The organism is Filimonas effusa, assembly GCF_004118675.1.
Classification (GTDB): domain Bacteria; phylum Bacteroidota; class Bacteroidia; order Chitinophagales; family Chitinophagaceae; genus Filimonas; species Filimonas effusa.
Map to the genome: position 1 here is coordinate 1 of NZ_SDHZ01000001.1, position 230,686 is coordinate 230,686.

The window sequence follows — 230,686 nt, forward strand, 5'->3', positions numbered from 1 at the left end:
CTACTTTACTGTCACGCTCCACCCGCTACATACCTGCTTCCTTATCATCCGTCGCCCGCCATCCCCCGCTCTTCGGTTTTATACCCCGCCCGTTAGCTTTGCTGGTTCATATCTCTCTGCAATCAATGCTGCATACGCTACGCGCTTCTATCATCCATCACCTGCTTATATACTCCTTCCAGCCTTGAGCTTCGCCAATAGCAATGAAAATGCTGCATTTGGCATTAGACTAAAGTTTTTCAGCGAAGCAGTGCTCTGCAATGAGAACAATCCTTTGTTCGAAGAAGTTGCACTTGCTTTTACACAGTTTATGAAAAGTCTAAAGAAATAACGATAGAGACTACACGGCTCAATAAATGTGACGAACGCTGACGCATCGAAGGTCTTTATCACAATAGTGGGTATCTGTCATCCGCTTTGTTGGGAGAAAATGCCGGATGATGGACTATTTAAAGACAAAAAAGCCCCCCGCTGTCTTACGGGGAGCTTGAACAACAATTAAAACCTAAGATATATCGTATTAACTATATCAATCCCGGCTACTTTACAATTCTTTCTGCTACTCCATTTCTCTCAAGTGCATCTATAGTCCTATTTTGCCTTCGTTAATCTTACCTTATACATATGCGATACCCAGAATGTTACAGCGAGTATTAGCACAAGTCCTACAGCAGACCCTTCAAATCCAAAGCTGCCACCGGTAATAAAGCTTGGGCCCGATGCAGATTGCTGTATGATGCTGTTCACCGATATGCCGTTTACAGGATAACCTAATATCGGCCCCTGCAGGAATGTCCAGCCAAAATGGAGGAAGATACCAAACCAGAGGTTCTGTGTATAGATATAATTGATGCCTAACATTAACCCTGCGGCAAACAATGTCACCAGGGGTAAAATACCGATACCGGGATTCGTTAAATGCACGAGCGCAAACAAGAAAGCACTGAGCATCAGCGCCACCGCAGGAGGCATACTCTGCATCAGGTTGCGTAGAATATAACCCCTGAAAATAACTTCTTCCAATACGGATACCAGGGCAAAAAATACCGCCGCATATAGTAATTGAAGCGGATCAGGAATGACAACAGTGAGCGTAAGGCTGCCGGTAAGAATAAGCAATAAGGTGCCGGTAGTAGTGATATGAATGGCAGAGAACATGCCACCCCATGCGTCGCCTTCAAATCCTTCCCATTTGAAACCAAGATAGGAGAGTGGCCGGCGGTCGATCCATTTACAGCAAACAATAACAGGCAACAACATAAAGCCATTGGTGATGAGGTAATATAAGATCACCTGGGGAAACTTCTGAGCCTCAGGACTGCCGGGATCCGACGGAAGAAAACGCTTGAAGACCGGGATATAAAGGAGTACTGCTATCGTAACAACAAAAAAGATAAATATAAGCACGCGCAGCAACCCGCTTCCAATTAAGGGTTTCTTGTACATTGGTGGTTATTTCAAGCCCACAATATACAGACATGCATAAACCTGTAATCCCACTTTAATTAGGGATATGACAGTAGACAAATCATCCCTAATATCTGCTTTTTCTTATGCCTGCCGGCTTTCGTGGAAAGCAGTCACAACCGTTCCCGGCCCCCGTTCTCGGGATAACGCTCCCTTGGCATCATTGCATTACCATCTCTGTTCTTTATTGGTATTTCTTAGCTTTCAATGCAGTTCTCACTGCTTCAGGGACATTCGATAACAGGTTTAATTCAACCCCATGCAACTTTGCATCGGCCTCAATTTCTGCAACCGTTGTAAGGTAATTCCGCCAGGCTTTTCTTTCTGCATCACTGGTACCGTAAAGGTTCTCGGCATTAGGCATATTAACTGCCAGTATGGTTGTATTGGCAGTGATACGCATAAGGTCATCGCCGTCGGCCTTGGGTAAGATAACAGCAACCTTCCACACCTTCTTGGGTACGGTAACCCTGCCGTTGTCGATAGTTTTTGCCGTATCGGTTTTGCCGCGTCCCAGGCCTCCCTGACCATAAGAACCCATAATAATATATGCTTCATTTGAAGTACCTACAAAATTATCCCGCAGCTGATCTTCCAGTTCGCTCCATGGCCCCTGGTTCAGGTTAGGAGACTGAGGTATCATATTGGTCATATAAAAGGTAGAACTGTTGGCTACATAACTTGAAGTACGGTCACCTGAGGGGCAATTATGCCCCCTGTCGAAACCGTTCGTTGCATAGCTATAACTGTTGCCTGCCACCTGGTACCACCCGGAAGGCAAACCGGTAAAGGGCCGGAAGTCATCCTGTCTTCCAACAGTACCTTTGTCTTCACTCTGGAAATGCCAGCTAACCCAGTTGGGAATGCCGCGGTTGCGGCTGTACGATTCAATATAATAAACCTGGTTGATCAGGTAGTTTTCGTTCATGGCGGACTCGGGTTTTGCCATCGTGGGATTGCCCAAACGCATATTGTTATTGGCGCCGGAAGTAATGGTATCGGCCGGCCCGGGGACAGGGGTAGCCGGATCGGGATTCGTGCCCGGATTGGTGTTTGTCGATTGCTTGGAGCATGACACTATCAGCAGCAAGGATACTGCTAATACGCTGGATACGGAAAGTTTGAACTTCATCATGTATATCTTAGTCGTTAGGATACTAACGCAAAAGAAAGAACTCTTTGTTATTTAATAATGAATTTAATCGAAATTCGCAGCCTAAACAGTGAATTATGGTGCAGAATTATGCATTTACCGTTACCGAAAGATTCCTCCGTTACGTGCAAACCGATACGCAAAGCGATCCTGCCAGTAATGCCAGCCCTACCACCGAAAAGCAAAAGAACCTGAGCGAATTACTGGCGGGTGAACTGCTGCTGCTGGGTTTGAAAGACGCCCATATGGATGAATACGGTTATGTATATGCAACTATTCCATCAAATTCCGATAAAAAAGTACCTGTTATCTGTTTCTGCAGTCATGTTGACACAGCGCCCGACTGCAGCGGCACCAATGTAAAACCACTCGTACACAAAGCCTACGATGGCAAAGACATCCTATTGCCCGACGATCCTACACAGGTTATTAAAATAGAAGACTACCCTTATCTCAAAGAACATATTGGTAGCGATATCATCACAGCCAGCGGCTTTACCCTACTCGGCGCCGATGACAAAAGCGGTGTGGCCGAGATCATGGATATGGCTCATTTCCTGGTAAATCATCCCGAAGTAAAACACGGAGAAATAAAGATACTATTCACGCCTGATGAAGAGGTAGGCCGTGGCACAGCCCATGTTGATCTTAAAAAGCTGGGTGCCGACTTCGCCTATACGCTAGATGGGGGAGAAGCGGGAACCTTCGAAGATGAAACTTTCAGTGCCGATGCCGTTACCATTACTGTTCATGGCGTTATTGCACACCCGGGTTATGCAAAAGATAAACTGGTTAATTCCCTGAAAATAGCCGGCGAAATTCTGGCTGCACTGCCCACACAGGAATGGAGTCCTGAAACCACTATAGAAAGGCAAGGTTTCGTGCATCCTGTTGCAGTAAATGGTATTGCAGAAAAAGCAACCATCGATTTCATTATCCGTGACTTTGTATCAGCGAAGCTGCCGGATCATGAAAACAAGCTCCGCCAACTGGCGCAGGAGGTATTGAACAAACATCCCAAAGCGCAAATGGACTTTGTGGTGAAAGAACAGTACCGCAACATGAAAGAAATAGTGTCGCAATACCCTGAGCTCACTGCCAATGCAGAGGAAGCTTATAAAAGGGCCGGTTTTACCGTGCGTAATGAGCCTATCCGCGGTGGTACCGATGGCAGCAGGTTGAGTTTTATGGGATTACCTTGCCCCAATATCTTCACGGGTATGCAGGCTATTCATAGCAAACATGAATGGATAGGTGTAAAAGACATGGAAAAGGCAGTAGAAGTGCTTGTGCATCTTGCCGCTGTTTGGGAAGAAAGAGCGAAATAGCGTACATTTCCACCAACAAAATGAAAAAACATGAGTTTCTTTCTTTCCTATGGATGGTGGTTGCTGCTGATCTTATTTATTATTTTCAGCGGACTTGTCACCGTTAATCAGGCCACCATTGCCGTGGTCACCATGTTCGGTAAGTATCAGCGTATACTGCGCCCCGGTCTTAACTTTAAAATACCCCTTGTAGAGCAGATCTATCGAAGGGTAAGTGTGCAAAACCGCTCCGTAGAGCTCGAGTTCCAGGCGGTGACACTTGACCAGGCAAACGTTTATTTTAAAAGCATGTTGCTCTATGCCGTAATGAATGCGGAAGAGGAGACCATTAAAAAGGTAGCCTTCAAGTTCATCAGCGACAGAGACCTCATGCAGGCCCTTATAAGAACCATTGAAGGTAATATCCGCTCCTATGTGGCTACAAAACGTCAGGCCGAGATCCTTGCCCTGCGTAAGGATATTGTTGATTCTGTAAAAATGGAAGTAGACCATGTGCTCGAAGATTGGGGCTATCATCTGCTCGACCTTCAGATCAATGACATTACCTTCGACAAAGCTATTATGGATAGCATGAGTAAAGTGGTGGCAAGTAACAACCTGAAAGCTGCTGCTGAAAACGAAGGCCAGGCGCTGCTGATCACTAAAACAAAGTCGGCAGAGGCAGAAGGTAACGCTATTAAGATTGCAGCCGAAGCGGAACGCGAGGCGGCAAGATTGCGCGGTCAGGGGGTAGCGCTCTTCCGTGAAGAGGTGGCCCGCGGTATGAGCATGGCGGCAGAACAGATGAAACAGGCCAACCTCGATACCAACGTGATCCTGTTCAGTATGTGGACTGAAGCCATTAAGAACTTCGCTGAAGTTGGTAAAGGCAACATCATCTTCCTCGATGGCAGTCCCGACGGTATGGAGAAGAACATGAACCAGATCATGGCGATGATGAAGCTGACAAACGACTACAAGTCGTAAGGAAAATCGGTTTTACAGGATGCGGGCGGGCGGTTCAAAGGTATAAACCAGGGCAACCAGCAGCTTTGCAAGTATGCCGGAAGCGTTTGAAACGACTGAAAATAAAGGATAAATGTTTCTTAAAATGCTGGTGTTCTGAAATTTATTAACATCAGAAACGTTCTTTTGTCTTTCAGATTATTTTAGCAGGTACTTAAAACCAGTTTAATGGGAATATTATTGCAGGTGGCGCAGGCCGCAACAGCAGCGCCGGAAAAGATCTCTCTCATGAGCTTGCTCAGCAAAGGTGGCTGGATCATGTATCCGCTTTATCTCTTGCTTGTTGCCACCATCTTCGTTTTCTTTGAACGTTTGATCGCAATACGTAAAGCTTCCCGCATCGAGTCGAACTTTATGAGTATCATTCGTGATAACATCATGAGCGGTAATATTACCGGCGCCAGGAACCTGGCCCGTAATACTGACAATGCTGTTGCACGGATGATTGATAAAGGTCTCCAGCGTATCGGCAAACCTATTGACGCTATCGAAAAAAGTATGGAAAATGTTGGTAAGCTTGAGATGTATAAAATGGAACGCAACCTCTCCGTGCTTTCTCTTGTTGCAGGTATTGCTCCTATGTTTGGTTTCCTCGGTACAATTGTTGGTATGATCCAACTGTTCTACGATATCAACAGTACCGGTAACTTTGAGCTTAGCGTTATTGCTGGTGGCATCTACGTTAAAATGATCACTTCCGGTACCGGCCTTATCATTGGTCTTATCGCTTACGTATTACATAATTTTCTGTCAACCCAGGTCGATAAAACAGCCAATAAAATGGAAGGCGCAAGTGCTGAATTTATTGACATTTTACAGGAACCAACACGATAATAAACAATACCCGGAACCATAGCCGGAAACAGTATTGAATTTCTATAAAGCAGTAACAGTATGAATATCAGAAAAAGGTTAAAGTCGCACCCTGAAGTGCATACAGGTGCATTGAACGATATCCTGTTCATTCTGTTACTGTTTTTCCTCATCGTTTCAACGCTTGCCAATCCTAACGTGGTAAGGGTCAACAACCCCAAAGGCCAGAAAGATACCAAGGCTAAACAAACCATTGTTGTTTCCATCGACAAAGACCAGAATATTTACCTGGGGCAATCTCCTGTTGCGATAAACATGCTCGATTCTCTCCTCAAAATGGAAGTTGATAAAGCACGTCCTAATGTAGATACGCCTTCCGTTGTGATTAATGCCGACACTATCTCCCATTACGGAGAGGTTTTCCGCATTATGCAAGCCGCTAAAAAAGCAGGAGCCAGGGTAGTAGCAAACGTGAAATAGTTTGTGAGCTACCGGGCAATAAATCTGGCCCGTATCATTCTGTCTTTTTCCTGCAGATCCTTTCTTAAAGTAATTTCGGAGAACTGCATTTCTTCCAGCAAAGCGATCATTTCTTTTCCCAGTGCTTCATTGATCTCGAAGTAGAGACTTCCGCCGTTAGTAAGATGCTTTCCTGCAAACGCAGTGATAGCGCGATAGAAAAGCAGCGGATCATTATCCGGAACAAATAGTGCGCGCGAGGGCTCATATGCCAATACATTCTGAAACATATCGGCTTTTTCGAGCATTCTTATATAAGGCGGATTACTTACAATACAATCAAAAACAGGCAGGCTGCCTGAAGCTTTCTCATTCAATATATCTATCAGGTGAAATTGTATGCTGGTTTTATGAGTCGCTGCATTTTGTTTTGCCACTTCCAGTGCGTCTCTTGAAATATCAAGCGCATGCACCTCACTGTTGTTTAATAGCCTGTGAAGCAATAAAGGGATACAGCCGCTGCCAGTGCCGATATCCAATAGTTTGATCCCTGCTTTGCCCTTATAATCTTCAGCGATCCATTCCACAAGCTCTTCTGTTTCGGGACGGGGAATGAGTACACGTTCATCTACATACAGCTTTAACGGGCCAAACCACGCTTCCCCCAGCACATATTGAACCGGCCGGTGCTGTAGTAAAGCCTCAAGATATTGGGTGTACGTATCCAGCTGCGGAGCGCTCAATGGGCGGTCGCCTTTTGTTAAGCGTTCTGTTTTACTATAGCCCGTAAGTGCCGTCATTACCCAATGTGCAATAGCAGTTGCTTCACGCGCCTCGTAAATGCCTGAAAGCCCGGTTAACATATGTTTATAAGCCTCCTGTATACTCATGCTGCAATGTTACCACCATTTCAAGTATTTTTGCGCCGTTATTCAATGAGCACGCACGAATTATATATGCAGCGCTGTATTCAGCTGGCCCGCCTCGGCGCAGGCCAGGTGGCGCCCAATCCTATGGTAGGCGCCGTGCTGGTATATGAGGACAGAATCATTGGAGAAGGTTACCATGCAATATTCGGACAAGGACATGCCGAAGTGAATTGTATCAACAGCGTGGCAGCAGAAGACCGTTATCTGATCCCGCTCGCTACCATCTATGTATCACTCGAGCCTTGTGCCCATTACGGAAAAACGCCACCCTGTGCCGATCTTATCATTGCCAACCGTATCCGTACGGTGGTGATAGGAAGCCGTGACCCGTTCCTTGCAGTTAACGGTAAAGGCATTGAAAAACTGCAGGCCGCAGGCATCAGCGTTGTCACAGGTGTTCTTGAAAAGGAATGTCTCGACCTCAATAAACGTTTTTTTACTTTTCATACACAACAACGTCCTTATTTCATTTTAAAATGGGCGCAAACGGCCAATGGCGCCATTGGATCGGGCAGCGACAACCGCCTGCTGATTTCAAATGACTTCACGAACCGTATCGTCCACCGCTGGCGTAATGAAGAGTCTGCAATCCTGGTAGGAACCAATACTGCGCTGGCCGATGATCCGTTGCTTACAAACAGGTTATGGTATGGCAAAAGCCCTGTCCGGCTGGTAATTGATACCAACCTGCGTTTGCCTAAAACCCTGAAATTATTGAGTGAAGGCCCTCCAACCATCATATTTAATTACCTGGACCACTCCGATAACCTCGATGCTGTTACTATCCGGACAGCACAACAGGCTTTAGCAGCGGAAAGATCAACACCGCATATAGCAACAGGCAATAATGTGTTTTATTATCGCCTGGAAAAAGACGAGCCCTTATTGCCCCAGATCAGCTACGCCTGTTTCAGGCTCCAGTTGCTGAGTGTACTGGTAGAAGGTGGCGCTTTCCTCCAGCAGCGCTGTTTAAACGAAGGTTACTGGGATGAAGCCCGTGTTATCACCAACGATCAGTTGATGGCTCCGGGCGGCTTAAAAGCCCCGGAATTACCAGCGGCCCTGCATGTTGGCACCACACGTTTTTTGAACGATAGAATAGATTTTTTCCTTAAACCCATAAACGAGAACTAATACCTATGGCGGAAGCGGCCTTTTTTCAGACGATAGCACAAATGACCACAGCCGAGTACAAGGACAAAGGAAGTCGCTTCCTCGCCTTTGCTTTCCCTATAGCAACAGTCGACGATTTTAAGGAAAAATTGCAATGGCTGAAAAAGGAACATCCCAAAGCCGTTCACCACTGTTTCGCCTATCGTATTGGTCTCGATGGTAATAATTTCCGCGTAAGCGACGATGGTGAACCCAGCGGCTCCGCCGGCAAACCAATGCTTGGCCAGATCGATAGTAAAAAACTGACCAATGTAGCCGTAATTGTCGTGCGTTACTTTGGTGGTACCCTCCTGGGCGTTCCCGGCCTTATCCAGGCTTACAAGACTGTAACGGTAATGGCGCTACAACTCACGCCGGTGATTCAAAAGCCTATAGAAGTGCTTTACGAACTTCAGTTCGATTATACCCGCATGAATGAAGTGATGACGCTGGTAAAACAACTTGACTGCAGCATTGCCGGTCAGCAGGAACAGCTCTTCGTACTGCTCACCATCGGCATCCCCAAAGCAAGGTTGGAAGAAGCGCTCTACCGCCTTAAAGACATGCACTATGTAGCCCTCCGTAAAGTATAATTCTAATACCTGTAAAATCCTTCTCCACTCTTAACACCCAGTTTGCCTGCTGTAACCATATTTACCAATAGGGGACAAGGGGCATATTTAGGCTGTCCAAATCCTTCATGTAACACCTTGAGGATGCTCAGGCATACGTCCAGTCCTATGAAATCAGCCAGCTGTAAAGGCCCCATCGGGTGAGCCATTCCAAGTTTCATAACGGTATCGATTGTAGGAGCGTCTGCTACGTTTTCATATAGGCTGCAGATAGCCTCATTGATCATGGGCATCAGAATGCGGTTGGCGATAAAACCCGGGTAATCAGCTGCTACACAGGGAGTCTTGCCTAGCTTAAGCGTTAAAGCCGCAATGGTGTCTGTAACAGCTTTGGCCGTGGCGTAACCATTGATGATCTCTACCAGTTTCATAACGGGTACGGGATTCATGAAATGCATCCCTATTACCTTTTCGGGCCGCCTGGTAGCCGCTGCAATTCTCGTAATTGAAATGGAAGAAGTATTGCTGGCTAAAATGGCGCCGGCAGGAGCCAGCTCATCCAGTTGCGAAAATATTTTAAGTTTAATAGCTGTATTCTCCGTGGCTGCTTCAACAACGAGATCAGCTTCTGCCACACCGGCCGCCATATCCGTAAAGGGAGTTAACAGGCTAAGCGCCTTCTTTTTCTGCTCTTCGGTAATAACAGCTTTCCCTACCTGGCGGTCGAGGTTTTTCCCGATCTGCTGCAATGCCTTATCTAAAAGGGATCTATCGATGTCCACCAGCGATACGGTGAATCCATACTGGGCAAATACATGTGCAATACCATTTCCCATGGTGCCTGCCCCAATAACAGCTATCTTTTGCATACGGCCTTTCGTTTAACAACGAAAATAAGGCATGCTAACATATATTAGTATGGCCGGCAGAAGTTTGTTCTTTATTCGTTCTGCCACTCCTAATTCTTCTTTTTAAAATCCCCTCGTTTCCAGGCCTTGATAAATTCACCCCATGCAAAAGGGTTAAAGAGGTTTACAGGTGGCTGTTGCCCCTGGTAGTAGTAACGGGTAGCCTGCTGGCGTAATTGCATGTTTACGGCCTCCCTGCCGTCGGCAGGAAGTGTAGCTACCAATATCCGGCGGGTGGCTTCATCCGTATTCTGACGCGCTATTTCGATCTGGTCGGCAGGGATCTGCGTACTTACAAAATCGCGCTCAAACTGCTCGCGCGAGGGACGTGGCTTTAAGATCGTAGCCGGCAGAAATGCCGTGTCATTAACCAGTAATTGTATTACAGAATATTGATTATCAGTAAGATTTGTTGGGATTTGTATTGTTTTATCTTTAAAACCCACACTAGAGAACCGGATCGATTGTCCCTGTAATACCGCAATGGAGAATACGCCCTGGTCGTTGGTAAGCGTTCCACGTGTGGTTCCTTCTACTATAATACTCGCCTGGGGTAAAGCACGCAGGCTGTCGGCAGTCATAACGATACCAAACAATTGAATTACAGAATCCTTGGCAATAACATGCTGAGCCTGGGCTGAATTACGGCCCATCATGAACAAAAAACAAAATGAACAATATAGTAAAAATCGCTTCATGCACTACAGTTATTGGATGTCCAATTATACGAATTAAATAGTTAACCGGCTATTATAACAAAGTAACCCCCTCAAGGGTTAACTTTGCAGCGCAATTTTCTTTTTTAACAAAATTATGTGTGATGACCGAAGCGGACATTTTGAAGGCGTTAAGCAATGTGGAAGAGCCCGATTTGAAACAGGATCTGGTAACTCTGAATATGGTGAAAGACGTTAAGATTGAAGGCAATAACGTGTCTTTTACAGTGGTGCTTACCACACCTGCATGTCCTATGAAAGACATGATCCAGAAAGCATGTATCAACGCAGTCAAACTCCTCGTGAATAAAGAAGCGGTGGTGAAAGTAAACTTCACTTCCAATACAAATACTTTACGTAACGAAGCGCAGCAAATTCTGCCTGGCGTAAAAAATATCATTGCTGTTGTCAGCGGTAAAGGTGGCGTAGGTAAAAGTACCGTTTCCGCAAACTTCGCCCTTGCGCTTGCCAAAAGCGGTGCGTCAGTGGGGTTAATGGACGCCGATATCTATGGCCCAAGTGCACCTATTATGTTCGGCATCCGTGGCCAGCGCCCCATGATGAAAGAGGTGAATGGCAAAGGTGTAATCATGCCTATTGATAAATACGGTATCAAAGTAATGAGTATAGGCCTCCTGGTTGATGAAAAAAATGCTGTCGTATGGAGAGGCCCCATGGCCAGCAGCGCCATCAGGCAATTCGTTACCGATGTAGATTGGGGCGAACTGGACTATCTTGTGATAGACATGCCTCCCGGAACAGGTGACATTCACCTTACCCTCATGCAAACAGTACCTGTTACAGGTGTTATTATTGTTACCACACCTCAAAATGTAGCCCTTGCCGACGCGAAAAAAGGGATTGCGATGTTCGGACAGGCGCAGATTAAAGTGCCTATCATTGGCCTGGTCGAAAATATGAGTTATTTCACCCCGGCAGAACTTCCTGATAACAAGTATTATATCTTCGGTAAGGACGGCGGCCGCAACCTGGCGCATGAATACGATCTGCCTTTCCTTGGACAAATACCCCTTGTTCAGGAGATTCGCGAAGGTGGCGATTCAGGAGAGCCTGCCGTGCTGGCCGAAAATACGCCTACGGCTGCGGCATTCGATGATTTTGCTGCTACGGCTATTCGTAACATCGCCATACGGAACGCGACACTGGCTCCGACCAAACCGCTTGAAACAGTGGCTTGATTTTAGTAGCTTAAGGCAAAAGCCTTCTGTATGAAATCATGTAGCTATCTTGTCATTATTTCAATGCTCGTCTGTAGCTTGGTTGCCTGTACGCAAAAAGTACATCCGCATGGAATGCCTCCAGGACAAGCCAAAAAAGTAACCGGATCCCAATCGGCCGCTCCCTATGCGCCGGGGCAAATGAAAAAGCAGTAAAACGAACTGCTAGGAAAATAAAAGGCATCTGCATTAATAAGTGCAGGTGCCTGAACATAAGTAACAGTCTCAATGAATAAACAACAACTGGTAAGCGCCATCCGCAATAAGAGATCATACCTTTGCGTAGGGCTAGATACCGACATCGAAAAAATACCCGCACATCTCCATGCAAGCCCTAATGCTGTGTTGGAGTTTAACAAGGCCATCATCGATGCCACCAAAGACTATTGCGTTAGTTATAAGATCAATACTGCGTTTTACGAAGCAATGGGTGTAAAGGGCTGGGATATCATAGAGCAAACCCTGCATTATATTCCCGAAACTCATTTCACCATTGCCGACGCGAAAAGGGGCGATATCGGGAACACCTCCGCGCAATACGCAAAAACTTTTTTCGAAACATTCCCATTTGATGCTGTGACTGTTGCGCCCTACATGGGCGAAGATAGCGTGCGTCCGTTCCTGGAATATGAGAACAAGGTTACCATCGTATTAGGACTTACTTCCAACAAAGGCGCATCTGACTTCGAGCTGCAACCTGCCGGAGGCGAACATCTCTACGAAAAAGTGTTACGCACTGTAAGCGCCTGGGGAACTCCTCACAATCTCATGTTCGTAGTAGGCGCCACACAGGCCAGTGCATTAGAGAACGTCAGGAAAATAGTACCCGATAACTTTTTATTGGTACCAGGGGTAGGAGCCCAGGGCGGAAGTTTGCAGGAGGTTTCACAATATGGGCTTAATAGCGAAGCCGGCCTTCTTGTAAACGCAAGCAGGGCTGTTATCTACGCGGGCTCAGGTGAAGACTTTGTTGTCAAAGCAGCAGAAGCTGCCCGGCAATACCGTGATGAAATGGCAACCTATCTGCAATAGCTGATAATGTTATGGATCAGAAAGCATATTATACAGGAAGCCCCAAAGGCTTCCTTTTTTATTTTTAAATTCGTTTCCTTTACGTTGTTGCATGCATGCAGCTTTGAATCCAGCTTTGTACGCCATAACACGCGCACAGTGTGCTTGCGGGGTATGTCTGTATTATGGTTTCTTCAACAGATAGCTTGTTGTTTTAAAAATAAAAATTAGTATATGAGATCTGGATTTACGATGTTCTGTGTGGTGTTAACCTTTTGCTGTAATGCTCAGCGTGAGCATAAGATAAATCCGGAGGTTCAGCCTTACATCGACACACTTTTTAAACAAATCGTGGATGTAGATCATTTCAGTGATAAGACTTTCCGGCGGGAAACTTATTATATCAATAAAATTCTTTCTATTGATAGTTTTGATAATTCCGCGAATTATATGAAAGCGCAAATCTTCGCTTATAATGGGGCGTATGACAGCGCTATCAATATTCTTTCCCGGCAAATAAAACATCATAACTGGCCTAATAACAGGATCTTTCGTTCTGCATTATATGATATTACCGGTGATTCAACTGCCGCTCTTGCCGATTACAAATATATACTCCGCGAAAATGAACGATTGTTGAAGACAAGCGATGAGGTGCAAAAAAGTCTGGGTTGCCTGTACCAGATAGCCTTAATGAAATTGTTAAGCGGAGAGAATAAAGGAAAGGTGCTGGTTGAATATGACAAGGCGTCCAAGCCATTTGACAGTATTGATACGCGGGCCCGAATTGCGGTTGTAAAAAAAGGAATCGTTTATTTTAATAAAGAACAATTCCTGGGCACCTATCGAACAGGAGGTGTGGGGCGCAAAAGATAAGGAATGATGAAAGCGACTTTCTGTTAGTTTTGCTGGCTATGAAAGCTTAATAAGTTGGGGTAAATGGTAACCGGCAATAGAAAAAACAGCTTCGGAATAATTTTTTTTAATGCACGAAATATAAGACTAACAACACTCTCCTCATTTCAGGGATACATTTTTTGAAGAACTGCATGCACACTGTATTTGGAAAGAATGTATTTATTTCTTTCCTTTACATCGTACAAAACCCATCCCTAAACCACCTTTAAAAAACACGGCCTTGTACACCAAACTAATTCGCGCGGCATGCCTGCTAGGTATGCCCGTATGTATGCCTGTATTGCTATACTCGCAGCTAACGCCGCATTCCGGTTCCTTAACGGGTAACCTGAAGGACGCTTTACATGCTGTTAGCGCTCCCCCTCTTTTCACCAGGAAAAAAATAGTAGATGTTAAGTCGCTTACTGTTGAAGGCAGCTATAACTATCTCCATGATACCTCGGGGCTGGCGCTGGGCAGTTTTAAGCAATTACAGGGTAGCTGGACATATGGCACTGCGTTAACCCTTTCCGTTGCAGAAATACCTTTCGATCTTGCCTTCAGGGCAAACAACGGTATTTATACAAACAATACCCCTTCGCTGAACGATCTCTCCCAGTTTAATTTTAACAAGGAGAAATACCTCGAAAGCATCCGCGCCCAGGTAAAGGATAAACTTGACCCTGCAACGCTTGCAAATGTTGCAAATAACAGGATCACCGCTATCCGCCGTAAGTACGAACAGGAGCTGAAGGCAGAGTTAAACAAACTGGAAGCGGGGTTGGGAAGAGGAACGGCCGGTAAGCTGGGGTTACCCGAAGGTGTTGCCAATCTTTCTGCTACTGATGAAAGCAGCCTGCAAACAGCACTCTTTAGCCCAAAACTCAGAGAGCAATATAAAGAAAGCAATGCTGCATTACAGCAGATGCTGCTCAGTAAAGACGCTGTTGCTTTGCAGTCTGACACCATGTTCAAAAAGCACAGCGCTACTGTAGAACACTATCAGGCGCTCGAAAAAGCATACAGTACAATTGTTAACTACAGGCACCGCTTCAGGGATAATAAACTGGTGAAAGAGCTGCAGGAAAGTCTTCCCGAGGGTGGCGATTATCAGGCGTATCTGCAACAGCCCGGTAACCTGGTAAAAACAGCAAAACAAAACTTTAGCCTTACGGGCCTGCAACGTTTTTTCACGAATGTTACACATCTTGATCTCGGACAAAATGCATTGAGCGGAAACGGGTCTGCTTTTTCTCCTGCCAACCTGGTGAACACAGGGCTCAACGCAGGATACCAAACCGATAAGGCGAGCTTTGGCTTTGTTCATGGTAAAAATAATAACAACAATAGCTGGCTTCAGAACGGCTTAACAAGCGCAGTTACCAACGAATACAACAGCATGACGGGCTTTACCGTTGGAACGGGATCGGCAAGTCCTGTAGATCAAACGATCGCAGTAAACCTATACAACGTACGTTCCAGCAATAACAACAATGGTTTGGGTAATCAGATGCTGTCAAATTACCTGCCTTCACCGTCTCATAGTACAGCGGTAGTATCCTTACATACCGGTTTGCAGTTGAAGGGTACGCATAAACTTGAATTAGACCTGTCTAAATCCTTTGGCAGTTTCCGTGAAGGAGCCTATTACGATAGCAGCAATGGTAAAAGCAGTTCTACCGGTTCTATTCTCGATGGAGGTTCCTCTAATTATGCTGCCAAGATCAACTATGAAGGAGATCTTTTCGAAACAGGGATCACAGCTTATGTGGGCAAGGTTGGACTCGCCTATAATAACCCGGGAAACTACCTGCTTCGCAGGGGAGAATCTCAAATGGGCCTGGCATTGAACAGGCAGTTCCTGAATAGAAAACTAACTGCGAAATACCAGTTCGATTACCGTTTGCAGCAGTTCGATCCTGGCAAAGCCTACAGTTATACCAGTATCTCCAACAAGTGGCAAACCGCGTATAAGTTCAGGCGGAACAACAAGCTTGGACTTACCTACCTTCAAACCAGTTACCGTTCTGTTTTGCAGAATGCAAGTGCATCGGCAGGTGGCAACACCCGCTGGCAACTGGATGGCGCTTACCAGGTAAAGCGCTGGCGTAAGACTATTATGAATAATACCAGCTTCAGCTGGCAGCGACTTAAAATGCCGCTGTTGGATGGCGGTTCATTTAATAACAGCTCCCTGCTGTTAACACATACCAGTTCTATACAATTGAAACAAAACCTGCTTTCGGTTTCTGTCGTATCCAATAACTCCAACAATAAAGACTATTATTTTAATACCTCTTTGTTCAGTACCGAGTGCAGTTATGCATATACCGTTCGCAAATATCTCCGCTTGTCTTCGGGCGTGGGTTACTATGCCAATGCGGGATGGAACAAACAATTAGGATATACCCAGCAATGCAGTGTTACGCTTAGTGAAAAATGGGATATCGATTTGCAGGGAGGATATAAAAAAGCAATACAGCAGCAAAGGGCTGAGCTCGCTAACCAGCTCTATCTTAATTCAAACATACGCTACCACTTTTAATCAAAGCATATGAAGCAGTTGAAAGTATTCCTGTTGATGATTTTCATAGGAAGCTATTGCAGCGCACAGGTGAATTTCGTTTTCCTGCCCGATGTAAATGCCCGTACAGTTGATGGCCTGGGTGTTTTCCAGGTGCAAAATCTCACAGGTAAACCTATTGCAGGTAATGTTATTATCATCGTCTCCGAACAGGCTACGTTGAAGTCGGGGGTGGTTGTTATTAAAACACCTCTTGTTACACTGCCTGCTGGGAATTCGGTGTTCCCGCGAAACAGTTTTGTGAATAGCAGTTTTTCATTCTCCAATAATGCGTACGCTTCCATAGTAAGTCAAACCCGCAATTTCCCTCCCGGCGAATACAACTTTTGTTTCCGGTTTAAGCCCGAAGACAAACAGGCCGACGAATCTGAAAACTGTTTCGACGGATCGGTTCAGCCGATGGTGCCTATAAGTCTTTTGAATCCTGCCGATAAGGATACCATTTGCCAGAAGCGTCCGGTGTTAAGCTGGCAGCCGCCAATGCCATTCACTTCTGCTATGCGTTTCAGATTGCTGCTGACCGAAAAAAAGAAAGGAGCATCGGTTATGAACCTGCTTGCCAATGCGCCATTGGTATTGTTGGATAATATTACCAGCACGACAGTTAGTTTTCCTTCTTTTGCCGCAGACCTGAAAGAAGGACACACTTATTGCTGGCAGGTGATTGCGTATCAGCAGGGTGTTATCATTTCGCGGTCTGAGATCTGGGAATTCACGGTACAGTGCACTGAAACGCCACCCAAAAGAACTGCTGATAGTTACAGAGAGCTTAAACAGCTGGTTAATGGTAATTATTACATCGCTAATCGCTACATCAGCTTCGCTTTCACAAATGCATATCGCCAGGAAAAGCTGAACTATCGCATTATAGATCTTACAAACGGACTCAAAGAAATAAAGAACACTCCGGATGTTTACCTGGTGCCGGGTCTCAATAAAATCGACATCGATATAACTGAATTAGGGCTTACGGTAGGACAGTCCTACGCCTTGAAAATAAAGCCGTTCAACGAACCTGAGCTGGAAGTGCGTTTTGTTTATAAAGATGCGGACCCTGTTAACAAGTAAAATAAATAGAATGAAGAAAATAGATAGAAACATCCTGTTTATTCTACCTGCTTGTATTGCACTTATCGGTAGTGCCTGTCATTCACCGGCTGCCGTAGCTAAAAAGGAGATACATATGGCCGAGATCGCGCAGGGCCAGGGCAGTAGCATCTATGTAGATCGCGTTCCCAACCGTTCCGTACTTAAAGAGCAATCTGCTGATAGTAGTTTCGATTTCTGTTGCTATCGCGTAGGATGGATCGATAGCGCTACATATACAAAAGATCAGGAAGCTAAATGGACGCAATATTTTAATTATGAAATGCAGTACGACTGGACAGTTGTATGCGAAGGCGATTCATTGTCTCCTGTCTTGTTTCAGCCCATTCCAGGTAGAAATAAGCAAACATCTGAAGGAGTGCTGGTTTTTGAAGTACCGAAGAACCAGCTGCCCGACACGCTCATTTTCAAAAACTCATACGGCTCTGATAAAGTAAATCAGCTGATTGTGTTAAACCCACATAAATAACCGGTAGTTATGTATAGTACTAACAAGAGATTTATTGCAGGTGCTTTTCTGTTGATATTAAGTTTACAGACATTCTGCCCCGGAGTGGCTTATGCATTAACATCAGGTCCCACCCAGCCCGAGATGGCCAAATTTCAGCCGGCAGGCGCCAGTGATATGGTGGACCTTTTTACAGGCGATTTTAAATATAATATTCCATTGATGGACGTTGGCGGATATCCGCTGAACCTGAGCTATCAGTCGGGTGCAGGCATTGAGGATGAAGCCAGTTGGGTGGGTGCCGGCTGGGTAATGAACCCTGGTTCTATCAGCAGATCGGTGCGAGGGTTGCCTGATGATTTTAGCGGTGATAAAGTTGAGAAGTATTATACGCGGAAAGCGTTTAAAAAGGTGAGCGCGGAGTTGGTTGTAAAGCCATCTGTATTGGCATGGGAATATGGTAAGATTGGCTTTAAAAGCAGTGTGTATAAAGATAACTATGATGGTATTGGGGCTTCTGTGGGGATTTCTATCGATGGTAAATCTTCCAGGGATGGCTCAACTGCTCTAACAGCAGGGCTTGAGCTTGATATCAATTCCGATGTTAGGGATGGATTGGATATTGCTCCTACATTTTCTCTGAGCCGTGCCAAGGACGATTTGGAGGGGCATCATTCGAGGGGTTTATCAGGAGGCTTTAAATATAATAACAGAGATGGATTAAAATATACAACGCTTGGGACAACCTATTCCGATGTTGCATATGGTACATCTAAACCCGACAACAAAGAATTGTCTTTTGTAAACTATTTTGGACAAACTTATACCCCTATCATCCCGGTTAACACTATTTCTTATTTGGTGAAACGTAGTGTAGATCTCGGGCCGTCTTTTTTTGGGGGCTACGTGGGTATAGGAGGAACAGGATATTATTATACGGAAAAAGTGGAAAATCCTTTAACAGCGTCTTCGGCTTATGGTTATATGTATCATCTTAGTGGAAGAAAGAAGCTGGATGCTTTAATTGATTTCAACAGAGAGAACGAAGCTACTTTTATTCAAAGTGCGCCGGCTATTCCCATTCCTGTTTCAACACATGATTTCTTTATGGCAACAGGGCAGGCGGGTTCACGCCAGTTTAGAGCACATTTTGCCGGAAACTACGTCACGTTCGATAAATTAAGCAAAACCACCTCTGCCGAAATAAGCGATGGTATGACTGCAGGATGGGGTAACTTGTTTAAAGTAGGGGGCAGGATCTCGCTTCAGGGCGCAAGGGCGGCTACCCAAAAATGGACCACAGATAACTACTTTCTGGAAAATGCTGAAAAGAATTTGACCTTACCTCATGATGAGCCGGTGTACTTCAAACAGGTGGGAGAATGTACTAAAATGGAAGAGTCGCTTTATGATAGCTTAGGCCGTGATAATACCTACAGGATATTAGGTTCAGATAAAGCATTGTCTAAAATATTCGTAGGGAAGAATCGCGAATATGTACCAACCAGGTTTATGAAAAGAACCACAGGGGTAAGAGATCTTCGTACAGATGTTGTAAGTTATCTTACAGCAGAACAGGCTGCGCTAAATGGATTTGATAAGAAAATAAGCTTTTACAATAAGGCGGGCGAAAAATATGATTCAAGCAGGGTGAGTGATTATAGGAAGCCTCACCACATCTCTGAAATTAGTGTTACCGATAAAGATGGTAAACGCATTATCTATGGTATACCTGTATATAATACGCAGCAAAGGGAATGTACTTTTTCAGTGCCCCCACCGGCAGATATGGATCAGGCCAGGCGTACCGGGCTTATTACGTATAATACAGATGGAACAGCGGCTGACAATCCAGTGCATAAATATGGGCGGGATGAAATGTCTTCTCGTGAAATAACACCTGCCTATACTACAGGCTTTCTTCTTACCGAAATCTTATCTCCGGATTATGTTGATAAAAAGGAAGACGGCATAACCGATGATGATGCAGGTAATGCCTATAAATTTAGCTATACCAAACTTGATAACAAATACTACTGGCGAACTCCAACCGGAACACCGGCTGCTGGCGCTAAATATGCAAACTATAATGAAGGTTTTATAAGTGACGCGTCCGACGATAAGGCCAGCTTTGTATATGGTGAAAGAGAAGTTTGGTACAATAAGTCTATTGAGAGTAAGAATATGATCGCCATTTTCGCAACTAGTGATCGCGAAGACGCCCTCGGTGTTGGAGGTGTGCATATGAATGCCTCCTCCAGAATGAAATTACAGAAGCTGGATAGTATTAAGCTTTACTTTAAATCAGAATATCTTAAAGATCCGGTTAATGCCAAACCTATTAAAACGGTCCATTTTGAATATGATTATTCAATCTGCCCCAACATGCCTAATAATTCCGGTATTGATCTCACTAATGGCAGCGGCGTTAATGCCAACCTGCTAAAGGGGAAGCTTACTTTAAAAAGGGTCTACTTTACGTTTGGAAACAATAAAAGAGGCCAGACTAATCCCTATGAGTTTGAATACGACATGCGATCGCTACATGACGGTTCCATACCGGGCGTAACACTTCTGGTAGAGGGCAATGATTATCGCTATGAAGGGGGCTATGCCAATAGGAGTACAGACCGCTGGGGTACTTATAAAAGAGATTACTACAATCCACAGGCAAATACAAACAGACTCTCCACGCTATATAATGCCGAGTATCCCTATACGCCGCAGGAAAACGATAACACGGATTTAGACGAAGTGACTGTTGCGAACAGGCTGGCCTCCAAATGGCAACTGAATAAAATAGTAACACCTCCGGGCACTGTTATCAATATTACCTATGAAGCCGATGATTATGCCTATGTTCAGAACCGTAGGGCAATGCAGATGTGTAGAATCAAAGAACTCCAGAAAGATGGAGCTCCAAGTGGATTGATAGGTGCTAATCAGATTGTTGTGGAACTCCCGAAAGCCCTGCCTGATGTAACACCAGAGGCATTTTTGAAAACATATCTCCAGGGGCAGTCTAATATTTTCTTTAAAGCCTTTGTAGATCTCGATAATCGTGGACACGCTGAATATGTTCATGGTTATGCGGAACTGGATCTTACTAAGTGCAGTGTTATCAATAGCACTTCTGCCAGAATTGGTTTGAAAATGATTGATGGCGTTAGTCCCCTCACCAACGCTGCATGGCAAATGTTAAGAACTGACCTGAAAAAATATGCATACGATAATTACAGTAACACGGATATTGGCGATATCGAGGCAGCTATACGGGCGATGATCCAGGCCCAGATTAACTTTATCAAAGCTTTTCAGTCTTTTAATGGATTGGCAAAGAATAGAAAATTTGGTGACAAGATTAATTTCTTTAAAAGTTTTGTACGCCTGCAAAATCCAGATGGCAAAAAGAAAGGTGGAGGAGCCAGGGTAAAACAGATCATGATTTCTGATGAATGGAATGCCATGTCTCTGAACCAGAAAAAAGCTACTTATGGACAGGAATATGTGTATACTACGCTTAATAAAGATGGAGCGACAATATCCAGTGGTGTAGCTTCTTACGAACCTGCTATAGGAAACGAAGAAAACCCTTTCCATGAGCCTTTGAATTATGCCGAAAAGGTGTATTGGACAAACGATAGATACCATTATATCGAAAAGCCTTTCTGTGAAAGCTTCTTTCCCGCACCACAGGTAGGATATAGTAAAGTAAAAGTTATTGACTTTGGTGTTGATAATGAGCAGAGTTCAGGTTATGCGGTACATGAGTTTTATACAGCAAAAGACTTCCCAACGCTGGTAGACTATACATCATTGGCGCAGAGGGCTTATGAAAACAGTATGATTATTCAATTGTTTACCTCCATATCTGTAAAAAGAGTACAAACCTCGCAAGGGTTTAAAGTGGATTTGAACGATATGCATGGCAAACCCAGATCTGCCACCATTTATAATAAGAATGGCGAAAAAATAGCTTCTACCGAGTATTTCTATAATGTAAAGGATGAAAATGCAGAGTTGAAGGAGTTGGATAACACGGTGAGCGTGTTAAATGAAAATGGGGGTATAGAAGAGAAGATTCTCGCTACAGATATGGATATCGCTACTGATCTCAGGGATAGTGATTCCGAAAAAATAGGTTTTGGAATCGCTCCATATGCGGGGGCGCTGTCGGCAGCTTTCTTCCCCTTGCCTTATGGCTCCTATCGTATGACGCCGAGCAGATCTGCAAATACTTATCGCTCAGCTAGTATGGTAAAAGTGATTCATCGATATGGGCTCGTAAAACGTGTTCGCACTATGCAGCATGGCTCCTATACCGAAGCAGAAAACATGCTTTGGGATGGACAGACGGGGCAGGTTGTACTAACAAAGAACCAGAATGAGTTTAATTACAATACTTATGCATTTACCTATCCTGCATGGATGATTAAAGATTATGAAACGATGGGAGGTGCCTATAAAAACCTGGGTATTGTTCTTCGGGATTTGTCTTCCGATCCATCTGGAATAATTCAAAACTATCTCTCCTTCCTGAACCCAGGAGATGAATTAGGAGATATGTCCGGATCTGCTACCAGCCAGAGGGCATGGGTGATTAAGGATGATGAGGGTAAATATAGACTGATAGATAAAAATGGGGAATGGATTCGGGCTAATAATGTGACATATATAATATTACGCTCAGGCAAGAGAAATATGTTGAATGCGTCTGCGGGGACAGTCGTTTGTATGAACAACCCCATCTTTAATGGTACACTCAACCTGGGCGTCGACCGCAGGATACTGGAAGCCAAAATGCTCGAATACGGTCAGGTATGGGGCGCTCCCATCAAAAATAAATACGAGCCTTATAACGGTACGGCCAGAAGTTCGTGGGGAGGATGTGTTGACCCCGTAAATAGGGTCATAAACCCATATTATGAAGGCATACTGGGCAATTGGAGGCCTAAGGCAGATTATGTTTATGTCACTAATCGCGTTCATCGACAAAGCCAGTCTACACTTGCAGGGAGTACCGATATCCGTAACTCAGGATTTTATCAGGATTACTCATTGTTCTGGCTTCGTGAAACTACCGGAGCTTTAAATAAGTTTATTAAAAATCCGGATCTGGCAGCATCCAAATGGGTTGCTAATAATACGTCTATTTATTACGATCAGAAAGGTAATGAAATAGAAAGTAAAGATCCTTTGAATCGTTATGGTGCCGTTTTGTATGGATACCAGCAATCGGCAGCTATTGCAATAGCTGCAAATGCGCGCCATAACGAAATAGCCTTTGACGGTTTTGAAGATTACAATTACAGCTCAGGCGTCATTGATACTTGCCCAATGCAAAAGCATTTTGATTGGGAGTTGAGTAATGTAAACGGTAACTGTAGCTCTTCAGTCTGTCTAAGTGGCTTGCGGGCACATACAGGTAAATACAGTCTTCAGTTAAATGGAGGCTTCGGTATTACAAAAGCACAAGGATCGGGTGTAGAGCCTAATGCTATCTTCTCTCTCTTAGGAGGAAAGTACACACTTACCAATAATGAACTGGCTAAAGGATTTGGAACAGTTCCACAGAAGGAATACCTCCTTAGTATGTGGGTGTACGATGGACAGCCTGCTTCTGGGTTGCTGACGAAGCTTTCAATCTCCGTAAACGGCGAGCCTTACGCAAATCAAAGTCTGCTTCCTGTAGTAGAAGGATGGAAAAAGGTAGATATCAGGTTTACGGCCGAAAACCAGTTTTCGCTCGCACTTAACTCTAGTGGTACTGTTTATATCGATGACTTCAGGATCCAACCTGTCGATGGACAGATAAGTACATATGCCTACGATGCCAGGAATATGAGACTGATGGCGCAACTGGACGAAAACAACTATGCTACCTTCTATGAATACGACGACGAGGGTACTCCCATAAGAGTAAAAAAGGAGACAGAGCGCGGTATAGTAACATTAAAGGAAACAAGACAGTTTTTGAAAACCAGATAAAATAGATCTATGCGTGATCGTAAAAATATAATGATGATCTGCTGTGCCTTAATTACAGCCATAGCGCTGTCGGCATTGGCAGCAAAAAAACAATGGATCAGCTTTGGTGCCGCCGGTCAGCAAAGTCTTCCGGCTGCTGCTGAAGAGTATAAAAAACTTTTCTCTACCTTTTTATTGGAAGATTCATTGATGCACGTCGAGGGACAGATAGAGCTATTCGATGCGCAAAAGCCGGAAGTAATTAAAGAAACACTGCCATTCTCCTACGCTAAAAATGGGAATGGATTGATTGAAACGCTTGGCGGCATGCAAACTATCTCAAATGGCCATCTCGTTCTGCAGCTCGATACTGTCAATCATTACATTATGCTCGGCCTGCAGAGCGATACAACGCTCGCTGCACTAAAAGCTAATTGTTTCCCCTTGAAACAGTTGGTTAATGATGATTCCGCTAATTATAAAATATGGGTAACTACAGCTGCAGAGCCTGCGCAACGGCGCCTTATATTGATGAATGCGTTAACCCCTGAAATAAAAGAATATCGTATTAATTACGATACGGCTTCTTACCACATTCAGTACTGCGAAATTGAATGGTGGAAGAATCCAGCGGCAAGCGCTAATGGTTCAGGAACGGAGCAAACCTTGATCACTAAAACCTATTACAGGTATTTACCCGCTCTGAGGTTTAACCCTGAAGAGGAAATGAAGAAGATCATAACGCTGAAAGATAACACCCTGCAACCGGCAAAAGCCTATCAATCCTATAAGCTGTACGCCGATAATTAATCTTAAGAAAGCCCTTTTATGACACCAAGGTATAGTATAAAACATTCAGTCCTGCTGTTGCTCTTTATGATCTTGCCTGCGGCCATGTTGTTCGCCGCAAGTGAATCATATATTCAAACCTTAAGCGGTAAAATAAAGCAAGGTGACTCTTGTGTCGTTGTCGACGATAAGTTCCTCCATATGCCACTCGATCAGTGGAACCAGGTTAGGAATTTGTCTGTGCGTAATATCATTTCTTTTGAACTGCGTCAGGATACGAATTTTTATTACCAGGTGAAGCCTTTTACCTGTAACCTTTCCCTTTCTATAAGGTATTACACTTCCAGAGACCAGGTGCAACCTACCGTGATTGATGATGTAAACCTGGCTGTCAGGTACGATACTGCAACAGGTTCGTTTTATCCTTTAACAGATTACTACAAGTTTAACAATGCATTCAAAGTTGTAGTAATTGTAAAGTCTATCTCTTCTCCTGAATGGGGCAGCCAGCTCCCATCCATCTTCAGGATCAATAGCCAGATTATTGTTGATAGAAACTATCCTTTTAATCCTGTTTGGGATGGTCTTATAAGCATAGGTAAAACTGCTTCAAAAATAACTGTCAGCTGGCCGCTTTGGACTTCCGGAGAGCCGGGGACAGGCCAGCAAAATACCATATATGATGAATATGACCTGGAATGGGCATTTATAGACGAGAAAAGCGAAGAAGGGATGATGTTGCTGAATTCATTCGGCGACAATGAACAACCGTTTCATATCCTGTCGTCATTGCCGGAAGAATGGATGCGCAATAATGCAACACGGGTAACAATACCAACTACCCATTACACTATAAATATACCTTATCCCCGTGGTTATGTATTCTTTAGGATAAGAGGCGTATCGCACAGCGATCCTACAAATCCGATACTTAGGTTCGAAAGCAACTGGGTTTATGAAAGTCGCAACGAATCCAATGTAGTAAAAACACTGGCAGTTCGTATTAAAGATGAGGCACAGCGCCAGGTAATGAACTGGTCGTACACAGGTTCCTTTGCCGAAGAGGGCAAACGCAAAGAAGTAATAGCTTATCACGATGCTTCTCTCCGGAATCGCCAGACTGTAACCATCAATAATAGCGATGATATTGCTGTTGCTGCTGAAACAATCTATGATAAAATGGGGAGGGCTGCCTTGCAGATTCTGCCGGCGCCTCTGAAAAGCAACAGGTTCGACTATTACGATAATATAAACATGAATGAGGCTAATGAGCCTTACAACTATACTAATATTAAGCCCATCTCTACCGATATCGTTGCTTGCGGTATCGATGCAGATCCTTTGCGGAATAGTATAGGCGGGCAGAACGATCCTGGAGGAGCTTCTGTATATTATTCGCCTAATAACTTGTTTTTACCTAACTCCGAAACAACAGACCATTTCTTTACAAAGTACATTCCTGACGCAGACAAGAAACCTTTTGCCCTTACTGAATATACTCCCGATAATACAGGCCGCATCCGTCGGCAGGGTGGTGTAGGTTCCGAATTCCAGATTGGGAAAGGACACGCAACTTCTTATTACTATGGTAAGCCGCTCCAGGAAGATCTAGACAGGCTTTTCGGTACGGAAGCAGGCATCGCTTCCCATTATCTTAAAACCATGGTTGTGGATGCTAATGGTCAGGCTTCTGTTAGTTATACCGATGCATCAGGAAAAACAATAGCTACTGCTTTGGCAGGGGAGGCGCCTCAGACGCTCGATGCATTGCCGTCTGCTCAGTCACAAAACATACAAAGCCGCATTTTAATCAGACCTGCCGATTTTCAAAAAGATGCTGCAGCTTTGCAAACAATAGCTACTGCTACATTCCTTGCTCAGAAAATCAGCGGCACCAGTTCAGGTTATAAACTGCACTACAGTGTAAGTCCGGCGTTTATTAAAACTGCGCCAGCGAATGCCCCGGCTTTTTGTAGTAATTGTTTTTATGAATTGTTGATAGAGGTGAAAGATGCTTGTGGTATTCCAGTCGGCAGCGCTACGAGCCAGCCTTTCAGCGGAAACGATATTGTTTGTGGAACTGCTACTCAGGATATTACTGACTCCTTTTCAGTAGATGTGCATGAAACAGGAGAGTATTATGTGACTTATAAACTGAAATTAAGCGACGCACAGATCCAATTCCACGAAGACTATTACATTCAGAATAATAAAGACCTTAAAACCCAATATACTTTTCTCATCGATGAGTTGAATCATTCCGATATCGCATCTTGCTATTCCGAGTGTTCCACCTGTATAGAAAAGCTTGGTACCAAAGAACAGTTTACTGCTAAAATGAAAGCCCTGCTTACACAGCAGAAAGAGCAGAAATTTCCTGGCGAGAACTTTAGCTTCGACGCTCCCGAAATAACAAGCTGGATAAGCAATACATACGATCAGCTGAATAGTGCATGCCAGAATATGCAGGCTTCCTGTCGAGCCACATTCCCTTGCGCAGATAGACTTGCATTGATGAAAATTGATGTGTCGCCTGGTGGGCAATATGCACTGTACGATAGCGCCACTCTTGTACCCACTGATCGCGATGTCAATGTAATGTTACATTACAAAGACTCGGATTTTCCCGACTTGGCCTTCGAAAATGAAGATGGCGTACAAGTGTCTATAAAAACGCTTTCCGAAAGCGAATTTGTTGCTGCTTATATTGTACATCCCGAATGGGCTGATGAATTTGCAAAGTATCACATAGAGTATTGCGGCTATCTCTGGTGTATGAGTAATTCCTATGTCTATGACTTTGAAGATCTCATTAGTAACGTAGTGTCCACAGGTACACAGGCCGTACAGAAAGGGCTTTATAACAGAAATGATATCTATACCCTCCTGAATAAAGATCCCTTATTTAGTGCAGGTAATATTGGCTTTACCTATAAGACACCAATGCAGAATGATTTGGCAGCGTTTTCAAATGCATTGAATTTTTATGTAAAAAATGCCTCAGGTACAACACTCCCTGGAAAAAATATCCTGCAGCTTGTCGATTGGGCTTTGTATTGCAAACCTGCTACTGCTTCCGAAGATGCTGCTGCAGGGTGGCAGAACTGCGCACCTGCCGACGAATGTCGTTCTGTAACCCGCGAATGGGAAATGTATCGCAACTTCTACCTCCAGGTGCGAGGCAAATACGTCAATCGCCTGAAAAAGGATGCCGGATGTGAAAACTGCTTTATAGGCACGGATGGTACATCTCAGCTTTCCGGGAATTGTAGCGATGCACCGGGACAGGGACCAGCTACACCGGTTCCCTGCCCTTCTGTGGCTGAATTCGCACGCCGGGGAGCTAATTATGTTTATTTACAATTGGGGAATACGTCCAGGGAAAGTGAGGATGTTTATTTTGGATATACAGGTGGAGCATTGGGGCGCGATGTAGTACTCCTTGTCGATGAATACTATGCTAACGAGGGGTGGACCGCCGTTCCCACCCGTCATGAAATACCAATACCGGCTGGTCAGCAGGAAGCTTACGTAGGAACGGATATGTTATACATAAATCTGGGCTCACCTGAGGGCGATCCGGAATCTTTCGAAGAAAGAAAGTTTCTGTTGGCTGGTATCTATTGCGGCGAAACTGTTGTAAGCGGCTCTTCAACGCTTTGTAAGGATAATCCCAATTATCCCCGTTATAAGAATAAACGGCGCGTCTTCTTCGATTATGTAGACCTTTCTCCGTTGTTGAATTGCGCTGCAAGTCAGAGTAGTAACGCTGATCAGGTAGCAAGAACAGAAACTTTAAAGAACCTGCAGGCAGACACAGTTAACTGGCGTGTTACGCTCGACGCAGCCATTGCAGATGAATTTGCTGGTAATGCGCAGGCCATGGCAGTTTTAACCAAAGAAAAGCTGAATGAGCTTATCACAAAATTATATGCGGTATCGGCAAGATATATTACAGCATCGCCTGTGAGCGAAATAAAACTCGTAAGTACACTGCCGGCTGGTATGGCCGCTTCTGAATATAATCATCGCTCATTCAGGGAGGTGTTTGTAGCAACTGTTGGACAGTCGCTGGTGAACATCGGCTTTAACGAAAGCCTGCTTGCTTCTCCATACCCTTATGACAAACAACCGGTGGTCGCCAATCCCAATATCGGTGAAGTGACAGCGGATATATGTGCTAACATAGCAGCCTTCAGAGTTAAATGGGTGAACGCTGGTTCGCCGGGTACGTTCCATAAATATCTTAAGGAGCTGCTTACATACGATTATGTGCTTACAGAGGCAGAATTGCAGGACCTGGAAAGTAAGTGTGCCGCTTCTTGCCGCGTTCGCATGTTGAATAATCCCGTTCTCTTGCCGGTAGCTTTCCTGAAGGCGCCGTCTGCAACCATCAATTGCGATGAAGTGACGGCAGGGGTGAATGCGTTTACCCAGGATAACCCGGGCGTAGCCGTTGATACAAGGCTGTATAGGGTACTGCTTACAAATTATCTGAACCACCGTTGGGGGTATACGTTGTCTTTTGATGAATACCTGGCATTTAGAGAACGGGACTGTCTCACTGCGGGTGCAGAACTTTATAACAAACCGGCTAGTGCTTCACCCGAAGTTGATGATTGGGCTTGTACAAATGGCATAATAAAAGAGGCTTGCACAACAGCAGGTTTGGAGTATGAGAAATATATCATTGCAGAAAGAATAAAATTCAGGAATAATTACATCTCTGTTTGTTTAGCCAATAAAGCCGGCGCAAAACTGAAGTTTACTCCAAAAGAATATCATTATACCCTTTATTACTACGACCAGGCAGGTAACCTTGTCAAAACAATTCCTCCCGAAGGCGTAAGTTTCCTTGAAGGTGAAGATTTGGCCCAGGTAGAGACCTTCCGCGGCGATAATCCTGAAGTTTGCCTGGAGTACAATGGCCCTACTGTTGAAGATAAAAATGCGACGTTGAACAACGTTAGCGCGCAACTCTTAGCAGGAGCGGGCAAAGGCATTGAATTTTGGCTGTACCATCAGAATAACGAAAACTTTACCCGTCACGTACGCTTCATCACTCCGGACAAGAAGTTCTTTTATCAGTTGGCGATTCGCGATAACAAGATCTGGGCCGAGTTGTATTCGATGCAACCCGATGGTGCTGGCGATATTATTGTTACTGAGAGTAACCATGCTTACGCTGATTTAAGTGGACTGCCGCGTCCTTTGCAAAGCTGGACACATGTAGTGTTACAATCTGTCAGCAATACATTATCTACCGGCGATGACCTTCAGTTATATGTTGATGGAGAAAAGCTTAATACGATAAGTACTTCTCCATCCGTGCCCGGTTATCCTTTCGATTGGGGTATAGAAGCGGCATTGTCGGATGCGGCAATGGTCTTGCCTGCCCAGGAGCTGGTATCTCTAAAACAGTTACGTTTGTACAGAAGGCCTGCTACGGATGCCGAGGTCTGGGCGAACTACAAAAATCCTTGCCTCACGCCGCGTGATCTTTTGGCTCAATGGGCATCTGCCAACCCAACTAATGTTCAAACGAATCCATTAACAGTTTGGGGGCGTTTCAATATCCCTGCGGTGGAAAGCGAAACTACCGTAGGTGGTACGATAGAATGGGCCGGCCGGACAATTCTTCCGAAACATGGGCTGCCTACAGTTTATCAATACAACAGCCTGAATCAGGTTGTAAAACAAACCACTCCGGATGCCGGCATCTCTGAATTCTATTACGATAGAGTAGCCCGTTTGGTTGCCTCTCAGAATGCCGAACAAAAAAATCCTGTTGGGGGCGGTACAGCTGATAATCCTGCCAATAGGTTTAGCTATACTGTATACGATAAGCTGGGCAGAATTACCGAGGTAGGTGAAAGAAGTGGTACCTCTATAGCTATGTCTACCGATGTAGCGCGGGATTCAACAAGTCTTTATAATTGGCTGAATCAAGGCGTCTGCCGCCAGGTTACCCTGACGGCGTATGATGAAAAGCCCTTCTGGGCTCCGGCTGATCTTACTTTGAAAAACCTACGTAAACGTGTTGTTGCGACAGCTTTATTGTCTTCCGGAACTAACGGCAATATTAACAGGGAGGCAGCAACCTATTACAGCTATGATGCCATTGGTAATGTAGATATTCTTCACCAGGAAAACAAACAACTCGCCCAGCAGGAAAAGCAGTTCTTTCCAGCCAGTACAGGACTGAAAAAAATCGTTTATGACTATGACCTGGTAAGTGGTAAAGTAAACAAAGTAAAATATCAGGACGGGAAATATGATCAGTTCTACTATAGCTACCGCTACGATGCCGAAAACCGTCTGATCGAAGCTTTGTCTGGCCGTGATCTGGATGTGCTTTCCAGCGATGCCAGGTACACCTATTATCTCCATGGCCCGCTGGCGCGTATGGAACTAGGCAAAAATCAGGTACAGGGTGTTGACTATGCTTACACATTGCAAGGGTGGCTGAAAGGTGTAAATGGTCAATTCCTGGATGCAACTAAAGACATGGGAGGCGATGGTTATTCCACCATGCACCACGACGTTGCAAAAGATGCGATAGCGTTTACCCTCGGTTATTATGCGAATGATTATAACCCGATCGGCTTAAATGCGTCCACGCCCGCCTTTGCCAAGTCCTACAGTCATCCGCTGCCAACCGCCGCAGAAGAATCTGGCAAAGAACTGTATAATGGTAACATTAGCTACAGCACCTATGCCTATTCGCATCTACCTCAGGCCAGCAGTGGTTCTGTTGTTGGTAATAGTTATCGTTACGATCAGTTGAACAGGTTAATATTAGCCAACAGGCATAACAACCTGACAAACGATAATAGCGCATGGAGTAATAATGCGATTAGTGATGAATATAAAGAAAAGCTCACCTACGATGCCAATGGCAATATCCTGACATTAAAAAGGACTGCGCCAGCAACAGGCGTCGATAAGCTGATGGACAACCTTACCTACAAATACAATGTAGATAACAATGGTAAGCTTGTAAACAACCGGCTCAGGCATGTTGAAGACACTGTTGATTCGTCTAAATTTGCAGAAGATATCGACGGTCAGACTGCCGATCATTACAAATATGATAACATCGGCAATCTGGTAAATGAAGGTAGCGACACGATCAAATGGAATGTCTATGGAAAGATTGCCAGTGTGTACAAATCCGGAAATAAGAGGATTTCTTATAGCTATGATCCTGGAGGAAACCGTATCACCAAGGATGTAGACAATGTAAACACCTACTATGTTCGTGACGCTCAGGGCAATGTATTGGGCGTATACCTGAAAACCGCTACCAATTGGGAGTGGAAAGAGCAGCATCTTTATGGTAGCAGCCGTCTTGGAATATTAACTCCCAAACTTGTTGTAAATTCATCAACGTCTGATAGCTATTCCGGTCCCGGCTCAACAGAATACGTAGGCAACAGGCTCTTTGAATTAACCAATCATTTGGAGAATGTGCTGGCGACGGTGTCGGATAAAAAGATGCTAGATGGAGGCGGAGAAGGGTGCTATAGAGCGGATGTGGTGAGTGCTCAGGACTATTATCCTTTTGGGATGCTTATGCCTGGGAGGAGTTACAATGCTGGAGGATATAGGTATGGGTTTAATGGGAAGGAGAATGATAATGAAGTGAAGGGAGAGGGAAATCAGCAGGATTATGGGATGAGGATTTATGATCCTAGGCTGGGAAGATTTTTGAGTGTGGATCCATTGACGAGAGAATATTCGCACTATACCCCATATCAGTTCGCTGGCAATATGCCTGTTTGGGCTACGGATTTGGATGGATTAGAGGAGTATTATTATAATCTTACTTTTGATAAGCAAGGACAAGCTCATCTTCAACTAACTAAGACTGTAACCGAAAAGTCTTTTCTATGGTGGAAATGGACTCCATTGGAAAAGAAGATTATAAGCTATAATGGCGATACATATGAATTTACAGCTGGTGGAAATAGTGTGTCCCCAGTAACTGATTTAGGGGCTAATTCGTTTGCCAATCTGGATCAATTCATGCAAGGTGCTTACGGTAAGTGGAAATTTGAGTCTGTTTTTTACAGTACATGGGCGAAAGCTCTATCAGATATTTCTGTATATGCAGAAGGAGCTGCTGACGATGTTGCTATTGGTAGGTCGCTCGGGGCAGCTAATAAAGCAACTCCTGAAGGCAATGCTAATAGGCCAACTATTGCTGCGAATGGAGGTAGTAGTGAGGCTGTGGCTTCCAATAAAGCCTCAGGTCCTAGTAATACGACTCTTCAACAAAGAGCAAATGAAATCCATTCTGCTTTACCTGAAGCTACACAGAGAAGGACGACGACAGCAGTTGCCGAAGCAAGAAACGCAGATGGTTCGCCTGTGACATTGGTTGCGTCTAGTGAGAAGGTGCTTCGTCCTGCTCAAAGACGTATACTCCAACCGGGAGAGGTCTCCGTGAAGGGGAATGGGCATGCAGAAGCCACCATAATGAACCACGCTAGTCAGAATGGAATAGAAGTGAAAAATGTCGCGGCAAGCAGACCTATTTGTCCCAATTGTGCTGAATCTATTAATAACGGCGGAGCTAGGCCTGCTAGTCCTTTAAAACGACCTCCGCCAATTAGTTCAGATCTACCGGGAGCTGCTCAACGATAGACAATGGGTAATTAATTTTTTAAATTAAGATTGCCATTGAAACCCTGTAATTGTAACAGGGTTTCAATGTCTGTTTTATTTATGTTTTCTATTTTTTCTAGATATAATATGATGCCTTTCTGAATATCCAACTCTTTAATCATTAGTGGATCTCGCAATATTTTTTCTTCAAATTCTGGGTCAGCGTTGTAATCCATTTTATTTTTCTCTTGTATGTACATATCTATGGAATCAGTCGCGAAAGTTGATATATCACTAAGCCTTAGTGGATTTTTGTCTAAAATAAACTCAAGAGCTTCAGAAACTGATGTGCAAGCATCTAATGCTGAAGATGCTAAAACTGTATTAAAATGCTCGGGGAAAGGGGTTATTGTGTCTAAGGATTTTATAAGATTATGTGTGATGTTTTTGGGGAACTTGGCAAATATATTGGCGTATACATGATTAATTGCTGTTCTAAGTATTTGGGGTGCTCCAAAATTAAAATGGATGGAGAAATATTCATAATTGGGATAAAGTCGCTCACATGTTAAATATGCGAAGGCTAATTGCTTAGAGTAGCTTAATTGACTTATTGAGGCCATATGATTCGTCTTTGTTTACGTGTAAACTGCAATGTTGCTACTTTTTTGCAAAAAAAGTAGCTTGGGGAAAGCTTTTTTCGAAAGTAAATGATAAGCTTAAGCTTCGCTAATAATATATTCTATGACAACTAAAGTAAAAGGTTCTGAATTGGATATCTCTTTTATATGCTATTATGGGGATTGAGAGAATGAATTCTTGTGGTACTATTGTGATGAATCTTTTGAATTAATGTCTGCAATCCTTGATGATTACTAGGACAAGATCGGCTATGATTACAAAAATAGGTTACAAGTAACGAACAAATGATTCGGCTGATGTCTTACTATTCTGGTTCACTTACGGAAGGGGCTACGTATCAACTTTCTAAGTTCGCAAATGCACCTGTAGTTGCTCCTCAAAGCTGGCTGTCTATAACAAATGGTGCCGGTTTTATGCCCACCCAAAGTGTTAAATGTTGGAGATAAGGTGTATCCCTCCGGAAAAGTACCCTGCACCGTTTATGCCTTATGTGTCCAGTTATGCGGTAAGAGTTGACTAATCTGGTTAATGGGATGCATGGCGATCCTTTCCAAAACATCTTTCATCCAGGCAAAGGAGTTAATATCATTCAACTTGCAGGTGCCCAACAGCGAGTATAACATTGCGCTTCTTTGTGCTGCTTCATGGCTTCCGGCAAAGAGGTAATTTTTTCTACCCAGCGCCACTGGTCTTATGGCATTTTCAACCTTGTTGTTATCTATGTTCAGCTTACCATCAGTAGTGTAAGCGGTTAAGCCGTTCCATAGTTTTATGCCATAGGCAAGGGCTTTGCCTATAGCACTTTTGGACGTTACTTCCATATAAGCCAGTTTCATCCATTCATGCAAGGCGGTGAGCACAGGTACAGCCTCGCGCTGTCTTAATGATAGCACTTCATCTGCTTCCAAAGATGCCTCCCTTGCATTGCGCTCCAGGTTATATAATAACTGTATCTGCTCTAATGCATAGGTGGCACGTGCTTCGTCGTTTTTTAAAGCATCATAAAATTTACGTCTCGCATGCGCCCAGCAATGGAACAGGGTAATGTCCTTCTCTTTATTCAGGAAGTTGTAACCACTATATCCATCGGTTTGTATATGTCCTTTGAAGTCTTTCAGCATATCCGCAGGGCCTTCCCTGCCACGGCCAAGCTGGTATTCAAAAAATACAAGGTCTTTTAGTGAGTTGTGATAAACCCAGTAATAACCTCTATGAGTTTGTCCCTGTTTGTCTTTATCCAGTACCTGTATCGGCGTCTCGTCAACATGCAGGTAAGCACTATCCATCGCTTCTTTGAGCAGCGACTGGTAAAGCGGTGTAATGAGTTGGCAGGTGTTGGATACCCAATCTGTTATAGTGGAATAAGGTATGTTTATTTTTTCTCTGCTGAAGCGTTACTGCTGGCGATGCAGTGGCAGATGATCAAGATATTTATCAATCACGATCTGCGTTAATAAGCCAGGGCCTGCTATTGCTTTGGGTAAAGGGCGTTCGGGTATCGGTGCTACCAGGAAACTTATATTATCAGGCGCTATGTATTTAGGACGTACCAGGCGGTTGACATAGAGCTTACCGGGCTCGTATTCCAATTCTTCGGTTACTTCTTCTCCTAAATGGCGGTATCCTTCGGTGGATTGTTCCGGCTCTATTATTTTTTCACGACGTTCCAGGTGTTCCGGCAGCTTCATACGGGAAGGTATGCTGGCTGGTTTTGTCTCGGTTTTGAGGTGGGTATAAGAGATCTTACGGGCTTCAATTACGCTGGTTGTGGCTAAGGCTTCAGCCTCTATATTCAGGGAGAGCTGACCCGGTATGGAAGTGCTATGGAACTGCTCCGTTTTGGCGCCGAAGATCATGCGCTTTAACTGAGCTAACTCTGATTTAAGTAGTTCTGTTTGCACTAACTGTGCTTCATATAACACTTTATAATCCTGGGTATCCTGCATGTGTAGCAAAGATCGGATAATGCAGCATTGGCGAATTACATCGATTTGTTATCCACTGATTTTTAGCTGATGTTGATATCTTTTATGATGTTTGACACTCTTTAATATAACACCCTGGAGTAACAGGCTTAACTGTTGATGGGTAAGAGCAGATGTAGCGGGAAGTTCATAAGTACCGCGTTCCAGGCGTTTGTGGTACAAAGCAAAGCCATCACCTTCCCAGAGAAGTAATTTGATATGATTTTTACGCCGGTTAAGGAAGACATAAATGTCGCCACTGAGTGCGTTAGAGTTCATCTGATTGGTAACTATGCCGCTGAGGGAGTCAAACCCTTTACGCATGTCGGCATGCCCCTGGAACAGGAAGTAACGGCAACTGGCGGATAGATGTGGCATAAGAACTAACCCATCAGGGACTTTAGATATTCTATACTTACAGGTTGATGAAGGATAAGGCGGGTGCCATTTGTAAAATGGCATTCTGCAAACGGCTGACCTTGCCAGGAGGGCGAAGGTATCTGTACAAACGAGTTGCTGCCCGAATGCTCATCGCGAAACTTGCGGTACCAATAATGAAAAATAAAGTACTTGATCGCTTTTTGCTCGCAATAGGCTTTTTGATTCAAGCCAGACTGTTGCCACTCACGAACCATTGCATACATGCTTGACTGCATGGAGGATTTACGTTCCATTAGTTTTCCTTTTTGCAAAGCTAAAAACAACAGCGCCTAAATAATGGGCACTTCACCGGAGGGATACGTTGTTCCTAATGCACGAGGTAGCGTTAGGCCAGAAGGCTATAAGCTTGGAAACTCTCTTGAAGTGAAAAACTATAATCTAGCCACGGAAAAGGGAATTAAAAGTATGTTAAATAATGTTGTTTCTCAAGTGCGAAAAAGAGTAGCTAACTTGCCTAAAACACAATACAGAATGTAGTGTTAGATGTAAGAGGACAAAATCTTACTTCACAACAAATGATGAAAATTAGGAGTCGTTTGGCTGCTCAAACAGGTCCTGATGTAAATATTTCATTTAAATATGAATAAATTGACTGAAAATTTTAACTGGTCTTCGCTATTCGATTTAGATTGGGGGCAGATTACTCCAGATGGCTATAATGAGGAGCTTAATCAGGTCTTGCATGTCTTTAATTTTGATATGTCTTCTAAAGAAAATCTGAAACGTATTCTTTCATATATAACGGGCAGGATAATTTGGATGAGCTATAACGCTCCTTTAGGTTCGAGCCATAGAGTTGTACTTGATATTCGAGGCCAACCTTTTGCCTTATTGGATAGAGCAAAAAAGATAAAAAATAGCATCATTGAGCAATTGCAACTAAGAGATTTTACTGCAGAAATTAATATAGAAATTCTAATATAAAGAAATGGCTTTTTGTTTACTGGTTGAACCGCCTCTTGGCTTTCAAAAATGGGAAGATTTGAGCTCTAAAATGAGGATCTTCGCCTTGCATGGTGTTGAAAGTTTTCCTATTCTGGATATGGAGAACTCTGGGAGTTGTTATGTAGGGTTGTCTATTCCACGTAGTAAGGAGGTGGCTATTGTCATAGAAATATTTATAGAATGTATTTTTTTTCTTTTGGAAGAAAAGTGCAAGGTTTTTGAGTTGTATTCGTCTCTAGAATTAACGAAAGAAAATGCATTGCCATTGGCTCAAAAATTTTTCGTAGGCAATTAAAATTTAATAAAGAAGGAGGTGGGGAGGTTGAAAGGCTTTAAATTGATAATATTGCAAATTTGCTACTGTTATAATAGGGCGTTCCCTGAACTGTGTGTATGATACTCGTTATAATTTTACCCTGCGACTTGATTTTGAATAATGCATTCTTCAGAAATAAGAGCCTGAGGTGTTTAAATGATCATCTCCAATGTAGCTGCTAAGAGATTAGGGGAAAGGGTTGTTCGATACAAGCCATTGTTGCTATATATGCATTCGTATCCAATATCAGTTTCTATGTGTTTGTGAAGAATCTCTTGGTCAATATAAAGTTATTCCAATACATTGACTATGCCAATCCCTTTGGGTTATGTTTTGAAAAACAGTGCTGGATTTCTCGGCATTGCATTATAAACATTATGATGCCTCCATATTTTTTACCTACGATTTGCGGGGTAAAGTCGACACATTGTTGCAGGATTAAGCTGCTTTATTTCCCGGCAATACTAACGATAGGTTTAAACGTATCTGCTACTCGTACGATCTGATCAGCGGAAAGGTAAACGGCGTTAATTATCAGCCAGATTCTTCTGATGCTTTTTGTAATAGGTATTATTATGGTTCGGAGACCAGGATTACCAGTGTTTTATACCGTAGTATAAACGCAATAGCAATCCTGCTGGTGGGAAGTCGCTGGCAATGGATAACCTGACCTATGATTACTATGCCAATAAAAATCAGCTAAAACATATCGGAGATGAAATAAGCTACACCGACAATTACAGCGAGGACGTCGGCAACCAATCCAATGCATCAAATTATGAATACGATGCAATAGGAAATCTGAAACGCGATTATGCTGGCAAGGTGGCTGTTACGTAGAATGTGTATGGGAAAATAAAAGGTATAACTAAAGATGATGGCACCCAGATCGACTATACCTATGATGCTTCCGGTAACGTGTAGGAAAGATGGTAACAAGTAGTGGCATTGCAATCACAACCTTATATGTAAGAGACGCCAGCGGCAATGTGATGAGTGTTTATGAACGAACAGGCAATGCTTCATTGGTACAGGTGGAAACCCACCTGTACCAATGAAGCCGTTTAGGTATTCAAAAACAGCTAACGGTGTCGCCGTCTACAGTCAGTGTCGCGACCGGTTACGGGCTAGGAATATTAAGTACCTTCACCCGTGGAGAGAAGTTCTTTGAGTTAAGCAATCATTTAGGGAATGTGCTGGCAACGGTGTCCGATCGCAAAACAGCAGTTAGCGGAAATGGCGCCACTGTCGATTACTATAATGCGGATGTGGTAGCTGCGCAGGATTATTATCCGTTCGGTATGCTTATGCCAAGTCGCAACTACAATGCTGCTGGCTATAGATATGGGTTTAATGGACAAGAAAAGTCGGACAGAAATTGAACCTAACGGCAATAGCATTACCGCAGAGTTCTGGCAATATGATGCACGCATAGGACGAAGTTGGAATACCGATCCGGTGGTCAATGTTGGGGAGAGTCCTTATGCGACATTTAATAATAATCCTTTGGTTAATAGTGATGATCCAAAGGGGAGTGAGCCGGAAAGGCCAAAGGCAAGCGGCGTTAAAGAGGGGGAATCTCAAAGCACATCTGAGACAACTTATGCAAGCTTGCACAATACACCCTACAACAAAGACTACGAATTGGTTTTGGCATGCTGGTCCCGGTGAATATAATACTAAGGCTGGTTGGTATACATCTGAGGAATATCAACATGTATTAAAGCCTGTAGCGCGAGATTTGGCTGGTTTCTGGGTATGTATTCTAATGCAGGGTTTGCTGGACATAATTGGACCAAAGATGAAAAGGCGGCAGTTTCTCGTAGCAGATTTGGACGATTTATTGGAACAGGATTATCTGAAGGAGCTGTTGATATTATTACACATATTAAATAGCTATATGAGTTTATTTAATTTTTTTTTCAAAAAAAAGAAAACCATAACTTATTTAGGTAGGGGTGGCCTAAAGTATTTTAATGGTAAAGATGAATTTTATATAGATACCAATAATTATTACGGAAAACATATTTCAATTGAAATATTATGGAATAATATTACGCCAGTTGATGAGAAAGGGAATGTTACAGAAACGGAAAAAAAGAAAATTGCTTTAAATGTAAAAAAAGAGCTAGAAAATGATGGTATACATGTTGAAATAACTCCCCCTTTATCTATAGATTTCATAATTGAAAATGAATAAGTAAAGGGGCTAATTCTTATTTGACAGGTAGGTTTATGAGCAAGAATGTTTCTAAGTGATTTCGATGGTATTCTGGTCATTGAGTAAATGAAGTTGATGTATTGGCAATCAAGATGCCATCATGGCTAGGGCGGATAAGGCTAAAAGCGTGGGCCATTTAGATATGAAGCTTTAAATGGAATGAAGACCAGCGACATTGATGCATTTATTATCCTAAGAGAGGCTATCCCGCTTTCAGGTGTGTAGGCTGCCCTTATTTTCGATCCAGCGGCACAACCTTCCATACTTATTTCACCTGCACCTTCCCATCATGTTTCACCGGTGAACATCCCCTAAACCAAATATTCCCAGAGTTCCCGCTTGCTTTCACCTCCACCTCCTTACCCGGCACAACAAACTGCACCTGTGAAAAAAGAAGCTCCTTACTATCCAACACGCTTATTGCCGGATCCTTCGAATAAATCACGGCATTCCGAACCGTAAACCCCTTAACATCCACAGCCGAAAACAGCATATCCGAATAACTAACCACATTCTCCAGCAACACATTGTACAAAGGCCTTTCCGGAATAGCATTCACCCGCACAAAATGACTCGATTTCTCAATAATAATATCTCGCGCCACAATGTTCCCATACGCCGGCGTCAAGGCATTGATCTTCCTTGCCGGTAATCTCTCCGCAAGCTCACCTACATGCTGCGTGCTTCCCAGCATATCCCAGTCAAAAGCCATTCTATGCAACTTCATTCTTATCCGTTCGTAGTAAAGGTGTTCACCGCCACCACCTCTGGGCCGGCGTGTCTTAAAACGTACACCCACACCCGTATTGTCAAACACACAATCATGAACATACAAGTTCCGGATCATGGCCGCAGTTTCACTGCCGCACGTAATGCCACCATGACCTTCCCGCGCAAGAGAATACCGTACAACAATATTCTCTGAAGGACGGTTAACACGAAGCCCGTCCTCCCCGCGTCCCGACTTGATAGTAAAACAATCATCCCCGCAACTCAATGTACAATACTCTATCAGCACATTACTGGATGATTCAATATCAATCCCGTCACCCCTCGGTATGCCCACTGAATTGACAGTCACGCCGCGTATGATCACTTTGTCGCAATACACCGGAACAATATTCCAGAAGGCGGTATTCTCGAGTGAAACTCCTTCAATCAATACATTCTTACAGTTGGTAGGAGAAATAAACATCGGCAGGAAGATATTGCTTCCATTATATCCTTCAAACACCCTTTTCTCAACAGGTGTTTCATAAGAAACATAGTTCTCGATAGGCACAGTATCCATCACTTGCTTCAGTACCGACCCATGCTTATCAGGCCCGATCAGTTTGCCTTTACCTGTTATTGCTATATTCTCCTGCCCATTGGCATAAATGCAGGCGCCCAGCGACATCAATTCTATCCCTTCATTACGCGTAAATACTGCTGGACGGTAATCCTCCACTTCTCCGCTAAAAGCCAGTTCCGCTCCCTTTGCTATATGAAGATTGACATTACTCTTGAGTATTAATCTGCCTGTAAACCATTTTCCTTTCGGAATAACTACAGTGCCGCCGCCATGTTTGCTGACTTCATCAATAGCCTGTTGAATAATGGAGGTTGCTTTTATCTTTTCCTTAGCCCCAAGGAACGAAATAGTAATCGAATAATCCGGGTAAACATATTTTTCGAATTGTATCATCTTAAACGGCGCATGAACAGGAGCAATAGTATCGGGCAGATATAAAGCACCAACCTGTCCCAGTTTGGGAACAGAATCCATCCATTTCGCGTGTTGGTCAACCTGCGCAAAGGCGGTAGCAGTGATGCCGCTGAATAATAAAAAGAAAAGGAAAACACAATAATGCAGTTTAGGCCAGCAGGTAGAACTATAATAACCCTCGTTGTTGCACATAGAAGAGATAAATTAGTGATCCCGCCAAAAATAGGCGACGAAAGCTATCTGGCAAACAATTACTGCAGGTCCTTGTTACACATTCACAGATGTTTAGGATGTTGCATCACTGATTTGATGACGAAAGTCATTTTTTAAAAGGCCAAAATAATTTATACTTGTTACATAAATCCACTCAATCGCTTGCTATGAAGTCAACCCGTTTGCTTAACTATTTATGCAACCTGCAGTTGAATTCTTTTCTGCAATGCAGAGGAGTTTTGCTCAATATCCTGGCCGTGCAGCATGCAAAAATGTTGTCCTGTATACTTATTCATCTCCCGCTTTCCCGAAGTATACTTAAAGAGCTATAATTCTGTCAGATTGAAATAAGTTTAATAACCCATACAAGACGCTCTTTCCACGAGAAATACTTGTATGGGTTGTCCTTCGTTAGAAACTATTTACGCGGCGACCAGTGCGTCTGAACAATCTTCCAATGTTTATCAGCTTCAAGCCTGTACACCTCGCTGCAATGCCACTTATGCACTTTCTCTCCTTCATAAGAGGTTAGGTCAAATGTTAATACAGCCATTTCACTTGTTGCCGTAACCTGTGGGTGCAGCATTTCATATCGTGTTACCTGTACCTGACCTTTCATTGGCTCATAATATTTTTGCAGCTTATCAAGCCCGTCAAGACGCGATTCAAGAAAAGGATCGAAATAAGTAACATCCTTTGCTGAAATGTCAAGATATCCCGATGGATCTCCGTGATTCCATTTCTCAAGAGCCGCCTTTTCCATGGCTATGATAGTGTCTGCAACGCCCGGAACTTTTTCCTGCGAATAACTCATTTTCATAAAGAAAATTAAGGTTAATAATAGTATTTGTTTCATGCCATAAAACTAAATGCTCAGGCGCAGGGAGCTGTGTAAAAATCACGAAGGAAATGACAGTTTTCAGGGGAGTTTTCGCTCTCGGAATGCTAATGGTGTAAGCTGGGTATGCGCTCTGAATGATCTTACAAAATAAGTTGTATTCTCATAATGCAGATGCGCTGCTATCTCGTCAATGCCCATATGCGTATACAGCAAAAGCCTTTTGGCTTCCGTTATAGTCCTGTCCAAAATATATTTTTTGACACTGACTGCATAGCATTCTTTTACAAGGTTATTCAGATAGCCACTGGTAATGTGCAGCTCGCGTGCGTAATAGGCCACAGATCTTTCCTCGATGAAATGAACGTCTGCTAATTGAGTGAACCGTTCTATATATCTGTTGTTTAGCCGCTTCATGCATAATGGAAAAGTCTCCACGAATTTCCTGTTCAGGAAAATAAGAGCCTGGTATAATAGAGCCCGCAACATATGTTTGTCGGCATTCCCGGAAACAGGTATTTCTGCTTTAATATCTTTTAGCAACGTTGTCAGCTTTAACAGATCTTCAGAAACTAATTCCAATACAGGAGAAACTGCGCCAGGCTGAAAATAGGAAAGCTGCCGGGTGAACTGCGCATCATTGAAGAACGTGTGCAAAAACTCGTCTTCGAAAATAAGAGCATATCCTTTAGGCGCTACGGCGGTATCCCATTCACGTATCTGTCCCGGCGAAGAAAAGAAGATATACCCCTGTTTCAGTTGTTGCTTGCAACCGTTGATAGAAAGTGTGCCGCAGCCGTCAATGATAATAGTGATGTCGTAATACGACAAGCGTTGTAGCGGTGATGTCTTAATGTATTTGTCCAGGTCTTCAAGCCAGATCAGGTCAATCAATAGCTCATCTCCATACTTCGTTCTGAAAAAGTCGTACTGGGCAATAACGTCTTTTTTACTAAGGTTTTCCAAATGCTGGCATTTACTTACTAAGTGAAGTTAATAGTTTTGTACCCTTTCGCATTGGAATTCAGCTCGTTTAATGATCAAAGGTCGAAAACGCGGTAATTGCCCTTTAAAAAGTATTATTTTTTTCGTAAATTTAACCATGTCAAAAGATCTCGCCATCATAACAGTATTCAATATAGTAGCAGTTGTCTTCTATTGCTTCCCGCCAAAGAAAATCAATCATTTGTATGGCTATAGAACAATAGCTGCCATGTCTTCTCCGGAAACATTTATAATGGCCAATAAATATGCCTCCAGGTGTCTGCTTCTGGCTGCGATAATAAATACAATACTGGTACTGTTGCTCCTGTTAGCCAACCTGTTGTTTTATCCCTTTTCAGTCTTTACTACATTGGCTGCGCTCGTTATAACCATTGTCTCTACCGAAAAAAAGATCAGTAAATACCGTTCTGAACATCCGCAGAACAACCAGTAATCAGCAACAGCCTTATAATGCTGCCGGAGGCCATGTGGCGTGCGCTATTGTCCGCCTGTTATAACCGATCCGTCTTTCATCCATCGGATGCCTGCCTCCATCTACCATCTATTCTTCCTATCTTAGGTATCATAAAATAAGAACGATGAACGCTGCCCATACCGATCTCTTCCAGTCTCCCGACTATTTCCAGGTCGATGACCTGCTCTCCGAAGAACATCTCGCTATTCGCGACGCTATCCGCGCCTTCGTTAAAAAAGAAATTTCGCCCATTATAGAAGACTACGCCCAGCGCGCAGCATTCCCCGAACACCTGGTTCCCTTACTCGGACAAATGGGCTGTTTCGGCCCCACTATCCCGGCCAGCTATGGCGGGGGAGGACTCGACTATATCAGCTACGGCCTCATGATGCAGGAACTGGAACGTGGCGACAGTGGCATACGCTCCACCGCCAGCGTACAGGGCTCACTCGTAATGTACCCCATCATGGCCTATGGCAGCGAAGAACAAAAACAGAAATTGCTGCCTCGTCTGGCCTCAGGCGAATGGCTGGGCTGTTTCGGTCTCACTGAGCCCGATCACGGCAGCAACCCCGCAGGTATGTTAACCCGCTTTACCGATGCCGGTGATCACGTCATCCTCAACGGAGCCAAAATGTGGATCAGCAATGCTCCCTACGCCCGCCTTGCCGTCATATGGGCGAAAGACGACAATGGTGAAGTCAGGGGCCTCATTGTAGAACGTGGTATGGAAGGCTTTTCAACACCCACTACCCACGGCAAATGGAGCCTCCGGGCCAGCGCTACCGGCGAACTGGTATTCGATAATGTGAAAGTGCCGAAAGAAAATATCCTGCCCGGCGTAAAAGGCATGAAAGGACCGCTCGGCTGTCTTACAAAAGCACGCTACGGCATCGCCTGGGGCGCACTTGGCGCCGCTATGGATTGCTACGACACTGCCCTGCGTTACAGTAAAGAACGCATCCAGTTCGATAAACCCATAGGTGCCTTCCAGCTGCAGCAGAAAAAGCTGGCTGAAATGATCACGGAGATCACGAAAGCACAACTGCTCGTATGGCGCCTCGGTGTACTCATGAACGAAGGAAAAGCAACGCCCACTCAGGTAAGTATGGCCAAGAGAAACAGCTGTGAAATAGCTGCAAATATTGCCCGTAATGCTCGCCAAATGCTCGGCGGCATGGGCATCACAGGTGAATACAGCATCATGAGGCACATGATGAACCTCGAAAGTGTCATCACTTACGAAGGCACGCACGATATCCACCTGCTCATTACAGGCATGGACGTCACCGGCTTCAACGCATTCAAATAAGGCAGAAAACGCAAAAAGAACTAAAAAAGAACCTGGAGTAAAACAGCCGCTTTGAGTATGCCATAAACGAACCTCGATCGCACTCGTATCGCATTTGTATCGCACTCGTATCGCACTTGTATCGCACTTACCCCGGAATTATAGCCACAGGCGGCAGCACTTTTCTCCCGGAAAGCAGTTCGTTCGTTTTCGCTTCCCCGGAAGAAAACTGCCGTCAGCTCTTTCAATGCGGTAATAAATGCAGCAGAATTATCCCCGCCTGCCCGCAAACAAACCTGCGGGTGAAATCAACTCCTTATGAGCTCCAAAGGCGCTATTGCAATACGCCCTCCCGGTAAGCATGCCCTATCAACTGGTGCGAATTTAGTAATTGCATCTTTTTCAACATGTTACGACGGTGAGTTTGTACGGTTAGTACACTGATCTCGCAGGCTTCGCTGATTCTTTTGCTGGTGTATCCTTGCGCCAGGAACTTTAAGATCTCTATTTCGCGCGCAGTAAGGGTATTACTGATCAGTAAAGGTTGTTGGGTATCGGTTATCATAATGCAGCTTATATGACAACAAAAATGCTGCTTGAATCCTATTCTTGCAATACCTATTTAGGGGTATTTTTTAACAATACCCCTGACGATTTCAATTTTACGATTTCCTTTTTTGTTAGTATCTATGCCCAAATTCAGGATACAATATGAAGTTTTTTCTGCTGGGTATGATGGGTACTGGTAAAAGCTTTTGGGCGAAAAAGATGGCCAAAAAGAACAAATCCGGAGCCTACGACCTGGACCACCTGATAGAATCCCTGGAAGACAGGACTATCTCCGAATTGTTTGCCGAAGAAGGTGAAGCCTGGTTCCGACAGGCGGAAGCCAAATTATTACGCTGGTTTGGCGAAAAAAAGAGTTTCGTGCTCGCTACAGGAGGCGGTACTCCCTGTTTTAATGAGAACATGGAATGGATGAATAAACACGGGATCACCATCTGGATCGATTCGCCCATAGAACTGATGGTACAACGCCTCATCCCCGAAAAAGACCACCGACCCCTCATCCGTGAACTGAGCGATGCCCAGCTGGCCGATTTCTTAACCGCAAAACTGGCCGAAAGAACCCCCTTTTACCAAAAGGCAACTTATCACCTCAAAGGCGACGACGTCAACGAAAAGAATTTGATGAACATAATAAAGAAACATGCATAAAGGATACCTCAGACTGGCAGTGTTGCTGGGAGCGCTGGCCGTAATACTCGGCGCGTTCGGCGCACACGGATTGAAAAAAATAGCACCGGAAAACGCAGTTGCGATCTTCGAAACAGGGGTGCGTTACCAGTTTTACCATGTATTCGCGATCGCGCTCACAGCCATTTTGTGGAAAGAGTTCCCGAATAAGTGGATCGAAAGGGCCGGTGTGGTGTTTCTCATAGGTATCATTCTCTTCAGTGGCTCCATCTATACGCTCACATGGCTTATCAGCGCTAACATTACCGGTGCACGCTGGATAGGCCCGCTGACGCCTACAGGAGGTATCTTCCTCATCGCAGGCTGGCTTTGCCTGGCCATGGGCATAAAAGCAGAAACAAAGAAACCCGGGTCCCCCCAGGTTTAATGCTTTTTTAAATCCCCCATATCCGATAATTCGTAACTTTTCAGAGAAAAGATAGCCAAACGGAACAAAGGCCTGGCGTAAATAGGCGCATCCTACGCAATTAAGCGTAGAGCCCCTATCGGAACAACGGTTCATCATCGTCCAGTAACTCACGCTCTATTTCTTCCATCTGAACAATATCCCATGCCTCACTTTCCGTAGGCGTGGTGTTCAGTAACTCAAGTAGAGCCAGCTCTTCCAGGGCAGCCTCAACAGCTGCCGGTATCTCGCATATCACGAAAGAAGTGCTGTTTTCGTAGAACTTTTGTTGCAGGTTTACCAATTCTGTCGCAACATTCAGTTCCATCTTTTCTGTGTGTTTCAGGTTGAGAACAATGTTTTTTATGTCTTTTTGCAGGTAGGGTAGCAGTAATTGACTGAAGGACGCTGCTAAATTGTCAGATAATACAGGTTCCTCCGGTGTCACAACAGTAAATTTTTCCTTGGTATCAATTTTGACCTGCATATTTTGTATTATTAAATGATTAACACGGTGTGCATAAAAGCATGCTGTTCAGGGTCAAAAATATTTGTTATAATTGTATCACCACTAATAATTTTTATCATGGACAATAACTTTTCAGCCCAGGTAAAAGAGATCATTTCGTTTAGTAGGGAGGAGGCACTTAGGCTGGGAAATGATTTCATTGGAACAGAACACTTGTTATTAGGCTTGATTCGGGAAGGTGAGAATACAGCTATAAAGATTCTTAAACAGCTGAATGTGGATTTGTATGAGCTGAGAAAAGAGGTCGAACTGGCTGTTAAAGATAAAACCGGAAAGAATATCGCTAATATAAACAGCCTGCCGCTGACTAAGCAGGCCGAAAAAGTAATACGGGTAACTGTACTCGAGGCGAAAGCACTGAAAAGCCCCCTCGTTGAAACAGAACACCTGATGCTATCCATTCTCAAAAACAAGGAAAATATCGCTACCCAGATCTTAGGTCAGTTCGATGTGGACTACGATGTTTTCAGAAATGAATTAGGTATGGTAAGAAGCAATGAACCTAGAAGTGAGTACACCGAAGACAACGACGATGACTTCGAAGAAGAAAAACGTAGTTACTCATCATCACAACAACGTACGAAACAAACCGGTAACGTAAAAAGTAAAACTCCCGTTCTCGACAACTTCGGAAGAGACATCACTAAACTTGCCGAAAGCGGTTCGCTCGACCCCATCGTAGGACGTGAAGACGAGATTGAACGTGTTTCTCAGATCCTTTCACGCCGTAAAAAGAACAACCCCATCCTCATCGGTGAACCCGGTGTGGGTAAAACAGCCATCGTTGAAGGCCTTGCACTCCGCATCGTTCAACGTAAGGTAAGCCGCGTGCTGTTCGACAAAAGGGTCATCTCCCTCGACCTCGCAGCACTCGTAGCCGGTACCAAATACCGCGGTCAGTTCGAAGAACGCATGAAAGCCATCATGAATGAACTCGAAAAGAACAGGGATGTCATCCTCTTTATCGATGAAATTCATACCATCGTAGGAGCCGGCGGTGCCAGCGGATCGCTCGACGCCAGCAACATCTTTAAACCTGCACTGGCCCGCGGCGAACTGCAATGCATTGGCGCCTCTACACTCGATGAATATCGTATGTACATCGAAAAAGATGGTGCACTCGATCGTCGCTTCCAGAAAGTAATGGTCGATCCGCCAACAGTCGATGAAACCATCCAGATCCTTACCAACATTAAAAGCAAATACGAAGAGTATCACAATGTTTCCTATAGCGACGACGCAATCGAAGCATGCGTGAAACTGAGCGACCGCTATATGACCGACCGCCTGTTACCCGATAAAGCCATCGACGTAATGGACGAGGTAGGTGCACGTGTTCACCTGAAAAATATCAACGTTCCTCAGAATATCCTCGAACTGGAAAAACAGATCGAAGACATCAAACAGGAAAAGAATAAGGTGGTAAAAAGCCAGCGCTTCGAAGAAGCAGCAGCTTTACGCGATACCGAAAAACGTCTCGGCGAAGAGCTCGAAAAAGCAAAAGCACAGTGGGAAGAAGAAAGCAAACACAAACGCTATCCCATCGATGAAGAAAATATCGCCGAAGTAGTGAGCATGATGACCGGTATCCCCGTGAAAAGGATGGTTCAGGCCGAAACAGAGAAACTGCGTAAAATGGCCGACGACATGCGCGACATGGTGATTGGCCAGGACGACGCTATCTCTAAAGTGGTAAAAGCCATTCAGCGTAACAGGGTAGGTCTCAAAGATCCTAAAAAGCCCATTGGTACCTTTATCTTCCTCGGTCCTACAGGTGTTGGTAAAACTGAATTGGCACGTTCTATCGCCCGCTATATGTTCGATTCAGAAGATGCGCTCATCCGTATCGATATGACCGAATACATGGAGAAATTCACTGTCAGCAGGTTAATAGGAGCGCCTCCCGGCTACGTAGGTTACGAAGAAGGTGGTCAGCTTACCGAAAAAGTACGCCGTAAACCTTACAGCGTGATCCTGCTCGACGAGATCGAAAAAGCCCACCCGGATATCTATAACATCCTGTTACAGGTGCTCGACGATGGTCAGCTTACCGATGGCCTCGGCAGAAAAGTAGACTTTAAGAACACCCTCATCATCATGACCTCTAACATTGGCGCAAGACAATTGAAGGAGTTCGGCGATGGCGTAGGTTTCGCAACAGCTGCCCGTCAGCAGAACCTCGAAGAGAACAACAAAGCAGTAATTGAAAAAGCACTGAAACGTACCTTCTCTCCCGAGTTCCTGAACCGTATCGATGACGTTGTGATCTTCAATTCGCTGGCAAAAGAAAACATCTTCCAGATCATCGATATCCTGATGAAAGGGGTACTGAAACGTCTTACAACACTCGGTTTCTCTCTGGAGATCACCGAAGCGGCAAAAGACTTCCTGGCCGATAAAGGTTACGATATCCAGTTCGGAGCCCGTCCGCTTCACAGGGCCATCCAGAAATACCTGGAAGATCCTTTGGCCGAAGAGATCCTGAACATGAACATCAAACAAGGTGACCTCCTGATAGCCGATCTTGATAGAGAAAACAACAAGATCTTCTTCGAATTCGGTCACAAACAGGAAGAAGCCAAAATAGGAGAATAAACGCGATAGATGGCGGAATCCAATTCCAGTCCTGATATCGGAAATTGATTATTCTTACAATGTAAATAAAATGAGCCCGGACTTCAGAAATGATGCTCCGGGCTCGTTCTTATATAAACAATGGCTGGCCCCAAGTGTATAAAAATAAAAATCCCGCCTGGAAAAGCGGGATTTTTTCATCCTCATCAAATCAACCAAAACTTTAACCAAAAAACTATGAAAAAACCAAAATCAGAAAAAAGACATTTTTGAATTCCAATCACGCCACTATCACTCGCTGTCACAAATCAAACGCACAATTAATTCGAACACCAATCACACACACACACAATCACTAACTATTTATGTATCTACCTTAACGCAGCATCATCTCACTCATAACCTCTGTTAGCTGCCTGCCATCCTAATTCATCGGAATCGCAAAATGAAATGCCGGCAGGCTGGAAGCCTGGTACAGATCATGACACCTTTTGCGCCTGCTGATCTTTTTATGTGCACCAACATCAAATATTTCGTAAGACTGTTGAAACATGGCAAACGTCGATACAAACGAGGTTACATTGTTGATGAACTGTAATTCCCTTTCATAGCTGGGTTTGCTGAATCCGTTGCTGTTATGTTGAACAAGTAGTATTTCGCTTGCCATAATTTGTTGTTTTGTTTGCTGATACAATATTACACTGCTGTCGCCTCAGGAGTGTTTTAAAATCACTTAAAAGAAAATTGATAGAAGGTTAAACTGGGTTAAAATTATTTAAGCTTCTATCCCAAAACGATGCTTTTAATCCTTATCCACACTGATCTTCATCATGTCCCACACTTGCTCCATCCAATACCCATTAATTATCAATCATCTTATCCTTCACATCCCACATGTTCATCACTCACAAGTTTTTGGATCCACATCTTTTATTCCCTCCTTAATTCCCGCCACAACACCTAGGCGCCCTTTACAACTATCTTCCTCCATCAATTCTGCCACCTGCCATCTATTTCATCAATATCCTGCAATAACAAGCTAAATTCCGTGTTTTAAACTGCTGGTTATCAGGGTAGCTTTAAGTCTATGTTTTACCCTCTATCCCGCAGGATCTTATGATACGAAAAATAATATTCATACTAATGACAGGAGCTATTTCAGGATTGCAGGAGGCGCCGGCGCAACATACAGCTACAAGCCAGGCGAATACAGACTTGTTCGTTCAAACCAGCGAAGTGAATGATCTGATGGTTCACTATCGGGCCGATAAAGGCAGTATCTCCCGCTTTTATAGCAGCAGGCAAACAGAAGACGGTGGATACCGGCGCGGCGACAATTATAATACTCCCGAACGGAGAGCACGCCTCCAGCAGCTTAACCGCAATTATCTTACACTGCTCGATACTTTTAATTTTAAACAGCTGAGTATTAACGGCCAGGTCGATTATCTCCTTTTTAAACGCAACCTGAACGATGCACTCTTCGAACTACAGGAAGAACAGCAGTTATACCAGCAGATCAGCAGGTTCTTTCCTTTCTCCGATAAAATATATGCACTGGAACAACACAGGCGCAGAGGACTGAATATCGACGGTGAAAAAGTGGCCAGGGAGTTGAATGAAATCAATAAAACACTTGAAAAACTCACTGCCCAGGTAAAGGAAGAGCAGGAGATGGACAAAAAGCTGGCGGTCTTCGCAGAAGCTACAGCTAACGCCCTGCACGCAGCGCTGAAAAACATATACGACTTCTATAACGGTTACGATCCCATGTTTACCTGGTGGGTGCCTAAAACCTATGAAACCACCGAGAGCTCGCTAAACAATTATGCTGCGTTATTAAAAAGCAAAGGCAAAACCATCACGACTCAGAAGGATGATGGCAGTGGTATAATAGGCGTGCCCATTGGTCGCGATGAACTTATTCGCCAGCTGAAACTCGAATACATCCCCTACAGCCCGGAAGAGCTTGTAGAGATCGCTCAAAAGGAATTTGCATGGTGTGATGCCGAAATGCGCAAAGCCGCCCGTGAAATGGGCCTGGGTGACGACTGGAAGGCAGCCCTCGAAAAGCTGAAAACGCTTTATGTCGCTCCGGGAAAACAACCCGAAGCCATGTACGACCTCTACAAACAATCCGTTGATTTCCTGAAAAAACACGACCTGGTTACAATACCTGCACTGGCTGAAGAAAGCTGGCGTATGATCATGATGACCCCGGAACGTCAGTTGGTTAACCCGTTCTTTACAGGCGGTGAAGTCCTGAGCATATCCTATCCTACAAACACAATGGATTATGAGCAGAAAATGATGAGTATGCGCGGCAACAACCCGCATTTCTCCCGGGCTACGGTCCATCATGAACTTATTGCAGGACATCACCTGCAGGAATACATGTCCAGCCGCTACAAAACCTATCGCCATTTCTCTACACCGTTCTGGATAGAAGGAAATGCATTGTACTGGGAAATGCTGCTTTGGGATCTTCAGTTTCCCCGTTCTCCGGAAGACAGGGTAGGAATGTTGTTCTGGCGCTCACATCGCTGCGCCCGTATTATCTTCTCTCTGAACTATCACCTCGGAAAATGGACTCCACAGCAATGTATCGATTTCCTGGTAGATCGTGTAGGGCATGAACGTGCCAACGCAGAAGGCGAGGTCCGTCGCTCATTTGAGGGTAGTTATAGCCCGCTTTACCAGCTCGCCTATATGATTGGCGGCCTGCAGTTAATGGCGCTGAAGATAGAACTGGTCAACTCCGGTAAAATGTCGTACAAACAGTATCACGACGCAATATTTCATGAAAATGAACTGCCCATAGAAATGTTGCGGGCAATATTAACAAATCAATCCCTGACGAAAGATTTTACTACACAATGGCGTTTCTACGCGCATTAGCTTTTCTCATTCCTATATAGTAGTTAGTTTTTATGCGGGCCGGCCTTCAGACCGGCCCTTTTTAAACGCATCCCGGCCGTCTGCTCCTCCGGCAGTTACCTGTTTTTAAATGAGTTGATTTATGGAATATGAATAATATTGCATCCTAACACTACCAACCCAAAAACGTTTGCTATGCGCCATATCAGAATCATGCTGAGCGTTGCTTTTGCCCTGTGCCTCTCACCCGGTTTTGCTCAAACCTTTACACAAACTGAATTAGACCAGGTTTTAAAGGAAACAAAAAAATACCCTGTTGTAGGACTGGGCGAAGCCGAACATTTTTACAAAGGATACTATAACGCGAAATTTGAGATCTTAAAACATCTTGTAGAACACAAATCCATTGACATTATCGCTCTGGAAGCCTCAATGAATGTAACCGCGCTGCTCAACGACTATATAACGGGTGCAATTGACCTCGACTTACAGCGTATTTTACCAGCCTTAAATGAGCCTTATTCACTCGAAAAAGCAGGCCTCTACGATTGTGCCGAAATGGTCGGCATTATTAATTGGCTAAAAGAGTACAACAAAAACAAACGCAAAAAAATAAAGCTGATTGGCTTTGATTGCCAAAATTATTCTATACCGCTCGATAGCCTCAGGCATAACACACCTGATAGCTTGAAATATAAACTCACCGATACCAGGTATATGCTCGATAGCTCATTGTACGCTATACTCAAAAACAGTCCCTCGGTCATAACCACACCTCAATGGTTGGAGCGGTTTAAAAAAGCAAGACAAAATATTGTCGATTTGAAAACGATGATAGAAAATGATAAGAACCGCCAATTGTTTACAGAACTTGAGCAGTTCACGTTTTTCTGGACCGATCCCGGGTTTCGGCGGGATTCCCTCATGTATGAAAACTTAAAGAAGCATATCGATAAGAAATCGCATATTTTGATTTGGGCGGCTAGCTATCATCTTGAAAACGACCCTAAATATAAAGTGATAAAAAAGATGGGCGTTTTTATAAAAGAAGACTATCCATCTTATTACTACATTATTGGTGTTACCGGATACGCCGATAAAAACAAGCCTAAATTGATCTATCCGCTTGAGAAGGTCGATTCAGGCAAATACAACATGATCATCAGAGTTAACAGGGGAGAGAGATGTAAAATACTAACGGCAGACAACCAATAAAGCAGCTATGCTCCATCAGCTGCGATCTGTTCCATCATTTCCCGGCCATAACGCTGTCATTGGTGAGGCCACTATTTATCACCCTGCTACCAGCCGCCTTGTGACCAGTTGTGCTGCCACCTGCTTTCCGGTGGCCCCTGCCTATGACAAGATAATAAACAGGTATTCCTGCCAACGCAATCAACAGCCCTGGCCAGGTGAAACGGGGCTTGTAAATGATAAGTAAAATACAGAAAGCTAATCCCATCAGGATGTAAAGAATAGGCAATACAGGATAACCAAATGCCCGGTACGGACGCTCCGCATCAGGCCGCTTCTTCCGGAGTATAAAAATGCCGGCAATGGTAAGCATATAAAATCCAACAACTACAAACGAGATCATATCCAGCAGATCACCATATTTCCCGCTGAGGCTCCAGCAGCAGGCAAACACACATTGGATCCATAATGCAAAAGCAGGCACCGCCGCCTTGTTTAATTCACCCGCTCTTTTAAAGAATAACCCGTCGCTGGCCATTGTGTAATAAACCCTGGCCCCTGCCATAATAAGCCCGTTATTGCAACCAAATGTCGATACCATGATCATCAGGGCAATAATGATGGTGCCGGCAGGACCGAAAATAACCTGTGAGGCTGCAACCGCTACACGGTCCTTATCAGCCGTAGCTATTTCTTGTAAAGGCAATACCGCCGTATAAATGATGTTGGTGGCAAGGTAAAGAAGCGTCACAATGAGTGTGCCGGCAAAAAGACTAAGCCCTATGTTTCGTTTCGGGTGCTTGATCTCACCGGCCACAAAAGCCACGTTATGCCACGAATCACTGCTGAAAATAGAGCCTACCATAGCTGCAGCAATGGCCCCCATAGCTGCAAAAAGAGTGTAATCTCCAACACCGCCTCCTGTTTGCAAAGGTTGTAAACGCCACGCATTACTCCAGTTCAGTGCCCAGGTGTTGGAATCAAATGCCAGTAAACCAAAGATCAATAATCCAAACAGGCTCACCAGTTTGGTTAGTGTAAACGAGGTTTGTAGTGTCTTGCCGGTTTTAACGCCACGCGTATTGATAAACGTAAGAAGTACGATCACGGCAATCGATAATAGTTGTGCCCGCGAAACTGTAAAAAATCCCAGGTCGCCGGCAACAATATCTTCACTGAACGCGGGTATCAGGTAGGCCGCAAACTTCGCAAATGCAACCCCTACAGCGGCAATGGTAGCTGTCTGTATTACAGAAAAAAAACTCCACCCATATAAAAAGCCGATCAATGGATTATAGGCCTCCTTTAAATAAACATACTGGCCACCGGCACGGGGAAACATTCCGCTTAATTCTCCATAGCTTAAAGCAGCTGTTAATGTCATGAATCCTGTGAGCAGCCATACCAGCAACAACCAGCCGGAACTACCCACATTCCGCGTTATATCAGCGCTAACAATGAAAATGCCCGATCCTATCATACTGCCCGCTACCAGCATAGTAGCATCAAGTAACGACAAAGCAGGCTTGAAAGCAGGAGCGTTTGCTTGCATACATTCTTTAGTTTTGGTTGATTATGTATAAAGCTAAACTTCTCCTGCTTCCTTTTCTAAGCGCTTCTTAGCATTTTATGCCCGTATTTTCAACAGGCAAATACCATCCTATTGCCTCTTAACGCCATCCACTACGATAGATGTCGATTGCCCGGCAGTCTTAACAGCCCCGGTTCCGGCACCGCTGGTCGTCGTTAGTTTCGTATCACTGGAGCCCTTCAGGTAATAGCGGTACCCAGGCTGTTCATCCATATAATAAGTGCCCGCCGGAATCTCCTTGGTATTCACGATCTCGGAAGCATAAAACCGGTGCTGATACATAATGGCTTTAGTTGCTTCCTTGTTGTTGGGATATAGTGTTAAATAACTATCAATGATGACAGGAGAATTGGATGCATTGAACAGCGCATACTCCGCCTTGCGTCTCTCCTTGGTGTATTTTACTTTTAATTCAGTAAAACGTAGCGCCGTATCAGGAATATTGGTGACCAGGTTGCTGGGCAGGTGTACCGGGGAGCTGATTATCGAAGCATGTGGCGGAATGAATTCCACGTCTTTCGGTAGCTTCAGCGTCCCATAGATCTCACTGTAATGAGTGCGGTTGCTGTTATAGCCGTTCGGATTAATACTATTCATATAGCTGCTGTCGTAAGTGTCGGCATGGCCGGTGAAACGGGCGGTATTGCCGGAATAAGCAATGGTGGCACCGTTATATACCATGGCCGATCGCTGCCAGTCTATCACAAGGGGTTCATCCAGCTTGTTCACAATCTCGATCGTTAAAGGAGGCGCATAGGTATCCCCCAGGAAATAAGTGATCTTTACAGAGTCGTTTTCCATGGTAAACCCGCGCCGTTCTTTGTTAACAGTCATATTCGTGCTTTGAAGTGTTGTTAACTGGTAAACCGAACACGAGCTAAACAAGAACAATGCTGGCAATAACAGATACTGCCGCCGTAAATAAATTGGCTTTGCAGGAAAGGGTAATAACGAAAGAAAGCTGTATCCGGCTTGGAATACAGCTTCCTGAAAATTGTGTAATGCTTTTTTCATAATGGTCATTTAACAGCAACAAGGTATTACTGTTTTTAAATGACTCAAATAGCAATAAAAGCTTTTGGCGTAGCTTTAACCTTACAATTTGTTAATCCACCGAAGGAGGCATTAGCTTGTAAACAACAGGCGTCACTATCCTCGATAACAAGGTGGAACTGATCAAACCTCCGATCATAACAATGGCCAGTGGCGATATCAGCGGGTTGCTCGATAACGCAATAGGTAACAGTCCTCCGATAGCCGTAAAAGTGGTAAGTATGATCGGCAGAAAGCGCGTTTCCCCCGCCTGTTCTATCGCCTCGTCTAAAGCCATTCCTTCACGCCTTAACTGGTTGGTGAAGTCTACAAGTAGTATCGTGTTCTTAACTTCTATACCAGCCAGCGCTACGATACCTATGGTCGCAACAAACGACATCGAGTTGCCTGTGGCAAGTAAAGCCAGCACAGCCCCCACAATACCCAATGGTATCACCGACAATACAATAAGTGTGCTTTTGAATGTCTTGAACTCAAGTATCAGGATGGCTATGAACATAAACAAAGTGACGAGTATGATGCTGCCGAAGCCCCCGAACGACTGGTTTCGGCTTTCTATCTCACCACCCATAGCATAGGTATAACCCGCCGGTAACTTCATCTTGTCCATCTGCTTCACTACGTCCTGTATCACCCTGTCATTGAGATATCCTTTCTGTACAAAAGAATTCACCGATACCGTACGTGTCTTGTTATAGTGATTGATCTTCAACGGCGAGGTCTCCATCTGTAAGGTCGCTAATTGCGATAAAGGAACCGATTGCCCCGTAACACTATTGACGTATAGATTATTGAAAATCGACAGGTCTGGATAAGCCGGGCGCGGTGTCGTTAATAATATGGTGTAATCATCCCCCTTCGTATCAGGATTGGTGAAGGTGCCTACCGGTAAACCGGCAATAGCCATCCGTACCGTTCGCCCGATATTTACCGTAGGTACTCCTAACATCAACGCCTTGTCTTTATTGGTCGTAACCCTGATGTCGGTTTTTAAATTCCTGACAGGATTATTTACATACAAAGTACCCTCTGTTTTTTTAAGCATGTTTTCTACCCTTTCCGCCAGCATCCGTAACGTATCCAGGTCGTCGCCCTGCAAGCGAACCTCTACCGGCGAAATAATGGGCTCTCCCTGCTCAAAGTTCTTCACCTCCACCTTGGCGCCCGGATAAGGCGTCCATTTGCTTCTTAGCTGCTCTATGATCTCCAGCTTTCTCGAAGGTTTGGTGTCGGGATATAACTGTACAAACAGCTCGGCAAAATCGCTCTTTTCGTTTTGCTGTAACACATTGTAATAGATCCGCGGATTACCCTTGCCCACATTCGTTGCAAAATACTGGATCTCCGGTACCTGTTTTAGTTCCTTTTCTATCTGCCTTGAAATGGAATCGGTATAGTAAAGATTCGATTGCAGCGGTGCCGATATATTTACCAGGAACTGTGGCTTCTCCGATGCAGGAAATAAACTAAAGCCTACCACTTTTATCAGTCCCAGCGATCCAACGAATATCACCACGGCAATTATAATAGTAACTACAGGCCGCTGTAATGCTTTCTCTAAAAGCTTCGCATAACTGCCGTGGATTATTTTCTGTAAGCCACGTAAGAAAATGTTGCCTGCTGCATGTGCATGTGGTTTCAGCAGATGACTGGAAAGAAAAGGTACCACCGTAAGCGCAACAATAAGCGATGCAAGTACCGAACATATCACCGCAATAGGTAAGCTGCGGATGAAATCGCCGGAAGCTTCAGGCATAAACATCAGTGGCATAAAAGCTATGATCAGCGTTGCCGTACAGCCTAACACCGCCATGCCTATCTGTTGCGTAGCTTTAAGTGTTGCATCCAGTCTGCTATGTCCTTCACGCATCCAGCGCTCTATGTTTTCCACTACCACAATACTGTCGTCAACCAGCAACCCAAGTGCTACCACCAGCCCTACAATACTCAATTGATTGAGTGTATAGCCCAGCAGGTTGATCATGACAATACCTATGGCCAGCGATAACGGAATAGAGATCATCACCACAAGCGAAGCCCTGATACCCAATGGCAGCAACGTCAATAACACCAGGAAGATCGCGATCAGGAAATCCTCTCCAAGCCCGCCCAAACGATGGTTCACATTATCTGCCTGGTCAAAATGTAACTGCAGGTCTATATTCTTGGGTAGTGTCTTCCTGTACGCCTCTAATACCGGTAAATACTGCTTCTGAACCTTGGTGATATTTTCTCCCGGCTTCTGCGCCGCAACTACAAATACACAGCGATGCCCGTTAAGCCTTGTCAGACTTTTCTCCGATCCATAATCGAAATAAACATTCGCTACATCTTTAAGGATGATGTTTTTACCATTACTGCTCGTGATAACAGTACGCTGTATATCATCTATGCTTTGATAGTTGCCGTTCGTTTTTATATTGAATGACTTGCTGCCTTCATTAACACTCCCCCCGGGAATATTGGCAATCTCACTCTGTAAGGCATTCGCCACCTGTGTAACCGGCAGGCGTAGCAATGCCAGCTTCTCCAGCTGCAGATCAACACGGATGATCTGGTCCGATAACCCTTCTATCTCTATATTCTTAAGAGCAGGTATTTTCTCCAAAGCATCCTGCAGGTCTTCAGCAGCCTTCCTGAGTTTGTCCTTGGGTGCGTTGTCCGATACCAGCGCCATCTGTAGAATATTTACATTCGATGGATCTGCTTTCTGTACCTCAATGCTATAAATGTCCTGTGGTAACTCCCCCCTGATCGCTCCTGTTTCACGTATCAGCTCCTGGTATTTCGATTCTACATCAACACTGTATTTATACTCCACCAGTAACACCGCCAGCCCGTCACCGATCGATGTCTTGATCCGCTTTATATTATCAAGGCTGTGAATACGCTTTTCCAATGGTTTCACCACCAGGTCCTCCATATCCTTCGGACTGGTGCCGGGATACACCACTACTACAGGGAAATTAGGTGCATTCATGTCCGGGTCCTCCGAACGTGGCATGTTAAGTATAGTGGTAACACCTAAGGCCACAACCATCAGCACCATGATCAGGGTGAACTGGTAGTTCTTTACTGCATACGCTGATATCTTCATGGCTTACCTGTATTTTGTATCGTAATAGGTGATTTGTCATCCAGGTAAGCATTACCCGAAACGATCAGCGATTGCGCATGTTCCAGTCCCCCGGTTACCAGTACTGCTCCATTTTCTACGCTGCCCAGCGTTACCTTTACCTTGGTGGCTGTTTTATTGTCATTGGTGATAAACACATAACCCTCATGCTGGTCGCCGTCAAGCAAAGCATCGTAAGGAATACGCCATGCATTAACCGCACGTGAAGGTGTAATAGTGGCCTTGCCAAAAAGTCCCGACGCAAGTATCTTCGGCTGATCCTGGAGTTTTAGTTGTATCACAAATGTGCCGCTGGCATCTATGCCCTCCGGCTTCTTAAATACAACAGCATTGATCGTAGTACCCGGCAAAGCATCGGTTGCAACAACAGCTTTATCGCCTACCTGTATCGCCGCCCATTGCTGATCGCTTACACCTGCCTTTAAAAGCCAGCTTCCTTTGCCCGCACCATTGATCATTACCACAGGAGTACCGGGACCAACTACCTGCCCTTCATTCGCATACTTGCGTAATACATACCCGTCCGAAGTAGCCCTTATCTCTGAGTAACCCTGGTTGAACTTTACAGCATTTTGCTGCTGACGCGCTATGTCCAGCGCCGTCTGTGCATTCTGCATCTGCTCCAGCGTAGCTACACTGTCTTTGTATAGATTCCGCGCCCGCTCATAATCACGCTGTGCCTTCTGTAGCGCCAGATCCGACTGGCTAACCTGTGCATTGATCTCGGTTAAATGCAGGCTGGCTATAAGCTGACCTCTCCTTACCGCATCTCCCTCCTGTACATAAATACGGCTGATGATACCACCATTCTTAAATGATAAATTAGTCTCATCATCAGTCGTAAACTGCCCCGAAGCATATATAGGCTGCCGCGTCGCTTCCTGCGATAACGACATTACCTGCACAGGAATAATATCCGTCTGTATCTTGCTGTGCTTGGCCTCTTTGTTATGACAGGCGCCTGCCAATAGCAGAAAACCTAATGGAATGAAATGTATTTTCATAAATGACTTTATTTGTTGTTAATAGGGTAGGAGGCGGTTTCTCTCTCAAGGTTAGTAACGGCAATAAGCACTTTATATTTATTGATCGTAGCCGAAAGCTGCGCCGATGTAAGATGCGTGCGGGCATCCACTGTTTCTATAAAGGTGTTCGTTCCTGCTTTATAACCTTTGTCTATAAGCCTGAAATAACTGCTCGCTGCTTCCAGTTGCTTTAAAGAACTCTGATAACTATGTAAGGCCGCCGTGAGATTATTGCGTGCTACATTGATGCTTAACTCCAGCTGCTGCTTTACATGGCTGAGATTGAGCTGCGCATTCCTTACATCCAGTTCCGACTGTTTTATCTTATAGGTGTTACGGTTGCCGCTGAATATCGGAAAGCTTAATTGCAACCCCGCCATATAATAACGCGATTGCCCGTTGAACTTCCAGTTCTGCGCCTGTGAACCTAAGTCCAGGAAGCCATTAAGTTTAGGTACATTAAACCTGCGGTTCATCTTTACCACAGTCTCGTTAAGTCCAATCACCTGCTGTAACGATTTTAACTCCTCTCTGCTTTCAACACCGTTGGTCGCTTCGGTCAACGCTTTCACTTCATCGATACCACTGGTATCGATAGAAGCCTGCGCATCCCTGTTTAACAGCGAATTAAAATAGAGCCTCGCATTTTCTGCCTGCTGCTGCGCACCGGTGATCTGGGCATTGATGCTCTCAACCTCGCTGGTTGCCCTTAATATGTAGGCTGGCAATCCTTTGCCATTCTCAAGCAGCTTTTCATTTACCCGGCGGCTCTCCTGCGCTAACTGAAGCGTCGACTCATAAATATGTATCGCCTGTAAGGAAGAAAGATAATTGTAATAAGCTGTTTTTATACTTTTTACCAGCTCCCGTTTGTATAACTCCACCTCATAACCTTGCAGAGTGACCTGCTGCTCCTGTATCTTCTTATTATATCCTATATCACTGTTGATAATGGGTACAGATGTGCGGACCTTCCCATCATAAAAATTCTGTGGCAGGAAATTGATCTGCTGGTTTTCTAAATGCGGAAAATTGTTCGAAGAGGTGAGTTGGTTTAATGTGCCATAAACGCCATTTAACAGATCTCCCAGCGGTAAAGGAATGTCGCGCCCTCCATCCGCTGTGGTGTAATCAAACATAAAAGCAACAGTGGGTAAATAAAGGCTCTTGGCGCTTTGTAGTCCGTATAACGCCTTCGCCAGTGAAATGCTTTTTTGTTGTAACACCAGGTTTTTGGCAAATCCCTCCTGTATATAACGGTCCAGGGTGCTGTCCTGCGCCTTTAATACGGCAGTACCCGCCGGCATAAAAAATAAAAGCAATGAAAAAAATGGTTTCATCAGCAGGTATTTAAAATAATGATCATTTGTTAACAGTGTTAATTAGAAAGGACGCTTATTGGGTACTCTCTATCAGCCGTACAAACGCCTGGAAGGTATCTTCCATTAGCGTCCCAGGATCGGGCAACTGACTTTTATTAGTGGCAATCTGATCCAGGTGCCCTACTATTTTCATAGTACATAACCCATGCATAAATGCCCATATCACCATCACCATTTGTATCGGCTCGTAATTCTTGAAATAACCTTCCGCCATACAAGCTTCTACCGATTGTAATAAAGCATAGAACGCAGTGGACCCCTCCATCCATTCTTCATTTTGGCAATAGTTGGCCAGGTAATCGACCGGCTCTCGCATAATGAACATAACTTCATAGAAATCACTATGTTCCATGGCAAATTGCATGTAAATACGCCCCATCGCCTTTAAGCGCTCAAACGGATGCTCAACCATCGCCAATACACTAAACCGGCTGTTGAGCAGCGCAAAACCCTCGGTATGAAGTGCATGTATGATCTCACTCTTGTCTTTATAATACAGGTATATGGTCGTTGGACTATAACCTATCGCCGATGCGATCTTCCGGATAGAGGTAGCCTCAAATCCTTCTTGTTTAAAAACCACTTTGGCGGCATCCAATATCTGCTTGCGCAGATCTTCTTTTGGGCGTTCTTTTCTATTCTTGGGTACCATCATGCTGCAAACATACTTAACAGTGTTAATATTTTGCTTGTGAAACTGGAAAAAATTGGATGAACGGTAAATGCAGGTGGTAAATGTTGGTAGGCCAGGCCGTACTAAAGCCGCCTTAAAGCCGCTTACGAACCGCCTTCATCGGCAATTCTCGAAGGAGACTCGAATGTCCGCCGGAATGGGCTCCTTTGCCCAGGCGTAATGTATAGAAAAGTTAAGCTGGAATAAACACTGTCAACATGCCAAATAGCTATACTTGCCGGTTATTTATCTTTTATGATGTTTTGCAGGCGCTGCTCCAGCCTGTAACGGAGAGCATAGTCGGTAGGGTAAGCAACAGATAAAGGTTGATTCACCTGCTTCTCTATCAGGTAGCTGCTTACCTGCTCGTGCTCACGCTGCTCCATAAAATGTAACAATACATCTACCTCTTCGGGAGTACATTCATTGGATAAATACTTCCTGAAAAGGGAAGGAATAATTTCGGGATAATTCATATCTATCCGCTTTAGAGATTTTTACAAAAGCAACTGAAAGCAAGTCCTAACAGCACTTCTTCATGCTCCTCAAGGTACTTGCGAAGCGCGTTTCTTGCCTGGGTCATGTGATCCTTAACTGTCGCAAGCGATATCGATAACAGTACGCTTGCTTCTTTATAAGAACAACCTTCAATTTTACATAACTCAAACACGCGGCGGCGCTGCGGACTGAGATGGGCAATTGCTTTCTGAAGAATACCGGCATTCTCACGGTATAATAAAGCTTCCTCAATATGACTATAGGTCTCAGAAGCAGTGCTCCTGATCCGGTCATACAACTGTTGATCACGCGTAGCTGTAGCAAAAAAATCATAAACCCTGTTTCGGCCGGCAGTAAATAAATAACCGCCAAAACTATGATCGATCTCCAGCTGCTCCCGCTTATGCCATATGCGCGCAAATATATCCTGCACCAGCTCCTCGGCTGTAAAGGAATCTTTAACTAACGCTAGTATGTTATAATATAAGCGCTCACTATATTGGTGATATAGTTCCGTGAAGGCTATAGTACAGCCGCCTTTTAGCTGCAGCACAAGCGATTTCTCGCTCTGGCTCTTATATGGGATGCCGGCAGTCACTAGAAATGGATATTGGATGTTAGATTATGCAATATAAGAAAAACAAAATATATTCCAATATCCCCCGGAATCAGGGAATTTTTAATCATGGTTGGTCCTTGGCTTGACGACAAACAGTCATTTATATGACTTTGCTCATTTTCTCCTCTTCCGCGCGCAACTATTTTTGTGTCATCAAAACAACATCACAAACCCAGGTTGTTTCATTTCTACAATATAAGTTTAAATAAACGTATATGACTGACATTTCCAGGATCAGGAGACCAGAACTGAAGGATAAAGTAATGAGTGCCGATGAGGCCGCTTTATTGTTCAAAAACAAGATGATCGTAGGTTCCAGCGGTTTCACCAAAGCAGGCGACAGCAAAGTAGTGCTGAAAGCCCTTGCTGCCCGCGCTAAACAGGAAGAGCTTAAAGTTACCCTCATTACAGGCGCCTCTCTGGGTCACGGCACCGATGCCGCCCTTACAGAAGCAGGTGCGTTAAGTAAAAGAATGCCTTTCCAGGTCGATAGGGTGCTCCGCGACCATATCAATAAAGGAGATGTCTTATTCCAGGACCAGCACCTCAGCGAAACCGCTGAACTCGTACACGGTTATATCGGTGAAATCGATATGGCTGTTATCGAAGTAACCTATATCGAAGAAGATGGAAGCATCGTTCCTACCACTTCTGTAGGTAACTCCGTTACTTTCGCTAAACTGGCGAAAAAAGTAATTCTCGAAATCAATACCGCTATATCTCCCGATATCTACGGTATCCACGATATCTTCCTGCCCGAAAATTACCCGCTGAGAAATAGTATTCCTATTATCTCTCCCGATGTTCGCGTTGGTAGAAAATCTATTCCGCTCGATCCGGAAAAAATTGCCGGTATCGTATTTACCAGCATCACAGACGCTCCTGCAGATATCGCTGCTCCCGATAAAAAAACGATCGCTATCGCAGAACACCTGATCCACTTCTTCGAAAACGAAGTAAAAGCAGGCCGTTTAACCGATCGCTTGCTGCCGCTTCAGGCTGGTATCGGTAAAGTTGCCAACGCAGTATTATTGGGACTTGGAAATGGTAATTTCCACGACCTCACCATGTACTCCGAAGTATTACAGGATAGCACATTCGATCTCTTCGATACAGGTAAACTGCGCTTCGCTTCCGCTTCTTCTATCACCGTTTCTGCAGAATGTTACAACCGCGTGTTTAACAATCTTGAGAAATACCGCGATAAAATGGTATTGCGTCCGCAAAATATCAGTAACGCTGCAGGCATTATCCGCCGCTTAGGTATCATTGCCATCAACACAGCTATCGAATTCGATATCTATGGCAACGTAAACTCTACCCATATCGCTGGTACGCATATCATGAACGGTATCGGTGGCTCAGGTGACTTCGCACGTAACTCTTATCTCAGCATCTTCGTTACACAAGCTGCATCTAAAGAAGATAAGATCTCCCACCTGTTACCAATGGTGTCTCATGTAGACCATAACGAACACGACGTCGACGTTCTCGTAACCGACTTCGGTTTGGCTGATCTTCGTGGTCTCGCACCTCGCGAAAGAGCGCTCGTGATCATTAACAACTGTGCACACCCCGATTACAGGGAAGAATTACTGTCCTACTTTAACCGCGCTTGCGAATTAAGACAAGGACAAACTCCGCATATCCTCGAAGAAGCTTTCAGCTGGCATACCCGCCTCCGCGAAACTGGTACTATGAAACCAGCCGCTAAAGCGGAAGCAAAAGCACCAAAAGCCGAAGCTGAGGTTTGCGCTTAATATTGTAGATAAGTATGATTTCTATAGAGTAAGAAAAAGGCCATTTCTATGGCCTTTTTGCTTTCCCCCCCCTTCCAGCCTCCATTCCCTCTTTTCCGTCCCTCGACATTTAATGTTCTCACTCCAACGTATTTTTGCTGCCAATTCAGTTTCAAATGCGTTTAACAACCGATAATACGTTCAGGAAGCTTATCATTATAGGCGATAGAGTGCTTATTAAACCCGCAGAAACCAGCCAGAGAACCCCCAGCGGCCTCTACCTGCCTCCGGGCGTTCAGGAGCGCGAAAAAGTGCAGCAGGGGTATGTTATTAAAACAGGCCCCGGTTATGCTATTCCTGCCCCCGTAGAAGAAGAATCCTGGAAAGGTGCCGAAGACGAAGTGAAATATATTCCCCTCCAGGTAAAAGAGGGCGACCTGGCAATTTTCCTGCTCAGCGGTGCTACCGAAGTCATGTACGAGAACGAAAAATACTATATCGTGCCCCAAAGCGCTATCCTGATGCTCGAACGGGAAGAAGAACTGTAGTGCCTGCCAACGATGCCGGTAATATCCGGCAGAACTGTGATCCGTTCATTATATTTAACCAACATATTAAGAAAGACGTCCGTAAACCCAGTACATATGAAAGATTTATCCAGGATCAGAAGAGCAGGCTTGGAACAAAAAGTAATGACTGCCGATGAAGCAGCGCTCTTGTTCAGCCACCAGATGGTAGTAGGCGCCAGCGGTTTCACGAAAGCAGGCGATAGTAAGGAAGTGCTCAAGGCGCTCGCCCGCAGGGCTAAAAATGAAACCTTGCAGGTGACGCTTATTACAGGAGCCTCACTCGGTCATGATACCGATGCGCGACTCGCCGAAGCCAATGCGCTCTATAAAAGAATGCCCTTCCAGGTCGATAGGGTGCTTAGAGAAAAGATCAATAAGGGCAACATCCTCTTTACCGATCAGCACCTTAGCGAAACGGCGGAGCTCATCCACGGTTATCTTCCCTATATCGACCTTGCAGTGATAGAAGCTGCATACATCGAAGAAGATGGCAGCATCGTGCCTACCACCTCAGTTGGTAACTCTGTCTCCTTTGCCGCCACCGCAAAAAAAGTGATCATTGAAATCAATACGGCTGTCCCATGTGAAATCTACGGCCTGCACGATATCTTCCTCCAGGAAAACTATCCCCACCGGAACTTTATTCCCATCATCTCCGCTGAAGTGCGCGTTGGAAGAAAATCCATAGCCCTGGACCCGGAAAAAATAGCCGCTATCGTCTTTACGCATCAGACAGATAGCCCCGCCGATATAGCCCCGCCCGATGCAAAAACAACAGCCATCGCAGCGCATCTCATCAACTTCTTTGAAAATGAAGTGAAAACAGGCCGCCTTACCGATCGGCTGCTGCCGTTGCAGGCCGGTATAGGTAAAGTAGCGAATGCTGTTCTCGCAGGCCTGGAAAAAGGCAATTTCTACGACCTTAGCATGTATTCTGAAGTGCTCCAGGATAGCACTTTCGACCTCATCGACTCCGGGAAACTGCGCTTCGCCTCCGCTTCCTCTATCACTGTCTCCGAAAGCTGTTACAAGAGGATCTTCGATAACCTCGATACTTATCGCGAAAAAATTGTCCTGCGACCCCAGAATATCAGTAACGCACCAGGCCTCATCAGGCGCCTGGGCATCATTGCGATCAACACGGCTATCGAATTCGATATCTATGGCAACGTAAACTCTACTCATATCGCGGGAACGCATATTATGAACGGCATTGGCGGCTCCGGCGACTTTGCCCGTAACGCCTACCTCAGCATTTTCGTAACACAGGCAGCTTCTAAGGAAGACAAGATCTCGCACCTGCTCCCAATGGTATCACACGTCGATCATAATGAACATGATGTCGATGTGCTGGTCACCGATTTTGGCCTGGCCGATCTGAGAGGCCTTGCCCCCAGGGAACGCGCCCTGCTCATTATCAATAACTGCGCACACCCCGATTATAAGCAGGAGCTCCTGTCTTATTTTGAAAGAGCCTGCGAGTTACGCCAAGGACAAACCCCGCATATCCTCGAAGAAGCCTTTAGCTGGCATACCCGCCTCCGCGAAACAGGTACCATGAAACGGATATAATAAGGGTTATTGTTGTAATATTTTATGACAGTTGTCAGGTTATAAGCTGATACTGGTTATAGGAAAAACCGGCGTTGTTAAGCATCTTTGGTTCAATTAAATCTGACGATATGAACTTGCTTGCCAACGTCGGTTATAACGATGCAGGGAGAATATCCCTTTCCTATTACTTTACAGACCCGGATCATGCCTTAATTACCCTAACTGTATTGATTGCAGGTGTATTACTGGTATCCCGTTATAAAAGTCCGCACAGACATTGATTATGACCTGTTATTGCTATTACACAATTTAAACCAATAGGTATGTGTGCCGCATATGCGAACAGAGATGTTATGGCTATGGTGGAAGCATCTCTGAAAAAAACAACCCACCCCGCAGAATATAACCGCGACTTCTTCGAAAGCCGCAATGTTCTTGCAGTGAATATCACAGGAACACCAGGATCCGGGAAAACAACCCTGCTGGAACGTACTTTCTCCGAAATGAAAGACTACCTGGATTTCTACGCCCTCGAAGCCGATCAGAAAACAACCATCGATTCCAACCGCATTCATGCTACCGGAACCAGCGTTATTCAGATAAACACCGGCAAAACGCCTCATCTCGAAGCCTTTATGGTTGCCAATGCACTTCAGGCAATGATGCCCGCCGAAAACAGTGTGCTGTTGATGGAAAACGTTGGCGGACTTACCAGCCCCGCTGCTATCGACCTCGGCGAAAAAGAACGGGTGGTGGTGATGAGCGTTACCGAAGGCGATGAAAAACCGCTTAAATACCCGGCTATCTTTCGCGCTGCTACACTGTGCATCATCAATAAAACAGACCTGCTTCCCCACGTTTCGTTTAACCTCGAAAAAGCAAAGGACAACGCCAAAAGGATCAACCCAGGCTTACAGGTCATCTGCCTCAGTTGTTTCGACGGCGAAGGGCTCGAGCTATGGTACGATTGGCTCCAGTCGCGAATACTTTGATACTATCCCTTACATCTAAATCGGAAACGGTAAATAGTTATTCTCCGGCCATGACGCCAGGGATCGAATATTCTCTTACATAGTCCCTTGGCGATTTGCCCGTGACGGTTTTAAATACACGGTTAAAATTGGTGATGCTGTTAAAACCACAATGATAGGCTACTGTTGATATACTGTCATAAGAACCATCCGAGAGTTTCTTACAAGCCTCGTTAATGCGTACCTCATTAAGGAAGGATACAAATGTGAGCCGGGTATGTTTCTTGAAATAACGGCAAAATGCCTGAGGGGTCATATGTGCATGTTTGGCAATATCCTCCAGCATAATGTCCGTATCGTAATGCTGCATAATATAGTTGTAGATCTCTCCGATCCTTATGCCCTCATGGTCACTTACCGAAGCAAGCGTAGAGCCCGAAACAAGGGGGTGCAAATCGTGCGCAGACTGTAATAATTTCAGCAGATCAATAAAATGAATGAACTGATCAGTTGCCTTGCTCTGCTGTATTCTTAACATCCGGCTGGCAACTTCTGCTACAAGCGAATCAGGCAGCTTAAACCCGCTTTGAAACTTACGGATGAATTGCTTGATGTTCTTTAATTCTACCAGGTCAAACAAGGGTGCTAGTTTACCGTTGGGATTGAAGAAGATAGTTAATGCCTGGATACTCTTCTTGCTCTTCGGAACAAAATAGGTCTGGTCACTTTTGAATAAATGCGGCTGGTCTGCACCCAGCCAGAAGATTTCGTTCGACCAGAAGCTATGCATGTTGTTTTCTGCTATTAAAGTCCCTTCTCCTTTTTGCACCCAGGTGAGCTGGATCTCTTCATGACGATGAAGATGTGGATAGAAATGCGGAAGGTTCTCTTTTTGAACTATAATGGTCTTATCATGAGATACAGGTATAGTAAACTGAAGAACTTTCATAGAACAGTTTTTTGTTTGGCGATAGACAATGAATGCAATAAGCAAAAATTATCCCATAAAACGGGATCTGATTTAATATCGGTTAAAATATGAAAGTAAATTACTAAGAATTGCCCATTGTCAGAAAAGGGGCGCCGCTATTTTTGAAAAAAAAAGATATGAGTATACAATGGAAAGGCGTGTTTCCAGCAGTGACCACCAAGTTTACCCCCGATGGCAAAATTGATCTCGAAGGCTTTAGCAAAAATATCCGGGCACAGGTCGATGCAGGAGTGAATGGCATTGTATTAGGCGGTAGTTTAGGTGAAGCGAGCGTATTATCTGTAGCAGAAAAAGAAACCCTGGTAAAAACAACTATTGAAGTAACCGGGAACAAGATCCCCGTAGTATTGAACATCGCGGAAAGTATTACAGCCGAAGCCATCAGTCTGGCTGAAGCTGCTTCTCAATGGGGGGCAAAAGGATTGATGCTCCTGCCGCCCATGCGTTATAAAGCAGATGAAAGGGAAACTGTGGTATTCTTTAAATCTATAGCAGCGTCGACCGACCTGCCTATCATGATCTATAATAATCCTGTCGACTATAAAATTGAAGTTACCCTCGATATGTTCGAAGAACTGATCGGGATGAAAAATATCCAGGCGGTGAAAGAATCTACGAGAGACGTTACAAACGTTACCCGTATTAAAAACCGTTTTGGAGACAGAATCAAGATACTATGTGGTGTCGATACCATTTCCATGGAAGAATTGTTACTGGGCGCCGATGGCTGGGTAGCAGGACTGGTATGTGCTTTCCCGCGCGAAACAGTTGCCATCTACAGGCTGGTAAAAGCAGGTCTTATCGAAGAGGCTACTGCAATCTACCGCTGGTTTATGCCGCTGCTGGAACTCGACATTCATCCTAAACTGGTGCAGTATATTAAACTGGCCGAAGCGCAGGCTGGCATGGGCTCCGAACATGTGCGCGCACCACGTTTAACTTTAATAGGAGAAGAACGCACACGCATTCTTAATATCATTGATACTGCATTGGCAAACAGACCTGAATTGCCGGACTATTTATCCCTTCCCTTAGAGAAGAAGGCAGCTTTGACAGCAATTTAATATAACTTCAGACAAAAGGCGGTAGTATGGTAACAACAATGAACGAAGAGATGACAGCAGTAGATTCGGTAATGAAACAGGCACAGCAGGCTTACGATGTCTACGGCGCATTGAGTGGTGCCGAAAAGGCTGCGTTTCTCGATGCCATAGCAGCAGCAATAGAGGCCAGGCGCGAAGCGCTGGTAACTATTGCGGGCAAAGAAACGAACTTGCCGCCGGCCCGCCTTAACGGCGAGCTGTCGCGCACTACCGGGCAACTGAAATTGTTCGGCCAGCTTCTCAGGGAAGGCAGCTGGGTGGAGGCTGCGATAGATACCGCCAACGCTACCCGCACTCCCGCAAGGCCCGATATCCGCAAAATGCTGGTGCCATTAGGACCTGTCGTGGTATTCGGTGCCAGCAACTTCCCCTTTGCATTCTCTACTGCCGGCGGCGATACGGCCAGCGCACTGGCGGCAGGCTGCCCTGTAATACTGAAAGCTCATAGCGCACACGCCGCAACATCGGCAATGGTATTCGAAGCAATCACCGAAGCTATTGAAACAACAGGTGTACCAGAATTTACCGTTCAGCATGTGATGGGCAGAGGTAATACTGTTGGTAAAGCATTGGTACAACACCCGCTTACAACTGCAGTAGGCTTCACCGGATCTTTCAGCGGAGGTAAGGCATTGTGTAACTATTCTAATGAAAGAGAAAAACCAGTCCCCGTTTTTGCCGAGATGAGCAGCATCAACCCGGTTGTATTTTTTCCGGATACGCTGGAAAAAAATACAGCTGAGCTGGCTAAGCAATATGCCGCTTCCATCACATTGGGTATGGGCCAGTTTTGTACCAACCCCGGGTTGTTGCTGGCTATAGAGAGCGATGCACTCGAGCAGTTCATTCATTTGCTGGGCGCTGAAATTGCTGCAGTTGCGCCTCAGAAGATGCTGCATAAAGGTATCTGTGAATCATATAACGAGTTGCGTGAGGGCATGCTGACGCAGCAGGGACTGGAAGTGGTTGCCACTGCAGCGCAGGATGCGCACGATATGGAAGCGCTGCCTACGTTAGCCCGGGTAAAGGCAGCAGATTTCCTGGCCAATCCACATTTTTCTGAAGAAGTATTCGGGCCTTTTTCGCTGGTGATTACCTGCCAGTCGCGTGAGCAACTGAAACAGGTGCTGGCGAAGCTGAAGGGACAGTTAACGACTACTGTGATGGCAACGCCGGCAGATCTTGCCGAATATAAAGACGTGATAAAACTGCAGCAATCACTGGCTGGCAGAATCATGATCAACAATGTACCTACAGGTGTTGAAGTTTGTGCGGCTATGGTGCATGGCGGACCTTATCCGGCCACTACGGATGCGCGTTTCACTTCCGTTGGGTTGTCTTCTATTCAGCGTTGGGTTCGCCCGCTTTGTTTCCAGAATTTCCCGGATGAATTGTTACCTGATGAATTGAAACAAGATAACCCGCTATCTATCTGGCGTTTGGTAGATAATGAATGGAAACAATAAATAAATGGCATCGGGAGTTATTCAATGAAGACTCCCGATAGTCATGTGGCTTTATGGGCTGGCGCAATTTTTTGTAGCCCGGGTTATAATGAGAAAAACGGGTTACATTGTTAGCTTCTGCTGCTTGTTAATGATTGAATGTACGCGCTAAAACTGCTGTGAATGAAGAAAACTTTTTTTTGCATCGATGCACATACCTGTGGCAATCCTGTTCGCCTGGTTGCAGGCGGTGGTCCTGTATTAACGGGGGCGAACATGAGCGAAAAGCGCCAGCACTTTCTCAAAGAATACGACTGGATAAGAAAGGGGCTGATGTTCGAGCCCCGTGGTCATGATATGATGAGCGGTAGTATTCTTTATGCCCCTCATGATCCTTCCAACGATGTTGCAGTTTTATTTATTGAAACCAGTGGTTGCCTGCCTATGTGCGGGCATGGTACCATTGGCACTATCACCATTGCAGTAGAAGAGGGCCTGGTAGTTCCTAAAACACCGGGTATTATTCGTATGGAGGCTCCTGCCGGCCTTGTGGAGATCTCTTATAAACAGGAAGCCGGAAAGGTGAAAAGCGTGAAGCTCACCAATGTAGCGGCTTATCTTGCTGCTACGGAACTGACTGTGGAATGCCCGGGCCTCGGCGAACTGGTGTTCGATGTATCTTATGGAGGAAACTTTTATGCTATCGTTGATGTGCAGCCTCATTTTAAAGGACTGGAACACTATGCCGCCGATCAGCTTATTGCATGGGCCAGGGAAATAAGGAAAAGGATCAACGAAAAGTATCAGTTTGTTCATCCGGATAACCCCACTATCAATGGTTGTTCTCATGTGTTATGGACAGGAGCTGTTTTAGATCCTGCTTCTACGGCCCGTAATGCTGTGTTCTATGGGGATAAGGCGATAGACCGTTCGCCCTGCGGTACCGGTACTTCGGCAAGAATGGCGCAATGGTATGCAAAAGGCAAACTTAAAAAAGGCGATGTTTTTGTGCATGAAAGTATTATAGGTTCCAAATTCAACGGCACCATAGAAGAAGAAACCAACGTAAACGGCGTTCCCGCCATTCGTCCCGGCATTGAAGGCTGGGCGAGAATTTATGGTTATAATACTATTACAATTGATCCGGAAGACGACCCGTACGCCTATGGATTCCAGGTTATTTAATAGGTATTAAAACACTCAACATAAATCTATAAAGAATGAAGGCGATAATAATCGGAGGTGGCATCATTGGACTTAGTTCCGCCTGGTTCCTGAAAGCATCGGGCTGGGATGTTACAATCATCGATAAGGATGATTTTTCAGACAACTGTTCTTATGGTAATGCTGGTTATGTATGTCCAAGCCATTTTGTTCCCATGGCGGCGCCGGGGATTATACAGCAGGGACTGAAATGGATGCTGAATGCCAGGAGTCCTTTTTATGTAAAACCCCGTCTTGATTCCGGTTTGATAAACTGGGGGCTGAAATTCATGAAAAGCGCTACTGCCGCACATGTTGAAAAAAGTGCGGTTCCGTTAAGAGATATTGCTTTGCTTAGTAAATCGCTTTATGATTCCTGGGCGGCCGATCCTGAGTTTTCTTTTGCTTATGAAAGCAAGGGGCTGCTCGAAATGTTCCAGCTTCCCGAAAATGAAGCGCATGCACATCACACCGTAAAAGCGGCGGCTGAACTGGGTTTGGATGCGGCCGTTCTTTCTGCTGCGGAGGTGAGTGCCATGGAACCGCAAACCAAACTAAATATCAGGGGAGCCATTCATTTCAGGTGTGATGCACATTTGCATCCGGGTAAACTTATGCGCCAGCTGAATGAAAGGTTACGGGCTGCTAATGTTCAGTTCATCAAAAATGAGGAGGTTACCGGATTTGAAAAACTGGGCAGCAGTATTAAAACTGTTGTTACTAAAAATAACCGTTACCAGGCAGACCTGGTTGTTCTTGCTGCCGGATCGTGGAGCAGGGGAGTGGCTTCGCACCTGCAGGTGAAAATACCGATGGTAGGCGGACGCGGTTACTCAGTAACACTGGAAGATGCGGCTTACCAACTTAATTATCCTGCTATTCTTACAGAGGGCAGAGTGGCTATAACACCATTGGATGATAATAAGATCCGCTTCGGAGGGACTATGGAGATCACTTCACTTTCTGCTCCTCCCAATATGAACCGCGTAAAAGGAATCCTGGAATCGGTAAAACGTTTCCTGCCTGATTTCGATATTCCTTTCCCACAGGAAAAAGATGTCTGGTATGGTTACAGGCCTTGTTCAGCCGATGGCTTGCCTTATATAGGCCGCCTGAACAGCGCCAGGAACTGTATTGTGGCAACAGGGCATTCGATGCTTGGTTTAAGTCTTGGGCCTGCTACCGGAAAGCTGGTGAGTGAAATTGCAAACGAAGCTCCTGTTTCGATGAATATTACCGCTTTTACCCCGGAGCGTTTTTAAATTGCTTTTGTACCGGAACGTTTATTTAAAGAATAAAAATAACAACTGCTTATGCGTGTTGCGCTACTACTGGCTGCGGGTATTTTTGTTACCTGCCCTGGTCTTCATGCTCAATCTTCCTTAAAAGCCTGGCAGCCCGATGGTGCTGAAATTGCGAAACGTTATGCCGGGGCAAAATACATGGACAGCGCGGTAAAGGTGGGCATACTGAACAGAACGGTACAGCCTAACTGGATAAAGGATGGGACCGCTTTCTGGTATAAGAAAAGCCTGAAAGATTCCGCTGTGGAATATGTATATATCGATGCGGTAAAAGGCCGCCGCAAAACAATTACAAAAGAAGAAGCGGCTGCGTTGCCTTTCGATTCCGTGGCCGCTCCGCCGAGGAACAGGTGGAGAGGGCGTCGCAGTGCTTATGAGGAAGCGGCACCTGATAGTTCGTACAGCGCTTTTTTGCGTAATGGAAATTTATTTCTTAAAAAGATAAATGGAACGGAGGCGGATATTGCACTTACCAGCGATGGTTCCAACGAACAACCCTATGGCGCTTTTAGCTGGTCGCCTGACAGCCGTTACCTGGTGGCCTATCGTATCAAACCTGTAAAGGATTCGAGTGTGTACTATGTACTTACTTCTCAAACAGGTACCACCCGTGGGCAATTACGTTCACAAGAGTATAAACAACCGGGGGATCCGTTTACTTCTTACGAGATGTTCCTTTTTGAAGCCGCTACGCGCAAGCAAGTAAAAGTGAATACGGATATTATCGACTTTGGGTATCCTTCGGCACTGCAATGGCGTGGCAATAAACATTTCCTGTTTGAACGTACAGACCGTGGCCACCAGCGTTTCAGGGTGATTGAAGTGAATGTGGAAACGGCCCGGACGCGAAATGTGATAGAAGAACAGACGCCCACTTTTATTTATGAGCAACGTATCGTTACCCGGTACCTGTATGATAACAATTCTATTTTATGGGTAAGTGAAAAAGACGGGTGGCGCCGTATGTATATGGTAGATGTGGTGACAGGCAGCTGCAAACCTGTTAACCAGGGACAATGGGTGGTGCGTGAAGTGGATAGCGTGGATGAAAAGAAAAAAGAAATATGGTTTCGTGCCAGTGGTATGGATGCAACAGAAGATCCTTATCATATTCATTACTACCGTATAGGTATGGATGGAAAGAACCTGTTATCATTAACGCCCGAAGATGGAACACACCAAATGAGTTTTTCGAAAGACAAAAGGTTTTATATCGATAACTGGTCGCGGGTAAATACGGCTCCTGTAACGGTGTTGCGGCGTACAGCAGACGGTAAAAAGATCATGGACCTGGAGCAGGCGGATATCAGCGGGTTACTGGCTACCGGTTTACGTTTACCGGAGATCTTTCATGCGAAAGGGAGAGATGGCGTTACTGATATCTGGGGTATCGTATGCCGTCCATCCAACTTCGACTCAACAGTGAAATATCCTGTTATAGAAAATATCTATGCCGGTCCGCAGGACTCATTTGTACCCAAGAGCTTTATGGCTTACAGCGAAATGCAAAGTATGGCTGAACTGGGCTTTATTGTGGTGCAAATGGATGGCATGGGTACCGCCAATCGGTCAAAGGCTTTTCATGATATGTGCTGGCATAACCTTGCCGATGCGGGGTTTCCTGACCGTATTGCCTGGATAAAAGCGCTGGCCGCCAAATATCCTTACGTGGATGACAGCAGGGTGGGACTTTATGGTACATCTGCCGGCGGGCAAAATGCGATGGGCGGCCTGTTGTTTCATCCCGAATTCTATAGCGCTGCCGTAGCTGCCTGCGGTTGTCACGATAACCGTGTCGACAAGCAATGGTGGAACGAACAATGGATGGGATACCCTATCGGCAAACATTACGAGGAGCAATCGAATGTTACGAATGCAGCAAAACTGAAAGGAAATTTGCTGCTCATTGTTGGTGAAGCCGATACCAATGTGCCGCCGGAATCTACCTATCGTGTAGCAGACGCGCTCATAAAGGCCAATAAAACGTTTGATTTCCTGCCTGTGCCTGGCATGGGGCATAGTGACGGCGGGCCTTATGGAAGGGCTAAAAAAAGAGATTTCTTCGTCAAACATCTGCTGGGTGTTGATCCGCCGGACAGGAACAAGTAGGGCGTTTAGGCTCCCTCCTAAGCCAGCACAGGACAGCAATGAACAATATGAACAAATGATAGTTATATCTGTAATTGAAGTAATTTTACTCCGGTGCAGATAACAACAGATTATACCAGGGAATTCAGGAAGTTTATCAACGGACAGTATTTGTACACAGGAGTGCGATTAACTGCTGGTGTTGTTATTCCCGCCTTCGTTTTATATCATTTTGATCTGTTATCGGTTTGTATGGCGCTGCCGCTGGGCGCCCTGTGTGTGGGCCTTACCGATGCCCCCGGACCTCCCCATCACCGTAAGAATGGGTTGATAGCAAGTATTCTGATCAATTTTGTCGTGGCGGTGATCACCGGGTACAGCAGGGAATTTCCCTGGCTGATAGGCTTTGAGATCATCGTTTTCGGACTCTTCTTCACGCTTATAGGTATCTATGGCAACCGTATCAGCAGTATTGGCTTGATCGCGTTGCTGGTGTTCATCTTTAATATCGACTCGCATCTTGAAGATCATTCCATCTGGAACGATGCATTGCTTTTCACCGCCGGCGGGGTATGGTATGCACTGCTAAGCCTGCTGTTGTATAGCCTTCGCCCTTTCAGGTTGATCCAGCAGTTGATGGGGGAGTGTTTAATAGATACTGCCGCCTACCTGCGTATAAAAGCTGCCTTCTACAGGAAAAAGCCCGATTTCAATGAACTGAATGCCGATCTGATGCGTTACCAGGTCCTTATTCAGCAGCATCATGCCGACCTGCGGGAAATGCTTTTCAAAACACGCATCATCGTTAATGAATCCACTGCCAAAAGCAGGGTGCTCATGATGATGTTTATGGATAGTATCGACCTGTTGGAAAGGGTGATGACCTCACAACAGGACTATAAAGAATTACATAGAGAGTTCGATGATAATGGTATTCTCGACAAGTATGCAGAAATGATTCTGGCTTTGGGCGATGAGTTGTATGAAATAGGGCTGGCCGTTCAAAGTGGCTTTCCTTCAAAGCCCCGGGTCGATATTTCCGAAATGCTTACACAAACTGTTGACGCTTTTGCCGAACTGCGCAGGCAACACCTCGCTCCGGATACAATAGAAGGGTTGATTAAGTTGCGCCAGATCTTATATAGCATCCAGGACATCACAGAACGCATCAAAAGACTGCACAGCGCTACCACCTACGATAAAAAACTGGCGAGGCAATATAAACAGCAGCGGGTCGATGCCAATGAATTTATTACCCGTTCCGACCTTGATCCTAAATTGTTGCTCAACAACTTTAGCCTGAAATCGGCTAGTTTCAGGCATGCAGCGCGGGTAACGGTAGCATTGCTGGCAGGATATATTATCTCCCTGCTTTTCCCCTTAGGGCATGGCTACTGGATCCTGCTTACTATTATTACCATTGTAAAACCTGCTTATAGTATTTCCAGGCGCAGGAATGTACAGCGTTTGCTGGGTACCTTGCTGGGCGGCGTGCTGGGCGTTGTGGTGCTTAGTTTTATAAAGGAGCCTGCAGTATTGTTCTTCTTTATGATCCTGTCAATGATCATTTCGTATAGTTTCCTGAAGCTGCAGTACCTGGTAAGTTCCGCTGCCATTACCATTTATGTGTTGCTGAGCTTTCATTTTATGAGCCCCTCAGGATATACGGCTGTGTTAACCGACAGGGTAATTGATACTATCATAGGTTCGGCCGTGGCGTTTATCGTGTCGCAGTTTGTATGGCCCAGTTGGGAACATGAACAGGTGGGCAATCTTATGCTGGACGCATTAAAAGCAAACAGGGCTTATTTCGACACGGTAGCCGCCGCCTTTGTTGTACAGCAGCCCGATTTCACTTCCTTAAAAACAGTACGTAAAGATGCCTTTGTGGCACTGGCGAATATGAGCGATAATTTGCAGCGTATGCTAAGTGAGCCCAAAGACAAGCGCCCTAAACTAAAGCATTACCACCAGTTTGTTGCTACCAGCCATATGCTTACTTCTCATATTGCGGCATTGTCCTATTATGCGCAACGCAACGCTTCGCAATATGCTTCCGCCGATTTTCAACCGCTGATTCACCAGATTGATCTCCAGTTCCGCCAGTCTGTTGAAGTATTGCAACATAATACCTCCGTTGAAGTGTTGAACTTATCTGCCAAACTTCCCATAACCAATAAGGTGCAGCAACTGTTGGAAACCCGCCGCAAGGAACTGAAAGCCGGCAACGACGATAGTATTGTAAGTACCCGTAAAATATTGTCTGACATGAAAACGATCACCGATCAGTTTGAGTTGATCAGCACTATTACTGTCGATCAGGTTCGTATTACCCAGAAGATAGTCGCGTAAATAACAATCATAATTCTGCCCTTTACTCATTGTCCGGGTGCTGTTACCCGTTTTTTGCGCTTCCTTCCTCGTCTTCAACCGGCAGCTTCTCCTTGGACAGTTCTTCTTTCAGTAACGCAATCTCCTGCGTAAGCCGCGTCATATTCTTTTGAAGCTTTGAATTAACGATCGATAAATGTAACAGGTATATAAGTATAATAAAGATCATGACCGTGAACACCAGGTTGGGAGCTTCATATACTCCAAATAACCGGGCCATAACCTCGAGGCCGTCACGCCAGAACGAAAACAGCGTAAGTAAAGCCGTACATACCAGCCATACAATGGCATACTCTTCACGCAGCTTGCCTTTTACAATAAGATAGGAAATATAAAAAAGGAATAGCAGGTTTATAGCTATCGTAATAAGCTGTATTCTTACCATTTTATTTTTTTTAATAGTGTCTGATAAAGGAAAAGAACATGGCAATAGTGACTTTTATAAGATAATAAATACTGCCTGCACTACTTATCGATGACGTGCCGCCGGTACGGGCCTGCATCACAACAGCCGTTTCCGCGATCTTAAAACCCGAACGCGCGAATAATACCAGCGATTCCGGCTCAGGGTATTCATCAGGATATACCATTGCCGCTTTATCAATCGCTTTCTTGTCCAGCAGCCTGAACCCCGAGGTCGCATCATAAATAGCGTTCCCTGTAAAAATGCGATTCAGCCAATGAAAATACTGTATGCCCAATCGACGCATAAAAGACGACTGGAATCCTTCATGTAATAAAAAACGGGAGCCTATCACAAGGTTGGCATTTGTCTCTTCCTGCCTTGCCAGCAATTTGGGTATCTCTGAAGGCGGATGTTGCCCGTCGCCATCTACCTGTAAGGCAAAATCAAAACCCTGCTGCTGCGCATAGCGAAAACCTGTTTGCATAGCGCCTCCAATACCAAGGTTTACCGGTAGGTCCAATACCGTAACTCCGGCCGCTTTCGCCACAGAAGCCGTAGCGTCGGCAGAAGCATCGTTAATTACTGCTATCGACAATTGATATCCAGGTATTCGCAGTTGTTTTAAACTGCCCAGTAACGATGGCAGCGAAGTCGCTTCATTGTAACAGGGCACTATGGCCAGTATGGTTTTAGTCATTTGATATGTAGAGCTTTTCCTAAGCAGTTGTTAGCAAACCAGACTAAGCTACGAAAATTACCGACTACTGGGTATTTTTTACCTGATTGAATCTCGGTTTATTTGCAACACAATCCTCCGTTACCCATGATGCCTAAAATCCCCATACAAGCTGCTTGCAGTCATCTGTTGTCTAACGCTTGCCGTATGTTGTTAAAACATTACTGCCTGCCGTCTGCCTGCTGCTGCTTCTTTTCATTGCTTTTTCTGGCTTCGGTTGTCTCCGCTCAGTCCAAAACATTGCTGAACATAAAAGTGCCGCCATCATTGGCGAATGCAAAGAAGATCGACCTTAAATATACAGGATATTATACCCTCGGCTACGATCCGCTTATCGCAGCTCCCTCCATCGAGGCCGTTTCATGGGAGGGCTACTCCGATAAAATTCGTATCACGCTTGTATTAAAGCTGAAGTTCAGCGATGCCACAAAATACACCATCTATCGCGAAGGAAAAGGAAAGGTGAAAGACGTTCCTGGCCCCATCGACGGTACTATGTCGGTCAGCGCCCTCAGTATCAATATTCCGGTATCATTCCGTGGTGCATCCCTTGGTACACAGTCCTTTCACTTCGGCTTTAATAAATTCGGCAATCTCTCGGCTTCTCAATATGTCTATATTTCAAAAGATTTACTTAAGAACTATGACCAGGTAGGTACCGCAACTAAAATCGCTGGCGGAGGTAAAGCGGATATCGCAGGGATCTTTAATGCCATGACTTTTGGAATTCCATCTGTAACGCATTTCGATTATTTTCTTTTTACGGAAGATGCCGTTGCCGAAACAGGCAAAATAGTAGAGGTCGAACTCGCAGCACGCCGCAAGGAAGCAGAGGACAAAAAGAAAGCAGAAGACGAACTGAAGAAAAAGAAAGAAGCCGAAGAAACTGCAAAACGATTGGCGGCCGAAAAACAGGCCGCACAGAAACAAGCCGCGGAAAAAGCTGCAGCCGAAAAACAGGCAGCGGCTTCAAAAACCACAACTGCATCTTCAGGTACTACAGCACTTACCATAGCTGCTTCATCCCCGGCAGCCCGGACTGCTGCGGGAACAACAACTACATCCACCGCATCTGCTCCGGATCTGGGTAAAGGCCCCGATGGCAAATACTACCGTAAAACAGAGAACGGAACATACCAGCAAATAAGCTATGAAGTATACCAGTCACTGAAACAACAAAAAGCCGCTGCCGGCAAATCAGCCGCCACCACCACAACAACCCAGAACAATGCGCAAACCCTGGCTGCTACTCAACAGCAGCTGCAGGCAATGACTAATAACTTTTTCAACCAGCAGGCCGAAATGCAACGCCAGAGCGAACAACGTATCGCGCTCGGTATGCAAAGCTACTATGCAGCCGAGGCGGTACGTAATGGAAAAGACAATCTTAATAACCTTTCCAGGCTTAGCGGCAGCTACAATTCTGTAGAAGAACTCGAAGAAGAATTTAACCAGAAATATTATTCCATCAACTCCGAAGTGGAAAGCCTCAACGAAGCGCGCAACCAGCAACTGCAGGCCTCGTACAATTATTACTATAACAATGGCAGCGAAACCGATAAGGCTATAGGGCAGGCAGCAGTGGCCATTGGCGGATTGATCAATAACATGAGAGCCGAAAAAGAAAAACGGGAAGCCAAAGAAGCCCTGCAGCGACAGCGCGAACAGGCCCGTGCCGAAATAGAAGCCCGTAAAAAAGCAGCCCTGCTCCAGTTACGTAAAACTTTCTTCTCCCAGTTCCCCGATGGTGGCGTGCCCCTTTCTTCGCATACCGTTACCGTTAGTGAACTTCACTTCTTTTCTTACACATTTAACAATGAGCATATCAATCAGGCAACACCAGTGGTTGCCGTTTCAAATGTCTTTCCCATAGCACGTTATGGCGATGGTACCTGGCCCTTTAAAACAGCTGTCGTTAATGATGTAAAGAAAACAGGTGCCCAGGGTGCAGTTACCCTCGTTGGCTATTACGCATCAAAAGAAATGGCCGATCAAATGCGTGCCTCCTTTCTCTCCCTGGCAAAAAAATGCCAGATAAGTGTAAAAGATATTAGCTATAAAGGAAAGAAAGCTGCTGGCGCCGCCGGCGCCGACTTCTGGGGTAACAATACCGGAACTAAAAAACAATCCGATACCGCTTTTGCTGTAACATCCGCCGCCAAAACTACAACCGACGACTTCTGGCAAACAGGAAAAAAACAAACAAAAGACGATAAAGCCCAAAGCGGTACCACAACAAAGCCCGTAAAAAAAGAAGAATTCTGGAATCAATAACCCCTGAGTAAATAGAACGAATATGAAAACTTGGCTGCTCTTATGTCTGCTCGTAGTTTTAGGCTATAATGCCACTGCACAGGCTACCATCGCAAAATTGAAGTACGAAGAAGCTGAAGAAGCTTTTGTGGCAAATGATTACCTCACAACTATCTCTAAGCTCGATGAAACCGAAAAGCTGCTTGGCGCCACCAATCCACGCATCTTATACCTCCGCATCATGGCCCAGGATAAACTTATCAGGTCCGAACTGTTCCTTGATTATGAGATAATAGCCGCCTTCAGGAAAAATTGCAGCACCTACCTCACCAAATACGAATCGGTCTCAGGTATAGAAGAAAAATACAAAGAAGTATATAAAGCATCCGAAACCTATAAACTGATCGATATACCCGAACAGGCACTCGCCAACCTGGCAAAGGCTACAGCTACCACTGCAGACTACGCGCAGCTGGGTGACGCTTATTACAGGTCAGGCAACTATAAAGCTGCCGCAGGCTATTTAAAAACCGCGGCAGCAAAGGGCAATGCCTTTGCCAACGCACTCCTGGGATACATGACCCAGATGGGCTGGGGAGTAACAAAGGATTCCGCAGCAGGCAACCGCCTCATCGAAAAAGCAATGGCAGCCAATCACCCCGATGCCTTTCATACCAGGGCCTTTTCCTATAGAGGCGGAATAGATGGTATGCCTAAAGACTCCTTGATGGCAGTCGAGTACTTCAAAAAAAGCTATCAGGCGGCATTCCCGTTGGCCGACAAAGGGAATCCCGAATACCTCTTCTATGCAGGCAGGGCTTTAATGGATGCAGAAGGTGCAGATACGCTCAACGGCGTGGAATTGATCACCAAAGCAGCCGGCAAAGGCAACATCGACGCGCTCATAAAACTCGGTGAATGCTACCGCGATGGACTATACGTTGATCAGGATTATACCAAAGCCATGCAATTCTTCCAGAAAGCCGCAGCCAAAGGATCTGCTACAGGTATGTATCGTGTGGGTGGCATGTATTTTCGCGGCAACGGTGTCAGCCAGGATTATGGTAAAGCACTGGATTGGTACGAAAAAGCATGTATCGCCGGTAATATCTACGCTCCTTATTCAATCGGGTACCTCTATGCCGAAGGATTGGGGGTTACCAAAGATTGTCCCAAAGCAATTACCTGGTACGAGTTGTCCGGTAAACGCGGGTATTTCAGCGCCTATAACATTATCGGTAACACCTACTATTGGGGAAATTGCGTAACCAAAGACTATAACAAAGCAGCCATTTACTATACCAAAGCGGCAGAAAATGATGTCATTGCTGCCATGAACAACCTGGCTAATGTTTATTATGCCGGCGGTAATGGACTCACCCAAAATTATCCCAAAGCCGCAGAATGGTACCTCAAAGGCGCTGCTAAAAACTATGCGTGGTGTATGTATAACTATGGCAACATGTTGTACAACGGAAATGGAATGGCTGTCGATTACCTCAAAGCTATCGAATGGTATAAAAAAGCCGCCGACCTCGACAATACCGATGCTATGGATAAACTCTATAGCATGTACTACAACGGTATAGGCGTTAAAAAAGATAAAAAAACAGGAGAACAATGGGCCGCGAGATCTGCCGCTCTAAAAGCCAAAAAAGGATAATATAAATCAAAACATAAAAAGAGCTGGTAGTTTTAACTGCCAGCTCTTTCTTGTCTATAGCATATCACAATAGCACATTTATTTACCTGCTGTTATCTACTTCTTATTCAACCTCGCCTCCTCCAGGTCAAGATTGCTTTCCATCAGCCGCAATACCTCGTCATCACATTTTCCGGCATGCTGCATCTCCCTTAGCCCATCACGCCTTAGCGATATCAGCTCCAGCATGATCTTCCGGTACAAGCCCCGCACAGTGCTTAATGCCTGTTTCTTCAACTCCTCATTGCCCGTACTTTCCGATGCCGTCACACTTCTCATCAGTTGCTCCTTTATCCGGCTTATCGTTTCATATTGACTCATCTCCACTGCATAATTCGTATCCAGGTATTGTATAGCCCTTTTCCCTAATTCAATACGTATCGCCTCAATCTGCTCCTCTTCCGGGATATACTCATCAACCTCTTCCACTTTTAGCCATCGTATAAAAAGCGGCAAAGTAAGCCCCTGAAATACAAGCGTCACCAGTATCACCACAAACGTGATGAACAAAATAAGATTGCGGTGCGGGAAAGCAGTCAGCTTATCGTCCAGCGTAAGTGGAATGGCCAATGCCGAAGCCAGCGATACAACCCCGCGCATCCCGGCCCATCCTATAATGAACGGCAGCTTAAGACCAGGGCTTTTTTCCGTTTCCCTTATCCGCTTGCTAAGTAAGCGTGGTACCCACGACGATATATATACAAGTATTATTCTTATTACTATCACCATTGCGCTTATCATCAACGCATAGTAAATAGCCTCATCCAGCGCATATCCCTCCAGCCCATGAACAATTACAGGCAGTTCCAGCCCAATAAGTATAAATACAAAACCATTCAGCAGGAAACCTACCGTAGCCCATACCTCCTGCGTCTGCAACCGCGTATGATAATTCAGGAAGTCACTGGAACGGAACGACAAAAACAATCCCCCGCTTACCACAGCAAGTACGCCCGACCAATGAAACTGCTCCGCTACAATATACATCAGGTACGGCGCCGTTAATGTGATAGGAGTGGTAATGCTCGATGCCTTTATCCAGTAACGCAATATAAGATATAGTATATGTCCTATAACCACGCCAACAAACACGCCCATTACCGCTGCCACCAGGAAGTCAATCACGGCCTGCTGGATGACGAACTGGCTCGTTAGTACCGCCGTCACGGCAAAACGGAATACGGTAAGTGAAGCCGCATCATTCACCAGGCTCTCACCCTCCAGTATCGTGGTGCCCCGCTTAGGAACCTCCATCCCTTTCAAAACAGAGGTAGCCGCCACAGCATCAGGAGGCGAAATAATGCCTCCAAGTAAAAACCCCAACGCCAGCGTGAACCCCGGAATAATATGTACCGAAAAATAAGCGATGGCCAGTGAAGTGAATAATACCAGCCCAAACCCAAGACTCAGCACAGGTCGCCGCCACTTCCACAACTGGTGCCACGATGAATACCAGGCTGCTTCAAACAATAACGGCGGCAGGAATATCAGGAACACCAGGTCCGGATCTACATTCAAATGCGGTAGCCCCGGTATAAAGCTGATCCCCAATCCACCCATCACCAGGAAAATAGGGTAGGAGATCTTCAGCCGCTGGCTCAACATATATAACATCGCCATTATAAAAAACAAGGCCAGTATCAATAATAAATTATGATGTATCAACAGTGAGGTTTTGAATGAGTGATTAATATAAAAATAACCAATCCTATGCTAATGGCTGTTTATTGATCCTCGTATCCCTATAAGAAAACAGTGTCTGCGTATTTATTACCCAAAGCATATATCTTTGCTGATTGAATAAATAAATTTCATCATGAAATACCTGTCAACTGTAGGCTTACTGATCCTTTCCAATGCCTTTATGACACTCGCATGGTATGGCCATCTCAAATTCTTTGGCAAAAACGGCCACAGCAGTACACCCTTATGGGCCATCATATTGCTTAGCTGGGGACTGGCTTTCTTTGAATACTGCTTCCAGGTGCCGGCCAACAGGATAGGCTTCGAAGAAACAGGAGGTCCCTTCTCCCTCGTTCAGCTGAAAGTCCTGCAGGAAGTCATCACCCTCATCATTTTTATGATCTTCTCCCTCATAGTATTTAAAAACATCCGCTTCACCACCAACCATTTCATAGGATTTGGATTCCTGGTCGTAGCAGTCTATTTTATATTCAAAAAATAAATTTAGAGGTGGTGTTTTAGTTTATTCAGCGTTTTCTATCTTTACAATAAGGTGCTGAATTTCAGTATTCTGCAACACTTCTCGGCTTCTCATATTGCTACCTTTATATCAGTGAGATAACATTTTAATAGACTAAAAAATAGACTAGTTAGTTGTTGCCTCTCACACTGATTTGCAAAAAGGGGAAAACCCGCAGAGATTTATTAAAAAGACTTTTACACCAACATTTGACGTATCTGCCCTTGCAGAGCAGGAAGTTAGTCTCATAAAACAAGCAACCATTAATACAGATGTATTTTTCCAGTTCGATGACTTTATAAAGTTCAAACAGCGCAAGGTGGGGCCTGGTATGATAAACACATATGAGAATATAAAATCTTGCTTGGAAGCCTACGAGATACATAAGAAAAAAAAAGCTGACCTTCCAGGCTTTTGATATGGACTTCGGAGATGATTTTATAGACTTTCTTACTTATGATTATACAAATCGCCGAGCCAAAAAGAATCCTGAATATGGGCTAAAAGTAAATACTATCCGATTATATGTAAATTTCCTTCGCTGTTTTCTCAATAATAGAATGCGTAAGGGGAATTACAATTTTAGGGTAAGCTAGGGCTATAATGCAGGACGTTGTTAAACCGTACTTTCAGCATCACTACTTTATTTTTACGAGGCTTAATGGTTGTGGAAACCATATCTGGGTGGTAAGCAATGCTAACGTGATAAGAGATGTCGCGCCAAAACTTGGGCGACATCTCGTTTTTGTATTCATTATCTACTAGTGTTGTGCGATCATTTTTTGATCACTCCAATCTTCGCCATCAAAAAAATGAATATATAAAAATGGTAATAAAATAATTTGCATAAATTATATTAATATATTTGACCGCTTTATTCTTTAACCTAAACTCAAATCCTAATGAAAAGTGCATTCACTTCATTCTCCCACCGCTTCCTACTATTTATAACTGTTATTTTTACATTATTGATTGCTTCCTGTAAGAAGTCTGAGCGGGAGATGTCGCTTCGATCAGAATTATTCGTATACAGCGGAGATAAACAGTCACTTAAAGCCCTCTCCGAAGATTTAACTGTATTGGATTTACAGTTTCATTTTGTTGACAGCCTAGAAAAAGGTGGAACAATAGACTGGAATAGCTATTTTATAACTGGCTCGCTGGCCGATACAACTTGTGATTATGCATTTGCTGTCAGGCAGGGTGAGGTATTAGAGAATATTATCCTTGCCACACGCTCAAAAAATCAAAAATTCATTAAAGGAAGGGTTATAAACTTCAAAAATCTTTCGAAACTGGAGTCTCCATTCAGGATTGCAAAAATCTTCCAATGCTACGAAAAAGTAGGTTATAAAATCCCAACATCGGTTACTTCGTTTATTGAAAAAGATTCGACTCTATCAGTTAATGCAAGTAAAAGCAACAGGGCTTGTTCAAAAGCAGGTTTAAATACACGTTCAACCTCATGCGCTCTGTTTTTTAGCGCGGGTTATTACCTGCAAATAGTGCCTGGAACCTGTCCGGATATTTTTTTAGTACAAGACGCAATACAATCTTATGTTATTGAACAACTCCGTCTGGAATTATCGAATATCTACCAGGCGAACTTTAATGTATCCGTAATCCCTAACCTGTATACACAAATAGACGGCCCTTCGGATCTTGTATCTCTTATAGACGAATATTTCCTTAGGACAACTATCAGTAATATAATGCAGAACTACGTCCAGCAATATTGGGCAAATTGCAATATATACCAGTTGTATTTAACAGATTTGAGGATACTGGGGACGAGTTGTGACAATCAAGGTGGTGGTCCGGCTGATCCACCAACTACCCCGGAAGAACACGGCCAACTTATATCAATTGAAGAGGAAGAGGAAACAGATACCTATTTGCAAGAACAAGGTTTTTTGGAAGACGGTATTTCTTATGAGAGAATTAAATATAGATATAATGCACAGATCCTTCGCCTTTCAAACTCGGATTTTGTAGATCGTGTCATCATGTATCCTATCACTGCCGATCCAATTCAATCAGTTTACAAAGATCGATATGGTCGTTCTGTAACTCGAAACCTGACCTTGTTTAATCATGTAAATACCTATTCTATTATGCCTTTTGATAGAAGATTTGTCGAGCTTCATTGGACATGTTTAGTTATTGCGAGGTACATTTATTCAAACGGTGACGTAACGACTCGTCAATGGCCTATTACTAAAGATGCCGTAATGTAACTTTGTTCAATAAATGAAATCCTTATGGCAAAAAAAACATTGGGCGACGCGGGTTGCATCCAGGAAATGGTCATCGAGATATCCAATTTACTGGATCACCGAAAAAGTGAGATCGAGTTTATTTCGAACTTTTACCTAATCAAGCTTTTTTGGCAGATCGGGAAAGAAATCGGCAAATTGAACAATGCCGACTTTAGTCCAGAGAAAGCTCATATAGCTTTCCGCAAAATAGAGGAAGTGCTCATTAATAAATATGGACATTTTTTTAAATCCTACCACTTGCATGAGATGGATCTTTTTGCTCGTATATTTTCGAATGAAGATTTGATTAACAGGATAGCTTACTATTTGGACTGGCCATTAATCTCAGTTATGCTACAATTGAAAACCGAGCAGCAATGGACTTCCTTTATCATGGATGCAATCGAGGCCAAAATGAGTAGAGCCGCGCTGCTTTCAGCGAACACTTTACCACAGAAAGAGTCTTTGGAAATGCACACTTCCTCTGACAAAGCCATAGACCAGGAAAAACTCTTGTCTTTATTCCCTACAAAATTCTATAATGGGAAAAAACGACATATTGATAGTCTATATACCGGCCACTACAGGTATGAATTCAAAGAACTTTTAGGTGTCCACACTACTTCAGGCAACCCCGGAATCGGTGTGGGAAACCTGGAATTAAATATCCTTAAATTGATCGACGCCTTCAAATGTTCACTAAGTAGAGAAGTCAACAGCATGTTTAACGTCTCTTTTTGGGATGTAGGACGTCTGCTTGACAAGAGGCTGAATGCAATCAAAAGTCAAACCGATAGACAGGGCTATCTGGAAGAATTCTCTTTGGTATTTGAGCAGAAATGGGGAGCTAAAATAGGATGCGGGTCAAATATATACAGTATGTTATGTTATTACCAAATCCTGGGTGAGACGGATATGGCTTTTCAGGTCGCATGTCTGGTGAATTGGGAGCAGCTACAAGAGCTTTTCCACCTGCATGATCCTGAGATGATTCATTTATGCGCAAGGATGTTAGCGCGTGGCGATATTGATTTGTTTTCAATACGTCAATATATTAGTCATGGTTTTCCTGAAGAAGTGCTTAATCAGGAAAGGGCCTTGCTGCAAATGCTGACACCTCCAAATACGCCTTCCGAAATCGTCCATACTGAGCGCAAAGGCAATTCAATAATCACTATCAAGGAACGCATTTTGAAAACGGATGAGGATATTATCAATAAACAATTCTATGTGGATGTATTCAGTAATACTTTTTTCACGGAATTTATGAAGTCGGGTATTAAAGCGTAGGAAAACTCAGGCAAAACACCTAATATCCAAATAAGAAGAGCCTTTTTCATTTCCGCGCCTTATGCGTGGCGTACGCACCTGGCCCTTTCCAAAACCATACTTTACCCATAACCATACACCCCGTCTGTCCTCATAGTTCCAAAACCATACAGGTATATTATGAAGTTTGCTTGGGTTTATCGCCTAAATTTGATCTTGTCCAGGGATGCAAACAATGATTTTAGTTTGCCGACAAAATATTAAAATTCCAAAAGAAGAGCTATGTCAACAGTTACATTTAAAGGAAACCCGGTAAACACATCCGGTTCCCTTCCGGCAGTAGGTACCAATGCAGCAGAATTTACACTTACAGGCGGCGACCTCTCCGAAAAAAGCCTCGCTGATTTTAAAGGAAAGAATCTCATCCTCAACATCTTCCCAAGTGTGAACACAGGCGTTTGCGCCCAGTCTGTTCGCAAATTCAACCAGGAAGCAGCAGGCCTCGACAATACCGTCGTGCTTTGCGTATCAAAAGACCTTCCCTTTGCTCAGGCCCAGTTCTGCGGCGCAGAAGGTATCAGCAACGTGGTAATGCTGTCCGATTTCAGAACCGACTTCGGTAACCAGTATGGCGTCCTCCTTACCGATGGCCCCTTGCGTGGACTCCTTAGCCGCGCCATCGTTGTCATCAACCCGGAAGGAAAGATCGTTTACGAAGAACAGGTCCCCGAAATCGCTCAGGAACCCGACTACGCCAGCGCGTTGAAGGTTATTAAAGGATAACTAACTATTCAGGCTGTACCTCACACCGGTACAGCCTGATTTTACTTCCGCTTTTGCCGTCAGCCAAAACAACTCTTACGAAGCAGGCATCAAAGTGTTTACAAACGCAACAGACAATGGAAAGGTTGCCTCCTTCTCAACTGCTGCCTCCCAGTCGCTTATTTGCTTCTTATAGGCCGCTTCGCCTGCCTTTAGTAGTAGTCCAACCCTGTCATATAAAACAGTTGCAGCCTCCATCGGCACACCAAAATCAGCATCATATCTTGCGCCGCAATAAGCCTTCTTTAAAATAGAAAACAGTTCCTCTTCCTGCGGAGTATTCACCGGAAAAACACGCTGCAATCCAGTCCTGCCAGATCCAGTAAAGGCGCTAAACGGCTGATGTTATGAGAAAGAGGCCGGTAACCAGTAACGGCCTTCACCAAAGCCAGCGCCGTTTGCTCTACGGCCTGGTGAAGCAAGAAAGCCTCGAGCTCCCAATTCCCTGCTCCTTTGTAATACTCAGCCCCTTTATAAAAGCCGAATGCTCTTGGATAAACCAACGTCCACACCTCTTTCGCAAGGTTGATACAACGGTATAACGAACAATCATATTGATAGCTATGAAGCGGTGCCCCGGAATCCAAAACCATCCAGCCATATTTACTTACCAGGTTAAAAAAGTGCGATCCCTCACTAATAGCGGCGTTAACTCCCGTCACCCTATGTATAATATAATTAGCGCGAACATGCGGCAACCTTATCTTATCCAGCAGCGTTAAAACATCCTCATCTTTAAACGGGTTAGTCTTGCCCTTGATAATAAGAATATCAAAAGCTATTTCGTCCTTCAGCATTTGGGCGCCGGAAAACACCTGCCACCGCTGAACATTCAAACGCTTGTAACCATAGCAAATAATCTTTTCAGGAAAAACGGCCTTCGCAATCGCGTCGGCCAGTTCTTTCAACCGCTGCCGTTCAGTGGAAGAAAGAAAGTCAAATGTGTTTTGCATAAAATTAATTGAATCATTCCCGGTGCCTTGCAAAGCGCCGGATAAAATATTGTTGGCAATAAACAGTCTGGGAAACGTCAGGGCGCAGACCTACGTACTATTACAGTACAAGCAGTAATGAAAGTGGTGCATATACTTACATTTAAGGTTACAACAAAATGTAAGTCTCAAAGAACGAAGGCAGGAAATACAAATAGGATTGGAACCTGCCTCGCCCTACCGACCGCAGGCTCTGACAAAGCCAACCGCCCGAAGGCGGGTCCAACGGTAAGGACAAAAGCAGGCCCAATCCTATTTGCAAGCACAATATAGGAATTGAGGCCCACTCTGCTCACCGAGAATTGTCAGATTCGTAACGTGAGACTTCTTCGAGCCAAAAAGACCCTAAATAGGGTTAATTATCTAGGAAGCGTATTCCCGGAAAACGAATTAAAAGCAATGTGGAGTTACAAAAAAACTCACCCATTTATAATCAGATTTCTTTATGTCTACTCTTTTCCGCATCGAATAAATATGCAGAGGCTAATTGAGCTTAATATATTATCAGGTGTTGATGACGCTCCAAGAGGCTTTAGGCTCATTACCCAGGAACAACTATATTTGATCTTAAAGGAGACGCAAAGCGATGAAAGTTTTATTATCCATTAAGCCGGAATTTGCTGATAAGATATTTGATGGTAAGAAAAAATTTGAATTCCGCAGGGCTATTTTTAAGCGAAACGATATAAAAACAGTTGTTGTTTACGCATCTTCGCCGGTGCAGAAAGTTATTGGTGAGTTTGAAATCGAGTCAATAATAAAAGGCAATCTGGTTGAGTTATGGGAAACCACCAAAGCCTATGCAGGCATAGATGAACAGTATTTTTACAAGTATTTTGCAGATCGCAACTCAGGCTTCGCTATCAAAATTAAGCAAGCAAAAAAATATAAACTGCCTTTATCTTTGAAAGAGAATTTTAATGTTGTCCCTCCTCAGTCATTTGTTTATCTATAATCTTTCCTATCTATGCCTCAATATTTTGCCTCCACTATCCCAACCACGATCCTTTTCTAACCGGCTAGTCGATTCTTGTCCCTTATACCAGGGGGTAATAACGACATCTTTTTAAAAAGTACCCAACCATCTACACTTCTTTCAAAAAAAAATAACCAACTTAAAGCGCTATCATTATTTCAATACATCCGAATAATTATATTTCCGGAAAATTTACTGAGTGGCAAAACAAGGCGGTCCTTTCATCTTCGAAAAAACATTCGGCTGCGTCTCTTTGTACAAGAGAGGTGGGATAGGGCTTGCCCGTTGCAAAAGCAACCTCACTGCCCAACGCTGGCGTAAAGATCCTGCTTTCGCAGGCAGCCGTAAAAGTGCCGGTGAACTCGGCGCTGCGGCAGCCATCGCCAGTCCGTTTTACAATGCTTTGCCACAAGGCATCCGCGTATTCAGCCTGTATCACCAGCTAGTAGGCCTCGCTAAAAAGCTGCTGGCTGCAGGTGCACCTATTGATGATATAGAACAAACCCTGGCCCTGGCAGTGATCCGCCTGCGCAAAATGGAAATAACCGCCAATGCAAACCAGGCCGGCCAAAAACACGCTGGTCAAAACCTCCTTAGCCAAAAACAGGTTCAAAAAACTTCAACACCGTCACGCATAACAGCAGCACCAGGAAGCACAAAACCTGCGGCTCCCTCCGTCAAAGTACTGCTCTCTCACAAAGTAGTGCAGTCTCCCGGAACCCCTCCATTATACAAAGAGTCGCATTCCGCACATATAAGTCGCCACAAGTCCTTATGTCGACGAACCGCCGGCAGGAGCGCCTCAGTTGCCGCTCTCCTGCCACAGCGCCTCAACACCATAGCAGCTTATAAAGGTTTTAAGATAACCAGGGCTTTCCCTTGCCCATACCTCAAAAATGTCTGCTTTCTGGCCCGGGAAACAAACGCTGTCACCTCAAAAAATAGCGCCAATACCCGCACCAGTCATAAAATCGTGTTTCCTGCAGGCGTTTCATAGCCACACATCCCGGATAATCTTCATCTACGAAGAAATACGCTTTAAACATGAACGATAAAGCTACTCAGGAACTACTGAAGAGCCACTATGAACTATCTTCACCAGAGCCCCATCAATCCCGTCTTACCCGTTACGGCACCCGCTTGTGCGCAACAGCCTTAACCCATTTCTTCCCCTCGCAAACCGCACAAACCGCAGCACTGCCCGCTATCTTTTGCGTATTGCCACAACGTGTACAGGCATATACATCCGTTTCCACTATAGTCGTCACCTGCTTATCAAACTCATGCGGCAAAATGGATAACCCCGGCTTTACCGCCTCATCGGCAAAATAAAACACACTTAACTCCCCCGATAGCTCAAGATAAGCCCGGTCTACCTGGCCCAGCTGCGAAACGCCCTTTAGCCGCAACTCCGAGAAAAACTCATCCTGGGCAAGATCTTCCTTTTTAAAACTATCTATACAAAACTTCCCGTCCTCGATCAGGCAAACGGTTTTGCCCTCTATCAGTTGCTCCACCTTCTTCGATTTCGCAGTTAAATAAGTAGTGAAACGATAAAACGTAATCACAGCAACAAATACGGCCACTGCCGATAATAACCCCACCTCTTGATAGAACATAGGATCACCAGCCGCCGACCCCAGCCCTATAATAACCACTAGCTCAAATACACTCAGTTGTCTTACCCCTCTTTTCCCCATTAACCTTAACCCAATCAGTACAACGATATACATCACCAGTGTCCTGAGTAATATCTCGGGCAGAAACCAATGATCCTGGTCCCCGAATAACAATTTGTTCAACGCCGAAGGTTGGGCCTGCGAAATATCTCCTAGTGTCATATTATTTGATATCAATGCATTAACAGTGTAAGTGCAATCTTTGTTGCAAACAGCAAGCCGATCTTTACAATCCACGTAAATCAGCTCCCGTATTATTACATAGTCTTGTTACCGGCAGAACAGCAACCTCCCCGGAAAGCCTGCACACAAAAAAACATCGTAAAAAGTGTAAAATCTTGCCAAATGTAAATGAGATTGAAAGCCGGATCGTGTTGTTTTGCGGAACAATTCACTGCAACTATGAAATCGTGCTCACCCTTACCGCCATTACCTGTAGCGCAACAGTATGCCGGTAGCCTCAAAGCCCTGCTTTCTGTCGAAGCTGCTGATCCCTGAGCGATATTGGAAACAGAAATGCTCCTTATAAACTGGCAACAGTAAAGCCAATACAAAAAGTGAAAGATTAAAACATTGTCCTGGTATATTCTAAAACAGTCAAAATAACCGTATGAGAAAATTCTCTTTTTTGCCACAGATAGGTATAAGTTCCTCACGCTTTGGTATAGCGTCTTTGCTCACAGCAGCCGTCCTCTTATCCCTGTCGCAGCCCACACAGGCGCAACTTGGAAAAATGATTAAAAAAGCAGGTGCCGCAGCGAAAGATGCCAAACCTGCCGATGCCGCAGAAGCCGCGAAGAAAGCCGAAGATGTCTCAGCAGCCACAAAAAAAAAGAACATAAGTATCTTTTTTTCAAAAACGAAGCTCTCCTCTGCAACACCACAGTACACTACCGAATTCCAGGAAGGGGATAACATCTACGCCCGCATCGTATTCCCTAAACCCATTAAGGAATACCTCTCCGGTAACATCCTTACTTTTGATGTCGCCTACAAACAACAGGGAGATGACGATTATTCCGTTAACTACGTGAAAATAGATGCGTCAAAGATCAACCAGGAAGCCACCCAGCTCGATTTCGATGTACTGGCAAAACCCGCCGAAGCTACCACCCGCTATGCCCAATTCATGCAGGCTCCGTCTCTCATAGGTATGGTCATGCAACACGCCAGTCCGGGTAAAAAAGAAGAATTTAAATGGAAAATAGAAGACCTCGAAGGTTCCTTCTTCCTCACTATGAAAAGCGCGGCAGGCTTTACCTCCTTTATTACACCCATCCAGCAGAAAGCCAATGCTTTCAAACAAGATGATGATGCATCCCAGGCCGATCTGCCCGGGGAATTCGCAGAAAAAAGCTACGCCTTCAACGATCCCCAGCTAAGCAAAGCAGCTATTATTAAATTCCTCCCCGCAAATGCCCAGGTACTGAAGTTTGTGGTAGGCCCCGGTGATGACTATAAAGTAATGAAGAATGAACTCGGCATCATCCTCTATAAGCAAACCGCTCGATATATCATGGTCGCTTATAAAGATAAAACCTCCGGTAACTGCTACTACGATAATATGATCTTTGAACGCCCCTACGAAGGCAACGGGAAATACGGCAGTCTTAAAGTGCGTACCAATGGTGAACGCATCGATTGCAGTAAGATCAAATAACCACGTTACTCTGGTTTCCATTTATGCAGCCCAGGCCCCGAAGTCATGGTAAGTATTTACCGTGGCACCTGGCTGCATGATGGAACAGTCTCTGGCATAACGCCTGAATATAAAATCCAATTATTTACCGTGGCACCTGGCTGCATAATGGAACAGTCTCTGGCATAACGCCTGAATATAAAATCCAATAAAATGAAACAAAAGGTCTATTTCAATAGCAACGGATGCGTCCTCGTGGGCAACGTCTATATGCCCCCGGATTTTAACCCTGAAAAAAACTACCCCGCTATCCTCGTAGGCGGCTCGTGGACTACAGTCAAAGAACAAATGAGCGGGTTGTATGCAGCAGAACTCGCAAAACAAGGCTTCATCACCCTCGCCATCGATCCCAGGTTCTTCGGCGAAAGCCAGGGCAAACCAAGGTTCTGGGAAAACCCGCAGGCAAAGATCGAAGACTATAAAAATGCAGTTTCATTCCTGTACAATTTCCAGAACGTCGATAACGATAACATCTTTCTTGTTTCTATTTGTGCAAGCTCAGGCTATATGGCTACGGTAACAGCCGGTGATAAAAGGGTGAAAGGGTTGGCTGCTGTAGCTGCCTGGCTGCACGATAACGAAGCGGTTAAAATGATCTATGGAGGCGAACAGGGCGTTCGCCAGAAAATATACCAGGCCCGTAAAGCAAAAGAACTGTTCGAAGAAACAAACGAAACAACTTTTATCCCCGCCATCAGTACAACCGATGAAAACGCCGCCATGTTCGGCGAATACGACTATTATCTCGATCCCAATCGGGGTGCCGTCCCACAATGGAGCGCAGATAAATTCGCCGTTATGAGCTGGGAAGACTGGCTTACATTCAACCCCATGCCTGTCGCCGCACATATCACTACCCCCGTATTGATGATCCATTCCGATCAGGCTGTATTGCCGGACTATACAAAAAAATTCTTTAATACTATTCCACATCAACATAAAGTATTACATTGGACCAACGGCTCCCAGTTCGATTTCTACGACAACCCCATACAGGTCGCCGAAGCAGTCGCAACAATAAATACTTTCTTTAAAACAAACAGGAACTGATTCCGAAACACAAAACAGGAAAAAACCGATAAAGAAATGGGAAACGAAATAATTCAACAGGTTATAGAATTCTTCGCCGCAGTTGATGCACGCAATTGGCAGAAAGCAGAAGCTGCCATGGCTTCCAGTGTCCTGCTCGATTACACCTCCATGACCGGTAATCCCGCTGCCTGGCAAACGCCGGGCGAAATCACAACCGCCTGGGCAGCCTTCCTGCCGGGCTTCGATAAAACGCACCATGCCGTCACCGCATTTAAAACAGCAGTCTATGACAATACCGCAACAGTGCAATGCCAGGGTAAGGCAGACCATTTCATCGATGGCAGCGTATGGACGGTAGAAGGTGCCTACGATATCCTGCTAAAAAAGACTGCCGGCACATGGCTGATCCAGGAATTTAAATTCAATTTCTCTGGCCAAACCGGTAATACAACCCTGCCGTCAGTAGCCTCGGAACGAATGCAACGCAATGGTTCTCTTCAACAGTGAGCAGGCAATAAAATATTTTTACCCGCCTTGTCCCCATAACAAATTGTCGATCGTCATAAATACAAACCAAAAAATCTAAAAATGAAAGAATTTGTATTGATCTTCAGAAACAGCGTTGATCCCGCATCTAAATTGTCCCCCGAACAAATGCAGCAGCTGCTCAACGATTGGATGAACTGGATGGGCGGGATCGCAGCACAGGACAAGCTGGCCGATAAAGGTAATCGCCTCTCCATGACCGAAAGCAAAACCATCGCCCCCGGCGATATCGTTACCGATGGCCCCTACACCGAAGTAAAAGAATTTATCAACGGCTTTATAGTAGTAAAAGCAGTAACCATCGATGAAGCAGTTACCTTGGCCAAAGGCTGCCCTATACTCAATATAGGCGGCAAGGTAGAAGTGAGGAAAGTGGTCACGCCCGAAGATAATAGCTAATAGCTTCCCATGATCCCACACCTGTTTCGCCAGGAGTATTCCAGGATGACGGCTGTATTAAGCCGTCATTTCGGCTTGCAGCATATCGAGATAGCTGAAGATATCGCCAGCGATACTTTTTTAAAAGCTTCCGAATACTGGGCTGTTCACGGGATCCCCGATAATCCAACAGCCTGGCTCTATACTGTCGCAAGGAATAAAGCGAAAGACTACCTGAAACGTGATCAGCTCTTCGAAAGGCAAATAAAAAAGACGCTGCAAAGCAGCAATATAACCCCCGGTCATGAATTCGATTTTACAACCAGCATCATAGCCGACAGCCAGTTGGCTATGATCTTCGCAGTCTGCAATCCGGCAAATTCCCCCGAAGCACAGGTTTGCCTGGCATTGCAGATCCTTTGCGGCTTTAGTGTTGAAGAAATTGCAAACGCGTTCCTGGCAAAAACGGAAACTATTAAAAAACGTCTGCAGAGGGCCAGGACAAATCTTCGTAATAATAATTTCGAAATCCATGACCTTAGCGAGGCCCAGATCAATACCAGGCACGACACTGTCCTCAAAACCTTATACCTCTTATTCAATGAAGGCTATTTTTCTAAAACCCACGATACCCTCATCCGTAAAGACCTCTGCTCCGAGGCCATGCGCCTGGCGCTGCTGCTTATAGAAAACAAGCTTACCAATACACCGCCTGCAAATGCCCTGCTCGCATTGTTCTGCTATCAGAGCTCTCGCCTCGATGCGCGCACAGATCATAATGGCGAAGCCATCTTGTTCGAAGAACAGGACCACTCCCTCTGGGACCAGTTCCTGGTAAACAAAGGAAATACGTACCTGGTCGCCGCCTTTAATAAACAAGAATTATCAAAGTACCATCTCGAAGCCGCTATCGCATACTGGCACACAACTGCACACGATAAAAAATGGCAGCACATCCTGCAACTCTATAACCAGCTGCTTATCTTCGAATATTCCCCGGCAACGGCTCTTAATCGAACTTTTGTATTCGCCAAAGTCTATGGCGCGCAACAGGCTATTCCTGAAGCTGAAAAACTAGCCCTCGGCAACAGCAGCTACTACCACGGTCTTATGGGGTATTTGTACTCCGGCATAAACCCGGATACCGCTATTGCCCACTACCGGAAAGCGATCTCCCTTACCGGGTCTGTCATTGAAAAGAAAACCCTGGCTGCCAGAATAGCGCTGCTAACAACAAATCATCATCCCGGAAATCAAAATCAAAACCATGAACATGCTTAAAACAACCACTATGCTGGTATTGGTCTTTACAGCTATTCGCGCCTACAATCAAACTCCCGCTGTAGTAACGGATATCTGTAAAATGATAGAGCAAAAGAGCTTCATAAAAGCAAAGCAATTCTATGAAAAAGAACGAAAACATATTCCAGCCGCATATCAATACTATTTCAGCGCCTGCCTTAACAATAGCTTCAATAAGCTGCAGGAATCGGAAAACAGCATAAACAAATTGTTGAAACAAAAGCAGCCCCTCCCTGATACGCTTATGGTTGCTTTGTATGAGATCAGGAAAGACAATGCCGTTAAACGCTATCACTACCACGAAGCAGCGGCTGCAGTTGGCACGCTGCTGAATAACTACAGGCAATACCTTTCCCCCGAAAAACTAAAAGAACTGCAAAATGATTTTAAACTATGGTCCTCCCTCGAAAATATTCCGCCGCAGACGATACTTATTAAAGACAATACTATCCTTGGCATCCGGGGCGATAAGGTAGGCTTAAAAAATCTCATGGTATCCAACGGAATTGATTCAGTGTCTTTTGTTTTCGACACCGGAGCCAATATTTCCACCATTGCAAAGTCGGTAGCGAAAAAGATGTTGATGAACATTATTGCTTCCGATATTAAAATAACAGCCATTACCGGAAAGCAGGTTGCCGCACAGTTAGCGGTGTGTAAAAAGCTGCTTATAGGTAATATAGAACTGCATAATGCCGTTTTCCTGGTCTTCGATGATATCGATCTCTCATTTCAGCAGATCGATTACCATATCAATGGCATCCTCGGCTTCCCTGTTATCGAAGCCATGAAGGAGATCCAGATAACGGAAGATGGCTATTTCAAAGTATCCAGGCAAAAAAGTAGCGGGCATGCCTCGGCCAACCTGGCACTCGACGGCCTTATCCCGCTGATCTTTATCGGTGAAGACCCTTTTACATTCGATACGGGAGCCGATCATTCCCTCTTTTATCGTCCTTACTACCTTGCCAATCAGCAATCGATCACCAATAATTACAAGCCCGCCAGCATAAATTTCGGCGGGGCAGGCGGCGGCAGATCTGTGAGCGGCTATCAAATTGCTGCGTCATTCAAAATCGACGGAAAGCAAGTTCATCTGCCAAACGTAGATGTCCTTACCGAAAATGTTAAAAATGAAAAAGGCATCTACGGCAATATTGGCCAGGACGTTATCAGACAATTCAGCTCAATGACCCTGAACTTCGATCAAATGTTTATCCACTTCAATTAACCCCCGCATTCAATGCCCACGGAATACCGCCGGCGCCTTTAAAATTCTGCCGTCAGCCATCCGTCACCTACCATCCATTACGTATATTGTGATACGATTAAACTGGTAGCCCTATGAGTGTAGTAAAATTTGAAGAAGTGCTCAACGACCTCGTTGATTACTTCCTGCTGGGAGATCCATACCTGTTGATGGATTTTAAAAATAGACATCAGTTGCCCGACGACCTTATCTCTGAATTTACAACCAGTACAGCCGGCGACCAGGTCGTTGAAGACGGCGTCATGATTCCCATGGCACGCATCGAAAACTATCCTTATACCATCTACTTCAACATGTCTTCTGCCATTCCCGAACTGCTGAAAGAAACAAGCCGCCTGCAGATAAAACAGGAAGGATACCGTATGCAGGTAATTTCCGGCGAAGTGTATCTGTATACCATTCCCTATATCCGGAATTTTACCCCTGCTACGCTCGTAACCCTTACCAGTAGCAGAATAACGAAGATCTCTCTGCCTAATGGATGGTATAAGGTCGATATCCTGGGTGGCGAAACGCTACAGCATACAGGTTTGGAACCTACCTTCGAGTTCCTCATCACTCCCGTAGCCAATAAACCCGGTTTTTCGGCAAACATCATGTATCAGTTCACTATCACCGCATCCGAATATTAAAAAACGATACTCCACACTAAATCCAAATTTCTTGGTCCCAAAGTAGCGCTGCCATAATTGGCCTTTTTTTTGCAGTTGTTGCCGATTGATTTCTAATGACAATAGTATTATGACACCAGGAACTGCAGTCGCAGAGGCCATCATGCGTGGCAAAATGGACGAAGCAAGAGAACGTTTACAGAATGGAGAACCACTTTCCGGACAGTATGCCGAAAACAACAAATCCCAGATCATCAACAGCATCCTGCGGGAAAAAGCTTTTGACCTTGTCGATAGCCTCATTGAAAACGACCTGATACAAACAGATGTTTATGAGTTCGACAACCTCGATCGCTCTGTCTTCAAAAATATAGCCATGAGCCTGAAAGGTGACGAAGCATCGCTCGCCTTCCTGCGCGAATTCATGCAAAAGGTTCAGAACAGGAACGATGAAGTGCGCGATACAACAGTACTGCAATTCTGCATAGAAGAAGCCGCCGATCCCGCTGTCATCCAATGCCTGATCGAAGAAGGCTGCGATGTGCAATACAAGAACAATGCAGACATGAACCTCCTGCACAACGTAGTGAACAAAGGTATGCCCGATGAAACAAAAGCAAAGGCATATATAGAACTGCTCCTATCCAACGGAGTGGATGTCAATCACAGGAATGTTGTAGGTACAACACCACTCATGCTGGCCATCCAGCGTGGCAAAAAGAATTATCTCGATCTGCTGCTGCAACACGGCGCCGATCCCAATGAACAGGATAACAAAGGCAATAGTGCTTACTACTACGCTGTCGTGGAACAACAGAACAAAGCAGTGTACGATAAGTTAAAAGAATATGCTTCGCCGGATTTCGATACCGCGAATAAAGATGGAGAATACATCTTCACAGGTTTCCTGCGTATGGCTTATGCCGGTTCCCCCGACACTATAGCGTTGCTGCTTCAGATGCTTGAAGATGGAGCCAGCATTTACCAGGCCTCTCCCTATTACAACGTTCCCAAATCAGGTATCGATTGGCTGTCCGAAAAAGCGCCTGAAGTGGTAAAAGCCGTGCTTGCCGCAGACGCCATAGACATCAATCGTCAGGACGATCATGGTAATACCTTCCTGCATAAGGTGTGCGCCTATAACGTCAACTACGATCAGGAGGCGGCGCGTAAATTATACCAGAAGGTCAAACTCCTGCTCGACGCCGGCGCCGACCCTTCCATCACAAACGATCAGGAAGAAACTCCCATCATGCTGGCATCTAAAGACAACCTGAAAGTAAAAACAGTGGATCTTCTCATGCAATCCAAAAACAACTAACCATGTCAATGTCATTTATAGTCGCCTGCGAAAACGGTAACAGGAAAATAGCCGAATTACTCCTCGCCAATAAAGAAGCCGACGTCAAATATACCGACGAACGGGGCAGAACTGCCCTTCACTACGCCGCCCACCGCGGTTATATCGATATTGTGAAGATCCTCGTTGAAGAAGGCGCCGACCTCGACTATGAAGATCATGCAGGCGAAACGCCCTTGTTCTTCGCCTGCCTGCAACGGCAAAAACAAACCGCCCTTTATCTCCTCGAAAAAGGCGCAAATGCCAATATCAACGATACCTCCGGCAACAGCCTGTTACATCTTACTGCTCATCTTGGTCAGAAAGAGATCGTCGGAAAACTGGTAGAACAGGGCTTAGACGTAAATGCCCTCAACAACAACGGTGAACCGCCGCTGCTCCTGGCAACCCGCGCACGTAACAAAGAGATCGTAGAAATGCTGCTGAACAATGGAGCCAGCATTAATGCCACCAATAAAACAGGCGACAACGCCCTGCTGATTGCCGTACGCGCCAAAGCAATCCCCGTAATAAGCCTGTTATTGGAAAATGGCGCCGATGTCAACCATGTCAACGATGCAGGCGAAACAGCGCTTCTAATGGCCTGCCAGGACGCAAACAGGGCCATTGTCCGCCAGCTTATCGATCAGGGCGCCAATATCTCCGCTGCTACCAATGCTGGTTTGTCGCCCATCTGGTATGCCTGCGCACATAATCAGAAGGAAATGGTTCAGCTTTTCCTCGATAACGGAGTTGATGTCAACTTCAGCAAGCCCCTGGGTGAAGACAGCGCTTCCATGAACGCCTATCTCGACTGGGTCGTTACGGCCAACAACCTCTCCGTCGACGCCAGCTTCAGCCTCAATACCAGCTACAGCTACGGTGGCGAAAGCCTGCTGCATATGGCGGTTAAAAAAGGAAATCTTAGCATGGTAAAGCTCTTGATAGAGCAGGGTGCCGATATTAACATCCAGGACGAATCTGGCAACACCCCGTTACATTATGCCGCCGCCAACGGCAAAAAAGACACCGTAAAATACCTGCTCGACAACAACGCCGATAGCTGTATCGTCAACGTCAAAGAACAAAAAGCCATCGACTATTCCAATATCAAAGGATTCAACGAGATCACTGAACTTATTCTCACAAAAACACATCAGGTTAAAGAATAAAGCAGAACCATCGACTGATGAAGTTGTATGTGATTTATAATTAAAAAGCCGGCTGATAAAACAAGCCGGCTTTTTAATTGTAATAGCTTCCCGCTTAAACTGGCCGGTTATTTGTTATTGATTTTTTAAAAAAAAACTTGGATGAAAACACCAGATATACTGAAACTAATATTCCTGCTTCCCTGTGCTATAATGGTCTATGTATTCTTCCTGACAGACAGGCTTGATTCAGGTGATGCTATTGGTGGCGGCTCCTGCGATCTCACGAGAATGTTTGCCGTTATAGGTATTGGCGGTTACCTGCTGGTATATAATCTGGTCTTGCTATTGCAAAGCCCGGAAGAGAATAGGTTCTTACGATACAATTACATTATTCTAAACAAACTTATTCAGCCACCCTTCGTCAGAAAACGCAATCAGTTGCTTATCTCCTTTGCTGTCGCCAAAAGATTGCAGGGTATAAGAAGAACGGTCGGGTTCTTTAAGCAGCAGGCGGTTTACTTTTTCCTGCCCATAGCAATTGGCGCATGAAAAACGACCGGTTAATTTGCCATCGGCGTCAACCTCTACGGTAGTTCCCAATACAAGTGAAATCCCGTTTTGGTTACACCAGGGCTTCACCCAGTCTTCTACGCTGGCAGTGATAACATATACCGCATCGGCCTCCCGCACTGCTGTTCTAATGGCCTCCCGCGCAGCAGGCCGTATCATCTTTTCTATTTCAATTGAAAATTTGTTGCCGTATTCCTGGAATTCCTGGTAGTTCATCCCCTTAAAAAAATGAGAAAATACCAGCTGTTTTGCTTTCCAGTTCGGATATAAGCCCGCTTTAAACCCAATGATAGGAAGTATATGCTTTGCAAAACCCAGGTAAAAAGCCTTGTTGCCCTTTACAAAGCGAATAAAAGAAAGAAATGTGTCTTTGTTGGTGATCGTTCCATCAAAGTCGAAAGCAACCAGTTTCCGTTTTGTCATCGCTTATAAATTATAACAAAGAAAGTAAGTGCCCAGCCCAGCAGGCAAACCTGTAGAAACTTGTCTTTCAACAATAATTTAATAGGGCTTCCGCTGCGCGCATCCACTATGGTGAGTAGCTGGTATCTTAAAAGACCGGAGAGCACAAATAAGGAAGTAATATAAATATAGTCGTTATGAAAACGCTTCACTACTTCCTCAGAAGTGGAATACATGATATAACATACCATAGTTATAGAGGCAATACTTGAGGTCGCCTGGTTAATGAACTCTAACGTATACCGGTGGGTATTGTTACGAGGTTTAATGCCCGTTTGTGTAAAGAGTACCACATCATCGCGCCGTTTGGCAAAAGCCAGGAATAATGCCAGCAAAAACGTCATCTGTACAATCCAGTGCGATAAAATAGTGCCGGTGGCAAAACCTCCTATCACCACACGTAATACAAAGCCAAGTGAAATGATCAGTACATCGATAATGGAATAATGTTTCAGGTGCAGGCAGTAGGCAATATTCATCAGGAAATAAAACACGGTAAGACCAATGACTGTATAATTTCCCGATAATTCTGTGAACAGGAAAATAGACGCCGCCAGTAAAAGTAAAACGCCCATTACCATGTAAGCCTGTGTAACGGTTACCTTGCCGGCAGCGATAGGCCGTTTGCTCTTTTCCTTATGTAAACGGTCATTTTTAACGTCGATGATGTCATTCAGGCAATAAATAGCACTCGCTGTTAAGCAAAAGGCCAGAAAAGCCCAGCCGGCAGTACTTAGTTTGGATAGATCGAAAAAACCGCCGCTAAAAAACAACGGCATAAATATGAACAGGTTCTTTATCCAATGCGAAATGCGAAGTAGTTTAATAATATCAGGCATACCACGGGTAGTATTTACAGATGCGGTGGAACAAGAATTTGAAATAAATTGTTTTCCCAGGCAACCTTGTAAGCATTTACAGAAATGAAATTGTTTATTAACTTGATTTTTGAACCCTTGTATTCGTAAGTGGTGGGCAGATCCTCCCTGTTGTAAGAAGGCAGGGGAGTGGTCCACTTGCCACTGAGCGGCTGGCATTTTTCTCTTACTATAACAGGAAGTTCTTTTATATTCTTTTCTGCTTCAACAAATTTGGCCGACATCAGCGATGGGTCGTAGGTCCATACCCAGGAATTATTGAGATATGGCCTGGTTTCAGTAACATAATTCACCATAGGAAGCGACTGGAAGCAAAGCAGGTAATCGTCTTTTTTAACATAACGGGAAAGATGCAATAAAAGCTCATCCATGATCGCTGCTTTCTCTTTGGTAGTGAACGTGTTTGCCAGCCGGTTGTTGACTGCATAGCGTTTGTTAAAACGGCTGCCTTCATCAAAGTAGCAGTATTGGCTTATAGCCACGGCCTGGCGTAAAAAAAAGGCGCCCATTAATACCAGGGCAAACTGTTGTAATGACCTTGTGTACGGCGCATTGGTGTTGCTGATGATAACCCCAAGTAAACCTATCGACAATGGCCAGGCTATATACAATGATGCGTATCCCATATTGTCGATGCCAAAATCACTGCCTAGCGGCAGAAAGTTGGCGACGATAAGCGCAATAACAATAAGCTGCGTAATTAAATATTGCCTGCGGAATTGCACCAGTGAAAACAAAAGGATCATGGTAACAATACTATAGCTCCATGTGATCGGACTCTTCCAGCGAAGCAGCAGGTACACAAAACAAAACATAAAAAACGCAAAGAAAGCGTAACGGAAGATGCTGTTCCTGATCTTTAGCTGGCTTACAACAAAAAGACCGATAAGTGCAGCTTCTACCAGCAGATGCTTAAATACGGTCTTGTAATTGGCGAAATACACTTTAAGCATCATCGGTAATTGATGCGTGCTCTCCGGGTCCGATCCTGCCGATCTCATATCCTGCAAGGCGATGCTGAAATGCTGAAGATTGCCGCTTAATTTAAGATAGAATAAAATGAATGCTATGCCCGACAAACTTCCGAGAAATGCCGCTGCTACCTGCCTGAACAATAATTTAGGATCTTTTTTATAAGCATAATCAACCAGCAGGGCAATGCCCAGGGCGAACATGGTTAAATTGGGTAAACGCGAAAAAACATTTACCCCTATGATAAAAAAAGAGAGAAAAAGATAAAAGGTTTTGTCGCTTTTAAACGACCTGAGCATAAAATAAACCGCGCTAACTACCAGAAAGGCAGAAATGCTGTTGTGATTGAAGATCATACTTCCCCATTCGCGCATGAGAACACATGCTACAAGCCCGGCTAGTATGAGCCACCTGTTAACTATTTCCTTTAAAATAGCATACACAACAAGACCCGTTAATATTATAAAAACAGAGTCGAGCAGCCGGAACCCAATAATGCCAAGCCCTCCAAAAACTGCATTCCAGGCAGCGCCTATTACCAAAGAGTTATAATACAGGAACTGGTATTGAACCGATTCCGGGTTTCTGGCAAATTGCTGGTATCCTGATAAAGTCCATCCCTCGTCGCACAAATCAAATCCCTGGAACGACACCAGCAGTTCTATCAAAGAAAGAACGCCAATAATGACAATAGGAAAATATTTCGCTTTTAGAGTCGGATTAAACATTTGGGCAACAGGTTAGGGGATTTTAATATTTGCAAAAATATTAGATATGAGGCTTATATAGCCCTTTAGGGCAAACCTTAAAGCATATCTTAAGCTGATTTTAACCCATTGTGCCCCAAACTTCGGCTGTCTTCCTAAAAAGGAAATAATTTTGCGGGCTCTGGAAAAACCAAAACATAAAACATGAGAATGCGCCAGCTGCTTGTAGTGTTCATCTTTTTGCCAATCCTTGCAACCGCTCAGTTAGACATTCCTTATATTGCTGCCAGTCCCATTATCGACGGCATTTTGGAGCCGGCGATGCAGTCATGTCCCTTACAACAACTTCAGCCCGCTCACGCCGGGAATAACCTATCTGGCAGCCTTAACGTCAGCTACTGCATGGCCTATCACCGTGATTTTTTCTACTTATATATCGAAACACCCGCCGATAGTATTATAAACAGGGACAGGCCCTTTCAGAATGGAGACGGTTTCCAGCTGGTTATAGCAAAGCCTGAAAAAGAAAACCAGCCAGCCAGTGAATTTTATGTGCTGGGCTTTGGGCCTGAAGGGTCGGTATGGTCTAAAATACAATGGTATTACAATGTTGATCTGGCATTCCGGCGTCTGAGCCCCTCTACTCAGCTGGCGACAAAAAAGCAACATGGCAGAATAAGTTTTGAGCTGTTATTACCCTGGAAGGAGGTCTACCCCTATCATCCGTGGTTAAATGCAATCGGCATCAACTTATACTTTGTAAAAGCAAGCGGCACTGAAGCGAAACGTCATTATTCCATAAAAGAAGACGAGCTCGTTGAAGCAGAAGGGGCCGCCAGAAAATATGAGGTGGCCAATTTTGTTTCTCCTTCAGAATATAAAGGCGCTCCCATATCACAGCTAAAAAGAAATAATATAGAGGAAAATGAAGCGCTCGGAATTGTTTTCAGAGAGCCTGAAACGGCATTCGTTAAAAGCAGGAATATCATGGTAAACTTCAGATCCGGAGAAGATAAGCTTGTTAAAAGGCAAAGTCTGTTACTTGCTGCCGGCGACAGCCATAAAACAGAATTAACAATAAATACCAGTGGATTAATAGCTGGTGGATACACCATAGAAATTACAGAGGGAAATGACATAATAGCGGCACACAACCTGAGTATCCTGCCTCATACAGACATAGAGGAGTTAAAGCATGCATTAACCAGCCTGAGAGCAAAGATCACGCAGGGTTCCTATTATACGCTTCTGTTTTACATTGAAGACCTGGCCGCTGCATTGAAAAAGATGAAGACATATGAGACCTCTTACGAACTAAGACAAAAAATAGCAGACATCAGCCGGTACCTGTCCGAAGCCCAAAAGGGGAATGATCAGCTGATATGTAAAACGGGAGTATTCCGGAGAGCTTACTACAGCCAGACAAATCAGCAGCCACTTCCTTACAGCATAAAGATTCCGGCAAACTACAACCCCAATAAGAAATACCCGCTGCTTATTTACCTGCACGGAAGTGGAGATGACGATAGGGTTCTTGGTTCGACAAGCTCCCTGCCCGATGACTTTATAGTGTTGGCCCCTAATGGCCGGGGCGTGTCAAATTGCTATGCAACTGCCGGATCGCAGCAAGATATTGCAATGTCTATTGCCGATGCACTTGATAACTATAATATAGATGGTCATAATATTATTCTCAGCGGATTTTCGATGGGAGGATATGGCGTATACAGAACCTTTTATGAACATCCCGGAACATATAAAGCTATTGCCATAATATCGGGCCATCCCAACCTGGCGCGGGACTGGGGCAATGAGAAAGGTCTCAATTTTTTGGATAAAAGAAATCTGGCGCCATTCCATAATAGCAATGTTTTCGTTTTTCATGGCAAACAGGATATGAACTGCCCATATGCACAAACCGAAAGATTGGTAACTGGTCTGCGTCAGGCAGGCGCCCGGGTGACTTTTGTTACAGACGATGCCGGTCATGGGAATATGGCTGCCCCAATCCAGCAACAATACTTCGAATGGCTCCGTAAACAAATCGCAGAATAGCACGAAGTGGCCTGCAGGTCAATTACCCGTGAAAAGGTGTGCTATGTACTTCCTGTCTATTGCTGTGCTGTGCCCCAGCGAAAGCTTTGTATGTCGAATCCGGCCAGATCAAGGATCCGGTCCACCACTGTTGCGGCGGCTTCTTCGATGGTTTGAGGTTTGCTGTAAAAAGAAGGGGAGAGTGGGCAAATGATGGCGCCTGCCTGTGTTGCCGTTTCCATGTTTTTGATATGAACCAGGTTGTAGGGGGTTTCGCGTATACCCAGGATCAGCTTTTTGCGTTCTTTAAGCATTACGTCGGCGGCACGGGTTACCAGGTCGTCGCTGATGCCATTGGCTATCCTGCCAAGTGTACCCATGCTGCATGGCACTATGATCATGATATTATACCGCGCAGATCCTGAGGCAAACGGAGCCTTGAAATCGTGTTTGTCGTAATAGGGCAGGGGAATGTTTTTATAGGCATCATTGGCAAGTTCTGTTTCCCATACTTCGCGGGCGTTGGCGCTCATAACGATGCCCGCCTCCTGCCATTGGTCTTTCAGGTGCAGCAGCTTTTCCAGGAGCAACTTTGCATAAATAGCTCCACTCGCTCCCGTAATAGCTACTGCAACCTTATTCAACATAATAATTTCGTGCTTCTATTTGTAAAGGATCTCGTAGTATTCATGTGCCATGCGATTACTATCGAACTGGAAGCGTACGTCACGCATACCGTTCTGGATGATCTGGCGCCATGTTTCATAACGGTCGTAATACAGCGGTAATATTTCATTCTCCAGGATATCATAGATCTTGTTCAGATCGTATTCGTCCTGCTGCTGCACGCTCATATTCATATAGTCAGCTTTAGGAACAACGAAGCCATTATGACCGTGATCTATAAATTCAGGTATCCATCCGTCATCCGTTGAAAAATTCACCGCACCATTCATAGCAGCAGTCATACCGCTTGTTCCGGAGGCTTCACGGGGTACACGGGGATTGTTCAGCCATATATCCGCCGATTGTTTCAGGCGTTTGCTTAATCCCAGTTCGTAACCCACCAGCACTGCTACATTTTTGTAGTTTTTACTCAGGTGTACCAGGCTGTTGAATTGAGAGATCGCAGGATAGTCGGCAGGATAAGGTTTCCCGGCCCAGATGATCTGTACAGGATAACGTGTATTGCTGAGCAGTTTTTCAAAACGGGCCTTGTCCTGTGTCAGGAAATCGGCACGTTTGTAACCGGCAAAGCGACGCGACCATACTATGGTTAATACACCGGGGTCAAACAGTTTACCGGTTTGATCCGCGACTATTTCAAATGCTCTTTTCTTCAAATGTTTCTTACGGTCATCGAAGCCAGCCTCGTCCTGCGCTTCCATAAAACGATAGAGCTGTTTGTCCGACCAATAGCGCCAGTTCTGTGCATTGGTAATGGAGGCGATGGGAGCAAGCCCTTCATACTTACCCCACATTTCCCGCGATACATGACCATGCAATTGTGATACGCCATTTGCCTGGTGTGCCAGGCGCAGGGCGGCAAGTGAGTGGTTGAACTGATCGTCTTGTATGCCTGTTAATTTCCTGATCTCATCAATGCTGAGACCACAGAAATAGCTCATTTTATGGCAGAGGTAAATATCATGCTTTTCGTTGCCGGCTTCTTCAGGCGTGTGTGTAGTGAAAACAAGGTGTTGTTTCACCATGTCAACACTCTTGAATTTGTTGAGCAGGTAAAATGCCGCTGAAACACCATGGGCTTCGTTAAGATGATAGCGGTCTGGTGAAAAGCCCAGCTCGTCTACCAGTTTGGCGCCACCCACTCCAAGAAGAATGAACTGTGCAATTTTAGTAGCTACGTTGGCATCGTAAAGCCTGTGTGTAATAGTTTGCGATACATAATCATTTTCCGGTAAGTCGGTGCTTAACAGGAATAACGGAGCGCTGTTGAATGTTTCAGGCGCCAGGTAGTAAGCTTTTACCCATACCGGTGCATCATGTATAAGGATCTGGAATTTAATTCCTGTGTCTTCAAGGAAGCTGTATGCCTTCTCCATCCAGGTTACCTGCAGGGTTTGGTCCTGGTTGCGGGTTTGATCATAGTAGCCATACTTCCACAGAATACCTATGCCAATTAAATTCTGCCTTAACTCATAAGCACTCCGGAGATGCGAACCAGACAGGAAGCCGAGGCCGCCACTGTATATTTTTAATGGTTGATGTACTGCAAACTCCATTGAGAAATAAGCCACCTTCGTCTTGTATCTGTCGTCAATCTGGTAAGGAACCTGAAAATTTCTAAAATTCATTACTATGTCGTTTAATTGATGTGGCACAATATTGCGTAAGCCCTTCCTCCAAATTTCATTCCATCCATTACCGCTTCTTTTTCTTACGATAAGTATCGTTGAATAAACAGCGCATACCACGGTGATTGCCGCAACTGCCTTGTTCCCTGACAGTGATCGTAGTGTTATCGAAGCTGAAGTCTATTACACATGGATCTCCATTTTGGCGGAAGATAGCCTTTTTATCGCCCTGCAAATTTAACTCCCCTTTCAGTTCGCCCGTACATTGTCCTCCGTTTTTCTCGAAGTGAATAAAGAACAGGTAGTTAGATGTGTTTTTACCATCCCTGACCGATATGAAGTTTTTCTTATCAATGGTATAATCGCCACTCCACTTGTTCTTACGTGCGAACGTGTCGATTGGATTTAAGATCTCGTTTGCTTTTTTCTGGTCCTCGTTACTTTCGTTAATGACCTTCATAAATTCATTGGTAGCCTCATTCAATGCAAATCCGTTACGGGTATATTGCAACTGGCTGCCTTTCGCTAATACTTCACGGCTAATTATGAAAGTGGGCTCCTGGTTGATCATCATAGTGTGTGCATAGTTGTCGTTGTAGTTGGATTTCAACAACTCCATGCCACTCAGATACTGATTTTCTTTATTGAAGAAGAAAACACCCAGTGTCGTGCGTTTGTTCTGTGTAAAGTTTGTCAACAGGTAATTGCCGTTAGACTTTTCTATTCTGCCAACGGGACGGATGCGTATTTTATTCTTGTCTTTTATGGCGCCGGTATAACCCGCCAGTACACTGTCGGGAATGAATTGGGCCAATACTTTATAGCTGATTGCGGTAGTATCGCTTCGCTTTTGCACGTTGGTGTCGGCTATCTGGTAGGGAAGTTTAATTACCGGATAAGCCGCTACCAGGTCGCTTATTTTAACAGGCTTTTCGCCATCGAGAGGTTTGTTCTTCTGCTTACAGGCAAAAAACACAACAATAAAAGCAAGCATAACCTGGTATAATCTCTGCATCGGTTTCGTTTTTTTATGAATATGGGGGACGGTTGCACCTCAAATATGATGATTTTTTTTATAGCCGGATGCAATTTTTAATATAAGGTAATTCGTATTAATAACTTAGATTTGTCTAACTATGGGTAGCTTCTCCGGACATTCATCGGATCATTCTCTCAGCGATGTGCATGAAAGTGTTGATACAACTAAGCCCCGTAAAGGCTTGCGGCGCTTCCTGGCTTTTGCAGGGCCCGCCTATCTCGTTAGCGTTGGCTATATGGACCCCGGTAACTGGGCCACTGATTTACAGGGTGGCGCGCAGTTTGGTTATCAACTGATCTGGGTATTACTGATGAGTAATCTCATGGCGCTGTTATTACAGGGGCTTAGCGCCAGGCTGGGAATTGTAAGACGACGTGACCTGGCCCAGGCTAACAGGGAAACCTATCCGCCCCTGGTGAATTTTTGCCTTTATATACTTGCCGAGTTGGCTATTGCGGCCTGCGATCTTGCAGAGGTGCTGGGTATGGCAATAGGTATTCAGCTGCTTACCGGGTTGCCGGTATTATATGGTGTATTGTTTACAGTACTCGACACCTTTCTGCTGTTCTACCTGCAAAAGCTGGGTATCCGCAAAATGGAGGCATTTATCATTGCCCTGGTTGGTGTTATCGGGTTATCGTTTCTTGTTCAGCTTATTATCGCGAAGCCCCATATGGGCGACGTTGTAAAAGGGTTTGTACCTACTGCGCTCAACAACGAAGCATTGTACATTGCTGTTGGTATTATAGGGGCAACGGTAATGCCACACAATTTATACCTGCACTCCGCCCTGGTGCAAACTCGAAAGATAGGACGCGATAGTTTTGCCATTAAACAGGCACTGCGTTTTAATCTTGCCGATAGTGCTGTAGCCCTGAATGCAGCTTTCCTGGTGAATGCGGCTATTCTTATTCTGGCGGCATCTGTTTTTCATACCTCGGGAAATACTTCTGTCGCCAGCCTCGAAGATGCACACCGGTTGCTGGAACCCATGCTGGGAAGCACTTTGGCGCCGGCTTTGTTTGCCATCGCTTTAATTGCAGCAGGACAGAGCAGTACCGTTACCGGTACGCTGGCAGGACAAATAGTGATGGAAGGCTATCTTCAATTGCGGATCAACCCGCTCTTACGGCGTTTGCTTACCAGGCTTATTGCGATTGTGCCCGCGGTGCTGGTGATCCTTATTTATGGTGATCAGGAACTGGACGCCCTGCTGGTGCTGAGCCAGGTGATCCTTAGCCTGCAGCTTGGATTTGCCATTATACCATTGATCCATTTCGTTAGCGATAAAAAGACGATGGGTGAATTTGTCATCAGGTGGCACGTGAAGGTGGCGGCGTGGATAGTTACTGCTGTGCTCATCTTCCTGAATGTAAACATGGTGCTCGACCAGGCGAGAGAACTGTTTGCCAGCGAAGGACGGCTGGTGCAAAAGAGCTTGACAATTGCCGCCGGACTGGTTTTCTCCTGGCTATTTATAATGATGACATTTCTGCCATTTATCCAGAGAAGGCGTGCACGGCAAAGCGCTATGCATGGCGAAAGCAAGCCGCTGACAAACCTTGCTATCCCTGCTATCAGCAAAATAGCGATAGCGCTCGATTTTGGCGGGAACGATGAAAAGCTGATCGCACATGCTATTTCGCAGGGCGATAAAAGGGTAAGTTATTTACTGCTTCATATTGTGGAAACTGTTTCTGCCAGGTATCTGGGAGCGGCGGCTGATGATGAAGAGACCAGGAAAGACCAGCAGCGTTTACACTACTATGCCAGTCAGCTGCAGGCATTAGGATACGAAGTGGAAACCGCATTGGGCTACAAAGACCGCGTCAATGAAATTGTGCGTCTTGTAAAGACCTCGGACGCTGGTTTGCTTGTCATGGGCGCACACAGGCATACCGGGCTAAAGGATTTCCTTTATGGTGCTACGGTCGACCAGGTACGGCACAAACTTGTTATCCCCATTCTTATCGTTAATTAAAGCTTTACGTATATTACGTTCCTAACACGTGTTAGTGCTTTTCCGATCCTACAAAGCCCTACATTTGTACCCGTTTAAACCAAAATCAAATCTGAAATGGCTGAAAAAATCAAAGTAGCCAACCCCGTTGTGGAGCTGGATGGCGACGAGATGACGAGAATTATATGGAAATTCATTAAAGACAAGTTGATTCTTCCTTACCTGGACGTAGAGATCAAATATTACGATCTGGGAATGGAGTACCGCGATGAAACCAATGATCAGGTAACTATTGATGCAGCCAACGCTATTAAACAATATGGTGTAGGTATTAAATGCGCTACCATTACTCCTGATGAAGCAAGGGTAGAAGAGTTCAAGCTGAAGCAAATGTGGAAGAGCCCTAACGGCACTATCCGCAACATTCTCGATGGAACCGTATTCCGTGAGCCTATCGTTTGCAAAAACGTACCACGCCTGGTTCCTAACTGGACTGCTCCCATTTGTATTGGCCGCCATGCTTTTGGTGACCAATACCGTGCTACCGATTTCGTTACAAAAGGAAAAGGTAAACTAACCATCAAATTTGAAGGGGAGAACGGTGATGTGCAGGAGTTCGAAGTATACAATTTCAAAGGCGACGGTGTTGCCCTGGCAATGTACAATACGGATGAAAGTATTAAAGGCTTTGCACGTGCCTGCTTTAACCAGGCGCTGAGCAAAAAATGGCCTTTGTATCTGAGCACCAAGAATACCATCCTTAAAAAATATGATGGTCGCTTTAAAGATATTTTTGAAGAGATCTACCAGAACGAATTCAAAACAGCATTCACCGAAGCAGGTATCGTGTACGAACACCGCCTGATCGATGATATGGTGGCGAGCGCGTTGAAATGGAACGGTAACTTTGTATGGGCTTGTAAAAACTATGACGGCGACGTACAAAGTGATACGGTAGCGCAAGGTTTCGGTTCGCTGGGCCTTATGACTTCTACACTCGTTACGCCTGATGGTAAAGTAATGGAAGCTGAAGCGGCACACGGTACCGTTACACGTCACTACCGCGAGCATCAGAAAGGTAAACCTACTTCAACCAACCCTATCGCTTCTATCTTTGCATGGACAAGAGGGCTTGAATTCCGCGGTAAGCTCGATAACAACCAGGAGCTGATCGACTTTTGTCATGCGCTGGAAGCGGTTTGTATTGAAACGGTAGAAAGTGGTAAGATGACAAAAGACCTCGCTGTTTGCTTACATGGCAACAAAGTGGAGCATGGTAAAGATTACCTGTATACCGAAGAGTTCCTGGAAGCACTGGATCAAAACCTGAAGAAAAAATTAGGTAAATAGGAATAGATATGGAACGATGTTATGAGCGCATGTAATGTGAGATCGTAATTATTGAATATTTTGGAAAGGGCCGTCTCAAAACTGAGATGGCCCTTTTCTGTATAAAAAAATAGGGCATGTGATCACTTAAAGCAGCAAATATGATTTAAAGGAAAATTAAATTTACCGGGAAAACGTAGAGGAAGATGGAATATACAATAGAGGATGATGACGAACTGCAAACGTCTATATTACGCGAAGCTGCTGTGGCATATGGCAAAAGTTTTTTTACCGAGAAAGAATATTTATCCTTCGAAGAAAAACATCTTAATAAGTTTGAATACTACCAGGGGCAAATATTCGCAATGGCAGGCGCAGGAGCCCGTCATCATATTATTTTCAAAAATGTATTCGGAGAACTGGCGTATAAGTTAAAGAAAAAGAAGTGCCAGCCTTACGGCAGCGATCTTCGTATTCATATACCTGAAAACACTTTATTTACCTATCCCGATATTTCCATTATATGCGGTTCTATTTTGCCTTCAGTCTTCGATGCTGAAACGGGAACACATCCCACTGCCATTATTGAAATTCTTTCGAATGCTACCCGCGATTACGATAAGGGTATGAAGTTCCGCCTGTATCGCGATATTCCCGGATTTAAGGAATATGTTCTCATCGATTCCGAAACTGTTGCGGCAGAGGTGTGGCGGCCCGCCCCGGAAGGAGAAAGGTGGCTGTGTAAAAAGGTAAATAACCTTTCCGGCGCTCTTTTTATCAAAACTGTAGAACTTTCTTTGCGGATGGAAGAAATATATGAAGGAACTTTACTGCATGACTAAATATGACGTGTTGATTATAGGAGGAGGGCCCATTGGCCTGGCTTGCGGTATTGCAGCCCGGAAGGCGGGATTGAATTATGTGATCATTGAGAAAGGGCCTCTTGCCAGCAGCTTGTTTAATTATCCTTTATTTATGACCTTCTTTTCTACATCGGACAGGCTGGAAATAGGAGGAGTGCCTTTCATGAGTTTGAATCCCAAGCCCAACAGGCAGGAGGCATTGGAGTATTACAGGCGTGTACAGCAGAAATTTGAGCTGAATACCCGCTTTTTTGAAGAGGTGACAGGTATACAGCAGCACGAACCGCATTTATTTACAGTAACCACTTCTAAAGAAGTGTATACTGCCGGCAATGTAATTATTGCAACCGGTTTTTACGGTATTCCTATCTACATGAATGTTCCGGGAGAAGAGCTGCCGAAGGTGACGCATTATTATAAGGAACCGCAATACTATGCCTTTCAGAAAGTGCTGGTAGTGGGCGCCAATAATTCGGCAGTAGATGCTGCGCTGGAAACCTATCGTAAAGGGGCCGACGTTACGATGGTGATAAGACAGGACAAGATAGGGGAGCGGGTGAAATACTGGGTAAAACCGGATATAGAAAACAGGATCGAAGAGGGGAGTATCAAGGCGTATTTTAACGCTTCCGTTCACGCCATCCGCGAAAAAGAGGTCGATATTCAAACGCCTGATGGAATAGTTACTATACCCAATGATTTTGTGTTGGCCATGACAGGCTATCGCCCCGATTTCTCTTTATTGCAACAGGCCGGCATAGCGTTGTCTGATGACGAAGTGCGCTGCCCGGTGTATAATCCCGGTACAATGGAAACCAACCAGCCCGGCGTTTACCTGGCCGGAGTGGTGTGCGGTGGTATGAATACTCACAAATGGTTTATTGAAAATTCAAGGGAACATGCTGATAAGATCATTGCGCATATAAAACAGGGCTGACCATTATTACATCGTCAGCCCTGTTTTATATAAGTTGATTATGATTACCTGCTTAAAGGCTCTTCTATTACCTGGCCTACACAGCCGCTCGGCATCTGGATGCGCAGTAATGCTGCGATAGTGGCGCTTATATCAGTCATATAGGTTTCCCTGGTTGTTCTGCCGTGTTTGATACCCCAGCCATAAAACAACAATGGAATATGAGAGTCGTAAGGATTCCAGAGACCGTGTGTGGTGCCTGTAGAACCCGATTCCATATAACCTGGTTTCAATACATACTGGATATCGCCACAGCGTGTTGGATAATAACCGTTGGTGATCCTTTCTTTTAATACAGGTGTAAGAGTCGTTTGCGCCAGTTTGCTTAATTCAAATGCATTGGCTACGCCCTCTTGTTTCAGGAGATAGCTGAGGATCCACTCTGTAACAGCTTCCTTGTCGAGGTCGGAGCTGTCGAACAACCCCTGGTTGAGTACCAGTTGAAAGTTGTACGTGCCTTTAACCACGTTGTCCTTTCCAAACCTTTCTTTTAAACCGCTGTTCAGGTCTTTTATCAATGTTTGCCCGAATGTGCCGCCGGGAAGATTGTTTTCCTTGGAAAAGCCAGGAACATGCGCTACGCCATGGTCGGCTGTCAGGAATACCGTGTATTGGTTTTTGCCAACTTGTGCATCGAGGAATTCGAAGAGTTTACCCAGGGTTTCGTCGAGTTTCACATAGTTGTCGAGTTGCTCCCATGAATTAGGGCCAAAAGCATGGCCAATGTAATCAGGAGAAGAAAAGCTTACGGCCAGGAAGTCGGTTACTTTGCCCTTGCCCAGTTTCTCTTTTAACACAGCTTCTTTCGCCATTTCGGCAGTAAGTGTGTTGCCTTGTGGGGTGGAGGAAATTTTGCTGTAGTCCGAGCCGGCAAATTTAGACAGGTCGTAAGGAAAGCCTGTGGCGTCGGCACCAAAAGGTTTCCCTTCGTATTTTTTGATGTCGTCTGTGCAGTATTCCGAATAGGTTTCCTTGTCTAAAGACAAGGTCCAGTTCAGTTTATAAAGTGAGTCCACTACCTTCCTGTCGTTGAACAACTGTACCCATTCAGGTAACTCGTTGGTATAATAAGTGCTGGTAACGAAGTTGCCCGATTTGCCATCGTACCAGTAAGCGGCATTGGCAGAATGGCCTGCCGGTAAAATAGAACCACGGTCTTTCAACGCTACACCTATTACTTTGCTTTCGAAATTGGTCGACAGGCGTAATTCATCGGTAACAGTAGTAGGAAGCAGGTTGCGGGGACTCATTTTGCCTGCATCGCCGCTGGCGCCTACTGTAGTAACGGTATTGTCTTCTGTACAATAAACAACTTTGTTCTGCAGTTTATCGTACCAGTTATTACCGGTAATGCCGTCTACTGCGGGTACGCTGCCGGTATAAACGCTGGCATGCCCTGCAGCGGTATAGGTTGGAGTATAGGGAATAAAAGTGTTTTCGCAGCTGAAACCTTCATTTAAAAGGCGTTTGAAGCCGCCGTTGGCCTTGAACAAGCCGTTAAAACGATAGAGGTAATCCCAACGCATCTGGTCGATTACAATGCCTACTACCAGTTTTGGACGCGCAACTGTGGATACAGTTTTGGGGGCAACAGCCGTTTTGGTGGTCCGCTGGCCGAAAATGGAGCTGCCGGTTACCAAAAATGCTGTTAAAATAAGTACACCTTTTTTCATCAGAAACTTGTTGTTTTAAGTGACAAATGTAGTATTTCGATACATGTTAAGGTCGTTAACAAAAGGTGAAGGCTCAACTAAGGGGGTGAAAAGGGCTTTGCGCCTTACCGCTGATTGGTTATTTTTGCGGCAATTTAGTCAGCATACCTCTAATCGTAAATTAAAACATACGTAATGGCAGATATATTTGAGCGGCTCATTAAAAACTACGGGCCTATTGGTCAGCACCGTGAACGGGCGCATGGCTATTTTGCGTTTCCTAAGCTGGAAGGTGAAATCGGAAGCCGGATGAAATTCAGGGGGAAAGAAATGATTGTATGGAGTTTGAACAACTACCTCGGACTGGCTAACCACCCCGAAATCAGGAAAGTAGACGCCGAAGCTGCTGCTCAATATGGTCTGGCCCTGCCTATGGGAGCCCGTATGATGAGTGGTAACAGTAATTACCACGAGCAACTCGAAAAAGAGCTGGCTGAATTCGAACACAAAGAAGACGCCATTCTCATGAACTTTGGCTACCAGGGTATCATGAGTGCTATAGATGCTATCTGCGGACGTCACGATGTTATCGTATACGACGCCGAAAGCCACGCTTGTATCATCGATGGTCTTCGTCTTCACCCCGGCCATCGTTATGTGTTCAAACATAACGACCTTGCCGATCTGGAAAAGCAACTGGACCGCGCCACCACGCTGATTGAAAAGCAGGGTAGCGGTGGTATTCTCGTGATCACGGAAGGTGTATTCGGGATGGCTGGCGACCAGGGGATCCTGAAAGAGATCTGTGCATTGAAAGATACCTATGAGTTCAGGCTGATGGCAGATGATGCCCATGGTTTTGGTACACTGGGTGCAACTGGCGCCGGCGCCGGTGAAGCGCAGGGTTGCCAGGACGGTATCGACCTTTACTTTTCTACATTCGCTAAATCAATGGCTTCTATTGGTGCGTTTATGGCTGGTCCGCGCGTGATCATCGACTATATCCGTTACAATATCCGCTCCCAGATCTTTGCGAAAAGTCTTCCTATGCCTATCGTATTGGGTAACCTGAAACGCCTGGAAATGCTGCGTACCATGCCCGAAATGCGTCAAAAGCTTTGGGATAATGCGCTGAAACTTCAGAATGGCTTAAAAGAACGTGGCTTCGATATTGGCAACACCAATACCATGGTTACGCCTGTTTATATGAAAGGTGGCGTGGAAGAAGCAACTGCAATGGTGATGGATCTTCGTGAGAACTACGGTATCTTCTGCTCTATTGTAGTATATCCCGTCATTCCTAAAGGCCATATTATTTATCGCCTCATCCCAACCGCATCTCATACCGATGCGGATATCGAACTCACGCTGAAAGCTTTCAGTGAAACGAAAGCCAGGCTGGATGCAGGCGCTTACAAAGTAGCTGCTATTCCCGATATGGCGGAAGAAAGAGTATAACAATACTGAAAGAATAGAAAGAGAGAGGGTGTGTCATAAGTCCGATACACCCTCTTTTTATGCGTATCCCTGATGGAGCCGGGTACCCATTTAAGCGATTCTCAGTGGCTATTTTTATTTATGAGCCAACCTCTTTTTTTTCATCGGATCTCTGACGGGAGAAGGATACCCGTTTAAGCGATTCCCAGCGGCTGATTGTATTTATGAGCCGTCTTCCTTTTCATTGGATCTCTGCCGGAAATTGTATGCCCGTTTAAGCTTGTTGCTATTGGCATCCGGGATTATCTTTTGATAAGTCTGTTTTTCAGGTAATACACAATGGTGCCGGCAATAGTGACACCTGCGCCTGCCAGCATCATAGGTGCGCCTGTTGAAATAAAGATGCAGATCCAGATGGCAATTGCCAGCAGCACCGGCAATGGATAGAAAGGCATACGCCAGGAGAAGAAACGTTTTCCTTTTCGTTTATGCAGCAGTAATAAACCAACCGCCTGCGCTATGAACTGGATCAATATTCTCATGGCGAGGATAGCGCTGATGACTTCCTGGATCTTGAAGAGCAGGCTGAAAATAAAAGCGACTGCGCCAAGAAACAGCAAGGAAATATGCGGAAAATGTTTCGTAGGGTGCACGCGTGCAAAGATGGAAAAGAAGGCGCCGTCTTTGGCGGCAGCATAAGGTATGCGGCTGTAACCCAGTGTTGCAGAGAATACAGAGGCGAAGGCTACCCAGAGAATAAGCACTGTTGCTATTGTTGCCGCAACGGGCCCTGCTAATGCCTGGATGAATTCACTGACAACGAACTCACTTTTCTCTATCTGTTCCAGCGGAAGCACCGAGGCAACGCTGATATTCATACACAGATATAAGATGGCTATACCTATGATGGAAATGAACATGCTGCGGGGAATATTTTTCTCAGGCTGTTTTATTTCGGCCCCCAGGTGACAAACGTTATAGTAGCCAAGATAGCTGTATACTGTTTTAACGCTGGCAAAACCCAGCGCAGCGGCAAAAGCGTAGTTCAGTTCCAGGCCTTCATTCATGCGTTTTACAGGCTCGAGGAAATTGCCATGGGTGATGCCTCCGCTGATGATCCAAACCATGGTGATCAATACGCCCACCCATAATAAGACACTTATCTTTCCTATCGTTTCTATTTTCCGGTACAACAGGAAAACGATTAATACGACCACTGATCCGCTGACCAATTTGCTGCCTGCGAAGCCTAATGGAATAAGATAACCGGTATATTGGGCAAAGCCAATGGCTGCTGAGGCTATCACCAGTGGCGCCTGTATCATGGTTTGCCACACGAAAAGGAAGCTCATGAGTTTCCCGGTTCGCGGGCCAAAGCCTTCTTTGAGAAAGTTATAACTGCCGCCGGCCTGCGGAAAGCTGGCGCCCAGTTCGCTCCAGATCATGGCATCGGTAAGGGATAGAACAGCGCCTGCTATCCATGCATATAAGAACCACGGTCCATGCATGGTTTTCGCGACAACACTTAACACTACAAAAGGGCCGATGCCCACCATATCCGTCATATTGATCGCCGTCGCCTGCAATAAACTAATGCGGCGTGAAAGTTGTGGTTGCTCCATGTATATAGTAAAAGTAAAAAAATTACTTTTGAATATGATGAAACCTTTCGAAACGGTAGCTTGGAGCAGCGGCGCAAACATCTACGAAGTAAACATCAGACAGTATACAAGTGAAGGTACTTTTAATGCTTTTGCTACCCATTTACCCAGGCTCCGGGATATGGGTGTCGATATTCTATGGCTCATGCCTGTTACACCTATCAGCCGGGAAGGCAGGCTGGGCAAACTTGGCAGCTACTATGCCTGTAGCAGTTACGTGGAAATTAATCCTGAATTTGGTACGCTATCCGATTTTAAAGCGCTTATAAAGCAGGCACATGAGCTGGGCTTTAAGCTTATTATAGACTGGGTGGCCAATCATACCGGCTTCGATCATGAATGGACCCGCGTTAACCGCGACTGGTATGTGCTTGATGCCAATGGTCATTTTACGGAGAAATATGGCTGGAAAGATGTCATTGACCTCGATTATAGCAATAACAACATGCGCGAGGCCATGATCAATGCCATGCAATACTGGATCAATGAATGCGATATCGATGGGTTTCGCTGCGATATGGCCCACCTGGTTCCGCTGGACTTTTGGCATGAAGCAAGATTACGGTGTGAGCAGCATAAACATTTATTCTGGCTCGCTGAATGTGAAGTGCCCGATTATCACCAGGTTTTTGATGTTAGCTATGCATGGCAATGGATGCATATCACAGAACGGTATATGAATAAGCAGGCGGCGCTGGTTGATATCTTGCATGTATTGGATCAATATAGTCATTATTTGCCCGGTGCCAGAAAATTGTTCTTTACAGCCAACCATGATGAGAACAGCTGGAACGGTACCGAATACGAAAAATATGGTGCTGCTGCCAGGGCTTTTGCTGTATTTACCTGTACCTGGCCTGGTTTGCCGCTTATTTACAGCGGACAGGAAATGCCCAATAAAAAAAGACTCCTGTTTTTTGAAAAGGATGAAATAGAATGGGTACAACAGCCACTATTACATAGTTTTTACCAGTCGTTGCTGCTGGCACGCAGGAATAACAAAGCGCTGCACAGCGGTAGTAAATTCATAAAACTTGAAACTGGAGCGGATGAAGAGGTCCTGGCCTTTCTCCAGGTGCGGGACGAACATAAAGTGCTCACGCTAATAAACCTGTCGTCTATCAGCAGAATTAAATGTACCATTGAAAATGAAGCGCTCACCGGTAACTATGTCAATATCTTTTCCGGTATAACGCATGATATCAGGAATACGGCTTCGTTTGAATTGCAGGGGTGGGAGTATGTAGTACTGGAAAGCAGGAAGTAGCATTTTCTCAACCGGCAGCGTTTTTTCTAAACCGGCAACGTTTTGCTCAACCGGCAGCGTTTTGCTCAACCGGCAACGTTTTGCTCAACCGGCAGCGTTTTACTAAACCGGCAACGTTTTTCTCAACCGGCAGCGTTTTACTAAACCGGCAACGTTTTACTAAAACCAACGATGCTTTTGCTAAAAAAAAGCGCGGTTTGGGCAAGTATGCTTTAAAGCATCCTTAAAGCTTCTTTAAAGCTTCTCAGGAGCTTCTTTAAAAATGATCGTTTTTTTAGCAATTCAGCAAATACAAAACAGGCCGGCGTTGTGCGCCGGCCTGTTTTGTATAATTATAGAGACTTACTCTTTTATTTTCCCTGTTCTCCGCTGCTGCTCAGGTTTAAAGGATAGCCGTATGTGCCTTCATAACCAGGGTAGATTCCTTCTACCTGAACCTGGCCACCGGCAGTTTTTAACGCTTCCGTTAACTCCTCGAGCGATTTGATATCCTGGCCGTTAACACGGGTGATAACAAAACCTTCCTGCATACGGGTGCTCTTGAGCGGGTTGCCTGTGATCTTCTTCACAATAACACCGCCGGGAATGCCATTCTTCTGCGCTACTGCTTTGTCGATTGTAGCCAGATCGCCACCCAGCCGGCTGCCTATGTTGGCAGGTTCATTTTTCACCAGGTCGTATGTGCCAACCCTGTTTTTAAGCGTGATATTTACTGTAGCCTCTTTGCCATTACGCAGGTAAGTCACTGCTACTTTATCACCTGGTTTGTAACGCGCAACCTGTTCCTGTAACTGGGCGCCTGACTGTATAGCAGTACCGTTGATCTTTGTGATGAAATCACCTTTTTGCAAGCCGGCTGCTTTTGCTGCTCCACCGGCAGGTACGTCTGTTACATATACACCTTCACCGTCTTTAATGCCAAGCTCTTTTCTTTGTTCATCGCTCATGTTATCGCCACCATACTCGATGCCTATATACCCTCTTTGAACTGCGCCGTATTTGATGATGTCGTTTACAATTTTCTTTACGATGTTAACAGGGATGGCATAGGAGTAACCTGCGTAAGAACCTGTTGGAGACGCTATCGCAGAGTTGATACCAATAAGTTCACCATTGGTGTTGATGAGTGCACCACCGCTGTTACCGGGGTTCACTGCCGCATCGGTTTGTATAAATGATTCTACTGCCGACCTGTCTTTGTTTACGCCAATAGCTCTTGCCTTAGCACTGATGATACCGGCTGTAATGGTTACGTCGAGGTTCAAAGGATAACCTACTGCCAGCACCCATTGGCCTAATTTGGTATCATCGCTGTTGCCATATACCATGTAAGGAAAACGGCTGCCTTCTATTTTTATTACAGCAAGGTCACTGCTGGGGTCACGGCCTATAACAGTGGCTTTGTAGTTCTTTTTATTAGACAGGGTAACGTTCAATTCATCTGCACCTTCCACTACGTGGTTGTTGGTAACAATGTACCCGTCTTCGCTGATCAGCACACCGCTGCCGCTTGCTCTTTGCTCAGGTTGCATTTGAACGCGGGGACCACCAAAGAAATCGGAAAAAGGATCCTCATCGCCAAAGAAATCGGAGAAAGGACTTCTGCGGTTAGGAAGATTATTGGTTACTTGTTTTGCCTTTGTACGTGTTTTAATGTGAACCACTGCCGGAGTGGCTGAGTTGGATGCGGCTGTGAAATCAACAGGGCCTGCCGGGGCGTCTTTATCAAAGAAGCCAGCATAGTTAACGGGTAGTTTTCCGGGTTCCTGGCTGCCGGCGTATTGTTTCTGCATCCACTTTCCATAACCCCAAACACTCAAAATCGCCGTCGTTGCACTAATTGCTATTACCAGCAAAATGCTTTTTAGTTTCATGTATCATTCAAATTTTAAGTGAATCAATCATAATCTGTTTGTTCAAATTACATGCCTTTTCGATAGCAAATAAACGAACTTGTTTAATCCTTGGTTTAAAGTACATTCCTTTTAACAAACAATTGACGAAGCGTGTCGTACTTGATGGTCAAGTTACTAAAATTCAGTTAATTAACTGCAATTATTGCAGTTTCAGGTCTGACAAAAACTGCATGGTATCTACGCCGTCTGCATAATCTGACAGTTCGGGATACTGGGCTTTGCCAAAGGGAATATCTCCAACGCCAACCACACACTGGATCTGTTCGTCTTTCGCCAGTTCTGTAGCGAGGGTTTCTTTGGGCTGGTTATAGTACTGGTAATGCACCTGGCTTACCGGTGAAAATGGCGACACGTTTTCGGCCAGCACCACGCTGCCGTTATTCATATAGAACTTACTGTTCATAATGAGTAAAGCAAGATGATAGTCGAAGTTGTGTTTGTATTTATGGTTATCGGCCAGGTGGTCATATTTCTTCAGGGCTTCGAGCAGGGGGATGAAGTCGTAGCCTTCCGGAACATATAGCTGTGTTACGTTACGGCATCCCAGTCCGAAATACAGCTGGATGTCGTCGGCAAGGGCGCTGAGCATGTCGGGCGTTTCCTTTCCATCGAGGATGGCCACCGAACTTCTGTTCTTGCGGATGATATGGGGGTATTTGCCGAAATAGAAGTCGAAATACCTGCCGGAGTTATTGCTGCCGGTGGCGATGTAGGCATCGCAGCCTTTCAGTACTTCGGCAAATTGAATAAGGTCGCGGGTGCGCTCATCCCACTCGTATAGCTGTTCCACTATTGTTTTCAGCAGCACTTCGTCTTTAGACGACAATTTGATCACAATTTTATGACCTGTTATAAATACGCAGAGGAAGTCGTGGAAGCCTACGAGGGGTAAATTGCCGGCCATTACCACGCCTACCTTGGCTGGAGCGGTATTGCTGTCGGGCAGGTGATAACGTTTTACCCACGCTTCGAGCAGGGGGCGTTGAAGAAAGCGGCTGACAATGTTGTCTACAGCCAGGTTGGTAAACCCGGGACTGAACCAGGGGTTTAGTCTGCCTGCCTTTTCTTTGGCAGCCTGCCACTGTTCGGGGTTCTGTTGCATCCAGTTTCCCAAACGTTCCAATAAGTCGATTCTGGTTACGAGGTTCATATCTGTTTCTTTCATAACGTGTACAGGCAATTCGCTTGCTGTTTTATGCGCTAATTAGGCTATTTCGTCGTATTTTCGCGAACGCAAAAATATCCTTATTCATTTAACAAATACGCATATATGTCCATTAAGATAACGGAAGAGTGTATCAACTGCGGAGCCTGTGAACCGGAATGCCCTAACAACGCGATCTATGAGGGCGGCGTGGAGTGGGCTATCGCTGACGGTACCTCTGTGAAAGGGAGCTTTGTAACAATGGAGGGCAATGTAATAAACGCCGACGAAAAATTCGCCCCTGTAAGTGTGGATACCTATTTTATCGTGCCTAATAAATGCACTGAGTGCCAGGGCTTTCACGAGGAACCACAATGTGCGGCAGTTTGCCCGGTCGACTGCTGTGTTCCCGACGAAATGTACGAGGAAACTGTTGACGAGCTGATGGCCAAAAAAGACAAACTTCACCTATAAAATTATATTTGGAATCCCGTGTTTTTATAGGTAAATTAGCTTTATCAATGATTGTTGCTTTATGGCGACAAATTTAACGGCGGGTGATATTTCCCGTTTCTAAAAGGTGGAGGAACGCTCAGGTCCTTCACCTTTTATTTTTTAATGGCATTGGCATTATTTTCTCTTTCTTTGCGCTAGTCAAAAATCCCATGGTGAAATGAAAAAAAGAATTGCACTGGTAACGGGTGGTTACAGTGGGGAAGCTGAAATCAGCTATAAAAGTGTGGTTACAGTTGCCAACAATATCGATACGGAACGTTTCGAAGTATTTAAGATCGACATTAATCCTTCAGGATGGTATTATCTGCCGGAGCAGGGCGATAAGCAACCGGTAGACAAAAGTGATTTTACCATTACAGTTAACGGCAGCAAGGTGAAGTTCGATGCCGTTCTGTTATGTATTCATGGCACCCCGGGTGAAGACGGCAAGCTCCAGGGCTATTTTGATATGTTAGGGTTGCCTTATACGAGCTGTGATGCGGCAACCTCTGCTTTAACTTTTAATAAAAGATATACGGTTGCCGTTGTTGCCTTCAGTGGTATAAATGTTGCACGCTCCGTACTGTTGATAAAAGACCGTTTTGAGAATGCCGAAGCGCTTGTAAAAGAGTTGCAGTTCCCTGTTTTTATAAAGCCTAACAATGGTGGCTCCAGTATCGGCATGTCGAGGGTGAATCAACCTTCCGAAGAGCTGGGCAAAGCCATAGAGAAGGCGTTTAAAGAGGATGACCAGGTGCTGGTAGAAGAATTTATCCAGGGACGGGAATTTACTATAGGGGTATTCAGGACAAAGGGCAAGATCATTACTTTACCTATGACGGAAGTTATTTCAAAGAATGAGTTCTTTGATTTTGAAGCAAAATACCTGGGTAAAAGTGAAGAGATCACGCCTGCGCAGATAAACGAAGCTATGGCAGATAAGGTGCGCAAAGCCGCTGAGAAAATTTACCAGGTGCTTAATTGCCGCGGAGTGGTACGTATAGATTTCATTTACAATGAAGCGAAAGACGAGCCGTATATGCTGGAAGTAAATACAGTGCCGGGCCAGAGTGAAGCCAGCATTATTCCACAGCAGGTGAAAGCTATGGGCTGGACACTGAAGGATTTTTATACCGCAGTGATAGAGGAAGCCTGGGCATAGTTATCAATTGTAAACAGCATAACTTAACTTGTACGCCGAAAACCAAATATTGAATCGTGTTTAAATTTATAACCAATAAGCCATTCTGGGTGAACATGCTCATAGCAGCAGGCATATTCCTGTTATTGCTGGTATTGTTCTTTAGTTCACTGGGGTTCCTGACCAGGCATAACGAGAATGCGAAGGTGCCGCAGGTTACGGGCAGGAATATAGAAGAAGCCAGGCGATTGCTGGAAGCAAAGGGGTTTGATGTGGAAGTGCAGGATTCGGTATATATCGATAATGCCGAAAAACTGTCTGTTATCAGGCAGTCGCCGGAAGCCGATGCGGTAGTGAAATCGAACCGTACCATCTACCTGACCATCAACAGGGCGATTGCTCCGCTTGTAGACATGCCCGATTTGCGTGGTTTTTCTTATCTGAGCGCCAAGTTGTATCTGCAAAGCCTGGGATTGAAGCTGGGGGATACTTCTTATACGCCGGATATTGCCAAAAACGCAGTAAAGGAACAGTTGTTTAAAGGGAAAGCGATCAATCCCGGCAGCAAGATAGATATGGGCAGCACTATTGACCTTGTATTAGGTTCCGGTGTGGGCACAACAGAAGTGAATGTTCCCGATTTAACGGGTATGACGCTGGCGCAGGCAAGGGATTATATCAGTAACCTGGGATTAAGCATCAGCGCCATAAATGCGGAAGGAACGGTTACAGACAGGGAGAATGCTTTCATTACACGACAGCTGCCCGAACCATTCGAGACTTTACCCGATGGCACAAGAGGACCTAATAAAATAAGGGCGGGGCAATTGATAGATATCTGGATAAGCGCTACACCTCCTGCTGTTGTTGATTCAGCGGCAGCTCCCTTACCTTAGAACATACTAAAACGCTATAGAAATCAACTTATCAGTAAACACGAACTATGAACACAATAACTGTTGAAGCGCTGAAAGCGCGTTTGGATAACGGCGAGCAGATACATCTGCTGGATGTGCGCGAGGACAGCGAGAGGGCTGAATTTAATATCGGTGGCACGCATTTACCCCTGGGTAAAGTGCAGGCGATGCAGGTAGAAGACATTGAGGGATGGAAAGGTGATGAAGTGATCATCTACTGCAGAAGCGGTAACAGGAGCGGTGTAGCTGCATTGCTCATGGAACAGGCAGGTTTTAAGAATACAGTGAACCTGGTTGGGGGGATGCTGGCCTGGCGCGATAAGTTTGGTGAATAAGCGTACGTTTATCTAATAGATCAATTACGCATAGACCGTCGAACAGGACAGTAAAAGAGGCCGTATCATAAGTGCGATACGGCCTCTTTTATTTGGGTACCTCCTGATGGAGCCGGGTTCGCGTTTAAGCAATTCTCAGCGGCTATTTTTATTTATGAGCCAACCTCTTTTTTAAAGTCCGGCGCAAGTATAAGCTTGTGAAGCCGGTTATATTATTTAAAGCCTGATATTCACTGCCACCATGAAATTGGTGCCGGCCATTGTGGTGTAGTAATTATCTTCATATGGGCCATAACCGGCGGCGATGCCGGGGTAGGCAGCTCCTGTTGCTTCGTATTTCCTGTTGAAGACATTGTTGACATAACCTGTAATATTCCATTCGTTGAACAGGAAGTTCTTGATCGTATAAATAACCCTCGCATCCTGTACGTAATAGTCTCTCAGGCTGCGTTCCGCTTTCTGGGTATTATCCATGTACTGCTTGCTGACGTATTTGGCCGGCAGGCCTATTTCCAGTTGTTTAACGGGAGTAAGAATAATGCTGCCTCCTGCAACGATCGATGGTGAGAAGGAAATATCTGTATTGGAATAGGCTGTGCCTTCTTCTCCTACATGCTCGAAGTCGTCGTTGTAAATAGTGAGATAGTTGGTAAATGATTTTATCTTATTCCGGCTAAAGGCTGCATTGCCTTGTATAGCCACCCAGCGGTTGAGGTTTACGCTGCCCTGCAGTTCTATACCTAACCTGTAGCTATTGGGAACGTTGATGCGGGTATAAGCTCCCACATCGTTACGGGCGCCTGTTTGAACCAGCTGGTTGTTGTACAACATATAATAACCAGTGGCAGACCAGCTGTATTTGCTGGTTTTTTCTTCTATGCCCAGCTCAAAGTCGTGCAGGGTTTCTTTCCGTGGCTGCTGTTGCTGAGCGGCTTCAAAGTCGTCGCGGTTGGGCTCTTTGTTGGCCATCGCATAACTCAGGTAAGCATTCCAGTTGTTCTTACGGTAACTGATACCTGCTTTGGGATTCACGAAATTGAAATTGCGTTTTACAATAAGTGACGGGTTGTCCTGGAAGCCATACATATTGTACACAACGTGTTTGTATTGCAGGTCGGCAAACAGGCTCCAGTTGTTGTTGAGCTGATGCAGCCATTTCGTATAGATGTTCAGATCTGTTTTTTTTGCGTCGAGATCATAGTAGCGGTGGTTCTTGGGAGCGCCGGCCTGTGCCCATATCACCTCTCCATAATGACCGCCATCGTAGATCGTCCAGCTGCCACCGATGGTAAATTCATTGGAGGCGTTCCGTGATTGCACGGAGAATGTTTGCCCGTAATAGTAGTTGTCGAGCCAGCGGTCTCGTACCAGGTCTGTCGTATCGAGTACTTGGTTTCCAACGTTAAAGCCGGGTAAGCCGTAGTTGGGCAGGGCTTGTTTGGCTTTATACTCTTCGTAATATCCTTTACCCCTTGACAGGAAGCTGGCAACGTTGAGTGTCCAGCTCCGGCCGAGATTCTGGTTCAGGAAAAGCTGGTAATGATCCTGCTGGTAGTTATCGGTTTGATTGTTATAAGGCTCTCCTTCTTTTTCGGTTCCGGCTGCATTATAGGTCCTATAGGTATCGCGATAAGCTTCGGGGACGCCATACCAGGCCTGGTATGTTTTTTCAGTGCCGGTGATAATATTGAAGCGGACAGTGGTGTTGTCGGAAAGATAAGCGCTGGAAAGGTAGAGCGCTTTGAGATCGGAAGAAGCGCGGTCGATATAGCCGTCGCTTTTCAGGCGGCTTAACCTGGCGTCTACTGTAAAGTGGCCATTGATAAGACCGCTTCCTGCTTTAAGCGTATTTTTCCAGGTATTGAAAGAGCCAAAGTTGTTATTGCTTTCTGCGTAGGCTTTTTCGTTGAATTCATTTGTGGTGATGTTCACTGTTGCTCCAAAGGCGCCTGCCCCGTTGGTGGAGGTGCCCACACCGCGCTGGATCTGGATGGAGTTTGCGGAAGAGGCAAGATCGGGCAGGTCTACGAAAAAGCTGCCCTGGCTTTCGGCGTCGTTGTAGGGAATGCCGTTTAGCGTAACGTTGATACGGGTAACATCGGAGCCGCGTATGCGCATAGAGGTATAGCCAATGCCGTTACCTGCATCGGAAGCTACGATCACCGATGGTGTTTGATTGAGCAGAAAGGGGAGATCCTGACCCAGGTTCACCCTGGCGATCTGTTCCTTGCCGATGTTCGTTTTAGTGAAAGGAGCGCGGTCTGAGGCCCGTATAGACCGTACTTCCAAGGGTTCCAGCAAAAAAGCCTGGTCTTCCATCCTGAAACGCTGTAAACCCGGTACGGGAAGAACGATGTGCTGGCGGATCATTTTTTTACCGGTGGCTTCCAATGTAAGTTCATAACTGCCGGCTGCTGCGGAAAAACTGAAATTGCCGGTGTTGGTGCTTGCGGAGGTCCATTTTCGCCCGTTTTGTGAGAGGGTAATGGTTACGCCTTCAACAGGCTGGTTCCTGCTGTCTGTGATAATGCCTTCCAATGGGGTTTGTGCGAAACCCAGTAGTGTTGTAAATAAGGCGAGAATCATCCCTGATAAATACTTCATCCTGTTCTTTTTGAAATCAATTACAATAATGCTGAACAGGAAATTGCTATAGGAGAGGACACACGGTGTGAAAGAGACGGCCTTCCCTTCGCAGGCATTACCCTGTTCAGGTTCAACGGGTTTAATCTCAGCCTTCCTGTTTCCAGGAATAGCACCCCGAGGAATTACTGCCGGGTAGCTCACCCTTGCAGTGTTGCAAAGAAAGGCAGAAAATTTAAATAACCTGTAACATTCTTTTTTTTCGCCCGTTCCAATATAAATTCGTTGCTATGAGAAAGATAATAGCAGTTTTAACCCTTGCCATGCTGTCTATGTCCCAGTTGATGGCTCAGAACCTGGTATATGATGAAAATGCCGAGATTCGTGAGGTAGGTGCTTTTAACGGTATTGAAGTATCGGGAGGTATGATCCTTTATATTTCACAGGGGGCAGAATGTGCTGTAGCTGTGAGTGCGGAGGACCGTCAGTTTGTATCGAAGATAAAAACGGAGGTAAGAGATGGTGTGCTGCATATCGTGCCGCAGGGCGGGGCCTGGAACGGCTGGAACTGGGGGAATAAACAACTGAAGGCTTATATTACTGTCAAGAACCTGCAGTTGCTGCGTCTCAGGGGAGCCGCCTCTGTAAGGCTGGCGAATGAAGTGGCGGTAAATGCGCTTCGTATAGAGATCACCGGTGCAAGTTCTCTTAAAGGGGCGTTAAAAGGGAATGCGGTAAAAGTTGAGGTGAGTGGCGCTTCACGTGCAGAACTCAGCGGAAGTCTTACTGTGTTTTCTGTTGAAGTAAGTGGTGCGAGTACTGTCAGGGCTTATGAACTGAGTGCTGCTACCTGTTCTGTTGAGGCGTCTGGTGCATCGAATGCGCAGGTGACCGCAACAAAGGAATTGTCGCTGCAGGCCAGTGGTGCCAGCAATGTAAGTTACAAGGGAGAAGCTGTTGTAAAGAAGCTGGAATCGAGTGGCGCGTCGAATGTTAGAAAAAGAGATTAAAGAATAAACTGGCGTTTTTAAAAAAAGGTTTGCTCGTGTGCTAATAAGTTCTATATTTGCACTCCAATTACATCGCGAAGTAGAGCAGCGGTAGCTCGTCGGGCTCATAACCCGAAGGTCGGGGGTTCGATCCCTCCCTTCGCAACAGAGGAAATCTTTAAAGGATTTTAAATAAAAAGCTTATCCATTCCGGGTAAGCTTTTTTATTGCTTTCAACCACATTACACCAGATCAAGGGATCATGGGGCATATCAAAAGTTGAGGGATTAAACGGATCAAGTTGAAAACTTGGGGGCTGATAAATATTACGCATAAAGTTGGATCAAGTCGATTTCTTGGGGGGCTGCTAAAAATTATGCATAAAGTTTCGCTAGCCTAAAGAGGAAGAACTACTACGAAAAAAAGTGTATGCCTGCTTAGGGTGGCATGCATTCTTTGCCTAGGCTGTATTACGCCGTTGTGCCCGGCAGCGCGGCTGTTTTTCGTTTAAATATGTATTACTGCCCGATTATAGTTACCTTTGCCGGCCCCGCAACGGAGGGGATATTATAACAATCTACCTTGTTCATTTCCAGGTTAGATGAACATTGTTTTATGAAAGCTGGTTTTGTCAACATATTTGGTAAGCCCAATGCGGGCAAAAGTACCCTGCTCAACGCGCTGCTGGGTGAAAAGCTCGCTATTGTATCTTCCAAGGTACAAACTACCCGCGACCGTATCAAAGGCTTTTTAACGTCGCCTGGCGCCTACCAGATCATTTTTTCCGATACCCCCGGTATCATAGAGCCTAAATACAAGCTGCATGAGCGGATGATGCATTCGGTAAAGAGTGCGCTGGAAGATGCAGATGTGGCAATACTACTGGTTGATATTAAAGATGACCTGGAGGAAAATCACCAGCTTTTTGCTTCTTTACGCCTGAAAGTGCCTTGTATTGTTGTTTTGAATAAAACTGACACGGTAAAGGCAACGGTTGTTGAGGCGGCAGCGAAGTTTTTTGGTGCGCAGTCGTATTGCAAAAAAATTGTAACGATATCCGCACTTAAAGAAAGCAACCTGGATGCATTGAAGGGCGCTATCCTGGAACTGCTGCCTGAAGGCGATCCTTTTTATAGCGAAGACGACCTGACTGATCTGCCTACAAAGTTTTTTGTGGGAGAGATGATCAGGGAAAAAATATACCAGCTGTTTGGTGATGAAATACCCTACCATTCAGCCGTGATGGTGAACGAGTTTAAGGAAAAAGATACCTTGATAAAGATCCAGGCCGATATCATTGTTCAGCGCGAAACGCAAAAAGCGATTCTCATTGGCGAAGGCGGCAAGATGATTAAAAAAATAGGAACCCTTGCCAGGGAAGATATTGAAGCTTTTCTTCAGCAAAAGGTATTCCTGCAGTTGTTTATAAAAGTTCGCCCCAAATGGCGCGACAATGATCAGCAGCTGAAAGAATATGGGTATTATTAAATTTGAGTCCGTATTAATTATTTGAGTTATGTCATTTACTGTTGCAATAGTGGGGAGACCCAATGTAGGAAAGAGTACTTTCTTCAATCGCCTGCTGGAACAGCGCAAGGCTATTGTTGATGATGTTAGCGGTGTTACCCGCGACAGGCAGTATGGTGTGGCCGACTGGAACGGTAAAGCTTTTAACGTAATTGATACCGGCGGTTTTGTTGCCGGTTCGGAAGATGTTTTTGAAACGGAGATCCGCAAGCAGGTGCAGATAGCGATCGATGAAGCCGATGCGCTGATCTTCATGACCGATACCACTAGTGGTATCACTGAACTTGATGAGTCGATGCGCGATCTGTTGCGCAGGACTACCAAGCCGGTGTTGCTTGCTGTAAATAAGGTTGATAACGGTGACCGTTTGCTGGAAGCTACGGAGTTCTACAGCATGGGAATCGAGCATATCTTTTTTATAAGCAGTATGACCGGCAGTGGCACGGGTGAACTCCTGGACGCCATTACCGACATGATCGATGAAAAGGCATCCGACGATACCGTCCGCGAGAATGAGCTTCCCAAATTTGCGATCATTGGTCAGCCTAATGTTGGTAAGTCTTCCCTGCTGAATGCTTTGATAGGGCAGGAGCGTACTATTGTAAGTGATATTGCCGGCACTACGCGTGACACTATTCACACGCATTACGACTTGTTTCAAAAGGAATTTATCCTGATAGATACCGCAGGTATCCGTAAGAAGAACAAGGAAAAGGATGACCTGGAGTTCTACTCCGTTATCCGCGCCATCCGTGCCATGGATGAAGCTGATGTATGTATGCTGGTACTGGATGCGGAAAAAGGCATCACTGCGCAGGACGTCAACATTTACTCACTGGCGGCACGCAAGGGTAAAGGGCTGGTTGTGCTGGTTAATAAATGGGATCTTATTCAGAAGGAGACCAATACCGCCAGGGACTATGAAAAGGAACTGCGTTCACGCCTTGCTCCTTTTAATGATATTCCTATCCTGTTCATTTCTGCCCAGGAGAAGACACGTATTTTCAAGGGTATTGAAATTGCCCTGGAGGTGTTTGAAAACAAACAGCGGAAAATTCCTACCAGCCAGCTGAATGAAGTTATGCTGAAAGCTATAGAGGCCTATCATGCGCCGGTGGTTAGGGGTAACTCAATAAAGATCAAGTATGTAACACAGTTGCCTACACATACTCCGTCTTTTGCTTTCTTTTGTAACTATCCTGATGATATAAAGCAACCTTACAAGAACTACCTCGAAAACCAGTTACGTACTCATTTTAACTTTAAAGGAGTGCCGGTAAGACTGTTCTTCAGGAAGAAATAACTGGTAGTATTTAAGCGTTCGTTTACTGCCTTTTAATAAATTAAGAAGCCCGCAGCGAGTTAAATCGCTAAGCGGGCTTTTATTTTCTGTATTCGTTGTTCCAGCTCAGCCAGTAATTGCTTTTGCTGATGAATAAAGCTGTTGTCTTCCAGCTTACCCATTACGAGGTCCATTTCTTCTTTGGTGTCGTAAACCATTTTGCGGAAGGTATTGTCATAGTCTTTTGCGCGGCTTTCATAGATACCGTTGCTCATCCATGACTGGGTATTTACCAGTCCGCCGAGTAGTTGTGCTACGTCTTCCGGGCTTAACTTTTTGAGGGTAAGACCTGTGATAGCAGACAGGCAGGATAATGCATGTTTTTGTTTCCACCCGGCATATTTACCGCCGGCTGTTTCGTACCAGTCGTGAACGCCATCCCAGGAATTGATCTTATTGTCTTTGATTTCGTTCTTTAGTGCTTCTACTTCTGTTGATGGCAATAATTGTCCGCCTATATTCAGCCAATCGTTGCGGTCGGCTGAAGCAGGCAAAGCGTTGTGCAATTCTGCCAGGGTATTGATGTCTTTGGTTTCTATCAGCTCCACCAGTTGTTGTGCGCCATAGTAAACGATCAGCTCTCTGAAAATATGATAGGCCCTGGTAATGCGGAGGATCACTGTTTTACGTTTAGCGTTCTCGATACCTGGTGCAACAATGTCCAGTTCATCGATAACGGGGTCTTTTTCCAGTAAGAGCGACCTGCCTTTTGCGGCCCATGCGGCTTCGGTTTGTGCTTCGTCCGGATGTTTCTGTTCGTACCAGGCACGGCCGGTCAGCACTTCAAATAACTGCAGGGCGCTGAACAGTTCGTTCACTGTGTCGGGCGCCAGGTAGTCGTATTCGAGGTATTGCTGGCGCTGCGTGCGTTTATCCCTGTCGCCGTATTTCCAGGCGTTACGCGCCAGGGCATACATATTATAAAAGAACCAGTAGCCGGGGATGATCACCAGGCGGTTGTTGGTGACATCGTTGCTCATGAGCGAAAAGGGGATAGGCATATCCAGCTCTGCGGGATAATCGCCTTTTGCCAGGATGGTATAAGTGGCAAAACGGGAATTATGTTTCAGGCTAACACATAAGCCCGGCCAGAAGCCTCTTCCCGCAATGATCTCTCCATCGGGGCTTCTCGAGTTATGATTAGAGCCGATGGTGGCGCCCGCTGCAATATTGCTTTGTCCCATGATAAGAGCAGCGCATAAGAATGAATTGTTATGGTGCTGCTCGTGTGCAGGGAAGATCAGCGAATTCAGCACCTCGCAACAGGAGATGGTGGCGTTATTGCCCAGGTAGGAGTTAATAAGCCTTGCGCCATATTTCAGTTGTGAATGTGAAGCCATTACAAAACGGACGGCTTTTACGCCATAGAAGATACGGCAGCCGAAGCCTATTATCCCATTTACGATTTCACATCCTTCGCCTATCTGGGTCTTGCCTTCGGGGCCGGAGTTAATGGTGAGATTTTTAAGCTTGTTGGCGCCTTTGATATACGCATCGGAGCCAATCCATACATCTTTGATGATGCTGCTGTTTTTGATTACGGTACGGTCCCCGATCTTGCCGTAATAACCACGGTGTGGTTTGAATTCCTGTTCGGTAAATGACTGGAACTGCCTGAGCAGTTTTTCATCGTCGCGGTACTTTGACCACAGATAAGCGTCGCCCGGTAACATGCCGTTGAAGGGGATGACGCTGCGGCCGCCGTTCTCGTTACATATTTCCATCCAGATGCGCAACGATTCACTTTCACCTTCTTTTACGATGCCATTGCCGAACTTGGCATGGTCGGTAGTGATAAGCTCGTTGACATTTGTAATGATCACTTCATTACCTACAATATAGTGGGAAAGATAGTTGACGTTATCTATCACAACGTTGTCTCCGAGATCGCAACTGATGATGATGGAGTTATACAATCCTACCGCCACTTTCAGGTCACTGAATTCAAGGCAGTACGATTCCAGTTTGCCAATGCGTACCAGTCCATAGAATTTACATCCCTTTACCAGTGCGGGGTTGAAGGCGTCTGAGACGAGGATCTTATTCCAGTCGTCGCTGGTGTTGCCATTGCGGACCAGCAATTCTATTTCATATGCTTTAAGCTGCCGGTAAGAAATACCACTCCGGTTTTGGATGTCGCGGAGATGGTATTCGTCTTTTCCTTCAGGTAAGTATTCAGGAGAAATAAAGCCATAGCCAATGGTGTCTATGGGCGTTTTCCTGATAATGTTTCCAGCCATTAATGACTTTATTTATTTTATTCCACTGTTACACTTTTCGCCAGGTTCCTTGGCTTGTCTACATCGTATCCTTTTGCCACACCTACATGATAGGATAATAACTGAAGCGGTATTACACTAAGCATAGGTGCTACAATTTCGTCGGCGGCGGGTAAAACAATGACGTCATCGGCGAGGCCGGGTATTACCGTATCTCCCTCTGTTATAATGGCGATCACTTTACCTTTACGTGCCTTGATCTCCTGGATATTACTTACCACTTTTTCGTGATAAGAGTCTTTGGTAGCTACGAAAACTACCGGAAGCTGATCGTCTACCAAAGCGATGGGGCCATGTTTCATTTCAGCTGCAGGATAACCTTCGGCGTGGATATAGGAGATCTCTTTCAGCTTTAATGCACCTTCCAGCGCTACGGGGAAGTTATATCCCCTTCCGAGGAACAATGCATTGGAAGCGTCTTTGTATTTTTCGGCTATCGCTTTTATTTCTGCGTCGAGTTTGAGGATAGCTTCTGCTTTCTCAGGTATAGCTGTGAGTTCTTTACATAACAGCAGGTACCTGTCGCGATCGATAGTACCCTTATGTGCAGCCAGCAGCAGGGCTACCATGTTCAATACTGCGAGTTGCCCGGTAAAGGCTTTGGTGCTTGCCACGCCTATTTCGGGACCGGAATGGGTATAAGCGCCGGCATGGGAGAGGCGTGCTATGGAAGAGCCTACGGCGTTTACGATGCCCAGTATTATTGCACCCTGTTCTTTTGCTTTTTCTATCGCCACCAGCGTGTCGGCAGTTTCGCCGCTCTGGGAAATGGCAATGATGACGTCGCCCTTATTGATGATAGGGTTCCTGTAGCGGAATTCCGATGCATATTCCACTTCGACGGGGATACGGCAAAGTTCTTCTATTACATATTCTGCAACGAGACCGGCATGCCAGCTTGTGCCACAGGCGATGATAATGATACGGCCTGCGTTCACGATCTGTTCTGCGTATTGCTGTATACCGCTCATTGTTATCTTGCCGTTTTCTACGTCGAGACGGCCACGTAAGCAATCATAGATCGTACGCGGCTGTTCAAATATTTCCTTGAGCATGAAATGGTCGTAGCCGCCTTTTTCAATAGCGGTTAAATCCATATCCAGCTTGGTGATGAAAGGCGTTTGTTTTTCGTTGCCAAGATTTTTAAGGATAAGTTCATCGGGGCGAACGATGGCGATCTCGTAGTCATTAACATACACTACTTCCTTGGTGTATTCGATGATGGGAGAGGCATCTGATGCCAGGAAGTGTTCTCCTTTGCCGATACCTATTACCAATGGGCTGCCTTTACGGGCGGCTATGATGGTTTCGGGATCGTCTTTGTGTACTACCAGGATACAATAAGCGCCTACGATACGACGCAGTGCTATTCGGACTGCTTCTTCCAGCGAGCAGTTATTCTTGCTCTTGATATCATCGATGAAGTTCAGCAGCACTTCTGTGTCGGTATCACTTTTAAAGGTATATCCCTTTGCGAGGAGATCCTGTTTTATCTGGGCGTAGTTTTCAATGATACCGTTATGGATCATCGCTATTTCGCCGCTTTGCGACAGGTGAGGATGGGCATTACGATCGTTGGGTTCGCCATGCGTAGCCCAGCGGGTATGGCCTATACCTATATGGCCGTGAACGTCCTGACCTATCAGCGTTTCTTCCAGGTCGGCTACTTTTCCTTTTTTCTTGTAAACTTTAAGCGAATGATTGATGAGCGCTACACCGGCACTGTCGTACCCCCTGTATTCTAGTCTTTTTAAACCTTTCAGTACGATTGGGTAAGCTTCCCGTGGTCCCGTGTAACCGACAATTCCACACATATGTTTATAATGGTTTAATAATGCAATTTGATGCTTTTCGGAGAATATCGGACACAAATAAACTGTAAAACAACGTAAAAAATCTTACATAATCAGCAATGGGGATGTTGCTGGGACGCAATGCGTTGTGTTGTTTGGAAGCAGACGCGTGTTATTGCGGATTTGGTGATCCGGGGGTACCGTTATATAATTATATGCCTGTAAACCAGCAGGAAAGTATATTGATCCTTGGTGAGGACTGTTGATAATAGGAATTGCGAAAGTTAAAGCAGCTATCCAGGTGAGGTTGTCAAAGCGGATATATTTCAGAACGCTGTTAAATGGGGTGCGTATTTATGCGGTTTGTAAGCGGTTTTTTGGTGTTTAAAACGGCAGCTATGTCATCCTGAATCATGCAGCAATATTGCACAAAAGATTAGTGCCTGTTTGAATTCAAACACAGAAAGTATGGATGGGCGGCTAAATGCCGGATGCAGGGAGCACAGCCATGAAAGCGGAGCGGCTGCCAGCGCGTTATAAATGGCGTTCCTTGTGTGCTGAAGCGTATAAAACACAGTATTGTAAGGCTGTTACAGGAGCAGGCCTTCGAGCATCATATAAGCCACGCTGAAATAGATGACCAGTCCGGTGACGTCTACCAGCGTTGCTACGAAAGGAGCGGAGGACGTGGCGGGGTCGGCGCCAAGCTTTTTCAGCAGCATGGGTAACATGGAGCCGCTAAGTGAGCCCCATAGTACAACGCCTATCAGAGAAAAGCCTACAGTAAGGCCTATCATGATATAATGTTCGCCGTATAAACCGGGTGCAAAGCTGTGCCAGGCTACTATACGTAAAAAGCCGATCAAGCCGAGGATGCAGCCTAATAAAAAGCCGCTTACCAGTTCGCGGCGCATGACGCGCCACCATTCGGACAGGGTAATTTCGCCCAGGGCCATGGCTTGTATGATAAGGGTAGATGCCTGGGAGCCGCTGTTACCGCCACTTGAAATGATCAGCGGCACGAACAGGGCCAATACCGTTGCTTTGGCTATTTCATTTTCAAAATATCCCATGGCGGTGGCGGTGAACATTTCACCTATGAACAGAACGATGAGCCAGCCTACACGTTTGCGGATGAGTTTTAGCAGGGGGATATCGAGGTAGGGTTCATCCAGGGCTTCGGTACCACCTATCTTCTGCATATCCTCGCTGTACTCTTCGTTGGCAACCCATAACATGTCGTCGATGGTTACAATGCCCAGCAGAACGTTGTTTTCGTCGGTTACAGGTAAGGCTACGCGGTTGTTCATTTTGAACACCTGGCTGGCATATTCCTGGTCGTCGTTTACATTAAGGGCTATTACCCGGCCGTCGATAAGTTCGCTGATCTGTTTGTCGGGAGCGGCTAATATTACGTCGCGGATACGGATATCATCTATCAGCTCTTCCTTTTCGTTAATGACGTAGAGCACATCTACCGTTTCGCTGTTCTTGGCGAACTTGCGGATGGTGGCGAATACTTCTTCTACGGTATAATGTGCATAGACATATACATAGTCGGGCGTCATTAGCCTTCCCACGCTGTCTTCGGGATAGCCCAACAGGGAAAGGGTGATCTTCCGTTCTTCGGGGTCGAGGAGCTTAATGAGGTCGCGGATGACTTCTTTGGGAAGTTCTTCGAGGAAGTCGGTCCGGTCATCGGCGGGTAATTCGTTCAGGAGCTCTGCTGTTTTAAAGGGAGGGAGTTCCCTTATCACGGTTTTCTGGGCCGAGAAATCGAGGATCTTAAAAACACTGGCAGCACGATGTATTGCCATGTTGGCAATGATCTGCGCTTCAAAATCGGGGTATTCATTGATCAATTCAGCCACGTCGCTGATATTCTGCTGATTCAGGAAGTCCCTGATCTGCAGTTTATCTTCGGTGGCTATTACCCGCTCAAATTGTTCATAAAGGTCTTCCTGTTCCAGTTCCAGACTCATATCCTGCAATGTTTTTGTATTCCCGCAAATAACAGAAAGCAGTGTGGGCCAAAATTAATTGTTAATCACCAGTTTTCATTAATTTCCGGCCCTAATCATTTACTTGTTATGATGTTACCTATTTTATTCATTGCTCCTTCGGAAAAAGGCGGCAGAGGGGTGTTTACCTCGGAGCCTATAGCAGTGAATACCGTACTTGAGATATCCCCGGTTATCGTCTTTTCTTCAAAAGACCGTGTAGCGATTGAAACAACCAAATTCCACGATTATATTTTTGAATGGGGCAAGACCCGTAAAATGGGCGCCCTGGCGTTAGGATATGTGTCGATGTATAACCATGATTATGCCGCTAATTGTGAATATGAAATGGATTTTGAATCGGCGATGATGACTATCCGTACTGTGAAACCTATTGGCAAAGGCGAAGAGCTGTGTATTAATTACAATGCCGATCCTGATGATAAAACGCTGGTATGGTTTCATAAGAACGAGAAAAGCCGTAAATAAAAAAGCCGCCTGCTAAAAAGCAAACGGCTAACCTTAACCAACTGTAGAAAAAATTACCAGTATTTGTAACCCATTAGCCTGGCGAGTTCCACCTTAGCCAGGCATAAATGGTATTCGTATTGTAAAGCGGTTAACAGCGCGCGCTGATAGTTGCTGCTGGCGGTTGTGATATCCAGGTTTGTTCCTGCTCCGTTTAAAAAGCGGCTGGCAGCTATTTGCTGTGCTGCGCGTGTTTGTTCGATCTGGCTGCGTGTATTTTTTATACTACTCAGATTGGTGGAGATATCTGTCAGTGCCTGTTCTATATCTTTTTTATAGGTATTATTGAGGCTTTCTATAGCCAGCTCATTTTGTTTAACAGCTGTTTCGGCCAATGTCACCTGTTTTTTGGTGCGGCTGCCGTTGTAAATAGGCACTTTGAGGCTTACACCCGCTATATAGTTGAAGCGCAGTTCGGTTACGTTGGGAACATAGCCATTCTTGTAGCCGGCTGCGGCATTGAGGTTCACTGATGGGCGGTCGCCAAGTTTGGCTACTTCTACATCGCCGGTAGCTTGTGCTATCCTGTCTTTGGCCAGCATGAAATCGAGGTTGGATGCCTGTGCTTCGCTTAATGCCGAGGCGGCGTCTCTTAATGCCAGGTCAAAGTCGAATGCTTTGCCGCTGGCATCCTGGCTGCCTGTTGTATAGGCAAGCAGGTTTAGCTGTTTCCGGAGCTGACTGCGCAGGTCGATAGAGCGGTTTTGTTCTGCATCGATATTGGCCTGGATGTTCAGGAGGTCTATTTTAATGGCATCACCGTTCTTCAATTTACTTTCTATTACACGTTTGTTTTCGTTCAGATAATCGAGCACACTGTCCTGTATATTCAATGCTTTCTGGAAATAAACAATATTATAATAGATAGCAGCTACCTGGTAGGCCAGTTGTGTACGGGCGTAGGCTGCGTTGTCTTTTGCGAACTGCACATCTGTTTTAGCCCTTTCTACATTACGTTTCAGGCGGCCAAAATCGAAGAGGGCGTATTCTGCATTTATCGCAACATTACCGCTGTGTACAGGTGCAAACTGAAATTCCTGCACTTTGTTGTCTACTTCAAGCGGCAGGGTGATCTTGGGACGGATATAGTTGTACGATGCGTTGCCGTTTACTTCCGGCACCTTTAATTCGGCCAGCTGCACACGTTGCTCAGCGGCAACAATGGAGTTGTCGGCTTCCTTTAGTGTTGGGAAGTAACTGAACGACTGGTTGATCAGTGTTTTCAGCTCTGTATTGGTTTGCACCTGGCTGTAGGCAGCGCCGGTGATACCTGAAAACAGGATGAATGATATAAATAGTTTCTTCTTCATTTTAAGTATAATTAATGGGCTTCTGAAATGGCGGCTGCGGCAGCAGCTTCTTCCTCTGCGGATTTCTTTTTACTTTTTAAGAAAACTACGAGGGGAATCACGATCACGAAAAACAAGGCTATCAGGCGGAACGTGTCGAGATAGGAGAGGTAGTAAGCCTGTTTATCTATCATTCCGCTGATCATGGCATGGGCGGTATGGGTAGCACTTTGTATATCGGCGCCTGTTTTACCGATGAGGCCCTGCGCGATGCTGTTGGTACGTTCCGTGAAGAGTGGTGCGCCATCGGCTACATTTGCTACCAGGTCGGTACGGTGCTGGGCATAACGGTGTGCTATATAGTTATTGGCGAGTGCTATACCAAAGGCGCCTCCCAGCTGACGGATCATGTTATTAAGCGCGATACCGGCCGGGTAGTCTTTGGGCTGTAATCCGGCCACGGCCTGATTGATCAGAGGCAGCTGTACCATAGAGATACCAAAGGCCCGCAGCGCCAGTGGGAAGAAGAACGCCCATTTACCTACATCGGGACTGAGTAATGCCGTTGTCCAGGAGTAAGCGGCAAAGAGCAGCAAGCCTACCACTACAAATGGTATTGCAGGCACCCCTTTGGCCATGGACTTACCTATGATGGGCATCATGAGTACGCCTATTAGTGTAGGGGGCAATAGCGCCACACCGGTTTCATAGGCCGTATAACCCAACACCCGTTGCGCCAGGACCGGGTACACGAATACCGATGTGAAGAGCCCCAGTCCGACGACGAACGTGAAGATGGTGGTAAAGGCGAGGTTTCGATTACCCAGTACTCTCAGGTTGACTGCAGGATTTTTGATCCGTAGTTCATAGATGATAAATCCTATGAGTGCGACTACCGCAACCACTGCGGTGACCTTTATGACATCGCTGCTGAACCAGTCTTCCGACTCACCGCGCTCCAGTACAAACTGTAAACAGCCGATACCTGCGGCCAGCAGCAGAATACCGTTGTAATCGATATGGATGTTCTTTTTATTCTTTCCTTCATTGGGTTTCTTTTCAATAAAGGTGTAGGTAAGCATTGTGGCTATGACACCTATGGGCACGTTGATCATGAAGATCATTGGCCAGCTGGTATGTTCTATCAGGTAACCGCCGAGGGTTGGGCCGAGTGTGGGACCCAACACGAGCCCCATACCAAACAGGCCTGATGCAATAGGGCGGTCTTTGGGCTCAAATGCATCGAATAGTATGGCCTGCGAGGTAGAAAGCAAAGCGCCACCTCCAATACCTTGTACAAAACGCCAGATGATGATTTCCATCAGTGAAGAGGATTCTCCGCACATATAGGAAGCCAGTGTAAAGATGATCATGGACGCGAGGTAATACCGCTTACGTCCGAAGTACTCTGCGAGGAAGCCGGTAAGGGGGATAATGATCACATTGGCGATAGCATAGGAGGTGATCACCCAGCTGATATCTTCAATGCTTACCCCAAGGCTTCCTGCCATATCGCTCAGCGCCACGTTGACGATAGACGTGTCTATCAGCTCCATGACTGCTGCAGTAACAGTAGTGAGTACTATTATAAATTTGGCAAAACCTTTTGCTGCCATGTTATTTAGTTTATGGGAACGCTAACGTCAACGCTTAAGCCGGCGCGCAGTATGTTCTTATGTTTTTCGATGTCGCTGATCGCAATTTTAACGGGCACACGTTGTGTAACTTTTACGAAGTTACCGCTGGCGTTATCCGGAGGCAAAAGCGAAAAACGGGCGCCGGTAGCTTCACTTAAGCTGGCGATAGTACCTTCTATTTTCTCGTTGGGGAAGGCATCGAGTTCCAGCTCAACGTGCATGCCTTCATGGAATTTTTTGATCTGTGTTTCCTTGAAGTTTGCTATGATCCAGTAGGTAGTATCGTTTACGATAGAGAACAGCGGTGTGCCTGCCTGAACAAATTGTCCGAGTGTTACATTTCTCTTGCCTATTTTACCTGCCTGCGGGGCATATACTTTGGTATAGGAGATCTTGAGTTTCTGCTGTTCTATCGCTGCTTTTTTGGCGTCGAGGGCTGCTTCTGTTTTTTTGATGGCGGCCTGCATTACGGAAATGCGGCTTTGAGCGGATCCCAGATCGCTATTGCTGTTGAGCTCCTGCTGTTTAGCCTGTTCGTAGGCAAAGCGACTGTCGTCCAATTGCTTTTTGGTGATGGCCTGGTCGGCAAAGAGGTTTTTGTTGCGGTTGTAATCTTCAAGCGCCTGCTGCGCTTTTACTTTGCTTAAGCTGATGCCGCCACGGTTTACATCGAGCGACACAACGGTGCTGTGCAATGATGCTTTTGCATTTTCGATGTCGGCCTCGGATGCTTTCAGGTCGGCTTCCATTTGTAATAACTGCGTCTGTAGTTCGGCGTCATCCAGTTCTACCAGCAGTTGGCCGGTTTTAACGCTGTCGTAGTCGTTTACAGAAATTGTTTTTACATAACCTGCGACTCTTGGGAGCACAGGCGTGATCTGTGTTTCTACCTGGGCATTGTCGGTAGTTTCGTGGTTGATGGCGTAAGAGATTTTTTTGAAGCCGAAGAAGGCGGCTACTATTACTACAATACTAACCACAACAGTGCGTATCAGAGATTTTTTCTTTTTCTCCTGGGTTACTTGATTGTCCATAAAAAGTCAATAATGATTGTATATACTTAGGATTGTTTTAGAAGGTGGTTTTGCATAATGCTTATCATATGGTTGGTAAATCGTTGCTTAAAAGCGTCATCTTCATAGGGTACATAGGTTTCGTCATCATCCCTGTTGAGCATTTTATTGCAGAAACGTTTGGATGACATGATCTGGTTGATGGTGCCAATGATAGTTACCGTACATAATTGCGGGTCTGCATTCCTGTTGAATTCTCCGCTGTCGATGCCGGACTGGATAATCTGAGTAATGATCTGATTGTTGGGGTAAATGATCTTACAAATAATCGATTCCTGCAAGGCTGAGCGGGAGGTCATGACCATTTCCTGGAATATAACCCTGTGAAAATGCCTGTTGGCAAATAACCTGTCGACATGGCGCTGGATGATGACTTCTATTTTCTGCATCTGCGTTAGTGACGTGTCTGCTGCCACTTCTTCCAATGCGCCTCTTGAATGGCTTGCTTTATATTCTACAATACTTTCGAACAATTTCTCTTTTGAGCCAAAATAATAATTGATCATCGCCAGGTTCACCTGTGCCGCCGCCGCAATTTCTCTTATCGAGGTTCCTTCAAAACCTTTGACGGCAAATAGTTCAATTGCCGTATTAATTATGTGTTCTTTCTTATCTGTGCTCATATCTACTATCGAATGGATTTGGTAGTACAAAGTTAAACGTTTGTTTGATTTCAAACAAACGTTTAATTGAAATTTAAAGTAAAGAATATTGTTTTAGTCGGTAGCGGGCCGGAATTCGTCGGTTTTGGGGCAGGATTGGTCGAGAGGATGATGGATGGGGACTGGTTCAAGGGTGGTTTAGCGGCGGAAGCAGGGGGCGTGGGGAGGCAAAGCTGGTTGTTATTCCGAGGTGCAGGAGATAGGGAGCGTGGGGATACGGGACGGGGTAAGTGCGATACAAGTGCGATGCAAGTGCGATACATGTGCGATGCAGATGCGGTTATAGTAGCTTTATTGCGGCTCTATTGCGGCTTTACCTTGGGCTTCATTGTGGCTCTATTGCGGCTTTACCTTGGGTTTCATTTTGGCCTTATCGGGGATTAAGGCGCTACAGTGGTTTGGTTACGGCGTTATTGTGGCTTCGTCATGAGATTTTATTAGGTTTTATTGTGGGTGGGCTTTATACCGGCTCCGGGCTATAACGTTGTAGGCCAGGATGCAGGTAGGCTTATTCAACAGATGTGCAGTTCTGGCGCTGTATGCAGGCGTTTTTGGGTGTTAGTTGCGGAAAATGGCTATTAAGCGCATAGGCGTGCAATTAAAAGCGCAATGTTGTGTTTAAAAGCGGAGGGTTGCATCGCCGCCGATGGGGTAGCCCTGGCAGGTAAGTACTCTTCCTTTTGCAATTTCATCGTCCATTAACACCTCGTTGCAGGCCATCCAGATGCTGCCTTGTTCGCAGGTAGCGGTGCAGCTGCCACATCTTCCGGCTTCACAGCTGTAGGGGAGGTTTATGCCGAGGGCTTTGGCGGCAGCAAGGATATTGTTGGGATACCGGACAGAGAACTGGTAGGTTGCCCGGCCCATGTGAATGGTTACCTGGTGTGGCTGCGTATCGGGTGGAACGGGCTTTCCGGCGGGTTTAAAACTGCTGAAATCTTCTTTCCGGATATTAGCGGCGGGCACACCTTCAGTGAGCAGGGTGATGGCTATGGTACGCATGTATTCGAAAGGGCCGCAGGTGTAGAAGAGGCATTGTTCGCCGGGAAATTTACTGTGTTTTTTCAACAGATGTAATAACAGCCAGTTGCTTAAGCGGCTGGTATATACGTTGAGGGTGTTGCTATAGAGGTATTCTACATAAAAACGCCCGGGATGTTGCTGTTGCAGTTGCTGCAGTTGTTCCAGGAATATCGTGTCTCCGGCGCTGCGGTTACTATAAACCAGTATTATGGGAAGGGTGGTGGTATGCAGGGCTGTTTTAATGAGCGCATATACCGGAGTGATACCGCTGCCGGCAGCCAGGAAAAACAGTTGCCGGACTTCAGTTGCCTGTGGAGGATGCGGCAGATGAAAGAAGCCGCCGATACCGGAGCTTACCAGGATGTCGCCTTCACGTGCGTGGTCGAGTAAATAGCGGGAGTAGGCGCCGTTTGCCACGCGTTTTATTGTAATACGCATCGGCTCATTTAAGGCAGGTGCGGATGAAAAAGAGTAGGAGCGGCGTTCTTCTTTTCCATGATGTGTAAATACCAGTGTAATGAACTGGCCGGCTTCGTAAACGGGCTGCCAGCCATCAAGTGGCTCCAGCTCAAAGCTGGCGGCGTCTTTGGTTTCCCACTTTATATGTGTGATCCGTACCTGCTTGAAAAATGCATCCTGTTCCATTGATTCCCTTAAATAAAAACCGGGGCCTTTTACAGCCCCGGTCGTTGTTATTATTCTAAAACAAAAATAGTCTTAGTTGGCTGCTACCTGTTTCCTGATGATGTTGAGTGCTCCACCTGCCTTAAACCACTCGATCTGTTGTTGGTTATAGGTATGGTTTACCTGAATGGTATCGGAAGAACCATCGGCATGGTGTAATACGATGGTCAGCGGCTGACCGGGAGCAAAGCCGTTGAGGCCAAGGATGTCGACAACATCATCTTCCTGGATCTTGTCGTAGTCATTCTTGTCTTCGAATGTCAATGCCAGCATACCTTGTTTTTTCAGGTTTGTTTCGTGGATCCTTGCAAAAGATTTTACGAGGATAGCGCGAACGCCAAGGTGACGGGGTTCCATGGCGGCGTGTTCGCGTGAGCTGCCTTCGCCATAGTTTTCATCGCCCACCACGATACTGCCTATTCCTGCTGCTTTGTAAGCACGTTGTGTGGCAGGTACAGGGCCGTATTCGCCTGTGAGTTGGTTCTTAACATTATCTGTTTTGTCGTTGTAATAGTTAACAGCGCCAATCAGCATGTTGTTGGAGATATTATCGAGGTGACCGCGGAATTTCAACCATGGGCCGGCCATAGAGATATGGTCGGTAGTACATTTACCTTTTGCTTTCACGAGCAGTTTGAGGCCTTTGAGGTCGGTGCCTTCCCATGCTGCGAAAGGATCGAGTAACTGCAGGCGTTTAGAGGTAGGGGATACGATCACCTGAACACCGCTGCCGTCTTGTGCAGGGGCCTGGTAACCAGCATCTTCTACAGCGAAGCCTTTTACCGGTAATTCGTCGCCGCTTGGTGCGTCGAGTTTCACTTCTTCGCCTTTTTCGTTTACGAGTGTATCGGTCAGCGGGTTGAAGGTAAGGTCACCTGCAATGGCCAGCGCTGTAACCAGTTCGGGGCTGGCTACGAATGCGAAAGTGTTGGGGTTACCGTCGGCGCGTTTTGCGAAGTTGCGGTTGAAGGAGTGTACAATCGTATTTTTCTCTTGTTTTTCAGCTCCTACGCGTTCCCACATACCGATACAAGGTCCGCAGGCGTTGGCGAATACAGTAGCACCGATCTGGTCGAATACTTTCAGGAATCCATCTCTTTCGATGGTATATCGTACCTGCTCAGAGCCAGGAGTGATGGTGAATTCTGCTTTTGTTTTCAGGTTTTTCTCAGCTACTTGTTTTGCCAGGCTTACTGCGCGGCTGATATCTTCGTAAGATGAGTTGGTACAGCTACCAATTAAACCTACTTCCACTTTGGTTGGCCATCCGTTGGCGATTGCTGCTTCCTTCATTTTAGAGATAGGAGTAGCCAAATCGGGGGTGAAAGGTCCGTTCAAGTGTGGTTCCAGTTCGTCGAGGTTGATTTCAATCAACTGGTCGAAATATTTTTCAGGATCGGCATATACTTCGGGATCGGCATTGAGGTGTGCTTTTACTGCGTCGGCAGCTTCGGCAACATCGGCACGGCCTGTAGATTTGAGGTAGCGGCTCATGCTGTCGTCGTAGCCAAAAGTTGATGTTGTTGCACCAATTTCGGCACCCATGTTACAGATGGTACCTTTACCTGTACAGCTCATGCTGGTAGCGCCTTCGCCAAAGTATTCGACGATAGCGCCTGTACCACCTTTTACGGTAAGGATACCTGCCACTTTGAGGATCACGTCTTTAGGGGCGGTCCATCCATTGAGTTTACCGGTTAATTTCACGCCAATGAGCTTAGGCCATTTAAGTTCCCATGGGAGGCCTGCCATTACGTCGCAGGCGTCTGCACCACCTACGCCGATAGCGATCATACCCAATCCACCTGCGTTTACGGTGTGGGAGTCGGTACCAATCATCATACCTCCGGGGAATGCATAGTTTTCGAGAACCACCTGGTGAATGATACCAGCGCCTGGTTTCCAGAAACCAATGCCATATTTGTTAGAAACAGAGGCTAGGAAGTCGTATACTTCTTTGCTTTCTGCGTTTGCCATAGCGAGGTCGGTAACAGCGTCATTTTTTGCTGTGATAAGGTGATCGCAGTGAACGGTACTTGGCACCGCCACTTTGGGGCGACCAGCCTGCATAAACTGCAACAGGGCCATTTGAGCTGTGGCGTCCTGCATGGCCACACGGTCAGGAGCAAAGTCTACATAGCTTTTTCCGCGTTCAAAATTCTGTAACGACTGGTCGCCATGCAGGTGTGCAAATAAGATTTTTTCTGCTAGAGTTAATGGTCGGCCTAATGCTTTGCGCGCGGCTTCTACCTTGGCAGGTAACGCTGCATACACGCTCCTGATCATTTCAATGTCAAATGCCATTTCTGTTAACGTTTATGGTGAGCTTTAAAAAAGTAGTGCAAATTTACGGCAAAAAGGGTCATGATTTCAGTAAAAATTGAAAGTACAATCTGCATTGTGTCTTTCTGACGCTTTATTTGCATTTTTTTCATTAAAATGTCTGGGGAGTTTTTTATATTGCAATTATGAATAAGTTGAGACAGTTCATCGAATGGCAGGCATTTGGTGTATGTTCAGCCATTGGCTCAAAACTGGGGATTGCCAGTTCGCGTATAAGGATGTGGTTCATTTATGTAACCTTTCTAACTATGGGGTCGCCGATAGTGGTGTATATGGTGATGGCTTTCTGGCTGAATATGAAGAATTACATTTTGTCGGCCAGGCGGAACCCTCTGAAATACCTTTAAGCGTCGTGAATCCTGAAAGTGCACTGAAGATTGAATATAATCATTCCGATTATGATGAACTGCTGCGGTATTATTCCCGTGTGTTTAAGACGAAATACAGCAATGAAATACTTGAGTTACCGGCGTATTATGGGGAGGGGTATATGAAGCTGCTCGCGTTGCCCAATGGGCTTAAGTGTGTTTTGGGCGATTACCGTGTGCACCAGGATACTATTTTTCACCGGAAGAAAGATAACCGGCATTTTTATGTGCTGCGTTTTGATGAGGTTTTTGAAGAAGAGAATGGTTTAGAGATTTCGCCTAAATCGGCGGTGTGTCTTACGAATACGAATTTCGACTGGCTTCTTTTTGAAAAAAAAGGTGCTCATATCAGGAGTTTAAAAGTGCAGATCAGTGAAGAGTGGCTAAACGATTTCCTGAAAAATGAACCTTGCGGCGAGCAGGTCCGCAAGTTTCTGGCATTGAAAACGGGGTCGTTTAATTACGAGCCTATGGACAATGAGTATAAGTTGTTGCTTAACCATGTACTTTCACCCGATTGCGATGAACGTTTTCATCTGCTATACCAGCAGAACAGGATCATGTTGCTGGTAGAACGCTTTTTTACAAATCTTGTGAAACGACTGAGTGGGTCCCCCCAAGCGCCCAAAATAACCACCGGTGAAATAGAACGTATCCGAGAAGCAGAGGAATGCCTGCTGCACGACCTTACGAAAGCATTACCTATAGATGCCCTGGCAAGGAAGGTAATGTTGAGTCAGTCTAAACTTAAGGACGGCTTTAAGCAGATGTATGGAATGTCGATTTATCAGTACTTCCAGAAGCACCGCATGCAGAAGGCAAAGGCCATGCTGGTGTCGAAAAAATATACTGTACGTGAGGTTGCAAAAGCACTCGGATATGAAAGTATGAACAGTTTCGCAAAAGCATTCCAGAAAGTCTTTGCTCAGTTACCTTCGGAGGTGAGCAGGGATGTTATTGTTTAACCGGGCAATGCCTTAATACTTGCTGTATGTATGGCAAACTTGATGCTTCAATATAATTGCGACAACTACGTCGAACTCGTGCATTTGCTGGCAAGCAAAATGCAGGCACCTGTGCGCGATAATATGATAGCGATACCAGCACGTTATGGGCAGGGGTACCTGCGTGCGCAGAACCTGCAGGGTGGATTATCTGTTTTGATCAGCGATGTGCTTTGTGCCGCAGATATAATGCTGGAGCGTCTTCCGGGTTACAATTCGTTTTATGTATTACAGTTTTCGGAGGTGATGGAAGAGCAGATTGCGCAGATCACTTCACGCGGCAATACCAGTATTGTAACGGAGCTTACCAATAGTTATGTGATGTTGCATAACGGGCAAATGGAATCCAAGAACTTTATTCCTGCCGGTACGCAGGTGCGTTCACTGCTGCTCATTTTTGAGCGTAAACATTTGCTTCAGTTCCTGGAGCCCGATGTGGCAGATCTTTTCCTGAGCAACTATTTCTCCCGGCTGGTGCAAACAGGCGCGGTAGAGCCTATCGATGCTGATTACAGGGCATTGCTTGATATGTTACTGCGTCCTTCGATAGACCATCCTCTGCCTTCGAATTATATGAGCAACCGGTGTATGTTGTTGCTTGAAAGGTTTATCCTGCAGGTGATGAGTAAAACCGAAGAAAGACCGCTTACCGGCAAGCTGAGCGCCGATGAGGTGAACAGGCTTATGCGTGTTGAAGCAAAGCTGGTAAAGGATTATACTGTACCTCCGCCTACCATAGAGCTGCTTTCCAAGTCGGCAGCTATGAGTGCAACCAAGCTCAAACGTGATTTCAAATTATTATACGGTCTTCCTATATACGAATACTACCAGCGTCATAGAATGAAAAAAGCACGCCAGCTTTTGATGGAAGGCGTGCATTCTATTAAGGAGGTTGGCATTATGGTAGGTTATAGTAACCTCAGCCATTTTGCTGTAAGTTTTAAAAAGGAGTTCGGCGTATTGCCCAGTGAATTTTCAGTCAGGGACGCGGTATTACCTATTGAACGAATTGATTAAAGCGTATTGCTTCGTCTTTCGTTTGCCGAGGGGTTTAGATCACCGCTTTTCTGAGCTTCACCAGCTTTTCCAATAAAGGTTCCAGCAGTTCCAGACGTAACATATTCGCTCCGTCGCTTTTTGCTACGGCAGGATTGGGATGGGTTTCAATGAACAATCCATCTGCACCGGTTGCTATAGCGGCTTTGGCTATGGTTTCTATCAGCTGCGGATTACCACCTGTAACACCACTGGTTTGATTGGGTTGCTGTAATGAGTGCGTACAATCCATTACTACAGGAACACCATGTGCCTGCATCCAGGGGATATTGCGGTAGTCGACCACCAGGTCCTGGTAGCCGAAGGTGGTTCCTCTTTCTGTAAGCAGGATATTGTTATTGCCTGCTTTTTTAATTTTGTCTACAGCAAACTGCATGGAGGGGCCACTGAGGAACTGGCCTTTTTTTACATTTACGATCTTGCCGGTTTCAGCTGCTGCCACGAGCAGATCGGTCTGGCGGCATAGAAATGCAGGTATTTGTAAAATATCTATATATTTCGCTGCGGGCGCGGCTTCATCGTAAGCGTGTATATCGGAAGTTACAGGCAGGTTGTATTTCTGACCTGTTTTCTGTAACAGCTGCAGGGCCGTTTCATCGCCAATACCGGTGAACGAACTGGCGCTGGTGCGGTTGGCTTTACGGTAACTGGCTTTGAATACATAAGGTATTTCGAGCCTTGCGCAAATACGCGATACAGTTCCCGCTACTTCGTCCAGTAACGACTCGCTTTCAACCACACAGGGGCCAGCTATTAAGAAAAAATTATCTGGATTATATGACTGCGACTTGCACAGCTCTTGTAAATAAGAAGGTATCATACTGTAAAAATAGACGATTTAAGATATACGTTGTACATTCCTTTGTCGCAAAATCGGTAGCTGCATATCGTTCTAGTTTCTTTTCTTTGCCTGCAAAATGGTCAAATACTTATGTCAGTTACTAAAGAAAAAATTCTGGTAATAGGTGCCAGTGGACAAATTGGCGTAGAGCTTACGCTGGCTCTCCGCAACATCTATGGTGCTTCGAATGTAATAGCGGCCGATCTCCGCGAAGAAAACGATTTGCTGAAGGGATCCGGCGGCCCTTATGTGAGCCTGGATGTTATGAACAAAGAAATGCTGCATGTACTGGTGCTGCGTCAGAACATCACCCAGATCTACCTGCTTGCCGCCATCCTTTCCGCTACAGGTGAAAAGAATCCCAACCTTGCCTGGAGCCTTAACATGCAAAGCCTGCTTAACGTGCTCGATATTGCACGTGAAGAAAATATTCATAAAGTGTACTGGCCCAGCAGCATCGCTGTGTTTGGACCTACTTCGCCCAAACAGCTTTGTCCGCAGCAAACTATTATTGAACCTACCACTGTATATGGCATCAGTAAATATGCGGGTGAATTCTGGTGTAATTATTATTTCCACAGGTATGGTGTAGACGTAAGGAGCTTACGTTATCCCGGTCTTATCAGCTATAAGTCGGCGCCCGGTGGCGGTACTACCGATTATGCGGTAGAGATATATCACGATGCGCTTGATGAAAAGCAATATGAGTGTTTCCTGAAAGAAGATACCTATCTGCCAATGATGTATATGCCCGACGCGATAAGGGCTACTATCGAGTTGATGGAAGCACCGGCTGAAAAGCTGTCTGTGCGTACATCGTACAATCTTTCTGCTATCAGTTTCTCTCCAAAGGAGATTGCTGAAAGCATCAGGAAACATATACCTGAATTCAAGATGAAATATAAACCCGACTACAGGCAGGTTATTGCAGACAGCTGGCCGCAAAGTATTGATGACTCTGTGGCGGCGAATGACTGGAGCTGGAAACCGGAATACGATCTGGACAGGATGACGGAAGACATGCTTAAGAACCTTAAGGTGCAGAAAGCGGGTTAGATACCCGCTATATCTGCAACAGTTCTTTTTTCGAGTATGCCAAGCGATGCATCACGGACATCGCTCATAACGCGGTTGAGGCCGCAGAACGACTCATCGCAGTTCTTACATCGCTCGTAGAAATTAAGGCTCACGCAGGGGAGAAGCGCTATAGGCCCTTCCATCATACGCATGATCTTAGCCAGATAAACAGTAGAAGGGGGCACGGCAAAAAAATAGCCGCCCCCTTTTCCTTTTTTACTATCAAGGACTCCGCCTTTACGCAGTTCCAATAAAATATTCTCGAGGAATTTAAGAGGTATCTTCTTTTTCTTTGATATTTCCGCAATCAGAACTGGGCCCTCATCTTTTTTTTCCGCCAGGTACATCAGCGCCTTAAATGCGTATTGCGTTTTTTTCGAAAGCATAAATAAATCGTATTTCAGTAATTAAAACCAGCTTTTTTGCTAGGTTTGAGGATGCTAAAATACATTTTTATGAACATGCGTATGGTTATTATGTTCCTCTTTGCCGGAACAATTCTGTTTTCCGCTACTGCAAAAGCCCAACGGCTGGTGTTTGTATATGCCAATGGTATGTACAATAAGCCTACGGGCAAATTCAACGATGCCAATTACAATTATGGCTTCGGCGGTGAAGTGGGAGCAGGTGTTGGTTTACTCAGCAAAACTTTCCTTACCGGAAGTGTGGGTTACAACTCTTTCAATAATACTGTAAGCGGTGTGAGTAACCTGAAAGCCACCCCCATTAAATTCGGCTTCCGCCAGTATCTTTTTTCCCGTATCCTGTTTGCCAAAGTTGATGCGGGTGTTGCTCAAACTAAAGCAGAAGGCTTCGATGGTTCAAAATCCAAATTTACCCTGGGCGCGGGTGCTGGTGTAAAACTTGCGGGACTGAACCTGGGCATAGACTACAATACTATCAACCTCAATGAAGGTGGCCAGAACTGGATAGGCTGGCTTGCGTTTAAAGCAGGTTTTTCTATCGGGCTATAATCGGCTTTTTGTAAAATAAACCAGGAAAACGGGGCTTACGGCACCGTTTTTTTTATGCATATAGGTGCAGGGTGGTTAAAATAATATGATAAATATTTATCGATTATCGATAAATATTTATCTTTACTATGTCAACAACACCTTTACCTTGTTCACCTGCTTATTGTTTAGATATGAGTTATTTATTTCAAAGAGCTTCTATCAGCATCTTTTTCCTTGTTTTTGCCGGGTTCTTTATTTACGCAGCATTTAGTTTCATAACCATCTTTGTTCGCCAGGATATAATGGAGGTAGAACTGGTTTTGTCTCAGCCTGATGTTATCAGGGGGCCTTTGGGCGCAGATTTCAACACTCCTTTAGCCTATTTGACCGGGAGAGAAGGTGGAAATGCTGTGGTGCGTATTATCAGGAATGACGTAGTCCATGTCAACTTCATTCATTTGGAAGAAGTGAAAGCGTTTATTAATTCACCTTCTTTTTTTGAAAGATCATGTGTGCTGCTGCCACAATTGTTATGGGCGCTTGTATGCAGTTTTAGTTTCTTCCAGTTATATCTTTTCCTGAAAGAAATACGTGGTAACCTTTTCTTTTCCCAGGGGCAAACGCGGCGGCTGAGGAAAACAGGTATTGCCATGCTTGCGTACGTTGTGCTGCAATACCTTTGTCAATCTTTTATGACGCCCGTTTTTATAATCGACATGGAGGCTGTGCAGGCGCGCTGGCATTCGCCGGTAATGATAGCAGGCATCAAAAAATACGATTACTACCTGTGGTTGCTGGGAGGCATTGTGTTTTGCTATCTTGCTATAGCTTTCAAGAGAGGAGAGGTGATGGAAGAAGAACAAAAATATATTCTGTAATTATGCCTGTTGTTATAAATCTGGATGTGGTACTGGCAAAAAGAAAGATGTCTCTTTCCAGGTTAAGCGAGAAAACCGGCATTAGCCTGGTGAATCTTTCCCTGCTAAAGAATAATAAGATAAAGGCTATCAGGTTTAGCACGCTGGAAGCAATATGCGTTGCGCTTGGTTGTAAGCCGGGAGAAATTATCGATTATCTGTCCGATGAGGAATACAACGCGTTGCTGGCCAATGAAAACAGCTAACAACGCGCTGTATGAATATTATTAAAGCCCCAATACTTGCTTCATATTGTAAATACCTTTTTTCCCGTTGAGGAAATTAGCGGCCATTACGGCGCCGCTGGCAAAACCTTTACGGTTGTGAGCGGTATGAATGATCTCGATATCATCGATCTCTGAATGGTACTTGATCTTGTGTGTGCCAGGGGCCGGATCTATTCTTTCGCTGATGATCTCCAGTTCTGCAGGATTATCGCTGATATGGTTTACCCATTGCTTTTTGCGGCCTATATGTTCCAGTACGCGCTCGGCTAAGGTTATAGCAGTACCGCTTGGCGCATCCTTTTTCTGGGTATGATGTATTTCTTCCATGCTCACATCATAATCGTTGTGCGGGGCCATGATCTTTGCGAGGTAGTTGTTAAGCTCAAAGAACAGGTTCACGCCAATGCTGAAATTACTGGCATATAAGAAAGCGCCTTGTTTCTCCTGGCAATAGGCGATTACTTCGTCCCATTGCTCCAGCCAGCCTGTTGAACCGCAAACTACCGCTACGCCTGCATCGAAACACTTTTTAATATTGGCTACTGCGCTGTGGGGACTTGTAAATTCTATTGCAACGTCGGCTTTTGCTACTGCTTCAACGGTGAAGTCGCCGAGGTTTTCAATACCTATTTTTAATACAATTTCATGCCCCTGGGCTACTGCAATCTCTTCTATGGCCTGGCCCATTTTGCCATAACCGATCAATGCAATTTTCATCATTTTATATTTTGTGCTTCCCATGTTAACGTAAGGCTGACAGGGAATAGCGGGGTGTTGCTTTTTTATAAGTGAGCACCAGGCCAACGCCGGGTGTTCTGAGTGCTGAATTGAAAGTAGGAGACACCTGCAGGCTTAGATCGTCCGACACATCAAAAGTTTTCAAGTGTCCGAATACTGTAGCGTCTACTACGTTAATACCCCATACTATCAGGAACCATAACACGGAGTAATCTCTGGCCTGGCGATAGGAATTTCGTATGTTCTGGTAGCTGGATGCCGGATATGTTTCGCCATTCTCCTTGAGCATGCTTGGGTGGATACCCGGCAGCTTGCTTTTATCGACCTTACCGTCGATCTCTGTGGTTGCAGCATATACGGCTTCGTAAGCATACTTAGCTCTTTTATAATAGGTGTTATTGAAGATGAAGGTTGCTGTGGGGATGGCCAGGGCGCCGTATACCAGCGGGAGCTTCCAGTATTCCCGGTTGTAGATCTGTCCCCATCCGGGAATCATTGCTGAGCGTACGGTGGCTTTATTGGGATCGTGTATCCTTCTTTTTACGATCACGGGGGTATCCTGTGCGGTTTTAGCCATCATGGGGGCAACCGGCTTTTTTACAAGCGTGTCGTGGGGCTTTGCCCGGGCAGTATCGAACAAAGAGGTACCCATCAGCTTTCTTCTGGCACTATCCTGCGCCTGTGCTGAATACCAGCTGCTGCAGCAAAGCAGCAATATGATACAAAAAAGAAGTCGCATGTGTAATTTAGCTGGCCTGAACATTCATTTGTTCCAGAAGTTTATTCAGCTCCTGCAATGAATAATATTCAATTGTGATGCTGCCATAACCCTTCTTGTTGTGGGCCAGTTTTACTTTGGTTGAAAAATGTGATGCTAAGTTATCCTCGATTCGCTTATAGGCAGGTGGGATCTCTGCTTTTGCAGCAACTTTAACATCGCCGGTTTTCTCCTTGTACAACTGGCGAACCAGGTCTTCGGTCTGGCGCACGCTCAGGTTTTTGCTTTTTATTTCGCCGAAAACATACAGCTGCTTGTCTACGGTGTCAATGTTCACCAGTGCGCGGGCATGTCCCATGCTAATGGTATTGAAACGTACTGCCAGCTGGATATCCGGTGGTAATTTCAACAGGCGGATATAGTTGGTAACGGTACTGCGTTCTTTGCCCATGCGTTCGGCAACCTGTTCCTGCGTATAGCTCAATTCTTCCATCATCCGCTTGTAACTTAAGCCGATTTCTATGGCGTTGAGGTCTTCACGCTGCAGGTTTTCAAGTAAGGCCAGTTCCAGCAGTTCTTTGTCATTAACCTGGCGGATATAGGCGGGTACATCTGTTAAGCCTGCGATTTTTGAGGCACGAAAGCGGCGTTCACCGGCTATCAGCTGGTATTTACCATCGGCCATCTTACTTACGGTAAGCGGCTGAATAATATCGTGCAGCTTTATAGAAGTGGCGAGTTCATTCAACGCCGTTTCGTCAAAATCCTTACGCGGGTTTTTGGGGTTCACCGAAATCTGATCTAACGGTATACGGGTTGTATTTACGGCCTGCTCTACTACATTCGTTTTAAGTGCAGCTCCGGTGGTCGTTTTCAGGTCTGCATCGATGTTCTGCAGCAAAGAACGGATGCCTTTGCCTAATGCTAATTTGTTGTCCTTATTGTTGTTTGGTTTCGGAGCTGTCATTATCAATTAATAGTTAAAAGGTAAGATCAAAAGAAAAACTGTTATTCCAGAATCCGCTCTTCATTCTTCATTTTCGTGAGGTCGTTCTTTTGTAACACTTCCTTGGCGAGGTTCAGGTAGTTGACCGTTCCCTTGCTTTCTGCATCGTATAAGATCACCGGTTTTCCCACACTTGGGGCTTCGCTTAAGCGGGTATTACGGTGTATAATGGTCGAGAATACAATTTCGTCGAAGTGGCGGCGTACTTCGCTTACTACCTGGTTACACAGGCGAAGGCGGCCGTCGTACATGGTCATTAAGATACCTTCGATCTGTAAGGCGGGGTTGAGCCTGCTTTGTACGATCTTGATGGTATTGAGCAGTTTGCCGAGACCTTCAAGGGCGAAGAATTCGCATTGTACCGGTACAATTACGCTGTCTGCCGCTACAAGCGCATTCACCGTAATTAAGCCCAGCGAAGGAGAGCAATCGATGACAATGAAATCATATTTATCCTTTACAGGCTCCAATATGCCCTTCATCACCATTTCGCGGTTGGGATAATTGATCATCTCAATCTCAGCGCCTACCAGGTCGATATGCGAGGGTATCAGGTCAAGATTGGGTATTTCACTTTTCAGGATCACATCTTCGGCCGGCGTATTATTAACCATGCAATCGTATAAACTGCTGGTAATATTATGCAGGTCGAAGCCTACGCCCGTAGTGCTATTCGCCTGGGGATCAGCATCTACGAGCAGCGTTCTGTACTCCAATACTGCAAAACTGGCTGCCAGATTAATAGCCGAGGTAGTTTTACCAACGCCACCCTTTTGATTCGCTACACCAATAATTCTTGCCATGTATGTTTGTTAATTATATAAAATACCCGTACCGGTTGCAGGTTACGCCTCTATGGTTTCGCCTATCGCCGGTAATAAAAGTGTTTTTCCTGCTGCCTCAAATGTCGTTTTTGCTTTTTCTGTATCAATTGTAATAGGAGGGAAGGTGTTGTAATGCACCCCAACTACTTTATTACATTTCACAAAATCGGATGCATGAACGGCATCGGCCACATCCATCGTAAAGTTGCCACCTATTGGTAAAACAGAAAAATCAAGTTTTGCCCATAATGGAATTAACTGCATATCCATGGTTAATGCCGTATCTCCCGCAAAGTAAAAATTCCCTTCTGCGGTAGTAAAGACAAAACCCATTGGATTGCCGGCATAACTACCATCGGGGAAGGAGGAAGAATGGATCGCGTTTACCCCCCTGGCCTGGCCGAAAGGGAAACTGATGGGGCCTCCATGATTCATTCCGTGTACATTCTGTATGCCCTGGTTGCCTAACCAGCCCGCTATTTCAGCCGCACAAACACATACTGCGCCTGTACGTGCCGCTATACGTACCAGGTCGGCAATATGATCACCATGGCCATGTGATACAAAAATATAATCCGCTTCAATACTATCCACGTCCACCCCTTTAGCCTTTGCCTGCTCATTCGGGGAAATGAAAGGATCAAATAAAATCTTCTTTCCCGCTACTTGCACCAAAAAACACGATTGGCCATAATAAGTCAACTTCATATCCTCAATTTTTAAAACGGTTGCTGAAAGGGGGACAAAAATAATTTTTAAGTGCCATTTTACCGAAACTATATTTTAGGCAGTATTCCTGTAATTTTATCTCTCCCTTTCGCGGCTTCCCTGCGAAAGCTAAAATAGTCTGATTCAAATGAGAAATTGGGGTAGCTGGTGGATCGTAGCCTTGGTAATGTTGGCGCTGGACTGGTATGTATTTTCTGCTCTGAAGGCTGTTACCAGCCATTTTTCCGAAAGAATGAAATGGATCTGTTATCCATTTTACTGGATCGTTGCTATTGCCGCTATCATTACTGTGGCTGTTTTCCCTTATTTACAGGGCGCCCTTATCTCAAAATTCGTTCGTAACTACTTGTTTGCCATAGTGGTAGGTATTTTTTTTGCGAAACTTATTGCAGCGGTGTTCTTTGCACTCGACGATATCCGCCGCCTTGGCATATGGATGCTGGGCAAATTGATGCCCGATACAGGCGCCCGTTATACCGATGAAGATGGCCTTATCCCCCGTTCAACCTTTCTTTCCTGGGCAGGTATGGCGCTTGGCGGTACGCTGTTTGGTACCCTTATATATGGTTTTTCTAATAAGTACCAATACAGGGTTCATAAGCTTTCACTCAAATATCCTAACCTGCCAGAAGCCTTTCGCGGCCTTAAAATAGTGCAAATCAGTGATATTCACAGTGGTAGCTTTCAAAATAAACAGGCGGTAGCGCATGGTGTAGCTATGGTCATGGCGGAACAGCCCGACCTGGTTCTCTTTACGGGAGATCTTGTTAACGATCGTGCAGACGAAATGAATGACTATACCGATGTTTTCAGCCGCATTAAAGCTCCAATGGGCGTTTACAGTACGCTGGGCAACCACGACTATGGCGACTATGTGGTTTGGCCCAGTCCTGCCGCTAAAAAGGCCAATCTCGACCAGTTAAAGCAGGTACATGCCAGTATGGGATGGCGTTTGCTGATGAATGAACATGTGATCTTCGACAGGAACGGGCAGAAAATAGCCTTATTGGGTATTGAGAACTGGGGCGCCAAAGGCCGTTTTCCCAAGTACGGGCGCATGGATATTGCCCACCCCGGAACGGAAACAATTCCATTTAAGATCTTAATGAGCCATGATCCCAGCCATTGGGATGCGGAAGTACGTACAAAATATCCCGATATAGACCTTATGCTTGCAGGACATACCCATGGGATGCAGTTTGGGGTTGAACTGCCTCATTTTAAGTGGAGCCCGGTTCAATGGATGTACAAGCAATGGGCCGGGCTTTATGAAGAGGGAAAACAAAAGCTTTATGTGAACAGGGGATATGGTTTTATTGGCTATCCTGGCCGCGTGGGTATTCTGCCTGAAATTACGGTGATTGAACTAGCATAAACTGCCATGCTACTGCCCAAAACTGTTTGAAACCCTTTTCAGTAAAATATCTTCCAGCAAACGGGCCGACTGCTCCTCCGGGTTTACCAGGTGGTAAAGTGTTACTTTATTCAGAAGTTCGTCCATGGTGTACTGGATCATTTTCCAGAGCGAGCGGGTGGAACAGTCGACAGAGTGGTTACAAAGACGTATACCACCACCATGGGCTTCGCAAAAAGCCTGGTCGAATAAAGCGCCGCCGAGCGCCTTCAAAACATCGTTGATAATAATTTCCCGGGCAGGACGCGCCAGTATATACCCGCCTTTGTTGCCGGGAGTGCTGTTGATAAAACCTGCGAGACGTAACAGGCGGGTGAGCTTTGCTACATACGGACTCGTTAGCCCTTCCGCCTCGCTTAGCTGCGGTATGCTCATGCCGTCTGCCGACCGGCAACCTGCAATACGCACCAGAATGCGCATACCATATTCTTCCTGGGCTGTTATTTTCATGGGTAAGTCCGGTTATTTCTATTAAAGCATTCCTAACTCCAGTTGTGCTGTTTCCGACATGCGGCTTTTGTCCCAGGCCGGCGTCCAGGTTACAGATACGTGTACATCGTTCACGCCTTCTACCTCGCGCAGTTTCTGGTCTACCTCTATAGGCAGCGACTGAGCTGCGGGACAGCTGGGAGCTGTTAATGTCATTACTATCTGTACATTATTGATAGGGAGGATCTCTATTTCATAGATCAATCCTAGTTCATAAATACTTACAGGGATCTCGGGATCAAAAATGGTCTGTAAACACGCAATGACCTTTTCTTTCAACGCTTCTGTTTCCATGATCAATCATTTTCTGTTTTTACCTTGTAGGCCAGGGCGAAATTTTTCATCTGTTTCAGCATCGACAACAGTCCGTTCGAACGGGTTTGTGCCAGGTGGGTCGTCATTCCTATCTTCTGTATAAAATCGAGCTTTGCTTCCAGTATTTCGTCAGGTGTATGACCCGACAATACCCTGATAAGCATGCTTATTAAACCTTTTGCTATAACGGCATCACTATCTGCGGTAAAATAGATCCTGCCGTCTTTATATTCTGCATGCAGCCATACTGTCGACTGGCAGCCGCGCACACGGTTATGATCCGTTTTATGTTCAGCGGCTAAAGGAGCCAGTTTTTTTCCCAGGTCTATGATATACTCATATTTGTCGTCCCAGGAGTCAAACAGCCCAAATTCATCAACTATTTCGTTTTCCGTATCCTGAATGGTCATATCCTGCTTCTTTGTGCTTACAGCAGCATTTTAATTGCTTTCTGCAGGCCTTTTGCTAATGCGTCTACTTCTTCCTTTGTATTATAAACAGCGAACGAAGCCCTGGTGGTGCCCGGTATTGCAAACCGGTCCATTAAAGGCTGGCAGCAATGATGTCCTGTACGAACCGCAATGCCCTGGTTGTCGAGTATGATACCAAGATCCTGCGGATGTGCGCCTTCCACAACAAAGGATAATACACTGGCCCTGTTCCTGGCACGGCCAATCATTCTAACCTCTTTTATGGGCGTTAACTGTTCTGCCGCATACTCCAGCAATGCTGCTTCATGCGCTGCAATAGCTGATTTGCCTATACCGTTTACAAATTCAATAGCGGCTTTGAACGCTACTACATCTGCAATGTTGGGAGTGCCTGCTTCAAACTTGTAAGGCAGTTCATTAGGTGTGAAATGCTGGTAACTTACTTCCTTGATCATTTCGCCGCCACCCATGAATACAGGCATTGCTTCCAGGATGGCTTTTTTGCCATACAATACACCCACGCCGGTAGGGCCATATAGTTTGTGTGCAGAGCAGGCAAAGAAATCACAGTCCAGGTCCTGTACATCAATATCCAGGTGAACAGTAGATTGCGCACCGTCTATTAAGGTAATGGCGCCTGCTGCGTGTGCAGCTTTGATAATCTCCTTCACCGGGTTTATCGTTCCAAGCGAATTGGAGATCTGGCAAATAGATACCAGTTTGGTTTTGTCGCTTAGCAAAGAATGAAAAGCTTCCATTTCAAGTTCTCCGTTATCATTAACGGGAACTATTTTGAGAACCGCTTCTTTCTCGGCGCATAAAACCTGCCAGGGAACTATATTGGAGTGGTGCTCCATTCCCGATATAATGATCTCATCACCCTTGCCGATATTTTGCCGGCCCCAGGTATAAGCCACCAGGTTAATGCCCTCGGTTGTGCCGCGCGTAAAGATGATCTCTTCACGTGAGTCTGCATGTAATAACTGCTGAACAGCATTACGGGTGTCTTCAAATGCAGCAGTGGCCTCCTCCGCCAGGGTATGTATACCCCGGTGGATATTGGCATTATACTGCGAATAATAATTTACCAGCGCATCGATAACCACCTGGGGTTTTTGCGCTGTAGCGGCATTGTCAAGATATACCAGCGGTTTCCCTTTAACCAAACGGTTAAGTACGGGAAACTGCTGTCTTATCGCTGCAATATCTATCATAATTATTCTCCTGTTAAACGTTGCGTGATCAGGGTCTCTACATAGGTGCGGATGGGCTCCAGCTCTATCTTCTCGAGAATGTCCATTGCAAAACCCTGTAATAATAATGCAAGAGCGGCTTCCCTGGGAATGCCGCGCGCCTGTAAATAAAACAGCGCATCAGTATCCAGGCTGCCTACAGTACAACCATGTGAACACTTCACATCATCGGCAAAGATCTCCAGCTGTGGTTTAGTGTTCACTGAAGCTGTATCGGTTAATAATACGTTCTTGTTCGACTGGAAGGCATTGGTCTTCTGCGCATCTTTGCGCACGAAGATCTTTCCGTTGAACACGCCGGTAGACTGGCCATCGAGAATGCCTTTATATAACTCATTGCTCTCGCAATGGGGTACAGCATTGTCAACGATAGTATGATTGTCGATATGGCCCTGGCCACGCTGAAAATATAAACCGTATAAATGCGCTTCGGAATAAGAAGCTTCCATCACCGCGTGCAGGTTGTTACGTACAATAGCGCCGTTGAGCGATAAGGTAACAGAGGTGAATACGCTTTTGCCTATCTGCCTGAAATGAGTAGTGCTCACCTGGCTTGCATGACTGGCATCGTTCTGTAATTTATAGTAAGAAACATTGGCTGCTTCTTCTATCACGATCTCCATCACCTGGTTGGTAAGGCTTTCAGTTTCGCCTATGGTGATATAGGTTTCCACAAACTTTACTTCAGCTTGTTTGCCTACATATATCAGGCTGCGTGGCTGCGACAGTACTGCATTGCTGCGCGCATCTGTAATATTGTAAATATAGACAGGCCCTTCAACGATCTTCCTGTCAGGTACATGCAAAAACAAACCGCCTTGCATGTAAGCTGTATTCAGAGCATTGATACCGTCTTTCAGATATTGGCTGCTATGGTTGAAATGCGCTTCTACTTTTGCTTTGAAATCCGGGTGGTTGGCTGCTTCGTCCAGGAACGTGATGGTTAACGCTGAAGAATGTATCACCGATAAAGCCGGAGCAAATACACCATTGATGAAAAACAATTCCGTTGCCAGGTCATGACCGGGTAAACGAATGCCTTCCAGATCTGCTGCAGTTAAAGCGCTTGCTGCCTTGCCCGCCAGCTGGTATTCTTTATTAAATAAACCGCTGATGCGTGTATATTTCCATTCTTCATGACGTACAGAAGGAATGCCCAGGTCACTGAAATCCTGCATCGCTTCGCTGCGCACTGCTGCGATTTTGTTGCTGCTGTCTTTCACCTGTAAATCCCTGAACTGATCGTTTATATAACTCGTATTATTGTTCATGCTTGCTCTCCCTTGGTTTATTACAGGCTTGCTTCCTGCATTTCAGCCTTAATAAAATCATATCCTTTCTCTTCCAGTTCCAGCGCCAGTTCTTTGGTACCAGACTTCACAATACGTCCATTATACAGTACATGCACAAAATCGGGAACCAGGTAGTCGAGTAAACGCTGATAGTGGGTGATGGCCAGCACAGCATTCTCGCTGCTGCGCAGTTTGTTTACACCATTGGCAACCACACGGATCGCATCAATATCAAGTCCGGAGTCAGTTTCATCAAGGATGGCCAGCTTAGGCTGCAACATTGCCATCTGGAAGATCTCATTTCTCTTCTTTTCACCGCCTGAAAAGCCTTCGTTTAAAGAACGGCTTAACATCGTTTGATCCATTTCCATCAACGCCATTTTTTCCTTCATCATCTTAAGGAAGGCTACGGCGTCAAGTGGTTCTTCACCACGGTATTTACGAACTTCGTTGACAGCAGTTTTAATGAAATTGGTAGTGCTTACGCCCGGTATCTCTACAGGATACTGGAAACTCAGGAACAAACCTTCGCCGGCTCTTTCTTCAGGAGAAAGGTCCAGCAGGTCTTTACCGTCGAATGTAACACTGCCACCTGTAACGGTGTAGTCCTGGCGGCCTGCCAGAATAGAAGCCAATGTGCTTTTCCCGGCGCCGTTAGGGCCCATGATAGCATGTACTTCTCCTGGTTTCACCTCCAGGTTAATACCTTTCAGAATTTCTTTCCCGTCAATTTCCGCCTGTAAATTTTTAATATGTAACATGATAATAAATTCTCTGATTCAAAAGTCTAAATTCAAAAATGGGGTTGTTTATCCTACGCTGCCTTCGAGGCTTATAGCCAGCAGCTTCTGCGCTTCAACGGCAAATTCCATCGGTAACTGGTTCATTACCTCTTTCGCAAAACCATTGATGATGAGCGCTACAGCCGTTTCTGTATCTATGCCACGCTGGTTGCAGTAGAAGATCTGGTCTTCTCCCACTTTTGAAGTGGTAGCTTCATGTTCTACAGTAGCTGTATTGTTTTTTACTTCTATATAAGGAAAGGTGTGTGCACCGCATTTGTCGCCTAATAACAGGGAGTCGCACTGGGAGTAGTTACGTGCATTGGTTGCTTTCTTCGCTACATGTACCAGCCCGCGATAGCTGTTATTGCTGAATCCGGCAGAAATACCTTTCGATACAATACGGCTCTTGGTATTCTTGCCCAGGTGCTGCATTTTGGTACCGGTATCGGCCTGCTGGAAATTATTGGTAACGGCTACAGAATAGAATTCACCAATAGAGTTATCGCCTTTCAGGATAACACTGGGGTATTTCCAGGTAATGGATGAACCTGTTTCTACCTGTGTCCAGGAGATCTTGGCATTATCGTAGCAAATACCACGTTTGGTAACGAAGTTGTAAATACCGCCTTTACCTTCTTTATCTCCGGGATACCAGTTCTGTACAGTAGAATATTTTATTTCAGCATTGTCCTGTGCAATCAGTTCCACTACGGCGGCATGCAGCTGGTTCTCATCACGCATAGGCGCTGTACAACCTTCGAGATAGCTAACATAACTGCCTGCTTCCGCTACAATAAGTGTACGTTCAAACTGACCGGTATTTTCCGCATTGATACGGAAATAGGTAGACAACTCCATGGGGCAACGAACACCCGCAGGAATGTAACAGAACGACCCGTCACTGAAAACAGCCGCATTCAATGCCGAAAAATAGTTATCAGTAGCAGGAACCACCGATCCCAGGTACTTTTTGATCAGTTCGGGATGTTCCTTGATGGCTTCACTGATAGAACAGAAAATGATGCCCTGCTCCGCCAGTTCCTTTTTAAAAGTGGTGGCAATAGAAACACTGTCAATAACGGCATCCACTGCAACGCCCGAAATACGCTTTTGTTCGTCTAATGAGATTCCCAGTTTGTCGAAGGTTTTTCTCAATTCAGGATCAATATCGTCCAGGCTTTCCACTTTTGGCTTTTGTTTAGGGGCGGAATAGTAGATAATGTCCTGATAATCAATAGGAGGGTAGTTGATGTTTGCCCAATCCGGTTCTTCCATCTTCAACCACTGGCGGTAGGCTTTTAAGCGCCACTCCAGCATCCATTCCGGCTCATTTTTCTTTGCAGAGATAAAGCGGATTGTACTTTCATCAAGCCCTTTGGGAGCCTCATCTGCTTCAATGTCGGTAACAAAGCCGTACTTATAATCACTGAGAACCGTTTGTTCAATCGTACTAAGATTATCTTCCATATCAAATAAATGCTTTTGATTCATGCCTAAGCACACTGCAAAGGTAGGAATGAATTTGTACTAAAAAGTATAAACAGGGTCGTAAAATGAATTTTTCCGTTAAAAAGGCCACAAAAGTAGTGCCCCGGCGCCGGAAATGGAATTGTTGGCAGCAGAAACTGGGGGAATGTTGCAAACGCCCTAAATAAGTTGTAACATTGCTCCGGTCGCAATTACAACCCGCTTTTAAAAACATCCTATGCGCCAACACTTTTTGATAACCTTATTGCTGGCAGCTTTTTGTTGCTGCGCCAGCTTATGCCAGGTACAGGCCCAGGACAGCCTGGCCAAAGTAACAGACGCCTACCTGAATGCCGTAACCGGGAAATCCGAAAAAATAAATGCGAAATTGGAACAGGCTTCCGGTAAGCTGTTATCAAAAATGCAGCGCCAGGAGACAAAACTTTACCGCAAGCTGGCTAAAAAGGATTCTGTTAAAGCCCGTCAGATGCTGGAAAGCGCAAACGGCAAATACCAGCAACTGCAGCAAAAGCTGAAAGACCTGCTCAACGGCAAAAAAATACCTTATATATCTTCTCTTGATACCATGACCACCTCGCTTTCTTTCCTGAAAGGAAAAGAGCTGGGGGCCGGCCAGGCCGGTAAACTTGCAGAGGCCAGTAAAGCGGTGGATAATTTATCCGGCACACTGGCACAATCGGAACAGATCAACGCATTTATAAAAGAACGGCAGCAGCAATTGAAAGAACAGTTGTCGAAGTATGATATGGGTAAGCAGCTGAAAAGCATTAATAAAGAAGTATACTATTACCAGCAACAGGTACAGGAATACAAGGCGTTGCTGAAAGACAGGAAGAAAATGGAAGAAAAGGCGCTGGGACTTTTACGGGAGTCGCCGGTATTCAAGGATTTCATGAAGAAGAACAGTTATCTCTCCCGGTTATTCCCGGCCACGCCGGGCAGCAGCAACGGCACAGGCATGGCCGGACTGCAAACCAGAGCGCAGGTACAGCAACTCATCAGCCAGCGCTTAGGTGCTTCTGCGGCGGCGGCAGGTGGTGCCAACCCGTTGCAAAGCCAGCTGCAGGCAGCGCAGGGACAGTTGGATCAGTTAAAAGATAAGGTGAATAAACTGGGCGGCGGCAGCAGTGATATGACAATGCCGGAAGGTTTCAAGCCTAATAACCAGCGTACTAAAAGTTTTTTACAACGTATTGAATTTGGCTTCAATGTTCAAAGCCAGGGCAGTAACAACTTCCTGCCCTCTATCAGCGATATGGCTTTAACAGCGGGCTATAAGCTCAGCGATAAGAGTATTATCGGTTTGGGTGCTTCTTATAAAATGGGCTGGGGCAAGCCTTTTAACGATATCCGCCTCAGCAGCGAAGGAGTAGGGCTGCGGTCTTTTATAGATGTGAAGGCCAAAGGAAGCATCTGGATCACCGGCGGTTATGAAATGAACTACCTGCAGGCGTTTGCGAAAGTAGAAGATCTGCGAAAGCCCGACGCATGGCAAAAAAGCGGGTTACTGGGCCTTACCAAAAAATATAAAATAGGCAAGAAGCAGGGCAATCTGCAGTTGCTCTGGGATTTCCTCAGCTATAGCCAGGTGCCGAAGGCGCCGGCGCTGAAGTTCAGGGTAGGTTATACCCTGTAGCTTATTTATCTGTTACCACTATGATAGAACTTTTATTTGGCCGAATGGCGGGATAAAGCACGTTATTATTTCCACCTGTTTACAACGCAGGTGAATGGCTATTTTAATAATTTATTGAAAGGATATGAAAACACTTCTATCAGGTCTCTTGTTGCTGCTATGTTTTGTCGTTGGTCATTTGGCGTATGCTCAGGATGCCAAAATCTCGTTGCCTCAAATAGTGCCTGCATCTCCCAATGCTGCTGAAATTGGACGGTATGGTGCCATGGACGTAGGATTCCAGACAGGTTCTGCAAATGTTCAGATTCCATTGTTTTCATTGGAAGGCGGCAATGTGCCGGTAGCGCTGAATTATTCAACAGGAGGTGTGAGAGTTGACCAGGTAGCATCAAGATCTGGTTTAGGGTGGCTGCTCTCGGCAGGCGGTGCCATTGTCAGAAATGTAAATGGTAAACCCGATGAATTAAGCACAAGGCTTTATCCTAATATAACCGTAGTAGATAATGCCTTGTTGAATGTGTTAAGGGAGTTGTCGAGGTCATCGTCGTATTCAGATTCGGAGCCAGATATGTTTGTATTCAATTTCGCTGGTTTTAGCGGCAAGTTTATACTTGATGGAGATAAGAAACCTATGCTTATTCCTCACAACAATCTTAAAATCCAATGTGCTACCGATTTATCGTCGATAGTGATCACAGCGCCTGATGGCAGTATATACCGGTTTGCTGATGTGGAGAATTCTGTAATCGAAACAGCTTGTTATGGTGAACCACTGGTGAGTCCCGGACAACGTGTGCCTACTGCCTGGTATTTGTCGGATATTACGTTGCCCAATAATGAAAAGGTGACATTCCAGTATTCTGATTGCTTTTTCACTACAATGACAGGGATACAGGAAGTGGTAACCAGGACTTTGGATGCAGAAAATGGTTCAGTTTGTACGCAAAAATGTGCTGTTGTAAGCTCGCGCCAAACCTGCAGAACTGATGTTACTTCCTTTGCCAAGCTGCTTACAGCGGCAACCTTCCGTTCTTCCAAAATTACCTTCGAATATATCGACCGCTTAGATGTACCTGGAGATAAGCTATTCAGCAAAATAGTTTTGTGGCAGGATGACCAGGTCGTAAAAGAGACCGAACTACTCTATATGTATGGCATGTCCGATCCTCCTGCTGCTGGCACAGACTTGTACGCGCAAAATCATTTAAAGTACCGGCCATATCTGCAATATGTGGTAGAAAAAGGAAATGATCGGGCTGAAGTAAGACGGCATACGTTCGAATATAATGATATAAATGCATTGCCTCATCGTTTGTCGACTGCACAGGATCATTACGGCTATTATAATGGTAAAACAAGCAATTCAGGCTATGTCGCGAAACCAGAGGATCCGGAGGATGAGAAAAAATTACCACTTGCAAGGGCAGATAGAAATGTCTATTCTGATTATGCGGGAAAGGGGGCCTTGCAGAAAATTATTTACCCGACAGGAGGTTCCCTGGAAATCGGCTACGAAGGCAATACCTTCCGGACTTCAAAACTTTTGCCACCACCAACACAGCTCGTATCGGTCAGCATTGCACAACCGGCATCGGTGGGACAAACCAAGAATTCTGCGGTGTTCACTATTCCGGGGCGGGACGAACGCAGTGTTTGGGGGCAGGACTATCTTTCGGGAGGTGTTTTAGTTGGTGTTGGTGATGACGGCAGTGCACCTGTAGATGAAATAACGGGTCTTATGATGATGGAGATAGTAGAGTATTCTACTAACAGGACTATTTATGGCAACATCTTTAAGTTAGGTGATAACCTGGACATGAAAACAGACATGCTACAGGCAGGGGTAAGTTATTTTATCAGGATAACTGTTTTGCATGCGAATGCCAACATACGAAGATATTCTGCCAACGTTAAATATATTTCCGGACATGCGCAAACAATTGAAGTAAACGAGCCGACAGGAGGAGTCCGGGTACAAAAGATTGTAAAAAAAGATGGACTAGGACATAACGAAATACGGCATATTTCCTATGCCGCATTAGCGACGCCTAATGTTTCTTCAGGAGTGGGTAGTGTTCCTATAGTCAGGCAAACCATGACAAATGCACAACTGGCGCAATGTGGCATTGAGCTTACTCAAATGGATGTATTGTATTGTAAAAGTGAGGTGGGATATTCAAATGCTTTAAATAATTTATACCTCTATGGTCAGAATCATGTTTACTATTCTGATGTAGTAGAAAGTATCGGTGATAATTATGAAGGTGGTGGCATTGCTCATAAATATGAAGTACAAAGGGATGCACCTTCGCGGCCTAAACTTTGGCAAAGTTTTGCGCCGGCGGTTAAAAACTCCAATACGGGACATTTGAACGGAATGGAATTAGAGCAGTTGGTCTTTAAAATGGTTGATGAGCAGGTTGTTCCATGTAAAAAAATAGTGAATACCTATAAAGTTGACAGTGCAGTGGATTTATCTGTACCTGCTTATTATGTAAATAAGCGTTATGATTTTCCCAAGTCCAGTACACCCGTAGATCTTGTTGAGTTTAGTGGATATGAAGTGCAGGAATATGCCTTTTATAGCCGTTGGACTTATAAAAGTAAAACGATAGAAACAGATTATAGTTCAGATGGAGTTGCTACGCTGGAAACTACTAAGAATTATGGTTTCACTAACAAACAGCATACTCAGGTCTCCTATGAAAATACTACAGCCAGTGATGGCAGCGCTTTAAACGCTGCGTATGCATATCCGCATGAAATGGTTGCCAATGGAGAAGATGCTGACGGAACTTACCAGGAGATGGTTAACAGGAACATGGTAAGTCCTGTTATTAAAAAAACAAGCAAGCGGAATGATATTATTACAAATATCGTGTTTGCCGAATATTCCAGGCCGGTTGCCGGGTTGTGTCTACCCCGATTAGTAAAAGAGTTTAGTCCTGTCGATAATAAATGGCATACCCGTGTCAACTATCTTAAATATGATTCTAAAGCTAATGTGCTAAGTGCTTCAGAAAACGAGAATGTGTTGAATACCTATATCTATGGGTACGGACAAACCTTGCCTATCGCCAAGGTGTTGAATGCAGCTAGTGATCAGGTCGCATATACTTCTTTTGAAAGCAATAGTAATGGGAACTGGAGTTTTGGGTATAGTTTGAGCACTAATGCTGCTGTAACCGGAATTTATTGCTACGACCTGGTTGGCGGATTGTCGAAACCTAATCTTTCTGAAAGTACTGTTTATGTTGTTTCCTATTGGAGTAATAGTAGTAGTCCTTATAATATAACCGGCAGTTTTCAATATAAAACGGGTAAGAGCATTGGGGACTGGCGGTATTACGAACACCGGGTGAAAAACGTTTCGAGTGTGAGCATTACAGGAACTGGGCTTATTGATGAGGTGAGATTATATCCTGAAGGGGCATTGATGAGTACCTATACTTACAGGTTGCCCTTTGGCGTCTCTAGTATAGGCTCCGATAACGGCAGAATTGCGTACTATGAATATGAGCCATTTGGCAGGTTCAGCCTGGAGAAAAATGAAGATGGTAATATTGTTAGAAAGGTTTGCTATAGCTATTATGGTTATGCTTCCAATTGTATGCCTCTGTTTAAAAACACCCCCCGTTCAGAAACAGTTACAAGAAAAAACTGCGCTTCAGGATATATAGGTACATCGGTGGTATATAGTGTGCCTGCTGGGAAATATACTTCAGATGTAAGTCAGGATGACGCCGATCTAAAAGCAATAAATGAGATTACGTTGATGGGGCAGAGCTATGCCAACACGAATGCTACATGTCTCTTTGTCTATAAGAATGAGCCACAGTCTAAGAATTTTGTGAAGCAATGTGATGTTGGCTATATAGGCAGTTCTGTTCTTTACTCCGTAGCCGAAGGAACGTATACATCAACCATAAGTATCTTGGATGCCAACCAGAAAGCCTTGGCGGATATAGCAGCAAATGGACAGAATAATGCGAATCAGAAGGGAATCTGTACTGTGGTTTGTAATGCTGAAACCTGTAATGGCGTAAATCAAAAATGTATTAAAGGGGTTTGTGAAACAGGAAAGCGTATTAATACTGATAGCTATGAACTGGGCTCCCGATGGGTATGCGTGTATCACTATCAATGGAGTGACGGCACCATTAGCGAAGACTATATGCAATTGTCAACCAGTCGCTGTGCATTAGGCGCTATGTAATGTTAATACCAGCTATAACCTTTTAAAACAGACTTATGTTTATTATAAAAGTTAGGGTTCAGCAATTTGTATTATTGATCTGCCTGCTGTTCCTGATACCGGCGAAACAGTTGGTAGCTCAGAATAAACCGGCAGCCAATGCTGTTCCGGTAGCAAGTTCTGTAAATCCTAAGCCGGCAGCCTATCCTGATGCACCTGTTATTAATTATGTCCGGACCTGGCAACCACTAACTCCCATGACTACCGAACAGGCTGTATGGGGCGGTAGCGCTGAAATGGTGCTGCAAACGACACAGTATACCGATGGTCTTGGGCGGCCGATACAAACAGTATCCCGCAGCATTACCCCTGCACATCAGGATTTGGTAGCTCCTGTATTATATGATAATCTGGGGCGTGAGATGTATAAATACCTCCCTTATGCCGGCGAGAGCCAGGGTAATTTCAAACAGGATCCCTTTGAGCAGCAAAAGGATTTTATGCAGGGAATGTATCCCGGCGAACAGGTGTATTATAGCAAAACTGATTATGAGGCATCTCCTTTAAACCGGGTGCTTAAAACCAGTGCTCCCGGCAATAGCTGGGCGGGCAACAACAGGGGAGTGGCTACCAGTTACGAAGTAGCAGGAGCGCAGGAGGTTTGTGTCTGGCGTATTGGCCTTGCAGAAGGCAGTGTGCCTGGCTTTCATGGCTACTATCCGGAAGCTTCACTTCATCGTACGGTTTCCTCCGACGAAAGCGGAAAGCGTATGGTTTCATATACCGATAAAGAAGGGCTGATAGTATTGAAGAAAGTTGAGATTGGCACGAATAATCCAGGCATAACCACCCACCAGGGATGGCTATGTACGTATTATGTATACGACGATTTAAACCAACTGCGTTTTGTAATGCCCCCGCTGGCGGTGGAGGAATTTGAAAAAGTTGACTGGAATATTTCAAATCAATCGGGAAACATAAGGGAACTATGCTTTCAATACAGCTATGATGGTCGCCGTAGAATGAATGCCAAAAAAGTGCCTGGATCAGATTGGCAATTTTTGATTTATGACCAGCGCGACCGGCTGGTATTTACACAGGATGGCAATATGCGTTCAAAACAACAATGGCTGACTACTATTTATGACCAACTGAATCGTCCGGTTCAGACTGGCATGTTATATGGCGGTAGCCGTGCTGATCTGGAGGCATATGCATCGGGCTATAATACCACTACTTCCGGTACAACTAATGGACAAACAGCAGGATCTCCAAAAGTGTTGTATATAAATGCACATGATGGACGCTCTTTGTACCAGGCAACTGAAGTAATTGTTTTTGAAAATGGGATGGACGCCTCTGGTGAATTTGAAGCGGCTATTATTAATGCTGATGGACAGGCCTTTGCCTCAAGACAGCAGATGAGTATGGATCTAATAAATTCATTGCCGGCCTGGGCCTCCAAATATATTCCCCTGACATTTAATTATTACGATAACTATGACTGGACCAATAAACGATATGATCCTACTAATAATAACAAGCTGGGTATAGGTAGTAATAGCTATGGCGAACCATTGCCTGCTACTACTATGGAGCAGGTAACGGGGCTTTTAACGGGAGGGCGTGTGCGTGTGTTGGAAGACCCCAATGACTTAGACAAGGGCGCCTGGCTGGAAACTGCTAACTTCTATGACAGCAAAGACCGGCTGGTCCAGGTGCAGTCTGCTAACTACAAAGGTGGGGTAGATGTTACAACCAGTCGTTATGACTTTGCTGGCAAGCAGATCAGCAATTATATCGTACACAATAATCCCAGTGGTAACACCAGCAACCGCATTTATACTGAAATGGACTATGATCATGGTGGCCGCCTGGTGGAGGTTAGAAAAATGCTGAACGACAATAACGAAACCCGCAGAGTGCTGGCACATCAGAAATATGATGAACTTGGGCAATTGAAAAGGAAGGAGCTAGGCCAGCAAGCAATGGAAGACAACCGGAGCATTGCAACTGGTTTCCTGGAAACTCAGGATTATACTTATAACATACGAGGCTGGCTAAAGGGACTTAACTGGGAGGGATATAATCAGCAAGGTGCCCGCTCGGCTGTTAAAGCAGACCGTTGGTTTGGGTTGGATCTGAACTACGACTGGGGATACGATCAGGATCAATATAATGGCAATATCGCAGGCATTCGCTGGCAAAGTAAAGGGGATGAGGCTGAACGTAGTTATGGGTATACCTATGACAATGCCAGCCGATTGTTAAAAGCTGACTTTCTGCAGCGTAAAGATGATACATGGGGTATTAAAACTGCCGCCGGTACAGGTATTGATTTCTCTGTAAAAATGGGAGATGGAAATAATTATAATACTGCTTATGATGCCAACGGTAACATAAAGCAGATGCAGCAATGGGGGCTTATTACTGGCGGTACAAATGCACAGATAGACGACCTGCAATACCACTATTTTGAAGATACCTATCGTAGTAATAAGTTGAGAGCTGTTGCCGATTTAGTAATAACGAAGTTTGGACTAGGTGATTTTGCCGATAAGAATACAGGGAGTGATGACTATGGCTATGATGCTAATGGTAATATGGTTACTGATAAAAATAAGGGACTTGATGGTCGTACAGGCAATGCGCTTTCTGCGGGTACTGACGCTATTATATACAATCATCTGAATCTTCCCTGGCAAATCTCCGTAAAACAAGAAGGCAGTAATGTATTGAAAGGTACAATTACCTATATCTATGATGCCACTGGCAACAAATTAGAAAAACGGGTATCTGAACAACCTTCTGAGGGAAATGGACATGCCGAAAAACATACCTATACAACTTATTTAGCAGGTCATGTATATGAGAATAATGTATTACAATTCTTTTCCCAGGAAGAAGGACGTATTCGCCCCAAACGTAACGGCGATAATGGTGAAACGACTGGTGTTTATTATTATGACTATTTCTTAAAGGATCACCTGGGTAATATTCGTATGGTGTTGACCGATGAACATCAGACCGATTCCTACCCTGTAGCAAGTCTTGAATCGGCAACACTTGATAACGAAAAGCTTTACTACGATATTCCTTCCGATAGCCGGGTAACAGCCGGTAGCGTTAATTACCCTTATGCGGATGCAAATAGCTATGTAGAACGTTTAAATGGAATTGGGTTTAAAACCGGTACTTCTATTATATTGAAAGTAATGGCTGGCGATAAAGTAAATATTTCTGCTAACAGTTGGTATGGCCAAAGCCCTTCTGCCAATACGCCGTCTGGTCTGTCCATCGCCAATCTTGTGGCTTCGTTGGCGGGTGGCATATCAGGTGCAGGAGCCGGCAGTCATAGTGCTTTGCAATTGCAGCAGGGAGGAAACCTGGAAAACGGGTTGACTAGTTTCCTGTCAGAAATGGTAAATTCTGATTATGCAAATAATGGCGCAGGTAAACCCAAAGCCTACCTTAACTATGTCTTATTTGATGAACAGCTTAATGCCGTAATTACAGGGGATGGCAAGAATTCTGGAGTAAGTGCTGTAGGCGTTGCCGGTGAATCGTATCCGCACATTATTGCTGGGCGCCCCATCACCCGCAATGGATATTTGTATATTTTTGTTTCCAATGAAACGCAGGGGACTAATGTGGTATTCGATAACCTGCAGGTAACTCATATAAGAGGCGCTTTGAGTGAGGATACACATTATTATCCGTCTGGCTTAACGATGGCGGGGATATCTTCCAGGGCGGCTGGAAAATTACAGAACAGGCTGAAGTATAATGGTAAGGAATTGCAGAACGAGGAGTTTAGTGATGGCAGTGGAGTCGATTGGTATGATTATGGCGCTAGAATGTATGATCAACAAATTGGGAGGTGGCATGCCATTGACTTGGCAGCGGAGAAAATGAGAAGGCACTCTCCTTATAATTATGCGTTTGATAATCCGATTTTATTTATTGATCCCGATGGAATGGCTCCCTTTACAGATTATTACAATCTAAATGGCAAAAAGGTAAAAAGCAGTGATGATGGTAAAACCGATAAAGTTCTTGTGTTGACTAACAGCAAAAAGGAAGGAGATGTAAATGCTGCCATTGAAAGTGGATATTTATTAAATAATCCTACAAACGAATTATCGTCAAAGCTTGAAGAATCATATACTAAGACAGAAGAAAAAGGTAATGAATCTTATTTTGAAGTCGGGAAACAGGGAGGACTTTCGAAAATAGTGGAGAGTAAGAAGGGACTGGTTAGCTATACCGATAGGGCGGAAGCAAGACGAGATTTAATATCAAAAGGAGAAACCTATTCTCTGGATGCTCATACGCATCCCTTAGAAAAAGATGGCGACGGCAATATTACTACAGTTGGAACTCCTTCTCCTTCGGAAACCGATAAAAAAGGAGCAACTGCTACGCCTAGTATTGTATTGGGCTATCAGCAGCAGATCTTACCCGCTGATCCCGATAAACCTAATGGAGAGAAAAAGGTTGATACATTCAGAGTTATTGGTTTTTATAACTCTAATGGCTCCATTATCACGAAAAAGTTTTCGGAGTTTCAAGAAGCAATTAAAACTATCAACAAAAAGTAATTTATGTGTAACCCCAAAATAGTTATTGGAATGTTTATGGTAGTTTTTTTTTCTATCATGACCTCATGCCGTGGTTATGCGGACACCGCTGATGGAAATACTTCAATCCAGATGAATAATCGGTATTTCCAATTTTATCCCGATAGTAATATTTTTAAATACGAATCAAATATTGCTTTGTCCAGGGATGAAGAAAAGATTCTTCCTAAAGCATTTAAAGTAAAGTTACCTAAGGGGATGATCTCCTATGAGATTATCGGATCTACCGATTTTTGTTTTTTTTACGAAAAGAAACAGGTTGTGTATATCAAGATAGATTTGGAGAACAAGGCTTTTGTTAATAATGAATCATTTATCTACACCTCGAAACTCGATGAGGTGGAAAGGTTGGTGCAGTCGAAGTTAGTGCTGGGTGAAAATAAATATGATATAACAAAAGTCCGGCTTATAAAAGATAGAAAACAGTTGATTATGAAAAAGACCGGAGTTTCCATTCTGTTGTATAATATCAAGCCGGATAAATTGAGCTTGTTTCGTGATTATGTAAGCGGAATAACTTTGTTGAATTGATGTTCGTGATTTCAGTTCTGAATTTGATGGATTGCCTCCTGTTACATTGGATACCTTTATCGTTAAAGATTCCCTTTTGCACATGCTTCGAAACTGTGCTGTGACGCTGAAAACAGATGGTCGTTACGAAATGAACACGACCATAAGTCCCACTTCTCAATTCCTTTACATTAACAAAACATTGGCTTAACCTTGCCTGGATAGCTTTGGTGAAATTTACCAAACGCTCATATGTCAAAAAATCTACTCACCACGCTGGTCGCGTTGGTCTTGTGCTTTCTGTTTAAACATCCAATAGCCGCACAAACTACGCAGGCTTCTATTTCAGGAACTATATTAAGTAACGAAAAAAAGCCGCTGGCAGAAGCTGTCGTCTCAGTGCGTAATGAGGCAACAGGTTTTCATACCAGCACCCACACGAATGCCCAGGGCGTTTTTACTTTTAAAGAGCTGCCGCTGGGAGGTCCTTACACGATAAAAGTAACCTACGTTGGCTTTGGAGAGCAAAAAAGAACCGGCTACATGCTCAGCCAGGGCGACGCCATCAGGGTAAACCTGGATATGCAAACAGAAGCCTCCGATCTGCAGGTGGTGGAAGTAGTAGCATCAGGATTGAAAAATAAAACAGAGAACATTGGCGCAGCAACAGCTATATCTGCCAGAACAATGAACAAGCTGCCTGTAAACGGCCGTAACTTCACTTCTCTCATGGATCTTTCTCCTCTGAGCAGGGGAGGTAGTATCGCGGGTCAGTTAGGTTCTTCCGTAAACTATACCATCGATGGTATGAATGCCAAGAACCCTACTTCTGCCGGCTCCACTACCAGCCGTAGTGGCGCTCCTTACTCCATTTCTATCGAAGCGGTTCGTGAATTCAAAGTAGTTACCAACCAGTACGATGTAACCTACGGACGTGCAGGAGGCGGTACGGTTAGTGCTGTTACCAAGTCGGGAACCAATACGGTGTCTGGTTCTGCATTTACTTATATGAGAGCTAACGGCCTTGCCAGCAACTACGATATCCGTGGTAACCGTAGGAATAACAACTATTCTACTTACCAATACGGATTTACCCTTGGCGGCCCCATCATCAAAGACAAACTGCATTACTTTATAGCCTGGGATCACCAGTTGGATCAGAGATCACTTGTTATTGCCGATGTTCAATCACCTACCGATGAGAATACTTTTGGTATTACCAAAACCACGCTCGACAATTTCGTTGCTGTAGCCAGAGAAAAGTATGGCGTCTCCAATAAGCCTCAATACGGCTCTTTCGACAAGAACCGTGGCTCCGATGCAGCTTTCCTTCGCCTCGACTGGCAAATCAACAGCAAAAACCTGCTGACTATTCGCGATAACTATACCAACGATCGAAACAAACTTGGCCTGGTTGATAACAGCGCCATTAACCTTTACGAAAGCACAGGTAACGATTTCAACAGGGATAACAGTTTGCTGGCAACCTTGCGTTCTTCACTTAATTCAAGTCTTACCAACGAATTGAAAGTACAGCACCTGTACACCTATCAAAGTAGTGAGCCCGGTGATGATCTTCCTAAAGGCAACATCCCAAGGGCTACTGTAGAAGACCTTGCATCCACTATTAATGGAAAGCCAAGAACTACTACTGTTCAAATTGGTGGACATCGCTTTGCCCAGGAAAGCTTCCGTAATCATGTGTTCCAGTTGGTCGACAACCTTTATTATAACACCAATAAGGTGAAATATACTTTCGGTATCGATCTGATGTACACCAATGCACATTCGAAATATGGAAGCGAAGTGAATGGCAGGTTTTACTATAGTGGAATGGATGCTTTTGTGAATAATACACCTTATCGCTATATGCGCGAAGTGCCGTTGATGGATGATCCCAGTGTTACAGGCAATATTCTCAATGCAGGCGCTTATGCACAAATGCAAACGACGCTGGCGACTGGTATAGATCTTACAGCAGGCTTACGTTTCGACTATGCGCACTATCCTAAATCTTCACTGAACCAAACGCTGGTCGACGAATTGAATATCCGTACCGACCGTAAATTGAAGTCGGCAGTGTTACAGCCACGTATCCAGTTGTCTTATGATATGAATGAAAAACATACCGATATCATCCGCCTTGGCGCTGGTATCTTCGCTTCCGATATCAACAACTATGTGCTTATTAATAACCTCGTATTCGATGGTAAACATTCTGCAACAGTAGATGTACGTTCTCCCAATTTACCCACGGCTGATTTTGTAGGCTACCGTAATGGCACTGCATCGATACCTACTTTGCCTGCATTCCAGTTGCCTACTATTAATACCAACGGCAATAATGCACGGGTACCTGTTCTGTATAAAGCCAACTTGTCCTATACGCACTACTTTACACCAAAATTGAAAGCCACCATTACCGGTTTTGCTACGCTTGGACGTAATAACTATATGTATGTAGACAGAAACATGGTAACGCAGCCGTTTTTCACATTGGCCGATGAAGCCAATCGCGGAGTATATGTTCCTGCCGATAAAATACCCGTTAAAAATGGCGCAGGCAATTGGTTGGATGGCCGTGTCTCTAATAAGTTCGGCCGTGTGCTTGAACTCGTTAGTGATGGAAAGGTAAACCAGTATGCGTTTGTCTTCGACGCTTCCTGGCAGTACCTGCGCGATGGTGATCTCTCTGTAAGTTATACCTATAACGATACTAAAGACAACACATCGTTTAATGGTAACGTAGCCAATACCGCCACACTTTCGTTACCGGTGAAAGACGATCCCCGTAACCTGAGCAGAATGACCTACTCCGATAACCAGTTCCGTCATAAAGTTGTGGTATTCGGTTCACTGCCTACCTTCTACGGTATTAGCGTAGGTATCCGCTTCTCAGGTATCGCAGGTACACGTTATACGCTTTTGTCCGGTGCTAACACCAATGCTGACTTCGTAGTAGGTTCTAATGATCTGGCTTTTATTTTTGATCCTAATAACCATACTGTTCCTCAGAACGTTCGTGATGGCTTGAATTCTATATTGAGTAACCCGGATGCCAGTAAGAGTATCAAAAACTATATCAATAAATATGCGGGCGGCATGGCGGAGAGAAATGGAGGTATTAATGGCTTTTATGGTACTTTTGATCTTAGAGTTGCCAAGAAATTTAAACTTTATAAAACGCATGCTTTGGAAGTCTCCGGCGATGTGTTTAATGTAGCCAATATGTTCAAAAAGAAATGGGGTGTGAGCAGGAACCTGGGTAATCAGGCTTTATATGCTGTAGGGATACCTAAAACAGATACTTCCCCTGAGGTGGCTGCATTTGATCAGAATGCCAAAAAATTCAATTACAGGGTGAATAACTCCGGTATTGCAGGTTTCTCCGGCGATCCTTTCCAGGTACAATTAGGTGTTCGGTATAGTTTTTAATGATAAAATAAGATAAGGATGAAAACGATTATGGTAATGGCAGCAGCAATTTCTCTCTCCATAGGGGCTTCGGCGCAACAGAAGGTGATCAAACAAGGGCACCGCGGATGCAGGGGATACCTGCCCGAAAACACCATCCCGGCAATGAGAAAAGCCCTCGATATGGGCTCCGGCGTGCTTGAACTCGACGTAGTAATATCCCACGATAAAAAGGTAGTGGTTTCTCATGATCCTTATATGTCTTCCGGCTTTATGCTGAAACCCAATGGCGATAGCATCTCTGCTGACGAAGCCAAAACGTTGGTGTTATACGGTATGGACTACAATGAAATTAAAAAGTACGATGCCGGCTCCAAACACAATGTACTCTTCCCCGAACAACAGAACTTCAGAACCTATAAACCATTGTTGTCCGAAATGATCGATTCTCTAGATAGCTACGCACGGGAAAAGAAACTGCCCATGCCACGCTATAACATCGAGATTAAATCACAACCCAAAACCGATAAGATAGAACAACCTGAACCCCAGGAGTTCGTTGACCTCGTAATGGAAGTTTGCAAGAGCCGTAAAATCCTCGACAGGATGAATATTCAGTCTTTCGACGTCCGCCCTTTGCAGTTGCTGCACAAACAGCAACCCGGTATAAAACTGGCTTACCTTACAGCCAATGCAAAATCGCTTGAAGAAAACCTGAACGATCTTGGATTCACTCCCAATTATTATAGTCCTTACTATAAAACAGTAACAGAGAACATCGTGAAGCTTTGCCACGAACAGGGTATGCAAATCATTCCCTGGACAGTAAATACCAAAGCCGAGATCGACGCACTTATCGCGTTGAAAGTAGATGGTATCATTACAGATTATCCTGGTTTATTTTAATACTTGGCACTGACTCAAAAAGCAGGCTATTGCAAAAAGCAATAAGCCTGCTTTTTTATTCCCAATTCTTAACCACCAGCTTGTAAGTAAAGTTTATTCTTTTATCGGAACGATCCCACGTCGCAACCTCGGCTTCCACCAGCGCTTTATGCTTCTTGCCGATATCACGAAGCGCATTCCCCACCGATTTTCTTAAATATTCACTTTCATGTGCTTTATGCTTACTAATCAGTTGTATCGCCACTAAAGGATGTGCTTTGAAATAAGGGCGCCCCGTCCATATCCGAAGCCCTTCCACTACAGCCCTGCATACATTGGCGTTTTTATCACCAAGCCAGCTTTTGATTGCAGGAAGCGATTGTTCATAACCGGTGTCCTTACAATACTGGTCAAAAGCTTTGGCGAGTATTTCCTGTACCTGCCAGCTTTCATCCAGGCTTACTTTCTTTAAAGTAGAAAGAACAGGTGTTTGGGCGCCCGCGATAAATCCAAGTATAAATACTCCTAACGACCGTATCTGGTAATGTTCACTTTGCAGGCATGCTTCCGCAAGCTGTTCAGAAGCCGCAATAGAATGGGAGGAAGTGATCTTCAGTGCTTCCGATTCAATAGCCTTGAATCCGTGTACTGTTGAAAGGAGATGGTTGAATTGTTCTTGCATATGCTGAAACAAATGCTGTTGAGAACATAAAGGTATATAAATAAAAACGGGCGTACCTGGTGGTGCGCCCGTTTTAAAAAGTTTGTTCTTCAATTACAATGCAAAGCGGAACGCTATACCTGCATAGAAATCGAAATTAGTGTCTGGTGTAAGCGAAAATGTTGGGTTTACATCAAACGCAATGTCAATAGGAGCGCCAGTGAATTTGTAATCAAGGCCGATAGTGCCTTTCAGAGCAAAAAGTACATCACTTTCTCCCTTGGTTACAAAACCCAGCCAGGCACCCGGACCAGTGTACCAATGCAGGCCTCGGGCTCCCTCAATGTTGCCATGCCACTCATACATACCTTCCAGCAACACAAAATTGCTCCTGAAATAAACACCGCCTTCAAGAGCAGTGTTGTTCTGCATGAAGTGTTTGATGTTGATACCGCCAATAGACCCGTCACCAAAATAACCTTTGGCGCCGATAGCGGTTTTGTAGTTGCTTCCCAGGTTTTGGGCTTTCGACTCGTTGCATACTGCAACAGCACACGCAAAAATGATAATTGCGACGATTTTTTTCATAGAAGACGTCTTTTTGTGAATTGTTAAAGGCTTTAACCAAAAAGCTTGCCAGTCTGCGGATTTTTGCCGGTTATTCCCTAAATTACGGGTCATCCTTGCCCTGAAAAAAACTCGGCTTTCCACGCCATCTACGAAAAAGAACGCTTTATATAGCCGTCTTGAAGCCGTTTTAAAGCTGCCTGGGTACCGCAACCACACATTATACCCGCTCCAGCGCAATCTTTATCAACCCTACCGCCTCTTTCACCTGTTCCGCAGTGATCAGCAGGGGAGGAGCAAACCGGATCTTATCCCCATGTGTAGGCTTGGCCAGCAAACCCAGCTCCTTTAAATGAAGACAGATATTCCACGCCGCTTCAGGATCAGCATGCTGTATCACAATCGCATTCAATAACCCCTTGCCTCTGATACTCCCTATCAATGGCGATTCCAGCGCCGCCAGCTCTTTGCGGAATAATTCTCCCATAATGGAAGCATTCTCCGCCATCTTTTCGTCTTTTAACACCCGCAGCGATTCCATCGCCACCGCACACGCCAGCGGATTACCCCCATAGGTAGAACCATGCTCCCCGGGCTGAATGGTTAGCATCACCTCATCATCAGCCAGTACCGCCGATACCGGCATGGTTCCGCCACTTAATGCCTTCCCCAATATTAAGATATCAGGTCGCACATCTTCATGATCACATGCCAGCATCCTGCCCGTACGCGCCAGGCCGGTTTGTATTTCGTCGGCAATAAATAATACATTATAACGGCTGCACAACGCCCTTACGCCCTTCAGGTAACCTGCTTCCGGAACTATCACACCAGCCTCTCCCTGTATCGGTTCTACCATAAAAGCAGCCACATGCGCATCCTGCAGCGCATTTTCCAGCGCCGCCAGATCATTATATGGAACCAGCTCAAAACCAGGCACATAAGGCCCAAATCCTTTATAACTGCTCGGATCGGTAGAAGAAGAAATCGCGGCAACAGTACGCCCCCAGAAATTCCCCTCCGCAAAAACGATCTTAGCCTTGTTCTCCGGAACGCCTTTCCGGTCATACGCCCAGCGCCGCGCCAGCTTGATAGCCGTTTCACCACCTTCAACACCGGTATTCATAGGTAAAACCTTCTCATAACCGAAATAGCTGGTAATGAACTGCGCATATTCACCCAGCAGGTTGCTGTGAAAAGCACGGGAGGTAAGTGTCAGTTGCTGCGCCTGGGCAGTTAAGGCCGCAATGATCCGTGGGTGGCAATGCCCTTGATTTACAGCAGAATAGCCGCTCAGAAAATCATAATAACGCTTGCCTTCCACATCCCATACAAATACGCCGGCGCCTTTTTCCAGCACCACGGGAAGCGGATGATAATTATGCGCACCATATTTCTCCTCCAGGTGCAGGTAATGCATTGTCTGTTCAGACATAAGTAGTCAATTGAAGCACGGCTATTAATAGCATGCCTTGTGAATAAAATGAAAATCGGGTAATGTGAAAACCGCTCTAAATAGCAATCGCCGGCAGTTGAATACCACCGTTTACTGGAATAAGGCTGATTGCCAATGGGTTATTTAAAGTGATGAAACCCCAAAGGGATGATCCAGGAAATCGAGGTTCATATGTAGAAAATGTAATATCATCGCGGTAAAACTACGAAATACCCGGTAAAATGTTCATAAATTGCAATCCCAAAGAAAAAATGCACCGGGTGTGAATAAAATCGCCAAAAAAAAGCGTTTTTGTTTTGTTATTCTCCGAATTATACCGACCTTTGCCGTCCCGAAAAAAATACTGTCATGGCTAGAGTTTGTCAGGTTACAGGGAAGAAGCCCCTCACAGGTAATAGTGTTTCTCACTCAAACATTAAAACCAAACGTCGTTTCTTACCCAATTTACAGACCAAACGTTTTTTCTTTGCTGAAGAAGACCGTTGGGTATCTTTGAAAGTGTCTACAGATGCACTGAGAACCATCAATAAAAATGGTCTTGCAACTGTAATTAAAGAATTGAGAGCTAAAGGCGAAAAGATCTAATCTTTCCACCGTTTAGACGTTAGTTATTAAAATATAAATTGCTTATATAATGGCAAAGAAAGGTAGCAGAGTTCAGGTGATCCTGGAGTGTACTGAGCATAAGACCAGCGGTCAGCCAGGTACCAGCCGTTACATCACTGTTAAGAACAAGAAAAATACTCCCGAGCGCCTGGAGTTGAAGAAGTTCAATCCGATTCTGAAAAAGGTGACTGTACACAAAGAAATTAAATAGTTGATAGTCCGTACCGGTAGTTGGGTGGGTTCCGCCTCTTTCCTGTTATAGACTAAAGCACAAACTTTTATACGATGGCAAAAGCAGCTTCAAAAAACGCGAAAATTAAAGATGCTAAGGCTTCGGCTGAAGCTAAAAACTGGACTAAAGTGATCAAGGCTGTACGTAGCCCCAAGTCCGGTGCTTATACCTTTAAAGAAGCGATCATTCACAAAGACAAAGTGAAAGATTACTTATCTGAAAAATAATTGGTGAATAAGTATCATATTGGAAAAGCTTTCACGCTGCTTGTGTGAAGGCTTTTTGTATTGACATAAAATCTGTGCTAACATGAGTTTTCTGGGTAAATTGTTCGGTAAAAAGGAAAAAGAAAGTCTCGACCAGGGTTTACAAAAAACCAAAGAAAGCTTCCTCTCTAAAATAACCAAGGTAATCGCCGGCAAAAGCACCGTCGACGAAGAAGTCCTCGATAACCTCGAAGAAGCGCTCGTTGGCGCCGATGTAGGCATCGATACCACTATCCAGATCATCAAACGCATCGAAAAACGCGTTGCAAAAGATAAATATGTTGGCACCAGCGAACTTGGCAAACTCCTCCAGGAAGAAATTGCTGAAGTCCTCGTCGATGCCCCAGACCAGTCTTACCGCAACTTCGATGTCCCCGCAGGTAAGAAACCCTATGTGATCCTTATCGTTGGCGTAAACGGCGTTGGCAAAACTACCACCATCGGTAAACTCGCCCATAACTATAAAAAAGCAGGCAAAGAAGTCATCCTCGGCGCAGCCGATACCTTCAGAGCCGCAGCCGTTGACCAGCTCACCATCTGGAGCGAACGCGTAGGCGTGCCCATCGTTAAACAAGCCATGGGCTCCGATCCCGGCGCAGTTGCTTTCGATACCGTCCAAAGCGCCGTAGCCAAAGGCAGCGACGTCGTTATCATCGATACCGCCGGCCGTCTCCACAACAAAGCCCACCTCATGGAAGAACTGGGCAAAATAAAAAGGGTCATCAAAAAAGTTATCCCCGACGCCCCCCACGAAGTGCTGCTCGTGCTCGACGGCTCTACAGGACAAAACGCACTGGAACAGGCGAAACAATTCACCGCTACTACCGAAGTAAGCGCCCTGGCAATCACTAAATTGGATGGTACTGCCAAAGGCGGCGTAGTATTGGCTATCGCTAACCAGCTCCAGATCCCCGTGAAATATATCGGCGTAGGCGAAAAAATCGACGACCTCCTCATCTTCGATAAACACGAATTCGTAGATAGCCTGTTCAAATTATAATTGCCCCGGCAGCAAACCTTTTTACCCTAAACGCCGTTTATGTAAGTACATTGTACCTAAATCCGTACACCCAACGCCCAAACTATGATCAAAATACTACTCACCACCATGTCTGTAATGGTAACATTACACGCATTCAACCAAACCACCGTCAGTCCTAAACCGGTTCCGCCGGCAGGCACCGGCACCGAAAGCAGCTCCAAAAACCTTACCGCTGTCGTAGTAACACGCTTCCAATCCGAGATGAATCTCAGCTCCGATCAAAAAACAAAAGTCACCGAGATCATCGGCAACTACCTCGACGAAAAAGCCAAGATCATTCCCCTCATCGCGGAAAACAAAACGGCTTACGACGATAAACAGGCCAGCTACTTCAAAACATTACGCGTAAAACTGAAAGACGTACTCGTACGCACGCAGTTGCAGAAGTTCATGGCGCTCAAACCAAGGCCGGAAGAAACAGATAGCTCCCTGTATTACGTCTACTACTAATAGTCAAGTGAAATAACACGGTTCTGTTAAAAATATTCCGGTGAAAATACGGGTAGGAATTCTCATGCCTAAAGCGGTTATTTGCGGCCAAATACAATGCTCCTGTGATTCGTTGTACTAAAAATGCCGCCCGTCATTCGCTATGTCTTACCTGCCATCCGCCACTCTAAAACGTATACCTGATCCCAATCCCCCCATAAGCAGGCGAGAAGCTGCTGCCTATCAACGCTATCGAAGGCTGCCAGTCTACGGAAATGTTCAGCGGTAAGTCGGGTAATTTGTAATCAAGCCCTATAATCCCGTCAATACCAAAGTCTACCTCAGAATCGTACTCTTCTTTATAGCGGTGTTTCCAGGTGCCTATGTGCGCACCGCCGCCGGCAAACCAGGCCAGACCCGGCACATCCTCAAAACTATAAAAATGAAATTCATAAAGCCCCGATAACCGGAAGCCTTTCTGCCAGAATCCCGCCTGCAACTCTATCGCATTCGTACTGTTGAGAAAGGTTTTGTAAGTAAGACCAAATCCAAACGGAACCTTAATGCCAGCCGCCTGTTGGTAAGCAGCGTCCTGGGCATGTGTTACTGTAGCAGCCATAAAAATGCCGCAAAAGGCGATGATTGCCCTGATTTTCTTCATGTGGGTTATTTTTTAAAAACAACGGGGTACCTGCACTAAACGTACCAGGTTGTAAATTAATTGTTGTTTAAGCGCTAAAATAGGACAGATTTCCCCGTTTACCCGGCGATATACTACCTTTGCCCGATATTATGAAAGCAAGGACGTTACAACGTGACAAGGTAAACATCATTACGCTGGGCTGCAGTAAGAACCTGGTTGATAGTGAAGTACTGAGCGGGCAGCTCAAAGCGAATGAAATTGATGTAGTGCATGAAAACGCAAAACTCGATCACAATATAGTTGTCGTAAACACCTGCGGCTTTATCGATAAAGCCAAAGAGGAAAGCATCAATACCATCCTCGACCAGGTTGCCCTTAAGAAAAAAGGGAAACTCGATAAGGTATATGTTACCGGTTGCCTCAGCGAACGCTATCGCGGCGACCTCGAAGCCGAAATACCAGAAGTCGATGCCTGGTTTGGAACTTTTGAACTGCCCCTGATGCTCAAACAGTTCAATGCCGACTATAAATCCGAACTCCTCGGCGAGCGTATGCTGGCTACCCCCAAGCACTATGCTTATATGAAAATCAGCGAAGGATGTAACCGTACCTGTTCCTTCTGCGCTATCCCGCTCATGCGCGGACAGCACGTCAGCCGCTCCATCGATTCCCTCGTAGCCGAGGCAGAATCATTGGTGCAGAAAGGCGTGAAAGAAGTTATGCTTATCGCACAGGAACTTACCTACTACGGCCTCGATCTCTATAAGAAAAGAAAACTCGACGAACTGCTCAACAGGTTGGCCGATGTAAAAGGACTCGAATGGATCCGCCTGCATTATGCCTATCCCAATAAATTCCCGATGGAAGTGCTCGATGTAATGCGCCAGAGAGATAACATCTGCAATTACCTCGATATGCCCCTGCAGCATGCCAGCGATAACATGCTCAAAGCAATGCGCAGGCAAAGCACACGCGCCGAAATGGAAGACCTGATCGCAGCTATCCGCGATAAAAATCCGGGCATCTGCCTCCGTACCACCCTCATCACCGGCTTCCCCGGAGAAACAAGAGACGACGTCGAAGACCTGAAGGATTTCCTCGAAAAGCAACGTTTCGACAGAGTTGGTATCTTTACCTATAGCCACGAAGAAAATACTTCCGCTTACGACCTCGAAGACAATATCCCGGCCGACGAAAAACAACGCCGCGCACAGGAAATCATGGAAGTGCAACAGGAAATAAGCTACGAAAAGAACCAGGAAAAAATAGGCCAGACCTTTAAAGTCCTGATCGATAAAAAAGAAGCAGGCCGCTACCTCGGCCGTACCGAATTTGATAGCGTAGAAGTGGATAATGAAGTGGTAATTACAGCCGACAAAAAACTGCCCGTGGGCGACTTTGTTCAGGTGAAAATTACAAAAGCCTACGACTACGATCTCGAAGGCGAAGTAGTAGAGTAGACGATAGATGATAGATTGTTGAATGAGAGTTGGATTTGTTTTTAATGCTACAGATTAAGAATTGATGTAAGATGGGAGATGCAACAACACAGCAGCGTATTAAAACAGAGTGTGAGTTCGTACCTTATAGCCATACAGGGTACTTTTCGGCTATCATGCTTGACTACGTAAGCCAGTCGCCGCAACTGCGGCCTTTTTACGAACACCTTCCCGGTAAGGAAGGCGTTCGCGAAGTAATAAAACAACGCAGCACTTTCCCGTTGAACAGGAAGGTGCTGGTAAATACGCTTACCAGTCAGTACCAGGGCCTGCCCGTAGCGCCGGCGCTGGAAACAAACCTGCAGTTATTACTAAACGAAAATACCTTCACGGTAACCACTGCACACCAGCCGAACATCTTTACAGGTCCGCTTTATTTCATCTATAAGATCGCCCACACCATTAAGCTGGCGGCAGAACTGAAACAGCAATTGCCCGGTTTCAATTTTGTTCCCGTCTATTACATGGGTAGCGAAGATGCCGATCTCGATGAACTCGGCTCCATCACCATCCAGGGTAAAAAATACGAGTGGAAAACAAGCCAAACAGGTGCCGTAGGCCGGATGAAGGTCGATAAGGCCTTCCTTGCACTCATCACCGAAATGAAAGGCCAGCTCGGCGTATTACCCCACGGCGATGAGATCATCAGCCTGTTCTCAACTTATTACACCTCCGGAACCTCCATCCAGCAGGCAACGCTGGGTGTGGTAAATGCGCTCTTCGGCGAACACGGACTGGTAGTGCTCATCCCCGATGCACGCGACCTCAAACAGCTTTTCATTCCCGTTATAAAAAACGAACTGGAATCCGGCTTCTCTCATAAAGCCGTTACCCCAACGCTCGAAAAACTGGCGGAACATTATAAAGTTCAGGCCGGTGGAAGAGACATCAACCTCTTTTACCTGCTCGAAAATACCCGCGAACGCATCGAAACTGATGCCGCTAAACCCGGCGTTTACTTCGTGCAAAGCGGGAAAACCTGGAGCCAAAACGAGATCCTCGAAGAACTGAACACATTCCCCGAAAGGTTCAGCCCCAACGTGATCCTGCGTGGCGTATTCCAGGAAACCATTTTACCCAACGTCGTATTCATCGGCGGTGGGGGAGAGCTGGCCTACTGGCTCGAACTCAAACAGGTCTTCGCCGCAGCAGGTGTCCCTTACCCCGTATTGTTGCCCCGCAATTCATTCGGACTCATAGACGCCGCCGGCAGAGCGCATTTCGCTGAAACAGGTTTGCCGCTCGTCATGATCTTTAAGTCTATGCACGAACAAATGAATGAAATTGTTCGCCTGCATAGCAATAACCAGGTTTCCCTGGAAACCGAACTGGAACAATTGAACCTGCTTTACCAGTCCATAGCGCAAACCGCGGCTACAGTCGACCCTACCTTGCAGCAGCACGTACAGTCGCTGCAAACACATGCCACGAAAAAGCTGGAAGTGCTGCAGAAAAAACTGGTCAAAGCCGAAAAAAGAAAGTTCGGAGAAGAAAAACACCGCCTGCAACAGGTGCACGAAAAACTGTTTCCGGCAAACAGCCTTCAGGAAAGGGTCGAAAATATGGCCTCCTGGTATGGTTTGCTGGGAAAAGACCTTGTAACAATATTATTACACCACTCAAAAGGCTGGGAACCCGCTTTTGGCATTATTACTGCCGGATAAGGCCCGTTGCATTCTATGCAACCGTTTAACTACCTTTGACGTTTGTTTATTAAAACTATTAAGTTTTGCGATTTACCGAATTCAACTTTCATCCCTCCCTCCTGGAAGGTATTGAAGCTTCTAATTACGAAACTGCTACCCCCGTTCAGGAGCAGGTGATCCCACCTATCCTCGATGGTAAAGATATCATAGCCTCCGCTCAAACAGGTACCGGCAAAACCGCCGCCTTCCTGTTGCCGCTCATGAACAGGCTCATGGAAAGCCGCAACGATAACTCCGTTAGCGCCATGGTGCTCGTGCCAACACGCGAACTGGCTATCCAGATAGGCAAAACCCTCGAAGGGCTTTCCTACTTTACCGATATCAGCTCCATCGCCGTTTATGGCGGTAACGATGGCGACAACTTCGTAAATGAGAAAAAAGCCATGCGCAACGGCGTCGACATCATCGTATGTACACCCGGCCGTATGATCGCTCACCTCAACATGGGATACGTTCCTTTGCAAGGCCTCCAGTTCCTCGTCCTCGACGAAGCCGACCGCATGCTCGATATGGGATTTGTCGACGATATCAATAAGATCATCTCCTTCCTGCCCGCAACAAGACAGTCCCTTTTATTCTCGGCCACCATGCCGCATAAAATAAGACAACTGGCCAGGAATATCCTGAAAGATCCTGTTGAAATCAATATCGCCATTTCCAAACCTCCCGAAAAGATCGTTCAGCGCGCTTTTATCGTATACGAAACGCAGAAGCCGGAACTTATCAAATACCTGCTCCGTAACACGCCTTTTAAAAGGGTGGTCATCTTCTGCAGCCGCAAACAGAATGTAAGAGATCTCACAAGGGAATTGAAAAAAGCCCAGTTCAACGCCGGCGAAATGCACAGCAACCTCGAACAATTGCAGCGCGAAGAAATCCTCGCCCAGTTTGTACAGGGACAAGTACCTATTCTCGTAGCAACAGATATCCTTAGCCGCGGCATCGACATCGATACCATCGACCTGGTCATTAACTACGATGTGCCAAACGACGGCGAAGACTATGTTCACCGTATAGGCCGTACCGCACGCGCCGAAGCCGATGGCGTCGCCTTCACGCTCGTAAGCGAAAAAGAAATAAACCGCTTTGCAGGTATTGAAACGCTTCTGGAAAAAGAGGTGGAAAAAGGTGTCGTACCCGAAGAATTTGGCGAAACTCCCGTATATGCCCCACGCCGGCACAGCCGCAACAGGGGTGGAGGACGAGGCTATGGCAACAGGTACGGAGGTGGCAACGGAAAGAAAAAGTTCTATAAGCACAAGAAAAAATAATAGCCCGGCTTTAAAGCCAGGCTATTCATAATATATCAGGCCGGTTATATCGGTGCAGTTGCATCAAACCGGCCGTCTTTTTTTAAGCAGGCCGCCAATCAAACTATTTGGAACCGTCAAACGCATTAGGCCAGTCATTGGCCAGCTTACCCGCCTTCTCCAGTACAGCATCATTCATAGCAGTCTTATAATCCTGCATCTTCTTCGATACATGCTCATCAAAGCTGCCAACGATCTGCGCTGCCAGTAAACCCGCATTCTTGGCGGCATTCAGCGCCACCGTAGCTACCGGTACCCCGTTCGGCATCTGTAATATCGACAGGATCGAATCCCACCCGTCAATAGAATTCGACGACTTAACAGGCACGCCAATAACAGGTAAAGTGGTTACAGCCGCAACCATACCTGGCAAATGAGCCGCGCCACCAGCTCCGGCAATAATAACTTTCAGCCCCCGGCCAGCAGCCTGCTGCGCATATTCAACCATCCGTAAAGGCGTCCTGTGCGCCGATACTACTGTTAATTCAAATGCGATATCAAACTCCTCCAGTACCACCGCAGCATCCTGCATGACCTTCAGATCACTATCGCTACCCATGATAATGCCCACAACGGGCTTCCGGTTCAACAATGACATATCAGCTAACTATTTTAATTGTGTTTTTAATTTTATTCGCCTTGTGCGTCAAATCAATACGCTCACGGCTTAAAATGGTGACATGCCCCATCTTACGGCCAGGCTTGGTTTCCGCTTTGCCATATAAATGAACAAACACATTCTCCATCTTTAATACTTCTTCCAGACCCTCGTAACGCGCAGGTCCACTAAAACCCTCAGCCCCCACCAGGTTTACAATAGACGCAGGTAAAATAGGCTGCGTATTACCCAACGGATAACCCAGCATAATACGCCATAACATATCATACTGGCTTGAATAATTCCCCTCTATCGTATGATGCCCGCTGTTATGAACACGCGGAGCCGTCTCATTCACCTGCACATCATCATTGATATCAACAAACAACTCTATCGCAAAAATACCCGGACTGTTCAACGACTTCACCACGCGCAACGCAATGGCTTCGGCACGCCATAATATTTCACGCGGCAGCTCGGCAGGACTTAAATGGTAATCCAGCAGGTTCAGCACCGGGTCAAAGAGCATCTCGGCAGGAGGATAGATAGCCGTTTCTCCCTTATCGTTCATGGCGATAATGATAGCCAGCTCCTTTTTTACAGAAACCATCTTCTCCAGCACCGAAGGAGCGTCAAACCCGCTTGCCACATCGCCTTCAGCCTTTATGATCTGTACACCCTTGCCGTCATAACCACCTTCGCCAATCTTATGTACCGCCGGCAGGAACGAAAGATGTTGCCGTAAAGCAGCCTTATTCTCAGTGATCACAAAAGCAGGAGTAGGCACTTCACTGGCCTTATAAAATTCCTTCTGGGTGATCTTGTTCTTGATGGTACGGATCGCCGAAGGACGCGGATAAACCTTTACGCCTTCCAACTCCAGCTTTTCAAGGGCTTCCACATTCACCGCCTCTATCTCGATAGTAATGGCATCCAGATCCTTACCAAACGCATACACTGTATCGAAATCCTTAATGTCGCCTTTGACGAAATGATGGCACAAATGTGCTGATGGACAGTGCTCATCATTCTCGAGAACATATGTCTCTGCCACATAATTGGCGCCTGCCTGTAGCAGCATCCTGCCTAACTGCCCTCCCCCTAAAATGCCGATTTTCATCCGTAGATAGTTTAATGAAATTTAAGAGGCGAAGATAAGAAGCCGCATGCAATCTGTCCATAATTTATGACATGGGGAACCCTCGGTAACTTAAAAACGGATCGCCGGAGCGCAACAATGAAAACCGGTAGCCGATAGCGATCTCTGGTAGCTGCAGCAATAACGACAGCCCTGGCCGTCCGCAGCTTTACTGAAAATATGGTCATTTTAAGTGAAAATGCGCTTATCCCTCCGCAGGCAGATATGCTACATTTATATTCCTGGTGCTATGAATAGATAATAGACACATCCTTCACAACGAAAACAAGTCATCATGAAGCAACAGCGCTGGACAAAATGGTCCGCAGCAATAACAGCAGGTTTATGGTGTAGCGCCGCTGCAGCCCAAACACAGCAGCCGTTGCGCGATTATCCCATTCAGCCCGTTGCTTTTACCAAAGTACACCTGCACGACCATTTCTGGGAACCCAAAATAGAAGTGAACGCCAATGTCACCATCCCCTATGTCCTCGAAAAATGCCGCGAAAAATACAACAAATTGCAGTTTCAACCGGTAACAACCACCGCCCTGCGTATCGAATTAAAACAACCCGAAACGCATTCCGCCGGCCTGCACGAATGGATAGTAAAATAACGAAAAGCAAAATCCCCTCCGGGGAACGGCTTCGAACAGGTGTTGGGTTCAGACCTTGTGTTGCCGCTATGGTCAGAAACAATCGATGAATGTAAATACTGATTAATTAAATACTAACTGATGAATCTTAAATGCTGCTTCGCGCTGTTGAGTACTGCTGTGCTCGCTGGCAATATCGTTTCAGCCCAGCAACAGGCTGTCTTGAAAATAAACGACGGCGTTGTTAAAAACACAGTCGCCCCAAGCCTGCACGGCATCTTCTTCGAAGAGATCAGCCATGGCGGTGAAGGTGGCCTCTATGCCGAACTCATCCAGAATCGTGGATTCGAAGAAAGCCGGATTCCCCCCGGAACAGTAGTCGAAAACGGCCAGATCATTCCCAAAAGAACACCACACTACAATATGAATGGCCAAGCCACCGACTGGACAATGCCCTGGCCATATACATCCGACTATCCCTACTGGCGCCTCGAAACGGCACCCGATGCTAAAATCAATATTCAGTTAACGCAGCAACAACCGCTCAACAGCGCTACCCCGCGTTCCCTGAAAGTAAATATCTCCAAACGCAGCTCCTCCGGAAAAAACAGCCTTGTCAATGAAGGCTTCTGGGGTATCAATGCGCAAAAAGACGCTGTTTACAACCTCTCTTTCTATGCCCGTACCGATGCCGCATGGAAAGGACCGCTTACCGTACAACTGCAAACAAAAGCAGGAAAAGCAATAGCAGCATATACTTTCAATGATGTAAAAGGCGCCGCCTGGAAAAAATATACCTGCACCCTCGTTCCCTCTGAAACCGACACCGCGGCCGAATTCGCATTTCATTTCGGCAGCACAGGAACCGTTTGGTTCGACTTTGTTTCCCTTTTTCCTAAAGAAACATTCCGCAATCGCCCCAATGGCCTGCGCAAAGACCTGGCAGAATACCTCGAAAGCCTGAAGCCTGCCTTTGTACGCTGGCCCGGCGGCTGCTTTGTAGAAGGGATAAACATCGAAAGCGCTCCCAACTGGAAAACCGCGATAGGCCCCATCGAAAAACGCCCCGGCACTTTCAGCGTATGGTCCTACTGGTCCAGCGACGGCTTCGGTTACCACGAATACCTGCAATTCTGTGAAGACATCGGCGCCAAAGCATTATACGTCTTCAATGCCGGTGTATCCTGCGAATTCCGGAGCGGCACCTTCATCCCTGACGAAGAATTACAGCCCGTCATCAACGACGTGCTCGATGCCATTGAATATGCCGTAGGCCCCGCTACCTCCAAATGGGGAAAGGTCCGTGCAGCAAATGGCCATCCCAAACCGTTCCCGCTGGAATATGTCGAAGTAGGCAATGAACAGCATGGCCCCTTTTACGCCCGCCGCTTCAACCGCTTCTACGATGCCATCAAAAAGAATTACCCGCAAATAAAAATAATAGCCTCTATGGGCATCGGCGATCTCAACCGCCACACGCTCGACAGCATCCGCGTAACGGACTATGCCGATGAACATGCCTATAAATCAGCCTGGTGGGCCTTCTCCAATTACGATCATTTCGATCGCTACAAAAGAGGTGACTACGATGTGTATGTAGGAGAATACGCCACCAACGCCGGCGTAGGAAAAGGCAATATGCTGGCAGCGCTGAATGATGCAGTATATATCATGGGTATGGAAAACAACGGCGATCTCGTGAAAATGTCCAGCTACGCACCGTTGTTCGAAAATACCAACACCCGCCACTGGCCCGTAAACCTCATCAACTTCAACGCCGGCAACAGCTTCGCACGTATCTCGTATTATACCATCAAAATGATGAACGAACACCGCGCCGATGAAAACCTGCCCGTATCACTCCAGGTAATTCCCGCAGCCACTAAAAAGAACAAATTCGCCGGCGGCATAGGATTGGCCACCTGGGATACGCAAACCGAATACAAAGACATAGAAATAACGCAAAACGGTCAACTGGTCTACAAAAGCGATTTCGCACAGCGCCCCGGCGAATGGCAACCCGTTCGCGGCCAATGGGAATGGAAAGACAGCGCCCTGGCACAAACCGCCGAAGGCGCCCAACTCCTGAACATTCTGAAAGATAAAAAATTTGAATCCTATACCCTCAAACTAAAAGCGCGCAAACTATCCGGCTTCAATGCCTTCATGATCCCCTTCGCGATCGGCGAAGGAGAAAGCTACCTGAGAGCGCATATCGGCTCCTGGATCAACCAGAACTGCGTTTTTGAACTGGTTTCCGGCGAATCCGTTGCCGACGTCACCCGCCAGAAACGCCTGCCCCAACCCATAGAAACCGGCCGCTGGTACGAGATCTCCCTCGAAGTAGGCCCCGAAAAAGTAGACTGCTACCTCAACGGCCAGCTCCTCATGAGTTACACCGAACCACCAAAACTGGTAGCCCTCGCCGGCCGCGACAAACAATCCGGCGACCTCATCATCAAAATGGTAAACGCCTCCGGCGAAGATTATAACACAACGCTCGAACTTCAAAACACCAGCTTAACCGGCACCGCCACCGCCTGGACGCTGGAAACCCCAACCCTCGAAGCCGAGAACTCCTTTGCTCATCCGGAACAATACAAACCGGTAAAGCAAACCATAACAGGTATCAGCGGCAAAAAATTCTCTTACCGTTTCCCCAAATACGCAATTACCATATTGCGCGTGAAGTAAAACGAAAATCCGGAAACCCCAACCTTTTCCTCTTTTCGTAACCCGTTATTCCGCATTTCGTTAACCGCGGCACCCCGCAACAGGCCACCTTTGCAGGAAATTTAACTCGCAACGATGAATATGTGTCGCATCTCTCGCATCCCTTTCATTAAAATTTTCACTCTTTTACTCTGCATTTTTTCCCTTTCCTCACTGTCTCTGTTCGCTGGTGAAGAGGAAAATCTCGAAAAAGGAATGATCACTGGCCAGGTAACTACTGCTGATAACAGACCCGCTGAAGGTGTGACGGTTCGCTTAAAAGGCACCAACAAAGTGTCTCTTACCACCGAAGCCGGCTTCTTTAGCTTCAAAAACCTCGAAGCTGGTACGTATGAGATCGAAGTAACCCTCGTAGGGCATGCTCCTGTATCTAAAACAGTAACACTGGCTACCGATGCCAAAAAGAACAATATAAACTTCCAGCTGGGCGTTTCCCAGGTTGAACTGGAAGAAGTTGTCGTTACTACAGGTGCCAACAGGTATAAAATAAATACAGTGTCTCCCAGCCTGCGCTTGCAAAGCTCTGTACTGGAAACGCCCCAGAATATCCAGATCGTAGGATCTCAGATCCTCGCCGATCAGCAGGTATTTGACGTGGTAGACGGTATCACCCGTAACGTAAGTGGCGTTACCCGCCAGGGCCACTGGGATAACCAATATGCCAATATCAGGATGCGCGGTTCTAAACTACCTGCTTTCCGTAACGGCATGAACATCGAAGCTTCATGGGGCCCTACAGCTGAAGACGCTTCTATGATCGAACGTATCGAATTCGTAAAAGGCCCCGCCGGTTTCATGCTGGCAAACGGTGAACCAGGCGGTTTCTACAACGTGGTAACCAAAAAACCTACAGGTATCACCAAAGGAAGTGTTTCCGTAAGCATGGGTAGCTTCAGCACGTACCGCACGGCTGTTGACCTCGACGGTAAACTCAGCAAAGACGGCCGCGTGCTCTACCGCCTGAATATGGCGGCACAGCAAAAAGACTTCTTTACCAAATACAACTACAGCAACCGTTACGTGTTTTCTCCTTCAGTGAAATACCTGATCGACGATAAAACTTCTGTAACGTTTGAATATACTTTCCAGGGCTCTAAATACCTGGCTAACGGTAACTACTCTTTCTCTCCCAAAGGTTTTGCCGATCAAGGTATCGCCAACGACTTCTTCTATGCCGACCCCTCTATGGAACCAGGCAAACTCAGAGATCACAGCGCTTACGTGTACCTCGATCACAAGATCAACAGCAAATGGAACATGCACGCACAGGTTGCCTACTTTAACTTTGCAATGGTAGCCAACAGTACCTGGTTGAACTATATGACCGCTGCCGGCGATATGCCCCGTTACTGGAGCATTGGCGACGAAGCAGGTGAAAACAGGTTCGCTCAGCTCTCATTCAGCGGCGAAGAAAGAACCGGTTCTATCCGTCACCGCATCATGGGTGGAGTTGATATGGGTAACAAGAAATTCTGGGGCGACTTCCGCACGCTTAAATCCAATATAGCCCTCGCAGGCGGAAAAGCGTTCAACGTGTACAACCCCGCTTACGGTATCCCTATGGATTCTTTCCCTAAGATCGATCGCTCTCAGGACGTAAGAACGCGCGCCGGTGGATCTAACTATGTAACCGTTGTCTCTTATGGTTCAGCATATGTTCAGGACGAATTAGGCTTCTTCAACGATAAACTCCGCCTGTCTTTAGGCGCCCGTTTTACGTATGCTGAAACCGTTGGTAAAACCAAAGCATCCGATATCAAAGACAACGTCTTCTCTCCCCGTATCGGCCTCAGCTACTCTATCGATAAACAAACTTCTGTTTACGGTTTATACGACCAGTCTTTCGTTCCCGTTTCCGGTACCGATTGGGAAGGCAATGCCTTCAAACCTATAAAGGGTAACGATCTCGAAGCAGGTATCAAGAAAGAATGGATGGGAGGCCGTTGGAGGTCAACTGTTTCTGCCTACATCATCAAAAGGCAGAACGCTCTGGTGGCCGACCCCGATCCTAACCACGTGGTGAACGGTGTAACCTTCCAGGCACAGCTGGGCGAAACCAAAACAAAAGGTATTGAATTCGATATGGCCGGCGATATCCTGCCAGGTTTAAGCACCAATATCAACTACGCTTATACCAACTCTAAAATTACAAAGGCAACCGATAAAAACCAGATCGGAAACGTTACTGCTAACACGGCAGCACACGTTACCAACGCCTGGTTGCAATATCGCTTGCAAAGCGGTGCGCTCGAAGGCTTCGGCGCTTCAGCAGGTATTCAATGGCAGGCCGATCGTTATATCGGAACTACCAAAGATCCTAACTTTCCTAACTATTTCCGTGGCGACGCCGGTTTGTCTATGCGCAGAGGTAAATACAATATCTCCCTGCTCGTAAACAACGTATTCAACAACCTGAAACTGCTCACTGCTGGCTCTATCGCCAACCCAACTGCAGCACAAACCGCCAACTTCGGAGCCGTTACTTATTACTCTTATATCGTAGAAGCAAGACGCAATTTCCGTATGACCATTGCGTATAACTTCTAAACTTATAAACACCTCTTTCTCTTAACCTGCTCTCCGGTATCACGCCGGAGAGCAGGTGTTTTTAAAAAAGTATCCATGGATAACAAAAAAGCTGGTAACGTAAAAGCCGCCCCTAAAAAGAAGAAGTCAGGCAAATCGCTCTTCCGCAGGGTCAACGACTTCCTCCACCTGTGGCTGGGATTGATAAGCGGTATTATTATCGTTATTGTAAGTGTTACCGGTTGTATCTATGCGTTTGAAAAAGAAATTAAAAGTGTTACCCAACCTTACCAGTTTGTAAAAACGGAAGAAAAACCCTACCTCCCGCCATCACAGCTGAAAGCAATGGCCGAAAAATATCATTTCGGCGCTAAAGCAGGTAAAGGCCTTAATAAAATTGCAGGCATCCAATACCCTGGCATTGGAAAAGCAGCGGTGGCTACTTACAGAGACAAAAAAACAGGATACATGATGATCTACATGAATCCTTATTCCGGTGAAGTGCTCAAGGTAAAAGCCCTGGAAAAAGACTTCTTCCGCATCATCCTCGAAGGACACTATCAGCTATGGCTGCCCCGCGCCATAGGCCAGCAGGTCATCTGCTGGTCTGTGGGTATCTTCATCATCCTGCTTATCTCAGGCATTATCATGTGGTGGCCCAAAAACCTGAAAAAAGCCAACAGGGATAAAAGCTTTAAGATCAAATGGGGCGCTTCTTTTAAAAGAGTGAACTACGATCTGCATAATGTGCTTGGCTTCTACGTATGGGTACTGGCCTTTATCCTTGCCGTAACAGGAATCTACTTCGGTTTCAAATGGGTGCCTAAAACAATCTACTGGGTAGCCTCCGGCGGTAAAACAATGCCGGAACGAAGGGAAAAGGTCTTTTCCGATACTACCGTTCTGTTAACTGCTGCTGCCATCAAAGCGGCAACTTCTCCGGAAGATAAAGTGTGGATGCAAATGACACAGCAGTATAAAAACCAGGGAAGCTTGTTCATGAGCTTCGCCGACAAACAATCCGATGCTATAAGCGTAACCTATAACCCTTCTCAAAAAACGTATTACAAGTCTTATACACGCTATTTCGACCAGTATACAGTCAATGAGATCAAAGGCAAAAGCATTTATAATAAACCTTACGAACAAACAACAGGAGCCGAAAAGATCATCCGCATGAACTACGATATCCACGTAGGCGCCATCCTGGGTATTCCCGGCAAGATCATGATGTTCTTTGTAAGTTTTATCTGCGCCAGCCTGCCAATTACAGGTTTCATTATCTGGTGGGGTAAGAAAAAGAAGTCGAAGAAAAAAGCCGGCCCTCACAAACGTAAAGAGGTGATCTCCAGGCACGAACATGAACACGCACCTGAAAAACAGGTAGTGGCGTAAATAGCGCTTCAGAATATAAAAAAGGAGAGAGGTTGTACTTTACAGTGCAACCTCTTTTGTTTATAATCTCATTTCTTCATTAACTTTCCTCTATATCCACAAACCGGACTATTGCTTATGAAAAAAATATGGTTGCTTCCTGCGCTCTTTTCGTTCCTTTCAGCGCTTGCCGCCCCTCACGACAGCCTGATGAATGAATTGGCCGGGGAACTGAAAAGAACAGCACTGTACGACAGTCAAAAGAATCAATCAATACGGCGCTTGGAGGTTTTGTTGAAAGATACGGCAACACACGCACCGCAGGAGATCTTTGATCTCAATGAAAAACTATTTGAAGAATATAAGGTCTATAGTTATAAAGAAGCCTTCCGCTATGCTACCAGCCTGCTTGCCATTGCCTACCGCCTGAATGAACCTGCTTACATCGTAAAGGCTAAACTGAAACTGTGCTTTATCCTGCATTCATCAGGCCTCTACAAAGAAGCCTACGACTCTTTAAGCTCCATTCGCATTAACCCCGGAACAAACAGAACCCTGAAAGCCGAATGTTATACCTTGATGGGACGCTATTATTACGATCTCGCAGAATATGCCAACGATAGCTTTTTTACAACTGGTTATATCATAAAAGGTTCCGCATTCATCGATTCGGCATTGAACTATTACGACAAAAATGGTTTTGAATATGCCTATTACAGCGGATTGAAATACCTTGAACAAGGTAATACTGATGCCTCTTTCGCATTTTTTAATAAGATCATACAGGATACAGCGCTTGGTTTACACCGCTATGCAATAGCTGCTTCCTCTTTAAGTAAGGTATGCCTGATGCAGGGAAAAACGGAAGACGCAATTCAACTGCTGATAAAAGCTTCCCTGGCCGATCTCAGATCATCCACGAAAGAAACCTTTGCAATCTTTCAACTGGCCGAACTTCTGTATAATAAAGGCGATCTCCCCAATGCAGCCCTTTGTATCGCCAGTGCAGCTGCTAACGCTCAGTTTTATGGCGCCAGGCAACGTAAACTGCAGATCAGCACCATCCTCCCGCTCGTGGAAGCGCAGAAATTAAATGCCGTTGAAGCCCGGAAGAACGAATTGCTCAGGTTTACGCTTATCCTCGCCGCCCTCGTCATCTTACTGGTGATCCTTACTTTTATTATATTGAAACAGGTAAAACAACTGCGCAGGAGCCAGCAGTTGCTTACCGAGAGCCATTTGCAGCAACAGGCCATCAATAAACAGCTCGAAGGGGCTAATAAAACCCTCGCTGTGGTAAATGAAAAACTCGAAGAGGCAAATACTATTAAAGAAGAGTATATCGGCTACTTCTTCAATATGGACTCGGAATTTTTTGCCCGCCTCAATAAATTCAAAACCCTGGCCGAACAAAAACTGGCAGATAAAAAATATGACGAAATTAAATTCCTCCTCCATAACCTGCATACCAAAAGAGAAAAAGAAGAACTGCTGAATAGCTTTGACAAAGTTTTCCTGAAACTCTTCCCCGGTTTTGTAAAAGAATTCAACGCGTTACTCCTGCCCGAAGACCGGGTTCAGCTCAAAGACAAAGAATCGCTGAATACCGATATGAGAATTTTTGCCCTGCTTAGAATGGGCATCTCCGACCACGAAAAAATTGCCGAGATCCTGGAATACTCCGTAAAAACCATCTACGCATACAAAACCAGGATAAGGAATAAATCCATCGCCCCTAAAGAATTTGAAGAGCGTATTATGAAAATAAAAGGCTTTCACAGCGAATAAACTGCTGGTTTAATGGCGCCGCAGCTGGTAAAAAGCACTACTTTTTTAGTCTCTGATAATTCCATGTAAAAAAAATATATGTGTTTTTATCTTTTTGATATTCAGTTTGTTGTATAGCCCTTTTTGAACAGCCATATAGCTAATTTCTATATTTTAAGTCACTAATTTGTCGCTCCTTCCATAGGACTGTTGTTTTGTTCTATCGATTACAGCTCAAAATATGTTTAGCTATATGAAAAGGAATTATCACAGTTGCCTCTGGCTGCTTTTGTCATTTCTTCCCTTTTGCGTGGAAGCGCAGCAGCGGGTCACAGAAGTAGGGAAAGTAAAGAAAGTAACCACCGCTGCCTCGCAAATCAACCTGGAAACAGAGAATGCTTTCGTTAGAATTGAAATGTATAGCCCTTCCATTATAAAGGTTAGGATAAACAAGCGGCCCCTGACCGATCTGCATTCTTATGCAGTGACCGCTGCCCCCGCCACAAACGGTTTACACATACAGCAAAACGCCTCCACGGTAAATTTCAGCACCGACTCCTTAAAAGGAATTGTAACAAAGGAACCTTTTTCCCTCAGCTTCTATACGCCCGGCGGGCAATTGATCAGCAAAGACGAAGAAGGGCTGACTACCAGCTGGATAGGCGACCAGGTAACTACCTATAAAACTTTACAGGAAGGAGAACGCTTTATAGGACTGGGAGAGAAAACAGGAGCGCTCGACCGCAGGGGGAGTGGCTACACTAACTGGAATACCGATGCCTTTGGATACAGCGTCAGCCAGGACCCTATTTATAGCTCGATCCCGTTTTACATAGGAGTACATCATGGTTTACAATACGGGATCTTCCTCGATAATACCAACCAGAGCCAGTTTAATTTTGGCGCCAGTAACAATCGTTTTTCCTCGTTTGGCGCAGCAGATGGAGAAATGAATTATTATTTCATCTATAATACTCAGGTAGCAGGCATTATAAACAGTTATACGCAGTTGACCGGCCGTATGCAGTTGCCCCCGCTCTGGAGCCTCGGCTATCAGCAGAACAGGTATAGTTATTACCCCGAAACGGAAGTCTTGCGTATCGCACAAACGCTCCGCGAAAAAAAGATCCCCGCCGATGGCATTACGCTCGACATTCATTATATGGATGCCTACAAGATCTTTACATGGGATAAGAACCGCTTTCCCGATCCCAAAGCACTAACTGGAAAATTGAATGCTATGGGATTGAAAACAACGGTCATCGCCGATCCCGGTATAAAGGTCGAAAAGGGATATGGCTCCTATGAAAGGGGACTGAACAACGATATTTTCATTAAGTATGCCGATGGTAAACCCTATACCGGCGAAGTTTGGCCCGGATGGTGCCATTTCCCCGATTTTACTTCACCGCAAGGCCGCACCTGGTGGGGCAATGAAATGAAAGCCTATGCAAACGACGGTGTCGTGGGCATCTGGAACGATATGAATGAAATTGCTACATGGGGACAAAAAATGCCCGACAATGTATTGTTTGCATTCGACGGCCGTACCACTACGCACAAAGAAGCGCATAACGTATATGGTATGCTCATGGCGCGCGCCAGCTACGAAGGCTTCCGCAAGGCGCTGCCCGCCAAACGCCCCTTTATGCTTACACGGGCAGGTTACGCAGGATTACAGCGCTATACAGCCCTCTGGACCGGCGATAACAGGTCCGAAGACGATCATATGCTGGCAGGCGTACGCCTGGTCAATAGCCTTGGCCTGAGCGGTGTTTCTTTTACAGGTATGGATATTGGCGGCTTTACAGGAGGCGCATCGGTAAACCTGTTTATCAGGTGGATGCAGCTGGGCGCCTTTATGCCTTACTATCGGAATCATACTGCCGTAAATACCCCAGCCGCAGAACCATGGACCTTTGGAGAAGAAGCGCTGGAAATATCCAGGAACTACGTGAACCTGCGTTATCGCCTGATGCCTTATTTATACGCTGGTATCTATGAGTCTACACAAAATGGTATGCCGCTGAATCGTAGCCTGGCCATCGATTACACACACGATCCGCAGATCTATAAAGGTGAATTTCAGAACGAATACCTGTTCGGCAGATCGCTGCTGATCTTGCCCGTGGCCGGTAACGTCAACTTCGCTGCTGCTTATTTTCCAAAGGGAAACTGGTACGACATATACACAGGCTCCTTGCAGCAAGGTAACACCAGTAAACTGCTTGCATTGCAAAAGAATAAACTCCCTGTATACGCACGCGGAAGTGGTATCGTTACCATGCAGTCATTGATCCAGTCTACTGCCGAAAAACCGTCCGATACGCTTACAGTCTATGTATACAAAGGCACAGATAAAAATGAGTTTGAATACTACGAAGACGATGGCGAATCATACGAATACGAAAAAGGAAATTATTATAAACGCCTTATCTCTTTCGATCCTTCCGCAAACACTATCACGTTTTCAGCGCCCTCCGGTAATAACGCCTCTAAATTTAAATGGCTGAGGATTGTCTTTACAGGGTTCGATGCTTTAAATAAAATAACCCTGGATCAAAAGCAGCAAACAACAGACAACTTCTTTGTTTCCATGCTGGATCCCGTTTCAGCTTTCGATCCGCAGGGCAACACGAATCAAAGGGAAGGATATACAGCGCCTTCTGTAATAACTTCTAATAGCACTCAAAAAATAACCATACAGTATTAAATAAATATTTCAATACACCAGGGACTGCTTATTCTTTATCACTAATTGCCATAATATGAAATACTCATTTAAGATCCATAAACGGATAGCCTTATTGCTGGGCTGCTGTTTATTGTTCTCCGGTATAAAAAGCCAGGAGAGCAGTATACGCGTAGCCGGGAAAGTTACCAATGAAAAAGGAGCGCCCATTGAAGCCGCTTCTGTAACAATAGCCGGCTCGCAAACCGGCACAACTACCAATGCCGAAGGACGCTTTACGCTCAACGCCCGCTCCGGCGTCCTGTTGTTTATTACCTATATAGGCTACGATACCCTGAAAGTAAAAGCCGCAGCAGAAATTAATGTAGCGCTGGTTCCGGTCAGCGCCGCTCTGGAAGATGTAATTGTAGTTGGTTATGGCCGGCAACGTCGTACCGATGTTACCGGTTCTATCAGCAGCGTCTCCCCCAAAGATTTTAACCAGGGCGTTACTGCTAGCCCGGACCAGCTTCTGACAGGTAAAGTCGCAGGTTTAACGATCGTAAGAAACAGCGGCGACCCCACAGGTGGCGCTACTATTCAGTTGCGTGGCCCCTCTTCTCTAACCGCAGGTATCAACCCCTTTTACGTGATCGATGGCGTACCGGGAGCCAATATCGATTTGATTGCCCCGGCCGATATTGTCTCCATGGATATCCTGAAAGACGCATCCTCCGCTGCGATCTATGGATCGCGCGCCGCCAACGGTGTGATCATGGTCACAACAAAAAAAGGAAAAAGCGGTAAGCCCGTAGTGGCCTATAGCGGCTATGCAGCATTGGACGCTATTTCAAAACGAGTGGAAGTGTTGGGGGCAGATGAATACACAAAGTTCCTGGCAGATAATAATATGACTGTTTCAGCCAGTGAAAGCGGGCATAACACCAACTGGCAGAACGAAATTTTCAGGAACGGTATATCCCATAATCACAATATCAGTATTGCCGGCGGAAACAGCGATACCCGCTTTTCTGCCTCTGTTAACTATTTTGAGCAGGAAGGTATTGTAAAGAAAAACGATATAAAACGTTTGGTTACACGCCTGGGGGTTGAGCAGTCTTTATTCGATAATAAGGTGAGAGCCAGTTTGAACGTGGTAACAAGTAATATTCGCTCTCATCATGTCGACTATGGCATCTTTAACTACGCTGCAAGGTTTTTGCCGGTATCTCCCATTAAAAGTGATGCCGCAGAATACGAACAGTATGGCGGCTATTTCCAGGTGCCAGGCAGAACCAATTATTATAACCCGGTAGCTTGGCTCAATCAAAGAGAAGAGCCCCGTACCCGTAACATATTCCAGACTTTTGGTAAAATAGAAGCAGACCTTACCCGCGACCTCATGTTTGTAGTAACAGGCTCTGTGCAGCGCGAAATGTATGATAATAAGACCTACATGTCTATTTATAACATTAACCCCACCGCCATAGGAAAAGGATATGCAAATAGAACTGTTTATACCAACTCCGATAAAGTGTTTGAATCCAATCTAACCTACACGGCACCGTTTACCGATGAACAAAAGTTAAAGCTCATGGTTGGCTATTCTTACCAGAACACCATAACTAATGATGGATTATATGGTCAGAATAATACCTTCTCCTCCGATGGCCTTGGCCCCAACAACCTGGGCGCAGGAGGTGGCGCATCTGCCGGGCTGATCAACCCCTTCGATGGAACGCCTGCCAAACAGGAATCAACCCTGCTGGCCTATTTTGGCCGTGTCAATTATGCCTGGGCCGATAGGTACTTGCTTACTGCTACAGTAAGAAGGGATGGCTCCTCCAAATTCGGTAAGAACAACCGCTGGGCATTGTTCCCCTCCGTTTCTGTTGCCTGGAAAATAACACAGGAAAACTTCATGAAAGACCAGCGCCTGTTTAACGATCTCAAGCTGCGAATGGGCTATGGCGTATCCGGTAACCAGAACATATCGCCTTATGCCTCTCTTACACAGTACGGAACAGGCTCCGATCAGTTCCTGTATAATGGCTCGTTTATAAACAGCCTTGCGGTAACACAAAACCCGAACCCCAACCTCAAATGGGAAACCACAAAAATGTACAACTTTGGTCTTGATTTTACTGTCCTCAAAGGACGGTTATCCGGTACCGTAGAATACTACGACAAAAAGACTTCCGATCTGCTTTATAGCTATAACGTGCCTACACCTCCCTATCTGTTTAATACGCTGCTCGCCAATGGTGGTACCATGAGTAATAAGGGTATTGAAGTATCTCTGAATGCTACCGTTATAACAACCGCGCATTTTACCTGGAAATCATTCGGAAACTTTGCACGCAACAAGAATAAGGTAGGAAGTATCTCAGGCAACATCGCCAACCTTAACCTCGAAAGGGTATTGACAGGCGGCGATTATTTTGCCGGCTTTGATGGCTGGACGGCACAAACGACCAGCGTATTATTGCCCGGCCAGCCCATAGGCACTTTCTTTACCGCGAAATATGTAGGCTACGATGCCGCAGCTAAAAAAACAATCTATCAAACGCCTTCAGGAAAGCTGAAAACTTCCGACCAGCTGGAATCGCCCGGCGATTACCAGATTGTAGGATATGCCTTGCCGAAATTTACCTACGGATGGGGCAACAGCTTTACTTATAAAGGATTTGATCTTGCCTTTTTTGTTCGCGGTGTATATGGCAATAAGATCTATAATGCTTCCCGTGCCGACTTATCACGTTTAACGCAGGCAGGCGTTACCAATGTTTCTCCCCTGGCAGTAAAAGACGGCGTGTTCGAAGCGCCGGTGAACTCGAGCAGGTGGCTCGAAAGCGGCTCATTCCTGCGTATGGATAATGCAACGCTGGGATATAATGTTCCTGTAAAAAAAGGTAATGTATTTAAAAGCCTGCGCTTTTATTTCACCGGCACCAATGTATTTACCATCACGGAATACACCGGCGTTGATCCCGAAGTAAATATGGGCGGACTGGCGCCCGGCGTGGACAGCAGGAACTACTATCCTAAAACACGGTCATTCATTTTCGGCGTGGATGTGAGATTGTAATGAATATTAAAACTTTGCTACAATGAAACTAACAATAAAGAAAACGATCATCCCTGCACTTATGGCAGCAATGGCATTGCAGGCCTGTACCAAACTGGATGAAAACGTTTACTCGAATTATACGGACGCAAACTTCCCAACCACCGCTGCGCAATATGCAGCGCTGACAGGCCCCGTATATGTGGCGGCCCAGAAGTTTTTCGATAATAATTTTTACGACCTGCAGGAAGCCGGTACCGATGAATTGATTGTGCCAACAAGAGGAGGCGACTGGTTCGATGGCGGTAAATGGCGCGATATGCATTATCATACCTGGACGCCTACGCACGATCTGGTGAAGAATGCATGGGACTGGGGCTTCAATGCTATCGGTACCTGTAATAAAATTTTAACCCAGCTGCAGAGCGCACCCGAAAGCGCCAATAAAAAACTCACCCTGGCGCAGATCCGCGCCATGAGAGCCTGGTATTACTATAACATGATGGATGCCTATGGCAATATTCCGCTCGTAACAACCTTCGATCAAAATGCAGCGGCTCCTGAACAAGCTACCCGGACTGCAGTCTATAATTTCATAGTAACGGAACTGGAAGAGATAAAAGGTTCACTGCCAGCCGACGTTACAGCTGTTACTTATGGTATGCCAACAAAATGGATGGCTTTTACCCTGCTGGCCAAATTATACCTGAATGCCGAAGTGTACGTAGGTACACCCCAATGGGATAAAGCCGTAGCAGCCTGTGATAGTGTGATCGCCGGCGGTAAATACACGTTGGAATCCGATTTTACGGCGCAGTTTAAACCCGATAACGGCCCGCAGAATAAAGAACCCATCTTCTCTATTCCGTTTGATGCTGTTAAAGCAAAGGGCAACCTCTTGTTTAATAAAACCTTGCATTACGGTCATCAGAAAACATTTAAGCTAACCACTGTGCCCTGGAACGGCTGGTGTGGTCAGCCTGCTTTTTATCATAAATATGAGGCGGCGGATAAACGTATCGGTACATGGTTGTCGGGACAGCAATACGATGCCAACGGAGCGCCTGTTGTTTATAACGGCGTGAACGTGGTATTGGATCCCGATTATTTTCCCGCATTCGATGTAGGTGGCGCAGATGATAAAGGACGCCTTGCCGGCGCCAGGAATAATAAATATTACGCCGATGCCAATGCCGTAAGCAATAATGCAAACAACGACTTCGTCGTATACAGGTATGCCGATGTATTGCTCATGAAAGCCGAAGCGGTATTAAGAGGCGCAGCCAATGCTACAAAAACAGAGGCGTTAGATGCTGTTAACCAGGTAAGGGACAGGGCCTTCAATAACGACGCTTCAAAACGTTTTACCGCTACTACCTTAACATTGGCTGCTTTGTACGATGAAAGGGGGAGAGAGCTATCATGGGAAATGAGCAGGAGAACAGATATGATCCGGTTTGGTAAATGGGAAGAGGCGCAGTTGTTCAAAACCGCTAACCCCGGTGAAGCCTATAGGCGAATATTTCCCATTCCGTCCACCGCTATTGCGTCTAACCCCAAGTTGCATCAGAACCCCAGTTACTAATCATTTAATTCTTTTTTATGTATAAGCATATAGGTAAGATCTTTTTCCTGGGCTTGCTGGCTGCCTTATGGCTTGCCGGTTGCAAAAAAGAAAGTTTTGAAAAGCCCGTAAATGCCGCGTTTACGCTGGAAGCTGTCAGTGATACCGTGTTCTGGGGAGCTAAGTTTAAACTGAGCATCATTAAAACACCGGACATCAGATCTTTGAATGTGTCCCTCGTTTCAGTTGATAATAGCAAGGAGGTGTTCAAAGACACGCTGACCGATACCACGGATAGCTACTTGTTATCTAAAGAAATAACCGTACCTGCAGACGGCTCCTGGGCTGGAAAGTACATTCTGAAATTAACAGCTTCGTCTGTGAACGGTAAAGCTGAAACCGACACTGTTTATTTTAAAAAGGGTGTTGCCAATTATTACCTGGTAGGTGGATCGTCCTCAGCAGGATGGGATCCGGTTGCCGGGATAAAATTTGCAGTCTTTACAAAAGATGCAAAGCCTTTTTACGACTACTATGGTTATCTTACCAACGCTGGCGATGGGCTTAAAATATTACCCGGCAACGTGAATTGGGATGGTGGATTTGGTATGAAACCCGGAACGCCCGGGGTGCTTACCAATGCAGCAGATGCTGCTAACATCCCGGTGAGTGCCGATGGGTTTTATCGTCTCAGGCTGGATATGACGGATCTTACGAAACCGGGTTATGTACTGGTGCCGTCAAACTGGGGCATCATTGGCGACGCCACTGCGGGCGGCTGGGATAACAGCACTGCTATGACGTTTGCACCCGGAAAAGGAAATTATCAATGGACGATCACAGCAACGCTTACTGCCGGTTCATTTAAGTTCAGGGAGAACAATGCCTGGGATGTAAATCTCGGCGTTGATGCCAATACTGCCTTGAAGTACGATGGCGACAATGTATCCGTTACCGCCGGAACTTATACCATAACGCTTAACCTGGCTCCGGCAGGATATACTTATTCTATTCAAAAAAAGTAATGTATAGATGAAGTCTTGTTTTATGAATGGCATTTCAATAACAATACAGCGGCAGGTGCTCACAGGCCTGCTGCTGTTTTCAGTAACCATAGGTATTGCACAGTCCCATGACACGATCGATCGTATAGAACCGGTATGCTGGTTTACAGGTATGAAAATGCATGCTATCCAGCTTATAGCACATGGCAAAGGATTATCAGCTTATACCCCCGCTATAGACTGGAAAGGGGTAACTGTAAAAGCTGTTCATAAAGTAGAGAACCCCGATTATCTGTTTATAGATCTGGATATAACTCCTGCTGCACCGGCAGGTGTATTCCCTATCGTATTTTCCCGGAAAGGAAAGCCCGACAGGAAATATAGTTATGAGTTGAAGCAAAGGAATAAAGGAGTAAAGGCGCAGGGGGTAACCAGTAAGGATTTTATTTACCTGCTGATGCCCGACCGCTTTTGCAATGGTGACACCAGCAACGATACAATAGCAGGTATGTTCGATAATGTCGTCGACAGGAATATGCTTTCTGCCCGCCACGGCGGCGACCTGCAAGGTGTAATGAACCGGTTGGATTACCTGCAGGATCTTGGCATAACGGCACTTTGGATGACTCCGGCGCTGGAGAACAATGAAGAAGCAACTTCTTATCATGGATACGCCAACACCGAAAGTTATCATATCGACAGGCGTTACGGCAGCAATGAATTATTTAAAGCGTTAACCGATTCACTTCATGCCAGGAATATGAAAATGGTAATGGATGTGGTGCCCAATCATTTCGGCGAAAAACACTGGACAGTAGTTGATTTGCCGATGAAAGACTGGGTGCATCAATGGCCTGTGTTTACGAGGTCAAGTTTCCGCGACCAGGTAGTGCCGGACCCTTATGCCGCTGCAGCCGATCGTAAACGAATGACCGATGGCTGGTTCGATAGCCATATGCCCGATATGAACCAAAGTAATCCCTATGTGCAGCGCTATATCATTCAAAGCCATATCTGGTGGATAGAATATGCCGGTATAGATGCTTTCAGGATAGATACCTATCCTTATAACGATTTATCATTCATGAGCAAATGGCGTAAAGCTATCCTTGACGAATATCCTGCTTTTAGTTGTTTTGGTGAAGCATGGGTGCAAAGTGTAGCCAATCAGGCTTACTTTACAGGAGGGAGCAAACTGGGGCAGCCCGTTGATACGCACCTGGAGGGTGTCACCGACTTCCAGTTCCAATATGCGATAAAAGACATCATGAGTGGTAGCACGGACAGTGCAGGAGACATAAACAGGTTGTACAACGTACTGGCTTCAGATTTTCTTTACAAAAACCCTTATGCCAATGTGCTGTTTCTCGACAACCACGACATGAGCCGTTATTTCTCAGTGATCAATGAAAATGTGGAAAGATATAAGGCCGCGTTGGCCGTATTGCTCACTACCCGCGGCATTCCGCAGCTTTATTATGGAGCCGAGGTGTTAATGAAAAACCTATCCAATCCGGATGGCCTGGTAAGAGAGGATTTTAAAGGTGGCTGGCCCGGTGATCAGGTGAATAAGTTTACTGCCGCAGGACGTACAGCCCACGAGAACGAAGTGTTCGATTATATCCGTGTACTTGCTAATTATCGGAAGAATAATAAGGTGCTGCAGGATGGCCGTCTAATGCAATACATACCTGGGGATGGTGCCTATGTTTATTTTAGGTATGATAATGCAAAAACGGTGATGATAGCGCTCAATAACAGCAGCAAAGAAATAAAACTGGATGGCGAACGATTCTCAGAACGTATTCGCGGATTTAGTTCGGCCGTAAATGTTGTGACAGGCTCAAGGATAAAGGAACTGAAAACTTTTTCGCTACCTGCCAACACAACGCTGGTGCTGGAATTGCTGCAATAGCGCTGAAATTTGTTGGCCCGTTTTGAGGCATGAAAATGCCCCCGGCAAAGTCTTTTGCTTTCGGGGGCATTTTCTTTTTTGGATACCCTTTATTTCTTTTGTTCCGGTCTAGTTCGTCTCTGGTAAAAGTACAATGCGAACATGGTTGCTGTTATTCAGGAACTGGTTGGCTGTGCGTTTGATGTTTTCAGGTGTTACTTCTTTCAGGCGTTCGTATAAATACTTGACGCCCACTTTTTCATTCCGTTGAGAAGCAACGGTAAGATAGGATAACCAGAACCCGTTTTCTTTTTCCGCTCTTTCCAGGCTTTTGTTCTCTCCCGCTAAATACTTTTCTACGGTTTCCTTATCTATGCCTTGCGTTTTAAGCTTTTCAATTTCCTTGTTGGTGCTTGCAATGAGTGCTTCTGCATTGTCAGGATGGCATATGAACCGGATGGAAAGATTGTATTCACCTGACGGTAGTTCCTGCGTTGCTGCATTGGCCTGAACGGTGTACACGCCACCTTCTTCCTCTCTCAGGCGTTCCATTAATTTCATATTTAATACACCAGCCAGTGCTTTTAACTGGATATTTGCGGAGGGGCTATATTCGAATTCACCAGGAAAAGATAAGAATACGCTGGCTTTGGCTTCTTTGCCACGCACTACTTTGCGGGAAATGATACCTGAAGGAGGCTTTACGCCGGGGTGCTGCACTTGTTCTCTTTTGTTACTTGAAGGCAGGGAGGCCAGGTAACGCAGCAACAATGGCTTGATGCCCTCTGCGTCGAAATTTCCTGCAAAAACAAATGTAAAGTCGCCTGCATTGCCGAAACGTTCCTTATAAATATCGAGTGCTTTTAATGGGTTTAACTTGTCCAGTTCTCTCTCGGGCATTTTCATTTTCCTGAAATAATGATTGGCCATCACAGCCATCACCGTATCCTGGAATACTTCCTGCGCAACCTTTCCGGCATTGGCATAGGCAAATCGTTGCTGCTCTGTAAATTGTTTGAAAACAGTAGTGTCGGCACGGGGGCTGGTGAAGTAAAGATAAACAAGCTGCAATGCCGTTTCCAGTTCTTCCTTCGACGCACTTCCCGATAGTCCTTCACTTTGATCGGTGATATAAGGTGATACCGAAACCATTCTGCCATTCAGTAGCTGTTGCAGCGATTGCCTGTTGAGCTGGCCTGCACCACTATTGGCTACCAACGATCCCGCGATTCGTCCTGTGAAATAGTCCTCATCCTTCACCAGCGACAGGCCACCCGGGCTCGACGCGTTGAATAGTATCTGGTCGTTATTGAAACGGGTTGGTTTTAAGATCACCTTTATGCCATTTTCCAGGATAAGGGTAGTGATGTTGTTTTCTTCATCTTTTGCCGTAGAACGTATAACTCCCGGAAAAGGCTGTGTATCCATAAGACGAAGGCCTGTTGTGTTTTTTTCAGTATAACCTGAAGTTCCGCTTGTGTTCAGCCATTCCATCATCTTTTGTTCAGTTGGCAGGTTTGCTTTCTCCTTCTCCTCTGCCTGTATAATGATATCCCTGTTCACTGCCGAAAAGTATTTCCGGTATAATTGGTTGGCCTCTCCGGTTTTTAGTGTGCCTAATATCGTATCGGTAAGTGCATATTCATAGGCGATGCCGGGGCTGGCAGTATGGTGAAGGAAAAGCTCCACGTATTCCTTTACATAGTTGTCTGAAGGTAGTTTGTCTTGCTCGTTGTAAAGCTGTGCAATACCTGCTTTATAAAGCACTGATGCTCTTTTTAGCTCTGTGTCTGAAAAGCCTGATTGGGCGGCTTGCTGTAATATTGCCCACCATGCTTTAACTCCTTTTTCAAATTCCCCGGGTTTTGTGTGTACCGTAGCGCCCAATGCATCTAAATTGGAGAGCATTTTCCCGATGGAATAACCTGCCTGTAAAAACGGTGCGTCAGCCTGTGTTGCTATTTCATTGAAGCGATGATTCATCATGATCGACACAATCGCCCGCACAACGTTTTCTCGGTAATCTGCTTTTGTTAACAGGGAGTAACCTGTATGTTTAATGGTCATCTGTACCGCAGTACCCGTTAACTCCGGATCTGTAACAATACGGAACTGGTTTTTCCCTGTAAGCGGTATGGTATATTGTACACGCACAGGAGCATTAACCGGCGTTTTAAGATCGGAGAATAAAGCCTTTATTTTTTTCTCTATCTCGTTTTCGTTGATGTCACCTACAACTATCAGTGCCTGCAGATCGGGACGGTACCAGTTGTGATAAAATTGCTTTATTTCGGAATGCCTGAAGCTGGTAAGCACGTTTTCTGTCCCTATAGGCATACGGGATGCATAACGCGACTGGTTGAAACTTATAGGCAGCAGGATGGTTTGTAAACGTTGTGAAGCGCTGATGCCTTGCCGCTTTTCCGAAAGTATGACGCCTCTTTCTTTGTCTATTTCGCTGTCGTCGAGCGTAATACTGCCTGCCCAGTCGCGCATGATCTGCATGGCATTATGCAACACCGCCGTATCATCGGAGGCTACAGGTAGCTGGAATACGGTTTCGTCAAAACTGGTATAGGCATTAAGGTCGGCGCCAAATCGTACGCCTGCTTTTTCAAGATAATTGACCAGGCTGTTTTTGGGGAAATGAAGCGTACCGTTGAATGCCATGTGTTCCAGGAAATGTGCCAACCCTTGTTGCTCATCTGTTTCCAGTATAGAGCCTACTTTGTTGACCAGGTAGAATAGGACCCTTTTTTCGGGTGTGGCATTCTTCCGGATATAATAGGTGAACCCATTGGATAGTTTGCCTGTCCTTATATTTTTATCGAGAGGTATTGTGTCGTTTAAGTCACGACCATAAGCCTGACCATGGCAAAGCAAGGCCAGTACCAGTAGTTTCCGGATCATTTGTTATTTTTTATAAATAGTGAAATAAGGCGCTACAAAGCGGTCTGCGACGGTTGCATATGGAGTAAGTCTATAATTTTTTCATTTTCTATAATAGTCATCCCGTGACGGTCGCTGGTAATACCCTCGGTAAGGGTATAAGTATAGCTGGGTACATTGCCGTTCATTATAGTGGGAAGTTTGGCAAACCGTATATTGAAACAAGACTGTTGTAATGCCTCACCCGCTTCTATAATATGAGTGGAGATGATGAAAAGGCAGTTCCTGTACCTGGAGAATGCTGCCGTAACGGCCAGGGTGGCATCATACGCGTCTTTTACATTGGTGCCTTTGAATAGCTCATCAAAAATGACAACCATATTCCTGCCTGCGGCAACTTCCTTTGCTACTTTTTTTACACGTAACACCTCCGCGTAAAAATGACTATAGCCCATGTCCAGGCTGTCGGGAACATTAATAGAGGTGTAGATGCCATCCCGCACAGAAAAACGCATATCGCCAGCCGCTACCGGGAAGCCCATATGTGCCAGGTATAGTGTAATACCAACAGATTTCATGAACGTGGATTTGCCGGCCATATTGGCGCCTGTAAGGAACAACAGGTTTTGTTTTGCGTCCATATGTAATACATTGGGCACTGCTGCAGGTAAGCCGGGATGGCGTAAGGCCGGGGCGCTGAATACCTGCTGTGACGCAGGCAGGGCTATCGCATAACTGAACTGATGCTTCCTTGCAATGGCGCCTACCGCAATATATACATCCAGTTCGTAAATCTTTTCCAATAATAACTCCATGTCTTGCTGCATGGTATTACGTAGCAGGTGATCATAGCCGGCGGCTTTCAGCAGTGTGAGATTATTTGCCTCGTCTCCTGTTGCTATACTGGATAGCCGAGGGTCGGAAAGTATGTTTTTTACTGCACTCAATTGAGGAATATCCAGCTTGTCGGTAAAGGCATACAGGGAATGCACTGCCCGTATAGTGGCCTGAAGGGCCTTTAGAAACTGGCTGTATTGCTCATCATGCACCAGCAAGGCCATGAGCTTTTTCCGGAGCAGGTTTGTTGTGCAACTGAGTATGTTACTGCCGGTGCTGTTGCTCAGGTAACTTTCCACCAGGTTGAATGCTTCCTGTTCCAAAGGAAACGGAACGGCATTTTCCTGGAAATAACGGAAAACAGAGCTACGCTCATTAATAGCTGCTGCGTTGCTCAGCGGGTGGTGAAACATTTCACGAAGCAGTCTTTCGCCGCCTGCTGTTTTAACCTGGTTGAAAAGCGTATAAATGGAGTGCTGGCGATATTTGCCCATCAATCCAAGGTCTTCCAGCGTTTGTTTGTCGGTTATAAAGCTCATGACAATTTCATTTGTTGTATGCCTTCTTCCAATATGTTCAGTATACCTTCATTATTGACGATGACCATGCCATGCCGGTCGTTGGTAATGCCTTCTTCAATGGTATAGGTGTACACTGGTATTGCTCCGTTCATTTTTGTAGGCAGGTAAATAAATTTAACGTTGTCGCAGGTTCGTTTTAAAATAGCTCCTGCTTCTATGATATGCGTAGATACTACAAACACACTGTTGCGATGCCGTGCAAATCCTTCAACGATAGCGATAGTTGCCTCGCATGCATCTTTTACATTGGTGCCACGGAATAATTCGTCGAATACAATAAAAAGGTTTTTGCCCGCTGCCAGCTCCTGCGCCATCTTTTTTACCCTTAAAACCTCTGCATAAAAATGACTGGCGCCTATGCCCAGGTTGTCGGGCAGGTTAATAGTAGTGTATATGCCGTCAGATACTGAGAATGTCATTCTTTCGGCGGCTACCGGGAATCCCATATGTGCCAGGTACATGGCTATACTAAACGACTTCATAAAAGTGGACTTCCCTGCCATATTTGCGCCGGTGAGGAAAATAAGATTGCTGCCGGAACCGATGCTTATGTTATTGCGGACAGCCTTGTTCACCTGCGGGTGGTAAATCCCTTCAATGCTTACGGTAAGCGGTTGCCGGGGAAGTGCCTTAGGTAATACGAATTCCCGTTCACGTGCAACCCGGGCCACAGCAATATATACATCCAGTTGATAGATATATTTTAATATTTTTTTTATCGTATCGTGATAACGAAAACGTAGGAGTACATCAAACCCGGCAACCGCTTCAAAGCTTAATTTTTGCTTGCAATTGAGAATGGGAGCCAACGCAGGTTCGCTGAGTAATAGCTGCATCGACTCCTTTTCTGTATCGTAATCAGGTACCGGAGGCAGGGATTGTAGAAAACGACGGCATGTTTTTAATACATCGGCCAGCGCATGAACGCCTTTGATAACCTGTTGCACGGCGGCTTCCGGTGCAAGCATATGGCCTAGCTTGCCGGCCAGTGAATGATGGGTCATTGATAACCTGGAACGCTCATCCCGGTTTGCCAGGTAAGCGTCAATAATCCCGAAGTCGCCCGGTGAAAACGGGAAGCCGGCGGCGGCATCTTTAAAATGCCGGATAATACCTGCACGCCGGTTAATGGCTTTGTCATCGGATAACGGATGGCGGAACAGCTCTTCGAGCAGCGCCGCGCCACCGCTTGTGACGCAGCGGTTGAACAAATAAAATATCGATTCCGCCCCGTGTCTGCCAAAGATATTCAGATCGTTCAGTGTTTGTTTATCAGTACTGAATAGCATATTGATAGATGATAGTATTATGCCTTAATGAACAGTTACTTTCTCTTACGGCGAATGAGCAGGATGGCTGCGAAAGCTACCAGTATACCAGGCAGTACCCACAGGTAAATGATCTTCAGATAACTCACCTCGTCGGTGGTAACTTTTACAGCCTTGTCGTTTGTTTCGGCGCGATAGCTGTCAATCGGAAACTCTCCATAGGAAAGCCAGCTGAATATGCCTGTTGAAAAGAAAAAGTTGGAATTGCTGAAAGAACCATTTCTCATAAAGTCTGCATCCCCGGTTATTATAATGCGCTGTTCCTTTCCATCTTTCTTCCTTGTTAGCGCGAGCGCGGCAGCAATAGGCCCTTTTATATCACCGTCTTCTGCTGAGAAGGATACGGGGCTGAATCTTTGTCTTGGGTCTGTAGGAATAGACCCGCCGGCTGTTGCTATGCCGTCGGCAGGCCTTATAGTATTGGCTGATTCTGCATTAAACGGCTTCTTCCGGTTCCAGGTTTGTTTAGGATTACTCAATAGCAATGGTTCAATGATAAAATCGCCTCCCTGCTTATAGGTTAAACCCGATACGCCGGGCATCTGCATCAGATCGGCCAGGCTATCTGTCCGCATCTTTTCAATATAGCCGGAAAAGGAGCCCGCTTTGGCAGTGAATAAAGGTTTTATCATGTCGGGAGCAAAGTCTTTATCAGACTCTATTAGTTTCCCTTCCATCTGTGCTACGCCAAGTTCATCAAGTAAAGGTTGCAACACTTCACGGCTCTCGGGTTCACAGGTGATAAGAAGGTTGCCCCCTTTGTTGATATACCGTATTATCCGCTCCAGTACAGCCGGCGTGAAGGCTAGCCTGGGATCGCCAATGACCAGTGTGTTAACACCATCCGGTACGTCACGACCTTCCAGGGAAACGGTGTCTACATCAAAGCCCTGGTTGATCAAAGCATACCGGAAGCCTTTGGCAGCGGCGATCTTATTGTACTCGCGTTCCGATTTTTTGAAAATATCTCTTTCCAGGTTGCCGGTAAGAAAGGCAATCCTCGGTAGTTTGGCCTGGAGCAATCGTTTGAATGCCGCTGCAACTTCCGTATCGCCTGGCCATACGAACTGGTCGTCGTAAATACGCAGGAAAGTACTTTTGTCTTTGTATTTCAGCTGCATTACAAAACGGTTTAATTCAGGTCTCAGGTCAATTATCTTACGGATCTCTTCCGGTGATAATACCTTTTTCATAGATACGCCATTGGGCTTCGTTACCTGGATGGCTATTTCTTTGAGTGTTTTCCCCGGGTAACTCCTTAAGGTACCCTGGTCGTCGATCGTACTGTCGTAATAATTGACTGCTTTATGTATGATAATATTGTGATGTTCTTTAAATCGCGTATATCGTTCCCATGTTGAAGCCACTATATTGTAAGCGTTATCAAAGCCCATCATGGAAGCACCGCCAATTACATTGTTATAAGTATATACTTCCAACGGTTCTTTGCCCAGCTCTTTAACGATTTTTTGAACATTGGGAGCTACCGTGTTTTTCTGGTTGATTGTAGCATCATAGTACCCAATCATTCCGGGTAAGGCACCTATATAACCTGCCACAATACCTGTGACGATAACAGCGCTATACCTGCCTATTTTAACAATAGCTGGTTTGGATTCCATGCCGGACTTTATTTTATAGATACTTAGTCCCAGGAACATATAAATGATGGCAAGGAAATAAACGGTGTCTTTGGTTGTGATAAGGCCATTCAGCATGTTTTCTGTCCGCCCCGACAGTGAAAGTAAATAGGTGATATCTCTCACGAAATCCATGCCCTGTCCAATAGTGCCTACATAATTCAGGAAAGCGATCATTACAAAAGTGCATACTGCCGCTACCAGTTGGTAAGTGGTGAGACACGACATGAATAGTCCAATAGCCGAATAGGCGCATAACAGCAGGTAAAACCCCAGCAGGCCGGCCATCAGCATGCCTTTGTCTGGTGCTTGTATCTGAAAAATACCCGTGGTAATGAAAATACCAACGATAGCCAGCAGGAACAAACTATACAGCATCATTGCGAGATATTTGCCCAGTATAATTTCCCGTACTTTGATGGGGGAGGAGTATAACAGCCGGATGGTGCCGCTGGAAGTTTCACGGCTTATCAGCCCCATGGTAAGAAGTGGAATATACAGGTACAGGTTATTCATGATGCTTTTGAATAAGCCTCCTTTGCCGGTGAATACACGAGACATAAGCTCTTTAATGAAATGGAGCCTGAAGCCGCCCATTTCCTGCTGTGAAGCTATGTTTTGAATTAAACCGAAATAAACTGTACCGCTCTGCACTAAAAATACAACCAGTACAAACCAGGCAATAGGCGAATAGAATAAGATGCGCAATTCTGTCCGCGCAACGCTTAATGTTGTTTTCATTAATGATGAGATTGAGGATTTTGACTGGATAATTGTTTGAATATTTCGTCGAGCGCACTTTTGTCGAGACTTATCTCCCTTAATCGCCAGCCTTTTTGAATACTAATGGCCACTACTTTCTCCGTGATATCCTGGTCCCCGTTGAAATGAACGCGAACCTGTCTTTCTGTTAGGAATGCTACCTTGGTAACGCCTGGTATTGCTGCCAGTTCGGCGGCAGATGGCGGGTTTTCCAGGTGTATCAGCATACTATGGGGTTCTACATAGTTGTTGAAAGCGTCCATGGTATCGGAGAACACGATCCGCCCGTTTTCTATCATTTTAATTTCCTTGCAAAGGATCTGTACTTCCGGTAATATATGCGACGAAAAGATGACGGCCCTGTCGGTGGCAATTTCTTTGATAAGCGATCTCACTTCAATGATCTGGTTGGGATCGAGACCATTGGTAGGCTCGTCAAGTACTACCAGTGCGGGGCGGTGAACAATAGCCTGTGCAATTCCCACACGCTGGCGATAGCCCCCTGATAGATTACTGATCAAACGGTTACTGAAATGATCGATACCACAGCGTTCTTTGGCTTCTTTAACTGCGGGTTTCAGCTTTTCTTTCGGCACCTGGCGCAAGCCGGCGCAATAACGCAGGTACTCGTCTACCGTGAGGTCCATATACAGGGGTGGCGTTTGTGGAAGAAAACCTATCTGCTGCTTAGCCAGTTCGGGCTGCTCACGAAGGTTGATGCCGTTGATAAAAACATTGCCTTCGGTTTGATTGAGTGCGCCGCAGAGAATATTCATGGTCGTTGATTTGCCTGCGCCATTGGAACCCAGCAAGCCCACAATTCCCGTATTGCCAATCTCCATGTTGATATCACGGATGGCCCAGGCGCTGCTGTATTTGTGCGACAAATGTTCAAGTTTTACAATACTCTTCATTTTATGGATATATCTGTTTAATAACTGTCGGTTAATATAGACATGGCAATAACAGGCAGGTGTATAACACCTGCTGTAAGCAGCTTGCTTAGGTGGCTTTAACCTGCCTGTTACCGGTAAATAGTTTGCCTAGGGGTTATTTACAATGTCGGGGTTCGCATCTGTGACATTCCTTGGGATTTTTAAAACAAGACGTTCAGGAAGTTTTAGCTGGTAGGTAGCGGTGGTGCCATCTGCATTGTACATGGTATGAGTATAGCTTTCTCCTGCAAACAGCGGATCGGCTGCAAGCCGGCGCATATCGAACCAGCGGTAACCTTCCATTGCAAATTCGCGGGTACGCTCATCTACGATGAATTTGATGAGGGCAGCCTGGTTGCCGGCTACGGGCGCAGGCACTGTTGCGTCCGCAACAGGCATCCTGTTTTTACGAAGTGTTTCCACAGCCGTAACTGCTCCACTCAAATCATTCAGCCTTGCCTTGCATTCTGCCTGTAATAAGTATAATTCCGGTAGCTGTAAGCCGTACCGGGAATAGCTTACACCATACTTACGCAGCCTGCCGTTGACGTTGACTGTAAAATCAGGGTTCCTGTTTGTATAAAATAATAACCGGAAGTCGCCGGGGCTGTATAATGCCGCAGCCCTGGCGCTGAGTACCAGCCCGTAGCTGCTGATCTTGTTATAAAATCCGCTGTTGAAAACTTTTGATAATACGGCTTCTTTAAGATTGTTCATGTCCTGCCCCGGTGAGTTGGGGCCCGACATGTTGTTGATGGGCATAAAGGAGCCATTGGGCGCAAGCGTTTCATTGTAGTTGTATAGTATGGTTTGCCCGTTGGCTGTTACATCTTCCAGGGCTGCATTCAGCAAAGGGAGCGCGTCGTTATACCTGCCCATGAACAGGTATACTTTGCCAAGTATTCCTTCTACCGCAGGCCTGGACATGCGTGTTACAAAGGGTTGTATCCTGGGGATAGCAGCAAGCGCTTCTGTAAGATCTTTTATGATCATATCATAGGTTTGCTGTAATGTGCCTCTTGGGAATGAACTTTGGTTTACATCGGGCTGCGTAGTGTACCAGAAGCCGGGATCAGATGAGGCGGTTGAAGCATTATACGGCTTGCAATAGTAGTTGGCCATGTTGAAATGTGTCCAGGCACGGGTAGCCAGTGCTTCGGCACGTATTGCTTTCTTTTGCGCTTCTGTTCCTTCCGTGGAATTCATCACTTCATTAATGATCTTATTAAGGGTGTACACTCGTGTCGAGTGATCCTGCAGCGCTCCCGCTACCTGGTCGGGAGTGGCGTAAATAGTATCCTTCCATTGGAATAAAGGGACCCGGAATATATCCCTGTTGATAAAATACTGCGTTTCTGCTGCAACGTCGTCACCCATCAGCATAGGCTCCTGCCAGCCGCCATCATAGTTGTTCAGGTAAAAGGCCGGATCATTCATCAGTTTACTGTAATCGTCGGTTGTTTTAGCAACCAGGTTGCCCAGCGGCACTACCTCCAGCCAGCTTTTTTTACATGAAGAAAACAGGAACAGTATGAATAAGGAAGAAAGAATGAAATTCTTCATTGTTGTAAATTTTAGATAACTAAAATGTAAGATTTATACCCAGGCTATAATTGTGAGCAGGTAAGCCTGTTGACCTGTCAGGATCTATACCCTTGTTATTCTTTGCCCACAGCAGGAAATTGGTGGCTTGCCCGTATATGCGCAGACTTTGTATCTGCAGCCGCCTGAGCAGCACCGAAGGCAGGTCGTAGCCTAATGTGATATCTCTTATTTTCAGGAAAGAAGCGCTGATCACAGTTACATCTCCTTTTGTATAATAGTCGATGTTTCTCCGTGAGTAACTTACGCCCTCATTGGCTACAAAAGAAGGGATGTCGGTAGTTGCCTCATCTCCCGGATGTTTCCATCTTTTTGTGAAATAAACAGAATAGTTCGAGTTGGTGAAACTGGGATTGGATGCCAGTCGTCCTGTATAAAAACTGTTCAAGACATTGCGCATTACACCACCCAGGCTGTAAACCGTATTAATGGTCATGGATATACCTTTGTAGGAAAGCGTATTGGTTAACCCTCCGCTATAAGGAGCCCGGCTTGTGCCCATATAATAAACATCATCGATCGTTGCTACAGATGGATTTTTGCTTACTGTTTTGTCTGCCAGCTCTATCTGCGGATCTCCCATGTCGTCCAGCCCGGCGTAACGGTAGGCAAATACCGGCGACATACTGTAGCCGGCAGCATAACTGCCCGATATCCTGAAACTGGCGGTGTTCATGAATGCCGCTGCTTTCGTATACGATACCAGTTTGTTTTTATTATATGCCAACGTTAATGAAGTACTCCAATTGAAGTCTTTGGTTCTTATATTCTGACTGGTCAGCGAAACTTCGATGCCTTTATTCACCATTTTGCCAATGTTGCCTGTTACGGTGGAAACGCCTGTTAATGGGTTTGACGGGCTGGTTCCTATAAGATCGGTAGTCACTTTATGATAATAATTGATACCACCGGAAAGCCGCCTGTTAAGAATAGAAAAGTCCAGTCCCAGGTTTATAGTTGCTGAATTCTCCCATACCAGCTTGTTGTTGGCAACCTGGCTTACGGTGTAAGCGTCACCTGCGGCCAATGGCGTTCGGTCCGAAGGTACAATAGCTCTTAGTACATCGTACTGATACGATCCGGCGGCATAGGGTGAATTTCCTGTAATACCATAGGTGGCTCTTATACCAAGGTCATCCACCCATTTAACAGCTTTCATAAAGTTTTCCCTGCTTATCTGCCATTTGGTACCCACGCTCCATACCGGTTTGTTTTGTGTACTTACATCACTGCCGAACATATTGCTGTGATCTCTCCTCCAACTGCCGTCAATGCTGTATTTGTGATCAATGGTATAATTGGCTATCACGGAATAGGAATTGAACCGGCTGTAAGTCTCCATCAGGCTGTAAGGGTTGCCCCAATAATAGCCATAGCCGGGAACGGTACCTGGTATCCCGTTTCTCATATTTATGATGTCGAGTGTGGCATAGGTACCCAGTGCTTCATTATATCCTTCCACCATATTGCTGGTACGCATGCCATAGGTTTCGTCTGCTGCCTGACCTGCCTGTACCGACAAATGATCACGTCCGTGGCGCAGGTTGGTTTCGAACACCAGTTGGTTACGGATGGTATAATTGCGCTGGTCATTGGTGCCGGTCATATAGGCGCCCCCAGTAGTTGGGTAATAATAAGTAGGTAAGCCGCCGGTAGCAGAAGGTACTGTAAGGTCAACTATGGTTTTGCGTAGTGCCAGTGCTTTATTGTCTGTATAGTTTTTGGTAGTGCCCGGTGCTTTCACATAGCCGTAGGTGCCCATGAAGCTTAGACCTTTTAAGAGTTTAACCGTAACATTGGCAGTAACATTCATATGCAGGTTATTCCTGCTTGAATGTGCCAGGTTTAATTCGTCGAGCGGGTAATAATCCAGATTGATAAGGCTCCTGTTTTGATAATCCAGCCGCAAGGAGTCGTTATACCTGTCTACCAGGTAATTGACAGGCAGGCTTTTCCCGGAGGCATCCTTAAACAACTGGTATGGAATAAAGTCGTTGCTGATTGTGATAGCGTTTTTACCGCTGTTCACCCTGTTGATGAGCGAGGTGCTGACAGATACCTTGACCTTGTTGCCTGCGTTTATATCCTGGCGGAAATTGAGTTTGTAGGACTGGTTTTTCTCGCCGGGTATATTCGACTGTTCACCTGTATAAGCCAGTGAGCCATAAAATGAATAAACATCGTTTCCGCCTGAAGCAGAGATGGTATGGTTGGTAGTGAAAGCGGGCCGGAACCAGAGATCTTTTATCTGGCCAAGATTGTCAATAGAAGCCAGGCTGTCCAGGCGCCTGTTGGCCTCCTCCTTGCTGATGATGCCACGATATTCATCATATAATACCTGGTCGTGCGGTGCTACTACCGAATACGTCATGGCAGGCCATGGATTGGTTTCAGGATCAAAAACTTCCCTGGCAGCCTGAATGTATTCACGGCTATTCATAGTTCTCTGGTAATTGAAGTCTGGCTTGCCGCTGTAATTGATAAAGCCATTATAACTTACCGTCAGCCGCTGGTTCTTTGATCCCGACCGGGTGGTGATCACGATCACGCCGTTGGCGGCCCTGGAGCCCCAGATGGCTGCTGCCGCTGCATCTTTCAGTACGGTGATATCTTCAATATCGTCAGGGTTAACAGAGCTGAAATCCGATACCGGGATGCCATTTACTACATACAATGGTTCAGAGGAAAGGCTAACAGTGGAAACACCCCTGACCAGGCTTTTCCTGGTAGATACGGCATTGTTATAATTGATACTATACGCCGACATGCCGCTGTTGCCAGGGGCAACCTGTAATCCGGCTACCTGTCCTTCCAGGCGTGCTACAATATCCATGGTTGATACACGGGCTCTCACTATTTGCATGTCCGGCTTTTCAAATGCTCCGGAAGCTCTTTCTTTGTTCAATACCTGGTAGCCTGTATTTACCTGTATTGCTATTTCATTCAAAACGGCTACTTTGTTCCTGGCTACGACAGTGATGAAATTTTGTCCGCTGATTTCCATTTCCACTGGTTCTATATTCACTGCACTGATCAATAGAATTGCATTGGGATCTGCACCCGGTAAAACAAATTCGCCATTATCATTTGTTACGGTAGCCCTGGATATAATAGAGCCTGTTTTCGATCTTACCCTTACTAATGCGCCTGATACAGGTCTGCCAGATGCATCTGTTAGCCTGCCCCGGATATCTCCGGGAGGTGTAGCTGCCTCCGGTGGCAGCAGGCTTAAAGCAGGCGCCGCCGTTTTTTTATAAATAATGATAACATTCTTTTTGATAGTATAGGCCAGGCCTTTGGGGGTAAGACATTGGTCCAGTACTTCGGTAATGGATGTTTCCTTTACATTCAGATTCATACGCCCGGCCTTTTCAACCAGCGCATTGTCTATCATAAATTCATAACCTGTTTGTTTTTTGATGATCTCACACACCTGCTTCAGGCTGAGATCTTTTCCCGAAACCGTCACCCGTTGCGCAAGGGTCCTGGCAGAGAGATGAAGTGAAAAAACAAACATGAAAAAAGCAGTTAGTTTCATGATGCGTATTATTTGTTTTACACATCGGGCTTTCTCAGGCCCGTCAATAAGCAGTAGCATTGGCTTCCGCCCGGGTAAGGCATGGCCAGGTACAAGTAAATTCATACTTTTGTACAGTTTTGGATTTTTACGATAATTGATTTTCGAACGAAGTTGATCCATCGGTAATCCAGATCTTCCGGGCGCTGAGTACGAGTCAGTGCCCTTTTTTATACAGGATGCCGGCC

182 protein-coding genes, 1 tRNA gene, 1 pseudogene and 1 riboswitch are annotated in these 230,686 nt (G+C 45.4%); of the genes and pseudogenes, 106 read left to right on the forward strand and 78 right to left on the reverse strand.

Annotation, left to right across the window (positions count from 1 at the left end; all coding sequences use genetic code 11):
- Positions 1 to 331 (forward strand): DUF3861 family protein (locus ESB13_RS00005; RefSeq protein ID WP_129001001.1); only part of this gene is annotated, 331 nt, incomplete at its 5' end.
- A gap of 260 nt (positions 332 to 591) precedes the next feature.
- Here ESB13_RS00005 and ESB13_RS00010 read toward each other — a convergent pair.
- The gene (locus tag ESB13_RS00010; RefSeq protein ID WP_129001002.1) at positions 592 to 1,446 is read right to left on the reverse strand and encodes a CPBP family intramembrane glutamic endopeptidase; all 855 of its coding nucleotides are present in this window, start codon (positions 1,444 to 1,446) and stop codon (positions 592 to 594) included.
- A gap of 205 nt (positions 1,447 to 1,651) precedes the next feature.
- Positions 1,652 to 2,602 carry a DNA/RNA non-specific endonuclease gene (locus ESB13_RS00015; protein ID WP_129001003.1) on the reverse strand — a complete coding sequence of 317 codons (951 nt, stop codon included), beginning with the start codon at positions 2,600 to 2,602 and terminating at the stop codon, positions 1,652 to 1,654.
- A 95-nt stretch (positions 2,603 to 2,697) separates the two neighbouring features.
- Here ESB13_RS00015 and pepT point away from each other — a divergent pair, with 95 nt between their 5' ends.
- The 4 genes from pepT (at position 2,698) to ESB13_RS00035 (ending at position 6,246) form a co-directional block, all read left to right on the forward strand.
- On the forward strand, positions 2,698 to 3,948 hold the full coding sequence (gene pepT, locus ESB13_RS00020; RefSeq protein ID WP_129001004.1) for a peptidase T: 1,251 nt from the start codon (positions 2,698 to 2,700) through the stop codon (positions 3,946 to 3,948).
- 30 nt (positions 3,949 to 3,978) lie between these two features.
- Positions 3,979 to 4,914: an SPFH domain-containing protein gene (locus ESB13_RS00025; RefSeq protein ID WP_129001005.1), complete on the forward strand. Its 936-nt coding sequence runs from the start codon at positions 3,979 to 3,981 to the stop codon at positions 4,912 to 4,914.
- Between the two features lie 207 nt (positions 4,915 to 5,121).
- Positions 5,122 to 5,787: a MotA/TolQ/ExbB proton channel family protein gene (locus ESB13_RS00030; RefSeq protein WP_129001006.1), complete on the forward strand. Its 666-nt coding sequence runs from the start codon at positions 5,122 to 5,124 to the stop codon at positions 5,785 to 5,787.
- A 60-nt stretch (positions 5,788 to 5,847) separates the two neighbouring features.
- Entirely contained in the window at positions 5,848 to 6,246 is a 399-nt protein-coding gene (locus ESB13_RS00035; protein WP_129001007.1) for an ExbD/TolR family protein, read from the forward strand.
- An 8-nt stretch (positions 6,247 to 6,254) separates the two neighbouring features.
- On the opposite strand, the gene prmC is transcribed toward ESB13_RS00035, so the two are convergent.
- Positions 6,255 to 7,115, reverse strand: coding sequence for a peptide chain release factor N(5)-glutamine methyltransferase (prmC, locus tag ESB13_RS00040; protein ID WP_129001008.1), 861 nt, complete (start codon positions 7,113 to 7,115; stop codon positions 6,255 to 6,257).
- 45 nt (positions 7,116 to 7,160) lie between these two features.
- On the opposite strand from prmC, the gene ribD reads away from it, so the two are divergent.
- Both ribD and ESB13_RS00050 read left to right on the forward strand, forming a co-directional pair.
- Positions 7,161 to 8,288, forward strand: a complete 1,128-nt coding sequence (gene ribD / locus ESB13_RS00045; RefSeq protein ID WP_129003148.1) for a bifunctional diaminohydroxyphosphoribosylaminopyrimidine deaminase/5-amino-6-(5-phosphoribosylamino)uracil reductase RibD — start codon at positions 7,161 to 7,163, stop codon at positions 8,286 to 8,288.
- Between the two features lie 5 nt (positions 8,289 to 8,293).
- Positions 8,294 to 8,899 (forward strand): IMPACT family protein, encoded by a 606-nt coding sequence (locus ESB13_RS00050; protein WP_129001009.1) that lies wholly within the window; start codon positions 8,294 to 8,296, stop codon positions 8,897 to 8,899.
- A gap of 2 nt (positions 8,900 to 8,901) precedes the next feature.
- Here ESB13_RS00050 and ESB13_RS00055 read toward each other — a convergent pair whose 3' ends face one another.
- Together ESB13_RS00055 and ESB13_RS00060 are read right to left on the reverse strand one after the other, a co-directional pair.
- A complete protein-coding gene (locus tag ESB13_RS00055; RefSeq protein WP_129001010.1) occupies positions 8,902 to 9,747 on the reverse strand; it encodes a 3-hydroxyacyl-CoA dehydrogenase family protein in 846 nt (281 codons plus the stop codon).
- Between the two features lie 89 nt (positions 9,748 to 9,836).
- Positions 9,837 to 10,484 (reverse strand): carboxypeptidase-like regulatory domain-containing protein, encoded by a 648-nt coding sequence (locus ESB13_RS00060; RefSeq protein ID WP_129001011.1) that lies wholly within the window; start codon positions 10,482 to 10,484, stop codon positions 9,837 to 9,839.
- A gap of 122 nt (positions 10,485 to 10,606) precedes the next feature.
- Between ESB13_RS00060 and ESB13_RS00065 the strand changes: the two genes are divergently transcribed.
- The 9 genes from ESB13_RS00065 to ESB13_RS00105 all read left to right on the forward strand — a co-directional run bounded on the left by ESB13_RS00065 (position 10,607) and on the right by ESB13_RS00105 (position 33,192).
- On the forward strand, positions 10,607 to 11,701 hold the full coding sequence (locus ESB13_RS00065; protein WP_129001012.1) for an Mrp/NBP35 family ATP-binding protein: 1,095 nt from the start codon (positions 10,607 to 10,609) through the stop codon (positions 11,699 to 11,701).
- 267 nt (positions 11,702 to 11,968) lie between these two features.
- The gene (gene pyrF, locus ESB13_RS00070) at positions 11,969 to 12,772 is read left to right on the forward strand and encodes an orotidine-5'-phosphate decarboxylase (RefSeq protein ID WP_129001013.1); all 804 of its coding nucleotides are present in this window, start codon (positions 11,969 to 11,971) and stop codon (positions 12,770 to 12,772) included.
- Between the two features lie 213 nt (positions 12,773 to 12,985).
- Positions 12,986 to 13,627 (forward strand): tetratricopeptide repeat protein, encoded by a 642-nt coding sequence (locus ESB13_RS00075; protein WP_129001014.1) that lies wholly within the window; start codon positions 12,986 to 12,988, stop codon positions 13,625 to 13,627.
- A 313-nt stretch (positions 13,628 to 13,940) separates the two neighbouring features.
- The gene (locus ESB13_RS00080) at positions 13,941 to 16,193 is read left to right on the forward strand and encodes a hypothetical protein (RefSeq protein WP_129001015.1); all 2,253 of its coding nucleotides are present in this window, start codon (positions 13,941 to 13,943) and stop codon (positions 16,191 to 16,193) included.
- A gap of 9 nt (positions 16,194 to 16,202) precedes the next feature.
- Positions 16,203 to 17,300, forward strand: coding sequence for a hypothetical protein (locus ESB13_RS00085; RefSeq protein ID WP_129001016.1), 1,098 nt, complete (start codon positions 16,203 to 16,205; stop codon positions 17,298 to 17,300).
- Positions 17,301 to 17,310: 10 nt separating this feature from the next.
- On the forward strand, positions 17,311 to 17,808 hold the full coding sequence (locus ESB13_RS00090; RefSeq protein WP_129001017.1) for a hypothetical protein: 498 nt from the start codon (positions 17,311 to 17,313) through the stop codon (positions 17,806 to 17,808).
- 9 nt (positions 17,809 to 17,817) lie between these two features.
- On the forward strand, positions 17,818 to 23,775 hold the full coding sequence (locus tag ESB13_RS00095) for a hypothetical protein (RefSeq protein ID WP_129001018.1): 5,958 nt from the start codon (positions 17,818 to 17,820) through the stop codon (positions 23,773 to 23,775).
- 9 nt (positions 23,776 to 23,784) lie between these two features.
- Positions 23,785 to 24,564, forward strand: a complete 780-nt coding sequence (locus ESB13_RS00100; protein ID WP_129001019.1) for a hypothetical protein — start codon at positions 23,785 to 23,787, stop codon at positions 24,562 to 24,564.
- Positions 24,565 to 24,582: 18 nt separating this feature from the next.
- Positions 24,583 to 33,192, forward strand: a complete 8,610-nt coding sequence (locus ESB13_RS00105; RefSeq protein ID WP_129001020.1) for an RHS repeat domain-containing protein — start codon at positions 24,583 to 24,585, stop codon at positions 33,190 to 33,192.
- Between the two features lie 11 nt (positions 33,193 to 33,203).
- On the opposite strand, the gene ESB13_RS00110 is transcribed toward ESB13_RS00105, so the two are convergent.
- The 5 genes and pseudogenes from ESB13_RS00110 to tnpA all read right to left on the reverse strand — a co-directional run bounded on the left by ESB13_RS00110 (position 33,204) and on the right by tnpA (position 36,433).
- The gene (locus ESB13_RS00110) at positions 33,204 to 33,776 is read right to left on the reverse strand and encodes a DUF416 family protein (RefSeq protein WP_129001021.1); all 573 of its coding nucleotides are present in this window, start codon (positions 33,774 to 33,776) and stop codon (positions 33,204 to 33,206) included.
- Positions 33,777 to 34,274: 498 nt separating this feature from the next.
- A pseudogene (tnpC, locus tag ESB13_RS00115) lies at positions 34,275 to 35,174 on the reverse strand (IS66 family transposase); the annotation flags it as partial.
- 15 nt (positions 35,175 to 35,189) lie between these two features.
- On the reverse strand, positions 35,190 to 35,741 hold the full coding sequence (locus ESB13_RS00120) for an IS66 family transposase (protein WP_129001023.1): 552 nt from the start codon (positions 35,739 to 35,741) through the stop codon (positions 35,190 to 35,192).
- A 48-nt stretch (positions 35,742 to 35,789) separates the two neighbouring features.
- Positions 35,790 to 36,137, reverse strand: a complete 348-nt coding sequence (tnpB, locus tag ESB13_RS00125; RefSeq protein ID WP_164974052.1) for an IS66 family insertion sequence element accessory protein TnpB — start codon at positions 36,135 to 36,137, stop codon at positions 35,790 to 35,792.
- A 5-nt stretch (positions 36,138 to 36,142) separates the two neighbouring features.
- Complete coding sequence (tnpA, locus tag ESB13_RS23700) at positions 36,143 to 36,433, reverse strand: IS66 family insertion sequence element accessory protein TnpA (RefSeq protein WP_164974053.1); 291 nt, start codon at positions 36,431 to 36,433, stop codon at positions 36,143 to 36,145.
- A gap of 346 nt (positions 36,434 to 36,779) precedes the next feature.
- On the opposite strand from tnpA, the gene ESB13_RS00130 reads away from it, so the two are divergent.
- The 6 genes from ESB13_RS00130 (at position 36,780) to ESB13_RS00155 (ending at position 39,661) form a co-directional block, all read left to right on the forward strand.
- The gene (locus ESB13_RS00130; RefSeq protein WP_129001025.1) at positions 36,780 to 37,124 is read left to right on the forward strand and encodes a hypothetical protein; all 345 of its coding nucleotides are present in this window, start codon (positions 36,780 to 36,782) and stop codon (positions 37,122 to 37,124) included.
- Between the two features lie 4 nt (positions 37,125 to 37,128).
- Positions 37,129 to 37,440, forward strand: coding sequence for a hypothetical protein (locus ESB13_RS00135; RefSeq protein ID WP_129001026.1), 312 nt, complete (start codon positions 37,129 to 37,131; stop codon positions 37,438 to 37,440).
- Between the two features lie 678 nt (positions 37,441 to 38,118).
- Positions 38,119 to 38,301, forward strand: a complete 183-nt coding sequence (locus ESB13_RS00140; protein WP_129001027.1) for a hypothetical protein — start codon at positions 38,119 to 38,121, stop codon at positions 38,299 to 38,301.
- An 89-nt stretch (positions 38,302 to 38,390) separates the two neighbouring features.
- Complete coding sequence (locus tag ESB13_RS24145) at positions 38,391 to 38,519, forward strand: hypothetical protein (protein WP_281275023.1); 129 nt, start codon at positions 38,391 to 38,393, stop codon at positions 38,517 to 38,519.
- A 30-nt stretch (positions 38,520 to 38,549) separates the two neighbouring features.
- Positions 38,550 to 38,843, forward strand: a complete 294-nt coding sequence (locus tag ESB13_RS00150) for a hypothetical protein (RefSeq protein WP_129001028.1) — start codon at positions 38,550 to 38,552, stop codon at positions 38,841 to 38,843.
- Between the two features lie 221 nt (positions 38,844 to 39,064).
- Positions 39,065 to 39,661, forward strand: coding sequence for a hypothetical protein (locus ESB13_RS00155; protein ID WP_129001029.1), 597 nt, complete (start codon positions 39,065 to 39,067; stop codon positions 39,659 to 39,661).
- A gap of 286 nt (positions 39,662 to 39,947) precedes the next feature.
- Here ESB13_RS00155 and ESB13_RS00160 read toward each other — a convergent pair whose 3' ends face one another.
- The 3 genes from ESB13_RS00160 to ESB13_RS00170 form a co-directional block, all read right to left on the reverse strand.
- Positions 39,948 to 41,582, reverse strand: a complete 1,635-nt coding sequence (locus ESB13_RS00160) for a glycoside hydrolase family 28 protein (RefSeq protein WP_246022370.1) — start codon at positions 41,580 to 41,582, stop codon at positions 39,948 to 39,950.
- 439 nt (positions 41,583 to 42,021) lie between these two features.
- Complete coding sequence (locus ESB13_RS00165) at positions 42,022 to 42,423, reverse strand: YybH family protein (RefSeq protein ID WP_129001030.1); 402 nt, start codon at positions 42,421 to 42,423, stop codon at positions 42,022 to 42,024.
- A 99-nt stretch (positions 42,424 to 42,522) separates the two neighbouring features.
- Positions 42,523 to 43,407, reverse strand: a complete 885-nt coding sequence (locus ESB13_RS00170) for an AraC family transcriptional regulator (protein WP_129001031.1) — start codon at positions 43,405 to 43,407, stop codon at positions 42,523 to 42,525.
- 136 nt (positions 43,408 to 43,543) lie between these two features.
- Between ESB13_RS00170 and ESB13_RS00175 the strand changes: the two genes are divergently transcribed.
- Both ESB13_RS00175 and ESB13_RS00180 read left to right on the forward strand, forming a co-directional pair.
- Complete coding sequence (locus ESB13_RS00175) at positions 43,544 to 43,879, forward strand: SdpI family protein (RefSeq protein WP_164974054.1); 336 nt, start codon at positions 43,544 to 43,546, stop codon at positions 43,877 to 43,879.
- 145 nt (positions 43,880 to 44,024) lie between these two features.
- Positions 44,025 to 45,212 carry an acyl-CoA dehydrogenase family protein gene (locus ESB13_RS00180; RefSeq protein WP_129001033.1) on the forward strand — a complete coding sequence of 396 codons (1,188 nt, stop codon included), beginning with the start codon at positions 44,025 to 44,027 and terminating at the stop codon, positions 45,210 to 45,212.
- A gap of 313 nt (positions 45,213 to 45,525) precedes the next feature.
- Here ESB13_RS00180 and ESB13_RS00185 read toward each other — a convergent pair whose 3' ends face one another.
- Positions 45,526 to 45,756, reverse strand: a complete 231-nt coding sequence (locus tag ESB13_RS00185; RefSeq protein ID WP_129001034.1) for a response regulator transcription factor — start codon at positions 45,754 to 45,756, stop codon at positions 45,526 to 45,528.
- 146 nt (positions 45,757 to 45,902) lie between these two features.
- Here ESB13_RS00185 and ESB13_RS00190 point away from each other — a divergent pair, with 146 nt between their 5' ends.
- Both ESB13_RS00190 and ESB13_RS00195 read left to right on the forward strand, forming a co-directional pair.
- On the forward strand, positions 45,903 to 46,409 hold the full coding sequence (locus ESB13_RS00190; RefSeq protein WP_129001035.1) for a shikimate kinase: 507 nt from the start codon (positions 45,903 to 45,905) through the stop codon (positions 46,407 to 46,409).
- Positions 46,402 to 46,815 (forward strand): DUF423 domain-containing protein, encoded by a 414-nt coding sequence (locus ESB13_RS00195; RefSeq protein ID WP_129001036.1) that lies wholly within the window; start codon positions 46,402 to 46,404, stop codon positions 46,813 to 46,815. Before ESB13_RS00190 ends, ESB13_RS00195 begins: the two co-directional genes overlap by 8 nt.
- Positions 46,816 to 46,930: 115 nt before the next feature.
- Here ESB13_RS00195 and ESB13_RS00200 read toward each other — a convergent pair whose 3' ends face one another.
- Positions 46,931 to 47,320 carry an STAS domain-containing protein gene (locus ESB13_RS00200; protein ID WP_129001037.1) on the reverse strand — a complete coding sequence of 130 codons (390 nt, stop codon included), beginning with the start codon at positions 47,318 to 47,320 and terminating at the stop codon, positions 46,931 to 46,933.
- Between the two features lie 99 nt (positions 47,321 to 47,419).
- Between ESB13_RS00200 and ESB13_RS00205 the strand changes: the two genes are divergently transcribed.
- Positions 47,420 to 49,957: an ATP-dependent Clp protease ATP-binding subunit gene (locus ESB13_RS00205; protein ID WP_129001038.1), complete on the forward strand. Its 2,538-nt coding sequence runs from the start codon at positions 47,420 to 47,422 to the stop codon at positions 49,955 to 49,957.
- A 403-nt stretch (positions 49,958 to 50,360) separates the two neighbouring features.
- On the opposite strand, the gene ESB13_RS00210 is transcribed toward ESB13_RS00205, so the two are convergent.
- The gene (locus ESB13_RS00210) at positions 50,361 to 50,603 is read right to left on the reverse strand and encodes a hypothetical protein (RefSeq protein ID WP_129001039.1); all 243 of its coding nucleotides are present in this window, start codon (positions 50,601 to 50,603) and stop codon (positions 50,361 to 50,363) included.
- Positions 50,604 to 51,079: 476 nt separating this feature from the next.
- Here ESB13_RS00210 and ESB13_RS00215 point away from each other — a divergent pair, with 476 nt between their 5' ends.
- Both ESB13_RS00215 and ESB13_RS00220 read left to right on the forward strand, forming a co-directional pair.
- Positions 51,080 to 52,834, forward strand: coding sequence for a DUF885 family protein (locus tag ESB13_RS00215; protein ID WP_129001040.1), 1,755 nt, complete (start codon positions 51,080 to 51,082; stop codon positions 52,832 to 52,834).
- A 174-nt stretch (positions 52,835 to 53,008) separates the two neighbouring features.
- Positions 53,009 to 54,028, forward strand: coding sequence for an erythromycin esterase family protein (locus ESB13_RS00220; RefSeq protein ID WP_129001041.1), 1,020 nt, complete (start codon positions 53,009 to 53,011; stop codon positions 54,026 to 54,028).
- 34 nt (positions 54,029 to 54,062) lie between these two features.
- On the opposite strand, the gene ESB13_RS00225 is transcribed toward ESB13_RS00220, so the two are convergent.
- The 8 genes from ESB13_RS00225 to ESB13_RS00260 form a co-directional block, all read right to left on the reverse strand.
- A complete protein-coding gene (locus ESB13_RS00225; protein ID WP_129001042.1) occupies positions 54,063 to 55,559 on the reverse strand; it encodes an APC family permease in 1,497 nt (498 codons plus the stop codon).
- 108 nt (positions 55,560 to 55,667) lie between these two features.
- Positions 55,668 to 56,432 (reverse strand): hypothetical protein, encoded by a 765-nt coding sequence (locus ESB13_RS00230; protein ID WP_129001043.1) that lies wholly within the window; start codon positions 56,430 to 56,432, stop codon positions 55,668 to 55,670.
- A gap of 271 nt (positions 56,433 to 56,703) precedes the next feature.
- On the reverse strand, positions 56,704 to 59,748 hold the full coding sequence (locus tag ESB13_RS00235; RefSeq protein WP_129001044.1) for an efflux RND transporter permease subunit: 3,045 nt from the start codon (positions 59,746 to 59,748) through the stop codon (positions 56,704 to 56,706).
- Positions 59,745 to 60,791, reverse strand: a complete 1,047-nt coding sequence (locus tag ESB13_RS00240; protein ID WP_129001045.1) for an efflux RND transporter periplasmic adaptor subunit — start codon at positions 60,789 to 60,791, stop codon at positions 59,745 to 59,747. Before ESB13_RS00240 ends, ESB13_RS00235 begins: the two co-directional genes overlap by 4 nt.
- Positions 60,792 to 60,799: 8 nt before the next feature.
- Positions 60,800 to 62,152 carry a TolC family protein gene (locus ESB13_RS00245; RefSeq protein ID WP_129001046.1) on the reverse strand — a complete coding sequence of 451 codons (1,353 nt, stop codon included), beginning with the start codon at positions 62,150 to 62,152 and terminating at the stop codon, positions 60,800 to 60,802.
- A 55-nt stretch (positions 62,153 to 62,207) separates the two neighbouring features.
- Entirely contained in the window at positions 62,208 to 62,849 is a 642-nt protein-coding gene (locus ESB13_RS00250) for a TetR/AcrR family transcriptional regulator (RefSeq protein ID WP_220399518.1), read from the reverse strand.
- A gap of 260 nt (positions 62,850 to 63,109) precedes the next feature.
- On the reverse strand, positions 63,110 to 63,343 hold the full coding sequence (locus tag ESB13_RS00255) for a hypothetical protein (protein ID WP_129001047.1): 234 nt from the start codon (positions 63,341 to 63,343) through the stop codon (positions 63,110 to 63,112).
- Between the two features lie 11 nt (positions 63,344 to 63,354).
- Positions 63,355 to 63,963, reverse strand: coding sequence for an RNA polymerase sigma factor (locus tag ESB13_RS00260; RefSeq protein WP_164974055.1), 609 nt, complete (start codon positions 63,961 to 63,963; stop codon positions 63,355 to 63,357).
- 236 nt (positions 63,964 to 64,199) lie between these two features.
- Between ESB13_RS00260 and ESB13_RS00265 the strand changes: the two genes are divergently transcribed.
- The 4 genes from ESB13_RS00265 (at position 64,200) to hypB (ending at position 68,838) form a co-directional block, all read left to right on the forward strand.
- Complete coding sequence (locus ESB13_RS00265) at positions 64,200 to 65,744, forward strand: succinate CoA transferase (protein ID WP_129001049.1); 1,545 nt, start codon at positions 64,200 to 64,202, stop codon at positions 65,742 to 65,744.
- Positions 65,745 to 65,899: 155 nt separating this feature from the next.
- Positions 65,900 to 66,271 carry a co-chaperone GroES gene (locus ESB13_RS00270; RefSeq protein ID WP_129001050.1) on the forward strand — a complete coding sequence of 124 codons (372 nt, stop codon included), beginning with the start codon at positions 65,900 to 65,902 and terminating at the stop codon, positions 66,269 to 66,271.
- A 96-nt stretch (positions 66,272 to 66,367) separates the two neighbouring features.
- Positions 66,368 to 67,864, forward strand: coding sequence for a succinate CoA transferase (locus ESB13_RS00275; RefSeq protein ID WP_129001051.1), 1,497 nt, complete (start codon positions 66,368 to 66,370; stop codon positions 67,862 to 67,864).
- 305 nt (positions 67,865 to 68,169) lie between these two features.
- Positions 68,170 to 68,838 (forward strand): hydrogenase nickel incorporation protein HypB, encoded by a 669-nt coding sequence (gene hypB, locus ESB13_RS00280; protein WP_129001052.1) that lies wholly within the window; start codon positions 68,170 to 68,172, stop codon positions 68,836 to 68,838.
- 37 nt (positions 68,839 to 68,875) lie between these two features.
- Here hypB and ESB13_RS00285 read toward each other — a convergent pair whose 3' ends face one another.
- Entirely contained in the window at positions 68,876 to 69,766 is an 891-nt protein-coding gene (locus tag ESB13_RS00285; RefSeq protein WP_129001053.1) for an AraC family transcriptional regulator, read from the reverse strand.
- 158 nt (positions 69,767 to 69,924) lie between these two features.
- Here ESB13_RS00285 and ESB13_RS00290 point away from each other — a divergent pair, with 158 nt between their 5' ends.
- The 6 genes from ESB13_RS00290 to ESB13_RS00315 all read left to right on the forward strand — a co-directional run bounded on the left by ESB13_RS00290 (position 69,925) and on the right by ESB13_RS00315 (position 79,303).
- Complete coding sequence (locus tag ESB13_RS00290) at positions 69,925 to 70,872, forward strand: dihydrodipicolinate synthase family protein (protein ID WP_181955281.1); 948 nt, start codon at positions 69,925 to 69,927, stop codon at positions 70,870 to 70,872.
- Positions 70,873 to 70,898: 26 nt separating this feature from the next.
- The gene (locus ESB13_RS00295) at positions 70,899 to 72,377 is read left to right on the forward strand and encodes an aldehyde dehydrogenase (NADP(+)) (RefSeq protein WP_246022371.1); all 1,479 of its coding nucleotides are present in this window, start codon (positions 70,899 to 70,901) and stop codon (positions 72,375 to 72,377) included.
- A gap of 162 nt (positions 72,378 to 72,539) precedes the next feature.
- Entirely contained in the window at positions 72,540 to 73,541 is a 1,002-nt protein-coding gene (locus ESB13_RS00300) for a 4-hydroxyproline epimerase (protein ID WP_129001054.1), read from the forward strand.
- A gap of 35 nt (positions 73,542 to 73,576) precedes the next feature.
- The gene (locus tag ESB13_RS00305; RefSeq protein ID WP_129001055.1) at positions 73,577 to 74,821 is read left to right on the forward strand and encodes an NAD(P)/FAD-dependent oxidoreductase; all 1,245 of its coding nucleotides are present in this window, start codon (positions 73,577 to 73,579) and stop codon (positions 74,819 to 74,821) included.
- A gap of 51 nt (positions 74,822 to 74,872) precedes the next feature.
- On the forward strand, positions 74,873 to 76,972 hold the full coding sequence (locus ESB13_RS00310; protein WP_129001056.1) for a S9 family peptidase: 2,100 nt from the start codon (positions 74,873 to 74,875) through the stop codon (positions 76,970 to 76,972).
- 93 nt (positions 76,973 to 77,065) lie between these two features.
- Complete coding sequence (locus ESB13_RS00315; RefSeq protein WP_220399519.1) at positions 77,066 to 79,303, forward strand: FUSC family membrane protein; 2,238 nt, start codon at positions 77,066 to 77,068, stop codon at positions 79,301 to 79,303.
- Positions 79,304 to 79,346: 43 nt separating this feature from the next.
- On the opposite strand, the gene ESB13_RS00320 is transcribed toward ESB13_RS00315, so the two are convergent.
- Together ESB13_RS00320 and ESB13_RS00325 are read right to left on the reverse strand one after the other, a co-directional pair.
- Positions 79,347 to 79,727, reverse strand: a complete 381-nt coding sequence (locus tag ESB13_RS00320) for a DUF2304 domain-containing protein (RefSeq protein WP_129001057.1) — start codon at positions 79,725 to 79,727, stop codon at positions 79,347 to 79,349.
- A 10-nt stretch (positions 79,728 to 79,737) separates the two neighbouring features.
- Complete coding sequence (locus ESB13_RS00325) at positions 79,738 to 80,445, reverse strand: glycosyltransferase family 2 protein (protein WP_129001058.1); 708 nt, start codon at positions 80,443 to 80,445, stop codon at positions 79,738 to 79,740.
- Positions 80,446 to 80,631: 186 nt separating this feature from the next.
- Here ESB13_RS00325 and ESB13_RS00330 point away from each other — a divergent pair, with 186 nt between their 5' ends.
- Both ESB13_RS00330 and ESB13_RS00335 read left to right on the forward strand, forming a co-directional pair.
- Positions 80,632 to 82,758 (forward strand): ATP synthase subunit B family protein, encoded by a 2,127-nt coding sequence (locus ESB13_RS00330; protein ID WP_129001059.1) that lies wholly within the window; start codon positions 80,632 to 80,634, stop codon positions 82,756 to 82,758.
- Between the two features lie 22 nt (positions 82,759 to 82,780).
- Entirely contained in the window at positions 82,781 to 84,400 is a 1,620-nt protein-coding gene (locus tag ESB13_RS00335; RefSeq protein ID WP_129001060.1) for a tetratricopeptide repeat protein, read from the forward strand.
- A 96-nt stretch (positions 84,401 to 84,496) separates the two neighbouring features.
- Here ESB13_RS00335 and ESB13_RS00340 read toward each other — a convergent pair whose 3' ends face one another.
- Entirely contained in the window at positions 84,497 to 86,104 is a 1,608-nt protein-coding gene (locus ESB13_RS00340; protein WP_129001061.1) for a Na+/H+ antiporter, read from the reverse strand.
- A 151-nt stretch (positions 86,105 to 86,255) separates the two neighbouring features.
- Here ESB13_RS00340 and ESB13_RS00345 point away from each other — a divergent pair, with 151 nt between their 5' ends.
- From ESB13_RS00345 to tpx, 5 genes are all read left to right on the forward strand, one after another.
- The gene (locus tag ESB13_RS00345) at positions 86,256 to 86,624 is read left to right on the forward strand and encodes a DMT family protein (protein WP_129001062.1); all 369 of its coding nucleotides are present in this window, start codon (positions 86,256 to 86,258) and stop codon (positions 86,622 to 86,624) included.
- Between the two features lie 401 nt (positions 86,625 to 87,025).
- On the forward strand, positions 87,026 to 87,238 hold the full coding sequence (locus ESB13_RS24250) for a phage integrase SAM-like domain-containing protein (RefSeq protein ID WP_407920862.1): 213 nt from the start codon (positions 87,026 to 87,028) through the stop codon (positions 87,236 to 87,238).
- A gap of 306 nt (positions 87,239 to 87,544) precedes the next feature.
- On the forward strand, positions 87,545 to 88,879 hold the full coding sequence (locus ESB13_RS00350; RefSeq protein WP_129001063.1) for a hypothetical protein: 1,335 nt from the start codon (positions 87,545 to 87,547) through the stop codon (positions 88,877 to 88,879).
- Positions 88,880 to 88,903: 24 nt separating this feature from the next.
- A complete protein-coding gene (locus ESB13_RS00355) occupies positions 88,904 to 90,190 on the forward strand; it encodes a DUF1016 N-terminal domain-containing protein (RefSeq protein WP_129001064.1) in 1,287 nt (428 codons plus the stop codon).
- 261 nt (positions 90,191 to 90,451) lie between these two features.
- Complete coding sequence (gene tpx / locus ESB13_RS00360) at positions 90,452 to 90,952, forward strand: thiol peroxidase (RefSeq protein WP_129001065.1); 501 nt, start codon at positions 90,452 to 90,454, stop codon at positions 90,950 to 90,952.
- Between the two features lie 75 nt (positions 90,953 to 91,027).
- Here tpx and ESB13_RS00365 read toward each other — a convergent pair whose 3' ends face one another.
- Both ESB13_RS00365 and ESB13_RS00370 read right to left on the reverse strand, forming a co-directional pair.
- Positions 91,028 to 91,294 carry a hypothetical protein gene (locus tag ESB13_RS00365; protein ID WP_129001066.1) on the reverse strand — a complete coding sequence of 89 codons (267 nt, stop codon included), beginning with the start codon at positions 91,292 to 91,294 and terminating at the stop codon, positions 91,028 to 91,030.
- A complete protein-coding gene (locus ESB13_RS00370) occupies positions 91,273 to 91,944 on the reverse strand; it encodes a HEPN domain-containing protein (protein ID WP_129001067.1) in 672 nt (223 codons plus the stop codon). Before ESB13_RS00370 ends, ESB13_RS00365 begins: the two co-directional genes overlap by 22 nt.
- Positions 91,945 to 92,569: 625 nt before the next feature.
- Here ESB13_RS00370 and ESB13_RS00375 point away from each other — a divergent pair.
- Complete coding sequence (locus tag ESB13_RS00375) at positions 92,570 to 92,938, forward strand: ASCH domain-containing protein (RefSeq protein ID WP_129001068.1); 369 nt, start codon at positions 92,570 to 92,572, stop codon at positions 92,936 to 92,938.
- A 220-nt stretch (positions 92,939 to 93,158) separates the two neighbouring features.
- Positions 93,159 to 93,956, forward strand: a complete 798-nt coding sequence (locus ESB13_RS00380) for a hypothetical protein (protein WP_129001069.1) — start codon at positions 93,159 to 93,161, stop codon at positions 93,954 to 93,956.
- 130 nt (positions 93,957 to 94,086) lie between these two features.
- On the opposite strand, the gene ESB13_RS00385 is transcribed toward ESB13_RS00380, so the two are convergent.
- The gene (locus ESB13_RS00385) at positions 94,087 to 94,800 is read right to left on the reverse strand and encodes a DUF421 domain-containing protein (protein ID WP_129001070.1); all 714 of its coding nucleotides are present in this window, start codon (positions 94,798 to 94,800) and stop codon (positions 94,087 to 94,089) included.
- A 448-nt stretch (positions 94,801 to 95,248) separates the two neighbouring features.
- On the opposite strand from ESB13_RS00385, the gene ESB13_RS00390 reads away from it, so the two are divergent.
- The 9 genes from ESB13_RS00390 (at position 95,249) to ESB13_RS00430 (ending at position 103,987) form a co-directional block, all read left to right on the forward strand.
- On the forward strand, positions 95,249 to 96,298 hold the full coding sequence (locus ESB13_RS00390) for a hypothetical protein (protein ID WP_129001071.1): 1,050 nt from the start codon (positions 95,249 to 95,251) through the stop codon (positions 96,296 to 96,298).
- Between the two features lie 192 nt (positions 96,299 to 96,490).
- A complete protein-coding gene (locus tag ESB13_RS00395) occupies positions 96,491 to 97,387 on the forward strand; it encodes an alpha/beta hydrolase (protein ID WP_129001072.1) in 897 nt (298 codons plus the stop codon).
- 36 nt (positions 97,388 to 97,423) lie between these two features.
- Entirely contained in the window at positions 97,424 to 97,876 is a 453-nt protein-coding gene (locus ESB13_RS00400) for a nuclear transport factor 2 family protein (RefSeq protein WP_129001073.1), read from the forward strand.
- A gap of 81 nt (positions 97,877 to 97,957) precedes the next feature.
- Positions 97,958 to 98,314 carry a YciI family protein gene (locus ESB13_RS00405; protein WP_129001074.1) on the forward strand — a complete coding sequence of 119 codons (357 nt, stop codon included), beginning with the start codon at positions 97,958 to 97,960 and terminating at the stop codon, positions 98,312 to 98,314.
- A gap of 9 nt (positions 98,315 to 98,323) precedes the next feature.
- Positions 98,324 to 99,574: an RNA polymerase sigma factor gene (locus ESB13_RS00410; RefSeq protein ID WP_129001075.1), complete on the forward strand. Its 1,251-nt coding sequence runs from the start codon at positions 98,324 to 98,326 to the stop codon at positions 99,572 to 99,574.
- Entirely contained in the window at positions 99,561 to 100,826 is a 1,266-nt protein-coding gene (locus ESB13_RS00415; protein WP_129001076.1) for a retropepsin-like aspartic protease, read from the forward strand. The genes ESB13_RS00410 and ESB13_RS00415 overlap by 14 nt, the downstream gene beginning before the upstream one ends.
- A 113-nt stretch (positions 100,827 to 100,939) precedes the next feature.
- Positions 100,940 to 101,497: a hypothetical protein gene (locus tag ESB13_RS00420; protein ID WP_129001077.1), complete on the forward strand. Its 558-nt coding sequence runs from the start codon at positions 100,940 to 100,942 to the stop codon at positions 101,495 to 101,497.
- A 109-nt stretch (positions 101,498 to 101,606) separates the two neighbouring features.
- Positions 101,607 to 102,797, forward strand: a complete 1,191-nt coding sequence (locus ESB13_RS00425; protein WP_129001078.1) for an ankyrin repeat domain-containing protein — start codon at positions 101,607 to 101,609, stop codon at positions 102,795 to 102,797.
- Positions 102,798 to 102,799: 2 nt separating this feature from the next.
- Positions 102,800 to 103,987 (forward strand): ankyrin repeat domain-containing protein, encoded by a 1,188-nt coding sequence (locus ESB13_RS00430; protein WP_129001079.1) that lies wholly within the window; start codon positions 102,800 to 102,802, stop codon positions 103,985 to 103,987.
- A 375-nt stretch (positions 103,988 to 104,362) separates the two neighbouring features.
- Here the strand turns inward: ESB13_RS00430 and ESB13_RS00435 are convergent, their stop codons facing one another.
- The 3 genes from ESB13_RS00435 to ESB13_RS00445 are packed head-to-tail and all read right to left on the reverse strand — an operon-like array spanning position 104,363 to position 107,579.
- Positions 104,363 to 104,962 (reverse strand): HAD family hydrolase, encoded by a 600-nt coding sequence (locus ESB13_RS00435; protein WP_129001080.1) that lies wholly within the window; start codon positions 104,960 to 104,962, stop codon positions 104,363 to 104,365.
- A complete protein-coding gene (locus ESB13_RS00440; protein WP_129001081.1) occupies positions 104,959 to 105,840 on the reverse strand; it encodes a UbiA prenyltransferase family protein in 882 nt (293 codons plus the stop codon). The genes ESB13_RS00435 and ESB13_RS00440 overlap by 4 nt, the downstream gene beginning before the upstream one ends.
- Before the next feature lie 14 nt (positions 105,841 to 105,854).
- The gene (locus tag ESB13_RS00445) at positions 105,855 to 107,579 is read right to left on the reverse strand and encodes a glycosyltransferase family 39 protein (protein ID WP_129001082.1); all 1,725 of its coding nucleotides are present in this window, start codon (positions 107,577 to 107,579) and stop codon (positions 105,855 to 105,857) included.
- Positions 107,580 to 107,762: 183 nt separating this feature from the next.
- Here ESB13_RS00445 and ESB13_RS00450 point away from each other — a divergent pair, with 183 nt between their 5' ends.
- Positions 107,763 to 109,613 carry a carboxylesterase family protein gene (locus ESB13_RS00450; RefSeq protein WP_129001083.1) on the forward strand — a complete coding sequence of 617 codons (1,851 nt, stop codon included), beginning with the start codon at positions 107,763 to 107,765 and terminating at the stop codon, positions 109,611 to 109,613.
- Positions 109,614 to 109,669: 56 nt separating this feature from the next.
- Here the strand turns inward: ESB13_RS00450 and ESB13_RS00455 are convergent, their stop codons facing one another.
- The 3 genes from ESB13_RS00455 to ESB13_RS00465 form a co-directional block, all read right to left on the reverse strand.
- On the reverse strand, positions 109,670 to 110,239 hold the full coding sequence (locus ESB13_RS00455; RefSeq protein WP_181955282.1) for a UbiX family flavin prenyltransferase: 570 nt from the start codon (positions 110,237 to 110,239) through the stop codon (positions 109,670 to 109,672).
- Positions 110,240 to 110,254: 15 nt separating this feature from the next.
- A complete protein-coding gene (gene glgP, locus ESB13_RS00460; RefSeq protein WP_129001085.1) occupies positions 110,255 to 111,907 on the reverse strand; it encodes an alpha-glucan family phosphorylase in 1,653 nt (550 codons plus the stop codon).
- Positions 111,908 to 111,974: 67 nt separating this feature from the next.
- Positions 111,975 to 112,922, reverse strand: a complete 948-nt coding sequence (locus ESB13_RS00465; protein WP_129001086.1) for a hypothetical protein — start codon at positions 112,920 to 112,922, stop codon at positions 111,975 to 111,977.
- Positions 112,923 to 113,043: 121 nt separating this feature from the next.
- Here ESB13_RS00465 and ESB13_RS00470 point away from each other — a divergent pair, with 121 nt between their 5' ends.
- The 4 genes from ESB13_RS00470 (at position 113,044) to ESB13_RS00485 (ending at position 118,035) form a co-directional block, all read left to right on the forward strand.
- Positions 113,044 to 114,927, forward strand: a complete 1,884-nt coding sequence (locus ESB13_RS00470) for an Nramp family divalent metal transporter (RefSeq protein ID WP_129001087.1) — start codon at positions 113,044 to 113,046, stop codon at positions 114,925 to 114,927.
- A 96-nt stretch (positions 114,928 to 115,023) separates the two neighbouring features.
- Positions 115,024 to 116,256: an NADP-dependent isocitrate dehydrogenase gene (locus ESB13_RS00475; RefSeq protein WP_129001088.1), complete on the forward strand. Its 1,233-nt coding sequence runs from the start codon at positions 115,024 to 115,026 to the stop codon at positions 116,254 to 116,256.
- A gap of 185 nt (positions 116,257 to 116,441) precedes the next feature.
- Entirely contained in the window at positions 116,442 to 117,077 is a 636-nt protein-coding gene (locus ESB13_RS00480; RefSeq protein WP_129001089.1) for a Uma2 family endonuclease, read from the forward strand.
- The gene (locus ESB13_RS00485; protein WP_129001090.1) at positions 117,070 to 118,035 is read left to right on the forward strand and encodes a YpdA family putative bacillithiol disulfide reductase; all 966 of its coding nucleotides are present in this window, start codon (positions 117,070 to 117,072) and stop codon (positions 118,033 to 118,035) included. The genes ESB13_RS00480 and ESB13_RS00485 overlap by 8 nt, the downstream gene beginning before the upstream one ends.
- A gap of 44 nt (positions 118,036 to 118,079) precedes the next feature.
- Here the strand turns inward: ESB13_RS00485 and pafA are convergent, their stop codons facing one another.
- On the reverse strand, positions 118,080 to 119,747 hold the full coding sequence (gene pafA, locus ESB13_RS00490; RefSeq protein WP_129001091.1) for an alkaline phosphatase PafA: 1,668 nt from the start codon (positions 119,745 to 119,747) through the stop codon (positions 118,080 to 118,082).
- A gap of 174 nt (positions 119,748 to 119,921) precedes the next feature.
- On the opposite strand from pafA, the gene ESB13_RS00495 reads away from it, so the two are divergent.
- On the forward strand, positions 119,922 to 121,184 hold the full coding sequence (locus ESB13_RS00495; protein ID WP_129001092.1) for an aminotransferase class I/II-fold pyridoxal phosphate-dependent enzyme: 1,263 nt from the start codon (positions 119,922 to 119,924) through the stop codon (positions 121,182 to 121,184).
- 281 nt (positions 121,185 to 121,465) lie between these two features.
- Here ESB13_RS00495 and ESB13_RS00500 read toward each other — a convergent pair whose 3' ends face one another.
- Positions 121,466 to 122,785, reverse strand: a complete 1,320-nt coding sequence (locus ESB13_RS00500; RefSeq protein ID WP_129001093.1) for an APC family permease — start codon at positions 122,783 to 122,785, stop codon at positions 121,466 to 121,468.
- 34 nt (positions 122,786 to 122,819) lie between these two features.
- On the opposite strand from ESB13_RS00500, the gene ESB13_RS00505 reads away from it, so the two are divergent.
- Positions 122,820 to 124,091, forward strand: coding sequence for an alpha-amylase family glycosyl hydrolase (locus ESB13_RS00505; RefSeq protein ID WP_129001094.1), 1,272 nt, complete (start codon positions 122,820 to 122,822; stop codon positions 124,089 to 124,091).
- A gap of 350 nt (positions 124,092 to 124,441) precedes the next feature.
- On the opposite strand, the gene ESB13_RS00510 is transcribed toward ESB13_RS00505, so the two are convergent.
- Both ESB13_RS00510 and ESB13_RS00515 read right to left on the reverse strand, forming a co-directional pair.
- A complete protein-coding gene (locus ESB13_RS00510) occupies positions 124,442 to 125,965 on the reverse strand; it encodes a Do family serine endopeptidase (RefSeq protein ID WP_129001095.1) in 1,524 nt (507 codons plus the stop codon).
- A 181-nt stretch (positions 125,966 to 126,146) separates the two neighbouring features.
- Positions 126,147 to 127,172 (reverse strand): acyl-CoA reductase, encoded by a 1,026-nt coding sequence (locus ESB13_RS00515; RefSeq protein WP_246022373.1) that lies wholly within the window; start codon positions 127,170 to 127,172, stop codon positions 126,147 to 126,149.
- Between the two features lie 105 nt (positions 127,173 to 127,277).
- On the opposite strand from ESB13_RS00515, the gene ESB13_RS00520 reads away from it, so the two are divergent.
- From ESB13_RS00520 to ESB13_RS00535, 4 genes are all read left to right on the forward strand, one after another.
- Positions 127,278 to 127,625: a 4Fe-4S dicluster domain-containing protein gene (locus tag ESB13_RS00520; RefSeq protein WP_129001096.1), complete on the forward strand. Its 348-nt coding sequence runs from the start codon at positions 127,278 to 127,280 to the stop codon at positions 127,623 to 127,625.
- Between the two features lie 199 nt (positions 127,626 to 127,824).
- Positions 127,825 to 128,808, forward strand: a complete 984-nt coding sequence (locus tag ESB13_RS00525; protein WP_129001097.1) for a D-alanine--D-alanine ligase — start codon at positions 127,825 to 127,827, stop codon at positions 128,806 to 128,808.
- 56 nt (positions 128,809 to 128,864) lie between these two features.
- Positions 128,865 to 129,683 carry a PASTA domain-containing protein gene (locus tag ESB13_RS00530; RefSeq protein WP_246022374.1) on the forward strand — a complete coding sequence of 273 codons (819 nt, stop codon included), beginning with the start codon at positions 128,865 to 128,867 and terminating at the stop codon, positions 129,681 to 129,683.
- 47 nt (positions 129,684 to 129,730) lie between these two features.
- On the forward strand, positions 129,731 to 130,039 hold the full coding sequence (locus tag ESB13_RS00535; protein WP_129001098.1) for a rhodanese-like domain-containing protein: 309 nt from the start codon (positions 129,731 to 129,733) through the stop codon (positions 130,037 to 130,039).
- A 216-nt stretch (positions 130,040 to 130,255) separates the two neighbouring features.
- Here ESB13_RS00535 and ESB13_RS00540 read toward each other — a convergent pair whose 3' ends face one another.
- Entirely contained in the window at positions 130,256 to 132,643 is a 2,388-nt protein-coding gene (locus ESB13_RS00540) for a TonB-dependent receptor (protein WP_129001099.1), read from the reverse strand.
- 66 nt (positions 132,644 to 132,709) lie between these two features.
- Positions 132,710 to 132,812, reverse strand: a riboswitch (TPP riboswitch).
- Between the two features lie 100 nt (positions 132,813 to 132,912).
- Between ESB13_RS00540 and ESB13_RS00545 the strand changes: the two genes are divergently transcribed.
- The 4 genes from ESB13_RS00545 (at position 132,913) to der (ending at position 136,441) form a co-directional block, all read left to right on the forward strand.
- Entirely contained in the window at positions 132,913 to 133,632 is a 720-nt protein-coding gene (locus tag ESB13_RS00545) for a head GIN domain-containing protein (RefSeq protein WP_129001100.1), read from the forward strand.
- 73 nt (positions 133,633 to 133,705) lie between these two features.
- Positions 133,706 to 133,777, forward strand: a tRNA-Met gene (locus ESB13_RS00550).
- Between the two features lie 449 nt (positions 133,778 to 134,226).
- Complete coding sequence (era, locus tag ESB13_RS00555; RefSeq protein WP_129001101.1) at positions 134,227 to 135,099, forward strand: GTPase Era; 873 nt, start codon at positions 134,227 to 134,229, stop codon at positions 135,097 to 135,099.
- Between the two features lie 28 nt (positions 135,100 to 135,127).
- Positions 135,128 to 136,441: a ribosome biogenesis GTPase Der gene (der, locus tag ESB13_RS00560; RefSeq protein WP_129001102.1), complete on the forward strand. Its 1,314-nt coding sequence runs from the start codon at positions 135,128 to 135,130 to the stop codon at positions 136,439 to 136,441.
- Between the two features lie 59 nt (positions 136,442 to 136,500).
- On the opposite strand, the gene ESB13_RS00565 is transcribed toward der, so the two are convergent.
- The 3 genes from ESB13_RS00565 to mgtE all read right to left on the reverse strand — a co-directional run bounded on the left by ESB13_RS00565 (position 136,501) and on the right by mgtE (position 142,534).
- Complete coding sequence (locus ESB13_RS00565) at positions 136,501 to 138,720, reverse strand: DUF4954 family protein (RefSeq protein WP_129001103.1); 2,220 nt, start codon at positions 138,718 to 138,720, stop codon at positions 136,501 to 136,503.
- Positions 138,721 to 138,737: 17 nt separating this feature from the next.
- Entirely contained in the window at positions 138,738 to 140,573 is a 1,836-nt protein-coding gene (gene glmS, locus ESB13_RS00570; RefSeq protein ID WP_129001104.1) for a glutamine--fructose-6-phosphate transaminase (isomerizing), read from the reverse strand.
- Between the two features lie 569 nt (positions 140,574 to 141,142).
- Positions 141,143 to 142,534: a magnesium transporter gene (gene mgtE, locus ESB13_RS00575; protein WP_129001105.1), complete on the reverse strand. Its 1,392-nt coding sequence runs from the start codon at positions 142,532 to 142,534 to the stop codon at positions 141,143 to 141,145.
- A 108-nt stretch (positions 142,535 to 142,642) separates the two neighbouring features.
- Between mgtE and ESB13_RS00580 the strand changes: the two genes are divergently transcribed.
- A complete protein-coding gene (locus ESB13_RS00580) occupies positions 142,643 to 143,041 on the forward strand; it encodes an SET domain-containing protein (protein WP_129001106.1) in 399 nt (132 codons plus the stop codon).
- A 53-nt stretch (positions 143,042 to 143,094) separates the two neighbouring features.
- Here ESB13_RS00580 and ESB13_RS00585 read toward each other — a convergent pair whose 3' ends face one another.
- From ESB13_RS00585 to ESB13_RS00600, 4 genes are read right to left on the reverse strand one after another with little or no spacing between them, the layout of a single operon-like run.
- Positions 143,095 to 144,390 carry a TolC family protein gene (locus tag ESB13_RS00585; RefSeq protein ID WP_129001107.1) on the reverse strand — a complete coding sequence of 432 codons (1,296 nt, stop codon included), beginning with the start codon at positions 144,388 to 144,390 and terminating at the stop codon, positions 143,095 to 143,097.
- Between the two features lie 11 nt (positions 144,391 to 144,401).
- Positions 144,402 to 145,985, reverse strand: coding sequence for a DHA2 family efflux MFS transporter permease subunit (locus ESB13_RS00590; protein ID WP_129001108.1), 1,584 nt, complete (start codon positions 145,983 to 145,985; stop codon positions 144,402 to 144,404).
- A gap of 5 nt (positions 145,986 to 145,990) precedes the next feature.
- Complete coding sequence (locus tag ESB13_RS00595) at positions 145,991 to 147,040, reverse strand: HlyD family secretion protein (protein ID WP_129001109.1); 1,050 nt, start codon at positions 147,038 to 147,040, stop codon at positions 145,991 to 145,993.
- A gap of 26 nt (positions 147,041 to 147,066) precedes the next feature.
- The gene (locus ESB13_RS00600) at positions 147,067 to 147,732 is read right to left on the reverse strand and encodes a TetR/AcrR family transcriptional regulator (RefSeq protein ID WP_129001110.1); all 666 of its coding nucleotides are present in this window, start codon (positions 147,730 to 147,732) and stop codon (positions 147,067 to 147,069) included.
- Positions 147,733 to 147,768: 36 nt separating this feature from the next.
- On the opposite strand from ESB13_RS00600, the gene ESB13_RS00605 reads away from it, so the two are divergent.
- Positions 147,769 to 148,125 carry a hypothetical protein gene (locus ESB13_RS00605; protein WP_129001111.1) on the forward strand — a complete coding sequence of 119 codons (357 nt, stop codon included), beginning with the start codon at positions 147,769 to 147,771 and terminating at the stop codon, positions 148,123 to 148,125.
- 234 nt (positions 148,126 to 148,359) lie between these two features.
- Here the strand turns inward: ESB13_RS00605 and ESB13_RS00610 are convergent, their stop codons facing one another.
- Together ESB13_RS00610 and ESB13_RS00615 are read right to left on the reverse strand one after the other, a co-directional pair.
- Entirely contained in the window at positions 148,360 to 149,409 is a 1,050-nt protein-coding gene (locus ESB13_RS00610) for a flavin reductase family protein (protein WP_129001112.1), read from the reverse strand.
- A gap of 72 nt (positions 149,410 to 149,481) precedes the next feature.
- Positions 149,482 to 151,752 carry an aconitate hydratase gene (locus tag ESB13_RS00615; RefSeq protein ID WP_129001113.1) on the reverse strand — a complete coding sequence of 757 codons (2,271 nt, stop codon included), beginning with the start codon at positions 151,750 to 151,752 and terminating at the stop codon, positions 149,482 to 149,484.
- A 164-nt stretch (positions 151,753 to 151,916) separates the two neighbouring features.
- Here ESB13_RS00615 and ESB13_RS00620 point away from each other — a divergent pair, with 164 nt between their 5' ends.
- Genes ESB13_RS00620 through ESB13_RS00630 form a run of 3 tightly spaced genes read left to right on the forward strand, consistent with a single transcriptional unit; the run spans position 151,917 to position 154,180 of the window.
- A complete protein-coding gene (locus ESB13_RS00620; protein ID WP_129001114.1) occupies positions 151,917 to 152,138 on the forward strand; it encodes a PspC domain-containing protein in 222 nt (73 codons plus the stop codon).
- Between the two features lie 5 nt (positions 152,139 to 152,143).
- Positions 152,144 to 153,124 (forward strand): helix-turn-helix domain-containing protein, encoded by a 981-nt coding sequence (locus ESB13_RS00625; protein WP_129001115.1) that lies wholly within the window; start codon positions 152,144 to 152,146, stop codon positions 153,122 to 153,124.
- 30 nt (positions 153,125 to 153,154) lie between these two features.
- Positions 153,155 to 154,180: a helix-turn-helix transcriptional regulator gene (locus ESB13_RS00630; protein WP_129001116.1), complete on the forward strand. Its 1,026-nt coding sequence runs from the start codon at positions 153,155 to 153,157 to the stop codon at positions 154,178 to 154,180.
- Between the two features lie 34 nt (positions 154,181 to 154,214).
- On the opposite strand, the gene kdsA is transcribed toward ESB13_RS00630, so the two are convergent.
- Complete coding sequence (kdsA, locus tag ESB13_RS00635; RefSeq protein WP_129001117.1) at positions 154,215 to 155,039, reverse strand: 3-deoxy-8-phosphooctulonate synthase; 825 nt, start codon at positions 155,037 to 155,039, stop codon at positions 154,215 to 154,217.
- A gap of 111 nt (positions 155,040 to 155,150) precedes the next feature.
- On the opposite strand from kdsA, the gene ESB13_RS00640 reads away from it, so the two are divergent.
- Complete coding sequence (locus ESB13_RS00640) at positions 155,151 to 156,116, forward strand: NAD-dependent epimerase/dehydratase family protein (protein WP_129001118.1); 966 nt, start codon at positions 155,151 to 155,153, stop codon at positions 156,114 to 156,116.
- Here the strand turns inward: ESB13_RS00640 and ESB13_RS00645 are convergent.
- Complete coding sequence (locus tag ESB13_RS00645) at positions 156,113 to 156,523, reverse strand: RrF2 family transcriptional regulator (protein WP_129001119.1); 411 nt, start codon at positions 156,521 to 156,523, stop codon at positions 156,113 to 156,115. The genes ESB13_RS00640 and ESB13_RS00645 overlap by 4 nt on opposite strands.
- Before the next feature lie 69 nt (positions 156,524 to 156,592).
- Here ESB13_RS00645 and ESB13_RS00650 point away from each other — a divergent pair, with 69 nt between their 5' ends.
- The 3 genes from ESB13_RS00650 to ESB13_RS00660 all read left to right on the forward strand — a co-directional run bounded on the left by ESB13_RS00650 (position 156,593) and on the right by ESB13_RS00660 (position 158,216).
- Positions 156,593 to 157,111, forward strand: a complete 519-nt coding sequence (locus ESB13_RS00650) for an outer membrane beta-barrel protein (RefSeq protein ID WP_164974056.1) — start codon at positions 156,593 to 156,595, stop codon at positions 157,109 to 157,111.
- Positions 157,112 to 157,284: 173 nt separating this feature from the next.
- Entirely contained in the window at positions 157,285 to 157,971 is a 687-nt protein-coding gene (locus ESB13_RS00655) for a hypothetical protein (protein WP_129001121.1), read from the forward strand.
- A gap of 2 nt (positions 157,972 to 157,973) precedes the next feature.
- On the forward strand, positions 157,974 to 158,216 hold the full coding sequence (locus ESB13_RS00660; protein ID WP_129001122.1) for a helix-turn-helix domain-containing protein: 243 nt from the start codon (positions 157,974 to 157,976) through the stop codon (positions 158,214 to 158,216).
- Positions 158,217 to 158,237: 21 nt separating this feature from the next.
- On the opposite strand, the gene dapB is transcribed toward ESB13_RS00660, so the two are convergent.
- The 5 genes from dapB to ESB13_RS00685 are packed head-to-tail and all read right to left on the reverse strand — an operon-like array spanning position 158,238 to position 162,231.
- The gene (gene dapB / locus ESB13_RS00665) at positions 158,238 to 158,957 is read right to left on the reverse strand and encodes a 4-hydroxy-tetrahydrodipicolinate reductase (protein WP_246022378.1); all 720 of its coding nucleotides are present in this window, start codon (positions 158,955 to 158,957) and stop codon (positions 158,238 to 158,240) included.
- Between the two features lie 22 nt (positions 158,958 to 158,979).
- A complete protein-coding gene (locus ESB13_RS00670; protein WP_129001123.1) occupies positions 158,980 to 159,714 on the reverse strand; it encodes a DUF5683 domain-containing protein in 735 nt (244 codons plus the stop codon).
- A gap of 7 nt (positions 159,715 to 159,721) precedes the next feature.
- Positions 159,722 to 160,660: a ParB/RepB/Spo0J family partition protein gene (locus tag ESB13_RS00675; protein WP_129001124.1), complete on the reverse strand. Its 939-nt coding sequence runs from the start codon at positions 160,658 to 160,660 to the stop codon at positions 159,722 to 159,724.
- Positions 160,661 to 160,701: 41 nt separating this feature from the next.
- Positions 160,702 to 161,502 (reverse strand): ParA family protein, encoded by an 801-nt coding sequence (locus tag ESB13_RS00680; protein WP_129001125.1) that lies wholly within the window; start codon positions 161,500 to 161,502, stop codon positions 160,702 to 160,704.
- Positions 161,503 to 161,544: 42 nt separating this feature from the next.
- Entirely contained in the window at positions 161,545 to 162,231 is a 687-nt protein-coding gene (locus ESB13_RS00685; RefSeq protein WP_129001126.1) for a metal-dependent hydrolase, read from the reverse strand.
- Positions 162,232 to 162,379: 148 nt separating this feature from the next.
- Here ESB13_RS00685 and ESB13_RS00690 point away from each other — a divergent pair, with 148 nt between their 5' ends.
- Positions 162,380 to 163,627, forward strand: coding sequence for a metallophosphoesterase (locus ESB13_RS00690; RefSeq protein ID WP_129001127.1), 1,248 nt, complete (start codon positions 162,380 to 162,382; stop codon positions 163,625 to 163,627).
- A 9-nt stretch (positions 163,628 to 163,636) separates the two neighbouring features.
- Here the strand turns inward: ESB13_RS00690 and ESB13_RS00695 are convergent, their stop codons facing one another.
- Genes ESB13_RS00695 through sufB form a run of 7 tightly spaced genes read right to left on the reverse strand, consistent with a single transcriptional unit; the run spans position 163,637 to position 169,698 of the window.
- Complete coding sequence (locus tag ESB13_RS00695; RefSeq protein ID WP_129001128.1) at positions 163,637 to 164,116, reverse strand: RrF2 family transcriptional regulator; 480 nt, start codon at positions 164,114 to 164,116, stop codon at positions 163,637 to 163,639.
- A 21-nt stretch (positions 164,117 to 164,137) separates the two neighbouring features.
- Complete coding sequence (locus ESB13_RS00700; protein WP_129001129.1) at positions 164,138 to 164,449, reverse strand: iron-sulfur cluster assembly protein; 312 nt, start codon at positions 164,447 to 164,449, stop codon at positions 164,138 to 164,140.
- A gap of 2 nt (positions 164,450 to 164,451) precedes the next feature.
- Positions 164,452 to 164,880 (reverse strand): SufE family protein, encoded by a 429-nt coding sequence (locus ESB13_RS00705; protein ID WP_129001130.1) that lies wholly within the window; start codon positions 164,878 to 164,880, stop codon positions 164,452 to 164,454.
- Positions 164,881 to 164,897: 17 nt separating this feature from the next.
- Positions 164,898 to 166,115 (reverse strand): aminotransferase class V-fold PLP-dependent enzyme, encoded by a 1,218-nt coding sequence (locus ESB13_RS00710; RefSeq protein WP_129001131.1) that lies wholly within the window; start codon positions 166,113 to 166,115, stop codon positions 164,898 to 164,900.
- A 2-nt stretch (positions 166,116 to 166,117) separates the two neighbouring features.
- A complete protein-coding gene (gene sufD / locus ESB13_RS00715; RefSeq protein ID WP_129001132.1) occupies positions 166,118 to 167,425 on the reverse strand; it encodes a Fe-S cluster assembly protein SufD in 1,308 nt (435 codons plus the stop codon).
- A 20-nt stretch (positions 167,426 to 167,445) separates the two neighbouring features.
- A complete protein-coding gene (sufC, locus tag ESB13_RS00720) occupies positions 167,446 to 168,207 on the reverse strand; it encodes a Fe-S cluster assembly ATPase SufC (RefSeq protein WP_129001133.1) in 762 nt (253 codons plus the stop codon).
- A 48-nt stretch (positions 168,208 to 168,255) separates the two neighbouring features.
- On the reverse strand, positions 168,256 to 169,698 hold the full coding sequence (gene sufB, locus ESB13_RS00725) for a Fe-S cluster assembly protein SufB (protein WP_129001134.1): 1,443 nt from the start codon (positions 169,696 to 169,698) through the stop codon (positions 168,256 to 168,258).
- Positions 169,699 to 169,936: 238 nt separating this feature from the next.
- On the opposite strand from sufB, the gene ESB13_RS00730 reads away from it, so the two are divergent.
- The 6 genes from ESB13_RS00730 to ESB13_RS00755 all read left to right on the forward strand — a co-directional run bounded on the left by ESB13_RS00730 (position 169,937) and on the right by ESB13_RS00755 (position 185,020).
- Complete coding sequence (locus ESB13_RS00730; protein WP_129001135.1) at positions 169,937 to 171,355, forward strand: hypothetical protein; 1,419 nt, start codon at positions 169,937 to 169,939, stop codon at positions 171,353 to 171,355.
- A gap of 124 nt (positions 171,356 to 171,479) precedes the next feature.
- Positions 171,480 to 175,571 (forward strand): DUF5977 domain-containing protein, encoded by a 4,092-nt coding sequence (locus ESB13_RS00735; protein WP_129001136.1) that lies wholly within the window; start codon positions 171,480 to 171,482, stop codon positions 175,569 to 175,571.
- A 35-nt stretch (positions 175,572 to 175,606) separates the two neighbouring features.
- Positions 175,607 to 180,151: a DUF6443 domain-containing protein gene (locus tag ESB13_RS00740; RefSeq protein WP_220399520.1), complete on the forward strand. Its 4,545-nt coding sequence runs from the start codon at positions 175,607 to 175,609 to the stop codon at positions 180,149 to 180,151.
- 3 nt (positions 180,152 to 180,154) lie between these two features.
- Positions 180,155 to 180,721 (forward strand): hypothetical protein, encoded by a 567-nt coding sequence (locus tag ESB13_RS00745; protein WP_129001137.1) that lies wholly within the window; start codon positions 180,155 to 180,157, stop codon positions 180,719 to 180,721.
- Positions 180,722 to 180,952: 231 nt separating this feature from the next.
- Positions 180,953 to 184,135, forward strand: a complete 3,183-nt coding sequence (locus tag ESB13_RS00750; protein ID WP_129001138.1) for a TonB-dependent receptor — start codon at positions 180,953 to 180,955, stop codon at positions 184,133 to 184,135.
- A gap of 18 nt (positions 184,136 to 184,153) precedes the next feature.
- Positions 184,154 to 185,020 (forward strand): glycerophosphodiester phosphodiesterase family protein, encoded by an 867-nt coding sequence (locus ESB13_RS00755; RefSeq protein ID WP_129001139.1) that lies wholly within the window; start codon positions 184,154 to 184,156, stop codon positions 185,018 to 185,020.
- A gap of 55 nt (positions 185,021 to 185,075) precedes the next feature.
- On the opposite strand, the gene ESB13_RS00760 is transcribed toward ESB13_RS00755, so the two are convergent.
- From ESB13_RS00760 to rocD, 3 genes are all read right to left on the reverse strand, one after another.
- A complete protein-coding gene (locus tag ESB13_RS00760; protein WP_129001140.1) occupies positions 185,076 to 185,681 on the reverse strand; it encodes a DNA alkylation repair protein in 606 nt (201 codons plus the stop codon).
- Between the two features lie 93 nt (positions 185,682 to 185,774).
- Positions 185,775 to 186,248 carry a hypothetical protein gene (locus ESB13_RS00765; RefSeq protein WP_129001141.1) on the reverse strand — a complete coding sequence of 158 codons (474 nt, stop codon included), beginning with the start codon at positions 186,246 to 186,248 and terminating at the stop codon, positions 185,775 to 185,777.
- 199 nt (positions 186,249 to 186,447) lie between these two features.
- Entirely contained in the window at positions 186,448 to 187,662 is a 1,215-nt protein-coding gene (rocD, locus tag ESB13_RS00770) for an ornithine--oxo-acid transaminase (protein WP_129001142.1), read from the reverse strand.
- 369 nt (positions 187,663 to 188,031) lie between these two features.
- On the opposite strand from rocD, the gene rpmB reads away from it, so the two are divergent.
- The 5 genes from rpmB to ESB13_RS00795 all read left to right on the forward strand — a co-directional run bounded on the left by rpmB (position 188,032) and on the right by ESB13_RS00795 (position 190,279).
- On the forward strand, positions 188,032 to 188,268 hold the full coding sequence (rpmB, locus tag ESB13_RS00775) for a 50S ribosomal protein L28 (protein ID WP_129001143.1): 237 nt from the start codon (positions 188,032 to 188,034) through the stop codon (positions 188,266 to 188,268).
- A 49-nt stretch (positions 188,269 to 188,317) separates the two neighbouring features.
- Complete coding sequence (gene rpmG, locus ESB13_RS00780) at positions 188,318 to 188,500, forward strand: 50S ribosomal protein L33 (RefSeq protein WP_129001144.1); 183 nt, start codon at positions 188,318 to 188,320, stop codon at positions 188,498 to 188,500.
- 74 nt (positions 188,501 to 188,574) lie between these two features.
- Positions 188,575 to 188,748 (forward strand): DUF4295 family protein, encoded by a 174-nt coding sequence (locus ESB13_RS00785; RefSeq protein ID WP_129001145.1) that lies wholly within the window; start codon positions 188,575 to 188,577, stop codon positions 188,746 to 188,748.
- An 82-nt stretch (positions 188,749 to 188,830) separates the two neighbouring features.
- Positions 188,831 to 189,787: a signal recognition particle-docking protein FtsY gene (gene ftsY, locus ESB13_RS00790; protein WP_129001146.1), complete on the forward strand. Its 957-nt coding sequence runs from the start codon at positions 188,831 to 188,833 to the stop codon at positions 189,785 to 189,787.
- Between the two features lie 84 nt (positions 189,788 to 189,871).
- Positions 189,872 to 190,279 carry a hypothetical protein gene (locus ESB13_RS00795; protein WP_129001147.1) on the forward strand — a complete coding sequence of 136 codons (408 nt, stop codon included), beginning with the start codon at positions 189,872 to 189,874 and terminating at the stop codon, positions 190,277 to 190,279.
- A 166-nt stretch (positions 190,280 to 190,445) separates the two neighbouring features.
- Here ESB13_RS00795 and ESB13_RS00800 read toward each other — a convergent pair whose 3' ends face one another.
- The gene (locus ESB13_RS00800; RefSeq protein ID WP_129001148.1) at positions 190,446 to 190,919 is read right to left on the reverse strand and encodes a hypothetical protein; all 474 of its coding nucleotides are present in this window, start codon (positions 190,917 to 190,919) and stop codon (positions 190,446 to 190,448) included.
- 131 nt (positions 190,920 to 191,050) lie between these two features.
- Between ESB13_RS00800 and rimO the strand changes: the two genes are divergently transcribed.
- The 3 genes from rimO (at position 191,051) to ESB13_RS00815 (ending at position 195,377) form a co-directional block, all read left to right on the forward strand.
- The gene (gene rimO, locus ESB13_RS00805) at positions 191,051 to 192,361 is read left to right on the forward strand and encodes a 30S ribosomal protein S12 methylthiotransferase RimO (protein WP_129001149.1); all 1,311 of its coding nucleotides are present in this window, start codon (positions 191,051 to 191,053) and stop codon (positions 192,359 to 192,361) included.
- Between the two features lie 71 nt (positions 192,362 to 192,432).
- Positions 192,433 to 194,064 carry a bacillithiol biosynthesis cysteine-adding enzyme BshC gene (bshC, locus tag ESB13_RS00810; protein ID WP_129001150.1) on the forward strand — a complete coding sequence of 544 codons (1,632 nt, stop codon included), beginning with the start codon at positions 192,433 to 192,435 and terminating at the stop codon, positions 194,062 to 194,064.
- Positions 194,065 to 194,129: 65 nt separating this feature from the next.
- Complete coding sequence (locus ESB13_RS00815; protein WP_129001151.1) at positions 194,130 to 195,377, forward strand: DEAD/DEAH box helicase; 1,248 nt, start codon at positions 194,130 to 194,132, stop codon at positions 195,375 to 195,377.
- 103 nt (positions 195,378 to 195,480) lie between these two features.
- Here ESB13_RS00815 and purE read toward each other — a convergent pair whose 3' ends face one another.
- Positions 195,481 to 196,014: a 5-(carboxyamino)imidazole ribonucleotide mutase gene (gene purE, locus ESB13_RS00820; RefSeq protein WP_129001152.1), complete on the reverse strand. Its 534-nt coding sequence runs from the start codon at positions 196,012 to 196,014 to the stop codon at positions 195,481 to 195,483.
- Position 196,015: 1 nt separating this feature from the next.
- A complete protein-coding gene (locus ESB13_RS00825) occupies positions 196,016 to 197,134 on the reverse strand; it encodes a 5-(carboxyamino)imidazole ribonucleotide synthase (RefSeq protein ID WP_129001153.1) in 1,119 nt (372 codons plus the stop codon).
- Between the two features lie 313 nt (positions 197,135 to 197,447).
- Here ESB13_RS00825 and ESB13_RS00830 point away from each other — a divergent pair, with 313 nt between their 5' ends.
- The 10 genes from ESB13_RS00830 to ESB13_RS00875 all read left to right on the forward strand — a co-directional run bounded on the left by ESB13_RS00830 (position 197,448) and on the right by ESB13_RS00875 (position 216,368).
- Positions 197,448 to 197,768 (forward strand): hypothetical protein, encoded by a 321-nt coding sequence (locus ESB13_RS00830; RefSeq protein WP_129001154.1) that lies wholly within the window; start codon positions 197,448 to 197,450, stop codon positions 197,766 to 197,768.
- Positions 197,769 to 197,888: 120 nt separating this feature from the next.
- The gene (locus ESB13_RS00835; protein ID WP_129001155.1) at positions 197,889 to 200,441 is read left to right on the forward strand and encodes an alpha-L-arabinofuranosidase C-terminal domain-containing protein; all 2,553 of its coding nucleotides are present in this window, start codon (positions 197,889 to 197,891) and stop codon (positions 200,439 to 200,441) included.
- A 120-nt stretch (positions 200,442 to 200,561) separates the two neighbouring features.
- On the forward strand, positions 200,562 to 203,027 hold the full coding sequence (locus ESB13_RS00840; protein ID WP_129001156.1) for a TonB-dependent receptor: 2,466 nt from the start codon (positions 200,562 to 200,564) through the stop codon (positions 203,025 to 203,027).
- Positions 203,028 to 203,102: 75 nt separating this feature from the next.
- Positions 203,103 to 204,401 carry a PepSY-associated TM helix domain-containing protein gene (locus ESB13_RS00845; protein ID WP_129001157.1) on the forward strand — a complete coding sequence of 433 codons (1,299 nt, stop codon included), beginning with the start codon at positions 203,103 to 203,105 and terminating at the stop codon, positions 204,399 to 204,401.
- Positions 204,402 to 204,518: 117 nt separating this feature from the next.
- Positions 204,519 to 206,168: a DUF6377 domain-containing protein gene (locus ESB13_RS00850; protein WP_129001158.1), complete on the forward strand. Its 1,650-nt coding sequence runs from the start codon at positions 204,519 to 204,521 to the stop codon at positions 206,166 to 206,168.
- 232 nt (positions 206,169 to 206,400) lie between these two features.
- Positions 206,401 to 208,860: a glycoside hydrolase family 31 protein gene (locus tag ESB13_RS00855; protein WP_129001159.1), complete on the forward strand. Its 2,460-nt coding sequence runs from the start codon at positions 206,401 to 206,403 to the stop codon at positions 208,858 to 208,860.
- 55 nt (positions 208,861 to 208,915) lie between these two features.
- Positions 208,916 to 211,906 (forward strand): SusC/RagA family TonB-linked outer membrane protein, encoded by a 2,991-nt coding sequence (locus ESB13_RS00860; protein WP_129001160.1) that lies wholly within the window; start codon positions 208,916 to 208,918, stop codon positions 211,904 to 211,906.
- A 22-nt stretch (positions 211,907 to 211,928) separates the two neighbouring features.
- Positions 211,929 to 213,470 carry a RagB/SusD family nutrient uptake outer membrane protein gene (locus tag ESB13_RS00865; protein WP_129001161.1) on the forward strand — a complete coding sequence of 514 codons (1,542 nt, stop codon included), beginning with the start codon at positions 211,929 to 211,931 and terminating at the stop codon, positions 213,468 to 213,470.
- 17 nt (positions 213,471 to 213,487) lie between these two features.
- Positions 213,488 to 214,474: a SusF/SusE family outer membrane protein gene (locus ESB13_RS00870; protein WP_129001162.1), complete on the forward strand. Its 987-nt coding sequence runs from the start codon at positions 213,488 to 213,490 to the stop codon at positions 214,472 to 214,474.
- Positions 214,475 to 214,481: 7 nt separating this feature from the next.
- Positions 214,482 to 216,368, forward strand: a complete 1,887-nt coding sequence (locus ESB13_RS00875; RefSeq protein WP_246022379.1) for a glycoside hydrolase family 13 protein — start codon at positions 214,482 to 214,484, stop codon at positions 216,366 to 216,368.
- A 108-nt stretch (positions 216,369 to 216,476) separates the two neighbouring features.
- On the opposite strand, the gene ESB13_RS00880 is transcribed toward ESB13_RS00875, so the two are convergent.
- The 7 genes from ESB13_RS00880 to ESB13_RS00910 all read right to left on the reverse strand — a co-directional run bounded on the left by ESB13_RS00880 (position 216,477) and on the right by ESB13_RS00910 (position 230,459).
- The gene (locus ESB13_RS00880) at positions 216,477 to 219,257 is read right to left on the reverse strand and encodes a M16 family metallopeptidase (protein WP_129001163.1); all 2,781 of its coding nucleotides are present in this window, start codon (positions 219,255 to 219,257) and stop codon (positions 216,477 to 216,479) included.
- A 32-nt stretch (positions 219,258 to 219,289) separates the two neighbouring features.
- Positions 219,290 to 220,612, reverse strand: coding sequence for a MutS-related protein (locus tag ESB13_RS00885; RefSeq protein WP_129001164.1), 1,323 nt, complete (start codon positions 220,610 to 220,612; stop codon positions 219,290 to 219,292).
- On the reverse strand, positions 220,609 to 221,943 hold the full coding sequence (locus ESB13_RS00890; RefSeq protein WP_129001165.1) for a MutS-related protein: 1,335 nt from the start codon (positions 221,941 to 221,943) through the stop codon (positions 220,609 to 220,611). Before ESB13_RS00890 ends, ESB13_RS00885 begins: the two co-directional genes overlap by 4 nt.
- 35 nt (positions 221,944 to 221,978) lie before the next feature.
- Positions 221,979 to 224,363: a Gldg family protein gene (locus tag ESB13_RS00895; RefSeq protein ID WP_129001166.1), complete on the reverse strand. Its 2,385-nt coding sequence runs from the start codon at positions 224,361 to 224,363 to the stop codon at positions 221,979 to 221,981.
- Positions 224,363 to 225,298, reverse strand: a complete 936-nt coding sequence (locus ESB13_RS00900) for an ABC transporter ATP-binding protein (RefSeq protein ID WP_129001167.1) — start codon at positions 225,296 to 225,298, stop codon at positions 224,363 to 224,365. Before ESB13_RS00900 ends, ESB13_RS00895 begins: the two co-directional genes overlap by 1 nt.
- A 129-nt stretch (positions 225,299 to 225,427) precedes the next feature.
- Positions 225,428 to 226,882, reverse strand: coding sequence for a RagB/SusD family nutrient uptake outer membrane protein (locus ESB13_RS00905; protein ID WP_129001168.1), 1,455 nt, complete (start codon positions 226,880 to 226,882; stop codon positions 225,428 to 225,430).
- Positions 226,883 to 226,901: 19 nt separating this feature from the next.
- Complete coding sequence (locus tag ESB13_RS00910) at positions 226,902 to 230,459, reverse strand: SusC/RagA family TonB-linked outer membrane protein (protein WP_164974057.1); 3,558 nt, start codon at positions 230,457 to 230,459, stop codon at positions 226,902 to 226,904.
- Between the last annotated feature and the right edge of the window lie 227 nt (positions 230,460 to 230,686).

Excerpts from the sequence above, each read along its gene's own strand:
- ESB13_RS00535 (WP_129001098.1), top strand. The coding sequence starts at position 129,731 with ATGAACACAATAACTGTTGAAGCGCTGAAAGCGCGTTTGGATAACGGC.
- ESB13_RS00740 (WP_220399520.1), top strand. The coding sequence starts at position 175,607 with ATGTTTATTATAAAAGTTAGGGTTCAGCAATTTGTATTATTGATCTGC.
- rpmB (WP_129001143.1), top strand. The coding sequence starts at position 188,032 with ATGGCTAGAGTTTGTCAGGTTACAGGGAAGAAGCCCCTCACAGGTAAT.
- ESB13_RS00350 (WP_129001063.1), top strand. The coding sequence starts at position 87,545 with ATGAAAAGTGCATTCACTTCATTCTCCCACCGCTTCCTACTATTTATA.
- ESB13_RS00825 (WP_129001153.1), bottom strand. The coding sequence starts at position 197,134 with ATGAAAATCGGCATTTTAGGGGGAGGGCAGTTAGGCAGGATGCTGCTA.
- ESB13_RS00225 (WP_129001042.1), bottom strand. The coding sequence starts at position 55,559 with ATGCAAGCAAACGCTCCTGCTTTCAAGCCTGCTTTGTCGTTACTTGAT.
- ESB13_RS00470 (WP_129001087.1), top strand. The coding sequence starts at position 113,044 with ATGGGTAGCTTCTCCGGACATTCATCGGATCATTCTCTCAGCGATGTG.
- ESB13_RS00305 (WP_129001055.1), top strand. The coding sequence starts at position 73,577 with ATGAAGGCGATAATAATCGGAGGTGGCATCATTGGACTTAGTTCCGCC.
- ESB13_RS00860 (WP_129001160.1), top strand. The coding sequence starts at position 208,916 with ATGAAATACTCATTTAAGATCCATAAACGGATAGCCTTATTGCTGGGC.
- ESB13_RS00185 (WP_129001034.1), bottom strand. The coding sequence starts at position 45,756 with ATGATAACCGATACCCAACAACCTTTACTGATCAGTAATACCCTTACT.
- ESB13_RS00255 (WP_129001047.1), bottom strand. The coding sequence starts at position 63,343 with ATGAATTATCCCGAAATTATTCCTTCCCTTTTCAGGAAGTATTTATCC.
- ESB13_RS00905 (WP_129001168.1), bottom strand. The coding sequence starts at position 226,882 with ATGAAGAATTTCATTCTTTCTTCCTTATTCATACTGTTCCTGTTTTCT.
- ESB13_RS00620 (WP_129001114.1), top strand. The coding sequence starts at position 151,917 with ATGAATAAGTTGAGACAGTTCATCGAATGGCAGGCATTTGGTGTATGT.
- ESB13_RS00235 (WP_129001044.1), bottom strand. The coding sequence starts at position 59,748 with ATGAAGATATCAGCGTATGCAGTAAAGAACTACCAGTTCACCCTGATC.
- ESB13_RS00050 (WP_129001009.1), top strand. The coding sequence starts at position 8,294 with ATGGCGGAAGCGGCCTTTTTTCAGACGATAGCACAAATGACCACAGCC.
- pepT (WP_129001004.1), top strand. The coding sequence starts at position 2,698 with ATGGTGCAGAATTATGCATTTACCGTTACCGAAAGATTCCTCCGTTAC.
- ESB13_RS00700 (WP_129001129.1), bottom strand. The coding sequence starts at position 164,449 with ATGGAAACAGAAGCGTTGAAAGAAAAGGTCATTGCGTGTTTACAGACC.
- ESB13_RS00055 (WP_129001010.1), bottom strand. The coding sequence starts at position 9,747 with ATGCAAAAGATAGCTGTTATTGGGGCAGGCACCATGGGAAATGGTATT.
- ESB13_RS00345 (WP_129001062.1), top strand. The coding sequence starts at position 86,256 with ATGAAATACCTGTCAACTGTAGGCTTACTGATCCTTTCCAATGCCTTT.
- purE (WP_129001152.1), bottom strand. The coding sequence starts at position 196,014 with ATGTCATTGTTGAACCGGAAGCCCGTTGTGGGCATTATCATGGGTAGC.
- ESB13_RS00465 (WP_129001086.1), bottom strand. The coding sequence starts at position 112,922 with ATGCAGAGATTATACCAGGTTATGCTTGCTTTTATTGTTGTGTTTTTT.
- ESB13_RS00375 (WP_129001068.1), top strand. The coding sequence starts at position 92,570 with ATGAAAGTTTTATTATCCATTAAGCCGGAATTTGCTGATAAGATATTT.
- ESB13_RS00525 (WP_129001097.1), top strand. The coding sequence starts at position 127,825 with ATGAAAAAAAGAATTGCACTGGTAACGGGTGGTTACAGTGGGGAAGCT.
- ESB13_RS00435 (WP_129001080.1), bottom strand. The coding sequence starts at position 104,962 with ATGACAAAACGGAAACTGGTTGCTTTCGACTTTGATGGAACGATCACC.
- ESB13_RS00440 (WP_129001081.1), bottom strand. The coding sequence starts at position 105,840 with ATGCCTGATATTATTAAACTACTTCGCATTTCGCATTGGATAAAGAAC.
- bshC (WP_129001150.1), top strand. The coding sequence starts at position 192,433 with ATGGGAGATGCAACAACACAGCAGCGTATTAAAACAGAGTGTGAGTTC.
- ESB13_RS00630 (WP_129001116.1), top strand. The coding sequence starts at position 153,155 with ATGGCAAACTTGATGCTTCAATATAATTGCGACAACTACGTCGAACTC.
- ESB13_RS00035 (WP_129001007.1), top strand. The coding sequence starts at position 5,848 with ATGAATATCAGAAAAAGGTTAAAGTCGCACCCTGAAGTGCATACAGGT.
- ESB13_RS00120 (WP_129001023.1), bottom strand. The coding sequence starts at position 35,741 with ATGCAGGATACCCAGGATTATAAAGTGTTATATGAAGCACAGTTAGTG.
- ESB13_RS00075 (WP_129001014.1), top strand. The coding sequence starts at position 12,986 with ATGAGATCTGGATTTACGATGTTCTGTGTGGTGTTAACCTTTTGCTGT.
- ESB13_RS00390 (WP_129001071.1), top strand. The coding sequence starts at position 95,249 with ATGAGAAAATTCTCTTTTTTGCCACAGATAGGTATAAGTTCCTCACGC.
- sufD (WP_129001132.1), bottom strand. The coding sequence starts at position 167,425 with ATGAACAATAATACGAGTTATATAAACGATCAGTTCAGGGATTTACAG.
- ESB13_RS00300 (WP_129001054.1), top strand. The coding sequence starts at position 72,540 with ATGAAGAAAACTTTTTTTTGCATCGATGCACATACCTGTGGCAATCCT.
- ESB13_RS00405 (WP_129001074.1), top strand. The coding sequence starts at position 97,958 with ATGAAAGAATTTGTATTGATCTTCAGAAACAGCGTTGATCCCGCATCT.
- ESB13_RS00660 (WP_129001122.1), top strand. The coding sequence starts at position 157,974 with ATGCCTGTTGTTATAAATCTGGATGTGGTACTGGCAAAAAGAAAGATG.
- ESB13_RS00840 (WP_129001156.1), top strand. The coding sequence starts at position 200,562 with ATGTGTCGCATCTCTCGCATCCCTTTCATTAAAATTTTCACTCTTTTA.
- ESB13_RS00215 (WP_129001040.1), top strand. The coding sequence starts at position 51,080 with ATGACAGGAGCTATTTCAGGATTGCAGGAGGCGCCGGCGCAACATACA.
- pyrF (WP_129001013.1), top strand. The coding sequence starts at position 11,969 with ATGAATAAACAACAACTGGTAAGCGCCATCCGCAATAAGAGATCATAC.
- ESB13_RS00265 (WP_129001049.1), top strand. The coding sequence starts at position 64,200 with ATGACTGACATTTCCAGGATCAGGAGACCAGAACTGAAGGATAAAGTA.
- ESB13_RS00175 (WP_164974054.1), top strand. The coding sequence starts at position 43,544 with ATGTCAAAAGATCTCGCCATCATAACAGTATTCAATATAGTAGCAGTT.
- ESB13_RS00870 (WP_129001162.1), top strand. The coding sequence starts at position 213,488 with ATGTATAAGCATATAGGTAAGATCTTTTTCCTGGGCTTGCTGGCTGCC.
- dapB (WP_246022378.1), bottom strand. The coding sequence starts at position 158,957 with ATGATGAAAATTGCATTGATCGGTTATGGCAAAATGGGCCAGGCCATA.
- ESB13_RS00510 (WP_129001095.1), bottom strand. The coding sequence starts at position 125,965 with ATGAAACTAAAAAGCATTTTGCTGGTAATAGCAATTAGTGCAACGACG.
- ESB13_RS00855 (WP_129001159.1), top strand. The coding sequence starts at position 206,401 with ATGAAAAGGAATTATCACAGTTGCCTCTGGCTGCTTTTGTCATTTCTT.
- ESB13_RS00065 (WP_129001012.1), top strand. The coding sequence starts at position 10,607 with ATGACCGAAGCGGACATTTTGAAGGCGTTAAGCAATGTGGAAGAGCCC.
- ESB13_RS00430 (WP_129001079.1), top strand. The coding sequence starts at position 102,800 with ATGTCAATGTCATTTATAGTCGCCTGCGAAAACGGTAACAGGAAAATA.
- ESB13_RS00320 (WP_129001057.1), bottom strand. The coding sequence starts at position 79,727 with ATGGTAAGAATACAGCTTATTACGATAGCTATAAACCTGCTATTCCTT.
- ESB13_RS00900 (WP_129001167.1), bottom strand. The coding sequence starts at position 225,298 with ATGAAGAGTATTGTAAAACTTGAACATTTGTCGCACAAATACAGCAGC.
- ESB13_RS00760 (WP_129001140.1), bottom strand. The coding sequence starts at position 185,681 with ATGCAAGAACAATTCAACCATCTCCTTTCAACAGTACACGGATTCAAG.
- ESB13_RS00030 (WP_129001006.1), top strand. The coding sequence starts at position 5,122 with ATGGGAATATTATTGCAGGTGGCGCAGGCCGCAACAGCAGCGCCGGAA.
- ESB13_RS00750 (WP_129001138.1), top strand. The coding sequence starts at position 180,953 with ATGTCAAAAAATCTACTCACCACGCTGGTCGCGTTGGTCTTGTGCTTT.
- ESB13_RS00650 (WP_164974056.1), top strand. The coding sequence starts at position 156,593 with ATGAACATGCGTATGGTTATTATGTTCCTCTTTGCCGGAACAATTCTG.
- ESB13_RS00275 (WP_129001051.1), top strand. The coding sequence starts at position 66,368 with ATGAAAGATTTATCCAGGATCAGAAGAGCAGGCTTGGAACAAAAAGTA.
- ESB13_RS00135 (WP_129001026.1), top strand. The coding sequence starts at position 37,129 with ATGGCTTTTTGTTTACTGGTTGAACCGCCTCTTGGCTTTCAAAAATGG.
- ESB13_RS00880 (WP_129001163.1), bottom strand. The coding sequence starts at position 219,257 with ATGATCCGGAAACTACTGGTACTGGCCTTGCTTTGCCATGGTCAGGCT.
- ESB13_RS00745 (WP_129001137.1), top strand. The coding sequence starts at position 180,155 with ATGTGTAACCCCAAAATAGTTATTGGAATGTTTATGGTAGTTTTTTTT.
- ESB13_RS00445 (WP_129001082.1), bottom strand. The coding sequence starts at position 107,579 with ATGTTTAATCCGACTCTAAAAGCGAAATATTTTCCTATTGTCATTATT.
- ESB13_RS00090 (WP_129001017.1), top strand. The coding sequence starts at position 17,311 with ATGAAGAAAATAGATAGAAACATCCTGTTTATTCTACCTGCTTGTATT.
- ESB13_RS00850 (WP_129001158.1), top strand. The coding sequence starts at position 204,519 with ATGAAAAAAATATGGTTGCTTCCTGCGCTCTTTTCGTTCCTTTCAGCG.
- ESB13_RS00450 (WP_129001083.1), top strand. The coding sequence starts at position 107,763 with ATGAGAATGCGCCAGCTGCTTGTAGTGTTCATCTTTTTGCCAATCCTT.
- ESB13_RS00155 (WP_129001029.1), top strand. The coding sequence starts at position 39,065 with ATGCAAGCTTGCACAATACACCCTACAACAAAGACTACGAATTGGTTT.
- sufB (WP_129001134.1), bottom strand. The coding sequence starts at position 169,698 with ATGGAAGATAATCTTAGTACGATTGAACAAACGGTTCTCAGTGATTAT.
- ESB13_RS00735 (WP_129001136.1), top strand. The coding sequence starts at position 171,480 with ATGAAAACACTTCTATCAGGTCTCTTGTTGCTGCTATGTTTTGTCGTT.
- ESB13_RS00210 (WP_129001039.1), bottom strand. The coding sequence starts at position 50,603 with ATGGCAAGCGAAATACTACTTGTTCAACATAACAGCAACGGATTCAGC.
- ESB13_RS00885 (WP_129001164.1), bottom strand. The coding sequence starts at position 220,612 with ATGAGCTTTATAACCGACAAACAAACGCTGGAAGACCTTGGATTGATG.
- ESB13_RS00010 (WP_129001002.1), bottom strand. The coding sequence starts at position 1,446 with ATGTACAAGAAACCCTTAATTGGAAGCGGGTTGCTGCGCGTGCTTATA.
- era (WP_129001101.1), top strand. The coding sequence starts at position 134,227 with ATGAAAGCTGGTTTTGTCAACATATTTGGTAAGCCCAATGCGGGCAAA.
- ESB13_RS00890 (WP_129001165.1), bottom strand. The coding sequence starts at position 221,943 with ATGCTATTCAGTACTGATAAACAAACACTGAACGATCTGAATATCTTT.
- ESB13_RS00565 (WP_129001103.1), bottom strand. The coding sequence starts at position 138,720 with ATGGCTGGAAACATTATCAGGAAAACGCCCATAGACACCATTGGCTAT.
- ESB13_RS00400 (WP_129001073.1), top strand. The coding sequence starts at position 97,424 with ATGGGAAACGAAATAATTCAACAGGTTATAGAATTCTTCGCCGCAGTT.
- ESB13_RS00370 (WP_129001067.1), bottom strand. The coding sequence starts at position 91,944 with ATGCAAAACACATTTGACTTTCTTTCTTCCACTGAACGGCAGCGGTTG.
- rpmG (WP_129001144.1), top strand. The coding sequence starts at position 188,318 with ATGGCAAAGAAAGGTAGCAGAGTTCAGGTGATCCTGGAGTGTACTGAG.
- ESB13_RS00520 (WP_129001096.1), top strand. The coding sequence starts at position 127,278 with ATGTCCATTAAGATAACGGAAGAGTGTATCAACTGCGGAGCCTGTGAA.
- ESB13_RS00680 (WP_129001125.1), bottom strand. The coding sequence starts at position 161,502 with ATGGCAAGAATTATTGGTGTAGCGAATCAAAAGGGTGGCGTTGGTAAA.
- ESB13_RS00095 (WP_129001018.1), top strand. The coding sequence starts at position 17,818 with ATGTATAGTACTAACAAGAGATTTATTGCAGGTGCTTTTCTGTTGATA.
- ESB13_RS00615 (WP_129001113.1), bottom strand. The coding sequence starts at position 151,752 with ATGGCATTTGACATTGAAATGATCAGGAGCGTGTATGCAGCGTTACCT.
- ESB13_RS00845 (WP_129001157.1), top strand. The coding sequence starts at position 203,103 with ATGGATAACAAAAAAGCTGGTAACGTAAAAGCCGCCCCTAAAAAGAAG.
- ESB13_RS00685 (WP_129001126.1), bottom strand. The coding sequence starts at position 162,231 with ATGAAGTTGACTTATTATGGCCAATCGTGTTTTTTGGTGCAAGTAGCG.
- ESB13_RS00310 (WP_129001056.1), top strand. The coding sequence starts at position 74,873 with ATGCGTGTTGCGCTACTACTGGCTGCGGGTATTTTTGTTACCTGCCCT.
- sufC (WP_129001133.1), bottom strand. The coding sequence starts at position 168,207 with ATGTTACATATTAAAAATTTACAGGCGGAAATTGACGGGAAAGAAATT.
- tnpB (WP_164974052.1), bottom strand. The coding sequence starts at position 36,137 with ATGCCACATCTATCCGCCAGTTGCCGTTACTTCCTGTTCCAGGGGCAT.
- ESB13_RS00545 (WP_129001100.1), top strand. The coding sequence starts at position 132,913 with ATGAGAAAGATAATAGCAGTTTTAACCCTTGCCATGCTGTCTATGTCC.
- ESB13_RS24145 (WP_281275023.1), top strand. The coding sequence starts at position 38,391 with ATGGTAACAAGTAGTGGCATTGCAATCACAACCTTATATGTAAGAGAC.
- ESB13_RS00420 (WP_129001077.1), top strand. The coding sequence starts at position 100,940 with ATGAGTGTAGTAAAATTTGAAGAAGTGCTCAACGACCTCGTTGATTAC.
- tnpA (WP_164974053.1), bottom strand. The coding sequence starts at position 36,433 with ATGGAACGTAAATCCTCCATGCAGTCAAGCATGTATGCAATGGTTCGT.
- ftsY (WP_129001146.1), top strand. The coding sequence starts at position 188,831 with ATGAGTTTTCTGGGTAAATTGTTCGGTAAAAAGGAAAAAGAAAGTCTC.
- ESB13_RS00710 (WP_129001131.1), bottom strand. The coding sequence starts at position 166,115 with ATGATAGATATTGCAGCGATAAGACAGCAGTTTCCCGTACTTAACCGT.
- ESB13_RS00015 (WP_129001003.1), bottom strand. The coding sequence starts at position 2,602 with ATGATGAAGTTCAAACTTTCCGTATCCAGCGTATTAGCAGTATCCTTG.
- ESB13_RS00895 (WP_129001166.1), bottom strand. The coding sequence starts at position 224,363 with ATGAAAACAACATTAAGCGTTGCGCGGACAGAATTGCGCATCTTATTC.
- ESB13_RS00830 (WP_129001154.1), top strand. The coding sequence starts at position 197,448 with ATGAAGCAACAGCGCTGGACAAAATGGTCCGCAGCAATAACAGCAGGT.
- ESB13_RS00290 (WP_181955281.1), top strand. The coding sequence starts at position 69,925 with ATGAGTATACAATGGAAAGGCGTGTTTCCAGCAGTGACCACCAAGTTT.
- hypB (WP_129001052.1), top strand. The coding sequence starts at position 68,170 with ATGTGTGCCGCATATGCGAACAGAGATGTTATGGCTATGGTGGAAGCA.
- mgtE (WP_129001105.1), bottom strand. The coding sequence starts at position 142,534 with ATGAGTCTGGAACTGGAACAGGAAGACCTTTATGAACAATTTGAGCGG.
- ESB13_RS00385 (WP_129001070.1), bottom strand. The coding sequence starts at position 94,800 with ATGACACTAGGAGATATTTCGCAGGCCCAACCTTCGGCGTTGAACAAA.
- ESB13_RS00495 (WP_129001092.1), top strand. The coding sequence starts at position 119,922 with ATGGCAGATATATTTGAGCGGCTCATTAAAAACTACGGGCCTATTGGT.
- tpx (WP_129001065.1), top strand. The coding sequence starts at position 90,452 with ATGTCAACAGTTACATTTAAAGGAAACCCGGTAAACACATCCGGTTCC.
- ESB13_RS00195 (WP_129001036.1), top strand. The coding sequence starts at position 46,402 with ATGCATAAAGGATACCTCAGACTGGCAGTGTTGCTGGGAGCGCTGGCC.
- ESB13_RS00765 (WP_129001141.1), bottom strand. The coding sequence starts at position 186,248 with ATGAAAAAAATCGTCGCAATTATCATTTTTGCGTGTGCTGTTGCAGTA.
- ESB13_RS00590 (WP_129001108.1), bottom strand. The coding sequence starts at position 145,985 with ATGGCAGCAAAAGGTTTTGCCAAATTTATAATAGTACTCACTACTGTT.
- ESB13_RS00200 (WP_129001037.1), bottom strand. The coding sequence starts at position 47,320 with ATGCAGGTCAAAATTGATACCAAGGAAAAATTTACTGTTGTGACACCG.
- ESB13_RS00640 (WP_129001118.1), top strand. The coding sequence starts at position 155,151 with ATGTCAGTTACTAAAGAAAAAATTCTGGTAATAGGTGCCAGTGGACAA.
- kdsA (WP_129001117.1), bottom strand. The coding sequence starts at position 155,039 with ATGATACCTTCTTATTTACAAGAGCTGTGCAAGTCGCAGTCATATAAT.
- ESB13_RS00110 (WP_129001021.1), bottom strand. The coding sequence starts at position 33,776 with ATGGCCTCAATAAGTCAATTAAGCTACTCTAAGCAATTAGCCTTCGCA.
- ESB13_RS00540 (WP_129001099.1), bottom strand. The coding sequence starts at position 132,643 with ATGAAGTATTTATCAGGGATGATTCTCGCCTTATTTACAACACTACTG.
- ESB13_RS00800 (WP_129001148.1), bottom strand. The coding sequence starts at position 190,919 with ATGAAGAAAATCAGGGCAATCATCGCCTTTTGCGGCATTTTTATGGCT.
- ESB13_RS00675 (WP_129001124.1), bottom strand. The coding sequence starts at position 160,660 with ATGACAGCTCCGAAACCAAACAACAATAAGGACAACAAATTAGCATTA.
- ESB13_RS00795 (WP_129001147.1), top strand. The coding sequence starts at position 189,872 with ATGATCAAAATACTACTCACCACCATGTCTGTAATGGTAACATTACAC.
- ESB13_RS00355 (WP_129001064.1), top strand. The coding sequence starts at position 88,904 with ATGGCAAAAAAAACATTGGGCGACGCGGGTTGCATCCAGGAAATGGTC.
- ESB13_RS00415 (WP_129001076.1), top strand. The coding sequence starts at position 99,561 with ATGAACATGCTTAAAACAACCACTATGCTGGTATTGGTCTTTACAGCT.
- ESB13_RS00100 (WP_129001019.1), top strand. The coding sequence starts at position 23,785 with ATGCGTGATCGTAAAAATATAATGATGATCTGCTGTGCCTTAATTACA.
- ESB13_RS00165 (WP_129001030.1), bottom strand. The coding sequence starts at position 42,423 with ATGAAAATGAGTTATTCGCAGGAAAAAGTTCCGGGCGTTGCAGACACT.
- ESB13_RS00595 (WP_129001109.1), bottom strand. The coding sequence starts at position 147,040 with ATGGACAATCAAGTAACCCAGGAGAAAAAGAAAAAATCTCTGATACGC.
- ESB13_RS00835 (WP_129001155.1), top strand. The coding sequence starts at position 197,889 with ATGAATCTTAAATGCTGCTTCGCGCTGTTGAGTACTGCTGTGCTCGCT.
- ESB13_RS00865 (WP_129001161.1), top strand. The coding sequence starts at position 211,929 with ATGAAACTAACAATAAAGAAAACGATCATCCCTGCACTTATGGCAGCA.
- ESB13_RS00230 (WP_129001043.1), bottom strand. The coding sequence starts at position 56,432 with ATGACTGTTAACAAAGAACGGCGCGGGTTTACCATGGAAAACGACTCT.
- ESB13_RS00250 (WP_220399518.1), bottom strand. The coding sequence starts at position 62,849 with ATGATGGTACCCAAGAATAGAAAAGAACGCCCAAAAGAAGATCTGCGC.
- ESB13_RS00485 (WP_129001090.1), top strand. The coding sequence starts at position 117,070 with ATGACTAAATATGACGTGTTGATTATAGGAGGAGGGCCCATTGGCCTG.
- ESB13_RS00475 (WP_129001088.1), top strand. The coding sequence starts at position 115,024 with ATGGCTGAAAAAATCAAAGTAGCCAACCCCGTTGTGGAGCTGGATGGC.
- ESB13_RS00730 (WP_129001135.1), top strand. The coding sequence starts at position 169,937 with ATGCGCCAACACTTTTTGATAACCTTATTGCTGGCAGCTTTTTGTTGC.
- ESB13_RS00105 (WP_129001020.1), top strand. The coding sequence starts at position 24,583 with ATGACACCAAGGTATAGTATAAAACATTCAGTCCTGCTGTTGCTCTTT.
- ESB13_RS00245 (WP_129001046.1), bottom strand. The coding sequence starts at position 62,152 with ATGAAACCATTTTTTTCATTGCTTTTATTTTTTATGCCGGCGGGTACT.
- ESB13_RS00295 (WP_246022371.1), top strand. The coding sequence starts at position 70,899 with ATGGTAACAACAATGAACGAAGAGATGACAGCAGTAGATTCGGTAATG.
- ESB13_RS00025 (WP_129001005.1), top strand. The coding sequence starts at position 3,979 with ATGAGTTTCTTTCTTTCCTATGGATGGTGGTTGCTGCTGATCTTATTT.
- ESB13_RS00645 (WP_129001119.1), bottom strand. The coding sequence starts at position 156,523 with ATGCTTTCGAAAAAAACGCAATACGCATTTAAGGCGCTGATGTACCTG.
- ESB13_RS00585 (WP_129001107.1), bottom strand. The coding sequence starts at position 144,390 with ATGAAGAAGAAACTATTTATATCATTCATCCTGTTTTCAGGTATCACC.
- rocD (WP_129001142.1), bottom strand. The coding sequence starts at position 187,662 with ATGTCTGAACAGACAATGCATTACCTGCACCTGGAGGAGAAATATGGT.
- ESB13_RS00755 (WP_129001139.1), top strand. The coding sequence starts at position 184,154 with ATGAAAACGATTATGGTAATGGCAGCAGCAATTTCTCTCTCCATAGGG.
- ESB13_RS00610 (WP_129001112.1), bottom strand. The coding sequence starts at position 149,409 with ATGGAACAGGATGCATTTTTCAAGCAGGTACGGATCACACATATAAAG.
- ESB13_RS00270 (WP_129001050.1), top strand. The coding sequence starts at position 65,900 with ATGCGTTTAACAACCGATAATACGTTCAGGAAGCTTATCATTATAGGC.
- ESB13_RS00325 (WP_129001058.1), bottom strand. The coding sequence starts at position 80,445 with ATGACTAAAACCATACTGGCCATAGTGCCCTGTTACAATGAAGCGACT.
- ESB13_RS00690 (WP_129001127.1), top strand. The coding sequence starts at position 162,380 with ATGAGAAATTGGGGTAGCTGGTGGATCGTAGCCTTGGTAATGTTGGCG.
- glmS (WP_129001104.1), bottom strand. The coding sequence starts at position 140,573 with ATGTGTGGAATTGTCGGTTACACGGGACCACGGGAAGCTTACCCAATC.
- ESB13_RS00180 (WP_129001033.1), top strand. The coding sequence starts at position 44,025 with ATGAACGCTGCCCATACCGATCTCTTCCAGTCTCCCGACTATTTCCAG.
- ESB13_RS00695 (WP_129001128.1), bottom strand. The coding sequence starts at position 164,116 with ATGAAAATAACAGCCCAGGAAGAATATGGTATGCGCATTCTGGTGCGT.
- ESB13_RS00505 (WP_129001094.1), top strand. The coding sequence starts at position 122,820 with ATGATGAAACCTTTCGAAACGGTAGCTTGGAGCAGCGGCGCAAACATC.
- ESB13_RS00285 (WP_129001053.1), bottom strand. The coding sequence starts at position 69,766 with ATGAAAGTTCTTCAGTTTACTATACCTGTATCTCATGATAAGACCATT.
- ESB13_RS00085 (WP_129001016.1), top strand. The coding sequence starts at position 16,203 with ATGAAGCAGTTGAAAGTATTCCTGTTGATGATTTTCATAGGAAGCTAT.
- ESB13_RS00205 (WP_129001038.1), top strand. The coding sequence starts at position 47,420 with ATGGACAATAACTTTTCAGCCCAGGTAAAAGAGATCATTTCGTTTAGT.
- der (WP_129001102.1), top strand. The coding sequence starts at position 135,128 with ATGTCATTTACTGTTGCAATAGTGGGGAGACCCAATGTAGGAAAGAGT.
- ESB13_RS00335 (WP_129001060.1), top strand. The coding sequence starts at position 82,781 with ATGAAAACTTGGCTGCTCTTATGTCTGCTCGTAGTTTTAGGCTATAAT.
- ESB13_RS00220 (WP_129001041.1), top strand. The coding sequence starts at position 53,009 with ATGCGCCATATCAGAATCATGCTGAGCGTTGCTTTTGCCCTGTGCCTC.
- ESB13_RS00910 (WP_164974057.1), bottom strand. The coding sequence starts at position 230,459 with ATGAAACTAACTGCTTTTTTCATGTTTGTTTTTTCACTTCATCTCTCT.
- rimO (WP_129001149.1), top strand. The coding sequence starts at position 191,051 with ATGAAAGCAAGGACGTTACAACGTGACAAGGTAAACATCATTACGCTG.
- ESB13_RS00655 (WP_129001121.1), top strand. The coding sequence starts at position 157,285 with ATGAGTTATTTATTTCAAAGAGCTTCTATCAGCATCTTTTTCCTTGTT.
- ESB13_RS00190 (WP_129001035.1), top strand. The coding sequence starts at position 45,903 with ATGAAGTTTTTTCTGCTGGGTATGATGGGTACTGGTAAAAGCTTTTGG.
- ribD (WP_129003148.1), top strand. The coding sequence starts at position 7,161 with ATGAGCACGCACGAATTATATATGCAGCGCTGTATTCAGCTGGCCCGC.
- ESB13_RS00080 (WP_129001015.1), top strand. The coding sequence starts at position 13,941 with ATGCCTGTATTGCTATACTCGCAGCTAACGCCGCATTCCGGTTCCTTA.
- ESB13_RS00705 (WP_129001130.1), bottom strand. The coding sequence starts at position 164,880 with ATGACCATTCAGGATACGGAAAACGAAATAGTTGATGAATTTGGGCTG.
- ESB13_RS00875 (WP_246022379.1), top strand. The coding sequence starts at position 214,482 with ATGAAGTCTTGTTTTATGAATGGCATTTCAATAACAATACAGCGGCAG.
- ESB13_RS00130 (WP_129001025.1), top strand. The coding sequence starts at position 36,780 with ATGAATAAATTGACTGAAAATTTTAACTGGTCTTCGCTATTCGATTTA.
- ESB13_RS00060 (WP_129001011.1), bottom strand. The coding sequence starts at position 10,484 with ATGAAGCGATTTTTACTATATTGTTCATTTTGTTTTTTGTTCATGATG.
- ESB13_RS00580 (WP_129001106.1), top strand. The coding sequence starts at position 142,643 with ATGATGTTACCTATTTTATTCATTGCTCCTTCGGAAAAAGGCGGCAGA.
- ESB13_RS00670 (WP_129001123.1), bottom strand. The coding sequence starts at position 159,714 with ATGCGACTTCTTTTTTGTATCATATTGCTGCTTTGCTGCAGCAGCTGG.
- glgP (WP_129001085.1), bottom strand. The coding sequence starts at position 111,907 with ATGAATTTTAGAAATTTTCAGGTTCCTTACCAGATTGACGACAGATAC.
- ESB13_RS00515 (WP_246022373.1), bottom strand. The coding sequence starts at position 127,172 with ATGAAAGAAACAGATATGAACCTCGTAACCAGAATCGACTTATTGGAA.
- ESB13_RS00785 (WP_129001145.1), top strand. The coding sequence starts at position 188,575 with ATGGCAAAAGCAGCTTCAAAAAACGCGAAAATTAAAGATGCTAAGGCT.
- pafA (WP_129001091.1), bottom strand. The coding sequence starts at position 119,747 with ATGAAAAAAGGTGTACTTATTTTAACAGCATTTTTGGTAACCGGCAGC.
- ESB13_RS00160 (WP_246022370.1), bottom strand. The coding sequence starts at position 41,582 with ATGTGCAACAACGAGGGTTATTATAGTTCTACCTGCTGGCCTAAACTG.
- ESB13_RS00455 (WP_181955282.1), bottom strand. The coding sequence starts at position 110,239 with ATGTTGAATAAGGTTGCAGTAGCTATTACGGGAGCGAGTGGAGCTATT.
- ESB13_RS00480 (WP_129001089.1), top strand. The coding sequence starts at position 116,442 with ATGGAATATACAATAGAGGATGATGACGAACTGCAAACGTCTATATTA.
- ESB13_RS00330 (WP_129001059.1), top strand. The coding sequence starts at position 80,632 with ATGTTGTTAAAACATTACTGCCTGCCGTCTGCCTGCTGCTGCTTCTTT.
- ESB13_RS00410 (WP_129001075.1), top strand. The coding sequence starts at position 98,324 with ATGATCCCACACCTGTTTCGCCAGGAGTATTCCAGGATGACGGCTGTA.
- ESB13_RS00395 (WP_129001072.1), top strand. The coding sequence starts at position 96,491 with ATGAAACAAAAGGTCTATTTCAATAGCAACGGATGCGTCCTCGTGGGC.
- ESB13_RS00425 (WP_129001078.1), top strand. The coding sequence starts at position 101,607 with ATGACACCAGGAACTGCAGTCGCAGAGGCCATCATGCGTGGCAAAATG.
- prmC (WP_129001008.1), bottom strand. The coding sequence starts at position 7,115 with ATGAGTATACAGGAGGCTTATAAACATATGTTAACCGGGCTTTCAGGC.
- ESB13_RS00140 (WP_129001027.1), top strand. The coding sequence starts at position 38,119 with ATGGATAACCTGACCTATGATTACTATGCCAATAAAAATCAGCTAAAA.
- ESB13_RS00500 (WP_129001093.1), bottom strand. The coding sequence starts at position 122,785 with ATGGAGCAACCACAACTTTCACGCCGCATTAGTTTATTGCAGGCGACG.
- ESB13_RS00240 (WP_129001045.1), bottom strand. The coding sequence starts at position 60,791 with ATGAAAATACATTTCATTCCATTAGGTTTTCTGCTATTGGCAGGCGCC.